Below are 230,686 nucleotides of genomic sequence, written 5' to 3'. Positions count from 1 at the left end.
ACAATTGGTCAGGAAATCATACCCGCGAATAGCTATCGGTTATTTCCAACATATCCCTTTTCCAAACGATGAAATCTTCAGAAGCATTCCTTGGCGAAATGAGTTACTGAACGGATTATTAGGAGCCGACCTGATTGGATTCCATACGTTCAATGACACACAACATTTCCTCAACTCATGTGCCCATATCCTTGGGCTCAGTGTACAGAACAACTGTCTGCACACTGATGGCCGCAGTATCTTTACCGAAGTTTACCCAATGGGAATAGATTTTGAAAAATTCTCACAACTTGCCAATAGCGAATCCATACAGGCACGAGCCAAATGCATAAAAGATCATTATAAAAATCAAAAAATAATACTCAGTATAGATCGATTAGATTATAGTAAAGGTATTATCGAACGCTTGTTAGCATATGAAAACCTCCTAGTTACCTACCCTGAATTGAAAGAACAGGTACTTTTATATATGATCGTGGTACCATCGCGGGATCATGTAGCGCAATACAAACAACTACTCGATGAAATAGACCGTACAGTGGGCCATATCAATGCCGTATATGGTACTAATGAGTGGACCCCTATTGCCTATTTTTATAACTCCTTTCCTTTGGAAGAGTTATCATCCCTTTACGTGGCTGCTGATATCTGTTTGATTACCTCTCTCCGAGATGGTATGAACCTCGTGTGTAAAGAATACATTGCCTGTAAGGAAAATACCGATGGCGTGCTTATATTGAGCGAACTGGCAGGAGCTGCCAAAGAGCTAACGCAGGCCATTCAGATTAATCCTAATGCTACCGATCAAGTTACAGAAGCTATTCACACGGCATTATATATGCCAATAATCGAACAGCGAAAGAGACTTGATGATAGTATCGCAATCGTGAAAAAATTTAATGTACGCCACTGGGTTAGGCTATTCTTCAACAGGCTGCGGGAAATCAAGATATTTCAGCAGAATGAAATGGCAAGAAAGATTAATATGCATACCCGCGAATCTATATTGGACCAATATAACCGTGCATCACGAAGATTGTTCTTCCTGGATTATGATGGTACCCTCATCGGATTCCAAAATGATCCGGCTGCTGCCATACCCAACCAGTCATTATATGAAACCCTTAATTTACTTCAAGAAAACGATGGCAGCCAAGTCGTTATCATCAGTGGACGACCGCACGAAACACTCGATAGTTGGTTTTCTAATGAACAATATTATCTCGTAGCCGAACATGGCGCCTGGAGCAATTATCCTACCCACAAATGGCATAGTAATAACGTCCTATCCACTCGATGGAAGATTCCGGTTAAACATATTATGGCTAAGTATGCCAACAATACCGCTGGATCAGTTATCGAAGAAAAATCGTACTCCTTAGCTTGGCATTACCGTAAAGCCCAACCCGGATTGGGACAACTGCGCGCATCGGAGCTTGTCGAAAGCTTGCGGTATCTATTACAGCAACATGGATTGCAATTGCTAATGGGGGATAAAGTAATCGAAGTAAAGAACAGTGAGCTCAATAAAGGTAAGGCAGCCCTCCATATAGTCAATAACTATAAACCCGATTTTATATTTGCTATAGGTGATGATGCTACAGACGAAGATATGTTTTTGGAGCTTCCTGCCGAAGCTATCACCATTAAAGTAGGAAATAAAAAATCCGCTGCACAATTCTATGTAGATACTCAACAAGAAGCTATACAATTGATCGAGTATTTCGCTTACAATCGGAAACTGCTCAGTCCGCCCCTTCAACCACAATCTGAAAATGAAGAAATAATTCAGGAAGAAAACAATGAAATGCAAGTAGAATAAAAGCATACTAATGTCTATTATCGTCTAAAGTACCGATAATAGATATTCTATAAATAAGCTGGTTGACAATGTAAGAAATTTCATGGTTGGTGTCGGCGCCGTTTTAGGAGCATCTTACCCGCAGTGGAAGGCACTGATCAAAGGCTTCGCAAATCAAGTGAAAAGTTTAGATAAATAGGGCTTTGCATAAAGCCCTATTTACATCTAAGAAACCATCCTGTACATAGCGTTTATACCTTCTTCTTTAAAACAAAACTAATCCTTCCGTTAGGTTCCATATAGGCCGTAATTACCTCATTTAAATTTTCACTGTTGGTTTCCAAACGTAAATTTGTCATCAGCTCAGTTTGGCTTAAGTTCGCTTTGGACATATTGCTTCGGTGGAGCTTTCCTTTTGCATACAACAGCAAGGGTCTCCCTTTCATGAAATAATCTAGTCTTTTATTTTTTGTACATAGCCACGCTAGCAATTTATTGGCAGACACCATCGCCAGACTGGCCATGACCGTGTCTATTAAAGGAGAAGCACCAACAATAGCCCGAGATAATATTGCTCCAAGCATAATAACGACCGCAATATCAAAACCAGATTTTTCACCTATAATACGTAGTCCTCCCAATCGAATTAAAAGCAAAGCGATAAAAAATATGATGATTGCCCTTAAAACCATCTGTAACGTATTGATGTCATCACCAGAACCTATTAATAATTCAATCATGGTTTTTTATTGTATATTTCTGTAGCTTTAAAAACTCTTCACATATTGTCCTTTAAGGGCAGTTATTAGCTTTGTTCAGATTCAGTTTTCCATAAATTGCCAATTTTTGATCGTAAATAAGACAATAATACCACCAATAAATATGGAAGTGTCCACACAAAAGACAGGATAGAAATAAAAAATAAAATCAGTAAATTTTTCATACGGTAGCAATTTCATTTAGTTTTAAGGCAACCTCTAATAGTCCGCTTACCAACCATTAGTTGTTATAGCATTTTCGATTTGGTCCTCCAATAAATCTAGTATAAAGTTTATAAAAATATAACGTCGGTCTATCCAAAAAGTTTGCTTTCGTAATATGAAAAGTCGATACAGTACAGAAATTTAAATACACCTAATGGACCAAGTTTACTTACACTTCTTTAACCTCTTCAATACCACACTTTTACTGCATCACCTTTGTTGATACTAATTATAAGGCAGCTTATCATCATGCCGATATAATAGTTGAATCTTAAATCTAGTTTTTATGGACAAGTCCTATGCATATATTCACAGATTGCATAATTGTCAGATTGGTCTCCGTGCAAAAATCAAACATGCGCTGTTGCTCTGCAAAGTAACGTTGAACTACCTTATGAAAATGCCAATTGACTGCCTGTATAAAAGGTAATTATTTTCGATAACAGAACTTTTTAGACTTAAGGAAGGTTCTATATAAGATATAGAAAAAGGATTATTGTTTTTGCCTACAAGCATAAAGTTACTAAAATCTATCTATTTATCCCTTATCTTTATAGATTACGACTTCCAATATATATAGGTAATTACAATAAATTATTAAAATTATATTGATAATATATATCTTTATAATTAGGACGAATAGCAAGAACATGGATGTACATGAGAAGTTAACAGAGCTAGAAAGGGAAAATAGTGATCTCAGAAAACGGGTGGCGGAGCTTTCTGATTTTATTGAGAATGGTTCAGTGCCCCTGCATTGGGTAAATAATGAAGGTATTATTATTTGGGCAAACCAAGCAGAGCTTGATTTGGTAGGGTATACAACAGACGAATATATAGGCCGCCCCATTACCAATTTTCACAAGGACGCCGAAGTCATTGAAGAAATACTCATGCGTCTATCCAATAATGAAACCTTGCGCGACTTTCCTGCCCGATTAAAATGTAAAGACGGATCTATTAAATATGTAACCATAAGTTCAAATGCATTATTTGAAAATGGCGAATTTATACATTCGCGATGTTTTACAAAAGATGTCACCCAGCTGATTACCGAAGAACAAAGAAAAAATAAATTACTACACTTATTGGAAGAAAGTGTAGAACGTTTAAGATTAGCCATTGAAGCGACAGACTTGGGTACCTGGGATTGGGAATTTGAAGAAGGAAAGGTGTATTTCTCGGACAAAACGAAGGAAATTTTGGATTATAAATTTAATGGAGCAATCGATCGAACAATTTTTCAACTAATACATCCCGATGACCGCAATGCTATTATTCTAAAAATCGAACAACTTTCACGAAGCGCCTCTAATGCTCATTTTGATTTTATGTGCCGTATTTTAAAACCCGACCTAAAAAATATTGCTTGGATAAGGGTTCAAGGAGCTACCTACTTCAATTATAAAAAAGAACCTAGCAGGATTATCGGTTCGATCCTAGACATAACTGACATAAAAAAATCTGAAACTAAAAATGCGGAACTTGTAGCAATCGTAAATTCGTCCCATGATGCTATAGTTGGAAAAACATTGGATGATATTGTAACCAGTTGGAATTCTGCTGCAGAGGAGCTTTTTGGTTTTACTGCCAACGAAATGATTGGTGAGCATATAGCAAAATTATTACCCGATGACCGTAAAGATGAAGAAGAAGAGATTTTAGATAAAATAAAAACTGGAGAATCACTGCAATATTTTGAAACAAAACGTCGAACAAAATCCGATAAGATTTTGGATGTATTGCTTTCAAGCTCTCCTATAAGGGATGAGCAAGGTAATATTTTCGGCATTTCTCAAATTGCGCGGGACATTTCAGAGAAAAAGCAAGAAGAAAGGCGTAAGAATGATTTTATTTCTATGGTAAGCCATGAACTCAAAACCCCATTAACTTCAATTCTATTATTTACTCAGATATTACAAAAAAAATATGATGAAACTCATGATGAAATCAGTAAACAAATTAACGATAAGATAGAAACGCAATCAAAAAAAATGATTTCTATGATACGCGATTTTCTCAGTTTAGCAAGAATAGAGGAAGGCAAGTTGCAAATAAATAAAGAGCCACTCTCACTTTTAGAGATATTCGAGGAGGTTAAAAGCGAGGCAGAACTTTTAATATCCAAACATACAATAAAAATAGCATGTACCATTGCCGTAACTATTTTTGCAGATCGTGATAAAATCTTACAGGTTTTTACCAATCTGGTTTCAAATGCAATTAAATATTCTCCAGCAGGTGGGATCATTTCCTTAGGTTGCGAAAAACTGGAAAATGCAGTCCGAATATATGTGAAAGATCAAGGAATAGGAATAGAGCCAGATCATCAGAAAAAGTTATTTGATCGCTTCTATCGAGTCGATAACGAAGAAATGACCCATATATCTGGTTTTGGTATCGGTCTATATATCGTATCAGAAATACTTCGTTCTCATAATTCTAAAATAGAAGTGGATAGCCAAAAGGGCTTAGGAACAACGTTTCACTTTGTATTAGAGGAAGAAAATAAGTCATCACAATAACCATAAATAAATAAAATCCAAAAAATACACTATCACTTCAATAAGAGTTAGGCTTATCCAGCGACTGATAAGCCTAACTCTTATTTTCTTCTTCTATTCCACTTCCCCAAACATCTACTCGTCGCATAATTCACAACCGTTCCTACTGCCGCCATCAAAGCCGTTTGCAGCAGATAGATTTCAGACAGAGTACTGTTGTTCCCCTGTTCGATACGCATTATTTTCAACAGCATAACATCAACCCTTAAAACAACCCTAGATATACACTGGTCGAGTAACTGACCCCATCCCGATCATGAACGACCAGATAGAGGTGGACAGGGCGACCATGCAGACCCGAAGGCAATTCCATGGTCAATCGACCATCCTGACGGATCACCCCTAGCTCATTGATGGCAGCCGACGCACCTGCGATATCATAGGCGCAAAAGATCAGCACATCATCCCAGCTAGCCCCAAGATCAGGATTATGCACCTTTTCCCAACTCAGCATAACCGCAGCACCCTCACGCATTACCTTCCGCATCGTTACAGTAGGCAGGAGCCCATCACTCAGCTTAGCTTTTGCAGGATTGACCCGGATATTCGGATAATCGCCTTCCACGGCATTCAGCAACAAGTGCGACATCGCACGTCCCAAGGGCGTCTTACCCTTTCGGTGACTGGAAAAACCTTTATGGATCAGCAGGTTCAACGGAGCCAAGAACAACCTCGCCATCCGGAAACCGAGTCCTCGAGATCAGCAGCAGATTGCTCCCTTCCCTAGGCATATCGATACTTTTAGTTATCAATTTCATTGTATTACTTAATTAAGTCAAAAGAAAAGACCGAAAAAGAGCTGGGCAGGCTCAATGATCCTACCCAGCATCACTTCAACGATACTTACACCAGATCCAATTCTCCCAGATAAGAACTGCGGGAGACCTTAGTCCCCTTTCTGTTCGCAAAGAAGACCCAGACATGTCCCTTACCACCCAATAGATGGTCGGGAATGGTGATATCCACCGTACCCTCTGCACGCAGCGGAGGTACCGGCGCCGTCATAAACTCATCAACCGTAGGTTGGTAGAGCAGGATGATCACCTGGTCATCCGCCTTAGAGTTGTACAAGGTACTGAGCGCAAAATCCCAATCAACCGTCAGCACACCCGAATTGACCGAGGCTGCTGTGGCACCACCACCGATAAACGTACCCGAACTGATCAGGATTTTACTATAATCCAGTTCAAAACTCGGATAGGTACCGATCACAGCCTGCGCGATATTCAGCTGCAGTGCCGCATTGGTAGGCGTCATCCGATCGGCATTCACCTGACCAAAACCCAGACGCAAGATCGGCGCTATCGGCATCAGGAATTTTGATATCGCATAAAAGCGAGCCTGTTGGATACGTTGCTCCTCCGTAGAAGGCTTAGTACGCTTTTTAGATAACCCTTTAATGTAGTCGATACCCTTCCAGCTGGACCCTATTACCGATCCCGCTTTACCCGAAAATCGCCCATTTGCTCCATTTCTAATTGTTCCCATTTCTATTATTTTTAAAATATTTAACAATACATAAAGACTTGATGTATACCGGTATATCTTGCTTTACGGAAACAAACATAGCACCTAAACATAGGGCTTGTCAAGAGGCAGAATAGGGTTGTCCGGTATCTGTCCGATAACCCATAACAAATTGTCCGATAACTGTCCAGTAACTTTCGGCCGACAGGTAATTTCGAGTATGAATAGTAGACCTCGCAGGGCCTATCACAGAAAAATCGAGAACTTAATAATGGTCAAATAGCGAACAAATAGATACCAGATAGGTACCAGCTTCGGCCCCTACCCATCTCCCGCACATCGCTGGCACATCCCGCCAACAACCCTTCCCCAAGAAATCGGTATTAAAAGGTAATTAGAAAGTGATTTTAGGGTAGTAAAAACTCCGAAGCAGGTACGAATACAGTACGAAGCAGATACCGTTAAGGTATCTGGAGATCAGGGCACATGTTTGGGCGTTTTCTGATGGTATCGGATGTACAGGTTCAGTACATCCTGCTTACGGAAGTATCTTTGTTTGTTTTCCAGGTAGGCTACGGTTATCCAACCTTCCTTTATTTTCCGGTACAGCGTCTTATCACTGATGGCGACATAATCACAGCAATCTTTGCTGGACATCCAGCCCAACAGCTCGTCCTTATCCCCCTCCAGGAGCCGAACGATACGATCCAGCTTTTCATCCAAAAGCAAAAAGTTATCCCCATTGAGGACGGCCACTACAAAGTTTACCGAGGTAAATGTTCCGCTGGTGTGGGACACAAGCGTTCTGCTCCATACCAGCTCAGGTGGTACGGTCATGATAGTTTTCATAAGATTGGGTAGTCTAACGACATACCGTCCAAATCAAACCGTCAGCCCTTATTTCAAGCAGACGATCCCAGTTTGTCTTGGTTTATAATTGCAGGTTCATTATTTCATAGGTATAAAGGTATCCCATCCTTTATGCTCCAAGCTGTTTCTACTATCCAAAAATATTTTCACATGTTTGCCGTTCACATGATTCCCCGGTTTCAACTTCAATAAGATATCAGCCTTTTTTAAATTGGTCAACATCTTTTCCATCACTTCTGGCTGAAATTGCATCGCATCATTTTCCTTGACGATAGGATACTTAACCAGCATCATATTGACATAATAATTGCCCGAAATCTTGACCATCCACTGCATCAAGCCCAATCTTTTGAGTATGGTAAATATCATATTGCACTGTATGACCGTTCCATCTACCAATATCAAATACTTAGTCCGTCCCGTACTATAGACCATGGCGATATCAAACAAGCGGAAACCACCCCTGTGCATCGCGTATTGGACCAATACCAGCGATGCAGTATAGCACCGGAAAGAGCTCATAAAAATCAATGTGTTCATCTAGCACATGAGCAGGTACCACTAATTTTTCTTTGACAATCTCCACTTCTTTGATTACCTCCACTTTTTTTACAACTTCTATGGTCAAGGGTTTCGCATAATTGAACAGTCTAAAAGGGCAAGAATCTATAGCCTTTAACATTAAATATGAAAAGACAAATAAAATAGCAGCGATATAGGGCATATAATTGTAGAGATAGGCATAGAACATGGTCATGCCAGCGGGGCGGAAATAGCTCATCACAAAAATAACGAAGATATAGATTATGAGGCAGGGCAAGATAGCCATCAGATAGAAGTAACAGCGATCTTTCAACGCTACTATCTTCAGCTTCATTTCGACCCCTGTCGCATCAACCGAGACAAGCTTATCAAGAGCTATTTTTCGAAAACAATAGGCTGTATACGCAATCCAGAAAGCAAACAGTAGCAGTGCTACCGCTAGGGCTATGGTCAATATCCAATAATGGACCAACCCCATACGGGCAATAGAAAAACCATCGTGTGTCCTGAGATTGAAAAACATCGAAATAAGGAACACGACAATAATAAAAAACGAAACTCTTTTTAACCGTTCAATAATTGGTTTAATTAACATGCAAACATAGATTTTGGTCAATCCTTGGTATATATTCTCAATTATAATAATTAATTGAACGATAAAGAAATAAAAAGAACGATAAAAGACAAGATGTGACGAAAATCACTTTTTTTAGTGACGAAAATCACATTGTTACAATCACAGCTATTTCGCGTGCTTAACCATGAAAAACATGTAGGTTAAGCATCAAAACACGATTTCAGTTGATTTAAAGTGGCTTTATTATAAGATTTAGGTTTACTTAACAAAATATCATATGAAACAAATTTTTGACAACCCAGGAGTCGCTTGGGTTCAGGATGCTTTCCTTGCGCTAACTGGAACAGAATTCCAAGCAGGTATCGACGAGATCCGTAACGATTTTCCAACATGGTTGCGAAAGCAATTTTACTTTCTTCCCCATCAAGAGCAGCAACTGGATGACATACCGGCAAGCTTTCTAGAAAGAATAGCAGCGCATATTGCCGATAGTTATGAAAATGGAGAACCCATACAGTTCTATAAGGAAACGCCACCAACAGATCCAAATCCAGACTTTAAACAACTCGTGGTGCAAGGAATGGACGAAGGATCCACGCTAACCGAAAGTATCAACAAGCCTATAGGACCATTTGCCATCTTCATCCGTTATGTACCTATCCCCTAATCATTAGTAAACACAAGCTGTTTTTCTTGGGTATGGTATCGAAATCCCATACCCAAGATACCTAAACCAAAAACCAATTATGAACCTAAATACTAAGCTATGGGAGCAACTTTTGAACTGATCAGCATAGGTCCCGAACTGCCCGAACATTCCGGACCGGTCAGTACCGCAAGCATCCATCTGCCCGGAGCAGAGACCCGACATTGGCGCTCGGGCAACACGACATTACAGGAAGAAATCTTACCCACCATTGGCGGCACGGTGTATTGCTATGATTTTCAAATCGAGCACCATATACAGGCACATGTCAAGGTAAACGAATCGTTCATCCAGCTCTACCATATGATGGAAATAACGGGCAAAGGCAAACTAACCCAACAAGGTAGCGCGATAGACTTTGCTTTATTGAACCGACGAGGCGTATACCTGTATACCCCTGCCGACTACTATACCGTCCAATTGGAAAAAGGCAGGTACCTGGTCTATGGCTTCTGCTTTGACCCCGAAATACAAATCGGCAAAAACAGCCAATTGAAAACCATCTTAAAACCCCTTTTGGACGGCTATTATAACAATGGCCAACATCTTGTGGCCAGCATCCCGTTTCGGGCAGAAGAATATACCCGAGCCAAACACCTCGAGATATTCGAGATGCTGCAGGAAGGCAAATCCAGCCAAGCAATCTGCTTCAGCAAAACCCTCGACGATGTTTTTGAGATCAGCATCAAGAAGCTCATCCCGACATTTGAGATGCACCACCCCAGCCGCATCTTTATCGATAGCGCTCGGGAAATGATCGTACAGCATTTCGGTGCTAAAGATGAAGACATTGCCATCAAGCAGATTGCTATTAATCTCCAATGCAGTAGCGATTACCTCCATAATTTGCACACAAGGCATTACGGCATCAGCCTCATTAGCTACAAACAAGGGATTAGATTGGAGAAGGCAAAAAGATTATTGATGCAAAAAGAAAAGTTAACCTACGTCGCCTTATCCTGTGGTTTTTATGATCAGTCTGCCTTCTCCAAATTCTTTAAACAAGAGACTGGCAGTACCCCAAAAATGTTTCAAATGAAATACTTGAAATAGAAATAACGGTTTTTTACAATACTTTAACCTGTTTTTTACAATTATCGGGAAATAGTAGGGTGTAAATTTGAGATATCATAATAGTTACTCATTTAGTTCTTTAAAGTTAGTGAGTTCTGAAAGACAAAGGACTGATTATTACAATACTTTATCCTGTTTTGTACAATTATCAGGAAATAGTAGCACGTAAATTTGAGATATCATAATAGTTACTCATTTAGTTCTTTAAAGTTAGTGAGTACTGAAAGACAAAGGACTGATTATTACAATACTTTATCCTGTTTTGTACAATTATCAGGAAATAGTAGCACGTAAATTTGAGATATCATAATAGTTACTCCACTAGCTCTTCGGAGTTAGTGGGATTTGAAAAGAGAAGATATGGATTATAATTGATTGGTTATATGCGATTGAGATGATTGGCTGATTCCTCTAGCTCTTCGGAGCTAGGGGTTTTTGAAAAGACAAATTGAGGTTAAGCAATAGCTCAATCGTGCACAAGTTCTCAATAATTTTTAAAAGGATAATACGAGGGAGAAAAAATGAAAACAGCAATAAAACGGATCATGAGTGTAGCATGTATAGTTGCTATTGTCTTCTGGATAATACAGGTATCCAGTACCCTTCATATGAGACATAATCTCAACAAACAGAAAGAAATACAGAGAGTACTGGCTATACAAAAATGGTATTTTATACCAGATACCACCGAAACACACAGCAAGCATGAATGCTGTAAAGCTGACGAGGAATAAATATAGAATCAGGAGTGAATAAAATTAAACTAATTATGAATAGCAAGATAAAATCAATCGTCGCGAATAGCATCAGCATCTTTCTGATCATCTTTTGGCTTTATGTAGGCTTCGAAAAAGCCTGGAGCTGGAAGAACTTTCAGCTATCGTTACACCAGCAGCCTATTCCTACCTGGTCGGTGGATATCCTCTATTGGTTATTGCCCCTAGCAGAAATAGTCACGGGTATATTATTGGCTATCTGGATTAGTAAACTAAAGCGCTTGGGTTATTGGGGTTCCATCCTACTCTTAACTACTTTTACGATATTTATCGGATTGGGTGTAGTTGGCGTATACGAAAAACGTCCATGCACTTGCGCATCCATTTTCAATGATATGTCTTGGGAATGGCACCTTGTGGTCAATATCTTACTCCTTGCCATCTCTATATTGGGTCTAAATCTGATACGCCCAAACCTTAATAATCCAACAACACATAAACCTTACCGCAATAGCATTGCCCTCTTCCTACTATATGCAGTCCTCACGAAGATGGGTACGATACAGAACCAACAACTCTCATGGGTAGACAATGTCTACGTAGTACCCGAAAAAATGCAGCTTTACCCCAGTATCTTGGTTCACTGCGCTATAGTAGTGCGGTAACCAATTACAAAATCAAAATTACAGATTACAATAATAACTAAAACAAATCAAATGAAAAATTTCATAAAAAAATACGCACTGTCTATAGTAGCAGTCGTAACCATAGTAACTTTCTCCGCTTTTAAAGTAAGTGGGACAAAAGCATTTATGACGATTCCTGTGTATTTTAATGGAGTTCCAACTAATGCAACTCAAGTAGCTGATGAAAGCAAATGGACGATTGTTCCGAATGGACAAACTTGCAATAATGTACCTAACTTAGCTTGTATGATATTAGTGGATCATACTGATTTAACAGGTGGTCAATTAGACCCTGCTAAAATAAATTTAATTGCGGTTCCCGGAGCGGCTGGACCAGGCTATATTCCTCAACGATCCAGTGGAACAGGAACTCCCAATCCACAAATTATTAATAGAAATTAATTGACAATTTTACTAACTATAAAGCCCAACATAACGTTGGGCTTTGTGATTTAATAAGAATTCTGAGGCATCCCCGCAAGTCTAACGACATCATCAGGTAATCGATGCGCATATCGTTTATCGTTCGGATTCAACTGATATTCAATACCATCTATCGTTCTCTTTAAAACGATACCACTGCCTTCCACGTTGAGCCTTTTGATATCGATAAAGCGTAGTCCCCGAAACAAAAGCTCCTTCCTACGCTCATGTAGTATCGTCTTAAGCGCCTCTTCTTTATTAGCGAAAACATAAGGAACAAATGTATTCGTGAGATATCTATTTTTCAATAACCTATTTAAATCATCTTGTGCTGCCATAACTTTCATTTGTCGGGCCAAACATTCCGCTCTAATCATAAGCATTTCATTATTGGCTATACCACTGAACCAAATATTACTTCCCGTATAATTACCTTTAAAACTCTTTCCTCCACCTGTACCACTTTTAAAAAAAGTAACTTTTCTTAAATCATTAGCTTCATACAGTTGCAACAATTCAGATGGAACATCCGCATTAGATGGAAACACGAAGCCACCTGTCATCATTTCTTCATAAAAAACAGTTTCCTTATTAAAGGCTTCAATTGGATAATCAGCGCTAGGTTTGACATCCACCAATTGATTAAAATCCAACAGGATAGGATTTTCTCCAAGAACCAAATCAGCATAATAATAAGCTGAATCGTATTTGGCCATTGACAGATAAGCACGAGCAAGCACACCATATGCCGCCTTTACTTTGGGTTGCAATACATGCAACGAAAGCTCCGGGATTAAACCCGATGCCTGCTTCAGATCGTCAATCACTTTACGGTAACACACTTCTACTGTAGAACGTGTTGACTTCACATTAAAATCCGAAGTATTGCGTAGCACGATCCCTAAATCTTGAGTAGCCGTTACCTCATCATAAGCTTTGGCGTAAGTCCATAAAAGGGTTAAATATTGATTGGCGCGATAAAAAAGTGCCGTCCCTTTCACCTTATCCCAAGCAACGGCATTTTCGGTTGTACGATTCACCTTGTACAACCGATCCAACACCAGATTCGCATTGTAGACTACCGCATAAGCATTACCCCAATCACTACTATTTAAGCTTTCATAGGGTTTCCACTTATAAGCCAATTTTTCTTGATCTCTCAGTGTATTATAATTCTGCTCCGTAAGGTAATAGTCATCCGTCATCTCTTCGGCTTTACTACCCTTCTGATAATTCATATCAGGGTTGTAATCTAATATCTTTTGCAGGTCGGCAATGCTGCTCGGCACGACCATTCGGCTATCAGACTGTACATCTAAGAATTGATTACAAGATAACGTACTCAACGCTAGCACAACAAAAGCTCCAAGTATTTTTATATTTTTATTTTTCATACTACATTCTATTTTAATAATCTACTTGAATACCGATAGAATAAGTCCTAGAAGGCCCTATTTGATATGGGAATTCGGGGTCGATATTTTCCTTATTCGTGGTCCAAATTATACCCAAGTTCGAAGCATTCAAAAACAAGCGTGTATTTAAACTTCTACTTCCCATATTCCAGTTTTTATTCCATGATGCCGAAATATAGGCCAAGCGTAAATGGTCTGCCTTAAGGATGTTAAAATCCGCATTTGCATAAAAAGGTTCCCCATCAGAGCTTGTAGGGTAAACTAGAGCAGGCACATTTGTCCGCAGTTTCATCGCTTGCCATCCTCCATCTGTTTTCATAGTCCGGATACGCGGTGCCAGAAGAAAACAAGGAAGAAGCTTGCGTAGTTGGTTTTCTAAAATAATAATCACCCATATAGTTGATGTTGACACTGAGGTCTAAATCCCGATAAGAGAAGGTATTGACCCAATTCCCAAAGACCTGTGGTTTAGAAGAACCAAAAAATTGGATCGCAGCACTATGCTCTCCATTTTTGATTACATCGTTTCGAATAGCCACATAATCTGTACTTGCAACTCCGTTTAAGTTTCCCTGTGCCCTTCCTTGAGCATCCAATCCCATCCAAGTGTATCCAGCCAAAGCATACAATGGTTTGCCAACAAAAGGGGTATTATAATTTCCATCTCCGATAAAACTATTGATATTGCTCATGGTATTAAAATAGTATTCTGTTGTTTTATTGCGGTTCAGACTTAAGATAGTTCTCGTATTCCATTTGAAAGTCGAATTGACAATTACCGCATTCAAATTCACATCCAATCCCCTTCCCTGCATACTGGCCACATTCTTGGTTACCGTAAAGGCCTTTCCCCAATTGGTATAGTCGTATTCAGTAGGGCCATAGAGATCCTTGCCATTTTTGATATAATAGTCCAGAGCTCCTGACAACCGTCCTTTCCATAACGAAAAATCCATTCCAAAGTTAAGTGTACCGACCTGCTCCCAACGCAGAGAGGGGTCATTGAGCGCGCTCAGATTTAAAGCCGGTAAATTCGTATACCTTGCTATAATTGTACTCGCAATCGGATCCGGTGTTTTCCTAATATCCACATTGCCACTATAACCATAAGTAGCGCGCAAACGCCAAGAATCCAACCAATTGTATTTCAGAAAACTTTCCTTGCTCGCCAGCCATGCCCCACCAACGGACCATAAAGGTGACCACTTTTCATTGGTGTTGGCTCCGAAAATATTTGCGCCATCACGACGGATACTGCCCGAGATGCTGTATTTCTCTTTCCATATTCCACTCCAATTGGTATAAATAGCAACAAATCGATTACTTTCTGTGAATGAAGTTGGACTGCCTATAATATTCATCGGAAAATTTAATGGAATTGTTGGAAATGCATTGACATAATCAACAGGAACACTTGTCGCTGGTATTTTACTATAGCCGTAAGTAGAATAAGAAGAATAGTCATTGTCATATTGCCTACGCTCTGCACCCAGCATCCCGATGATATGATAGTCCTTTAATTTCTTGTTAAAATTCAGCTGCGCTCGCAATGTCTTGGACGTACCCGAATTTAAACTGTTATTTTTTATCCCACCCAAGGGCACATTATATTTCATCGTGTTAGTCGACGCATTGTATATACTAAACGAATTGATTATATAACGAGCGGCATAACTCTCCAGCGTATTCAGCTGGATGTGCTCTTCCTGCTGATTGGCCAACTGGAAGGCCACACTAGCATCCAAGAAACTGAACAACTGATAGTTCATGCTAATACTTGAATTATATTCCCTGATATTGGTGGTATTTGTAGCCTGCTTATATTCCGATAATGGATAATAGCCCCAATCCAAATAACCTTTCGGGTATGCACTGTCCAAATAAGATTTTCTAAATGTGTTTTCAATTGCTAATTCCTTACCATGTTCATCTAAAAACTGCATATAAGGCACTGTTTTACCATTATAGCCCATACTATTAAAACCCGGCATACCAGCTGAATTTTTTTGATTGGTAAACAGGACATTGATATCTAATCTCAACTTTTCAGTAGGTTTATAGCTGTTGGACATATTGATGTTCAGCTTATCGCTATGCGCATCATTGAGTGCTCGGTTGCGGTTATGCCCGACTCCAAAACTATAAGCATTTCGCTCACCACCACCCCGCACATTCAGACTATGCTGGTCGCTGTAACTGCCATGGTAAAAATGATTCATATAATTTTGTGCCCCATTTTGTGATAGCATCTGTTCCATCATCTTCGTCGAATCTGTAGCATTTATTAATCCACGTTTTCTTTGATCAAAAAGATCAATAGCAGGAGTCATCCCAAAAAAGGGTGCATAATCTAAATAAAAATTATAATACCCTTGATCAAACAGCATCTTTTCGATGCCGATAAACTCACTATTGGACAGGCGATACAGTTTACTTAAATCAGGCTTTTGGGGTAATAACAAGGTACTGCTGACAGAGATTTTCGGTTGCGATAGGTAAAACGCGCCTTTTTTCGAGCTGATCACAATAACGCCATTCCCTGCTCGCGCACCCCAAATACCGGCGGCAGCTGCATCTTTGAGTACGGTTACATTGTCAATGTTGTTTGGATCTATATTTTCGATCTTGCCATCATAGATAAACCCATCCAAAACAATCAAAGGATCACGCTGGCCGTTGATGGTACTGAGCCCTCGTACAGATAAGTTCAATTTTTGCAAAGCTCCATCATCTGTAGATCGATTGTCAAATCGGATTGCAGATGTAATATTCTTCAGCCGATCCAGGATATTACCTCCAGTCTGCTGGTTCAACATTTCATTAGATATGACGTCTACCGAACTTGTTGTTTCATTGGCTTTCAATGACTGATAACCTGTATGAATCACAACATCTTCCAAAACATTGACCTTTTTATCCAAATAGATATCTGCTCCATTTACGAATTTATTAACAGGTGCTTTCTTATTCCAATAGCCAACAGACCTAAATAGCAATGTATCTGTTATTGCGTTGACTCCAATAGAAAACGTTCCATTTTGACCTGATCGTGTTATACCACCTGTATAATGAATGGACACATTTGCTAAAGGTTTGCGGTCTTCATTAGAGTACACTGTTCCCCTTACATTTATAGACATCTTTTCCTGAGCTATCCCTTTAAGCAGGAACAAAGACAGAAATAAGCTTAATACAAAAGCTTTCTTCTTATTTATTTTAAAAGGATGCATAGTGTTTATAATTTAGCTTTATAATATTCAGACATATGCACCATTCCATCGTTAAGTATTACGGACATATGTAATAATTGATTGGGCTGAAATAATGACGTAAAAAACTCATCATCCATTATTAATGGCGTATCCATCACATCTCCATATTCCTTTTGGAAACGATCCATCATCGCTTTCAACAGCCGAGGAGTATCCTTACTCTTCCTACTGTGGACAATAAAAACAGCAAACTTATCGGTAGGTATTAGGCACATCTCATACAGTTTACGCAAGTCGGTGTAAGAATTGGGGTATGAGGTATCCCAAAAGAAAAAATAAAGCATTTTTCCTTTGTACTCAGATAGCTGTTTCTCTTCTTGGGATTTACCATCTAAATAGGTAAAATTAAAATGATGATTCCACACTTCCTCCGGCAAATAATCATTAACCTTTAAGCCTAACTTGGTCTCTTCTGATGTCGTATATTTATCTTGAGCAATGACTTCTTTAAAAGAAATACAGACAATCAGTAAAAAGGAAGCCAGTAACCCTTGCAATAGACCCGTTGAAACAGCAGTTCTTTTATTATTTATATATAATTTCATAATAGTATCGGTTAATTGGTTTTTTTGAAATATGGATACTCGATTACTTTTTTAACAGGCTTGAAGTGTAAGCCTTGACGCGCTAAAAATGACAGTTTTTGAGACAAAGAGAAGTTGATAAAGCCTTTTGGCAACAAAATATTAAAATTGATATTATTTTCATCGAGGAAAAGGACCGGTCTGTCCAAGTAGGGAAATAATAAATTTAAAAAATGCCTGATTGATAAATTATTCAATTGCATTCCATCTTCTTTCAATTCATGTATTGTAGATAGCATTCCAACTTTTGATTCCATTTTGGAAAATACTGGTAATAGCTCCAGTTCATACACTTCCTTTAACTCTTGTTTTCGAACCACTTCTAGCTGAAAGAAACGCATTACATCCGCTTTCACGAGATCCCGAACCTGCTCACTCCCAACAGAGTCTGCACGGTACATCTCATACCAAAACACATCATTTAATGCCTGACAGGTGTGGAAATGATTGCCTTGCTTCAATTGCGGGTCAAAAACAAATTGATATAAAGAAAATCCCATAAGTTCCTTACTAAATGTGTATTGTAAAATAGATTTTAGCGTATGATTACCCAATTGAAAATGGGTATGACCGTTATTGTAATAAGCATAAGTTTGTGTGGGGAAAAAGTTAGGTACAGGTTTAGCAAATATGGAAGTCGATAACTTACCGACCGTATCGACCAGTGCTGGATTATAACTGCGATCTTCGTTGATCATAACGCCCATTTCAAGGATATCTACTTGCTCGCCTACAATCAAGCTTTTCACTCTTTTCTCCAAGTCATCGTTTCCCTTATCTACGCCCACCACTTTCCCTTTACGATCCACCCAAGCATGAGTGGGAATTGAATAGTGAGGAAATATACTCGTGAAGACAGTATCATCCAACATAGACGGCAGACTCATCTCATAATCATATGTTCGCTTGTAATTGTCAAATACAGCCTTCAGCCGTTTTGGGGTGTCTTTATTTCTTTTGCTATTCACCAAAATGATGGCAAGGTCTTTTCCATATTTCTTTTGAAGTTCTTCCATCTTCGGAAATCCCTGAATACAGGAGGAACAAGTCGTGGACCAAAAATCAAATAAGATAACCATGCCTTTAAGATCTTTAAATTGGATTGTTCTAGAACCTCCTTTTAAGTCGTGCAACTCAAATGACATCTCCCATACTGCATCAGGAATTTGATCACCTGCTTTCAAGGGTTTTAAATCCATTTGTTCAATCTTATTTACTTCCCGACCCTCCTGCGCCCTACTCATCTCATTATCGAATAACAAGAGCATGAATAACATAATTTTACTATGCCGATGAAAATGGTAAATGAACTGTTTAAATAGCTCCAGAAGATGTGCCCAATGAGGTAGCATCTTTTTGTTATAAATTATCATATCGCTGCTGTTTAACTTAAAAACTTTTAAACATGTCTTCGACGCTCATTTCAGAATAGAATACAGCATCTTTATTGATTTGCGCATATTTCGGAAAAGCAGCTAATCTGAACAGTTTGTCTAAATTTGGATTACCGATGATACAGGCGATATCCATTTTAACATCAAACTCTTTTTTAAAGCGTTCTAACGTAAGTTTTACTTTTTCTAGTGTCGCCTTATCCATTTTACTGACCACCAGTATTACATTGGAATGTAGGCCCATTGCTTCTCTATAATCATAGATTCTCTTGAGGTCTGTATAATGCTCTGGATAGGAAGCATCCCAAAAGAACAACTGCACAAAGTTCTCTTTCAACTTTCCAAAGGAAGTTGTTACACTTTCTTTCCCATTAAAGTATTGCAATTCAAGCGGCATGTCCTGAACCACCTGAGGTAGGTATTCATATGTTTTGATTTCCGGTAGATCTAGAACCTTAACAGATTTGACCTTAACACTAGATTGTGCATGTAAACTTGTCCCACTTCCAGCAACTGCACCTACTACAAGTGCCATTTTAGTTAGTAGCAATAGGCTATCACCCTTTGACTTAAACAGCTTCTGTATACTATTCCAAAGCGCTATTTTATAATTTTTAATTGTGTTCATAATTTCTAATTTTTAGGCATAACACTCCCCTCACCCTTTTTCAGGCTTTGTTTATTCCTGTTATACAGGAATCAGAAAGCTTATGATCGTTTTCCCCTAAATACTTGCAGCCAGTCTATTTTCTACTGATGCTGCTACCATTCCTCGCTTTGTTTTCATGATCATCGTTGGCTGTTCTTGCCAGATGAGCTCGACAGATTCACCGCGTTTGGTCATGATCTGCCGACTGTCTTTCACGATGGAGAGTTTCTCTACTCGTACATCCAACTGAAAGTGTTCGTTCAGATCGTTCAGAATACACTGTCGGTATTCTTCCCTTTCGGTATTGGCAGGGACGCTTAGCTCATAATCGTACAGATGCTTTTCTGCATCTGGACAGATTTTACAGGGTATATATTTGGCTCGTTCGTATCCATAAACAATGATCTGCTCGGTAGGAAAATTAGTAGGCAATCCTAGCGCAAACAAATAGCACTCGTAAATAGCCATATGGGCCAGTGATATACGGAGTACATCCTGTCGGTCATCCCGTACGACGGCACTATAAGAACTTGCTTGTTCTTTGGATGGATTCAGGAACGAATAATAGCGGTCCTTAGGTCTTCCTTTGACAAGACTTTTCAGTGCATGCGCATGCCGTCCTTCATAAAGGACTGGTACTGGTCTCTTCAATGATCGTATAGGTAAATCTGTTATCATAATTGGTTTTTTGATAACTGGAACCTTCTTTTCACTCAAATACGAAAACATTTCTTCCTCTTGGGATAGCGCATAGCTCTCCCCTGTGCAAGATTTTTGCATTTTTTTAAGGTTTAAATTGATTCCCTTAAGACCGGACTAATTGGACATAGCATTGGCCTTTAAAGAAACCAGGTTAAAAATATAAATAAGAAAAATGCAATTTTAAGTCTTCGTCAATTGGTTATAATAGGGTCTTCGTTATTGCATAATTTGGGTTAAAGAACAAAACCGACTATCCATTTTTGGTGTATCACAATAAAAGGTGACGACAATAATTTGCTTTAATAAAGGAAAGATTGTACTTTTAGGGTGCAAAACTAAGCAGGCAACCGATCCTGTTTTTGTTGACACAAGCAATTGTGCTCCAATAGAATAAAAGTCGGAAACATAAGCCATTTTCGGATGGTAAGAAGCTGATATTAAACTCTAAAGAACATGACATCTTTAGTATCTAGTCTGGTGTATATACCCTACTTAATTACTAGTGACCTCGACTTTTGAATTAGTATGAGCTACTCCTATCCTATTTAGACTATGTTTAAATTTTAGCGGCTTATTGTGGTGCGCAAAACTTGTTCTTTAAAATTTGGCAAAAGGCGAACCGTGGACTCTGATCCTGGATCAGGTTTGTGGTCGTTTTCTGGGTGGTGACTTTTCTATTCATCATAATTTCTAATAGTTATGTGAACGATGTAAACTCTGAAAGCTGTGGGGTTGATCTATTGAATAAACAATAGGTCGGATCCGCATGCTCCTTGACCTGGAAAACCGCTACAGTAAACCATCACCAAACCTACACGAGATTCGGATTTTGTCATCAAGAAGACTGATAGCAGATCCGCCCTACTGGTATTATATCTGCAAAGATAGTGTTTCCAGTAGATAATGGCGAACCTACGTTCTTCTCGCGGACAAAAGTAGCGGTTTTTCGCACGAGAGACATCGTTGCAATTAGGCTTAAAGCTTAATTATCGTTGTCGCATAGTATTCACTAACAAAGGTAATTACAATAATAGACTTAAGCAAATATTCTTAAGTCTATTTTAATAAAATTTTCATTTATGGCTAGTAATGAGTTCAGAGATGCTTTAAAGGCATTAAGAATTAAGTTTAATTTATCTCAATCATCAGTCGCAAAGCTTGCTGAAATTGAGCAAACAGAATATAGCGCATTAGAGACAGGTAAACAAAAACTTGATATTGATAGTGCAAATAATCTATCAACAAAGATTTGGGGTGTTAAATACTCAGATTTTGTAGCATTTTCTAATCAAAAAATAATTATCAATAAATTACCAGCATCAACTCGTTTATTAATAAAAGATTCAGAAAACTCAAAACTAAACGATAGTTCAAATTTGTTAGCTAAAGAATTAGATAAACTTATCCTCGAAAGTGCTTTAAACACACCAACAACTTCAAAGATAATTCACCATAAAATGGGTGAGAAACTTAAGAACAAAAAAACTTCTGAAATTACTAGTCTTCTAGGAAGATCTCCACGTAATAAGTACATTAAATCAATAGGTGAATTCGATAAACAAAAAATTTATATCCATATTGACTATGAAGCTGAATATATAAAGATACCCAAAGATCAGTTAATCACGATTATAAAAGAAGAAAGTGATAAAATATTATCAAAACAAAAAAAAACCGAAGAAGAAGACTAACACTCCCCTATCTAAACTAATGAAAAATGTAGTCGTAGAAATAGTTGCCGTTGATGGTGATACAAAAGCAGATTTTAATAAAGAGAATAAGGGGTAAATTGATCGAATAGGGTGATACACAAACTAAATAAAAGTTAAACTATGTTTCCGCTAGATGGTCAATTTTTGACAATATACATCTCGTATTTCCTACTATTATCCTATATGGTTTACGCGATTATAAATGGTAAAAACTTAAATAAAATCGGTTTAATAGTAATTTTGGCAACAAGTTTATCTTTGAATCTATATTTATATATTGATCCAGATAATTTTAAAAGTGGTGGAACTTTAGGTGTGTGGTTTTATTCCTGGATCATATTTTTATTGACTATAACCATCACAATAATATATCAAGTTATTGTAAATAGAAAAAAGTAATAATAACTTTCTACAAAAAATTATTGCATACAACTCCTCTCCTAGACAGTATGACCATAAAATAGAACCAGACGATAATTGGGAATTGGCAAAGTGGCATTTGACAGATTGGGGAGAGAAAAAACAGCTAACAAGCACATTATAAACTAAAAACTTTAAATTATGTATTCAATTGGATTAATATTGATGTACCTCATCTGGGGCGGCTTCGTAGCAATGGTATTGTATGGTCTATATAAAGTTTTATCAGCGCTATTGACCAAATATTTGTACGCGAAGAACGATTATACAGCCGCTATACGTGAACAAAACGAAGCACTTAAGGAAATAGCTGCTGCGATCATAGCATCTAAAGATAATAACGCATCAGCTCCAGAAATTCTGTAAGCTGTTTAGATAAACCTAAACATCTTGCTGTTGGTCACAAGTGCTAATAGCATGATTATAATAAAACGTTTTAAAATGTTTATAATATGGAAAATGAATTCTTTTTACCTTTTCACACCGGAACTGTCGAAGACAGTGAAAAAGTATATGCATCAATTAAAAAGTTTGTTTCAGATCAAGTAGGAGATATTTGGTCATCAAGGATTTTTAGTATCAGTTTTACGCATGAGGGAAAATTTAATACATGTACTGTTGGTGAAAAAACAAATGTAGTGGACGATACTGTCATTTGTATCCTAAGGAATGAGACATTATTCTTTGTATGCACACCACAACGAGGAGTAATCAGAGGAATGCCAATTCTAGTAGGATCACACGAAGTATCAAATATAGAATACTTCAAAAATAGTCTACATAAGTAAATAACAAACACATTATAAACTAAAAACCACAAATTAGATTATGTTTTCAATCGGAATAATAATGATATATCTCGGCTGGGACAGCTTCGTAGGAATGGTTTCTGTACGGAGTATTGCTAGCAATACTAAACAAATTTTTGTACGTAAAAAGCAATCAAGAACCAGTAAGTCTGCAAGTTATTGCATAGAATGATTAAGATACAGTTTTATACAAATCATCTAAAATTATGAATTAATTTACGAGATAAATCAACACGTTCCCAATCCAGAAGGAAAATCAAATATTTAACTACGCACATGTATTGCGTAGTTCGACCTGTATATTTGTTTAAATAAAATTAATGGTAGAAATTAAATGGAAATCATCACAAAATTAAAACCGCTTTTCAATGACCTCCTCAAGATTGGATTTACAGATTTTGTTAAGAGTGATGAGTTTGTAAGGGTATGCAATGAATTGGGAATTACTGACCAGTACAGTTCCGCTTTTAATGAAGTACAAGCTCAAAAGAAGGATGATTGGGCATGGCTAGGCATTGATATTATTCAATATGACGACGTACTGGCTAAATTACTCAATAATATGTTCGGAGATGAAAAAGTAAATTTCCATTATATTGTTTCTAAAATGGTAATTGCTTACCTACCTCATAGTCATTACGTAACTTCAATTGCAGACTTTAGACGTGACATTCAATTTCTGGGGTCAAGTGCTATAGAATTAGAAACTCTTGATCAAGCATGGGAAAAGGAAAGCAATAACTACCATAAAAAAGTTACTGTATTAAAAAACTTACTGACTAATAGAGCGACTGGCGGAATCGTAGATGATAATCATTATTTAATTCTTAGGTCGGACCTTTTAAAACAAACAACTTTAAAGACCCTAATGCCGGAATTTGTCGTTAATAGTCAAAGTGTTTATGAATTCTGGCAGTATATTAAAGCGGCTTTCGGTAGCTATGCTGAACGTAGATTTTTTCTCCAAACAGCTTTTGACCCATTAATAAATGCAACTTTAAATTTTTCGAAAAGTGTACCCCATCACGATATAATTGCACAAATTACAACTGTGGACGAACAATTTATTGCTCAAGCCTGGCGAAAAGCACTAGACAGGATGAACGAAGATGCTGAAGCAGCAATAACATCTGCCAGATCTCTAATCGAAACTGTATGCAAACATATTTTGGATGAAAAAGAAGTTAATTATGATGACACTGTCGAATTACCTAAACTATATAAACAAACTGCCGGAGTTTTAAATCTATCTCCTGATCAGCATTCAGAGCAACTATTTAAACAAATACTGGGCGGTTGCCAGACCGTAGTTGAGGGCTTAGGTGGTCTACGGAATAAATTTGGGGATGCTCATGGTATGAGCAAAAAAAAGTCTAAGCCAGCCGTGAGACATGCAACACTAGCAGTTAATTTATCGGGCGCAATGTGCAGTTTTTTACTTCAAACATTCAATCATTTAAAAGAAAAGTCCAACGATAATTAACTTCAAAAATATGTCATTCAAATTTATTGCAAGCCTCATATTTTTAGCTCTTCAAGACCTTAATGTTATTAATAAACCGCTCTTCAAAAGAATAAACCATCAACATTTTAAACAAGAGGTTATAGATGAAGATTTTAAACAATTGGCTGGTATTTGTATTAATAATACTCTCAATAAAAACGCAATTGCTTAGTAATCGCCCGATTTAGCGCACCTTAACAAATTTTCAATATCTTTAATTTTTGTTTTCATATCCCAATGGAACAAAAAAAGAGACGTTCATCACGCCAGTTGGTTCATCGTAGTTCATCCGAGATCTACGGTATATTGCAGGATTTCGAGCTACAAAAGGGTAAGATGACCACATGTGAATTTTGCCTGAGGCGTGGCCTCAGGTAGCTTTTATACATGGCGTAAAGATGAAGCACTGCATGGTGAATCAGGGAATCTCAAACATCTAAATCGTCAGCATGATCAATCATTGAATTAAGACCGTAAATTGCACATTAGGTTTCTCCTATGCTTTTTCCAGATCTTTGATACACTTCTTCAATAAAACCGTGTCGCTGGTCTTTAGCTTTTCCATAGGAACTAAAGTTAGGGATCCTTTTGCTAAATTACTCTTGTAATTGTTAATCAAAATATCAATGTTGGGTAAGTCGTATTTCTTAGCGACTTGTGCGGCTGATATGTTCTTGTAAACCACCACTTCTACCAGCTTTTCTTTAAATTCCTCCGGAAACTTAAATCTTGGTAATGATTGTTCTTTCATTTTGCTTTATGTTTTTCCAGAAAACTGTAAAGCTATACCCGGATAAGACCAATTGGTATAACCGTAAAAGATAACATTCTGCGCTGGGGTACAAGGCACCAGAAGAATTTGGAAGAATATTAATGAAACGAAAGATTGCATCTTAACTCAATATTCACTTTTTTGTTGCAAATCCAATGAGCCCTTAATGTAATAAAATATGTTACTAAGTTTTATTTAAAAGCCTAAAAATTCATAGGTACATTTATAACACATAATATTAAGGGAGAATTCCATATTAAATGAAAAATTCAATAAAATATACATATATTTAAATATCCAAAATATATTCAGAAAATTAATTTCAATAACCTATTATTATGAAACTTGATAAGGCATTAGAAAAGTTTAAAGTTGAAAAAGAAAATTTAAAATCACTAAGTGTTCAAAATTATTCTGAAGCTGATACCAGATGTAAATCAATTGACCTTATGTTTAAGGATATTCTTGGATGGCAAGAAACAAGTATTTCCAGAGAAGGGCATTCTGATGCCGGATACTTTGACTATATGTTTGCGACCTCACAATTTAAATTTGTAATCGAAGCGAAAAAAAACCTTATTTCTTTTCAATTGCCAGCAACTGGGAATGAATGCAAATTATCAACACTTTTAAAAGGGAATAAGGATGTTATAAATCAAATTAGAGGATATATTCTAGAAAAAAGTCTAGCTTATGGCGTTATAACTAATGGAAATCAATATATTATTGCTCGTTTCAATAATACTAATGGTGGCGAATGGAAAAACAATACTGCAATATATTTTAAAGATTTGGATGACGTTGAAAGAAATTTTATTAAATTCTACAATATTTTATCTAATGATTCAATTGTTGAAAATGGCAGATTTTTTATTGAAAAGGAAGAATTTTCAGAAAAATTCATCCTTGAAAGTAAATTGCTAAATAAAAGAACTGATGAAGTTCTCAGAAATGATTTTTCAGACATTTTAACATCAATTATAAGTGAAATATTTTCAGAAATATCGGACGTCTATGATTTAGATTCTTTTGAAAAACTAAAAGAATGTTATGTAATCAATGAGGATGTAAAGGCTAATAATTCAAAATTAGAGATACTGTTTGAAGATACTCCACCACTTTTCGATGGTCGAATAAAACCAGTTAAGAACACAAAAAATACTCACAGCCAAATACTAGATGAAATAAAATCTGGAATTAAATCCCCTGAACCTATCATCATAATAGGCAGTAAAGGCGCTGGTAAAACAACTTTCATTAATTATTTCACCAAAGTCGTAATAGAGAAAGATTTGCAAAAAAAGAAACCTTTGCTTTATTTTGATTTTAGGAACTATACAAATCAACAAGTAAAAAACACAAAAAAAATTTATGAAAAAATAATAGCGTCGTTAAATGAAAATTTCAAGGAGCTGAATCTATCAAAGATTAATATCATCAAAACAATTTATCAAAAAGAAATTAAAGAGCAGGAAGAGGGAATATGGAGTCTTTATAAAAAAGATTCCGAAATCTACACAACTAAACTTGCCGAGTTTTTAGAAAAAAAAATAAACGATCCTGAAAATCATCTCATTAGTATTTCAAACTATCTAATAAAGTATCAAACAAAAAGATTAACCATTATACTAGATAATGCAGATCAATTAGAAAATGAATCTCAAAAAGATTTATTTTTATTAGCACAATCATTAAAGAAAAATCTCAATGCATTAGTAATTCTATCGTTACGTGAAGGATACTTTTATCAATGGAAAAATAAGCCTCCATTTGATGCTTTTCAATCGAATGTATTTCATATAACTGCACCTCCTTACAAGGATGTTTTAAAAAATAGAATAGATTTTGCTATAAAACATTTTAATTTTGCAAAAATTGAAACTTTGTATAAAAATAAATCAGTAAAAATTACTGGAGATTCTTTAAATCTGTTTTTTAACAATCTATCTCATTCAATATTTTCAATAAAAAATTCTGAAATTTTAGACTTTTTAGACCATTGCACATATCCAAATATTCGAGAAGGATTAGATATGTTTAATACTTTTTTAACCTCTGGACACACACAAATCGACAGTTACATTACAGATGTCAATTTTAATATTCCTATTTGGGAATTCTTTAAATCTGTTGGGTTAGATTCTCATTATTACTATAAATCTGATTTTAGCAAAATAAAAAATCTCTTTAAACCAGTATCTGGAAATCGTAATCATTTTACAAAAATCCGTATATTGCTTTATTTAACTAATATTGCTGAAACAAGCAATAAAACTGATTACTCCTTCACCACAATAAAAGAAATATCAGATAATTTTTCAATAGCTGGATATAATTCTAAAATTATAATTGAAGAAATTCAACAATTATTAGATTTCAAATTTGTAGATACCAAAGCCGTATTTTCCGATATTGAGTCTACTATTTCAATTGATGATAACCTCGAGATAAAGATAAGTCAAAGTGGACATTATTACATCTATAAAATTTTACCCAGATTTCATTATTTGGATTTAGTACTTCAAGATACCCCAATTTATGACAATTATTACTTTGAAAGAATTAAAGATGTTTTTCCAGAAGTAGATTCATATGGTGAAAGGAATATCAAAAATAGATTAACAACCGCTACCACATTCTTTGAATATTTAAAAGTTATGGAAATAAAAGAACATTCAAAAAATGAAGCAAACTTCGGTATAAAAGCTCTTGATATTAGTATAAAAACTTTAATTGAAGAAAACGGATTTAATACTGACATAAAAAGAGTAGAAAAGTCACAAAAGTATTTAAGGAGTTAAAATTGAATATTCCGGGGGAAGTACACCACCCATTCCGAGCGAAAGTGCACCAGTTTTAAAGACCAACAATTCGTGTCTTACGTCACTGGTTTTATATTAACTTTTCAAACTTAGTTATTTTTTTTCTTTCTTAAAGATTTCCCCTGTAGAGGTAATCTATGGGATGAATCTGTCCATTATAGCATCCGCAAGAGTTGGTTCATCTATAAAGTTGTACCATGCCTCAACGTATCCGTCCTAGCAAGTACATATTTGATTGACCATTAGTGTTTGGTATTTTTGTTGATCTGAATACAGCACAAGAAAAACGTAGTCACATGCTATCCTTAGTTGAGAAGTGGCGTGGTAGTGGTCAGAGACAGCAAGAGTTTTGTTCTTTCACGGTATCAAGATCCATACTTTATCTTATTGGATCGGTGTGAGTAAAGAAGAAAAAAGCCTCTCAGGTTTATTGAGGTCCTGCCAACAAACAATACGATCCAAAAGATCGAAGTTATCTATCCCGCCGGGGTAAAAATTAATGCTGAAGTTGATCTGGCCCTGGTATCCAAACTTATCCACCTTTATTAAGGATGTTTTCCTTAGGTTCATCGCATCGGTTTCTATCTCCACCAGGGCCATTGTGATATGTGTAAGAGCTTTGACGGGCTATGAGGCCTGAACAATTCGGGCATGCAGTGCAACCCCAAATTTGATGAGGTAGTCGTGTTTTTAAACAGAAGTCGCACTCATATGAAACTGTTGCACTGGGAAAGTGGAGGCTTTATGCTCTACTATAAAAGACTGGAGTCCGCTACTTAAGGACAAGACAACCTATAATACGGCTTTACAGCCAACTGATTCTGCTAATATCTTTTCATTTAAATACTAAAGACCAGACCGTTTATCATTTAGATCGATAAAGTCTAGTTTAGTTTACAATTTTCCCATCATACGATTGGTTCTAACTTGAATATTATGATACAATTTCGTATCTTCATACTAACCAATTACTTGAGATAAAAATTTATTAAAACCACGCCAACTTTCAAATTCATTTATACTATGAAACCAACCAAGAGCAAAGTATATTGTTATGATGCAGGAAGATCAAAAATACTTTTTGAATCGGAGAAAAAAGCAGGGAACTTCCTGAAATTTAATACGGATGAAATATTAAAAACTGCTAATCATGCACCAGTCAGATTTTATTTTTGTAAAGTTTGCAATGGCTGGCATGTGACCAGCAGTGCTGTTGTACTAAATATACCCACTCATGTTGACAAAGTAATGGACAGTTTCCATGAAGAAGAAAAAAATAGAGCGGAATGGAAAGAGAAGATGAAAGATGTACGTCAATCTAGTACCGAAATGAGCTTAAAGCTGCTAGAGGTAATAGACAAACGTATAGCGGAAATACAGAAAAAAATAGAAAATAAAGCTGCTGCTGCTGATATCCGGATGCTAATCGAAGACTCGTTGAATGATTTAGCAAGTGCTAATAACTTTGTGGGTCATGTAAAACGAAAAAAAATTCTCGAAATAAAACTTGCTGAACTTGTAAATATGGTTTAAGACATCATCCGCACTCATAGCATTAGCTACAATAACAGCTATTGCTGAAATCAAAACAACGCAGAGGCCCTCTTATCTCGATAGTGGTTAAATATACGGGAAACGGTAAGGGAGTATGTGGTGCAGACCATAAAAATACATTAAACTTGATATTTCTTTTATTCTGAGAAGAAAATTTCATAGATTGAGGTACTCCGATCTAAAATGGATAACTTTATAAACCACATGATAAAATTATGGAACCTAAAAAACTATACACGGTCGTAACCACTGAAAGGAATGTGAGAAATAGTACGGCAGTCGAAGCTGTATTTTCAACTCGTAACAAGGCTGAAAGATATTTAAACCATTTTTTTAAGAACGCAAAAAATACTGAACGCTATATCGTAGAGACATTGCTAGATCCATTAGAAAAAGAAATAAATAATGAGAATCATTATTATTTTGCAGCTGCATATGTTGAAGATGACGAAGATTTTTATCGTGTGCAGGTAGACAGAACTTCGGACAATATATATGAAAATGAAACAAATAAATTGAGATTTGATGGAGATGAATTACCCGATATTGATTTCTATTGTTTTGCTAGCTCACCCGAAGAGGCCTTTCATAAATTTCGTGCACATTTACTGCCGTACTTTGAGGAACACAACATCACCTTGCCTTTGACAGAACCGAAATATAACCAGCATCCTAGTTTTTATTGAGAATGTTCATTTTTAGGGTCTATCCAAAAGATGTACCTTAGTACTAGGGTGTCTTCGGCGTATCTGGCTTACCTGCTACATATTTGATTGTTGAATCTTTTGTTTATAAGTTCTGCGGAAATAAGTCTTTTAAGTTTTCGAGGTTTATGCACGCTATGTTCTGCAGGGTATATCTCCTCAAAGGTCCAATTACCCATTTCGTTGGTGATATGAAAAGAGTATCTGCCCGAGAAAGTATATATTTGATGGATATTTGTGCTAAAAACTTTTGCTTATTTGAATTCAGCACAAGAAAAACAGAACCGCATGCTATCCTAGTTGAAAAGTGACGTGGCCAGTATCCAGAAACAGCTGGAGTTTTGTTCTTTTCATGGTATCGTGATGCATACTTTATCTTATTGGATGGTTGTGAAAAGATGAACTATGAGAGCCATTCCGACAAGAATCGCTCTCTTAATTCATCTTTTTAATTCGTGTTAATAACAGATTTATTAAAAAACATCATCATGTAGTTCATAAAGTGGTTCATAGACCATGAGGTCTGCAATAACAATCAATGTTGCTAAAAAGGTCTTGACAACATCGATATGCTGAATAAATGAAGGTGCAGATGCCTCATTGCTCAATATGGCTTCTTCCCATTCATCTACACCTTTAAGCCAGCATGCTAATGGCTTTTCCTTTAATTTATGTTCAAAATAGCGCCATGGGTTTCTGACTACTTCTTTAGCCATCTTATTGAGTGCCTTCTGCTGCTTTTCGGGAATCGGCCAATCTACATCTATAGTGAAATCAGCATCGCTAATGGTCATAAAATGTAAATAGAATGTCTCGATTATGTTTCGAAAATATTGAAAACGAACGAGTACAGTACCTGGATCATCATGTGTTTTCCAATAATTGCTTTCTAATAATATTTTATGGCTAACCTTCAGCTGTTCGTGCATGTGGGGTATTGTAGTAGCCCCATCAATGATACCATAAATATCATGATCGGTGGTATAAGACCTTTCTACCGTATGGCCAATAGTCTGCCTATACTGAGGCACATAGCTATGAAAATGCCTATGCACTTTTTCATGTAAATGAATAATAAATAAGCAATTGACGATTTCTCGTATCGCTCTAAACCGAAGGAATAACATTTCGCCCAGGCAGGTGTCATTGAGTTGACCCTTATGGTCGAAGCCTGCCAGTAGGATCTGGAATAGGACCATGCGATAAAAGCGCAACATATCATCTGCGTATGATTCTATAAGGGTATTGTAAGTATCTTGGATTTTTTCTTTACTAATTAATGAATTGTGTACATCATTATTATCCCTATAGGGAAAGGAGGCTAACATTTGCCCTTTAATAGCATAATGAGTAGGCCTTATGGTAGAAATCAAAGAGCCTAACTCAAGCAGCCTTATCATCTGTTTAAACTTTTTATAAATGATCAGTGGAGATTCATATGCCTTCCACAAATAGGGTTTAAATGCCAGTGTGAAAATCTCCCAACATTCTTCCTGAATTTGCTCTGCTGAGTCAGCATCTTTAAAGACATGGCTCAAGAAAAGGAAAGGGTCTTTATAATCCTCTTCCTTTAGTTGGCACATATAGCTATTACTATAATCGAAGTAGCCCATAATTGATCTGTTATTATTGGTATAACATGGCAAGAAATGTTGTACTCCTATTCTATTGAACATCCAAGAGTGCTGATGAAGTTCTTGATAAACCGTTCTCTTCATTTGTAATAAATGAAAAAATTCTCGCCTTAAAGTCTTTCTGACATACTTATTATTGACACTTACATCAGACAGACCTAAAATGAGGTTCCTCCAAAGATGGTAATCCCTAGTGATTACTTTTTATTTATTGTTTTACATACTACCCCATCCTTGGGTCTATCCAAAAGATATCCCGTAATGCTAGGATGTCTTCGGCTGCCATCTGATTGTAGATGAGCGAGTCGGTAGGCTTATCAGTAGAAATACTTGGAACCTGCTCGTATGGGTCTACTATCTTCAGGATTGCATCTTGGTCAAAGATACTGATATCGGACTCGAGTACTTCTACCCTCTTGGCGGTCATCCACTTTCGGGCTTGCGCTCTATCGAGGCAGATCAACCGCTGTGTCAGATATTCGAGATTTTGTATACCTGCTATGAGATGTTCAGGATATTGCACACTGAGGTATTTGAGGTATAAGGATTGGTCGCCACTGTGCAAGGCATGATTACGAAGTAGTACCCGCTGTGGGTCGTAGGCATAATCGAACCTGTCGAGGTCTTTTGCGAACTGATAATGCTCGTTATATACAAAGAGCCGTTGCTGCAATTTCTGCTGATGGTCCTCTTCGATGAATACCTCGCCGATAAGCTGCCAGTCTTCGATATTCTTAATAGCGTCGTCGATGACCAGGATGGCTGGCTCTTGCAATGGGACGAACTTACCCTCGCTGTCTAAGTCTACGATGTATTCCCAAACGTCATCAACCTTTTCTGGATACCAGGTTGGGTTTTCGTCATCAACGGTGTTTTTAGAGGTCAATAGGTTGTACCCTTTGGACTTGAGCTGCAACAATAGGGTCTGAGTTAAGATGGCGAACTGCATAATATATTGTATGGCTATCGGTTAGAATAAACTCTGCTGTATAGGCCCGTCTTGGCCCAGTGGTGGCAGGTCTGACCAGGTGTAGGGTTCGTAGCGATGCTTGCCGTCTGGTCTGTCGGGATATCCCCTTAACGTGTAGACAGGATAATAGTCCAATGCTTGGTCGGATATCTCATAATTGAAGATGGGCATCAGGGCTTCATCATCTTTTGCAGATAGCCATTGCTGCTCCAGCTCTGGTGTGAGGAATAAGGGCATCCTTCTTTTGTTGGGTCCATCGTTATGGATCTGACCCATGACGCTGTTAGCCTCACGGGTGAGCATACCGAAGCTGCCGACTTTGTGGAGTTCGCCATTCTGGTCAACATGCTCGTGCCATTGGTACAGTCCGGGGATATAGAATACCTCTCTCCCCTTTTCGCTGATATAATAGGGTACTTTCTTTTTCCAACCATGGATCTTGCGGTGCTCGAAGGTTCCGGATACGGGGATGAGGCAGCGCTGGTTTTTCAGCCGATGCCAGTAGGACTTGCCATCGGAAAGAATACGCTCGCTGCGGATATTGACCATATTGCGACGGCGATCTTCCTGCTCTTTGGGGTCTTGGATATAGGTGGGCAGTACGCCCCACTCCATCTCTTGTAGACCGAGCTCCTCGCCTTCTTTGTCTTTATAGATGATGGGATAAGCTGGAAACGTAATGGCCTGCAAATTCTCGAAATAACGATAGTCGTAATCGAGTTGCTTGCGCTCGTCCCGTAATTTGGGGAAGCCTTTTTTGATGATGTCAACTTCCGAATGTAGTGAAATGTCCCAGCACATAGTATTTGGTTGAAGTGGTATATAGTCCTTTTGAAATTAAACACGTTGAGGTGTCCATTTGTTTTTTTTTGATAGTGTTTTTGGCTAAGCGATCAGCTCGATGGCGCGCACTTTCTTTTGGGTGTTACCGTCGGTAATGACTGCCCAAACGCGCCCATGCTCGAGGGTGAACAGAATGTCTATCGGATTCTTGCGCTTGAAGGTGGTGTTGCTGCGGAGGTAATTGATGATCTTGCCTTCATACATGCGCAACATGCGCTTGTTCCATTTCTCTTCGCGAAACAGGTTGATGAAGATGCGATACCCCGAATTGACCTCTAGCATCTGCTGTATGCTGCGCGCATCTGCAGGTATGCGAATAGCTTTGCCTTCTTTGGGGCCAAGTTCTGCAGCATGTGCATGTGCCTCTTCTGCTGTCCAATAGGGCAATAACATGAAGCCGCTGCCCTTGTTGAGGTCGGGCCACTCGAACCGTTGTAGCACAAAATCGCGATAGCCCTGTTCCAAGAGATCTTGGAAGTTACTACGGGTCAATTGCTCGAAGGGGTTGTACAGCATAACGGTATAGCGTTGGTTATACCAAGATAAGAATAATTTAGGGGTATGGCTCATTTTGTGAAAAGGCCTAATTGAATAAGTAGGCTATTTCTGAGGTTTGGGTTTGAACTCAGCTTCGTAGGTTTCAAGCTTTGTTAAGATAGCTTGCAGCTCTTCATTTGCTTTATTGATCCACTCGGCACGCTGCTTGATGGCAACATAAGGGCTTTTAACAGCAAATTCTTTATTGTTACTCAGTCCTCTAATCCCCTCTGAATACAATAATCTCCATTGCGCCAAAAACTCATCTGGCGTGTAAAATATCCTTGTACGGATATGATAAATCCAACAGTTGTTTTCTCGAGCTAAATTTATGAGCGCTCGTACATCAGAAGGTATTTCTCTTTTTTTATCTAACCATGCGGGTACCATATATTTTTCATAAAAAATAACTTCTTACTACGCTCTAATCAACCAATCTTTTCTTGAGCAGCGCCAACTCTCCTGCTATCATATCTGGCCATCGGGCGAAGCCCTGCTTAATGATATGCTCGCCATCCGCTATCGTGAACAATTGGGAGATGCTAAAGGCAGACTCACGGATGCCTGCAATCTGCCTAAAGGATAGCTGTGCTCTGCTCTTACCTGCCTTTACAGCTGTAGGATGCTTGAGTATATATTCTTGGTGTATTTGCTTTAAATTCATCTTTCGTCGTTTTAAATTAATCGGTTATCAATCAGAAAACCCGTAGGAATTTTCCTTCTAACACTTCTTCGGGCACATCTAAGATCTGCTCGATAACTACGGTAGCAGAGTCCTTGTTGAACTCACCCATAAATGCCCATAGGTCATTTACTTTTGTCGGGACAAAATGCTGGACTACATCGTCCACACTGTTATCGGACTTCAGGATATTGTATCCCTTATGCTTTAAGTCCTTCAAGATTTCGATAGTCAATGGTACATTCATCGCATTTATTATTTATCTTTTTCGCCTATTGCCAACAGGTAGTTCTTTTTGATTGCTTTACTCCAAAGCTCACCTAGAGCCTACTGCCCTGTTTTGATTAACAATATTGAACAGATCGGGCACGCCAGAATGTTGAGCAACCAGTTGTCTTGGAGCATGCCCTCCCTGCTTCAATATCCAAAGATATATAATAAAACTAAATATATTAGTGTAATTTTACTATTATTTTTAGTTTAATTGATACTCAATAAGATTGTTTTTATTACGGCTGTTTCTGAGCTAGGTCCAATTTATCGTTAGAACTCTCTCCGTTGATATAAGTGTTGAAGTTTTAAGTCCACCATTTTAGCTATATTTATGGTAGAGAAATAGAAGAAATTTGAATAAATAAGGGCTTGAGTTCTATACATCTCTGTCAACAGGTTTGAAAAATAGCTAATGCCTTTTGCAGCCTTAACAAAATCAGCCAAAACATTTAAAAGGAGCAATAAATTTAAGAGAATTTACTAATGGATTTTACAGTAGAAATCAAAGACATGGTAGCAATGGTTATTTCTATCATATGTGGAGGAGCCATTAGCTTTGAACGGGAATACAAAAGGACTTACTTTAGAACGGATGGAAATTGTAAAAGAAAACGATCATTTAATTGTAAACTTCAAAGTATCAGGTAAAAAAAGATACTTATTAGAAATGAGCGAAACGCTTGCTACCCGAACAGAAATCTTAAGCTTCTCTTAATCCTACAAAAAGTTGATCGTTAATGCTAGATGGGGTCAAATATTTATCCCATTGCAATGTTTGTCACACTTATGATTAACACAACTAAATCTTTGATTATTCGCGGTCGCTAAGAGATAAAATCTGATTAAAAACGTTTAAATTTACCATGCCGGTGTAATGAAGTTTAGTGATTTAAATATAAAAGCTTTGCTATATCAAAAAAGCGCCACTTTTTTACCAATTAGGAGGCTATTAACCAGAAACCATAAAAATAGAATGATGAGAAATCTGATCCTACTTGTAATTTCGGCAACATTATTATTTAGTTGTAATCAAACTAACAAGCGAGAGCGGCAAACAACTAAGAAGGAACAAGTAAATGATAAAGAAGACAAGTCGATATCATTGTCTGTTGACCCCAAGGTTTTTATACTTTCTCAGATCCCTGATACTATAAAAGTAATAATAACCAATAATACCAATGATACAATTACAACAGGGTTACGTTATCAAATTGAAAATTATGAAGATAATGAGTGGAAAGAAATCTCACCCAAGGATATTCTGTTCCACGACCTTGGCTGGCGACTAAAACCTTCTGAGAGTGAAAATTTTAATATGAAATTATATAAGGACCAGATCAATTATAAGACAGGAAAATACAGAATCGTAAAATATTATTTGAACTCCGACTATCAAAAGACAAGAGAAAGCCATAATGTTTACGGACAGTTTGATATTAAATAAAATATTAATAACACAGCCCACCGACAAGCTAATCTAAACAGGGCCATTTTGAATAATTACATAAAAATTATTCAATGCAATTATTCATAAAATGCAAGCTAGCAAACATATTATAAGCTCTAAAAATTGAAAATAAGTTAAACTTAGTTCCTAAAAATCTTCTCCGAACCCTCGAAAGTTTTTTACACCATGAAGCAGACAATTTACAACTATTACTACTGCTGTAATAATTGCTACTAAAAAGACAGCACTACTAGCATCAACATTGGCAATCGCCACAGCTATTAAGGCCCATGATCCAACAATAGCATATTCTCTCATATTACGTTTCCAGGTCATAAAAACATTGAGAATTCCAGCTAATATAATCATAATAATAGTCCAAGTAACTGGAGAAATACTCCACCCATCCCACTGTATTTTAGTTAGATATGCCGCCACGTTGGCTATCAATGCTACAGATATCCAGCCAGAATAGATAGAAAATGGCCACCATACCAGTGCAACAATACGAAATGGAGGATTAGTCAATTCGGCTTTTACATTAACAATAATCTTAAGCAACGACATGAGTAATAAAACCATTAATATAACTGAAGTACCAATGAATTCGTTCAACCAAGCAAATATCCAGAGACAATTCAAAACGCACGAAATTATAAACCAAACATTTACTTGACCGATGATTTTGCATTCTCTTTTTCTTTTCAAAATGACAAATGAATAAATAACAAAACCAATCAAGAATAAATAAATTAAACCCCACACAGAAAAAGCGTATGAAGCTGGAGTAAAAAGATTGTGATTTTCATTGGAAACAATTTTCATTGTTTTTCCGTTTATAAAACCGGTATTTGATAAATAATTAATAATTATTGTCATTATCAAAGCCATAAGATTCAGGATAGCCAAAGTTTTATTTCTCATCGTTTTATAATTTTTACCAAAATACTGTTCGATAACAATTTCATTCAGCTTTCGGTTATAAAGAAAAAGCTAAAAATTAATTAGATTACGCATTAACGTTCCAATATCAAAAGAAGAGCCAAATTCTTATATTCAAAAATAACTAACAACAATAGTATTAAAGAATGAAAGATTTTGAACCCCTATAGATTTAGCGAATCATTAAATATATAAGAAATTATGATAGGTAACCACGATAACTACCCAACTTCTTATCAAGATCAACCGATAAATATTCAAAAGAAGGCTGCTGAAATTGCAAATGCATTGCTAGAGAAGGGAGGCCTGAATGTGTCGCTTTTGTCATAGATCTTAAATTGGCACGATAATATTTCAAAAAAAGAAGAACAGCATAATTTACTCAAACTCAGATAATCATGAGCAAAATACTACTTCTTAAAGTTGTTTTATTTTTTAAATAAAAAACTATCTCTTATTCACGTTGTTCTTTATATAAACAAAAAGATCGCGTATGCCTTGGTATAATGGAGATTTCCCAATTTCTTATAAAAATCAGCCAATAATAGTTCGAGATAAAGCTATAGAAATCGCAAATGCTTTACTGCGAGAAGGAACAACGGAAGCTGTTGCTATAGCTACCGGACTGAAACTTGCAAAAGAATACTTCAAAAAAAAGAAAAACCAGTAAATAAAAAGTTAAACTAAATAAAATTACATATGACTCAGGATGCTAAAGTAATCATTCATGCCGCTAGAGTTGGCAATATTGAAGTCTTACAAGAACTCATTCGCCAACAAGCAGATATTAACATTAAAGATGAGAAAGGTTATACTCCGCTCATCATTGCATGTTATAATAATCAATATGAAGCCGTTCAATTGCTATTAAATTCAGGTGCGCATATTGATGCGCAGGATAACGGGGGAAACAGCGCACTCATGGGTGTAGCATTTAAAGGATACAAAAATATTGTAGAACTATTGATCAATAATGGCGCTAGTCTCGATCTTCAGCATGGAAATGGAGGTACTGCTCTTATGTTTGCAGCTATGTTTGGAAGAAACGATATTCTACAGGTCTTATTAGAAAGTGGTGCTAATAAAAGCATCCTGGATACACGAGGATTGTCAGTTCTAGATTTGGCCGCCCAACAAGGAAACGACGTAGCACTAAGGATCTTGCAAGATTAAAAACTAAAAAAAAATCAAAAGAAAATACCCAGCATAGCTGGGTATTTTCTTTTATAAGCATGAAAGTCATTATGCTGGTACTAATCTTGGTTTTTCACGGTTCCAAAAACGATGCTGTGCTATCGCTTTCACAAATAATGCCGCAAGAGTCAAACCATCCTCACTCATAACAATACCTTCTGTCAAAACAGATTCTTCAGAAAAATCTTCCGGCAGCTTTTTAAAGAAATAAGTTGCTTCGAGGACCTGTAAAGCTTGAGTATCCGCTGCAATAGCTTTACAATGTTTAAAAGCTTCATTTAAAAAGTGAATCGCGTTAGCTTCTGCTTCCAATGTAGCTACACTATTGGTTCCACCCGGTACATATACAGCATCATATAATACCGATGCCGCGGTCAAAAAGCTTTCATCTACTGCTATTAAGGTATCATCTGAAGCAACAATGACCCCCAGCTTAGGTGCTATGATATGCACGACCCCTCCTGCGGCAACAATAGTTTCTTTCACGGTGTTTAGTGATTGTGCGTCGAAGCCGTCAGCAGCAAGTATAGCAATTTTTCTACTCACTATACTCTCTTTCGCCGTATCTGCCATACTTAAAGCGGCTGACTTCTTCACCACCCCCTCAACTTGCTCTGGTTGATAATCTGCTGGATTTCCGTCTGCTGGAATACTTCGGTTAATAGGTTGTTCCAATTCTGCAGGCACTTTTAGACCGAGCTGAAAAGCGACTTCAGCAGCCAGTCCCTTATCGACAAGCGATAAGATACCAATCATTCGTTCGCGAACAGCAATCGTTTTAACTTTACCAAGCTCAAAGCAAAAAGCATCTACAATATGGTTTTTCTCTGGCTGCGATTGACTGAAGAAAAACAGTCGTGCCTGACTAAAATGATCAAAGAAACTTTTACTTCTACTTCTTACTTTTTTCGCATCGATGCGTTCTTCATAAGAAACAAAACCCCCATCGGCTTCTTTCACCTGCTGTGGGTCATTATTTCCTATTGAATTAGGACCATAACTCACCTTACCTTTATTAATAGTTTGTCTCATAAAACCATTCCTTTGGTTATTATGGATTGGCACGATTGGGCGATTAATCGGGATTTCATGAAAGTTGGGTCCACCCAAACGTATCAATTGGGTATCTGTATACGAAAACAATCGACCTTGCAATAAAGGATCGTTTGTAAAGTCTATCCCAGGTACAACATTTCCAACATGGAAAGCCACCTGCTCAGTTTCAGCAAAGAAATTATCTGGATTACGATTCAGCGTCATCTTTCCAATCCGTTGTACTGGGACCTGTTCCTCCGGAATAATCTTTGTTGGATCTAATAAATCTATTCCAAACTTAAACTCATCTTGTTCTGCAACAATCTGGACACCTAATTCCCATTCTGGGAAAGCTCCACTTTCAATTGCTTCCCAAAGATCTCTTCTATGGAAATCTGGATCTTTTCCAGAGATGTTTTGTGCTTCATCCCAGGCTACAGAGTGTACTCCTAATAAAGGCTTCCAGTGGAATTTAACAAAATTTGCTTCACCTTTATTATTAATGAAGCGAAATGTATGCACGCCAAACCCCTCCATCATCCGAAAACTTCGGGGTATAGCTCGGTCACTCATCAACCACATGATCATGTGGGTAGATTCGGGCATTAATGAAATAAAGTCCCAGAATGTGTCATGAGCAGATGCTGCTTGAGGAATTTCATTATCAGGCTCAGGTTTTACAGCGTGAACAAGATCTGGAAATTTCATGGCATCTTGGATAAAAAATACAGGCATATTGTTTCCCACCAAGTCGAAATTTCCTTGTTGCGTATAGAATTTAACGGCAAAACCTCGTACATCTCTAGCTAAATCAGTAGATCCCTTAGAAACCAGCTACGGTAGAGAAACGTACAAATACTGGAGTTTCGACTTCGGTATCATTTAAAAATCCAGCTTTAGTTAGGCTTTCCAGCGGTTCATATAATTTAAATACACCATGAGCGCCCGACCCCCGAGCGTGAACTACACGCTCTGGAATCCTTTCGTGGTCAAAGTGTGTCAGCTTTTCTCTTAAAATAAAATCTTCAAGTAAGGTAGCACCTCGCTCACCAGCTACCAACGAATTCTGATCATCATTGATAGCTAAACCATGATCTGTCGTCATCAACTTGCCCGTCGCATCCGTAGTATGCGGGGCAAGAGATTTAATTTTATCATTTTCTGCAGGACCTGCAGGTTTATCCTGAATATCTTTTTTTTTCATCATCATGTAATTAAATAATTTATGATTCTTCCGCAGCAGTATAATTCACATCATCTTCAGCAACTTCTGTCAAAAGCGTATCGGCAGCCTTCTCTTCGTCAAGAGTTTGTTCTAGTAACGCGGCTACATCTGTTAATCCCAAGGTTACGGACAGTTGGTGTAATCCTCCATAACTTGCAATTTCGTAATGTTCTACTTTTTGAGAAGCCAATATAATACCAACATCTCGCGTAGCTGTTCCCGCTATTGTACTTTCTATGATCTCCTCTCCCTCCTTAGCTAAACCTTCCATTGCATTACATTTTTTGGCAATAGCTTCTTTGCCCAACAATTGGAATATGTTTTCCAGACGACTCACATGACCTTCAGTTTCTTTCAAATGATTTGTTATTGCTTTAACTAAAGCCGGAGAAGTGGCGGCTTTTATCATTTTTGGCAATGTTTTTACCAAATGATTTTCTGCCCAATACAGGTCCATAATTCCGTCGAGAAAAAGCTCGTTTAATGCGGGCTCTGAAGTAATGGAGGATTTAGTCTTAAATTTTGGCGTAGTTCCAGTTTCCTTTTTCATAATATTTATGTTTACTAGGATGCATTATCGCGCACAATTTTAATTTCATTATGCGCTTCAGATTGTTGACTCAATTGATCTAACAATTTATTACATACTTCCGTTGATAAATGATTAACATCATCTTCAAGGGTTTTTTTATAGGTTTCTTTAAACGCGTCTTCACCTTTTTCACAACTCTCTAACAAGCTCTTTCTGTCGTTTCCTGCAATGTTTACTTTTATACTCATCCACATTCTAAAAAGCTTACCACTTAACATGGTTTCATCCGTGGGTTGCTCCCCTTCGCGTAGCACATATGGCGTTAGTTCATCAATGAAACGTTCAGATTGCAAGATATTATTTGCAAACATGTGACGTAACGTGTCTAGGCCCAAACCATGAGCAAGATCTAAAGCTGTTTTATAACCAGCAATGCGATCATTGTTAATTTTTATTAAGTCATTGATGATTTCGGGATTATTTAAATTGTTTTCCATAATGATTTGTTTATTTGATTTACCAATTTATAAAGAAAGAACATACCAATGAATCGGTTAGTTCACTATAGAATTCATTTCGGGTATTAACACATTAAGACCGTATTAACCACGTGTTAGCAACATATTTACTTTAAGCAGGAGAACTCAAAGAAAAAATGCAAAAATATTAAAGCTTTTTTAAAATATTAAAAAAGGTCTCAGCAAAATTAGCGAAGACCTATATTTTGTATTTATCCACTTTACATCGACAATAATCCTAAATAAAATCTAATCTATTAACTTTGTTCATTTAACTTATATACAGCCAAACCATCGTAGCCGGACAGGTTAGTAAAATTCCATCTGGAGCATAACGAGCTCCATGACAGGGACAATTCCAACTTTTTTTTAGTGCTATTCCACAACACAACCAGCATGCTTACATAATGGATTTACTGCAGATAATATTCCTTCATCATCCTTATAAAGACCTATATCACGTTAATTATAATGAATAATTTTTCCTTCCCCTTGAAAAGATAGAAATAAGTAATGCTTCGGCCGGTTTACCGAAGCTCATACCGTCTTTGCAATCAAGCAGTCTGAGACGGGTACCCGGGTGGAGGAAATCTGCTGCAAGATGGGTATCAGCGAAGCGACATGCTACAATTGGAAGAAGAAATACGATGGCCTAGGAGTCTCAGAACTCCGAAAATTATGCCAGCTTGAAGAAGATATTGCTCCGCTGAAGAAGCTTAGGGTAAGATTATATCCATACTTGATATAAGTGAAATAAAATCATTTCTGCCCCCTCCACTAACTATCTTTCAATTCATTTGTTCATATAAAAGAAAGTTGAAAACCAAAATTAAAATTATCTAAAAAAATTGAATTACTAATTTTATGATAAACAATTAATCATATTTTAATGGAAGATAAAATAAACATGGAAACCCGTATTATCAAATATAATACACAGTATGGCTTTATCGAAAATCCTACTGCTTTTAGTTTTAATGCCAATCCGCACAGATTGATTATTCGAAACTATGCCCTGAGAACAAAGGAAAGAAATATTTATCAGCGTTATTTGAAAGATTTTCATCCTGAGCATGAAGGAGAAGAAATACGGAATTTTGACCATGATTTAATATTCATAAAGCATCTCGATAGTCATGATATGGGACTGTGGCTAGTAGAGAATGAGGTGAAAATCCTCCAATCTGATATTGATTTTAGGGATAAAGATGCTATATTTACTGTCAAAAAAATACGGGATGAATCTGTCGATATCCATCTTATCGATGATGATGACTTTATCTTAAATAAAGTCTCACCTGTTGAACTGCTAAAAGTCCATGAAACTTTTTGGATAGACACTCAAATTAGAGTTTTATTATAAAAAGAGCTAGCATAGTACACTGCCCCCAATAAGTGTATAACTTTTGGGGGCTTCTTCACTCCCCAATCGATTTAATATATCTTATAGTATTTATACTATAGTTTTTTCAATCTCTTCGATGGAAATACCAGTAGCTTGAGCAATTTTCACTTTATCAACTCCTACTTCAATCATCAGGCGAGCTGAATGGCATGCTTGCTCATGAGTTTCTTCCAATATCGTTTGAAGTTCAAGAATGTTTCAAGTGTCGGTGCAATCACATTTCTGTAGTTGTCAGTGTGCCAAAATTCTATTAATTGTCCTTTTTGCTCAGTAAAAATTCCTTTCAAGTCGTAGCATTATCGTCAACGGATGTGTAGATTTACGAAGGTAGCGATCTTACTGTAATTCTTCCTATTTAAAATTAGTAATTCAATCCCGAATTCTCTACTTCTAAATATTCCAGTTTTTAGAAAGGAGGTCATTGAGCATAGGTATTTCCATTGCATAAAACGTTATTTCATGTGTCATACCCCACACGTTGTTAATGCTTATTTGATAAAATAAAATACGTATTTCAAGTCTTCATCTTAAATCGAAAAATAACTACCTTATGAAGTGAAAATGTATTTTAATGAAAAATGACTATGATTTTTAATACTGTATTTTATACCTATTATACTTTTAAAAGCCATTTATAGTATTCTCCCTTTGGAACTATTGTATCACATTATATGTTATAAGATTATCAAGTTATAGAAATAACTTATTTAAGGAAATGATTGGGAAAAGACAATTTTAAATGTCTTTTCCAAGGAAAAAAGACAACAAAATGAATCTTTTTGCAAATCTATTAAGATATGGTTATTGTGAAATAGAAGATGTAGAGCAGGAAACCTTTATAAAGACACCATAACAATAAAATTTTATCAATATGGAAAAATCAACAAACGGTCATAGCGAACATAAAGCGCAAGATCAAAGTAAAGGGAAAGTAAAACAAGGTAGTACTATCGGAAAGAAAACTACAAATAGTGATTCAAAAAAAGATTCGAGCAATCGCAAGGAAAAAACTAAAGCAGAATTGTTAGAAATGGCAAAACGCGCAGGAGTAACAAGTCGGCATTCTATGACTAAAGATGAATTAATAAAAGCTATAGATAAAAAAATCGATTAGCAAGATATACTCTCAAACGATAATGAAGATTCGTTAAATTAAATAAATACAATCATGAAAAAATTGAAATTCTTTTTCGGTGCTTTAATGAGTTTAATACTAGCATCAGCCTGTGGTAACAATCAGAACAATAGTAACAATCCAAATGATAGAGATAGTTTCTCGACAGATACTACGATCCAAACAGATACTGGTATACAAGATACAAGTATGATACAGTATCGAGACTCCAATTCAACAGAAACCAATGGAGTAATTCCTCCCACTTCATAAAATGATTAATTGTTTACTATAGCAAGCAATCAACATGAAGAATAATGATACATAGCTGGAGTTTTTAGAAATAAACGTACTAATCTGGCTATATCTAAAAAATTTATTGATTCAATAATACTAAAAAATATGAGAGCAGCTGTCTTCCATAAACCAGGTGACATCAGAGTTGATAATGTACCTGACCCAAAAATCCTTGACCCCAGAGATGTTATTCTCAAGGTTACCTCAACAGCCATATGTGGCTCGGACCTTCATATCCTGAGTGGCGCAGTTCCTCAGAAAGAGCCGCTTATTATGGGGCATGAATTCATGGGAATAGTTGAAGAAGTAGGCTCTGCAATAACCAATCTCAAACGCGGCGACCGTGTTGTTGTTCCATTCCCGATTTCCTGTGGACAATGTTTCTTCTGTAAACATGAGGCTTCGCCTGCATGCGAAAACTCTAATTTTAAGCACTACGGTCCAAACGGGGACATAATGGATCAAAAAGGTGGCGCTCTATTTGGCTATACCGATCTATATGGAGGCTATTCCGGAGGACAAGCTGAATATGTACGGGTCCCTTATGCTGATATAAGCCCACGCACCGTCCCAGAGCATCTTTCTGATGAGCAGGCTCTTTTTCTTACCGATATATTTCCTACAGGGTGGTCGGCCATAGATTGGGCTCAAATGAAAGGCGGTGAAACGGTAGCCATCTTCGGGTCAGGTCCAGTGGGACTAATGGCTCAAAAAGCAGCCTGGATTAACGGAGCGGCCCGAGTAATAGCAATCGACCCGTTAAATTATAGGCTCCAAAAGGCAAGGGCAGTAAACAATGTGGATACACTCAATCCGAATGAAGTCGATGTTGTAGAAGCTATAAGAGAAATGACCGGCGGTAGAGGTGCTGACGTTTGTGTGGATGCGGTGGGCTTTGAACCGGAACGTAGTTTTATGGATAAAATAAAGGCTACTGTAAATTTTGAAATGGGTTCAATGAAGGTACTTGACTTATGCTTTGAGGCAGTAAGAAGGATGGGTACGGTATCCATCATGGGCGTATATGGTTCGACCTATGACAACTTCCCTCTTCATCGGATCTTTGATAAGGGTATTACGATAAAACAGGGACAGGCTCCTGTACTGAATTACATTGACAAACTTATAGGATTGGTTAATGATGGGAAGGTTGTACTCGATGACATTATCACCCATACATTATCACTGGATGATGCGACACATGGATACAAAATCTTTGATGAGAAAGAGGATGATTGCGTGAAGGTTGTTCTTAAACCATAGTAAGATTTATTACTCTAGCTTAAAAAGAGGGCGGAGACTACCGACCACGGACGGGGAGCAAACCACTTTCTTTTATTGCATATAGTATTAACATAATTTTACAACTATTAAAAACTAAAGTTGAAGGCCAACTGTTATTTCTAAAACTACGCTATGATACAGATGAAAATTTCCGAAGATGCTATTATCCCAATTGATTACGATTCAAATGAATTGTCAGATTTTGTTAAAGAATTGAGACCTGTTGTATTTATGGAAGGCGATAGCTTCTGTTGTCTGCTAGGACCAAATCAACAAGAAGGTATATTTGGGTGTGGAGACTCTTCAGATGAGGCTATTCAAGACTGGGAAAATACTTTAAAGAAAAGATTAGAGAAAGCGAAAGACGATGATGAGATCGCAAATTATGTGAAGGATTCATTAAATGCTTCCAACCGAAAGGTATGGTAATGGTCAGAGAAAACTCACTTTAATTTATCGAAAAATTACAAATCTCTAGAAATTCACATGTACTTTTACTATGTTTTATGAGAATACGAATTTAATTGTTCTTTATAAACTTTACAATTCTCTCACTTGCTGTATCGCAAAAGTCAAGTCCGGAATAATCCGGATTCAGACCACCAATGAATGGCACTGCCATAATAAATAAATTTTTAGTCGCATTTCCAAAGAAGTCAAGTGCTTGAAAATAGTCATTTATACTTAAACCCTTTACCTGCATATAGAAACCTTGGTTACTATCTTTCTTTACATTTAGGCCTTTTTCGCTAAAATATTTTAGCCCTTCCTCTCTACTCCTGAAATTTAGATATCCTGTACTGATCAATCCATTATTTTTAAGTCCTTCAAATGGCAAATCGTTAAATTCCAGGGGCTGTTGTCCGGTTCCATCAATATATAGTTGGTAATGTAGATCATGTTTCTTCCCTCCCGTATCAATATAACGATAGATTGCACCTCCATCTTTATGGGGATCAACATGGCTTTCTTTGTCAACTTTAATATGATCAATTACACCAGCTTCATATAAAGCAATAATCTCTTTGTACGATTCCTGTGGCAAAGACGCAATGATAACACTGATAAGAGGCATTAAAACTTTGCGTAATCTGAGCATATCTTCTGCTGAAAAGTGTTTGGCAGGATAATTCATAGCATAGCTAAAGGCAGATAATATTTCTTTCCAGGATATAGACTGTCTCCTGTTAATGGATTTTTTCGCCTCTAAATATTCCGCTCTAAAAAGAGTAAAACTGTCGAGCTCTTTTCTAATCGTCAACATTTCTTCTACAAACTCCTCAATCGTCATATCTTTTATCTTCTCATAGCATGCTGGGTCTCTTTCCTTAAGTGGGCATTTGAAATTTCTATTAAAAACGTAATCGAGCTCAACAAAACCATTATTTTTCTCCTTATAATCATATATCTCTTCCAGTGTCATTGACCAGGAAACTTCGTATGGTTCTTCTTCTGAATGAAATCTCAATGCAGGAAGATAGCCTCCAGTTGAAAATAAATGTATAGAAAAGTTTTCGGAACCTTCATTCAGAACATAGCTGATTTTATCATCTTCATGGATATAACGACCATTCAAACGTGACAAGGTTTTGACGGCATCCACAGCAGTAAGAGAGGTTCCTTTAATAGCGACGGGGAAATTTGTCGGTTGATTAAATTTTGATGGTGGATAAGGAGAATCATACCATCCTTTTGTTTGTCCCTCAAAAGTTATCGGCCAATGATGCCCTGTGCATAACACAACGATTTCGGCTTCATATTCTTTATCATCTGTAATAACCACTGTGTAGTTTTCTTTTTCACTGTCATATACGAGGTCAACAACAGCAGATTCTGTAAAAACATTTACCTTTATCTTATGTTTTACGGCCAACTTAATATATTCGTGAAATTGGTTTTCGAGATAATTTCCCAAAAGGAGTCTTGGTAAAACCTGATCTGGATTGAATTCGCCATTTAAATAGTAATCTGGAAAATCATCAATTGGATATCTGGATAAATAGGTAGGAATATCGGAAATTAATGTTGGTATTTCATTAGCAGAAACGTTAGCGAGATGTTCATTGCACGCCCCATATTTACCATAGGGCATACCAACTCCCAACCGCTCATTTTTTTCAAAAATATAGATACTTTCAACCGAAAGATTTTGGTTGACAATCTCCTTTAACATAAATAAAGCCGCGGGCCCACCACCTATTAGTGCAATCGATCTTGATTTTTGATTTTCCATAAAAATTGCTGGATTATAACTTAAAATAATACTCAAAATTCATACCCTTCTTGCTGTTTTTTCGATTTTTGAGACAAAAATATTAAATGACATCTTTGATTAAAATATACTAGCGGTATTTTAGTAGTTTGATATATATTGGTGTAGTTTCACTTTATCAAAATTTTTATTTATTTTTAAAAAGCAACATTTTAAACGATGACATATTCATACCTCGCTGCTTTTTGAAAAATTTATTTATATGACTCTCATCAACAAAACCAAATTCCTCGGCTATCTCACCAACTCTTTTATCACTATATTTTAAACGATGTTCAATGAGACGTAGCCTATAATCGTTGATATATTTTTGAAAATTAATACCACAATTTTTTTTAAAGTATGTGCTGAAATAATTGGGTGTGATCTGCAACGAAGAACAAATTTGTTGTATAGTTAGTTTTTTAGGATAATGAATATTTTCTTCAATATAATTTAAAACATCTTCGATTTTATTTTCGGTATTTTCTGAAAAGCCAGCAGGTTTCATATTAGAGAGAGATCTGGCAACAATAAAAATAAGAGAATCAATATATGACATATTTAACTCTCTATAATAAAGAGATTTATCTTTCAGGTTTGAAATCAGCTCATTAACAAAAAAAACTACAAGTTGACTGTCATTTTCAGAAAAATTTATTTTCCCAGAAGTTTGTGATGAATTGAAAAGTAATCGGTCTAGATCTTTAATTGACTTCCATGGATAGTGAATAATTGTATTGATATGAAACTGCATGATTAAAAACTCGACCCTTTCAGTCATTTTGAACTGATGTCCTTTATCAGGGGTAGATACCATAAAATACCCAGCCTTAAATGCGTACGCATTGCCATTATAATAATGGTCACCGCTACCTGAAATAACGTAAATAAAATTAAAAAAATTAACAGAGACATCCTTAAACGAATTTTCTGCACTAAGTAAATAAGCTTCTATCGGTCTATATTTAACATTATTTATCATATTGTAAAAGTACCGAAAAAGAACATGAATGTACCTAATTAGCTATTATCTACATCCTAATTTTGTCCCACTCTTTATATCTAGAATAATTTCAATAATAAATGGAACAAAATACAACTCTTCACACTAAAAAAAATAATACAATAGCTAATCAGGTAACGAAAAAAAAATCCGACTTTCCTCTTTTTCAACTACTAATTCTTAATATGGTTGGTTTTGTCGCTGTTATGACGGAAACAATGCCAGCTGGTCTGTTGCCATTAATGGCCAGAGATCTAAATATTTCTGCTGGAGCAGCCGGACAATTTATTTCCATTTTCGCTCTTGGTTCAGTCGTAGCTGGTGTTCCTATAATCTCTGCTACCGCACATTGGCCAAGAAAAAAAGTGCTACTATTCGCAATTTTTGGATATCTAGTATTTAATGCCGCAACATCCTCAACGACAAACTATTATATCATGTTATTGACCAGGTTTTGTGGTGGTATGGCTGCAGGCGTAGCTTGGGGACTATTAGTAGGTTACGCAAAGAGGCTTGTTAGCCCACAGCAAACGGGAAAAGCAATAGCGCTGGTTAGCTCGAGCATCCCACTAGCACTAGCTATGGGCGTTCCATTTGCGACTTGGCTAGGCTTACATTTTGGGTGGTATGGTGCATTTTGGCTTGTTACAGCAGTAACAGCTGTACTATTAGTGGCGATAGTCTTCTTTATTGAGGATTTTCCTGGTTCTACGAAAGCAAAGAAAAGGGAAAGTTCCTTTAAAATCTTTAAGAACAAAGAAATAAGTAAAATCTTTCTCATCTTATTTTTATGGATGGTAACGCATTATTCGCTTTATACCTACTTAGGTTATTATCTACGTCAATATGATTTAGAATCAAATTTAGATATCTTTATGTTAATCTTTGGATTTTCGGCACTATTGGGTGTTCTAATTATAGGTATTCTAGTGGATAGATTTTTAAATAAATTAATCTTTATTTGTCTTACACTATACATAATAGCCTCTATATTTTTGCTCCTGGGTATTTACTCATCTCTATTTATTTATTTCGGTATCATCTTATGGGGCATTTCTTTTGGGGGAGTTTCCGACATTACTTCAAAAAAGATTGGCTGATGAATCACAAGAAAATTCCGATGTCGCACAATCCATGTATGCTACAATCTTTAATTCAGCAATTGCAGGAGGTGCATTTATAGGTGCAATAATTCTAAATATCTTTGGTCCTTTAATGTTAGCAGCAGCAATTACTTTAATGGGGATAATCAAGTTTTTAATAACTTACGCCGATATAAAAAATGAATACAAAGAGATCTAATCAATTATTATTATCAGATAGCCCCGTATATTCTTCCATATCTTAAAGACCTCCCGCAAAGTATGGACCGTTTGAATTTCCTTCAAAACAGACCTCACGCTCAGTCAGATACGTTAGTTATAAGTAAACATTGGATACCTGTGATAAGCAATAATACCAACATAAGTAGCTTATCGCTACTCTTTATGTTGGTATTCTTTATATCTTTGTTCAAATTCTTCGAGAGAATATACTTTTATTATATCAAAATGAAACTGGTCATCTTCTTGATATATAAACTTATAAGCGCAGCTCAAAAGCCCTAAATTCCTATTGCGATTTCTATCGAATATAGCGACATGAAATCGTGTCAATAATTCATATTTCATCTGCGGAAAGTTGATATTGCGGCAGATAAATCTCTGAAAAGCAAAATTATTCAATTCTGTAAGGAATTTTATGGTTTGAACTGAATCAATTTCACCGACATATGCTAAAGTTTCATATATATTGTTGTTTCCTTCATTGAGGAGTTCGCGTTCTATATTATCATTCATCTCTACAATTATTAAGATTATAAGCAAATGATATCAAAGGTTTAATAAGCTTCTTTTATAAAGAAAATCATTTTTACTTTTGAAATCCAATTTTATAAATTAGCATCCTAAGTCCCCTATTTTTGTATACTTCGTAATCACAAAATTCTATCGGTTCCACTCTATTTATTGATTATTTATTTTTCACTATTTTTCTTTAGGTTCGATTTTCTCTTTTGGAAAGGTATCTGGCTCTGGCATATGATTTAATTGTTCGACTTGTGGATCTACTCCAGCTTCGCCGTCCCCTTCCTGTTTCTTATTTCTTTTATCAATAATAGAAGTAATAGTCTTCTTTTTTTTAGGTTGTTGTTTCTTATTAACAATACCTACTTTTGAGTTTTCATTTTTAGTCGCCATGAGTTTCAAATTATGTTTCCAAAAAGCAACTGCCATCTTTTAATTAAAAGATGACAGTGGCATATATGATAATTAGAAGAGTTTTTAATCCGCCGATTGGCCGACATTGGCCTCGCTCATAGCAATTTCGGTCAATAAAACATCCGTTTCCTTTTCTTCTTCTAAGGTAGAAGCCAAAAGTCCTTCAGCTTCGCTATGCTCCATCAATCTAGCATATGTTACTAAACAGCCATAACTCGCAATTTCATAATGTTCAACTTTTTGGGCTGCAGCAATCAGTGCGGCATCTAATACTTCAGGACTATCTTGGAATTCCTCCAAAATTTCATCTGCCTCATTCAAAAGTCCTTCCATTGCCTTACACTTTTTACCCCTAGCAGTCATGTCTAAACTTGAAAAAACTGATTTCAAACGCTCAATATGCCCTTCGGTTTGTTCATAGTGTGTTTCGAATGCATTTTTTAGTGTATCGCTGTTTGCAGCAGCAGATAGTTTTTTAAGCCCTTTGAGAAGCTGCTTTTCCGCTCCTAGAATATCTTTCAATTCGTCTACAAATAATTCGTGGAGATGAGCGTTAGGCATATTGCCTTCTTTATTTTTTCTAGCCATGATATATAAGTTTTAAAATTATCTATCTATAGAACGTCCAGTTGTGCTATTAGTTTCCACAACCAATCATAATGCGTATTAATATGAAACACCAGGTAAAAACTCTTATTTTATATATGCATTTAACATGGTCAGGAAACAAATACCAAGAGGTAAATGCTAGACTTAAACCTCTAAAAAACTGATTGCATGTGATATCTAAAAAAAATGATTCTGAATAATCAATATCTTCTTTCTAAGAATTTGAGTTGCGACGTCAGTTTCCAATAATTATAAAACATTTTTTGGTTAATGCATTTCAGTGTCCAACATAAGCTTTACCTGGTTCTCCAAGTCATCCAAATTAAATGGCTTTTCAAGATAGCTGTCTGCTCCTGCTTCTTCTGCAAGTAGATGAATATCACTATTTGCTGAAACATAGATGACTGGTATGTGCTTAAAATCAGGGTGATTTTTCACAAGTTGAGTGGCCTTTATACCTCCAATTTCTGGAATCCAATTGTCCATTAAAATAAGGTCTGGAAGGATTTCTGTTACTTTTTCGATAATATCGTGCGAAGTCTGGGAGGTTGCTACTTGATATCCAGAACTTTCCAAAATAATCGTGCATACCTCTAAAATATTTACATCGTCGTCAAAGAGTAATATCTTTTTATTTCCCATAGTAATCAGTGTAATAGTAATGTTGATAAGACGCTAATATAATAAAATAGTAGGGATAAATTGTCAGCGGTAAGTACTCAATCCGTTGATAAAAGCCGCAATTTCTTCAGGCTTTAATATAAAATCAACAGCTACATTCAAAGCAGCCTGCTTTGGCATATAATCAATTTCGGCTGTTATAGGATCCTGAATAACAACCAACCCGCGATAGTTTTTAATCTGTTGTAAACCCTTTACTCCGTCTGCATTTGCACCCGATAAAAGCAGTGCGATTGTATTTTCTTTATAAATCTCAGCTGCAGATCGGAAAGTAATATCAATAGAAGGACGTGAGAAATTAATCTTTTCCGAAAAATCTAACGAAACGAGCGTCTCGTTTTCAAAGAGAATATGATAATCAGGTGGAACTATATAGATACACCCCGGCATGATTGTCTCCTTATCTTCTACCTCGATCACCTCCATTACTGTACTATTCGCCAATAATTTGGTCAATACAGAATCCGGATGAGGCTTACGATGGACAATAATGACAATTGGAAATGGCAAACCTAACTCCAAATTTGGCAATACCTCCAATAATACTTTCAGACATCCTGCAGATCCTCCAATCACCAATATACGCCTATTCTTTACCATAGCTCTAGGAGTATTAGATGACTTTATTTTTTCGCCAAATTCGCGACTGACCGATTGGTCTGTACTGTTGTTCTAAATTGGAAAAACGAATCGTTTCTTTCGACCCCAAGGCTAAATAACCAAATGTATCAAGACTTACATCAAATAGATTAAAAACATTATTTTGTAATTCTTTATCAAAATAAATGAGCACATTGCGACAAAGGATGAGTTGAAAGGCATTGAAAGAAGAATCGGACACTAAATTGTGTGTTGAAAAAACCATCTTTTCCTTTAAGTCACCATGAAATTTTACGGAGTCGTAATTTGCTGTATAATACTTTGAAAAGTCTTCTATTCCACCTGAAAGTCTATAATTTTCTGAATACTGTTGCATCTGGCTAATCGGAAAGATTCCCTTACTTGCGCGCTCTAATACCCCTGGATTGATATCCGTAGCATAAATCAATGATTTATGATACAATTTAGCTTCTTTCAGTAAAATTGCGATCGAGTAGGCCTCCTCTCCGGTAGAGCATCCAGCCACCCAAATCCGTATAAATGGATACGTACCTAATCTCGGAAATACTTCCTCACGCAAAGACTTATAAAAATTAGGGTCGCGAAACATCTCCGTAACATTGACCGTAATCTCTTCAACGAACCGCTGTAAATATTCTGGTTGGTTCAATACAGTATAACGTAACTCAGCAAAACTGGTGAATTTATCAATAAGGCAGAGCCTGTTTAAGCGTCTCTTCAATGAAGCCTTACTATATTGTGTAAAGTCATACCCATATCGATCGGCGACATCCGTCAAGAGAAGGTCGATCTCTTCATTTTTGATTATATTCGGTTCCCACATCTAACAAGCTTGTTCAATTATCATGACTAATTTGTCTAAATCTATGGGTTTGGAAACATATTCACGTGCCCCTGCTTCAATACACTTTTCCCGGTCGCCCTGCATGGCTTGTGCCGTGACAGCAATCACAGGCGTATTACCGAAAATACTCGAAGTTTTTATCTCCCGAATGGCTTCATAACCATCCATATCGGGCATCATCATGTCCATGAGTACAATGTCAATATCCCTATTGGAAGCCAATATGGCAAGTCCCTCTCTAGCACTGCTACTCGCGAGCGCTTGATATCCCCTCGACTTTAGCGCCAGCCGCAATGCAAAGATGTTACGATTGTCATCATCAATAACCAATATAACCTTAGCTTGTTTCATCTTGTTATTTTTTACTTAATTATCATACAACCATACACGCAATAAAGATAGCAATTGGTCGGTATCTACAGGTTTAGAAATATAATCTGAAGCTCCCGCCACAATGCATTTCTCCCGGTCACCTGTCATTGCTTTTGCTGTCACGGCCATTATCGGCAATTTGGTATATTGCGGATTTTTGCGAATCAGCCTGGTCGTTTCATAACCATCCATCTCCGGCATCATCATATCCATCAGCACTATCGATACATCGGGATGGTTGTCCAGTTGCACTAATGCTTCTTTTCCATTTGTGGCCGAAATAATCTGCATTTGATATTTCTCCAAAGCTTTCGAAAGCGAAAATATATTCCGAACATCATCATCAGCAATCAACACCTTCTTACCAGTTAAAACCTCACTTAAGGAGCCCAATTTATTCGCTTTCCTTTTTTGCACATCAGCTGTTTTTTCTTCCACCAAGTGTAGAAAAAGCCCCACTTCATCTAAAATCCGCTGATAAGAATGAGCCGTTTTTATTACAATAGAATCGGCGTATTGTTTTATTTTAACTTCCTCTGCATGGGACAGGTTTTTTCCAGTGAAAATGATAATCGGTAAATTTTCTAGACCTGCATTATTTTTAATTGCTTCTAGCGTTTCATAACCAATCTTGTCGGGCACGCCCATATCCAAGATTACACAGTTGACGGAATCCGAGCTTAGTGCTTGAACACTTTCATCCACATTTGTTTTGATTTCTGCAACTATATTAAAGTTACTCAGAAAGTAAGAAAGAGCAGAGGCATGTTTAGGGTTCTCCTCTACGATGAGCACCTTTTTCGGATAACGTGTCAATGCTTCTTCTATTTTTTTAAACATCTGCCCGAGCTGCTCGATAGCAACGGGTTTATTGATAAAATCAATAGCTCCTTTCAGTAAACTTTCTTTCTTGACATGTAATGATGACATAATATGGACCGGAATATGGCGAGTCGTTGGATTATTTTTTATTTCATCCATCACTTGCCAACCATCTTTAATTGGTAATTGGATGTCTAATAGAATGGCCAATGGAAGGTACCGTGCAGCAAATTCAGCAGCAATATCACCCCTAACGACAACCACTCCCTTATATTGCTGCTGGCGCGTATATTTTAACAACGCTTTGGCAAAATTGGTATCATCCTCTACGATAAGAATTACCTTATCACCCTTCACAATATTGTCTCGATCATCCTCCACTTCTTCTGGGATGTCATATACCACATTACTATTTGGTGATTGGGCCACCATGGTTACAATCTCATTGACATCTGAGGCAATGATATCTATCAGTTCCTCGGAAGTTGGTTTTACTGTATCGGCTATTTTCGTTTTTGGTAAAATCAAAGTGAACGTACTGCCTGCTCCTTCTTTACTGACCAATAAAATCTTTCCACCCAATAATCGCGCTATTTCCCTACTGATGGAAAGTCCCAATCCAGTACCGCCAAATTTACGACGTGTAGATCCATCTGCCTGTTGAAAAGCTTCAAATATTACCTTTTGTTTTTCCTCTGCTATCCCTATTCCTGTATCCTTAACAGCAAAAATCATGTTATCGAAATTTTCTGTAATTGTAAGTGTAATTGTACCACTGGCTGTAAACTTAATGGCATTGGACAACAAATTTCTCAGGATCTGATCAAGTCTTAACCGATCAGTTTCAAGTGATTCAGATATATCAGTAGGCAAAATGATATCAAGTTCGAGGGATTTTTCTTTTACAATAGGTAAAAATAAACTTTTCAAATCATGTGTGATATCGTTTAATTTTACCAGTTGATAATCGAGCTCCATCTTACCAGACTCTATCTTTGATAGGTCCAATATCTCATCAATCAGACTCAAGAGACTCGTTCCCGAACTTTGGATCACTTTAGCCGATTCAATCTGATCTTCATTCAGATTGCCATCAGTGTCTTCCGACATCAGTCGTGATAGAAGAAGGATCGAATTCAAAGGAGTCCTGAGTTCATGCGACATATTGGCTAAGAATTCGGACTTATATTTTGTACTCAGGGCCAGCTCTTCTGCTTTATGTTGTATCTCTAGGTTTCGTTCTGCAATGAGATGATTTTTTTCTTCCAGCAATTTGGAACGCTCTTCCAGCTCTTGATTAGACTGAACGAGTTCCTCTTGCTGAACACGCAATTCCTCTTCGGAGGACTGAAGTTTTTGAGTTTGCGCTTCGAGTTCTGTATTTAAATTTTCCAGTTCTGCATGTTGAGCCTGTAGTTCTTCTGTCTGTGTTTGCGTTTCTTCTAAAAGTTGTTGCACCTGATCACGACTTTTAGCAGCAGCAACTGCAATACCTATATTTCGGGTAGCCTCTATAAAAAATGGTAATTTCACATTTTCAAAAGGGTTTATAGATCCCAACTCGATTACACCTATACAATGGTAATCAACAAACACAGGTAATAAAAGCACATGACCTATCCGCAACTGCCCACTTGCAAAACTCACGATATAATCGTTATTATTAAGATTTTCAAAGCGTTTCACCTTACCTTCTTTAAAAACCTGCCCAACCATTCCTTCCCCAGGTGCTAGCGTTTTAACTATATTTTTTTCCAGACCATATGCATACTTCAAGACAATCTGCTCTGACTCCCATAAATAAAAAGCACCATTTGTACAGTTACCATAGGTGATGAGCTGATTTAGAGAATCTGACACTAAAATATCTTCCGTTTTATTTCCTACAAGAACTTCATTGAGCTTGGCTAGTCCCGTTTGTCGCCATTCGTTATTATTCAAATCGTCAAAAGATCGTTGAAGAGCGCGTGCCATCTGATTTAAAGAGCCACCTAAACTTCCAAGATCATCTTGTTCTACGTCATTGACATTGACAGTATAATCTCCTCCAGCTATCTGGTTGGCAATTCGTTGCGTTACTTTCAACCGTCGGCCTATCTCTTTATCCTTATCTTTCAATGATTGTTGCAATTTTTCCCGTTGATTGAAATCTGTACGGATGCGCAAGTAAAATATGATGGTAATCAGCAATGAAAAAATCGCTGCGATAACTATAAAAATAGAAGTATAGAAAGACGATTTGTTAAGTTCATTAGCACGCTTATCCAACAATACTTCCTCGGCATCGATGAAACGGGCAATCATGACCCTACAACTATCCATATAATTTTTGCCCTCTTCCAATTGAGCTAAGGTCACTTGCTTACCTTGTTTTTTTTTCTTCTACAAGATGCGTTAAGATATCCAATCGTGATTTTACAAAAAAAGAAAGACTGTCAGCGACTAATCTTTGCTCTGGATTATCAGCAACCAGTTCTTTAGTCCGATTTAGAGATTGTGGCAACAGCTCTAAACTATTTTGATAAGGGGCTAAAAAAGATTCTTTGCCAGTAAGGTGATAGCCCCTTTGGCCTGTCTCTGCATTTTGTAGGTTACTGAGGATACGGTTAGCCGAAGCTATAACACGGCGACTATGATCAACTTTCGTACGACTGTTGATCTGTTCTTTTATACTGATATAAGACGCTGTGGAACTTGTTAATAACAGCAGCAAGGAAAATCCGAAGCCAATCTGTAGATTTCTTAAAAAGGGTTTAGACATTTCTTAGTTGAGAGGTAAAGTAAAATAAAAAGTCGATCCTTGTCCCAAATTGCTTTGGACACCCACTGTACCATTATGTTGTTTAATGATTTCTGAACAGATATAAAGACCAATCCCTAATCCTTGAAACCGAACAGAGGATTCCTCCACACGATAGAATTTACTGAAAATATTCTGCTGCTTATGCTCTGGAATACCAATTCCAAAATCGATTACAGACACTTTCAGTTGATTATCAAGCCAATCTGTCTTCACAATAATCCGATCTGAATTAGGTGCATATTTAATAGCATTGGTCAAATAATTGATCAGGACCTGCTCAATTCTAATCTCGTCTCCTAAAAACAGCCGTTCTATCATATCCCCTTCTCTTTGAATATCAAGGTTATTATTGTCATGTGTTTGGTAAATAATATCTATGGCATTTGTTAGTAAGCTTTCAAAATCAAAACTTTTTTTGGTAATCTTCAATTTTCCATTTTCGATCTTGGAGATATCCAAAAGATCAGTAATAAGCGCATTCAATTTGCATACTTGAGATTGCACTCTATTGATGTACTTTCCTGCTGATTCATCATCGTTGGTATTAATGGTTCTTTCCAGCAATTGCGCATAAGCCTTAATACTGGTCAATGGAGTCTTAAGTTCATGACTTGCGATACTCAAAAATTCATCCTTTTTCTTTTCGATTTGTTTTTGATCGTCAATATCCGTAAAGGTTCCTACCCACTTAATCTGATTATTCTTTTCTTTAATTGGAATGATCCGCAATAAATGATACCTAAAAATCTCAGCCTTCTTTTCCTTAATCCGAACCTCCATTTCGACAGGCGCCTCAGCCGCTATTGACGTTAACCACGCAGCTCTGATATCAGCATCATTAACATGTGTTTCGGGAAATAGGGTCGATTCGGCATAGGCCAACCATTTACTATTAACAAATTCAATATGCCCTTCCTCATTTGCTGTAAAAGCAAGTTGTGGAAGAGATTCCAAAATAGAATGCAAGTAATCTACCTGTTCTTTAAGTTCTTGCTGCGCTTTTTTCCGCTCTTCTATTTCCGATCGAAGCACATTCTGAATTTCGTTCAAGGCAAGGGTCTGCTCATACAAACGATAAAAGGTTTTAACTTTCAACATCAGAATATCAGGATCAATAGGCTTGGTAACATAATCAATTCCCCCTGAAGCATATCCTTTTGTGATGAACTTTTTATCTTTATTTACTGCAGATAAAAAAATAATGGGGACATCTTTCGTTTTATTAAAACCAGATAGCGTTTCTGCGACTTCAAACCCATCTATACCGGGCATCTGAACATCCAGAATGATTAAAGCATAATCATTCTTCAACACCTTCTTAAGGGCTTCCTCTCCAGATAGCGCTGTATCCACCAAAAAATTTTTGGATTCCAGTAATTTCTTCAGTGAATAGATATTCGCTTCTTGGTCATCAACAATTAAAATCATAGTTAGTTTAATTCTTTTTCCTTTGCAAAATACAGTGCCTCTGACATAGGTCTTCGAATGATAAAGTTTAAAAATAGCATTTTATTTTTTAATAATGACTGCCTATTATCGAGTGACCTTGACCAATATAGCACGCTCTATATTCTTCCATCCCATTTTCCTCAATAAGTGTGGTCAAAATCATGATTTATTGAATTACAAGAAATATTAGAAATTAACAATTAAAAAAATTCATAAAATAAATAGTAATTGATGTTTATACCTGCTCTAAAAGAATTAATGCCTGTTTGTTTATTATGCGTCATAGCAGTGGAACATAACTTGGTTTTGTTTTGTTATATATACTAAACAGAAGCATAAAAAAAAGATGCTCATAAGCAATGCAGTCATTGACAATTTACTTTTTTAGATATGAAAATAGCTATCATCGGGACATACCCACCAAGGCAGTGTGGTATCGCTACATTTACGCAGGATCTCTTTCGTTCATTGGCAGCCAATGCTATAGATAAACACGGAATATTCGCCATCTCCGATGGTTCCGAGTATGTTTTCCCCCAAGAGGTTGTATTTATCATAGACAAAGAAAATATAAACAGTTATTTTGCTGCAGCACAACTCATCAATGAAAGGTATGATGCCTGTATCATTCAGCATGAGTATGGTATTTTTGGAGGAGAAACCGGCAAATATATCATCGATTTATTAGTGAAACTAAAAGTTCCTGTTATAACCAATCTACATACCGTACTTCAAGCCCCCCATCCCAATGAATATCGCATTCTCAATCAACTGGCTAAACTTAGTACGAAAATTACCGTCATGACACAAAAAGCGGTAGAGATGTTAGAAAACATCTTCCATATCGACAAAGAGGTTGTATCCGTCATTCCTCACGGAGTACCGCGTTTTGATGGTAATCAAAGCTTGGCGAAAAAGAAATTGGGGTTGGAACATAAAAAAATCATGCTCAGTTTTGGGTTTGTCGGTAGAAGTAAAGGACTGGAAACTGCGATTAAAGCCATAGCAAAAATCCAAGAGGAAAATTTCGTTTATATAATATTAGGCTCTACACATCCCAATACACTTCGGGAAGAGGGGGAATCTTACAGAAATACACTCATGGATCTCGTTATGACTCTCGGTATCGGGCATAAAGTTCAATTTGTTAATCATTTTGCGACAGAGGAATTATTGAAACAATACCTCACAGCCTGCGATATTTATGTGACCCCTTATCCAAATGAAAACCAAATCAGTAGTGGCACGTTATCTTTTGCCCTCGGGGCTGGAGCAGCTGTGATTTCCACACCATACCGTTATGCTACCGATTTACTCGCAGATAATAGAGGGCTTTTTTTTCCATTCAATGATTCAGATGCTCTTGCAACCGTTATCAATGGATTATTAGAAAACCCATATAAGCTAGAACGGTACCGAAATAATGCGGCTCAATATGGTAAGCAAATGTTATGGGAAACAGTCGGAAAACGACAGTTGGAACTTGTTGAAAATTTATGTACGAAAAAAGCATCATCAACAATATGTTTGGAAAGAGATGACCAAAAGCATACAATTACGTCATTATTTAAGAATCAAAATCGATTATCTTCTTAAAATAAATATCATTCAATACAAAACTCATGAAAAAACAAACATTCAAATCAGAATCAGAAAAATTAAAGAAGAAAAAAAATATTGCTGACCGCCCACAGACCAAAGTAAAGAGCGATACCGGCTCACAGTCTGAAAAAGATACAAATCCCCTACCTCCCAATCCGAACCAGGTAGATAATCATGATGATAAATAGCGAGCTTAGCTTGCATAAAGAAAAAGTTAATTCTAACTTAGGCTGGGGATGCAAGTAGATTATATCAGTTTCTGAAAATCTTTTTGATTCACAGAAACCTAGCTCTTTCGTCAATAGACCCGAGTTGGTCGACTTAGCTTCTAACAGATGATGCCAATGATGAAAAATAAAGGGCTATTCACAATTTTAAAAAATGAATAGCCCTTTTATTTTAAACCTGTAAAATAATCTTATTAATTCTTATAATTTGCCAAACTCCCTTTTAGTTTTTTACGCGCAATATGGATACGCGTCTTAACCGTCCCTATTGGAATATTGAGGTGCTCTGCAATTTCATTATACTTATACCCCTCAAATAGCATGGTAAAAGGCACATAAAATCCTTCATCCAATTCATTCAATGCATTTTGAATATCTTCTGATATAAATTTTTCTTCTCCACCATTACTTACAGACGAAAAATAGAGATTAGCAGGACCTATCTCATCTTCTGTTGTAATAAAAGAGCGGCTTTTAGTAACACGTCTATAATTGTTGATAAAGGTATTGCGCATAATAGTATAAAGCCAAGCTTTCAGGTTTGACCCCTCTTGAAAATTACGAAAATAACTTACCGCTTTAAGCATCGTGTCCTGTAGTAAATCGTTGACTTCGTCATGATCATTAGTGAAACGTAGGGCAAAACCTTTAAGCTCATTTGTCTGCTCGATTACTTTCATGTTAAATTCTGTCTTCGTCATAAGGATAGTTTTTTTTCGTACCTGCGTACTTTAATGTTAATACTTATTAAATTAAACGGGCAAAATCAATGTGATTTAAGTCACACTATAGAGTGCTGCTTAATATAAGACAAACAGCATGCTATTTATGCCTGAATAAATCCTAAAAAACAGGTATTAATACGAATTGAATCGTAGGGTATGTAGAAAATTATAATTTATTACACGGTAGGCCTTCTTTTTTGGGGGGCATTTATACGCTTTTCTTGGGTATTTAACAAGCGTGCAGCCCCAAATATAAGTCAATCCTGTATCTCAGTAAAAAATGGTACTTTAAAAACACGGAGTTGACTGTCTACTTCTGTGTACAAAACTTGGAAAAAACCTATTTTCAAAAAATCACATTCAAATTAATTTCATTATTAACAAAAAAATGACCAGGTCGTTATTTTAAAAGTTTGTATACCTCGTGGTTTGTCTATCCTTTAATTTTATACATATCATACAGTATTAATCTCGGCTTTCTCGTTTAAATTGGGTCAAAACTCAATTTATACGGGTTTTCTGTTAAATTCAAAACCAACAAGGCACTGTGGTGTTATAATGTAAACATTTCAATCTATTATTGAATTTGGATATGAACTTTAACACAGATACATTATTCAATGCTGAGATAGCATTATTATTAGCAATCTTTTAAGGTGAAAAACGTAATATTTTTAGAGTTGGCTATTAGTTTTCTATAGGTAAATCTTTACTAAACGTCTTACCAAATAACATATCTGTCTGCCAAATTCTTTTATAAATATAAAATTCATTTTTGTCAGTGTACTGAAATGTATTACGTGAAATTAATAATATAAAATAAGGAAGTCTATTAAATCAAAAAAATATATAAATATTATGGGAAATTTATTATACATCATCGCTGTTATTTTAGTCATTATTTGGGCTATTAGTTTTTTAGGAGGCTTCTTTACTGGGGGTATCATCCATGCCTTATTAGTCATCGCCATTATCGTTATTTTACTACGAGTAATTCGGGGTAATGTATAATAAATAATATTAACATCAATTGACTAGACAATTTACAAGAACTTCGAGATTAGTATTTTGCACTCCCCTATCTAATCTCGAGGAAATTGTCTAGTTTTTTCAAAAAAAAGCCATGCAATTGCTCACATGACTCTTTCTCTACTTGTAAATAAACTTAACCCACTAAAAATCTTATTGCAGCATACACTTTGCTGCTTAATACACTTGGTCCATAGCTTGCGTCATTTAGACAAAATAGTTTGTAATATAGGAGAAATCAATCAGCATTTCATCCGTAATAACATCTCAATACATAGCTATTTTTACAAATATAGAAAATATTTTATCAATTTTTCCCATATAAAGGAAAATTAATTTTTATAGATTTGTTTATTTGACTTTTATAAAAATTTATCCAAAGAATAGTGGTTGTTTTTATTATGAATACTTTTATAATTGACAAAGTCCTACAGCCAGTTCAAAACTTCCGATTTTCCTGAACATCAATTAAAACATCCTTTTATTAAGCTTCAGGACGCATTTGAGGGAACAACAATACTTCTTGAATAGTCGTTTGACCTGCTAGTAACATCGTGAGTCAATCTATACCAATACCCATTCTCTTTAAACAAAGAACTTACTGGGCAATGGACTTCTTGGGATGAGTATACCAAAGAAAAAAATCATGACCATCCTACAATTATTTTTTATCCACTTCGTAATATGGATAGTATTTAATTATATATACAATGCTAATCTGGATCAATTATCTCTTTACTTTTCGATACACACGATTTCCATTTCCAGTAATCTCATTGTCTCCAGAACGACGCAAAGTTAATGTGGTAAAACCTATTTGATATTTGAAGTTATGATTTTTTTCGTCATACTTCATCGCCTTCTTGCCTAAGAAACTACCAACATAATAATAGGTATCCCCTTCTTTTATGATATTAAAAGGATCTTCTTGTGCAACGTCACTCTTCCAGCCACCGACAAAGAAATCTGGATTATAGTAAGAAGCAATATACGTTTTTCGTTGCTCCGCTTCTTCTTTACTTATCCGCGTCATCTCTTCGGACTTATTCCCCATACTCACCTTGAGCATACCGGTTTCTTCTTGAAGATTCATAACAATAGCAACAGTAGCTAATCCATTGGAAATCTCTGCTTTTAATGTTTTATCTTCCTTATTATAACTGGCGGGTACTTCGATGTTTTCCGCAATTAAATAAAGTTTCTGTCCATCTTTTCTGATTTCGACGGCTTCAGTAAGCTTTTTGTCTTTTTCAACCCAATAACCGATATAGTTGTCTCCTGTGGGTTGCGAGCACGAACTTAATAGCCAAATTATACTACCTGTTATTATCGTTTTGAATGTTAGATTATTTATCATTTATAATTTTTTAGATGTTATCGATTTCTCGTTATTACAATTACTGATTATTGTCTACTTGCATTGCTGGTAGTATTTCAATGAAACCATAGTGCGGTATATCGTATCATTTCTATACTCCTTTCTTTGTCGCAACTAACGCATAAACCATTGGAATTTTATTACCCAAATGTGCAATCCTATATTTTTTTGGTGCCAGTTCAATTGTATTATTGAAACAATTATAGGGTGAATAATCAAACTCTTCGAAAGTGTTGATTTCAAATCCATAATTTATCAAGCTACTCATCACTTCACTAAGTCCGTGATTCCACATAACATACTCTTGTGTGATGTCTGCAGACCGGTCAGCATACGTGCCACTTTCTGTTTCTAAGAGTGCACCTGAATTAAAATAACTATACCCTACTTTTTCAAAGCTGTCGTCAAACATCCACACAACTGGATGAAACTCCACAAAAACGAACTTTCCTCCAGGTTTTAAATATTTGGCGATAATTTGAGCCCATTTATCAAGATCTGGCAACCACCCAATGGTACCATAACTCGTGTAAACAATGTCAAACCGCTGTTGCAAATGGTTTGGTAAATCGTAAATATCACAACAGATAAATTGTGTATTCGAATTTGTATCGGCGGCAATCCTCCTTGCATTTAAAATGGCTTTATCTGCTAAATCAACACCTGTCACGCTAGCTCCAAGTCTACTCAGTGAAATTGTATCTTGACCGAAATGGCATTGCAGGTGCAGAATAGTCTTTTCTTTTACATCTCCGAGGAGTGCTAGTTCAATGTCATTAAGTGATGTTTCCCCTTTCAAAAAACTGTCCAAATCGTAAAATTCAGACTTTAAATGTGCGTCTGTCCTGTTATTCCAAGACTGTCGGTTTATGGCAATGTAATTGTCTATCGGATTCATTAAATCTGCTATTCTATAAAAATAAATGATGGATGTATCGCATTACTGACCAGCATAAATAGCGACCCCATTTTCTAATAAAACATATCCCTTCCAAGCAGATAGCGTAAAGTTTTTAGATACCCAATTACCTTCTCCTGATTTTTCCAATACAATACCTGTGTTGGATTTTGGTAGAAAAATTTCAGCTTTGGTATTATCTGAACTGAATATTAAATAGGCAGCGATTCCGTCAATCCTCGCACCGTTTTCTAAGGGATTTAGCTTAGTTTTTAAGGTCGCCAATGTTAAACAAGATTGTTCTATCTCAGAATATACTTTTCCCTCCTCATACAAGCAAGCTACTCGTTGTTTAGGACATTCGCTTTTTACGAGTGGCATAGTCGATACAAATTGTATACTATCTATGTCTTTAAAAGCCGTACCTTCAGGATTCAACTCACCATATCCTTCAATAAGCGTATCTCCGTTTACTTTAAAAGCAATTTGTCGAATCGATTGAATTCCCTCAGATTGAAAAGTATAATCTGCGACAAAAATACCGTTCTTTAATTGTCCTATAAAGCTCCCCGAGTTTTTATCCTTTTCTGCCAAAGCATAAGTTAGATTTCCCTTAACCTCGTTCTCATGCACATTCTCGGTGATTTCCAAAGAGATCGTGCTTTTATTATCGTCAAAAACATAACATCCTAAATTAATTGGGCTTATACTCACTTCAGAAACCTCCTGCGTCTCAGCATTGGAATTTTTTGTTGTTGACTCCTTATTTCTGCAGCCTATTATTGTCAATAATACAAATGATAATACGATTAGCTTTTTCATATTTCCTATTTCTAAGTGTAATCAGTTTTTATAAATTTAATTTTTATTACTGACATATTGTATAAAATTAGCTTTTTGTTGCCCTATCTCATCGGCTGAATTCATTTTTACAACAATAATATACTGTCTTTTATGCTTTTGATTTCTTAGTAAATCCTTATATTGTATCAAAAGCTCACCTATAATTTTTATAAATATTACATTGATTTTTTTAAAATAGTTGACGATTGGATACGCGTTTATAGATTTTTGATTTATTTCATGAGAAGAAATCATTTCATCCCAGCTATACATGAATAACAACAAAATCTTAGTAAATCATATTACATTTATAGATGATTTCATATATTTACGTATAATCAATCAATTAAAACATGAACAGAATATACAAAACCTCTGGTATCCTTTGCTTGAGTTTAATCAGCACCCTAACCTATGCGCAGACCAAGTTCCAACCGCAGGACACCGAATTCTATACCCCGATTATCCGAACGGTGACTACTTCAAAAAATCAAGCTCCTTCAGATGCTATCGTGCTTTTTGATGGTACTAACCTCAACCAATGGGTAAGTGCAAAAGACATACAGAGCAAAGCTCCATGGAATATCGAAAATGGCATATTGACGTGTACGCCACAATCTGGGGATATTCAAACAAAAGAAAACTTTGAAGACTTCCAACTGCATATCGAATGGAAAAGTCCGGAGGTAATTAAGGGCGAAGGCCAAGGACGTGGAAATAGCGGTATATTTTTACAAGGACATTACGAAATACAGGTGTTGGACAACAACAATAATCCTACCTACGTAAACGGTCAAGCTGGCTCGATATACAAACAACAACCTCCACTTGTATCTGCAGTGAAATCTGCTGGACAATGGCATACCTATGATATCTTATATACTGCACCTCGATTCAACGCAGATGGTATTTTAATAAAAAAAGGTATTGTAACCATCTTGCACAATGGTGTAGTGGTACAGTACAATACGCAGATCGAAGGAACTACAGAATACATCGGATTGCCAAAAACCTTGGTTCATGGCCCTGGCCCAATCGTATTACAGGACCACGGCGATAAGGTCAGCTTCCGCAATATCTGGATCAGACGCCTTTAAAATACTATACCTTAAAAAAGGGGGCGAATTTATGCAAATTCACCCCCTTTTTTAAGGTAATTTTATAATAAAATACCCATGATTTCATTTGAACTTATTGCATCTTTTCTAATACTTTACACAATCCAATAAATCAATTCTTTTTTCTATGTTGCTGCCCAGGAGCATAAGGTTTGGCAGATTTTGAACCTGTTATTTTTTTTGCTTGCCCTGGAGGAACCTTACCGCTATTTCCCGCTGTTCTAATGCTATAACATGAAGTGGTGAGGAGGATTGTTGCCAAACCGAATATTAAACATATCTTTTTCATATTTAAATTTAAGTATATAATTATCTATTAACGTGCCAAACAGCCATGAATGAGTAATATCTGTTATTAAAGTGCGTAGAACAAATCTTAAAATTAGCCTAAACACTATAAACTTACATCTGTAGAATTTCTGATTTGAATACCGTATCTATCTTTCAGTTCATCAAACTGCTTTAAAGTATCCTTTTCAAAACCAGAAATTGGCGACATACAATCGACCAATAGCGTAATGCGTGAAGTAATAGCCCTGTTATCGGCAAAATGTTCGAGAATTTGTAAGGTTGAGGCTAATACGCAGTGACTAGAAGCTTCGCCTGCGATATAAATAGCATCATACTGGCCTACGGCATCCAATACCGTTTGGTTGATATAATTATCGTTATCATACTCCGCCTTAATGATTCCGTACATTTCGGTATACGGGTTTTGCCCTTTATAAACTAATATCGGTCGGGTCTTACGTGCCGCTGCGTGGAAGTAAAGCATATACGTAAATTGGCTTTCGAGCATAGCACCATATGTTCCCTCTAGACAGTGATGAGGCCATATACAAAGCTGTTTTCTATCTGACAATTCTAAATTACGGAGGTACGCTAGCGAGCGTTCTGATTCTCCATTTGCAACACTCCATAGACCATTTACAACGTCGGTATAGGTAATAGTGGTAAAGGGATCGGGGTGCCTGCCCTCTTGATCTAGCCACCATCCTGGGTGAAATATCTGCAACAATGAATGACAATCAAGACTACATATAACCTGAGTCAACGACGCCACATTACGATACATCCATTGCGTCAGGCGTTGTACATCACCTTTCGAACCTGCTACAGGAAGACTACCGATGTTTTCCATAAAATCATTTTGTACATCAATTGCTAAAAGAAGCGTCCTTTTCTCATCGGCAGCAGCAGGAGAGAAACTTTCATGTCCTGCAAGTGACAGGATTTCAGGAATATTCCCTCGTGCCTCAGGAGAAGCAATATACTGGCTGTCGACTATTTGTTCATATGTTGTTTTCATTTCGTGCAAAAAATATTAATCTATAAATTGAAAATCGATGTTACCGATCAAAATAACCGACCAACTCATTTTGAGCTTTTTTGTTCAAGTATAATTACTAAGTAAAGATGATTAATCGTTTTTATATATACAATAATTCCGGATGAAAACAGACGATAAGCTAGTTTAACCTCTGCTATACCTGCCACAAGTATGATAAGGACGATTGTTTTTAAATGATGGATTGTTTATCCTCAAGTAAAGCAAAAAATAGGCTGTCATCATTCGACAACAGCCTACCCTTCTTGATATTATTTCTGAATAACGATATTTCACTTTAAAATAGCATAATTATAATATAATATGCATTAAAATCAAATTATTCCATAGTCGGATTGAATGTCCCGCCCCAGTCCTTATTTTGTTGAATTTTACTATTCTTATCAATAACAGATTGTGCTATTGGAAAGAAATAATAAGTATCGGGTACCAGGTTCACCTTATTTCCTGTATTAGGAACCTGCAATACGCTATATTTAAATTGATTTTCTTTCAAATTGTAACTTTTAGCCAAATCAACAGCTACATCCAAATCCATCTCAGTTCCATTATCGTTGATAGCAATTGCCTCTACTCCATATTTAGTTGTATTATTGAGGGTATTCAATTTACGTGCTCTTCTCAAATCCCAGAATCGATGTCCTTCAAAACAGAACTCGATATTACGTTCCGCCAAGATTGCATCTCGCATTTCCGAACGATTGGAAGCCGTGATACCATATTTCCCATCAGAGCCAATTTCGATTCCTGCGCGTTGGCGGATTTGTTTCATAATATCCAAAGCGGTATTGAAGTCGCCGGTTTCGTTTGCTGTTTCGGCATAATTCATCATCACCTCTGCAAAGCGCATCAATACAAAATCAACATCATATTGAGTCTCCACCTCTGTTTGTTTCAAGGAGAGTTTAGAATTTTTAAGAATAAAAAAACCACTATAGCGACTTAAGTTCTCCGATGGCGTTTTAGCTTTTGGATTGACCCCAAAATTATCCAGATCGGCCGCTATACCCACAGAAGTGTACTGTCTCTTACCTGCTTTTCCAGAGACTTCATAAATTTTTCCATTCCAAACGATGGATTTATCAAATCTAGGATCTCTATTTTCCCAATAAGATTGTAAGAAATCATCATTGGTCTTATGGTATTTCCCTGTTGCATCTGAAAAAAGTTTACCATCTTTCATAGGGAAAGTCTTTACAAAATCCCAAGAAGGCACTGCTGATGCAGGTCCGCGGCTTTCCGAACCCGGTCGAACACCATTATCCCAATTGGCGACCTTATTGGGGTAGGAATTTATAACTGCAAAGACAACCTCTGGTCCCTTTTCCTGAATCGCAATCTGTGCATAGTCTTCAGTTAAAGCATAACCATTAGCTTTCAATCGATCGTACGCCGTTTTATTGGCTGCATGAGCTTCTGTCCAATAAGCATTGCCATAAGGGTTTGATGGGTTAAATTGCGGCGAGGCTTTATATAGCAACACTTTGGCTTTAAATGCTACAGCAAAATTGCCATCAATACGTCCATAATCTTCCGAACCCTTTTCTATTGTAGCCGGTAGTAGTGCGATTGCAGCATCCAAGTCCTTAATCAGCAAATCAAAACATTCTTTAGTTGTATTTCTAGGCGTCTGCAAATCGTCCTTTTTCAAATCTTGCGGAACCGTGATATAGGGAACTCCTCCATGATGCCTCACCATATTGAAATACATATAGGCTCTCATGAATAATGCCTGACCCAATACCGAATTTTTCACATCAGAACTTAAGCCTGTACTTTCGTTAACCTTATGAATAGCTGTATTGATTTTTCTAATTGTTGTGTAGTCCCATGCCTTATAGGCTGTATTATTTACAGTCACAGCATCCAAGGGAAATGAAATATCCACCAATTGTTCTGAGTTACCATCAGCACCTGCAATCCAGTTCCCAAACAACGGATAGAGATTGGTAATATAGGCATTGACTAAATTAGGATCATTCCACACCTTGCTTTCATCGAGTGAATTGAGATCATCGATATCAAGCACATTTTTACAAGATGATGTGGCCAGTAAAAGGGCTATTATGGGATAAAATATAATTTTCATTAGAATAAAATTTAGTAATAATAGTAGAACATTCACGAGCATATGTCCACGCAATGGTGGCATAAACTTGCATACTCCATTTAAAATTTAATGTCCAAACCTAATGTGAACGTTTTCATGACGGGATAAGAGTCATACATTTTTTGTTCTGGATCATGAAATTCCTTCATTGGTGATAGTACAAATAAATTTGTTCCATTAAAGAAAACGTTCACACTTTTTATCTTCATGGCATCGGAAACAGATTTTGGCAATCCATAAGAAATGTTCAAATCACGTAAACGTAAATATGCGCCATTACGTATCCAGAAACTCGAAGTACCAGTACCTGCCTCTGCCCAGTTTGAACCTACGACCCTTGGATATTGTGCGTCTTCATTTTCTGAAGTCCATACATCGCCAGCCCATATGGGATAATATGGTCGGAAAGCACCCCCATGCTGGCGCATTCCTCCTCCTTCTTGATTGCTGATGATCCGGTCATAGGCCAATACCCCCTGAAACAATGCTGAAACTGAAAACCCTTTCCAATTGGCATTCAACCCAAAGCCATAATTGATTCGGGGCGTATTGTTTTCAGAAAGCAACATCATATCGTTATCATCGATCTTCCCATCCGGTGTGTCCGAATAGTTGGCTCCTCGAATATCTTTATACATGATCATGCCCAAATATGGATCACGTCCGTAGGTTTTGAAACCTTGATCTTTCAGTGCATCGAGCTGCTGCTGTGTCCTCACTAGATCGACAGCCTCAAGACCGATGATTCGATTTTCTGGTCTTCCGATACGGGTCCTGAAATTTTGAGTCCCATCAGGGCCGTACGAAGGTTCTTCATCGTATATATCCCAACGGTCCTTTGCATACCCCATATTAGCAGTCAGGCCATACGATACTTCTCCTATACGATCATTCCAATTTAGGGATATCTCGCCACCTTTATAACTTCTTGCAGCATAATTCTCCGGAGCTAGTTCCCGGCCATAATTATCCGGAACAGTCAGCGACCGTGGACCCAAGATATCCGTTTCTTTACGGTTGAATACATCCAAAGAACCCGTCAATTTGTTATTGATAAAACCAAAATCTACACCAATATTGACACTCTTAGAAGTCGTCCACGTCAGGTTTTGAGTAGGAGTCGCACCATAAGCTACACCATTATAGTAGCGGTCTCCAAACATGTACCCGCCAGACGGTCTATATTTTTCTTGATAAAGAAATTGTCCAATTCTTTCGGCATTGACATTCAAATCATTTCCTGTAGTACCATAAGAAGCTCTAAGCTTCAAGTCACTGAAAGTGTTTTTAATATTGGAAAAGAAACCTTCTTCAGATACACGCCAGGCCGCAGATACGGATGGGAACAATCCCCAACGTTTGTCTCCTGGAAACAGCGGAGATCCATCATATCGGAACGAAAATTCTGCAATATACTTATCCGAATAATTATAGTTCGCTCGTCCGATGATCCCTCTTCTCGAATTGATACTTTCATATGCATTTGTCGATCTAAAATTACGATCTGTTGGATAGATGAACATCTGATCTAAACTCACAATTGGATTTTCAGCACGCGAATTCACATATGTACCTCCCGCTTTAAATTGTTCATAGACCAGTAAAGCGTCGATGGTATGTTTATTGAATTTCCGGTTATAGTTCAAGAACCAGTTGACTTGGTATTCCCATTCCCGCTCAGGAGAATAATCCATAAATGGCTGTGCCTGACTGAACGTAAATATATTCACCTTATCTTCAGAAGGAGGTGCGGGAATGAATCGATTACCATCAGGATTCAATGACGTGAACGTATAATTCTTCTGGAACGTCATGAATCGTTTCCGCATATAATCTTGTGCTAGATAACTACCGACCACTTTGGTAGACAAGCCCTCTACGAGTTTATCCAATTTATAATTTAGGGTCATAATCGGATTAACTTGTCGCACCTTACGGTCGATATAACGATCTCCCATCACTTGATCGATTACATTCCAAGCCTGCCAGCTTCCCATAGGAGTCTGGACTGGAAAATCCGTGCGCGAATTACTGGGAGAACCATCGGCATTGAGGTAAAATGGATACATCTTTGGCCAATTGAAAGTGACCCGATAAAAATCCGAAACATCAAAATCATCATCCTCTGCTGCAGTACTGAATGGCCAGTAAAACCGTTTAGAATTAGTCTGGTTGGCAGATATATTGACATCTATGGTAAAATCATCTGAAATTTTAGCGCTAACGTTACTTCTTAAATTGAACTTTTCGTGATCTAAAGATTGGTACGACCCATTTTCTTTACGGTAACTAACCAAATTATAATAGGTAATCCGATCTCCTCCACCGGCAACTGAAATTGATTGTCTATAGCTAAACGGATTCCTCCAGATCACATCATTGACGCTGTAATCTTTATCTTTAAAATAGTCGAACTCGGTCTGTCCATTAGGTGCTACCCAAGGCTTAGAACGATCTCCATTTTCCCAATTAAATTGAGAAACTCTATTTTGATAGGTCAACTCATCTGCTGCTGTAGTAATATCCGCCAAAAGTGTTTGAGTGGGTGCACCGAAAGTATAATTGCTTTGTACATTGAAAACAGGTTCTTGAGCAGACCCCTTTTTCGTTGTTACCACGACAACTCCATTTCCAGCTCGCGTACCATACACCGCAGCAGTAGCGGCATCCTTCAGAAAACTCATCTGATCGACCTCATTGGCCTCCAGAGCATCAAAAGCCGCTTTATCTCGAACGATTCCGTCGATAACATATAAGGGTTCTGCAAAGCTACCTCGTATACGCAAACTAGAAGAAGCCCCAGCCATACCGGAAGTATTGGTCACATTAATCCCTGCCGCTCGTCCTGCTAAGGTATTGGATAGATTTGAGGGAGCAATATTCTTCAATTGATCTGCATTAACAGAAGCGACCGAACCCGTTATGTTTGCTTTACGTTGCTTCCCATACCCTACTATGACTACCTCTTCCAGACTTTCTTGCTCTTGATCCAGTGCAACCGTTATGGCAACTTTATCCTTGGAGTCAATATTGTAATTATTGAGCACTTTGGTTTTAAAGCCCACATAGCTGATCGTGATGACATATCCCTGTCCTTCTGGAATGCGTTCAAATGAAAACATGCCATCATCATTTGTTGTATTGACCTGCTTAAATTTACTTGTCAGATTTTCAATACTAACAGTTGCTCCTGTAATTGGATGATTACTCGCATCCCTGACCACGCCGTTAACGGAAGCTGTCGATTGTGCAAATCCGACCTGGCAACTCATGCTAACAAGACCCAGCACACCCAAGCGAAGGACCCAGTTAGTCTGAGGGTTCCTAGTCCTCAGGAACAGCATCGTCATCAATTGATGCTTTTTGGAAAAAAAAATGTTCATAATTAGCGTTTTGATTTAAGTGTTTATTTATTTGGAAAGGTATAACTGATTTCTACATGATGTAAATAATTAATCTCTTGAATGATTTCTTTGTAAACTTGTTTTGTATTGTTAAAATGACCACTATAAAATTTATTACTGATTTTTCTTTTATCATAATGAAGATCTATGTCATAATTTTGAATCAGGACATTAATCACATCTTCTAAAGCAATATTCTTAAATTGGATAACAGCAGCATTTTGAAGAAAATATCCGCCCCGATCTATTCCTGATTTATGTACTTTCACTTCCTCTACTATCGTTAAATCATGATGGTCTAATGTGATTTCTTCATTTGGCATAATGGTACGTACTAGATTTCGTTCCTCGTTAGCAGCTTGGGCCTTCACTTCTATCTTCCCTTCCAATAACTTAACCTGTGTCTGCGTCGATTTTAACTCATCAACGATGAATATCGTTCCCAAAGCTGTAGTTGTCACTCCTGTCGAATGCACACGAAATGGTTTATTTATATCCTTGGTCACATTAAACTTGGCCTTACCTTTTAAATAAAGAATCCTTTCTTTTAGGTTACTGAAATCTTCCGGGTATTTAATTTCTGATTTTGGATAGAGGGTAATGATAGAGCCATCACTTGCAGTCAGAGTCATGATGTCATTTCCTGAATTGATGTAATATAAGTTGCTGCTTTCAGTGGAATTAATGCTCATAGTAGCCGTTTCACTATGAACTGAAACCAGTGTTTTCGTGAACTGATTTAGGATTCCATAAACTCCCAGAAACAAAATAAAGGCTGCCGCAACTTTAGATAGGTTAATAAAAATACGGATTCTATGAATACGGATTCTATTTTTTTCTATACTAGCAAATATGTTTTTTCGTATATCTTCTTGATTGGCATAATCAAGATCTCCATCTACCGAATTCCAATCTTCCTCAGGAAGCAGTGTCTCTAAGTTTGGATCTCCATATCGGATATAATTTTCCAAATACGTAGCCTCCTCTGCAGAACATTGATTCTTTAAGTAACGATTGACTAATTCTGACGTAATCTTCATATAATAAGAATACGACAGAATCGCCCCTTACCCCCAAAATTATTTTAAGAATAATAGAAGAGCCGATAGAAACAGGAAGAATACTTTTTTCAATGCCTTAAGTGCTAGAGAAATATGATTTTCAACAGTCTTCGGTGATATTGCCAAGCGGCTGGCAATCTCTTTATAACTTAAATTGTCGAACCGACTAAGTAAAAAAATCTTTTTTCTAGAAGGAGGCATACCATCCACAACCCGCTCATAGTGCGCACTGATTTCTTTCAATCGATAGAGTTCAGACGGTGTTTGCACGGACTCTTGTAAATAGGGTTCTTCCAATATAATTTGTCGCTTGCGTTCCTCTTTTAGGATATCTAATAACGTAGTTCTAGCGATGCAAAATAATTGAGATTCTAATTCGACGGTTACCTTTTTAGTATAAAGATTATCCCACAATTTAATAAAAACCCTTTGCACAACCTCTTCCGAAATATACGTCGAAGAAGTTTTGCTCAGTGCATAGTGATAAACTCTTTTATTCCATTTTTCATAAATATACTCAAATTCCGAATTCGAAATTAAGGCTTGTTTAGGCATGATTTAGATTAGTATGGTGACTAATGTGATTAGTATCATACTAATATATGCATTAAAGACTACTCTTCATAATTACAGTAAAATTCCTAATATAGTGGAATTATCAAAGGCATTATCGGATTATAAAATATAGCGTTATAGGTTACAGCTCATTATTAGTATCTGATAGAGACAAATGTTGAAATTAGATTTTTTTTTGTCCATTTAGGGAACCCTTTTATTAAAATAAGATAAGTTTATTTGAAATAATATCAATAATAAAACCACAAAATCGTTTAGGGTTATATAATCCTAAACGATTTTAAAATAACAGATCGCACGAATGAACTTAAGTTACGCCTGTTTATATCTATAGCCCAAATTCAATAATTATTGCGTACTGCGCATAATCTTTTCCATCTTTTTCCCTTTAGCTAACTCGTCTATAATTTTATCCAAATACCTGACCTTTTGCGTCAATGGATTTTCAATATCTTCTACACGATAGCCACATATCACGCCCTTTATCAGCTCTGCATTGGGATTTAAAACTGCATTTTGAAAAAATGTTTCAAAAGTTACTTTATTCATGATCTGTTCCTCCAACATCTTGTCGTCAAAACCAGTAAGCCAAGCTATCACCTGATGGAGCTCCTCTTTTGTTCTACCTTTCTTCTCCACTTTCGCAAGATAATGCGGGTAAACCGAAGCAAAAGTCAAATGGGCAATGCGCTCGTCATGAGCAATATTATTTTTCATTACCGGTTTATTTAGTATTCCATTACCTATTTGTCCACGATGCGTTTCCTGTGCACCATCGTATTTTAATTCCCTTTATTCACAAAATAATCCCAAGCCTGCTTGGCTATATCCGCAATTATCTTTTCATTCGTTTCCTGGTTTTCTTTTGAATTCGTGACAAAGACGCTTATAACAAAATATTCTCCATTAGGAAGTAAGATAACGCCTACGTCATTTAAAGCTGCTGTTATTCCCGTTTTTTTATGGGTACCAGACGACCCTGTTTTATGAGCAACGACGGTATGTTTTGGTAGTTGGCCTTTCAATTGATTCAATCCAGTATTTGTGGATATCATCGTGCTCCATAAAAAATCATATTGCTCCAACGATAATAAATTCTTTTCATTGACATAAAAAGTTTGTAATATCTTATTAATCTCCCGAGGGGTAGCCCAATTCCGGAATTGGGATTCCCAATCACTTTGCATCGTTTTCTCGTTAATTTTAATGGAAATATCTGAAAACCCCATATTGGTAAAATAACGTTCCACCACCTGAGGTCCACCAAGGAGCTTTAGAATGACATCGCATCCAATATTATCACTCAATGTCAGCGTATATTCCAAAATCTCCCGTATAGTAAGCGTTACCCCTTTAGGATATTTCTCTCTAATCGGACTCCATATCTCAGGTGTCATATCTTTTTTAGTAATTTTAATCTCTTGGTCAAGTTCAAAATTACCCTTATCGATTTCAGATAACATGACAATAGCGATCGGTACTTTAAAAACACTTTGCATGGGTAAATGATGATCCGCATTAACCCCCAACGTATCCTGTTTATCTATTCCTGTAATCGCAATGCCTATTAATGCATCTTTCGACTGCACGATGTTTTCTAAATTAGTACGTAAACTATCCATACTTTGAGCATGAATCTGCAACGAAAAAAGGAGCAAGATTAAAGTTAATTTTATAAGCTTTAGCATAAGATGTTTGTTATATTCATGTCTTTAACAGATGACCGATACCCAAAGATATAAACTTAGAAACACAATAAAAAGACTTTCAACAACTTACTAAACCTACTTGATTATCCGCACTTAAAATATGCTTAGCATTTTATGCAAATTCAATCTGAGTCATCATATTATGTATATATAAAGTGAGCGTTAGTTAGCCTAAAAATTAAATTATAAAAATGCATATCTATCTAAAAAAAATCAAAACTGAAATCACCCTACAGACTACAACTAATAGAAATCAAGTTGAAAATTGCTGACCATATTACCCGAAAGTTTCGTAACTTTAAAAGACGCATGAAATACAAATCATAGCTCATTCAGCAGAACGGAATTGAATGTGTGCCCGTGTAAATAAAAACGCATTAGTTCCAATAAATAATAATTTTTATGAAAATAGCTTTCTTTTCAACCCAACCTTACGATAAAGAGTTCTTCGAGAAAGAAAATGAAAAATATAGCTTTGATTTTAATTTTTTCGAAACGCATCTCGGTCCACATATTGTGAATGCGATTGAAGATGAAAAGGCTGTATGTGTTTTTGTCAACGACGTTTTGAATAGGAAAGTATTGGAAGTTCTCGCTCAGAAAGGAGTGAAATTCATCGCATTAAGATGTGCTGGCTTTAATAATGTCGATTTAGCAGCAGCAAAAGAATTCGGCATTCGGGTCTGCCGAGTACCTGCTTATTCACCCCAAGCAGTGGCTGAACATACCATGGCGATGCTCTTGACCTTAAACCGAAAAACACATAAAGCCTATAATCGTGTACGGGAACAAAACTTTTCCCTCAATGGATTATTGGGTTTTAACCTGTACCAGAAGAAAATAGGTATCATAGGAACAGGTAAGATAGGCAAAGCATTTGCCCGAATAGCGCTGGGTTTTGGTGCAGAGGTAGTTGCTTATGACCTCTACCCAGACGTGGAATTAATGGATCTAAGAGTAAAATATGTTACGCTAAACACTCTATTTTCAACATCTGATATCATCTCCTTACATTGCCCACTTACCCCTGAGAATCATTATCTCATCAATAAGGAATCTATTGACAAGATGAAAGAAGGTGTGACCATCATCAATACCAGTAGAGGAAATCTTATCCATACCCACGATGCAATCAAAGCATTAAAGGAAAGAAAAATTGGACTACTGGGGATTGACGTCTATGAACAGGAAGAAAAACTTTTCTTCAAAGACCTATCATCCACTATCATACAAGATGACACGATTCAATTATTGATGAGTTTTCCGAATGTTTTGGTAACTGCGCATCAGGCCTTCTTTACCCAAGAGGCTATGGAGGAAATAGCTAAAAGAACACTTAAAAGTATTTCAGATTTGGCACATAATGGAATAACCGACCTAGAGGTATTGCTATAGAACGTATTATAAAAAAACACATTGCTCATACTTCTCCTTTGGAAAACAGGCAATCCTATCCCAGTAAAGTAACCATTACATTAGAACATATTGACCGGCATTACCAGGCTTTCAGTCACTGCGAAAATCTGCTGCCCTCGCTTGGCCGTAATCATATACAAGCCCGTAAATAAGCTAAAAGCAGGTAGTAAGGCTGTATTTTCATCAAAAACAAAACATGCCAATCGCATCTTTTGTCTTGCTGATCCTTTTAATAAAACTCCTGGATGCAGGTGTCCAGAAAAGACAAACAGACCGTTATCAGGAGCATCCTTACTGTCATGTACAAAACAAAATTCACCTATTTCATACTGATTCAGATAAAGCTGGATCAGCAATTCATCGTAGTAAGATGCTTGTAATTTATCATGGTTACCCTTTACCAGAATAATTTCCAAGTGCCTATTATATTGGCGCCAGACTCGAAATTCCTCCAGATCGACATTATGCTGATGATGGAACATATCCCCAGTCACCAAAAGTACCTGCGGATCATACCTTTGCACCAATCCATCCAATCGCATGATATCCCGCTGCGATACCGCACTTGGAATCTGTAATCCCTCCCGTCTAAAGTGACCGGATTTGCCCAAGTGAAAATCACTGATAACCAATAGGCCATATTGAGGAATGTATAGGGCTCGGTCATTGTCCAATACGATTTCCAAACCTCTTTTAATTAGGCTCACCATCTTTATTCAAATCTTTAAATACTTCTGCCTTCATTCTTTCAATTCGTACTTCAAGTTCTTCAGAACTCATGCTCTCGCGCATACTGTCCACTTTTATAGGGAAAGAAAAGGGCGTAAACCTAGTGGCAGTCTTCAATATAATGGCACTTTTCTGTATTCTTTGTAAAGCCATCATCAATCGCGGTTTCCTCCAGTTGATAATGAAAATTCTCATCATAGGCCTGACGCAATAATAGGTTACGAGGATCATAAGATTCAAAGACATCGAAAAATAAAGAAGAAGATGATTGGATCTGTTTGTTCTTGATATATTTGCCCGGATAGCCCTGAAAAACCAAACCCGATATACAAGCAATATCCCTAAATTTTCTTTTGGCCATCTCGGTAGCATTGATACTTGCATTAATATCTTCACTCAAGTTTTCAGGAGAAAAGACTTCATAGCCGATGGCGTCATCCATCGGGATCTGCTGATCACTCAACAGCTCAAAACCATAGTCGTTCATAGCGATAGAAAATGTGATAGGCATTAATTTGGAAATCCGATAGGCAACCAATGCAGCCATTACCTCATGTACCAGTCTCCCTTCAAAAGGGTAAGCAAAAAGATGATATCCTTCTCTGGTTTTAATCAATTCGACCAAAAACTCATCAACTAATGGAACATGTGTAATGACCTCCTGCAATTGGAATAGGGGCTTTATGACTTTCAGCTCTTCCTCCTCTTCATTTCCTTCTAATACTTGACTGTACTTGGTGCGCAAGATAGCTCCCAAATTGGAACTTAACGGCAATCTACCCCCTTGCCAGCTCGGTGTTATCGCCTTTTTATGATTACTTTTTCGCACAAGCACAAGCATATCCCTGACCATGACAAACTCTAAGCTCCTCCCGGCTAGATTAAAACGATCACCAGCCTTAAGTTTGGAAACAAAATATTCCTCAATCATACCGATATAACCACCCTTCATAAATTTAACCTTCAGCATAGCATCACTCACGATAGTCCCAATATGCAGGCGGTGCCGCATAGCAATCTGCCGACTGGTTACTTTCCATAATCCATCCGCTTCATCCAGCACCACTTTATGGAACTCAGGGTAAGCGTGTAAGCTGGTCCCTCCTTGCGTTATAAAGTGCATGCACCATTGAAACTCCTCTTCCAATAAATCCGCAAATGCAAAGGTATTTTTGACCTCGTCAAAGATAATCTTGTCATCAAACCCACTTCCCACTGCTAATGAGACCAGATATTGTATCAGGACATCAAAAGTCAAGACAAAAGGCTCTCGGCTTTCAATCTGGCCGGTTTTCGCTGCCGTTTTGATTGCCGCTACTTCGAGGAGTTCGAGTGCATGCGTAGGCATAAAATAGATCTTTGATGTTTCAAATGGTGAATGCCCACTTCTTCCGGCACGCTGTAAAAACCGAGCCACCCCCTTCGGAGACCCTACCTGGACGACCGTATCAACGGGCTTAAAATCGACACCTAGGTCCAATGAAGAAGTGCAAATAACGACCTTTAAGATGCCCGTATGAAGCGCGTCTTCAATCCAGTTACGCAGTTCATGATCAATAGAGCCATGATGTATGGCTATCTGTCCCGCAAAATCTGGGTGGATCTTCAAAAGATGTTGAAACCAAATTTCAGCTTGGCTTCTCGTATTTGTAAAGACCAATGTCGTTCTGCTTTTTTTGATAACGGGAATCAATTTATCCGCCAGCTTGATACCCAAATGCCCTGCCCAAGGCAACATCTCGATTGTCTCCGGAATAATCGATTGTATCTGAATTTTTTTTTCAAAATCGGCTTTTACAATCGTTTTCAAGACCACTGCATCCGGTTGTAGTACTGCCAATGCTTCTTCAAGATTACCGATAGTCGCCGAAATCCCCCAAATCTGTAGCACCCTGTTTTCCCGAAATCGTAGGATTCCTTTTATCCGCGAAAGTGCCAATTCGACAAGCACGCCACGCTTACTTCCCAATAATTCGTGCCATTCATCTGCTACGATACAGGAAAGATTATCAAAAATAGCTTCCGTATTTTTTTGTGCCAGAAGGAGATGTAGACTTTCAGGTGTAATCAATAGCACTTGGGGCATCGCACGTTTTTGTTTCTGCTTTTCAGACACTGAAGTATCGCCATTTCGCACCCCTACTCGCCATCCAATATCGAGTTGAAATAAAGCCTCTTCCATAGCACGAGCTAAATCTTTGGACAATGATCGCAATGGCGTAATCCAGATAACACGCAACCCAAGCTTAGCCTTTTTAGGTATAGGCCCTTCATTCAGATAGGCTATGATCGGAGCCAAAAAGACAGCGTACGTTTTCCCAAAACCTGTAGGTGCATTCAATAGACCGCTATAACCCGCGAGGTAAGCTTCCCAGGTTTTTTCCTGAAATGGAAAGGGTTTCTTCTTATTTACCTTAAGCCATTTTAATACCTTTTGATAGCCAACAGTTTTTTTCATAACTCGCTTTCCCTCATCGTTGATTTTAATAGCACTCGTAGATCTTCCACTTTATTGATATCCTCGACTTTCTTATCCCTTCTCCAGCGCACGATCCTTGGAAAACGCAGGGCAAGACCCGCTTTATGCCTTTTACTTAAAGCTATCCCTTCAAAAGCAATTTCAAACACCAATTCCGGCTTTACTGTTCTTACAGGCCCAAACTTTTCAATGGCATTTTTCACTACAAATCGATTGACCTCTTTAATTTCCTTATCTGTCAATCCAGAGTATGCCTTTGCTATGGTCACAAATTGATCTCCATCCCTTACCGCAAAGGTGTAATCAGTAAAAAAATTAGCTCTTCTTCCACTACCTTTCTGCGCATATATCATCACCACATCAACGGTAAAAGGTTCTATCTTCCATTTCCACCAATCACCTCTTTTTCGTCCGCTATGGTATAGAGAATCCTGATGTTTCAACATAAGCCCCTCACTGTTCATTTCTCGTGACTGTTTTCTCGTTTCCACTAAACTCTCCCATGTATCGAAAGAAACAATTGGTGAAGGTTGAATGATCTTACCGATGGGCAATAGCTGTTCCAATAGGAATCTCCTTTTTCGTAGGCTTTCCCCCCTCATATCCTGTCCCCCATACTCCAACAGATCGTATGCATAGAAAGAAATAGGTGCTTGCTCTAATTGCTTCTTGAGAATAGTCTTTCTATTCAACCGTTGCTGAAGCGTACTAAAAGACAGTACTTCGCCATCTCTCACAGCCAAAATCTCGCCATCTAAGACCGTTCCATTCGGAAGACCCTCAAGCGCAATATGCAATTCAGGGAATTGATCCGTGATCAACTCTTCACCGCGGGACCAAATGAATAGCTCGTCATTCCTTTTAATGAGCTGTCCTCTAATACCATCCCATTTCCACTCTGCCTGCCAATCGGCAATTGCCCCCAATTCCTGCACCGGAACTTCGATTGGATTTGCCAAACAAAATGGATAGGGCCATGAGTTATCGGTATTGACATGCACCCCTTCTAACAGGTCTGTGTAGGTGATATGTTCAGGATCCCATTTCCCCATTATACTATGGGTAATGTGGTTTACCTCCAGCCCCGTAAGCTTGGCTAAGGCATGGATCAAATTCTTACCAGAAATACCCACTCTAAAATTACCCGAGATCAATTTATTAAAGACAAACCGTTCCTGTACATCCAACTTCATCCAAGCATCGAAAACAAACTGTTTTTTATCTTCATCGCTACTGCTTACTAACCTTTTCAGATCCAACATCCATTGATGTAAAGGAATATCCGAATGTGCGGTTGGAGGGGGTAATAGTAGCGCAATTGTTTCACTCAAATCACCTACATTGTGGTAGCACTCAGTAAAGAGCCAAGTGGGTAGATCAGTGATTTCTGTTATCCATTCTTTCAATAACTTGGTATTGATGGTCCTTTTGGGTTTTTTACCTGTAAATAACGCAATCACCCATATTTTATCCACCTCATCAGCCTCCGAAAAATAGTGTACAAGTGCCGCTAGTTTATCATTCGTCTTATTGCTTTGCTCCAGTTTGGAAATCAAATTACTGAACCTTTTCAAATGCTCACCTCCTTCTCTTCTATCCTTTCATCATCTTCCACTCCAAATTGCGTTGAAACCGCTTCGGCATCCAATCCTTGCTCTGTCAAGTAACGAGCAAAAACAGAGGTGAAACCATGAGTAACATATATTTTCTCTGCTTCAGTTGCCCGAATCGCATCGATCAATCCGTTCCAGTCCGCATGATCACTCAGAGCAAAACCGGCATCAGCACTTTGCCACCTCCTATGCGATCGCACCTGCATCCATCCAGAACAGACTCCTACCGCTGCCGTATGCAGACTCTTGATCCACTTGGTATCCCGCATAGCGGGGGGAACGATCAATATCCCAGCCTGCAACTCGTCCTTACCAGTCTCTGCTGAAATCTCTGTATATGATGGCAAGGATACACCAGCTTGTTGAATTGCCGCATTTAACCGTGCAATACTTCTATGGACATAAATAGGGCTATGTCCTGCCAGGTTTTGCATTAGACGCTGTGCCTTACCCAAACTGTATGCGATGAGTACGGTCGTTTTATGCTCTTCCCTATTCTGGTCGGCCCATTGGTTGATATCCTGAAATATGGTTTCCTGCGGCAGCCAATTATAGATTGGAAGTCCAAAAGTGCTTTCAGAAACGAAAGTATGGCACTTGACAGGCTCAAAAGCAGTACTTATACCATCGTATTCGGTCTTATAATCGCCAGATAGCACACAAACCTCCCCTTTATAGGCTAAACGCACCTGCGCCGAACCAATTACATGTCCTGCTGGATGAAAAGAAATCTGAACACCATTTCGGGTTATGGTCTCGCCATACCCTAAAGACTCGACAATCAAGTCCTCACTTATCCTACATTTAATAATAGCCTTGGTTAAATGATGGCACAGGTAATATTTATTTCCCCATCGTACATGATCGGCATGCCCATGTGTGGTTACCGCATAATCTACCGGTAACCAAGGGTCTATATAAAAATCACCCTGTTGACAATAGATACCCCGATTCGTAAAACTTATCAATCCCATAATCTAATAACAAGTATCTTGAAAATTAGTTTACACACCTTCCCTCATGGCATACAAACTATTTATCTACCCAATTGTTTATCTCTTATATGATCTACTTATATAAGCAAAAAAGCAATATGGAAATTCAATATGTTTTAGAAGAAAAAGGTGGACCAGTTCTAGCATTGGCCATTCACGATGGACATCAAATTGCAAATCAAATCTCCTCTCTCATGAATCTTTCTGAATCCGAAAGATTAAGAGAAGAAGACCCTTATACAGGACTATTAACAGATCTTGATACCAATAGGCTCCTGATCAAAACTTCTAGATTTCAAATAGACCTTAATAGACCCATTCAAGATGCTGTTTATATCCATCCGGACCAGGCTTGGGGTTTACAGGTATGGAAACAGCCCCCTACCAAAGCAATTGTAGCACAACTGCATCAATCTTATCATTATATTCAGAAGTTGCTGTCACTCATAATCGAAAACAGCATCCAACAGTTTGGCTATTTTATCATTTATGACATCCACAGCTACAATGCCAAGCGCTTGGGTCCTGATGAGGTGGTAGATACTAAGACTAATCCACAAATCAATATCGGGACGATTAATAATACCGGTATCTGGAGACCGTTGATTGACAACTTCATGAAATACCTGAAGGAGCACAAAATCAATGGACAAACTATTGACGCTCGAGAAAACGTTAAATTCTCTGGAGGATATCTTTCTAAGTGGATCAACAGTAAATATGGTCAGAAAGGCTGTGTTATATCCATTGAATTTAGAAAGGATTTTATGAATGAATGGACCGGTGTCCCTAATCTCGAGCATATTGAGTCGCTCAAAAAAATACTACATTCTTCCATCTCTTTCATTAAACAAAGCTATCAAAATCATTATGGATCAAAGTAAAGCAATCGCAAAAGCAGTTACATCCATCACACAAAAAGAACCCGTTCACATACAGTTTTCAAAAGATAGTAAACTTGTTCTTAAGCGCATTATTCCCTTACTTTTAGTCTACCGCATACCTCCCGAAGGGAAAGATCAGATGCTATCCACTTTGGCAAAGTCGGAAACTTGTTCAGTGGTGGGAAAAGAGTCCGACTTAGACTTTAACGCTGTTGCAGCGCCCATTATCCGGCAACTGATTGATGAATTCGGTGCCTGTCAACTGATCGAAATCTGGCAGAACAAAGATATGGACAACGATGTAACACTACACATATCGCAAAAATCGGCCTTACCAATCGCCCAAAAGTTTATCAAGGATTTTAAGACCAATGACCAGAATCTGGCGTTATCGATTGCAATTCAAAAAGATGCCAAATCGCCTACACCTCCTGGGACAGTCCCATTCATCAACCCTTTGGCCGAGGAATACAAACAGCTTATTTATACGGGAATTGCGATAAAGCCACATTATATCGATGCGCTTACAGGAAATGCATACCCTCTTATTCTGAGAAATTATCGCGACGTTTTTACAAAAAGTCTGCGCAAGAATTTCTTGGAATTTGTGCGACTCTATACTTCGCTGAAGGTCTCTCAGTTCAGAATGTTAAAGACCACAGAACTACAGCCTCTGGTCATGGAAATAGATCAAAATCTAGCTGTCGAAAGTCAAAAATTTGATTTTCTATTATTAGTAAGTCCCCTAAATACACGTGAAGCTTGGTTACAGTTCAAAAAAGATAAGTTCTTAAAATCTCCTAAATTCAGGTATAGGCCAATGCCAATCGACCCAGAGCTGGTCAAGAGGCATTTATATGACCTGAGAATAGAAGATATCGATGATCCAACCATAGCCTATCTTTTTAGGGACAAGCGTAAAGAATTAGATGCCATGATGACCATGTTGATCGACCGTGGAAATGAAGGCTTTTTACATGGCAGCCTACAAGTTTTTGGTAATGTGAGTGATAATTTACTCGAGACTGCAAAAGCGATATTATTGGTATATGAGCGCAATGGGAAGAAAAAAGCGCCACCAAAAAAAATGATCAATGCTACAGCATTTGCAAAATTGGCAAAAGAAGAGCTCGCATACCTCCGGCAACAACTGCCCACGCTGGAGACCGGAGTCCGAATTCGAGAAGACATCACGGGCATTATGGTCAATCGCGGTGTCCTTAACATCAGTAAATATTACGAAGTCGAAGAATCTAGAGCTAGAGCACTGATCCAACATGAAGTCGGTACGCATATCGTCACCTATTTCAATGGTAAGTCACAACCCTTTAAATTGTTCAGCTTGGGTGTACCAGGATACGAGCAATTGCAAGAAGGGTTAGCTGTGTTTTCGGAATATATGGTCAATGAACTGAGCGGCGATCGATTACGCATCATTGCAGCCCGAGTAGTCGCCGTACATCATCTATTGGCTGGTCATAATTTTAGTGATACTTTCTTTTTATTGGTAGACCATTACCACTTCACGGAGGAGACAGCCTTTTCGATCTGTACTCGTGTTTATCGTGGTGGCGGATTGACCAAAGACGCGCTTTACCTCAAGGGTCTTATGAGCATTATTACCTACATCCGAGAAGGAAGAAGTTTATCTCCACTTCTTATTGGCAAAATTAGAGAAGACTACATTCCGATTGTAGAAGAATTGACACAAAGAGGTCTTTTAAATAATCCGATCTTAAAACCGCGTTACTTATCAGAACCATATTTACAGAATATAGATAAAATCAAAGCAGGAGACAATATTTTCAACCTTTCAAATTTTTAAAGCACTATCCGACATGAAAATCGCATTTATCATCAATCAGACACACAAAGAAAAGGCAAGTTTCACCACCACATTATTAGCACTAAAAGCGCTCCAGCGAGGCCACTCTATTTATTATATCGGACTGGCAGATTTTGTTTATCTCGATCAAGATCAGGTTGGTGCCCATGCTCGAGCCGTACACCATATCGATGATATTTCAGACACCGAACAACTGATTGACACACTCCGATCCACAACTAAGGAAAGAGTCTTTCTACATGAATTGGATATCCTCTGGCTCCGATATGACCCGGTTTCTTGATATGATCAATAGACCATGGGCTGCCGCTATGGGGCTGCAGTTTGCACAACTAGCACAAAATCTTGGTGTCAGAGTGCTGAACAACCCGCGCGCCCTTATTGATGCCGAAAACAAACTCTATCTTGAAAATTTCCCTGAGGAGATACGTCCGAGAACCATCGTCACCCGTAGTTACGACGATGTAAAAGAGTTTTTTGAAAAGGAAAATAATAAGATCATATTAAAGCCCTTAAAAGGCTCGGGCGGAAAGAATGTATTTCTTGTCAATGAGCTAGAAAGTAAAAACCTCAAGCAAATTGTCGAAGTCATCTGCCGCGATGGTTATTTGATCGCACAGGAATACCTACCCGATGCGCAATATGGTGATATCCGCTTTTTCCTACTCAACGGAAAACCTCTCGTCATCAATGGAAAATACGCCAGTGTACATCGGGTGCAACCTGCTGGCGAGCTAAGGAGCAACATCCATCAGGGAGCCAAGGCACAAAAAGCAATCATCAGCCCGGAACTATTAGCTATGGTCGAAAAAGTTGCAGAGAAACTAGCGAAAGATGGTATGTATTTCGTAGGCCTGGATATTATTGCAGATAAAATCATGGAGATTAACGTCTTCAGCCCCGGCGCTTTACTACTAGCCTCAGCACTAAATGGTGAAGATTATGCTGCCGCAATCATCGCGGATCTTGAACAATCAACTTTGAAAAAATAAAATATAGAACCATCTAAGACGAAATGAATGCTTATGAAATATAAACTGAAATACTCAACCTTTCATTGAGGTGAACAAGGATAACTATATTAATTAAATGAAAGATATCAAAACAAAATCTATAAATATATCCGTTTCAATGGTTCTCTTTAAAATTTATTCTATATCTTAAACCCATATTCAATCGCATTCAGAAGAAGATTTTTAAAGTGGAAGAACTCAACAGATTTGATCGCATACTCGCTATTTTAATTCAACTACAGTCGAAGAAGACAGTCAAAGCACAAGAATTAGCGAACCGTTTTGAGGTCAGCCTTAGGACTATTTACCGCGATATTAGAAGCCTAACTGCGGCAGGGATACCCATTATCGGCGAAGCTGGTCTAGGTTACGAACTGGTAGAGGGGTACAAAATACCCCCCATGATGTTTACAAAACCAGAAATATCAAGTTTTGTTGCAGCTGAGAAACTCGCGATTAAATTTATCGATAAAGAAATGAAAGATCATTTTTCTTCTGCGATCTATAAGCTAAAGGCAATTATACGAAGCTCGGATAAAGATTGGATGGAAACCATAGACAAAAATGTGGTTATGAGGTCCATATCACACAATCAATTGAGCAAAGCACTTCCTAATACACTGACTACGCTTTTCCAGTGCATTGCACAAAAAAATGTATTGGAGATCAGTTATCAGGCCGCTTATCAACAAGAGGCTACCATTAGGGAAATAGAACCCATAGGTGTCTTTCATGAAAGTAATCATTGGTATATCTATGCCTTTTGTTTAGTACGGAACGACTACAGACAATTTCGAACGGATCGTATCTCCAATATCAAGATATTGGATCAGCTGCAATTCAAGAAACATCCCGATCTAGAACAATACCTAGCAGAACGAGAATTAGAAGCTACATTTACACGTGTGGTCATTCATGTCGACCCATTATTTGCGCATTACCTGCATTGGGAACGCAAATATTTTGGTTTTAAAGAAGAAAGCCTAAAAGATGGTCAAGTGGAGATGATTTTTGATGTCAAAAACGCTGACATGGGCTTTGCGCGCTGGTTTATGATGTTTGGCGACCATGCAGATATAATCAGCCCCTATTCCTTAAAAGAAAATGTAAAATCAATCCTGCAATTACAACTTCTGCGTTTAAAATAAGAAAGAAGGCCTCATACAAATTAGGCCTTCTTTCCTATCGATAACTTCTATTATAGAAAAAGATCTTAACGGTCCCAGAAAAATGGGGGTACGATACCTAAAGCGCGCAGATACACAAATCCCTGTGCACGATGATGTACTTCATTATCGATAAAATAGAGAACATTCTCTATAATCGGGAACTCATATTCACCAAACAGGTTAAAAGTCTGATGAAAATCCTCCTCTTTGAGTTGCGCCCAAAGTTGTTTGAGCTCTTCTGTATGCTGATCCCATACTTCCAATATAGCAGCTTTGGTTTCGTATTTATTCGCTTCGGCATAGCCTGTTACCTGTCTATTGACAATACCTGTCAGTCCAGGTACAGCAATGGATATCAACTCATTGGCCAATTCACCAAATGTCCGCATTCCAGGTACCGAAAAAGTAAAAAGGTCTTCTTCAGAAAATTTTTCAATTGTCTTTCTTGTTAGGTTTCGATGTCCTAACCAATGTTTCAATAATTCTTCTTTCGAAATAATTGCTACTGTATTCATATCGCTCTATTTTAAATTGATATGTCAAAAATAGCAGTGATATTGACAACCTATTGTCAGTAGCTAAAATTTATTTCGGCATTACTTTATAAGTCGGATCATTTTCCGAAATCTCGATCTCTACCGAACTATTTGCTTTCTTCAAAATTGCCTTACAATCTTGGCTCAAATGACGCAATCTTAGCGTCTTGGATTGCATTCTATACTTTTCAGCTAACTTATTGACCGCATCGATAGCACTCATATCCGTTATCTTACTTTCTTTAAAATCGACAATCACGAGCTCTGGATCCTCGCTAACTTCAAATTTCTCCAAAAAACCAGCCACAGAAACCAAAGAACAACGGCCCATATATTTCGTATACTTTATTTCCCTCCTCATCGGTCGTTTTTCGTGCACGGATACGTTTTGCATTATCCCAAGCAAAGACCAGGGCAGAAATAACGACCCCAACCAGCACAGCTAAAGCCAGATTGTGCAGCACGATTGTGATCAGTGCAACCAACATACCAACAAGGATATCCGATTTAGGCATTTTCGTGATGATCCGAAAAGAAACCCATTGAAAAGTGCCGATAGCCACCACCATCATCACCCCTACCAAGGCTGCCATAGGTATCAGTTCGATAAAAGGTGCTGCCACCAAAATAATCGCTAAAATGGTCAATGCCCCAATGATACCCGATAGACGCGAGCGTGAGCCAGCGTTAATGTTGACCAAAGTTTGCGCAACCATGGCACAACCACCCATGCCACCAAATAAGCCATTGACAACATTGGCTGTACCCTGTGCCATAGCTTCTCGATTAGCATTGCCTTTGGTTGCAGTAAGCTCATCGACCATCGATAACGTCAACAAGGATTCAATCATACCAACAGAAGCCATGACCAGTGCAAAAGGAAAGATAATCGTCAACGTCTCCCAATTGAAGGGTATCATCGGTATGTGAAACGCAGGTAGATTACCTTTAACAGAAGCAATATCACCAACCGTCTTGGTATCTATTTTAAAAAGGTATACGACCAGAAAAGTAGCAAGGATGGCAACCAAGGAAGCTGGGATAGCTTTCGATATCTTTGGAAATATATAAACCAGAAGCGCAGAGAATAACGTCAAGGCAAGCATAATGTATCCAGTAGAACCCGAAAGCCAATGTTTTACACCATCAGCATTGACTACTTTAAACTGCTCTACCTGAGACATAAAGATGATAACAGCTAAACCATTCAAGAAGCCATACATCACTGGCTGAGGAATCAATCGAACAAACTTTCCGAATTTAAAAGCACCCACCAAAAACTGCAGAACACCGGCGAGTACCACTGTTGCAAACAGATATTCGACACCGTGCATACTGATCAGCGCGATGAGTGTAACAACAGTTGCACCGGCACCACCAGATATCATGCCGGGTCGTCCTCCTAAAAAAGCGGTGACCAATCCCATCATAAACGCGGCATAAAGACCTGTCAATGGAGACAGACCTGCCAATATTGCAAACGACAATGATTCAGGAATCATGGTCATAGCAACTGTCAATCCGGCTAATAGCTCTACACTATAATTTATTTTACCATGTGGATTCAAATATCGAAGTACTGCGTTCATTACTTTTTTTATGCAAAAATACACAAGCTTCTGCGGATGCTTGTGTATTTTATATTCTTTTTATTGGAAAGATACCTTGCAATTGTTATTTTCTCACCTGCTCTGCAGAAATACCAGTCAAGCGATCGCCTACAATCGTTATCTGATTCAATTTTGACGTGAGCCCCTGTAGCTCTTCTGTCGAAAATTCAAAATCAGCAGCCCAAAGATTTTCTTGTAAATGAGCCAATTTAGTTGTACCTGGAATGGGAACGATAAAAGGTTTTTGAGCCAATAGCAAAGCTAAAGCAACTTGTGCCACCGTTAACCCCCTATAATCTCCAAATTCTTTCAACGTGTCGATCAATTTCCAATTAGCGATCACATTTTCAGGTTGATATCTAGGTAAAGATGGCCTATTATCATTACGAGCATCATATTTAGAACGTTCATTCAGATAGCCGGTTATCATCCCACGGCTCAATGGACTGTAAGGCACAAAACCGATACCCAATTCCTCGCATAATGGAATTACATCCTTTTCGGGCTGGCGTGTAAATAGAGAGTACTCACTCTGTAAAGCAGTCAAAGGTTGAACGACGTGCGCCTTTCTGATTACTTCCACACTAGCTTCACTCATTCCGAAATGCTTAACCTTACCTTCAGCAATCAGATCTTTAACTGTTCCTGCGACATCTTCAATCGGGATATTAGGATCCACCCGATGTTGGTACAACAGGTCAATATAATCTGTTCTCAGGCTTTTTAATGAGTGCTCAACTACAGCTCGTATACGATCGGGGTGACTATCTAAACCATCTGCAGGCTTACCATTTTTAAAACCAAATTTGGTTGCAATAATGATTTCCTTACGGAACGGAGCCACGGCCTCTCCCACAAGTTCTTCATTGAAAAATGGACCATAAGCTTCTGCAGTATCATAAAAATTCAGTCCCAATTCTGGAGATCTGCGTAATAAATCGATCATTAGCTTTCGATCAGGAACAAAACTCCTGTGGTAACTCATCCCCATACATCCTAAACCCATAGCCGACACCTCTATACGATGTTCTCCTGCTCCTAACGTCCTAATTTTTGATTTTAGAACAGCTTTATTATTTTCACTATTGTTCTGTTCCTTATCAGCTGCGCTACTACATCCAACAACTCCTAATGCAGAGCTCGCCCATAATGTGGTACCAAATAATGCTCCTTTTTTCAAGAAATCTCTACGATTATTATTTTCCATTCTTTTTATTTTTAATGGTTATACTTCAGTTTCACAAACATTTAAAACTCTTTTGAGAGTTTTATATAACAAAAGAGACAAGCTTATTAATAACTATGTTCAAACTCTGTAAATGCTTCAGTGCCATCTTCCTTTTAGCACGATATAACAAAATTGAACAGATTAATTTGATTTGTCCGTATACAGATTACGGTTATACCTACCACTATTACGGTTACTTACTCAATCACATGCAGATATGATACTAAATCGTTAATTTTGAATTAATAAAGCAAATGGTTATGGAAGATATAATAAAATTAGATAGTGTAGACACCTACAACAAAATGCGTGGTGTAGAGACTTTGCACCCTTTAGTTACCGTCATCGACCTATCGCAGGCCGTACCGATGCCAGCACAGACGTTCAACTTTGGCCTATATGCTATATATTTAAAAGAACTAAAATGTGGAGAATTGAAGTACGGTCGTCATAACTATGACTTTCAGGAAGGTACCCTCGTTTTTATCGCACCTGGACAAGTACTAGGTGTTCAGCCCAATGTTACGACATTTCAACCTTATGGATGGGCCCTGCTGTTCCATCCCGATTTAATAAAAGGGACTTCTTTAGGAGATAAAATTCAAGCGTATAACTTCTTTTCTTACGATGTCAACGAAGCATTGCACCTATCCGAAAAAGAACGACAGATTGCACTGGATTGCTTTTCCAAAATTCAATATGAAATGGAACACAGCATAGACCAACATAGTAAAACATTAATCACGTCTAATATTGAACTGTTCTTGAACTACTGTAACCGTTTTTATGATAGACAATTTGTGACCAGAGATCACTCGAATAAAGGAGTACTGGAGAAGTTTGAAGATTTATTAATGGCTTATTTTTCAGAGAACAAGGCATCAACCAAAGGTTTACCTACCGTTGCCTATTTCGCTTGGGAACTAAACCTTTCCGCAAATTACTTTGGAGATCTGATTAAAAGCGAAACGGGTATTACAGCGCAAGAATATATCCAAACGAAGGTAATCGACCTAGCCAAGCAACGTATATTCGACCATGATAAATCCATCAGCCAGATCGCCTATGAGTTGGGCTTCAGCTACCCCCAACATTTCACCAGACTGTTCAAGCAAAAAGTAGGAATGTCGCCTACTGAATATAGAACAGTAAATTAAGAAGCCCTAGTCACAACTTTAGGCTTCCTTCTTCCTCTCATCTATAGGTAAACAGATATGTTTAATGTGGGGGGTTATTGGACTAGAATATTTCCAGCGGATTTACATTTTGTGCTTTTTTTAGCACATTGTATTCCTTTATATAATTGGAAAACACATCATAATCCACCTTTTCCTCATTCTCTAGTCTTTCAATCAATTCAGGCTCATCTTCCATCATTTTAGTTAAATTGAGATTACGGTTTTTCTTAGACATTCTTCCCAACAGGAAAAAACCAGACATCTTCAGTTCTGCAATTTCACCAGTTGATCGTTTCAGCGCATAATAAAAATTAGTAGGTGTCGAAAAACTACCTCTATTACCTTGCCTTTTAAAATTATATACGATGATATCCCCATCATGCAATATTTCTGTAAAAAGTGGTTTGTTTTTCAATCTCACCTTTTCTTTTATGACATACATTTTGGGATCCGAATCTTTTATCTTCTCCATCCCCAATTCTATAAAAGAGGTCGCATAATGCTTATCCGTATTGTGGTTATAAATACGATAAATTTGAGGAGGATAATAAGTTTTCTTTTCACCATTAACCAGCATATAGACCTTTTTATTTTTCACAGAGCCCATTTCACCATAGATGGTATCTCCTTTCATCGTGACAACATAATCTTTCATTTGTTGCGCTAGCCCTTGTTGCAGTGTTAACATCCCCGAAGATAAGGTAAGCAAAAGCAGTGTTTTTTTCATAAAATGATTGGCTTATAACCTTGAGTAAAGGTAATAATAAAATTAATTTTAATGCAAATAAAATTCAACAAACTATGAAACATTCAAGAATAGACTATAACATCAATTAACCTTATAATAAGAGAGATAAGGCTTACTTAGAAACAAATTTTATTGACGGACTCTTTTAAAAGCGTTAGCAAAATTCTCAATAACATCCGTTATGATCATGGTTTCCATAGTTTGCGTTTTTAAGGTAAGGTCAGCTGCCAAACCATGAATAAACACACCTATACTCGCGGCGCTAAAAGGTACATATCCCTGAGCTAAAAAGGAGGTGATCATCCCGGTCAACGCATCTCCAGACCCGCCTTTTGCAAGACCAGCATTACCGGTGGTATTGTACACGATTTGCTCATCCGATATTACCGCCGTTTCATGCCCTTTTAATACAATAATGATATGGTATTCTTTTGCTTTTTTGATTGCGGTATTGATCCGATCTTCTCTATTTTGATGGGTGCCAAACAGCCGGTCGAACTCTTTGGGGTGAGGTGTGATGATGGTCCCTGCTGGTATCTGCTGCAACAGTTTTTTTGCATTAGAAATGATGTTCAGTCCATCTGCATCCAACACTAAAGGCTTGTTAAATTGCGTCAGGGCCTTAATCAACAATTCTTCCGAAGCGCTATCGGTACCCAGACCCGGGCCTATCCCTATTGCCGAGAACTTTTCTATCTGATGCTGCTTTTCTTCTCTCATATCGAGCATTGCTTCGGGGACAGTAGTTTGCATAATAAGTCTTTCATCAGCGGGTACGCTTACCGTCAACAATCCAACACCCGACCTTATCGCTGCCTTGGCTGATATCACAGCAGCTCCCATACTGCCTTTTCGACCCGCAATGATAAGTGCATGACCATAATCTCCTTTATTGGAAAATATATCTCTTTCTTTCAATTGAGATCTGATACCTTTTCTTTTAAGTTTATGCATTGCACTTTACAATTTAGTAGTTAAGAAATGTGAATTCCAAATATTTTAAGGCATACAAGAGTACAGATTACTTTTTTTGTGTTCAAAAAAATACACTTCTATAGAAATCTGAACTGAAGCTAAGCATTTTTTTTTACGTTCATAGGGCTGACTTTCTTAATGATACGATTCCGCTATTTGCAGATTAAAACAATATGAAAAATAATAGATAAGATTTTCAAAAGGTCAAATACTAAGTGGAATAGCATCCAAAGAAAAAGCAAACAGCATTATCTCATGGCAACATTATTTTTTGTTTAGAAAACACAGAGAATGAACCCTGTATCATTTTGACATAAAGTTTCAGCATCTAGTGTTTAAATCATTATCATTTGGAAATAGCGGTCTGATCAAAAAAATCTTCCAACGCTTGTCTATCCAAATAAACGATTTCCTGCTTGCCTTGCGCGATACATTTAATTTTTAAAAATCTAGCTCGCAATGCCTCTGCTGAATAGCCCTTCAAATCCGGGTTCATCCTATTGGTCTTCGCTAGAATAACCTTTGAATCGAATTCACCGATAAAGGTATTGTCCATCGTTAAATTCTTGGTAGAAGACTGCAGATCAAAACTCGATTTTTGCTGTGCTATGAATATGTTTTCAAAAATCTTAGTCTGATCGGCATACCCACCCCAGGAATCCGAGGTGAGTATTGAGCGATGTACGTTTTCAGCACTTTTGAGGCCAGCATAGATGATATTTCTATAAATTGATGTCTCTTTTGCAGGCCCTGCAATATGAATGGATGGTGAAAACATACCCATACGAGTAGGTTTAATGCGGTTTCCGTCATCTATACTCAAATTGTATTGCACCCGAGTGCCGATATTGCCTATTTGATCGCGCGATTCACCAGAATTGCATATCAATACAAATCCGCCAGCATTATGATGGCTATAGTTGTATTGAATAACGGTATTCCGACAGTTATAATCGGAATCAAACCCCTGTGCATCCCAAGGAGCATTATGCCCCGTAACTTCATTAAATTGAATTGTTGTATTGTCACAGCTCCAAGGCCAAAATCCGGCCGCAGCTTCGGTTTGTGGCAAAATCTCTGGGCAATCTACCATTTTATTGAATTCTATCAAGGTATTGACACAGGCAATGGGTACAATACCATCCCCAGGAACACCCTGGATAAAATTATTTCGGACAATGGTATTGGTACTGGGGAACCATCGGTGGTTCCGATTCCAGTTGGCGCTCCAAATCATCCCATTCCGCTGGCATCTCTTGATGGTACAGTCCTCGATCAATAATGCATCAAAATTAGAAAGGATGGAATCACCTCGACTTTCGATTAAAATACCCGAGCCTCCACCTTCGCCCTTCACCAAGCTGCCATTAACATCTCTAATATCTAAACCACTCAACACAAGGGCATGGGCTGTTCCATAATTGCTACTCTCGAGCTTAACACCGGTACGGGTGGGCAATATTGTGGAACCCGTGTTGACAACTTCTATATCCTTGAGCTGCAAATAGGAACTATTGAAGATGCGCACGGCATATAATGAATGATCAGGTGCTCTGATGATCGGCTTATGACCTTGACCATAGGCGGAAACCACAATGGGCTCCAAAAAACTACCTTGAGCTGAAAGCTCTAGAACTTGATCGAATACCTCCCCTCGTTTCAATGCTATACAATCTCCGGCATTCAGGCGAAGGTTAGCTAACTTATTAAAACTTCTCCAGGCGTCTTGAGGAGAAAGGCCTGAATTAGTATCCTTACCTGCTGTTGGGTCTAAATAATAGGTGCTTGCTGATAAAAAATAAGGCATCAGCAATAAAATCAATAACTGGATTTTTTTCATCTAATTTATGAATAAGGGTTAGTTTCAATTGTATGATTGAACTCGTTCAAACTTAACAACATCTTGTTCTGAAAAAGCAGAAATCAACTTTTCTTACTATGGATTGACATGGCGGTTTAATATTAAGTATTTATCATACACGCAATTGGTCGTGATTACACAATGATACAAATAATTTGAATCAATAAAAACTGGGATGAAAAACTGAGGCCCTGTTTTTATTAATCTTAGCTGCGTATTATACGTATCAGCGATTAACAATAAAATCAAAGAAGAGAGAGATTACACTCTATATTTTACCAAGCTTTACCAGAAATTCCTAAATTCACAACAAATTAATCCAAGTCAAAAGGCTTTAATTTTCACATACGACCATCTGAAAAATCCGTATATTTCCAGTGAAAAATAAACCTCGATGAAAACTAATCTGATTGACCGAATTATAGGCATTTATATTTTCCATTCTAAGATCCAAAATAGTATAGCAGGATCAAACAGCTGGGCATGAAGGGTTTTTAACGTTCGAAACACAAAATTTAATTTAGGTAATGTCAACAATTCTAAAAAAAATTAGTCACACCGTTTTTACCCTAATTCTTCTAATAGGGTCATCCGCTACTTTTGCTCAGTATACCGTTGAGAACATTCCTAATCCCAAAACTCAAGGGCAGATCCATTTTGTTTCCAATCCCGATCATATCCTTTCTCAAAACGTAGCGAACGAACTCGATGCGATAAGTTGGCAAATCGATTCGATCACAAAATGTGAATTTGCAATCGTTATCGTCGACGACTACTTGGGCGATGACGACTTTGAGTTTGCACTAAAATTATTCAATACCTGGGGGATCGGGAAGAAAGAAAGTAATAATGGTCTACTTCTTTTTATTGCTAAAAACAGACATGAATATCGCTTTATATCAGGCTATGGCATGGAGAGCATATTGCCAGATGCCTACCTGAAGCGTATTGGCGAGCAGTATCTAGTACCCAATTTCCGACAGGATGAATATGACAGAGGGGTCTTGGAGACCGCAAGATTTATCCAAAAAGTGTTGGGCTCGCCAGATGCACAGGCCGAATTGGACAGCTTAATGCCCGAATCCATCCCTTTCTGGAATATTAAAAACCCGACCTTACGAAATTCAGTATTAGTTATAGTCTTATTTATATTGCTCTATGGCTGGATTACCGCTGTAACCAAAATGACAAAAGGGAAAATAATAAAAAAAAGCAATTACTTCACACCTTTGATCAGTGGTTGCGGCTGTATGGGTATGTTGATGTTTATCACCATATTTATTTTCGCATTTGTCTTGGAGAATATCGAACAAGTATACCAAGTTAAAAACCTGCCCTATTTCTTGCTCATTTTTGCTGTTATTACGCTAGCGATGAAGTACAATGCCGGACTTACAGTGGTCACAGCGTCGTATAAAGATGAGGAAAACATTCAGCGTGCCGTACGTCGATTTCTGAAATGGAATTTCATCCCCTTGTTGATAAGTCCTTTGGCATGGATAGATTTTGGGAGATCCATCAAACGATTACAGCTCCATGCAGGACGACTGGAAGCACCCGACAGTTCAGGAAATTGGTCAAGAATGAACAGAGACCAAACCAGTCCAAAACAGATTAAGTCATTTTTAGATGCAGGACAATTGATGGAAGAAAAAATCAATAGTCGTGAATACGAAGTATGGGTAAACAGTAAGACGAGTGAAACTAAATTAATCCCTTGGGACAAGAACAACAATACAGTGGCATGCCCGCAATGCCATTATAAAACATTAGAAAAAGATCTACGAAAAACGATTACCAAGGCAACTTATACCGCTGGAGGATTAGAAGAAAAGTATGAATTGTGTAAATACTGTGGCTATACCCTATCGCATGGCACCAGTAGCACAGCACGATTGGTCAGGTCCACCTCAAGTAGTTCTGGAAGTGGATCCAGCAGCTCAAGAAGTTCGGGAGGTGGAAGTTTTGGAGGTGGTTCTTCAGGAGGAGGAGGCGCAGGAGGGCGCTGGTAACAATCATTTTCAATTCATGAGTATTGAACTGTATAACAAAATACCCACCATCCTATTGAGCAAAAGGATGGTGGGTATCCATACTTAAACAAGAAGAATAGCTATTATTAATAATAATTATAATAGCTCTCTATTTAAGCTTATAGCGTATTGAATTTCAATTCTCCATAAAAAAGCGTCTCGATATCAATTAAATTGAAATCATCATCACGATCTCCATTGTACATATAGATGTAAATAGATTTTTTAAAATCTTCCACAGGAATTACTTTGTCTACGGCAAGATCCTTAAACCTTAAAATTGTTCTCTTTGCCACATAATTATCCGCAGTTCCCGTGGTATTTTCATCAAATCGATGGTCCATTTTGTCTGTATAATACCAGTAACTTGGAGCATCATTAGTCACCATTAGTTCTTGATCTGGATTAAAAAGAACATCTGCGATTCCGGTATTTGCAAACCAGCTTACTTCCAAATCTCCAGTTCCAATTGCAGAACGATACAGATCATCATCAAAAGTTGCTCCTACCAGAAAACCCGCTACATCCTGCGAACTGAATGCAAATGAAAACGCCTCACTTTTAAGGTAATAAACATCGTCTTTCGGTTCTACGGCAACTCCATTTTGAATAATTTGGACCTTAAAACCAGGTGATTGTGCCCAAGAGGCGCAAGAAATCAGAACAGCTAAAAAACATAAACATGCTTTTTTCATATGATTCAATATCTAAATAAGTTATCATTCATGCGTAGTTATTCAGAGAAGCCGCCAATTAGAATAGGCACCTCTTTAAACTTTACTTTAGATCATTGAAAACCATTTTTGAAAAAATTGACCAACAACAGGTACTTCTTTTTCTTGTTTATTAACAGCAGCCAAGATTCCCAAAACAAGTGCAATGAGAACGATAATACCAGCTACTTTTGAAAGTATCCCACCTATTCCAGGTATAAAACTTAATGTTCCCAAAGCCATAGCAAAAACGGTAATGCCGATGCTTTGACGGATATGAAACCGTCCAAGCGAAGTTGGATTACTATTATTCATTACTAAAGCTGCAACAAGCCCGATAAGAGTCAGGTACGACACAATCGCGACTGTTTTTCCTTGATTAGCGTCACCCAAATTCATTTTATTTTTATCCATGATTTAATTATTTACAATTACTGACTGCAAAATTATGCTTATTGGAAACTTTATCCAATAGCTGAAATTAGGGATATTTGAAGGAATGAACTGTTCCACAAAACTAGCCGAAAGCAGGGATAGAAAGCTATGATTAAAAACAGAATATTTGCATTATTAATTTAAGAAGATGAAAAAATTAACGTTAACAATCGCTGCTGTCTGCTTAACTAGTTTAACTGTATTAGCACAATCTACCAAGTTCTTTCGAATTGATTACAGTGTCCATGCTGAAGAACTACTCGATGATCACGTGCGTGCATGGGTAAATAAAGACTTTACACGCATTTCCTATACACATGACGAGAGCCATGTCGAAATTACAAATAAAAAAAGCAATAGAACGTTCTTATTGATACCACAATCACAAGAATATCTCATTCTTAATGACGGTGTTAAAAATGATTATAGCCAAATCCCGATTCAATATATCAAAGGAAAAGAAAAAAACATAGCGGGATATAACTGCAAACTTGCTCTGATCACTTTTGAGCCGAATGAAGATACAGATACGAGAATAGAGTTAGAAGTCTGGTATACCGAACAGATCCCTTTTGTTTCGTGGTCAGAGTATAATTTCTTAGAAATGTTACCAGGTGCGCCATTATCAATCATGGTCGCTGGAAATGGTTTTATGGCCAGCCAAGTAAAAACAGAAGAATTGGCAACCTCATTATTCGAAATTCCAGAGGATTACAGCCCAATGGAAGTTGATAGTGCTGTTGGTTATACTGAAAATCAAGTCGCAGAGGGCCGCTATTTCTTTGTCGATGAGCATGGTTCCTATGGTTTGAGAAATGAAAATAACGAGGTTATCATCCAACCAAAATATGCTAATATCGGTTATTTTCAAGATGGAGTAGCCATCGTTTATGATTCAGCGGACAAACAAGGAGCAATAAATTTACAAGGACAAGAAATTATACCCGTACAGTATGACTACCTAACCTATTCTGAAGATGACGCTAAATTTCTATGTGGAAACGATGATAGATACGGTTTACTAGATGCCGATGGAAACATATTTATCCCTGCTAAGTATGAAATGATCAGCTTTCCAAAAGAGGGTCTTTTACAATTTACGATCAATAATAAAATGGGGCTAATGAATGAGAAGGAACAAATTATTATTCCCGCTAAGTATGAAATGATATTCATGCACAATAAAGATTACTTTGTAACGATGGTAGACCTCACATATGCTTTACATAGCATCAAAGACAACAAAAAAATAGCAAGTGGATATGACTATCTAGGTTTACCTGATCAAGGAAATATTTTCTTAGCGCAAAAAAACGGCAAATTTGGTTATATCGATAATACCGGTAAAACAGTAATCCCTTTCAAATTTGCGACCGCAATACCATTCGAAGACAATATGGCCATGGTCTCGGAAGATGAAGATAGCTATGATTATTATTTCATTGATACAAAAGGCCAAAAGATAGCTGCTGTTGAAGCAGCTATGTAGAGATTATCTTATCGTTAAAAGAATCAAAAACATACCCATTCGTTTATAAACTACTAAAACAAAAAGGCTTATCCAATAACTGATAAGCCTTTTTGTTTTCAACTATTGCGCTTTATAAAAAAACAGACAATAGCTTAGTGATTGCTATTAATATTTAACTTTTGGATTCTTATCTTTACAGCAGTTAAAAGGATTAAAAAGCTACTACTATCACTACATTTCGTTTACAAATGGATATTGACATCTTACATTACCTACAACCATTCGTTCATTATAGTTTACACTTTTTAGTACCGGGATTACTTTCCTATTTGTTTTTCAGGAAACAATGGAAGCGTGCCTGGCTTATTATGATTGCTACGATGTTAGTCGATCTGGACCACCTATTAGCTACTCCAATTTTCGCGGCAGACCGCTGCAGTATAGGATTTCACCCACTTCACTCCTATTATGCAATTGCAGTTTACTTCCTTTTACTCTTTTTCCCTAAAACACGTATTGTTGCTGTAGGCTTACTATTCCATATGCTTACAGACTGGCAAGATTGCCAATGGCCTTGAGGCATAAGCTCCCATTAAACGGCTGCATTTAAGTGAATTTGTATCTTTAAAACTTCCTTGTTGATAAAGAAAAGACTGCTTCAGCATTGGTAGTCAAGAAATGGCAATGGTGGCACCACAAGAAACTTTCTTGCTAAAATAAAAGAGCACCCGAAAGTGCTCCTTTATCATTTAAAATTTTTAGAATATCTCCAGCACATATGCATTTTTATCTTGTTTAATGGCATTATATTCTTTAATATATCTACAGAAAAGATCAAAATTCAATTTTTCTTCATTCACAAACCTATCAACTAATTCAGGTTCATCTTCCATCATTTTAACTAGATTTAATCTGCGTTTTTTCTTTGACATACCTTCAAACTCAAGACTAGGCCTTGTTTTCAATTCTGTAATTTCTCCCGTTAATCTTTTCTGCGCATAAAAATCTTCTGAATCATTCCAAAAACTAGCTTTCTCTGTCTCATGGATAAAATTACTGGCTACATCATGGGAAGTATATATATTGATAACCATTATTTCTCCATCAATCAATAATTCTTTAAATAAAGGTTTATTTTTCAATTTTGTTTTCTCACTTATGATAAACATTTCTGGATTTGACTTTTTTATCTTTTCCATTCCCGAACCTAAAAAGGAGGTAGCATAGTGCTTTCCCGTATTGTGATTATAAATACGATAAATCTGAGTGGGAAATAAACTTTTCTTTCACCTTTAACCAACATATAAACCTTTTTACTTTTCACAGAACCCATTTCACCATAGATGGTATCCCCTTTCATCGTGATAACATAATCCTTCAATTCCTGTGCTAACACATTGTGCGCAGATAACATCCCACAAAATAGCGTGAGGAGCAATATCATTTTTTTCATAAAATAATAAATAGATAATTTGTCGCAAATGTAATCATAAAACAAATTTCAAACTAGGAAATAAAAAACAACAATTAGAGCAATTTGATTACCTCATATTTATTTATGACCTCAACAAGTTCTGACTTTTTTAAATTAATAACCAGTAATCATTCACATAACGCAACACCAAATCCAAGCCAAAAAGGAGGTTCAATGTCAGTACCTCCTCCTTTTACGTTTCCAATAGTACGCCGACAATTCCGTCTTTAAAACAAGATCATCATATTGCCTTTATATCATAAAAAAACAGTAAGTTGTAAGCATTATGAAAACATATACCCTTGCTATTGTCGGTTGTGGAAGATTGGCTACAATCGTTACAGAAGCATTAAATCGAGGCTTACTACCCGATTATAAATTAATGGCGACTTATTCCAGAACAGTTGAAAAAGCGCAGTTTATTGCCGATAAAATAGATTCCGCTAAAACGGGATATAGCTGTACAGTCTGCGGCTCGATAGAAGAACTCCTCAGCCTCAAGCCCGATTATATCATAGAAGCCGCTTCCCCCTATGCGATGCGCGAATTGGCTCTACCCGCTTTAAGAAATGGTTCTTCCATCATCACGCTATCCATAGGCGCATTTGCAGACACCGAATTTTACGAAGAAGTAAAGCAAACCGCCAAGGAAAATAATGCGCGCGTACATCTCGTATCTGGAGCCATTGGAGGGTTCGATGTGATGCGTACCGCTGCCTTAATGGGCAATTGTGTCGCTACATTTGATACCGAGAAAAGCCCTCGTTCGTTACGCAGATCCAGCGTATATGACGAAACATTGGAAACCGAGAAGCGAACCGTCTTCCGCGGTAATGCAAAAGAAGCTATCGCCTTATTTCCGACCAGTGTAAACGTAGCAGTGGCAGCATCATTGGCATCAGTTGGTCCCGAAAACATAAAAGTATCGGTAACCTCCACCCCCAATTTTATAGGCGACAATCACCGTATAGAAGTTAAAAACGAACAAGTCCACGCGGTGATCGATATCTATAGCTCAACAGCTCAAATAGCCGGTTGGAGTGTGGTCAATACCTTGATCAACATCACCTCTCCGATCGTGTTTTAATATAGTTGGTCAGGTTTGCCAGTACTTTCTCGCTCAGGCGATCAAACGCCTGACGAGTACGGCCTGCAGAAACCTCCATACAATTGACATTCGGATGCGACAGAAAACGTTCATCTCCCAAAGCGATCAATGTATCACAATAACATCGGTTATTGCCATCGATCCATTCCGAAAAAGGTGCTTCATCCCAAGCTGGCGACAATCCCGTATTGAAGATGATCTTTCGATTGCCCAGTGATTCAAATTCTTCTTGGTGCAACAACACCGTATTTCTATTCAAACAGGTGATGATCACTTCACATTCCTCGAGCAATTGTTTTAAAGGTAAAAACCGATAGCCCTTTGCATGAGCCTCCTCCTTTTCCGTCCGTGAAAAATAAGCAATATCCGCCCCAAAAAACTTAAGAGCATCAGCCACCATACCACCCGATTTACCCAACCCGATGATACCCGCTTTGATTCCCGTTATTTCTCTAGGTACACCATCCCAAGGTGCTCTCGGTCCACCATCATTGATCGTTCCAAAACCATGTAGACAACGTACCAACTCACTAATCACATATTCAACTACACCTTCATCTCCATAATCCCTTATTCCTGATACTTCGATACCACGCGTTTGTGCATAAGCAATATCCACATTGGCACTTTCAGGATTGTATAAAGAGCAGCACATCCCGATGTATCTTACATTCGGACAACCTTCCAAAGCTTCTTTACCCAGCCTTGAAGTATAGCTGATCAACACGGCATCAGCATCGCCGATACGATCGGCCATTTCAGCAGTAGAAGATGGGATATCATCATACATGATGACCTCCTCGGCAAAATTATGCAGTGCCTTTTCTGCTGCCAGATTTAAATTTAGTGGCTCTACAGATACTAGTTTTTTAAACATCATCGCTACCTAATTTATTATTGAACCGTGATAGTAGATAAACTTTCTTAGAAAAGCAAAAAAACAGGTTAAATAAGCCCAAATCAGATTCTGATAGATCATCTTCCCTAACCCGCATTTGACCTGCTTGATCAGGAGATTCTTTAAGCTTCTTTTCATCTTCCCCATCATCGTCTCCAACAGCACCAATTCCAGTGCAATATATTTTAATTTACAAAACCATAATATTCACTTAACAAATAATCAGATAGGACATGATACCTTTGCTCTAGTATGCAACATATTAAAGCTATTAAAGCAGATAACCATAAAGTTTTTGATCTGGTGTATGAACAGTATCATCAGCAAATCTATAGTTTTATTATACTAAAAACCCGTTCCGAATACATTTCTGAGGAAGTAACCCAACTTACATTTATCAAATTATGGAAGCAACGGAGCCAATTGAACGAGAATTTAGGCATCAATATCCAAATTTTTGGTATGGCTCGTCAAGTCATGATCGATCTTCTCCGAAAAGAAGCCAATCGTTTTAAATATGAAGGCGAATCGTCAAACACGCCATTTACAGACAGCTTGATTACAGCGATTGAAAGTAAAGATCTGTTGCAGATCATGGAACAGGATATCGAAAATATGCCAAAAATGCGTCGTCTCGTATTTGAGCTTAGCCGCAAACAAGGGCTATCACATAAAGAAATAGCCCAACTATACTCCATTTCTCCAAAAACTGTCGAACACCATATCGGCAAAGCATTGCTACAACTCAAGCAGCACCTATATTCTATTATGCTCTAAATGAAGCACAGACATATCTAGCATAAAAATAAATATTTTATTTTTATGCTAGATATAAGACTCATAATAAGCACCTTGCATAACAAACACTTCCATTTTAACCTAATCGTTAGATTAAATAATTGTTAACTAGCTAGGGAAAGCATGCCGGACCACGTAATGCTAATATGAGGTTCAGAAGAAAGAAAACAAACAATCAGCATAACCGTCCAGAAAGGCAATTAATACGAAAGTATATCTGGAAAAATCCATCCATTATTGAGGATTTATTTCCAGATTACGAATGGCAGTCCCATGAAAAAGATGCTCATCAAGTCGCTCCTTCAACAAAGATGGCTCAGCACATTCATGACGAAATCAACAAGGAAACGCAACAGCAAGAAAATAAGAGTAACAATAAACGTCATCTCAAGCAGTTTACCTATTATGCCGCTGCTTCGGTGCTCCTCTTATTATCATTGGGTATTTGGCTTTGGATAAAACCAGCTCCATACGCCGCTATGCCAACCTTGGTACAACAGCACGAAGAAGCAGATAGCAAGCAGGATACCACATGGATCTCATTGACCAATAAAAAAACATCCACCCAAACACATACCTTACCCGACAGATCAACGGTCAGGTTATTCGCACAGAGTACCATCCGTTACCCCCAACATTTCACTGATCATAACCGTGAGATCTATTTAGATGGAAAAGCTTATTTTTCAGTTAAGAAAGATCCCTCCCGTCCATTTAGCGTATACGCCAGCGGAACGAAAACGACAGCTTTAGGTACATCCTTTACCATTGATACGCGTAGCAGATCGACCTATACTTCCGTACAGCTGCACACCGGAAAAGTTGTTGTTGCCGCGGTAGCTGCCCTACCTACCTTTAAAAATATCATCTTAAAAAATACTGGAGAGTCACTTTCATTCGATGCCAGTATGCAGATCATAGCGCATCAGATGGGTACTGTAAAAAAAGAAGCTAAGACCAGCACTCCTATTGAAAATAAACAGAATCGCTCTTTGGTCCAACTGAACAATATTCCATTACCGGAAGTTTTTGTTACCCTTCAAGCTACTTATGATATTGCGATAAAAATAGGCGACCAAGAAATCTCCAAAATCAAATACACAGGCAGTATCGATCCACAGCGTGAAACAATTCAAGATGTCCTTGCAGTGATCTGCCTCATCAACAACCTGCGTTATGTACAAGAATCTGACGATTCCTTTACCATCTATCGTCAAAATGAAGACGTCGACAATCAACTTACAAATCCATAAAATCAATTACTAATAAAATCATGTTTAACAAACAGAACCAATTCAAAAAAAGCGTGTTGTTCTTTGCGCTATTTGCTACGGGGTTATCCTATGCACAGGCGCAACAGGAACAAGTAAAGGGAGCAACACAGGATGAAAATGGAAAGTTTTTATCTGGAGTCAGCATCAAGGCCCTTAATCGGGAATCGGGTAAGGCTTTCACAACAAGCTCTTCCGAAAAAGGACTTTTCGCCTTCCACAACTTGCCAGAAGGTGGTCCTTATCAGTTTATATTTTCTTCTGTAGGCTTTCAGCCGGATACGCTATCCGGATACAGCGTTCAACCAGGAAAACCATTATCTTTAAGTGTCAAGCTAACCCCTATGTCCACAGCTTTGGATGAAGTCGTTATCGGATATGGTCGTATCGCTCGAAAAGATCTGACAAGCTCCATCACTACGGTAAAAGCAGAAGATATGAATGTTGGAGTCATGACCTCGCCCGCGCAGATGTTACAGGGCAAGGTCCCCGGACTGACCATATCGACCAACAATAGTAACCCTAATGCTACGCCATCGATCAGTTTACGAGGCGCCTCTACCTTAAGAAGTGGTGAAGCGATGGAACCCTATTATGTAATCGATGGGGTCCCTGGGGCATCCCTTGCACTTGTAGCACCAGATGACATCCAATCGATCGACGTTTTACGTGATGCCTCAGCAACAGCCATATACGGATCCAAAGCGGCCAACGGTGTGATTATCGTCACCACCAAACGAGGCAAAGCTGGACAGGCAAGCATCAGTTACAACGGCTATTTAGCGATCGATAAAATTGCTAAACGCTATGAAATGATGACCGGTGAACAGTATAGACAGTACATCGCTGATAACAAATTTTCGATGGAACCGACAGATGACCTAGGTGCAGATACCGATTGGCAACGTGAGATAGAACGCACTGGTATATCCAATAATCATAATGTATCCCTGATCGGTGGTACCGAAACAACGCAATATAGCGCTAGCCTCAATACCTTTAAAAATAATGGGATCATTAAAGGGACAGACTTGGGGCGCCAGATTGCGCGCGGATTTGTACAGACCAAAGCACTAGACAATCGTCTGACGGCTTCGTTCAATATCAATACCAGTATCTCCAAACAAAATGATGTATTAGCACTTGGCGATGGATTAAGTGTATACGATGCTATGTATTATTATCTACCGGTATCACCTGTGCGGACAGAATCGGGTGCTTGGTTTGAAAAAACGGACCGATCGCAATACGTAAATCCAGTATCATTAATAGCGGAAAACACGAACTATACCAAAACCAAAATGATACAGGCACATGCCAAACTTGGTTATAAAATTTTACCCAGCTTAACCTATAATATCGACCTCTCTCTACAAAACCGCCAATATAATAACGCACAATACTACTCCAGTATATCCATGGCCGCACGTAACCAAAATGGAAAATCTATCCGCGCGGCAGTAGAAGACGAGCGCAAGATCATGGAAATGAACCTGACTTTCGACCGCACATTTGGAGAATTGCATAAATTTTCAGCATTAGCGGGCTATTCCTGGGAAGAAAACAATAATGACGACGGCTTTCAACTGACCACTTCGGACTATTACGATGATGGTTTAAGTTATTATAATCCGGGCATGGCCAATGTGGTGGATCTATTGGGATTTGGCAATTATTACCTTTCCACCCTACGTATGATCTCTGTTTATGGCCGTATAAACTATGCTTATAACAATAAATACCTTTTTCAAGCCACAGTAAGACGAGACGGATCTTCGGCATTTGGAGCGAACAACCGATGGGCAACCTTCCCTTCAATTTCTGGAGCCTGGAGACTATCCGAAGAATCGTTCATCCAAGATATGAATTTCTTCGATGACCTTAAGCTACGTGCCGGATACGGTGTCAGTGGCAACTCTTTAGGATTCGATGTGTTTACCGCCAGACAAGTCTACGGCGCAACTTCAAGTTTCTACACCGATGCTTTCGGCAATGATCTTCGCACATTAGCAGCACTCCGCAATTCAAATCCCGATCTACGTTGGGAACGCACAGGAATGCTCAATCTAGGCATTGATTTCGCATTCCTCAACAATAGATTGAGCGGAACTTTGGAGTATTACGATAAAAACACCACAGATCTCATCTATGATTATGCAGTCTCTACCACTAAATATCTGTATCGATCTTTGACAGCCAATGTTGGTGAAATCAACAATAAAGGGATCGAACTTACCTTGAATGCGGTTCCCATAAAAACAGCAAATTTAAGCTGGAACACCGGAATAGTGGCCTCCCATAATAAAAATGTGGTCACTCGAATCACAAACCAAGAATTTTCGACAGACTACGTAGATTTAGCCGACCTGGGTGGCGCAGGTCAAAGCAACGCATTTCAGCAACGCCTTATGGAGGGTGCTCCGATTGGGCAGTATTATACCTGGGAATGGGCAGGTTATAATGAAGATGGTATCTCTACCTTCTATGTCCGCGATGCACAAACAAAAGAACGCACGGGTGAAACTACCATCACTCCTACCAATAAAGATCGTGCCATCACGGGCAGTGCACAGCCAAAAATAACCTTAGGATGGAACAATACGATAACCTATAAAAACTTCGCTTTAACAGGTATGTTCCAAGGTGTTTTTGGACATAAAGTCATGAATGCGACACGTGCGCGACACTCCAATGTAGTGGGCAATGCCGGCCAAAAGAATCTATTGGCCAGTGTGATGGAGACAGAAAAAGCAACCGACATCAATGCGCATTATTTATCAGACCGATACCTCGAAAATGGCAGTTACCTTCGTTTAGCTAACCTGGGACTTTCCTATAACATCCGAAATATCGGCGGTCAATTGAAAAATGTTAAGCTTTATGCTTCCATGAACAATGTATTTGTACTCACAAACTATAAGGGTGTAGATCCTGAAGTAGATCTTGGAGGTCTTACTCCTGGTATTGATAACCGCCAGACCTACCCACGCACCCGCACCATTTTGTTTGGTCTAAACTTCAACTTTTAATCAGAAAAACTAATCATGAAATCAAAACAATATATCCGTTTATTTACCCTATCAACGTTTGCAGCAACACTCGTTGCCTGCACCGACCTCGATGTGGATATCAAATCGCAATATACCGAATTCCCAACCACAGAAAGAGCCGCAGAAGCCATTTCAGCAGATGTCTATGCAGCATATCGAGGTGCATTGGGGTACAACCATTGGATGGCGCAAACCCTGTCTTCAGACGAGGCAGTAAGTCTTGCTTTGGGTACAGATTACTATGATGGTGGTCGTTTCCGCGAACTCCATGTGCACAATTGGACACCCGACAATGCCATACTCCCCGATATCTGGAATGCGGCCATGTCTGGTATCAACCTCTCGAACAACGTATTGGCTATTTTCGGTGACGATGAAAGTGAGAAAGCCGCACCCATGCGTGCCATGAGGGCTTATTTTTACTTTATATTGATGGATAATTTTGGTGGTGCACCACTTATCACGGGCAAAGTCGACCAAATTCCAGATCGATCATCACGATCTGAAATCGCCAACTTCATCTCGTCCGAACTTCTAGCCGTTAGAGATCGATTACCGAAAGAAGTTTCTGCCGCAACATATGGTAAAGCAACGCGGTATATGGCCGATGCTTTACTAGCCAAACTGTACCTCAATTGGTCCGTCTATACCACCAGTGATGTCGCCACTTACACAGCCACCATGCCCAATGAAAAACTATCGCAAGTGGTAGCCATGTGCGATGATATTATTGCCTCGGGTCAATTTAATTTGAGTAGCCACAAATTCATGGAAAAATTCCGTCCCGACAATGGTCCGCAGATCAAAGATTTCATATTTGCTATGCCTTTCGACAGAGAAAAACAGCAAGGAATGAATTATGCACGCTACTGGATACACCGCAGTGGGCAAAATCAATTTGCACCATTACCCCAAAGTGTGGGCGGTACTTTCCGCGTATTACCTACTTTCCTAGCCAAATTCAATCTCCAAGGTGACGATAGAAATGCCGCTTACATGGGCGGTCTTCAATACTATTGGTCAGACTATGCACCAGACTTAAGCCGTCCGCTTTTGATCAAGACCTCTAAAAAAGGTATCGACCAGGACTATGCAGGAAGCGATGCAAATGCCACGTTTGACTGGCACATGGAAACGACAAAAGAAATCAAACTTCGTCCGGATGGAGGACCGACCCTCAATGGAGGTAATGATCAAAAAGGAAGGTCAATGGGCTACCGATCGGTCAAATTTTACATGGATGTAAACGTTACAGCAGCAAACAATAGAAACCAAAGCAATGATGTTCCAATCTTTCGATATGCCGACATTTTATTGATGAAAGCCGAAGCCATCCTACGTGGAGCTGCACCTACAAATGGTGAAACTCCCCTTTCACTCGTGAATCAGGTACGTGCTTATGTCAATGCCCCTAAGTTAACCGTGCAACCCACTTTAACAGATCTACTAGACGAACGTGCAAGAGAATTTTCAGATGAATCTTGGCGTAGAAACGATTTGATCCGTTATGGCAAATTTGAGGAAGACTGGGGTTTCAAATCCTTATACAGTGCAGGATATTCAGAACGTTTCCGACGCATATTTCCAGTTCCACGACCGGTCATGGAAGTAAATACAAAATGGACGCAGAATAACGGATATTAATAACAGTTGAGCATGAAAAGAAGAGCATTTGTAAAAAGTACGCTGGGCACTGCTATGGCTACAAGTCTGGCTGCTGTACCCTTGGCCGGAATGGCCATGGGAGCACCTAGGAGAATAGAAAGTGAAGACATCAATAGCCGAGCAGCACTTAAAGACGAGTACGATCTGCATTTTTTAGCCATCGGTGATTGGGGACGAAATGGCGCCGACCATCAGGTACAGGTGGCTCAGCAAATGGGTAAATGGGCTACCGAACATCCCAACGATTTTATCATCTCGACCGGAGATAATTTTTACCCTTCAGGGGTTGTCAGTGAGCACGATCCGTTATGGCATTATTCGTTTGAAAATATCTATACCGATTTCTCATTGCAGTGGGATTGGTATCCCATATTGGGAAACCATGATTACAAGTCGGATCCAGATGCTCAGGTGCGCTATAGTGCCATCAGCCGCAGGTGGAAAATGCCAGCACGCTATTATAGTAAAACATTTAAGATTAAGGGTAACGCTGAGGTATTGATTGCCTTTATCGACACCAACCCATTGATTCCAGAATTCTATCAGAATAGCGAATATGGACCACATGTGGCCGGCCAACAACCCGAAAAACAACTCGCATGGTTGGATGGATTACTACAATCATCAAATGCCAAATGGAAGATTGTGGTAGGACACCACCCCATGTATACCGCGGGGCCAAGAACGGAAAACTATGATACATTAGCCATCAGGAAAGTCCTTCAACCCGTGTTAGAGAAACATCGTATCCCTCTCTACCTCTCTGGTCACGAACATTCGATGCAGCACCTCAAAGTACAGGACAAGTCTTTCCATCAGTTCATATCCGGTAGTGGTTCTGAAATCACCCCTGTAAAAAACGGTTTGACCTATAGTCAATTTGAAGCCTCAACTTATGGATTTATGTATTTCGCCGTCAATCAAGAACAAGTACAGGCACAGTGCATAGACCATGAAGGAAAGATCATTTACAGTACGATCATTCCTGCCAGTAAATAGAGTAGCTACAGTCATCGCTAGACACAAGTCTATCTATAAAAAAGGGAGATACAAGCTGTATCTCCTTTTTCTATTTTAAAGATAAGCTTATACCTTTCAACGATATTATGGCTCCACCTCACCAACTACCTACTGTTCACATAACTCACGACCGTTCCCAATGTGTCCATCAATATAGTCTGCGACAGATCACCAAAAGAAAAACCAGCCAGGTGGAACATAACACACGTTATTAATTAATCAGCTTAACTTAAAAACAATACTCTTTATCCCTAATTCTTAAAATTTAGAAAGACTAATAACACTTAAAAGTAGAATTTCAAATCGCTCTCACTTTAAAATAAGCTATTTAACCGTATTCTTTTGTGCTTGTATGTACTCCGACGGTGTCATTTTATATTTTGCCTTAAATACTTTGGTAAAGTAATTCGGATTCGAAAAACCGGTTTCATATGCAATTTCAGAGATTGTATTACTATTGTTTTCTAACAAACTGGCTGCTCGTTCCAATCTTACCGAACGTATAAAATCAACTGGACTCATTCCTGAAAACTCAAGTAACCTGTTGTACAACGATGTTCTACTAATGGACAGATGAGTACTCAATAATTCAACGGAAAGCTGTGGGTTATCCAAATTCTCATGAACATACTCAAATACGTTCTGCAGAAACCTTTCCTTTTCAGATCGTACCTCAACCTCAGGCGAGACAAATGATAGTTGTTTGCTGTAAGCATCTTTAAAGGCCTGATTAAGGAGCAATAAACTATTCACTTTTGCCAATAAGACTGCGGTATCAAATGGTTTCGATATATAATCTACTGCTCCAGACTCTAAACCACAGACTAAACCATTATCTACTCTTGAAGCTGTCAACAAAATAATAGGAATATGTTTTGTCCGTTTATCCCGCACCAATTTCTGGGTCAATTCCAGTCCATTCATAATAGGCATCTGCACATCAGAAATTATAATATCGGGATGATGAAATAATGCTTTTTGCCAACCTTCTTGTCCATTTTCAGCTTCGAAAGTTTGATATAATGGATCAAGTCTGCTTTTTAAGAAACCCCGAAAGTCATCGTCGTCCTCAATGATCAATACCACCGGTCTTAGACGAATATGGGGATCAACAAAATTTTGTTCTACACATGTAACTGATTCCACAACCTGGTCTTTGGATATCTCCATTTTTTCTAAAAGCAAATCAAATGAAAAGGAACTGCCATAACCAGGCTCACTCTCTACTAGAATCTCACCACCATACATTTTCACAAAAGATTCTGCGATTGATAAACCGATGCCAGATCCTTGATTCAAAATACTATCCTGTGTATCATGCTGATAAAAACTGTCGAAAATCGCTTCATGCGATTCTTTTGGGATGCCGATTCCATCATCCTTGATCTCAATTTTCACTTTTATTTTATCGCCTACTTCCTGTACTTCCACCAATTGGATATGAACAGAAATATTACCCCCCTTGTCAGTAAATTTAAAGGCATTAGATAATAAATTAAAAATAATACGCTCTATTTTATTATGATCGAAAGCTGTTATTACATAATCCTCACAAGTAATAAAACGATAATTTATCTCCTTTTGGATTGCCATATCACTAAATGAATCGTACATATCTCTAACAAATGCCACTAAATCGGCCTCTGTATTATGGAGTTTAAGCTCGTTCTCTTCCATTTTCCTAAAGTCGAGTAATTGATTGACAAGATTGAGCAGTCGGTGTGCATTGCGCTTTATAAGTGCGAGCTGTTGCGAGGTTTCTTTATCTTTTTCTTTAACTAGTAAAATTTCAATTGGTCCTGTAATTAACGAAATAGGAGTTCGAAATTCATGACTTAAATTTGTCAAAAATTTAATTTTCATCTGATCCAGTTGATGGAGATTATCCGCATCACGACGCTCCTGTTCCAGGATAAACTTTTGTTTTAGTTTCCGCACGCCTCGACCCTTTAGCCAATATAACCCCGATAAAAGCAAAATGCCATAAATTACAAATGCATAACCTGTTAACCAAAAAGGTGGGGCAACATACACCCTAATAGACCTGATATCTTCGTCCCAAACACCATCATTATTGCTGGCTCTAACTTCGAAAATATACTCTCCTGGATTTAAATTGGTATAGTAAGCAACATGCTCTTTTCCTGCTTTAATCCAATTTTCGTCAAATCCTTTTAATCTATACTCATATTGGTTGTCTTCGGATACAGTTAGATTTAATGCTGCAAATGCAATCGAAAAATTCTGCTTATATTTTAGTTCTATCTCTTGCGCAGTCACTAAGGATTCCGATAAGGCACTCCCTTTGGAAGGTACGATTATCTTATTATCAATTTTTAACTCTGTTAAAACTGGTTTGGATGTGTTATTGTTGACTTTCAGATTTTTAGGATAAAAATGATTAAACCCTTCTTGACCTCCAAAATACACCTCACCATCTGATAATGCTAGTCCTGCTCCTTTCATAAAAGCTCCTTCTTGTAAACCTACAGAATAAGAATAGTTTTTAAATGTTTTTTGCAATGGATCATAACAACTTACGCCTTTATTTGTACTAAACCACATTTTTCCAAAATCGTCTTCAACAATACTCTGCACAACATCATTAATCAAACCTTCCTCCTCCGACAAAGTTTTAAACTGATCACTCCCTTGCTGTAATAGCCCTACTCCATTACCATTAGTACCAGCCCAAATATTCCCTAATTTATCTGTATACAAAGAAAGTACATAATTATTGGGCAAACCATTTGAAGTTTTATCATAGTATATTGTTTTGCGTGTAAATGAGTTATAGACAAAAATACCGGCTCCGTATGTACCTACCCACATTTGACCTTTATTATCTCTCTTTATAGCACGAATGTAATCTGTAGAAGGACTGATCTCGTCTACTTTGGGTTTGTCAGAGCGACGGAACTTTTTGATAATACCATCCTTAACTTGTATCACATTAATTCCACCACCATTTGTACCCACCCACATATCACCATATATATCTTTTTCTAAACTAAAAACCTCGCTATTATTAAGTTGGTTTTTACCTGTCCCTGTCAGATAATGTGTGCGAGATTTTGTTTCTAAATTATACCTTATCACCCCTTTACCAAAAGTGCCCATCCAAATATCTTCTTGATGATCACCATTTTTTAGTGCCAAAACAATCATATCTTTATCTCCTGTTGGAATGGTTGATAATTTATCCAAACTACGGTTATATAAATACAAGCCTCCACCATCTGTACCCACTACAACATTATTATTATAAGGTAAGAATGAAGTAATCATATTGATTTCTTTTTTCCCGTTTTCAAGATTGTCTATAGTTTTTAGATTAAATTGATTAATGTTGACATCAAATTTATTTAACCCTCCATGAAGTGTCCCTACCCAATATATTCCAAATTTATCATGATAAATAGATCGGATGGATTTATGACTTATACTTTTAACATTTCGAGGGTCTCTATTAAAAATATTAAGTTCAAAATTTTCTGTTTTCAATACGCCTAATCCGTTATCGGTGCCAATCCAAAGTCCGCCTTTCATATCTTTAGCAATACTGTATATACGCTTGCTGCCTAATTGGACTCCAACTGACGCTTGGAATAAAGAAAATTGTTCTTCATTATCACTTTTATAAACGAGTCCATCGAGAGTAGAAACCCAGATACGTTTCTGCTCATCCTCTTCAATACAAGTGAGTTCTAATAGTTGTTTATCAGATTTCAAAAGGTGTTGAACAGGGTAGCTTCTACTTTCTTTCAAATTCGACGTAAACTGATATATCTTATTTTCTGCAGCAATCCACATGCGTCCCTGACTATCCCTAAAGATATATCTGGAAGTCATTTTAAGAAACTTTTTCTCAATATTTATGTAACGTGCATCAAGTGGCTTGTGAATATCTTTGACATTAATGATAAATAATCCTCCGTATGAACCAACCCAAATATTACCAGCAATATCTGTATTAATGGTTGTTATAGCTGTACTTAACCATTTACCATCCGCATGCTTATCATAACTTACAATTTTATCCAATCTACGGTCATAATAACTTAAACTTCCTCCATTAGTACCTATCCAAACACGTCCAGCAGCATCTTCGCATAACGCTGTGATATGATTGGATTTTAATCCAGGCTCGACATCGGCATTATAACGGTAAACTTTAAAAGTATTTCCATCAAATCTGTTCAACCCATCTTCAGTCCCAACCCATAAAAAACCATAACTATCTCTATAGGTACTAAAAACAGTATTTGAAGATAGACCACTTTTTATAGTAAAATGCTCAAATGAAAGAGGAAATTCTTGTGCGTTAGAAAATGTACAAAAAATAAGAAAAATGATTATAATTCTACATCGGAATAAATTCAACATATTTAAGTTTAGTAAGTTAGCTACTTAAGGTTGGTGGCTCACTTTACTAAAGTATAACCATTAGCCTAAATTATCGAAAATAAAGCAATATTTACTAGTAGAGATATAATTTTAAACATACTTACTCATCATTTGAACATTCTTACCTCAACAAGAATATTACTTCTACTAGTTTTGAATTAGTAATTATAAACCAACCGCCAAAAATAAATTTCACTATTTGTTATTAGATCTAACCTACCTAATGAACAGCTGGAAACTATATGCATGGCATTTAAAAACCAATTAGATTAATAAATGATTATGAGGGCACAAAACAGTACTTAGAAGCCAATTATGATAAGTAGCTATCACCACTTATCAATGCCCTAAAATGGGGCAAACCGATTTATGATTTTAAACCAATTTATCCAAACAATTAATTATGATGATTAAATATACCATCAGACTCATTTGGTATGAGAAAAAACCATGGGGTATTCTCCAGCTTCATATCATAGCATTGCTACTCCTATTGCTCGGAACAACTCCATTATACGCACAAGAGTTAAGACAAATACGGGGAACTGTCGTTGATCAAAAAAAACAAGCTATTGAAAATGCTTCCATTAAAGTCAAAGACGGAACAACTGGAATTTCAACAGATATGAATGGTGCTTTTTCAATTCAAGTACCTAATAATCGTAATACCCTAGTGATATCCAAAATAGGATACAATAAAACTGAAGTAAATATTAATAATAAAAGTGAATTACAAATCGTACTCAATAGTGCCAATATCGATATAGATGAAATCGTTGTGGTGGGTTACGGCACACAGAAAAAGGAAACTGTTGTTGGTGCTGTGACGCAAACGACGGGAAAGGTGTTAGAAAGAGCTGGCGGTGTAGCCAGTGTTGGTGCGGCATTGACCGGTAATGTCCCTGGGGTAGTCACTACTGCGAGTACCGGGATGCCAGGAGAAGAGGATCCACGTATTGTGATTCGCGGACGCAGTACTTGGAACAATACCGATCCATTAACAATGGTGGATGGGGTAGAACGTCCCTTGAGCAGTGTCGATATCAGTTCGATTGAAACCGTATCGGTATTAAAAGATGCGACTGCTACAGCAGTATATGGTGTACGAGGAGCCAACGGAGTTATTCTCATCACCACTAAAAGAGGTAAAGAAGGGAAAGCTTCCGTACGAGGTACAGTGAACAATATTATAAAAACAGTGTCCCAATTGCCCGGAAAAATGGATTCATACGATGCCATGATGCTGCGCAATCGTGTCATCGAAAACGAATTGGCACTATCTCCCAACAGTTGGGTTTCATACCAACCTCAAAACCTCATCGACAGATACCGCTTCCCTATCAATTTGGAAGAAAGAGAGCGGTATGTCAACACCAATTGGGCTGAGGAACTATTCAAGAAACATGCATTCTCACAAAATAGCAATCTCAACATTGCGGGAGGTACCAATTTTGTAAAATACTTTGCTAGTGCCGATTATTTATACGAAGGTGATATGTTTCGCGAAAATGATAATAATCGCGGTTACAAACCCGGTTACGGTTTTAACCGCTTAAACATGCGGTCTAACTTAGATTTTCAGCTCACCCCAACTACCAAATTTTCAGCAAATCTGGCTGGATCGCATGGAAGAAGAAAAAGCCCTTGGGGGGGTGGAAATGATTACAGCTATTGGATCGCCGCTTATACAGTACCTCCTGACGTCATTTATCCACGATACGCAGACGGCACATGGGGATTTTATAAACCTGATTCACAAGTAGGTATAAACTCGGCACAGGCACTTGCAACATCCGGAGTAGAATTGACAACTACGAGTAAAATAACTTCAGATTTTATATTAGAACAAGATCTCAAAATGTTTGTCGCTGGTTTGAAAGTAAGAGGAAGCATATCGCTCGATAATACATTTGTCGAGGCTGGAAGAGGAGTTAACGATCTCTATAATAATGTACAAAGTAAATGGATTGATCCAGAAACAGGATTAGCCGTCTACGGGCAAAATATAGATGGCAGCCGATTTGATTTTGTAGAAGGTATCAACTGGGCTCAACAATCGGGAGCAGTAAATAATGGAATGACATATAGACGTCTGTTCTACCAGTTGCAATTGGATTATGCCACTCGAATAGCAAACGATCATAACATCACAGCTATGGGTCTGTTTAACCGAAATCAATATGCTACTGGAAGTATACAGCCCTTTTATCGTGAAGACTGGGTATTCCGTGCGACCTACAATTATAAAGGAAAGTATATGCTTGATTACAGTGGGGCTTATACCGGATCTGAAAAATTTGCCCGCGGTTATCGATTTGGATTTTTCAATTCTGGAGGTATAGGTTGGTTACTATCTGAAGAAAATTTTATGAAAAATATTTCCTTTATAGACATGTTGAAACTTCGTGCTTCTTATGGAGATATTGGAGATGACAATGTTAATGGACGTTACTTATACTTGACCCAATGGTCATATGGCGGTCAATCGCATATGGGAACTGTTGGAGAGGCTCCAGAGCGCAGTACCTATATTTGGTACAGAGAAAATGAGCTAGGTAACCCGAATGTACGTTGGGAAAAAGTAAGAAAATTCAACTTTGGTACCGATTTCTCATTTTTTAAAGGAGTCATTTCAGGTCAGGTGAATGTATTCAGTGACAAGCGGACCGATGTGTTGATCACTGGAAATAATCGTGCAATACCCGATTATTTTGGCGTAGCAGCACCTGCAGCCAATTTGGGAATCGTAACCAATAAAGGATATGAATTAGAATTAAAGATCAGTAAAACTATTAATCAACATTGGCGCTTATGGGGTGATATGAACTTTACACATGCTAAAGATAAGGTTATAGAAGGAGACAGTCCTGAATTATTACCCGAATATCAAAAACTCAACGATAAGCAAATTAGTCAAACCTATACCCATGTCAGTGCTGGATATTATAATACCTGGGATGATTTATATGCAAGTACCTCTCACGATAATAATGATGGGAATAAACTACCTGGTAACTATCATATATTGGATTACAATGGCGATGGATTGATCGATACGAAAGATAATATTCCCTATGCCTACCCTTCTACTCCACAAAACACGTACAACTTAACGGTCGGATTTGACTGGAAAAATTTCAGCATCATGACGCAATGGTATGGTGTGAACAATGTAACCCGTCAGGTCGTATTAAACAGTTTTGAAAGACAACGTAATTTAGCCTATCACGAAGGATCATATTGGTCCAAGGACCAAACAGGTGCCGATGTGCCTTTACCCCGTTGGCTTGCCACCCCAAGTAACTATACGCCAGGGAGCCGTTTTATGTACGATGGATCATATATCAGACTAAAGACCGCAGAAATTGCCTATAACTTGACTTCTGAAAACAATTTTATACGTCGTATGGGATTTCAACATATCCGCCTTTTCCTCAATGGTCATAATCTCTTATTCTGGTCCAAGATGCCCGATGATCGAGAGTCTAACTATGCAGGTACGGGATGGGCTTCACAAGGCGCCTACCCTACTGTCAAACGTTTTAACCTAGGTGCGAACATTACTTTTTAATCGATATGATGATGAAAAAATATTTAAAAATTATAGTGTCTTTTGGTATCATAGCTTCCTCATCAATCATGAGCTCTTGTAAAAAATACCTAGATAAAGAAGAACAATCTATTATTTCAGAAAAAGAAGCTTTTAAAAACTTTAACAATTTCCAAGGGTATACCGAGGAGCTATACCATTGTATTGTTAATTTCAGCAACCTTTACTGGACCAACTCCTGGAACTGGGGTGAGGACGAAATCACCTCAACAGCAGGCGACTACCACTTCCTGCATAAGATCGATAATGGTAATTTCTGGGGCTGGCAAGCACAGCATGATGGCTGGGGTGCAGGATGGATGGAACAAAATGATTTTACAACTGTCTTCTTAGGAGACGACCGCAATATCAATAAAGACCTCTGGAATGCTGCTTGGTTCGGTCTTCGAAAAATTAGCATTGGTCTTGAAAATATGGATAAAATGACCGAAGCCACTCAGGAAGAACGCGACCTTATCAAAGGACAGTTGCTTTTCTTTAGAGGTTGGTTTCACCATCGATTGATGGAATATTTCGGCGGTATGCCTTATATCAATAAGATACTACCAAGTGATGAGAAACTAACACTTCCCCGTCTCAATTACCATGAATGTGCAGATTTGGCGGCAGCAGATTTTCGTGAAGCAGCCAATCTTTTACCCATCAATTGGGATGATACAAATCCAGGGAAGAGAACACTGGGAAAAAATGCGTTGCGCATCAATAAAATAATGGCTTTGGGTTATCTCGGTAAAAATTACCTGTGGGCAGGTAGTCCACTGATGAATTTTACGGTAACCGGTAGCCGCAACTATCAAGCCGATTACTGCAAAAAAGCAGCCGAAGCTTTTGGAGAATTGTTGTCGCTCACCGAAAGTGGACAGACACCATATAAATTGGTGGATTTTGAAAACTATCATCTCAATTTCTATACGATAAGTGAAAATTGGGCACTCCCAGGGAGTACTGAGGCCATCTTTAGAGGGCCTTATAATGCGGGTAACAACACCCATTATGGAACCAGTAAGCAGTACATGCCGAGCTTAATCACCGAAGGCGATGCACTCAAATTTGTACCGACAGCAAATTATGTCAATTATTATGGAATGGCTAACGGTTTACCCATTAAAGATATCACCCAAGCAGATACAGAATCTGGGTATGATCCAGCATATCCGTGGAAAGGACGTGACCCACGATTCTACAATGATTTCGTCTTTGATGGGGTTAAGGTCATAAAGGGAACAATACCTCCTAAAGATAGACCAGAGAATGAATTTCGATACGCACAACTCTATACTAATGGATCTTATCGCAATATTCAGAATGGGAGTCGTACAGGTTTTACGTTACGCAAATTTATTCCCTTAACGACGAACGATTATGATAGGGCTTTTGATTATGGTTCTAATATGCATATCTATGTTCCTTATATGCGTCTTGCTGATGTCTACCTGATGTACGCTGAAGCTGTATCAGCAGGAAATAATTCAGCCAATGGCAGATCGACAAATTATAACAAAACAGCAGTAGAGGCAATCAATATAATTCGTAAACGTGCTGGAGTCGCAAATGTAAACACCAAATTCATCGGCTCATCGGATGCTTTTATTGGAGAATTACGCCGTGAAAGAGCAGTAGAATTAGCATATGAAGGACATCGTTTCAATGATTTGAGAAGATGGTTATTACTCACGGAAAGCCCATACACCTTAAAAACTGCACTTGAATTTGATAGAACTGGGACTTTCAATACAACTGATCCTACTCAAAACCGTGTGGTTAATATGAAAGAAAAAGTATTAATAGAACGAAAATTCACAAGCAAGCATTATTGGCTTCCCTTAAAAGTATCGGACGTTAGTATGTATCCTGAATTTTCACAAAATCCTGGATGGTAACTCAAATGAGCGATCACTTCATAAAATTATGAGACAATGAAATATAAAAAATTAAAAATAGCATTGTGCCTGAGTATGGTCGGTTTGGGTACGCTTGACGCATCAGCATCTCGCTTATTTCAATATAAAAGCAATGCCCCACTATCACCTGCAAGATTCGGATTAAAGGATACCGTGCAAACGGATAGCACGGAAACTGATACAGGTGGCCTTCCGTAAAGTAAAAAAACAAAACCTCATGGGCGAAATCCAAGCAATCAATCTTGCTCAGTTAATGGAAAAAAACTATACAACCTATAGTCTCGAAAACCTAGATGCACTTGTTTCTGGCTATAATGGAAATATATGGGGTTCTGCAGGTTATCTGCTGTTAATAGATGGATTTCCTCGGGATGCCGACAATGTCATGCCTACTGAAATTGAACAGATTTCGGTATTGAAAGATGCTAATGCGATTGCACTTTATGGAAGTCGTGCCGCAAAAGGCGTCATCTATATCACGACTAAACGAGGAAAGGCTGGTAATCAAAAAATAAACATTCGTACCAATGCAGGGATCAATACCCCTATCAATTATCCCAAATATCTCGGTTCTGCTGAATATATGACCCTCTATAATGAAGCCAGACACAATGACGGACTTCCTAATCTATATACACAGGAGAATATTTATAAACATAGCACAGGAGAGAATCCTTATCGCTACCCGAATGTAGATTATTACTCCTCCGATTACATTAAAAAGAGTTACAATCGATATGATGCTACTGCAGAAGTTTCCGGTGGTAACGAAAGGACGCAATATTATACCAATTTTGGATTTTGGTCTGCTGGATCATTATTAAATTTTGGCGAGGCCGTCGACAATAACACTTCCAATCGCTTTAATATGCGGGGTAATATTAATGTTAAATTAAATAAGATTATTTCTTTAAATGTAGACGCAGCAGCGAGCTTCTATACATCCAAAGGTGTCAATGCAGATTATTGGGAGGCTGCCGCTATAGGTAGGCCACACCGCTTCTCTCCGCTCGTACCGATCAGCATGATTGAAGAAAGCGATGAAAATTCCTTGATTTTTGTTAACAACAGTAACTTTCTAGTAGACGGCAAATATTTATTAGGGGGTAGTCAATTGGATCAGACAAATGCATTTGCTAACATCTATGCAGGTGGGAGTAATAGACATCAAAACAGACAATTTCAGTTTAACACGGGGTTAGATTTTAATCTAAACGATGTACTGAAGGGTTTAACATTTAAAACGGCGATGGCTATCGATTATCAAAATCAGTATAACCAATCTTATAATAATAATTATGCAGTATACCTAGCCAACTGGAACAACTATAATGGTAACGATCTCATCAGTAGCCTTACCAAATATGGCGACGACCGTATTTCTGGAGTACAAAATATAGGTGGAAGTGCCTACAGACAAACATTAGGTTTTACAGCACAATTAAACTATGCTCGTACATTTAACGAGCAACATCATGTATCTGCGATTGTATTGGCCCATGCCTTTCAGATTGGACAGTCTGAGGCTTATCACAAACAAAGCAATGCTAATCTGGGTCTACAACTCGGATACCATTTTGCTAATAAATACTATGTTGATTTTAGTGCCGCTTTACCCCATTCTGCAAAATTACCAGAAGCCAAACGTAAGGCAATTTCACCAACTTTATCGATGGCATGGCGTGTGAGTGAAGAAGAATTTATGAAGGACAATAGTGTCTTTAATAACTTAAAATTAAAGGCTTCTGCCGGGATAATCAATACCGACCTTGATATAGAGGATTATTACTTATATAAAGGATACTACACCTATAACAATGCGGCATGGTACAGCTGGAGTGATGGTCAACTGGTACATACTTTTGATCGTTTTAGAGGTGAAAATATGGATATGCGCTACCCGCAGCGCCGAGAAATCACCTTTGGCGTAGAAGCTGGCATGTATAATAACTTGGTGACATTTAATGCCTCTTATTTTTATAACCAGATGAATGGGATGTTGGTGCAGCCAAATACGCTGTATCCGATGTATTTTATGTCTTACTGGCCCACCTATTCAGATATGCCTTTTGTCAATTTTAATGTTGATGAACGTCAGGGTGTGGATTTTGGTTTAAATATCAATAAAAGCTTTAAAAATAGTTTTCTTTCTTTAGGGGTAACGGGTCTTTATTATGATACGAAAGCAGTAAAACGTGATGAATTGTATGAAAATTCATATCAAAACCGTACCAATAGACCATTGGATGCAATCTGGGGGCTACAAAATGAAGGATTTTACCGAGATCAAGCAGATGTAGATGATGCAGCTGTAAGTACTTTCGGTGAAGTCAAGCCCGGTGATATTAAATATAAAGATCAAAATAGCGATGGAACAATTGATACCCGTGATGAGGTGTACTTAGGTAAAGGTGGTTGGGCAGGAGCGCCATTTTCATTGGGGTTTAATATCACTGCTAAATGGAAGAATATGACATTATTTGCTGTAGCAACAGGAAGATATGGTGCTTATGCAATGAAAAATAGCACTTACTTCTGGATGGATGGCGAAGATAAATACTCCATTATAGCACGTGATCGTTGGACGGAAGAAAATAAAGAAACGGCTACATATCCACGGCTGACAACCGGAATCAGTGATAACAATTTCCGTAGTTCAGATTTTTGGATGTATAAAACGAATCGATTTGATTTATCCAAAGTACAGATATCCTATGATTTTCCAGCAAGCCTTTTAGGAAAAGGCATCGTGAAAGAACTTGGTATCTATACCAATGGCTTCAACTTAATGACGTTTGCTAAAGAGAAAGAAACAATGCAACTCACCGTAGGTGGTACACCGCAAATGAGATTTTTCAATTTTGGTGTAAAAGCTTTATTCTAATTTATCAGTGAAAAATAATTGACATGAAAAAAATAATATTCATAATAAGCATTGCCTCTACCCTATCGCTCACTTCCTGTGAAGATATGTTTGAGCCTGCTATCGAAAATATATTAGATATTGAGACCGCATACGATAGACCCTTATATGCACAAGGATTATTATTAAATGGTTACACCAGAGTTCCCACAAACAGTTGGTCATTTAACGATGTGGCTACAGACGACGCGGTAACGAATGAAAGAGCTAGCGATTATCAAAAAATTGCGACAGGTCAATGGACTGCGGTCAACAATCCATTTGATCAATGGCGAAATAGCAAATCAGCAATACAGTACATAAACAACTTTTTAGCATTAACAGACAAAGTAAAGTGGGCCTCGACAGAGTCCGTCACTGCGATGTTCAACGACCGGATGAAAGGTGAAGCATATGGTCTTCGTGCTTTATTCTTGTTCCATCTGCTTCAATCTCATGCAGGAAAAACAAGTAGTGGTGAATTCATGGGGGTACCCATTATACTAGAACATGAGGTATTATCCTCCGATTTCAATCACAAACGAGCCACTTTTGAAGCCTGCATGAAACAGGTTTATGCCGATATTCAAAATGCTGAGGATTTATTACCCTTAGACTATGAGGATATTTCATCGGACAGTCAGGTTCCGGCTAAATATCAGACATTAGGTATTAAAATGGATGATTATAATCGCGTTTTCGGCACCCATTTTCGTTTACGAATGACCGAAAGGATTGCTCAAGCCATCAAAGCTAAAGCAGCACTTATGGCGGCTAGCCCAGCCTATGCAAGTGGTAATAGCACAACTTGGGCTGATGCGGCTAACTACGCAGGCCTTGTCATCCAGCAAAAGGGCGGTATAACTGGGATAGACCCTCAAGGGACATTATTTTATCAGCAAAATAGTGTGAATGCCATGAATGAAGGACGCAATACTTCTGAAATACTATGGCGTGTAGATCGGGGTGATGTGTCGTCAAATTTAGAAGCAGATCAATTCCCGCCAACTTTATTTGGTCGTGGGCGTATAAATCCAACCCAAAATCTGGTAGATGCTTTTCCAATGGCTAATGGCTACCCCGTAACCGATATCGCAAATAGTGGATTCAATGCTCAAGCCCCTTACGAAAATCGTGACCCCCGTCTTAAACAGTATATTTTGGTCAATGGTGGTATTTCTGGTGTTAATAATACGGCAATCAATACAACCGTAAACAGCCCAACCAATGACGGTTTAAATAAAGTGGAAACTTCCACAAGGACAGGATATTATTTGCGCAAACTTTTACGTCAGGACGTCAATCTCAACCCTTCCTCTACATCGGGACAATATCACATCACGCCGCGCCTGCGTATGACTGAGATATATCTCGCATATGCCGAAGCGGCCAATGAAGCTTGGGGTCCTACTGGTACTGGGACACATTCATTTTCGGCTTACGATATCATCAAAGCAATCCGAATACGTGCCGGTGTAGGGATAACCAATGGAGACCCCTATCTCAATCAGGTCAAAAATGATAAAGAACTGATGCGGCAGCTCATCCGAAATGAAAGAAGACTGGAATTATGTTTTGAAGGTTTTCGATTTTGGGATATCAGAAGGTGGAATAAAAATCTCACTGAAGCGGCACGTGGTGTCAATATTCAAAATAATAGTTATACGATTTTCAATGTCGAAAACCGAGTGTATGAACCTTATATGCAATACGGTCCTATTCCTTATAGTGAAATCTTAAAATATAGTAACCTTGAGCAAAACATGGGATGGTAAAACATTAATAAAAAATCAAATGAAAAAATTACATATATTTTCCGTTATACTAGTATTAGTATTCACATCCTGTAAAAATCAGGAATGGGAATTTCCAAATTTTCAATACCAAACGGTATATTTCGCTTATCAGTACCCGATACGTACGATTACCATGGGTGAAGACATATTTGACACCTCGTTAGATAATGATGGTAAAGTCAAAGTAATGGCTACAACAGGTGGAGTCTATGATAATAAAAATGACATCACCATTGATTTTGCGGTAGACAACGCGATGACTAACAACATCATATTTAATTCAACAGGTGTAGCTGTCACTCCCTTGCCGAGTAATTATTATACGATAGCATCCAATAAAATAGTGATCCCCAAAGGTAGCATAACCGGTGGAGTAGAAATACAGTTAACAGCAGATTTCTTTGCAGATCCTAAAGCCATCACCACCCATTACGTACTTCCTATCCGCCTAGACCATGTTATGAATGCAGACTCTATCTTATCAGGAATTCCTAAAGCAGGAAGCCTGCGCCGAAAAGCAGTAGCTGATGACTGGGACACTGCCCCTAAAGATTACATCTTTTATGCCATTAAATATATCAATACCTGGCAGGGCAATTACCTCCGCCGTGGCCACGATATCATTGTTGGTAAAAATGGAAATAATGCTCTCAGTCAAACACAAATTAGAAGAAATGCTTATGTCGAAAAAGATGAGGTAAAAAGCCTAACGACAGCGTCTTTGAAAAATACAACACTTCCATTAACATTTAAGGATGTAGACGGTACAAATATAGATTGCAATCTGCTGTTATCATTTGATGATAATAACAACTGTACAGTCACTTCGGCGACGACGGGAGTAACAGCATCAGGAAAAGGAAGTTTTGTAAAAAAAGGTGATAAGAATAGTTGGGGAAATACCGATCGAGATGTATTGCATCTAGATTATCAAATCGATATGCAAAAGATGAGTGTGAGTACAAAAGACACCTTAGTCATGCGTGACCGAGGTGTCAAAATGGAAACTTTTACTGTCCAAGTAAAACCATAAAAATATGAAAAGATTAAATACAAAGATAGGTCTTGGCCTTTTAGCAGGTCTCCTATTCTGTTCCTGTGCCAAACATGAAATACTACAATATGCGGCAGAAAAGCCTGAAAGTCTTATTGCCCAAGAAAATATAGATGCCTATAGCCCATTAATCTCCTACATCGATAAAAATGCGCATCCAAATTTCAAATGGGGGGTGGCACTCAATGTGGACGATTATCTGAATAAAGGGGTTATGTTCCGTTTAGCAAATCGCAACTTCGAAGAAATGGTTATCGGCTACGAAATGAAACATGCTTCTATTGTACAAGCTGATGGCACACTGAACTTAAGTAAACTGGAACGTTTGATAAAAGCAGCACAAGAAAATAAGATGCAGCTCTTCGGCCATACACTCACTTGGCATTCAGGACAAAATGCGACTTACTTAAATAGTCTGATTGCTCCAGTACTGCTGCCCTCTGGCTCAGCACCAGTACCAGGAGGTATCAATGTCCCTTCCGAATCCGGGTACGCCATGAAGATGACAAACCCATCAGTTGTAAACGCTTGGGAAGCACAGACGGCATATGACATTGTTGGTATGGAAACAAATACCGAATACATTTTAAAAATTGCAGCAAAAGGTAGTAAAGCCGGTAGTATAGGAATTGATCTCCAAGCCACATCCAATTATACAGGTGATAGTTTTGGAGCTATTGCACTCACAACTGAATATAAAGAATACGAACTTAAATTAACGACCACTGCCGTCCGTAATCGATTTATTATCAATTTTGGAGAATATGCCGGAACAATTTTCGTAGACAATATCTCGCTGAAAAAAGTAGGTAGTAATGCCGATATCATCGTCGATGGAGATTTTGAAAATGGCATAAGCGGATGGTTTGGCTGGGGCAATAGTTCCACACGTGCACACTCTGCCGAAGGTGAAGGCTATGGCGGACCTGGCGGAACAGTCATTGAGAAAACAACTGAAGAGAAAAAAGCCATACTTACCGATGCCTTAGAAACTTTTATTGCAGGTATGTTTTCTGTAACCAAAGATGATGTCACAGCTTGGGATGTGGTCAACGAACCGATGTCCGATTGGCCTGATCAGTACGCATTGAAAACTGGAATTGGTAAAGCCAACTTAGCAGAGGACGAATTTTATTGGCAAGACTATCTCGGAAAAGATTATGCGGTCAAAGCCATTCAACTTGCTCGTAAATATGGTAATCCTAATGATATCCTTTTTATAAACGATTATGGTCTTGAAGGTGGTGGTGATAAATGTAAAGGTTTAATTGACTATGTCAAATATGTAGAAAGCAAAGGCGTCAAGGTAGATGGTATTGGTACGCAGATGCATATCAACATCACGGCCAATAAAGATGACATTGTCAATATGTACAAATTACTCGCTGCAACTGGTAAACTGATCAAAGTATCTGAGCTTGATATCGGCCTTGGCGACAACATTAAAACAGCGAATGCAACTTCAGAAATGTATGAACAACAAGCAGATATGTATAAATTTGTAATCGAAAAATACTTTGAAATCATTCCAAAAGTACAACAATATGGGATCACGATATGGAGTCCATTAGACAGCCCTGATCGTGAAAATTCTTTCTGGAGAAGAGGTGAACCTATTGGAATCTGGACAGAATCTTTTGTTCGTAAACTGGCTTATCAAGCCGTCGCCGAGGCATTAGAAAAGCAAAAATAAGATTGTTAAATTAAATATTTTGATACATAAAGGAGCGGGTTTGATAAAGAAAAATTTGAATACTTTCAAGTACAAGTCCCTATACCACAAATTCACAGATAAATAATTAAAAAGGAGGGGGAATTCCCCTCCTTTACTTTAAAATCATTGCATATAAAACCATGAAAAAGAACACACTAAAATTTCAATTTCTTTTACTGTTATTGCTTTTTTGTACACCTGGATATGCTCAAGACAAAAACTTCCATATCTACCTCTGCTTCGGTCAGTCCAATATGGAGGGCCATAGCAAATTTGAAGATCAGGATACGCTAAGCAACAATCGTTTTTATTCACTTCAAGCAGTAGACTGCCCAGAGCTCAGTCGCAAAAAAGGAGAATGGTATGTGGCTAAACCTCCCATCACCCGCTGTAATACAGGCCTGTCACCTGCCGACTATTTTGGAAAAACACTAACTGAAAATCTACCCGATAGCATACGTATTGGCATCATCAATGTATCCATTGGCGGGTGCCATATTCAGCTTTTTGATAAAGATAGCGTTACAAATTATGTAGAAAAGGCACCTAACTGGATGAAAGGTATGCTAGCTGCATACGATAATGACCCTTACACCAGATTGGTTGATATGGCTAAAATTGCACAGCAAACAGGAGTTATTAAAGGACTTTTACTCCATCAGGGAGAATCAAATACAGGAGATCAGGATTGGCCGAACAAAGTAAATCGGGTATACGATAACCTATTAAAAGATTTAAACTTAAGAAGCGAAGAAACTCCACTCCTAGCTGGTGAATTATTGGCCGCAGATCAGGGAGGAAAATGTGCAAGTATGAATACCATCATTGGAACTTTACCTCAAACAATTCCGAATGCCCATATTGTTTCTTCAAAAGACTGTGAAGGTGTGGCAGATGGTCTTCATTTCAGTGCCAAAGGGTACCGGACTTTAGGCAGACGCTATGCTGAACTAATACTTAGCAGACGCAACGGAGGAGGCTACACAACCGTACAATAGGTTTATGAAGCCAGGTGTGAAGAAAAATAAATGGAATCGCTCCTTATTGAACATTCGGAAAATAATGTAATATTTAAAAAGACATAATGTAATTAGTATTCTTTCGTATAATGGAAAACAAATGTATTATAAAAAAACAAAAGCAAGACATGAAAGTGGCTTGCTTTTGTTTTAATCAACTACTCGTTACAAATTAATCAATCCTCCACCAACCGCACCCGAAACGCACGACCTGCCCGATTCCCTTGATGCGGAACAAATTTAATCGTTATCGTATCCCTATTCTGCAGTAATCCAATCGGGATATTATAGTTGACATCAAAGAACTTACTTTTATTCCATTTCGTTCCTAGCTTTTCTGTAGCTAGAAGTTGTCCATCAACAAGAATATCGAAATTACGATTTCCCGACTCGTATCCCCAATAAGTAACCAGCAACGAAAGATTTTCTTTTTGCGCTGTTTGCAATTCAAAAGAAAAGTAACCACCATTATCGGCATCTCGCCATGATTGGCCATCGTGAACTCCTCGAGATGATTTTTCTTCTTTAAATCGATGATCCACTTCAGGTTGTTGTTCGCCCAACTTCACCGCATCAACGGTACGATTATCCAATGCTAACTTTAACCGCTCCTCCTCCTTTTTCTCCACTTGCAATTTTTTAAATTCTTCCGCTGTCATGGCCAGCCAATACATCATATAACGGCTATCGTGGATTTCATAAAAAGGTTGCAAGGTAAACTGACCAAAGCGTTTGTCGGCAAAGGCTTCCGGCACCTCAAAATGCAGCGGTTCGTTTGCTAGAGGTCTCGTTTGATTTAGGCTTTTGATTAGTTCAGTACGTTCACCAATGAGAGCGGGTGTATCAAATAAAGACACCAAAGAAACCGTGTGCAATATGCCCCCAACGATGATCGTCAGCCACCAACCCTGACAAGTCACCTTTATCTATTTTACTACCCATTAAAATAGGACCTCTGAAAATGGAGATATATTCTGGTTGATGCTTTAACTCCTCGACACGAAATTCCATGGCCATATCAACTTCTATCTTATCACCTTTCTGCCACTTTCTATCAATCACTATATAAGAACCCGGTTGAGAGGATGCAGCATAGTCTTTCCCTCCTACGATTACCTTCATTTTCCCAGCAGAAATCCAAGTCGGATAACGAACGAGTACTTTGGCGGTGGTCGATTTGATTTCGTCGATTGTCAAGGTGCTTTTACCAGACGCCGGAAAATCAGTGTGCTGCGTTAGTTTTATACCTTTTTCTTCCCAATCCAATTTTGAGGCGACAAAAAGATTGATGTATAGTGCCTCCTCATCGTGGGTGTAAATCATCTCCCCGTATTTTCCGTGGTTTTCCATTCCCGTACCTACACAGCACCACATCGCACTGTTTACTTGCGAATAAACACGATAGTGGGCCGGACGCGCCGATGTAAAATAAACATAGCCGCCATGTTCTGGATGCTGGGTTGATAAAATATGGTTGTACAGTGCTTTTTCATAAAAGTCCATATATTTCACATCTGGATTCATACGGAACAAGCCTCCTGCTAGCTTAAGCATATTATTGGTATTGCAGGATTCGGGACCTTCCCGCTCTTCCATATAACTCAAGAAATCCTGTTGCGATGGAAAATGTTCTCTACGGCTGTTCCCACCTAGGGAAAGAGAACGGTTCTGAGACACAATATCCCAAAAGAAATCAGCAGCAACGGTATAATCCTCCTCTTTCGTCAGTTCGGCTACACGCTGATAACCCACTGCTTTAGGTACCTGAGTATTCGCATGCATATTGTCCAGATTATCCACCCGTTTTGATACAGAATCGAAAATCTGTTTATGTGAAAAACGCTTCGCTGTAGTAAGATAGCGTTCATCACCCGTTATTTGATAAGCATCTGCATACACTTCATTCATTCCACCAAACTCATTGCCCAACATGGACTCCATTTCTTCATCGCTTAATGCAGCTACGAGATTTGCACCCCAATTACTCAACTTAATAAACATATCTTTGGCTTCTTCATTATTCCCGTAAAGCCATGCATCACGTAAGCCTGCATAGGTTTTATGGAGGTTATACCATGGTACCCAATATTTCCAAACCTCGCCTACGTTTCCTTTTTTAACTTCTTTCCAAAGATTTTCACCATTAGGTACACCACCCAGATAGCCGTCACCGTTCTTATCCTGGCAACGTTTCAGTTCTGCCAACATATATTCCATACGCTCTTTGCAGCGCACATCCCCAGTCGACGCATAATGTATCGCCAATGCGGAAAGATAATGTCCACCGACATGACCATCTAAATCTATCCAATTCGTAAAACTAGGCGCTTTAGGTTCGATTCCAGCTTCTTTTAGAAAGGGGGCCAAAAGACGGTCGACATCATATTCCAACAATGTTTCTACATTCAAGTTTTGCGCATGTAGAAAAGGGCTTTCCAATAACTTAACATCCCCCAGGTCGAATGTGTGATGGTATAATTTTTCTTGAGCCACCACGCTGCTGCTCAAAGCCAGTGCTAACAGTAATATCGCCCCTTTATTTTTTTTATTGATCATCATATTTAAGATTTAAAAATAAACGGAGCTCCAGGGAGTTGGAGCTGCCGTTCGAGCAGTAAAACTAAACTAAACTAATTGATATTAATGTCATTTGATGATGTAGCATAAAGACCAATCATTGCTCCTGTAAATCCACCAGCAACATCTGTTGAAAGAATATCTCCAGACACAGTTCCTCCCAAATTCTGATAAGAACTACCATATAACGCATACGAAAATGTATAAGCATCACCTTCAGCACTAACACGTAGTTTCATTTTACCCGATCCATTGAGTTTCTGTTGCGCAAGTACTTTTGTAACACCATTTTCACTACGCTCTAATTGGATGTAATATTCATTATTGGATTTTGTTACGCCAAATACATAATTGAATTTTTCACTTTGAAAACAGGTAATACCGGCAAAATCCTTTTCAGAACTTGGCGTATATTCCATTTCTACCTCTGCCACAAATGAGATGTGTTGCTGCCTATAGAATAGTGCAGAAATTGGCTTTTTCTCATTAATATGAACATCAAAGGGTTTGATTGCCAATCCATTACTTTCCTTTACTAAGAACTTTTCACGAGGTCCTCGCAATGCAATCCAACGCTCCTCCAGTGATTTTCCATTTAGTTTATCGCTGTAGGTGAAATTTCCATTTGGAAAAAAACTTGATTTATCCTTACTACTTTCAATCTGTTTTGGTGTACGCACCAAAGCTTTAAGTGGCTCCATTCCCCCTTCAAAAACCGGCCATTCACCAGACCAGTCTACAGGTAAAACAAATGTTTCCCGACCAGTATTGACACGATTCTTTTCATTAGGTCTAACCGCTAAAAACACGCCGTACCACTCTCCGTTACCAGTTTGAATTAAATCAGCATGACCAGCCCAATCCACTTTATTTGGTCTATCGCCGGCTAGATGACGCTGTGAAAGAATCGGATTATTTTTTGCCGGAATATAAGGCCCCATCGGATGTTTGCTGGAAAAAATAACCTCACTATGATTTCCTCCAGTACCTCCTTCAGCACACATCAAATAATACGTGCCATTTTTCTTGTAAATATGCGGTGCTTCAATCCAAATGGGTTGCTTTGAAAGGTCTACTCCACCATCAACGATTATTTTACTCGTACCAGGGACCACCTGGTCCAGATCGACATCATACTCCCAAATCTTTATAACCCGATGACCAGTATACAATTCTTTTCCTTTATCAGGAGCATCGTTATGCACTACGTATGCTTTCCCATTATCATCAAAAAATAATGCGGGGTCAATTCCTTCAAATTGTAATTTAATGGGATCAGACCAATTGTTTGCTTTAGGATCTTTTGTTTTAACGACCATATTACCAATACCCGATGCAAACTGCGTCGTGATCATATAAAATGTATCGTTATTCGGATTATACATAATATCTGGAGCATATACCCCTTCACTGATACCTGCTGTGCCTACTTGTAATTGAGACTCACGGTTTAGTACATGGCCTATCTGCTTCCAGTTGACCATATCGTTTGAGTGAAAAATAGGTACTCCAGGAAACATGACGAATGACGAAGCTACTAAATAATAATCATCTCCCTTTCTTGTGATACTGGGATCAGGATAACAGCCCTGTAAAATGGTGCTGTAAAATTTCCCTGGTACAATTGGATTATCACTATAAAACTTATCGTTACCTGTGTATTTAAAGTTACTATACAACGGTTGTCCCGCTACTTTTTCTACATTGCCCTTTCTTTCATCTGCCCGCATAGCTTGACAGGATGACAGTAAAGTGAAAGCAAGTAGGCAGCACAGTAATCCTGTTTTATTATTTTTTATCTTCTGCATGATTTGCATCTTAACTTTGTTATTAATGTCCCTATATTTTTTATTCATAAATGGAAACAGGTTTCCTTCCAATACTTCAATTATGATGTTTCATATCTAGCTTGATCTTCTTCAGATCTTCCAATTCATGTATCGGCCTTTCAATATCATAAGGAATTGGCCTTCTGGAAAATGTTTGAAAGTAAAGGAGACAGGCATCTTTCCACCATACCGCATCTTTAGACTGAATCTTCAGTTTCGATTGTATTTCAGCAAAACGTTGATGATCGACTTTGTCTTCCAATCTATCCCATGCTTTTTGCATTTCACGTACCTGTTCTACTCCAAAATCATACTTATAGCATAATTCATCCCACAAGGAACGTCCACTTTTCATGGTATAATTCCACGGCACATGATGAAACCAAAGTAAAAATTCGTCTGGGCATAACTGGATATCTCCATAATTTTTTGCTACGGCAGTACTATACTGTGAGATTGCGTTACTACCGCTTGGTGTCCGATCAAACCCCAAGCCTATGGTGTCCGCTTGATGATAATACCAGGGCATCCAATCTGGACGGCCACCCTTTTGATCGCCCCATGGTTTCCGGTCCATAATGATGGTCGAAAGCAAAAATATGATGCAGCCCCAATGGCATCATATAATTAACAATAGCTTCTCGCGAAGTCATCATGATTTCTTTTACGGCATCGATAAAGGCTTTATCTTTCGAAAATGTCATCGCAATCCATTCTTCAGCGATTTGTTCAGACGAAAGCTGATGATTCCACGCCAGTCTTCCATAGGCATACCAATTTGCCTGTGCAAAGTGGTGACCTGTCCAATTGGTATCATCGCCAATATTCGCTACCGCTGCAATTGCCGTCTTTCGCGCAGGCCGTAAGGTTCCATCAGTTAATCTGGCTACAGTACTTTCCGCTCCATCCGAATAGGTATCACAATCTAATGTCTCTTTAAATAAAGGCGCTAAATATACCAAATGATTCGAAAACCCCAGATACTCTTGCGTGATCTGAAATTCAACCATTTCATGACTTTTTTTGAGCGCACCAAAGAGCGGATTAAAAGGTTCCCGAGGCTGAAAATCTATCGGTCCATTTTTAATCTGAATGATCACATTATCTCTAAATGCACCATCGAGCGGCACAAATTCTTGATATGCCTGCTTGGCACGATCCTCGGTCGTGGGATTGTAAACAAACGCTCGCCACATCACAAGACCCTGATATGGTTTTAAAATATCTGCAAGCATATTTGCCCCCTCGGCATGCGTTCTTCCATAATCCTGAGGACCAGGCTGGCCTTCCGAATTGGCTTTCACCAAAAATCCTCCAAAGTCAGGAATTAAGGTGTAAATCTCTTTGGCTTTATTCTTCCACCATAAGATGACCTCCGGATTAAGAGGATCTGAATCTGAAGTACCACCCAATACCTTCGGTGATGAAAAATTGACGGACAAATAAATTTTGATACCATAGCGTCTGAAAACAGTTGCTAAACCCTGCAATTTAGTAAGGTATGCAGTGCTCAAAATCTGAGGTGAAGCGTTCACGTTATTAACTACAGTGGCATTAATACCAATGGAGGCATTTGCCCGTGCATACGCTTCATATCGGGGGGATAACTGTTCAGGCAAATCATCCCACTGCCACAAGGAATATCCGGCATAACCACGTTCAATAGTGCGATCTAGATTGTCCCAATGATTGAGCATACGGATATCAAACGATGGGATTTCTTCCACATTCAAACTTGAAACTTGTTGATTAGTTTCCTGTAGCTGTAAAAGATGGTAAGCCGCATATAACAAACCTACAGGTTCATTTGCGATTACTTTTATCCGACCTGAATGGCCTGTTATTTTAAATCCATCTTTTAAATACGTCAACTTTTTGTCTAGTTTTAAATCAATAGACTGTCCCCTCCAAAAATCAGCTAATTCTTGTTGTGCGCGTACTGCAATTGGATCTTTAGCAGCAGTCGTTATGGACCTATTTTTAGCAATTTCTTTTGAAATAGGAACATACCTAAGCCAAAGCTTACTTCCATCCTCAGCCTGAAGACAAGAAAAAGGAAAAATAAAGAGCAAGAGTATTAAACTTATTTTCATCATTAGATTAATTATCAGGTTTATAATGGGAAATGCTAAATGAACCCCACAATCTCAACATTATTGACCATTAAGGGTCTTGATTAGTCCATGTTCATCATATTCGAGCTCAACTACTTTCATACTTCTCAGCCATGTTTTCCCACCCGAAGGCACACAGTCATGATAAAACAAATACCATTTCCCTTTAAATTGCAGTATGCTGTGATGTGTCGTCCAACCTACAACAGGAGTCAGAATCACACCTTGATACGTAAAAGGACCATAAGGATTATCCCCTATTGCGTAGCACAGTAGATGCGTATCGCCTGTCGAATAGGAGAAATAGTACTTGTCGCCATATTTATGCATCCATGAAGCCTCAAAGAAACGACGATCTAAATCCCCTTGCTTGAGTGGATTACCCTCTTGATCTAGAATAACAAGATCTTTTGGTTCTTCTTCAAATTGCAACATATTGTCCGCTAATTTGACAACTTTTGGACATAGTGCTACATCATGCCAATGCGGTAGATCCATGGGATAAGTCAACTTATTATTTCGATAATATTGAAGCTGTCCGCCCCATATACCTCCAAAGTAAAGATAATGGCTTCCATCATCATCTTGGAAAGCACAGGGATCAATACTATAGCTTCCTTTGATCGGATTATCTTCTGGAACAAAAGGGCCATAAGGTGTATCACTGACGGCTACACCTAATCTAAACACATCAGTAGCATCCTTTAATGAAAAATAAAGATAGTATTTACCATTTTTTGTCGCCACATCGGAATCCCAGAGCTGTCTTCCACCCCACGGAATGTCTGCTACGTCCAATACTTTGCCATGATCCACCACCTCAGCGTCCATATCATCCATAGAGAAAACATGGTAATCTTTCATGTCAAAATGATCACCATAATCATTTTCCAAAGTACCACTTTCCCAATCATGTGATGGATAAATATAAATTCTATCCTCAAAAACATGCGCTGACGGATCAGCCATAAAATCATTTGGTACTAAATATCGTCCTTTATTCATAAAATTGTTTGTTTATTTTTATTTTGCCAATTCAACTAAATCTTTGAGAAAAGCTTTAGGCTTATACTCCCGATCAAATAACAAAGGATAGTCTGTTCGTCCGGGAACTGGCCATCCATTCTTCCAGGAATCACCATCACCTACCCCCCACACGGTCACGCGCGTTATTTTATCGTGATGTTTTAGATATAACTTAAAAAAATCCTTGTAGCGGCTTGCTAAGGCTGTCGCTATAGTTGCCGGCAAACCCTCTTCATACGGGTTAAGCTCTTTTTTATAGCGATACGTTTCACTGATTTCTGCTCCCATATTGGGATTTACATGAGGCAATACAGAAATATCCATTTCCGTCACCATTACTTTTGTACCTAAACTAGCAAAGTCAACAATTGTCTTTTCCACTTCATTTAGCGCAGGATTATCTAAGCCATTGTGTTCTTGCATCCCAATAGCATCAACACGGACACCCGAATCAAGAACCTCTTTGACCAGCTTCATGATCCCATTTCTTTTGGTAGGAATAGCTGTTGAATAATCATTGTAATAGAATTCGGCACTGGGGTCTGCCTCTTGCGCAAATTGAAAAGCAAGCTTAATAAAATCTTTACCGATGATATCGTAAAACTTACTTTTCCGCAGTTCACCATTATCCAGCACAGCCTCATTGACCACATCCCAACCATGAATACGTCCTTTATAGCGTCCAACAACGGCATGGATATGCTTGCGCATCCTTTCAATCAAAACTTCGCGCGAGACATCCTTTCCTTTTTGATCGACAAAGAACCAAGTTGGCGTCTGAGAATGCCACATTAAAGTATGGCCGATAATATGCATGCCATGCTGTTCTCCAAACGCAACAAAACGATCTGCATCTTTAAAATTAAACTCCCCTTCCCTGGGTTGTAGGTACATACTTTTCATACAGTTTTCGGCCACGATGGAATTAAATTGATTCTTAACCACCGAAACAGCAGCGGCATTACGCTCCCATATTTGATCCAGATTCAAGGCTGTACCGATATAAAATTTATCCTTGAAAGCATGCTTTAATATGACTTGGTTTTCAGAGGTACGATCACCCGTTACCTGTTGTGATTTAGTCGAGGTGCATGCCAAGCCCAGTGTAGCGATGCCAGCCAAAAAAACGATCTTTGCTTTATTCATTTTTAACGATTTAATTCTTGTGTCTTGATTCTATTTCATGATTTATCTTATCGATAACCGCATCATCCAATTCGTATTTTGAAATAATGAACATGGCTACTAGTAATAAAATAGCAGGTATAACAACGACTAACCAAAGGATACCCTGTTCGGCAAAAGCCGATTGCGTAATGGTATTGTCCTTGTCAAAACCTACGTACGCGAGTACTAGACCAGGTACAACGCCGCCTAAGGCCATACCTGCTTTATAAAAAATACCAGTTAAAGCATTCACGATACCTGAAATTCGTTTTCCTGTAGCATGCTCGCCATAGGAAATCACTTCCGGTACCAATGCCCACATATATCCTGTAGCCACTATGACGCCAGTCGATTTAATAAATTGCGCCACTAGCACCAACCAAACCTGGCTCCTTAAAGCTGGTATTACAGAAACAACATAGAGCATGATCATTCCTAATATGGCGATTGTTAAGAAAACATAAAACAGTTGCTTTTTACCTATCGCACGCTTTATGGCAGGCACCAACGGCATAAAAATAAAGGCTGGAATAGATCCCAATGCCATAAAATAAGGAAGCATTTCTGGCGCCTGGATATTGTAGATCATATAATATGAACCCGCAGCATTACCGATTGCCATCATGGCAAATGCAGTGATAAAGAAGAAAGCCAATATGCGCAAAGGTCCATTATGTTTAAATGCTGTCCACAGATCAGAAACTTTTACATTTTCGGTTTCTTTCACATCCATGACAACACGTTCCTTGGTTTGTGTATAACAAAAAACCAATAAACATAACCCAGCGATAGCATATAGCGTCATAGTAATAAACCAGGCTTGAGCAGATTCGGGGGAATTGATCTTTCCATTTGGGGAAAGATATTGCACCAGTATGGGCACCCCATATCCTACTGCCAGACCACCCATATTGGCCATAAACATCCGGGTCGACGTCAGTTTTGTAACTTCATCCGTATCGCGCGTCAGCGATGCGTTTAATGCTCCATACGGCACATTGATCAGGGTATAGATCATTGATAATCCAACATAGGTAATATATGCATAGAGCAATGATCCTGAAAATCCATTCCAAAAACAGAGTATGGCAAATGCAGTTAATGGAATACCTCCTAAAATTAAATAAGACCGGTATTTCCCCATTTTAGGATTCTTTTTATCAACAAATGCGCCCACAATCGGATCCCATATCACGTCTATAACACGAACCACCAGAAACATAATTCCAGCTGCCGTTGCAGATATCCCAAATACATTCGTATAAAAAATAAGCAAATACATGGATACTGTCTGGTAAATGAGGTTTTGCGCCAGATCACCAGATCCAAATCCTATTCGTTGCAACGACGAAAGTTTATAGAAACCTTTCTGTTCGCCTATTGTTTGCGTTTCAGTCTTCATTTTTGTCTTGTAAATAATTGGTTTTCATGCTACTGCTGTAGCATACCTGATATTTTTTTAGGTTCACCAATAATGTTTATGATTATCGATGTGTTAAGTGTCACAAGTTCATTATGACAATTGTAAAATTACAAGTATGACGATTTAGCACATGATACATATGTGTTATTAACAGATAAAAATGTTTAAATTATAGCCGAAAAAAGCTGGCAAGCGAGTTTCTTTGTTAAAACAACGCCTGTTTACAAAAGATTTAAATGGTGTAGATTTCATCGATTCCTCTTGAAAAGATGTCCACTAAAAAATCAGACCCCTACGTCATTATAACGTAGGGGTCTGATGGATCATGTGTTTTATAAAGCTAGGACTTACAGCTCTTAAGCAGTAAAGACCCTAAGACAATTAAAAAATTAGGGCCGGATGTGGAAATAATCAAAATCAACAAATCCACCTACAGTTTTAGTAGCATAATTAAATAATCCAAATCGATACCCCATAAAATGCGGTATGGTATACGTCATTTTAAATTCCGTTCCTATGGATTCCCAGTTTTTACCATTCAGGCTATAAAAAAAAGTGGCAATATCTCTTTTGTTGGTAAAATCACATTTCACTTTTAAATAAACTTTTTGTTGATGCAGTGGGATATGTGCTAGTTCTTCTTCGATTCCTGTCTTAACATTGCTGTTCACTAAAACATGTTGCCCCCCTTCCATGCGCACCCCGAGCAAACCATAGTTTTGCTGCAGTAAAGATAAACCTGCAAAATCGCCATCCTTCATAGCTGAAATATCGATTGCAGTCTCCCCCTCACAGGTTGGGCCAAAAGTGCGTTGTGTCAAGGTGTTTCTTGCCTGTAGGAAATGTTGATCTATACGTCCTGTCTTCAACCTCAAGTTGCCTTTATTTTCGCTTACAGACCATAATGCCGCAACAGGGTTATGGTTCCATTGCCAAATCAGCGGTAAAGCTGGCTCTCCCGCTTTACGGTCAAAATCATCAGAATTAACAATATAAGGGATCAATCCTTTACTCGCTGGTAAATCTAATATTTCAGGAACTTTTCCATCAACACCTAGCACAGGCCAATCCTCTTTCCACGTAACAGGAACAAGATATGGGATACGTCCAACAGCACCATAATCCTGAAAGAGATAGGCATACCATGCACCATTTGGCATATCTATCAATCCCCCCTGTGCTACACCTTTATCTTGTAAAACCACACGCCCCTCGTATGGACCGTCTATTTTATCGGCACGGTGAACAATCACGGACCGCATTCCACCTGGAGGCCAGGAAATGTTAAACAGATAATATTTTTCATTTACTTTAAATAATTGCGAGCCTTCAGCTTGAAGCCCCCCTTTAGCACCTTCAGGTGTTGTCGGTAAAGTTGCGTTTTCAATTAAGACACGTTGCGTCTCTGGTTTTATTCCTGATAGATCGGGTAACAATTCAACAATATTAATCTTACCCCCACCCCAGATCATATAGATTTTATCTCCTTCAAAAAATAAGCTATGATCATGCAAAGCAGGCTTAAACTCCTTTCGATCCCAGGGTCCTTTTTCGATATCCTGAGTCGAATAAATATAAGTCTTACCCGTTGTCTGTGCAAATGTGCTGACATAGTAGGTTCCTTGATGATAGCGCAAACTACTGGCCCATGATCCCCGGCCATAAGTATTTTGGTTCTGATCTAGATTCAGTTCATCCATATCAGCCAAGGTATTATGCCCATAACCAATCATTTCCCAATTAACCAAGTCTTTCGATTTCATCAGTGGTAAGCCAGGGTTCATGTGCATGGTCGTACTGCTCATGTAGTAGGTATCACCTACCCGTAGCATAGAAAGGTCCGGAACATCAGCAAAAATAATCGGATTTTTTGCTTTATGATCCATTTGTTGTCCATAAATTGGTTTTATAAATAAAAACAAAACTAAAACCCAATACGATGATCTGCGCATACCTGTTAAATGAATTTTCATAATACTTATCTATTTTTTTAGGTTTATCTATAGACTTATTCAGCAGTAAATATAACATTATAAATCTTGGATACACCCTTGTAGTTAAATGTTACTCGACTCGTTCCCGAAGTTGATTCTGCCTGTTTAATCGTCACTTGAACAGCAGGATTATCCGAAGATGCCGTCACGACTGGTGCTGTTGATTGTTGCGATGCAATTTTGTTTTTAATTTCGTATTGATCATAGTCAACAATGCCATTTGCATTGGTCGACCGGACAGGTACAGCCGGTATTTCCAGCGCTTTACCGTTAACAGCAATACGTACTTGAGGAACTATCGGACGCTCAATTTTAGTATGCTTTGAACTAAATCCCAATCCAATAAAATCAAACAGGATTTCATGATCACCCCCTTCTGCAACCAGGTATATCGCATGCTTTTTATCGAGATGATCAATATATTTGGATACATCGATTTTAAATGCTGTCGTTTCATCCGTAGCGTTGGCCGGTACAATGATTTCCCCTATTTTCTGACCATTCCATGTGTCATTGTCATAAGGACCATCCAACCAAACATTAACTTTAAAGGACTTTTTAGATTTCGGAGTTATAAACAGGTTAAACATCGTATTGTTTCCTTGTTTTGTTCCTTGAAAAGCTTTCAGTCCAAATTGATCACTTTTAAGACCCCCAAAACCAAAATATTTAAAACCGACAATACTTCCGTTTTTTAGATTCGTAACAGGCATATGATTATCCCATATATCCCAAGAATCTTGCATGGTACTGATATCAGAGAGGTATGCCGTATATCCGGCCGAATAGTATTGATAAGGATCGAGTCCAAAAATATGGAAACCCTCAGATGTTACTTCTGCACCCTTATATTCTTTATCCTGACTATCCTTAACCGTCACCATTTTATTTACTGCATATGGATCATAAGCCCTAATGCGTACCGATCCACCTTGTGCCACTGATTTCTCATCCCAATCAATAATAACTGGTGCAACTACTGCCTGACGCGCAAATCCAAATCCTCTTGGCGGTCTATGGTAAAAAACATACCATTGTCCATTAATTTCCTCGATACTTCCATGCGTATTATGCCCCGCATTACTCGTCTCGATAGCCGTACCATCCTGATTAAGGACCGGTCCACGCGAATCGACCAGTACACCCCCACTTTTCCATGGTCCCAATGGTGAATCACCAATCAGATAGCGCAATGTAGAGTTCGAACTACCGACACCGTATTCGGGGCCCGAATAACCACTATATACCGATATGTATTTATTGCCAACTTTCCGGATAGAAGAGGCTTCAAAGAAGTTAAAAGATCCCAAATCTTCTCCAGGTAAAACATGCGCATATTCCGTACCCTTCGGATCCCGTAACACACCATAGCTTGCACTTGCTGGAATAAAACGATCGATGATTTTTGTACCCGGTCTAACTGTATACATCGTATTCTGATCCAATTGGGCAGCTAAAGATCGTTGAAAACCCCAGTAAACATATGCTCTAAAACCAATTTCAAAATCAGGATCTGTAGGGTCTGTAATATTTTCTACAAATACAGCAGGATCAAAACCAATAACACTTCCAGGTAAAGTACGTGTGCCATCTTCGGTCAAATTGATGGGTTTAAATGGACCATCAGGACGGTCACCTTTTACCACCATCGCTTCACGATTCTCTCCCCTGCTATGCGGATATAAATAGTATTCTTTACGACCATCTTTTCTTTTTACCTCCACTAAGTCTGGTGCATACATGACATCCCATTGCCCACCAGTTTCGTAAGTAAATATAGGTCCATCATCTCTCCAGCTAGATAAATCGTCCACTGGTGCAGACCACATCCGAATATCAGGCCCACAATAACTATCGAACCTTAGGTCATGCGATCCAATAATGTATGCACGGTATTTCCCTGGATGATCAGGGTCTTCAAAGACGCGAGGTTTCGCCATCGGGTAAATGCTCCCAAAGAGGCAAATAAGGATTGCCAGCACCTTTGTGAACAAACTTTTGTGCTTTATTGATTTTTGTCGAATTATTTTGTGCCATAACATCGGTTGCCGATAGCGCCAACATACCTACACATAATAAAAAGACTGACTTTTTTTTAAACATAAATTTAGTTTTATTCATAATTTTCTCGGTTATATTATTTAATACATATACTATTCATCAACACAGTTCACTACCAATTGTCGGTACGAAATGGTGATGCTAGTAATCTTTCTTTATTTTGCAGATTAGCCTCTTCGGGGTTATCACTCCAGGCATAACGAACTGCTACTGGATTTGTGACTTCCTTACTCCGCACGATGATGGTGTTCCCTTTAATTACAGCTTCTGCCCACACAAAGACCTTATCTTCTCCCGCTATAGCAAAATGTTGTAAACGACCTTCTCGACTTCGCAAACCACCTCCAGTATCATTAAAAAATAAGGTAATCTTGTTTCCTTCTATTTTCATGTTATCATAAACTGGTCCAGCACTGACCAAGCGCTCACCATAAATCAATTGCCGTGCTTGCAAAAACAAACGATGTGCAAGGTCTTTTTTATTTAAAGGGTGAATATCATTCCATTCACCTAGATCATATGTAACTGCCATCGCAGTTTTTGGCACTTCTAATGCTGTTTGTAGTTGAGCCTCTCGAATAAGACCCCATGTACTTTGGAATGGAGGTTTAATTGATTTAGGAGTATAATTAGGGAGCTGTACAAGTAAAAAAGGAAGTTCAGCACTTTTTAATTCTGCTCGCCAGTTTGTGATCAACGCTTTTAAATACTTTCCGTAATTTGAATCTCCAGCATTACTTTCACCTTGATACCAAATCACCCCTTTAAACTGATAGTAGCACAAGGGATTAATCATACCATTGTACAGACCCGACCCCATGGATTGTATGTTTGCAAGTTCTTTTTTCGATTGCTCCAATTGGTTTAAATCTTGACCCACTTTATACTTCCAAGTTCCTTTAAGATCCACGTCTATTTCATCATTGCTAATTTTGTATGGTTTATCTGGAATAAATCCACCATCATTTGCATTTGCAGTTAACCTGATAGTGATATTATTTTTCCCCGATTTCAATATTCCCGCAGGAATATCGTATTTGCGCGGAGGATAAAAATAAGAAGTAAAGCCCACAAACTTACCGTTCACAAAGACAGAATCACTATCAACCATTGTACCCAGATATAACTTAGCATACCTCCCTTCCATAGAAGTGGGTAAGTCAAAATCTTTACGATACCAAACAGTGCCCTTGATATCCAATCCTGTTTCATTCCAGCGACTTGGTACAGTTACTGTTTGCCATTCACGATCATCCCAATCTGTACGGTGCCATTTATTTGCTCCTTGATCTAATGCTGCATTTTCTAGGCTGGTCAATGCTTTTTTATTGACGATTAATGCTGGAAATTCTTTCAAATGATCTTGATTTATCCAACTTTGAATGGTACTTCCGCCTTTACTAGCAACTAGCATTCCTACTGGAATACCCGTATTGCTGTACGCTTCTTGCGCATAGAAATATGCTAAAGCAGTCCATTTTAGCACATCTGAAGCTATTGCTGAATACCATTGTGCGCCTGAAGCAATCTCATCTTTTTCATGGACAGATTCTTGTGTAGGTACTTTATAATAACGTATCATGTGATTATTGGACACATTGATCTCTGGGTACCGATCCACTAAACGCAGTATAGGAGTCTCCATATTAGACTGTCCTGAGGCTAGCCATACATCACCTATAAGAATATCACGAATAATAAGCTCATTGACTTCCATTATAAATGGACCTCCAGCTTTTTGTGGTGGCAAGGTCACAAACCACTTACCATCAGCATCAGGTTGTGTCTGGTAAATTTTTCCTTGAAAACGGATAGTCACCTTCTCGCCACGGTCTGCCCAGCCCCACAATTTCAGATCGACATCGCGTTGCAATACCATACGATCGCTGATTAAAGCCGGAAGCTTGATCTTGGCAACGACATACTGATAAATAAAAAAGCTGAACAGAATGGCAATAATTCTCATAAAACAATTATATTTTTTTCTCGTATTAAAAAATTACGGTACAGATTTAAGTTTCTTCCCCGCTACATTCTTGTTATTTGATCTGATATAGATGTATAAATACCTCTAGGATTGTGATGATTGCTCATTGCTATGCATCCTATAAGCATATATAATTGGTATAATGGTTATTCGCTTTATAAAACAAAATAGGTTTTTTAATAAGTTATGAAAAGAGCCAAAGCCCTTCCCATAACTAAAACGAAAAAAACAATAAACGAATAAAAGCGGTTAAATATAACGGTTTATCAAATTCTCTAAATATTCCTGCTTACCACTAATGAGTTTAGGTTCACCATTTTCAGCAGCAAAGTTTCTTAAATCTTCTAAAGATAATTTACCCTGCTCAAATTCAGCACCGGCACCAGTATCAAAACTAGCGTAGCGATCTGAGCGAATTTTTTTATAATCAGATTTTTGAAGAATATTGTCTGCTATCACTAAAGCTCTAGCAAAATTGTCCATGCCCCCCACATGAGCATAAAACAAATCGGCAGGATCAGTTGAATTTCTGCGAATTTTAGCATCAAAATTAACACCTCCACCTTTGAGACCACCAGCTTCTAAGATGATTAACAAAGACTCCGTCAACTCATTCAAATCATTTGGAAATTGATCAGTATCCCAACCGTTCTGATAATCTCCACGGTTAGCGTCAATAGAACCTAAAACTCCCGCATCAGCTGCAACTTGCAATTCATGTTGGAAGATATGCCCGGCCAAAGTAGCGTGGTTCACTTCTAAATTTAACTGAAAATCATCTAATAAATCATATTTTCTCAAAAAACCAATTACCGTTGCAGCATCAAAATCATACTGATGTTTTGTTGGTTCGCAAGGTTTTGGTTCAATAAAGAATGAACCTTTAAAGCCATTATTACGCGCATAATCTTTTGCTAAATGTAAAAAACGAGCCAAATGATCCTGCTCTCTTTTCATATTAGTGTTCAAAAGAGACATATATCCTTCACGTCCGCCCCAAAACACATAGTTTTCTCCTCCAAGTGCAATCGTAGCATCAATTGCTGCCTTTACTTGCGCACCACCATGCGCCAATACATGAAAATCAGGATTTGTAGATGCACCATTCATATAACGGTGATGACTGAACAAGTTGGCTGTACCCCAAAGTAATTTGATACCACTTTGAGTTTGCTTTTCCCTAGCATATTGCACGATACGCTCCAGATTTTGCTCATTTTCAACAACATTATCGGTATAGTCAACCAGATCGACATCGTGAAAACAATAATAGGGCAATTGCATTTTAGTCATAAATTCAAATGCGGCGTCCATTTTATCTTTTGCCCGGTCTATGATGGTAGGTTTGGCATCCCATGGAAAAAACTGTGTCGGTCCTCCAAACGGATCAGATCCATTACCATTAAACGAATGCCAGTAAGCACATGCAAACCTTAAATGCTCTGCCATCGTTTTTCCTGCTACCACACGGTCAGCATCATACCATCTAAATGCGAGTGGATTATCCGAATCTACACCTTCATATTTTATCTGTCCAATGTTTTTGAAATACTCCTGATTTCCTAATAATACTTCCATTTTTAATTAATTTAACAATTTCCTATTTAAACTATCTTTCCATTTCTCATATAACTCATCATATAAAGCGATATGTGTCGGTTCAATGATCGCATGTTTCTCTAATCCAGCAAAAGCTTCTTTACGCGTAGAAAATATCGCTGCTCCAAGACCTGCTCCCAATGCTGCCCCTACACTTCCGTCATTATCGTAAAGCTCGACTTCTACATGTGTTACACCTGCAAAAGATTGCTGAAATACGGGACTCAAAAATAAATTAGCATGTCCTGCGCGAATTACTTTTGGTTCAATACCATTTTGTCGTAAAATATCGAGTCCATATCGAAATGAGAATGCAATTCCTTCTTGTGTAGCTCGCCATAAATGTGCATCATCATGCCGTACGAAATCAATGTTTTCGATATGCGCATTCACCATCCGATTTTTCAACATTCTTTCAGCTCCATTGCCAAAAGGTAATACGATGATACCATCAGAAACCAATAGCAATATTGGAAGCTAATTGATTGATCTGTACATAATCATTTCCGCGTGCAGTTATTTTTTTCATCCAGCTATTTTGAATTCCTGTACCATTTATACAGAGCAAAATGCCTAAGCTTGTTTTGGTATAATCATGATTGACATGCGCAAATGTATTGACGCGAGATTCCTGATCATATACCAGTTGGTCCGTGACCGCATATATAACACCCGATGTGCCTGCAGTCGCAGCAACTTCTCCGGGGTCAAATACATTCAGAGAAAGTGCATTATTGGGTTGGTCACCAGCTTTATAACTCACGAAAGCATCTCTGGAGAGATTCAATTCATCCGCTACATCGGCTTTTATTTGTCCATAGTTTGAAAAAACAGCTAAAATATCAGGAACTAAATCCTGATCAATACCGTAATAATCAAGTAAGGTCTCCGAGATCCTATTATTCTTAAAATCCCATAAGATACCCTCCGATATAGAACTGATATTGGAGTTGATCTCACCAGTTAAACACATGCTCAAATAATCACCAGGTAACATAAATTTATGTATCCTTGCATACAGTTCAGGTTCATTCTGCTTCACCCAGGCTAACTTTGAAGCTGTAAAATTTCCCGGAGAATTGAGATGTGACGCTAAAAAACCAGTAGAGGACAAATCAGAAATTGCCTGATTGCCTATTGCAACTGCCCGACTATCGCACCATATAATGGCATTTCGCAGGGGATGTTGATCCTTGTCTACAATCACTAGACCATGCATTTGATAAGCAATTCCAATAGCACCGATATGCTTCGGATTATAAAGTCCAGTACTGTTAAGTTTTTTAATCGCCAATTTTGTATACTCCCACCACAGATTGGGGTCTTGCTCCGCCCAGCCCTGCTGTTCAGAAATAATAGCTGCCTCATTGTCTGGGTATTGAGTAGACACAACTCGTCTATTTGTTTGTGCATCTATGACAGAAACTTTAATAGAGGAAGTCCCTAAATCTATTCCTAATAATAACATATCCTATTTTCTAATAATTATTTTAGTCTATTAATTCAATTGCTCAATATGGTAAGTCACCATTATCTGTTCCCATGCTTTTGAAACAATTATTGTGAGTCATGAACAAAAACATACTTTCCACCTCTTTGAGTTGCAATATCGTATTCAAAAATTGGTCTCAAATGATTCCCTTGCAAAGTCGCTTGCGCTGACACAAGCGCTTCTTTCCCAGCTACAGGGTTTAACAGACTGTTTGAGTTTTCACCTGTTGCTTTCTTCAATCCTTTACCTTTAAGTGGCCAGTAGGATCGTAAACGTAGGTTTCCGCCAATTTTTGACGTAACAGCAATGTTCCGAATCTGACCGTTTTCCCAATTCATATCAACATAAAATCCACCTCTAGCCACAATACCCGAAACAGAAACCATCGCTCCATAATTCGGATATAGCAGGCAGCACATGCACCGCTCCGTCATGACTTTGAATAAGCATTTCGGCCACTCCAGCACTCAGACCAAAATTTCCATCAATCTGAAACGGCGGATGCGCTGTAAACATATTGGGATAAGTTCGTCCTTCTGGATTTTTATTGTTCGCTAAGGTCAACATATTGTCAATGATCTGATACGCTTTATTACCATCGAGCAAACGTGCCCAAAGATTGATTTTCCAACCGATGGACCAACCTGTGGCAAAATCACCTCTATATTTCAACGAATTAGCAGCAGCCTCAAATAGTTGGGGCGTCCGATAGGCAGATATTTGGTTTCCTGGATACAGACCATACAAATGCGATACATGCCGGTGGTCACTTTTCGGATCATCAAGATCTTCTAACCATTCTTGCAATTGGGTATATCGTCCGACCTGCATGGGAGGTATTTGTCGCGCAGTAGAAATCAATTTAGTCTGATAATCCTGATCCTGACCTAAAATTTGACTCGCCAAGGCAGTTCGAGTAAGCATATCATATGCGAGTTGATTATCCATTGTAACACCTGCTGACAATGGTCCATGCTCAGGAGATATTGATGGCGAAATTACGAGCCAATCCGGATGTTTTGGATGAGCAATTAATATGGACAAAATAAAATCCGAAGCACCTTTCATTACTGGATATATTTCAGCTAGAAATTTCTTATCCCCGGTATATAAATAGTGTTCCCATAAATGCTGGGTTAACCACGTACCCCCTGTTGGCCACATACCTGCTGCTGCAAAATCAATTGGGCTCGTTACACGCCATAGATCTGTATTGTGATGCGTCACCCAACCATCAGCACCATACAATATCCGAGCAGTTTCACGACCACTTTCACTCAACTCTTTAATCATCTGAAACAAAGGCTCATTCGTTTCAGAAAGATTGGTTACTTCTGCTGGCCAATAATTCATTTCTGTGTTAATATTGACTGTATATTTGCTGTCCCAAGGTGGATTCATCGATTTGTTCCATATGCCTTGTAAATTGGCAGGCTGACTGCTAGGTTGAGAAGAACAGATCAATAAATAGCGTCCAAATTGAACCAATAGCGCCACCAAAGCAGGATCTTGCGTTGTTTTGAAATTTTCAATCCGCTTGGTGATCGTCATGTTTTCTTCTTCCGCTTTGCGACCAAGATCTAATTTGAATCGTGCAAATTGTTTATTGTAAATTGCTATATGCTGATTCAATGCCGATTGAAAAGTTTTCTTTTTCGATAGCGCTAATTTATGAGCAGCCCGAACTATTTGACTATCATCGATCGTTTTATAATTCACAAAATTTGTTGCGATAGAAATGTAAATCACGACAGATGTTGCTCCTGACACGGTCAATTTACTATTCGTGAGCGCTACGCTACCATCTTTATTTTTTACAGAAGTATGTTTTTGATAGATTACTTTTCCATCAATTCCTTCATGCGATGATCCCCTACCTTCCAAAATTAAACTTTCACCTGACTTGAAAACTTGATGATCAGAAGGATTTGAGTATTCAATATCAAAATTTAAAGCGCCTTTTTTACTTGATGTTATCTGCATCATGATAACATCATCGGCAAACGAAGAAAACACTTGACGCGTATAAGTTACTCCATCTACTGTATAACGGGATAATGCGACAGCTTTATCGAGATCTAATTCGCGGTAATAGTTTTGATAATCCTTATGTTCCGGAAAGTTTAAAATTACGCTACCAGCCGTCTGATAGGGCATGCCATGAGTTTTTGTGAAAAACGATTGATTTACTAATTTATCTGCTTCCTCTGTTTTACCAGAAAAGATAAGTTGCTGGATTCGAGGCAATGATTTTAATCCTTTAATATTATCATTACGATATGGACCTCCTGCATAAATGGTTTCTTCATTTAACTGTAATTGTTCACGCTCAGGAATGCCATATACCATGGCTCCCAAACGACCATTCCCTATGGGTAGAGCCTGTTCCCATTGGTTATCATATACAGGTTTATCGTACCATAATTTAAGTGAATTTTGGTTCTGTGCATATAACATGGAACTAAATACTGATATGATCAATATTAAAACAACATTACATAGCTTAACTACTATCAATCTCATAATCCTATCTCAATTTTTATGTTGTGTTTTTTAATTATATAGTTTATAAACTTACTACTGCAAGACTTTATTAAAATATTCTAAATCATTAATTTAAAAAAGAATAACATTTTCTGTGAAAATATATTTACCAATAGTGAATGCTACCGCATAAACTATGTGCAGACACATTTTATAATTTATCAGGATTGGCATTTTTAAATAATAATTGCGAAACCATATACAAGTCATTTTTCCAAACTTTAAAGTCATGACCTCCAGGTTCTATGTAAAATACATGTTGAACACCATGTTTTTCCAAATATTTATGAGTTCTATTCGTGATATTTATTAAACCATCTTGATCTCCACAAGAAATCCATAGTAATTTAAGTTTGTTCTTTACTTCTTGTGGGTTAGGAATTAGATTTTCTGGCAAATGTGTATTAGGTGCAGAAGAAAATCCACCTACCCAAGCAAATGTATCGAGATTACCGAGGCCAAAATTTAATGCTTGTCCTCCCCCCATAGATAATCCGAACAAAGCGCGATTTATTTGATTTGGCTTAACTGGGTATTTTTTTTCGACGTAAGGAATTAAATCATGAATGAGGTCGCTTTGAAATGTAGAAAAAGCCCCTATTTTATCAGCGTCCATTATATTGCCTGTAGCGCGATCATCTTTCATAGCACGACCATTAGGCATAACAACTATCATTGGTTCTAATTTACCTTGCGCATACAGATTGTCTAAAATAATATGAGGTGTGCCATTTTTTAACCATTCATATTCATCTCCACCTACTCCATGTAAAAGATAAAGTACAGGGTATGATTTCTTTGATGAGAAGCTAGGTGGCAAATAAACTAAAGCACTACGCTTTACTCCCACAGTCTCTGAAAAATAAAAAATCGTATCTATATTACCATGCGAAATATCTGTTTGATATACATCAAATCCACCGGGAGCTTGCATGTTTTGGGCTTTTATTACTATCACTGCTAGTAATAAAAGCAGAATGATCCATAATTTTTTTATCATCATTTGGTTTATAATTAATTTAAAGATATAATCAACATAATTTTGTTGATCTCTATTATTTTATTGCCATGTTACAGCACAAGAGATAAATAAAATAGCAAATTGATAAGTATTGTATATAAGCAACACCTATTGAAATAATTTAATTAGTTGAAAATAAATTGGTTACATTAACACTATAAAATAACAGTTGTCTAAGAATATTGCTTTAATTACGATTATGCGAATATTTAGAAATCCCCTCATCTCCAAAATTTGAATTAAACATCAGTCAAAATAATTACTTTCTGGAAATTACTTTCTTTACTGCTAATACAATACTGATGGCATTCAAACCATATTTTTCCATTAATTGAGCTGGTGTTCCCGACTCACCAAAACGATCATCAACAGCTACATATTCCTGAGGGCTAGGTAGTTTTTTTGCTAATAATTGTGCTACACTATCTCCCAATCCTCCTAAACGATTATGTTCTTCAGCTGTAACGACACAACCTGTTTTTCGTACCGAGTTTAAAATTGCTTCGTCATCCAATGGTTTAATTGTATGAATATTGATAATCTCAGCATCTATGCCTATTTTCTCTAGTTCCTCCCCTGCTTGAATTGCCTCCCATACTAAGTGCCCTGTAGCGATAATAGTTACATCCTTACCTTCATTAAGCATGACAGCTTTACCAATTTCAAATTCTTGATCTTCTGGTGTAAATACCGGTACTATTGGTCTTCCAAAACGGAGGTAAACAGGACCATAATACTGAGCTGCAGCAATTGTTGCAGCCTTAGTCTGATTATAATCACAAGGATTGATAACAGTCATTCCAGGCAACATCTTCATTAATCCTATATCTTCCAAAATTTGGTGAGTAGCCCCATCTTCACCAAGTGTCAAACCTGCATGCGATGCCGCAATCTTCACATTTTTATTAGAATATGCTATAGATTGACGTATTTGATCATAGACTCTCCCTGATGAAAAGTTAGCAAAAGTCCCTGTAAAAGGGATCTTATTTCCGATGGTTAAACCTGCAGCGATCCCCATCATATTTGCTTCAGCAATACCAATTTGAAAAAATCTTTCAGGAAATTCTTTAATAAAATCATTCATCTTTAATGAACCAATCAAATCAGCACAAAGTGCAACTACATTATTATTTTGTCTACCCGCTACCAATAAACCTGCTCCAAAGCCTGATCGTGTGTCCTTAGATTCAGTATATGTATATTTTTTCATGTATTTGAAAAATCTATCTCTTGTTAAAAAATATAGGATTAATAATCACCTAATGTTTGTTGATTCTGTTCTAGAGCCGCAGTCAACTGTTCATCATTTGGCGCTACTCCATGCCATTTATGTGAACCCATCATAAAATTCACTCCATTTCCCATTTCCGAATGCAATAAAATAACAACAGGAACACCATGATTTAACTGCATTTTAGCTTGGGTAAATCCTGCTAGTATAGCAGTAATATCATTTCCACTCTGTATTTCAACCACTTGCCAGCCAAAAGCTAACCATTTGGCTCTCAAATCTCCTAAAGACAGCACATCTTTAGTTGCACCATCAATTTGTGCTCCATTGTAGTCGATTATTGCAATAAGGTTATCCACTTTATTATGTGGTGCATACATGGCGGCTTCCCATATTTGTCCCTCTTGCAATTCGCCATCACCCATAAGTACATAGATTATCTTATCATCATTATTCAACTTTTTAGCTTGAGCGGCACCAATTGCAACCGATAAACCTTGACCTAATGAGCCTGATGCTATGCGCACCCCTGGCAAGCCATCATGAGTAGTAGGATGTCCCTGCAATCGGGATCCAAGCTTACGAAAGGTTGCTAATTCGGATACATCGAAATACCCTGCTCTTGCCAATACACTATAGAAAACAGGAGAAATATGTCCATTTGAAAGAAAGAATAAATCTTCTCGCTTTCCATCTAAATCAAAGTCAGTCTTTCTATTCATTACCTCAAAATATAAAGCAACCAATAGCTCTGTACAACCTAACGATCCTCCTGGATGTCCTGATTGACAAGCATGCACCATGCGAACGATATCTCTTCTAACTTGATAAACTATTGAATTTAGTTCAGAAATACTCTTTTTCATTATTTCCATACAGATTACATGTTTTGATCAGCAACTCGTTTATGATCTGCTAAGAATTGATCTAACCCACTTTCAGTTAAAGGATGCTTTAGAAGAGAAAGAATAGCTGACAAAGGTGAAGTAATCACATCTGCACCAATTTTGGCGCAGCCCAAAATGTGTGTACTATTACGTATGGATGCTGCTAATATCTGTGTAGTAAACCCATAGTTATCATATATGATACGGATTTCATTAATAAGCCCCAACCCATCGACTGATATGTCATCTAAACGGCCTATAAATGGAGAAACATAGGTTGCTCCTGCCTTAGCGGCCAATAATGCTTGCCCTGCTGAAAAAACTAATGTACAATTAGTTTTTATGCCCTTTTTACTGAAATATTTGATTGCTTTTATCCCATCTTTAGTCATTGGAACCTTAACCACAATTTTTTCATTTAAAATAGCCAACTCTTGCCCTTCACTAATCATTCCCTCGAAGTCAGTAGCAATCACTTCAGCACTAACATCTCCATCTACAATCGCACATATGGCTAGGTAATGGTTTTTAACATGATTATCACCACTAATTCCCTCTTTTGCCATTAATGTTGGATTAGTCGTTACACCATCCAAGATCCCGAAGTCTTGGGCCTCTTGAATATCTTTCAAGTTGGCTGTGTCAATAAAAAATTTCATTTATTAATTTAAGTTTATTTGTTTATGATTTGGTCTACAATTAACATTTCAAAAATCTCTAATTGTAAAACAAAACTATACTTTTAAGCTCTAATAAAATGAAACAGATATTAAAAATAAGGGTAAAAATGTTCAAAATGCAGCATCGAAATGCAGCTGTAGGCCATTTAGTAATCTTTTCTATAGAAAAATAATCAATATGTTATCTTAACATTATAAGTAAGAATTAGCCCTATCGTAGGGATCTCTTTTAGTTTTGGATCTTTATGAATTATAGATACTATTTCTTTTATCATCCACTTCACCCTTGTTATTCGATTGCACTATATTTCATTTTACTGTTTTTTTCTAGAAATCGAATTGCTGCTGTCGGTTTACTTTTTCAAAAAAAGCTACCCTCATCAGTAACCATAAAAAAAGGAGACTCAGCGTCTCCTTTTTTACAATCATCTTCTTTTCTGCCATCTACTGATCATAGAACCTACGTCTGTTCCCAAGCAGATCACCACAAGAAAACTTGCCCAATCAAACTTAACGTACCTCTTGAAGTACCGATACGAATGTCATTCCGTTTCATTCGGCATAAGCGATGCAGTGATTATGAATTTTTCTTAACAACATCGACCATATGATCCAAATCAAATGGTTTTTCGATATAATCATCAGCTTTACAGTCCTTAGCTGTTTGAGCCAAATTATGAGATGTTGAAGTTAGTACAGCAGGTAGATTTTCAGTTTCTGGATCGTTTTTCAGCTCCTCAATTACTTTATTACCTTTCTTCCCTCCCTTAATATGCTCATCCACTATGACAACATCGGGGTCGATCTTCTCAATATTATCAATGGGCTCAGTTGTTAACGAAGACGTAACATCAAAACCTTCATCCGTCAACACTTCATCCATGATATATCGGACATCTTCATCATCCTGAATAAGCACAACCTTCTTTTTCATATTTCCACCAATTTTGACGCAAATATATTGATATAAATTAATATCCAAAAACTCCTCCGCAACACAACACAAACTACCTAATAAATTGATAACCAGTAAAATATATAGTTAAATTTTTATTCAATAAATTTAATAGTTTATTTAGCACGCGCTTTACACATGTCCCATCCCTACCTACACAAGAAATCAGATAATCAATGTCCCTAACATAGACTCCCTAACCCTAATCAGGGGAACCGTGTTCAGTATAGGCTCAAGTCCTCCCAGATACCCCCAATACCAAATTGCCGTCAATACATCAAGTAGCAATATCAGAGCTTACATCATAAACATCAGTCACAAGATTTAAAATCAAATCAATTGATAGCCGTTATGGTAAGATGCCGAAATTAATTGATCAGCGTCTTCAGCACCAAAAGATCCGGTATCCTGGTTCCAATAGATTTTCTTACCTGTACGGTATGCGATATTACCCATTTGCGCAAATATTGCAATATCTGCACCAGCCTGTACAGAGCAATTTAAAGCCGATGAATCTCTACTTTTAACTGCTTCAATAAAATTAGCGGCATGCAGATCCAATCCATCATCGACTGATTTCTGAAAGGCAACACCATCCATACGGCCTTTTTCAGGAATGACCTCCCAGCCACTTCGGTTAAGCACCAAAGTTCCGTTGTTTCCAATAAAAGCAACGCCATGATTTTTACCATAAGGACCTCCATCAATACCAGTAGCATGTTCCCATTGGATATTAAAACCCTCAAACTCATATACAGTCGTTAACGTATCAGGCGTCTCGGCAGCATCTTGCGGATAAGCAAATTTCCCACCTGATGCCATGATTGAAATTGGCGTAGAAGCTTTCATTCCTAAAAGTGCATAATCAAGCATATGAACACCCCAATCCGTCATTAATCCACCAGCATAATCCCAATACCATCTAAAATCAAAATGAAACCTATTCGGATTGAAAGGTTGTTTCTTTGCAGGGCCCAACCACAAATCGTAATTGACACCTGCAGGAACGGGTGCATCTGGTTTAACGGGGATACTTTTCATCCACCCTTGGTATGCCCAAGCTTTCACCAAGCGTACTTTACCTAACTTTCCGGAGTGCACAAACGCAATCGCATCGCGAAAATGTTGCTGACTCCGCTGCCACTGCCCCACCTGTACAATCGATTTACTCTTCTTTACTGCAGCTACCATCGATCTGCATTCTGCGATCGAGTTACCCAAAGGTTTCTCAACATAAACATCTTTTCCTGCCTGGCAAGCTTCTATCATCTGTAAGCAATGCCAATGATCGGGCGTACCGACAACCACCACATCGACGTCTTTACTTTTTAATAAGTCACGATAGTCATTAAAACCTTTAACTTTAATACCTCTTCCTTCAAGCTCTTTTATACGTTTTTGTAAGACATTATCATCAACGTCACAAAGCGCGGTACACAGCACATCTGGATGTTTTAGTATAGCATTTAAATCGGCCCATCCCATACCATTGATACCAATGGCCGCAACACGGATTTTTTTATCAGCACCTGCAGCTGCATATAGCTTAGGAAACATAGCCGTCAAACCAGCTATAGAAACAACCGTAGTTGAGTTTTTGATAAATTTTCTTCTTGATGAATGCATCATAATTGTTTATAATTTGTTGTTTATTTTTGGATTATCATACCATGGCACAAAGGTTTATGCATGATCTAAATTATATGTCTTGATGACGTTTAATATATAAATAACCATATTTTATTTCACAAAAGCAAAAAAATTATTATCTTATGACAACCATTTTATAGACTACAAACCAATCATATGCAATCCTTAAAGAAATTAGCTACTTTACTCCTATTATCCTGTAGTATACCCACATTATCTGCACAGACCTATTTAAATTTAGATTTCGAAACCATGAGCGGTGATAAACTCAGAAGATGGTCCTATTCCAATAATGAAGCTGTATATACCCGTGACAGTACCGAAAAAGTAAGCGGCAACTACAGCTATAAAGTAACCCGAACTAATCCTGATCCATCAGGAGGTTTTTTTTTCAACGAATTGCCGGCAGATCTTGTCCAAGGCAAAGAAATTGTTATAAAAGCAAAAATCAAAACAGAAATTAAAAATAAAGGTGAAGCAAATCTCTATCTCATTGTTTTGAACAAACATGGTAAAATTCTCCATTCTGATGATATGGAAGGAATGCGTCTAGATCGTACATCAGCATGGGAGAAAGTGAATATCAAAGCCAAAATTGACTCCAATGCAGCAGTCATCATTTTTGGAGGCGCATGGAACGGTGGTGCTATGACTGCATGGTTTGACGATTTTGAGCTCTTTATTGATGGCCAAAAATATATAACACCAGTACCTAGAACAGCTCCACTAACAAAAAATGAACTAGCCGTATTAAAAAAATACTGCTACCCTTTAAAGTCATCTGATCCAAATATTGAAAATAATACAGACTTATCCATTCTAAAAAAACTGACTAAAGATGCCAAAATAGTTGCTTTAGGGGAATCGTCTCACGGCTCAAGTGAAATATTTAAAATGAAGCACCGCATCATCAAATACCTCACGCAATATGACAACTTCAACATGCTTGCTTTTGAGGCCAATATGCCTGAATCTAATACATTAAACAAAGCTATTCTGAATCAACAGTTTGACCAGATAAACTTGATGAAAACACTATACTTTTGGACTTGGCATACAACTGAAATTCGTAACCTATTGAACTGGATGCAAGACTTTAACCAAGGGAAACCAAAAATTGAATTTGCGGGATTTGATATGCAGTTTTACAAAGGAGCAATAGAAGAAGTAAAAAAAGCACTCCAAACAAATACTGAGATTCAAAAAGATTTATATGAATTTGAATATTTTATTTCAACAATAGCGTACCAGTACGCTAACCAAAATGGAAAAGTGAGCTTACCTGATGAACAGATCCATCGTACTACTCAATTGCACACACAGTTAAAAACTGTAATCCAAAAAAGTGATAAAACGGGAACAGAGAAAGACTGGCTACTACAAAACATGAGAATTTTAGAACAATATGTAGATCAGAAAATTGGTGATGGAAATCCTGAGGAAAAGCGCGATCGCTATATGGCAGAAAACCTTTTATGGTTATTGGATCATCATCCTGACCCAAGAATTATAGCATGGGCACATAACGGTCATATATCTAAAAGCAACAAAACAATCGATAAAGGATTCTTTGATTCACCAATGAAAATGGGTGGTTATATCGCCGATGCCATTCCTGGTAAATCTTTGACAATTGGCTTTACTTTTTATGACGGTTCCTATACGGCTATGGATCCAAATGATATAAAGCCATTTCCTGCAGAAACCGCCTTTCCTGGAACTTATGAGCATTTTTTAAATCAAATGGATAAACCAATCTTTATTCTTGATCTTAAGAAAATCAAAGCGGACAAACCTGTCGAATTAGACTGGTTATTGTCAACGCTACCCTTTAGAAACCATTGGTGGTAATAAACAAGCTAATGAATTTCGCGACACAAATATTGCCGATGCCTTTGATTATCTCATATTTATTAAAACATCAACAAACTCTCATTTTTTAAATTAGACAAACTTCCTTATTACTTAATCAGTGTACGCGCAAAAACAGAGATAATCTCCGTTTTCAAGCACATGTAATATCCTAAAAAGCGCCTTAAATAAGGCGCTTTTTTATTAATCACAGAACCCCTTTCCAACCATTAGAATAGACGATTTGTTCCCGCAACTTTATCGCTCTACGACAGCCTTTACTATCTCTCCGTTTTGGTCTACAACTCTTGTATCCGTTCTGAATAATAAGTACCATTTTCTGAAAGTTCCTATGAATACCAGCAACATTAACAGCATAGCCAAGATCGCTAATGCGGCCAAAAGCATTTGCCCTTTTGGTAGATAAATATCCACGATCTGCAGGTATCCGGCGCAAAAAGTAATGATAGCCATAAATACTCCAGGAAGAGCTGTACATAATGCATATTTACCCCTATTCATCCGGAGCAGCATGGTTGTACACACAATCAATCCGCAGGCGGCCAGTAATTGATTACTAATTCCAAATAACGGCCAGATACTACTCACGTTACCGGTAAACACTAAGTAACCCCATGAGCATGTAAACAGCGCACTGCATAACCAAACGCCAGGTTTCCAATCTTTATCTTTAAATGCAGGAATCACCGTACCCAACATCTCCTGTAAAAAAAACCGTCCCACCCGCGTACCTGCATCAATTGCTGTCAAGATGAATACCGCTTCAAACATGATGGCAAAATTATACCAATAGGCCATAATATCATCCATAAAGGGTACTTTATCAAAAATATGTGCCATACCCACAGCCAAGGAAACAGCACCTCCGGTACGTCCATGTAGATCCACGCCTATCCTGTCGATAAAATGTGGCAGATCCACCGTATGTAAATGAGGATGAAGCTTCAAAAATTGCGCATAATCTTCCGCAGGAGTATTGATCGCAAAATAATCTCCTGGCATTAATGTACAAGCGGCAATCAATGCCATGAGGGCAACAAACCCTTCGACAAGCATAGCGCCATAGCCTACAAAAAGTATTTCCCTTTCATTACCCAACATTTTGGGAGTAGTACCCGTTGCGATGATCGCATGAAAGCCAGAAATAGCCCCGCAAGCAATAACTATAAAAATAAAAGGAAGCACCGGACCACCGATAATCGGTCCGCCACCATGAATGAAACTCGTCAATGCCGGCATCTGAATAGTCGGATGAACAAATATTACACCAACGGCAAGCATCAGTATCGTCCCGATTTTGAGGTAAGTAGAAAGATAATCGCGGGGCACTAAAAGAAACCAGATCGGTAGTACAGAAGCAAAAAAACCATACACCGCTATGGCAATTGAAATCGTTTTCACATCCCAATCAAACAGATCATGGAAGGTTGGTATTTCCATAAGTCGATGGCCGGCAATAATACCCACTAACAGTAAAATACCGCCCAATACACTTGCCAATGTCACCGACCCCGCACGATAACGCATCAATAAGCCCATAAATATAGCGATGGGCATCGTGAGTATGATGGTAAATAAAGACCATGGAGCTTCGTGCATAGCGCTTATGCAGGCCAAAGATAGACCAGCTAAGGTCAAGATGAGGATAAATAATACCGCTACCCCCGCAATTCCACCAACGGCTGGTCCGATTTCCTTAGCAGCAATAGTCGCCAAACTCTGTCCTTTATGCCGAACCGATGCAAATAGAACGACCATATCGTGAACTCCACCACCCAATACACAACCGATCAGGATCCATAAAGTGCCAGGAAGATAGCCAAACTGCGCCGCTAATACAGGTCCAACGAGTGGACCTGCAGCAGCAATAGCGGCGAAGTGATGACCAAATAATACTTTACGATCAGTCTTCACATAATCGTGTCCATCAGCAAACTCAACTGCCGGTGTAGGTATCGTATCGTTAAGGCGTAAGACCTTTTTGGCAATAAAAATTCCATAAAAACGATAAGCGATCGCAAAGATCAAAAGCGAAACAAAAACCAGCGTTAGGGCGTTCATATTGTTTAAATCCATCATAAATCAAGTTCGAATATTATGTTAATTTCCATTTCCTTCTATAACCTGACCAGAAGACAACAAATGTTTTTTCAACAGGTCGTAACGTACATTTTGCACAATACCATCATCATCTAATGCTAGAACAGCTGCCCATCCGGCACTCTGCCCTAGAACCATAAATACAGGTTCCATTCGAATGGAACCAAAGGCTATGTGCGAACTAGAAACACATACGGGTACTAATAAATTGGTGCAATCGTCTTTTTTGGGCAATATCGATCCGAAAGAAATTGGATAAGGTTTTGGAACGTGCACCCCAATATCACCTTCATTTTGTACTGTCCCATCTTGCGTTACATACCGTTGAACATTGTGCGAATCTAACGTGTAAGACCCCATACCGATAGGGTCGGAAACAGATCGGGTTCCCAAGATATTCTGTTCAATGGTAACATACTGCCCGATCATACGTCTAGCTTCACGGATGTATAATTGGTAAGGCCAATTATCATTGTCCACAAACTCATCTTTAGCTAATCCCCATGTAGCCATTTTATCCCGAACAGCCTGCGGTACCGACAGATCATTAGCCATAAAATAATACAATCCCATTTGATAATCTTTATGCTCCTGTACTATTGCTTTGCGTGCTTCATAACTTGCCTCGGGATAATTATAGTTCATCCCTATAAAATCAGTACTGAATGGGCCATGGTTGTTAGCATCGGTCTTGTGATTGGGTACCAAATCAAATTTTTGGAACGTCTCATCCCAAGCATGCTGATAGAGGCGCTTGAGCAATTCATAATTTTCAGCCTTGTATCGAACCGGCATTTTGAAGTCTACCTTATTCTTTTCACTATTACTTAAACACATCCGAAAACAGTAGGCTTGCAATTTGTTATCTGCACTTCCATTTGGTCCTGGAACATGATCAGAAACACCATAGAGCAATCCGCTACTGGGATTACCTGGTGTCTTATACGGACTTATCGGTCTAGCAAAGTGATGGCGGTGGTGAAAAACTCCAGCCTGCACACCGTTCCATTGCTCACCATACTGTTCATTAGATTCACGTCCTATCGTATAGCTCACTTTTGCCAATGCCATGAGATCACCTTCATAGGTAGCATCTATAAAAATCGAACCCTTATAAACGGTACCATCTAGTGTCTTAATGGATGCTATTTTTCCATTTTGCATCTGGATGCTCTCAGCACTCCTATCCAAACAGACTTCCCGTATTACCGTGATCTGATTTTCTTTCACCCAAGATTCAAAAATGCGTTCAGCGACATGTGGTTCAAAAATCCACATCGTTTGATGCTCGCTATCCATAGCAACAGTGCCCTGTCCCTTATTGCCGAAAGATTCTCGAGTCTGCCATTTCCAACTCGATTGCTGGGAATAATGGTTAAAGACATCCTGATAAAACTTTTTAGCCAAACCACCTATAACAGCCTTATTTCCAGTATCAGTAAAACCCAACCCACCTGAACTCAAACCACCTAGATGCTTATCTGGCGATAGAACAATAACAGACTTCCCTGCTTGTTTGATCTGTAATGCTGCTGTGAGCGCAGCTGGAGTTCCGCCGTAGATCAATACATCCGCGGTATTCGCATTAGACTGTGCAACCCCTTGTTGCACATCGAATAAAAAAATAAGTAAAAACCATCTATATCGCATAGCCATTAGTTTTGATCAGAAATAGGTACCCATATCAAGGCATTAGCTGCCAATATTCCCGGAGCATTAGAACGTATCTCAACATAAGGATTTTTTGATCCACTCTCAAAAGTATATTCGCCCACTTCAACCCATGTACTGGTCGTCTGCCCTTGAATATTGACCTCATTAAAATTAATATTTTTCTCAACAGATTGTTTACCTGTAAACACCTTGAATGTACCAGATGCCACACTTTCAGCCGTTTTCGGAAAATAGCTATACAACTTATACTTACCAGCGACAAAATCTTTGCCTGGCAAAAATCGAGCAGTTGCAGATGGGTCGTTATGTGCCTCTTGATAGCTCATACCATATCCTTTTTTAGCAGATTTAATCCATTTTCCACGTAATTGCACCTGATCGGAGTTATCTACTTGAATAATATAATCTTCTTGACGACCATCTGCTTTAGCATTCTTCTTCAATACTTGACGGATTCGATCGACATCAACATCCTGTACCGGTATTTTCTGGTCTATGGCAATGCACGCGGCCACAGCTGCCGATTGAGCCAATACCATAAATACAGGCTCCATACGAATCGAACCGAAGGCAATATGACTTGCAGATAGACAGACAGGCACCAATAGGTTATTGATCTCTTCCTTTTTAGGCACGATAGATCTGTATGAAATTGGAAATGGCGAAAACCCTCCGACCTCAACATTGCCTTCATTTTTAACCATTCCATTCACAACGACTCGGTCACAATTATGCGAATCCATAGTGTAAGCAGCAAAACCTACACCATCGGTCACCGTCTCATGTCCCTGACAGTGATGTTGGGTCATGACGACATCACTGATCATCCTACGTGCTTCACGGATATACAATTGTGGAGACCAATGTCCATTATCTACATACTCGTCCTTAGGGTATCCCCATTTTTTAAATTCATCCCGAATAGCCAAGGGTACAGAAGGGTCATTTGCCACAAAGTACAGTAAGCCCTTAGTATAATCTTCATGCGCTTTGATAATCTCCTTTCTTTTGAAATAATCAGCTTCAGGGTAATCCCAGTTCATTCCGATCATATCCGTTGAAAATCCATTTCTATTGTTAATATCGGTCTTACCGTTTGGCATTAGACTCCATATAAAGGCATCTTGAATACTTTTCCAGGGTTGAATCTCTTTTTGTCTTTTTAAGAGTTCATACTTAGCCGGATCATAATTATCAGGCTGTGTAATAGTGATCCTATTCTGGGGGATATTGGTCAGTGCAATTCTATAATTATAAGCTTGAACCTTCTTGTCGCCAGTACCATTTGCTTTTACGATTTCATCATTTATTCCCCAAACAAGACCACTTTCAGGGTTTCCTTTAACCTTATAGGGATCTACTCCATCCGGAAACTGGTGTCCATCCAACAGTTGCACGCCATTTATAGTCTCACCATAAGTAGCATTTGACTCGCGCCCCACATGATACGAAACTCCAGCCTTGGCCAACAGGTCGCCTTCATAAGTACAGTCCATAAACATCTTGGCGCTGACAACGACCTGCTGGTTACCATTACTTTCGCTAGGTGTCACAGAAATTGATTTGATCAATTTATTGTCTGTCTTCACCCCCACCAGTCTATATCCCAGCATTTGCTCGGTAGTCGAATTACTCAGATAATTTTTAAAGATAGTATCAGCCACTTTTGGTTCAAATATCCATTGCTCAAAACCATTATAATATTTACCTACTTTGCGGTAAAAATCCAGCGCCACCCCGGTTACTACATATTTATTACCGATATCCGTTTGCCCCAAACCACCAGAAACTGAGCCCTCCGACTCTCGTACCTGGGTCGATCAACAAGACCGATTTCCCTGCATGCGCAGCTGTATATGCGGCGGCAACACCAGCAGAAGTTGCCCCATAGATGCACAAGTCCACTTGCTTATTCTCTTGTCCATAAGCCATTTGTAGGATAACACCCCAAGTGGCTACAATTATTAAAAATCTGTTCATCATTATGCTCTGTTTTAAAGTTTAATAACCAGGATTTTGTTCTAGGTTTTTATTGGTTACAATTTCAATATTGGGAATAGGCCATAAATAATTTTTGTTCACATCGAACTTACGTATTTCTATGACACGCATATCTTTCTGATTAGCTACCTGTTGATAGTTCACCAATCCATCTTGATCGATAGCAGGAGCACTAGCAAGCAATCCTTTCGGAATGCGCCCATACAAAGTCGAATTCATGGCCTTACTGGCTAATTTCCATCGTCTCAGATCGACCAACCTGAAACCTTCATTCGCCAATTCAAAGAGTCTTTCTTTACGTACAATCTCCCGGAGCTGCGATTGAGACTGGCTAGCTACAATCGGAGGCATATCGACAGTAGGACGCTGTCTGATGGTATTGACCGCATCATAAACACTTTGGTCAATGGTATTGGATTCTATCATTGCTTCGGCATAAATCAATAAAACTTCAGCATATCGGCTTTGAATAATATTCAACTCGGACTCCATTGTAAAATCTTTGTCTTTCATATCGACATATTTTTTCCAACAATAACCGGAGAAAGTGGCATAAGCATTTATCGCATCTTGATTTTGAATACGGACTGGAGAAGAAGTATTATAGTTATAATTCCAGCACAGTAGACTATCCTTGTGCGTTTCAAACTGAAATCCAAAATATACAGAACCAGGAAGTGCAATAGTATAGGATAAACGTGGGTCACGATTATCGAACGGTTTTTTAGCATCATAGATCGGTGACTTATCAATAGCCAACCCATCAGTACAAGCATAAGCATCAACAATAGATTGAGATGGTATCTTGTTAGAGGTACCTTGTGCGTTCCGCGATATAAAACCTCGTGTCGTACTATGTGTTTTTGTTTTTTGTAAACGTAGATACTGAAAGGCAAAAATCACCTCTTTCGAGCTCTCCCCATCATAAGTGAATAGCTGCCCAAAATCGGGATGTAAACTATAGACTTTGAGGTCCATCACCGCTTTTGCTGAGCTAGCTGCCTGCTCCCACAATTCGTTGTTAAGAGCCGTTCTAGCCCGGATAGCCAATGCAGCTCCTTTGGTAGCCCTACCGTTATCGGCATTACCATAGCTTACCGGTAGATTAGCAGCCGCATCTTCCAGCTCTCCTAAAATAAAATTAGCGATTTCAGCTTTTGGACTTTTGGGAATATTGGCATCAGACAAACTAACGCTACTTGTAACCAAAGGTACACCTCCAAAATAATCGATCAGATATTGGTACACATAAGCCCGAATAAATTGGGTCTCTGCCTTATATCGTTTCTGTAAGGTAGCATCCATCTTACCGTCCAATTTGCCGATATTATCCAAAATAAAGTTGCATTTACTGATCACTTTGTAAGAGTTGGTCCAAATATTTCGGATATAACCATTATTACTATCAAAATCGCCACGCCCCACAGCCTGCAGATCTGAAGTATTACGGTCCCAACCAATATCGGTAGCATCATCAAGTGTTAAATTAATAGGCATATCATCCGTAGGGTGAAATACCAAGGCACTGTACAACCCATTGACAACTAATGTCAGTTCTTCTTGATTAGCAAAGTATTTTTCGTCAGAAGGACCGTCCAATGGTGATCGATCCAAATATTTATCACATGCTCCCATCAGAAACAGTATTCCGACGAAAACGATACTGAAAACACATTTATATAGATTTTTCATAAGTTCTCAAATTATAAAGTAACATCTAAACCAAAACTATACACCTTGACCTGTGGGTAAAAGTTACCATAACCGATCGGTGCCTCCACGTCATAGCCATCCCAGAATTTGTCGATACTGAACAGGTTCGATCCATTGACAAAGAGCCGAAGCCTACTGACACCTATAGTCTTCAAACTTTGCGCATTAAAGGTATAACCAAACTGCACATTCTTCAATCGTAAGTACGAGGCGTTTTTCATCCAAAATTGAGAAGCTTGCTGGTTATTATTTTGTCCAAAAGCTAGACGGGGGTATTTGGCATCTGTATGGTCTGGGGTCCAACGATCCTTGTTATCTTCTCTAATAGTACCTCCAATGGAACCCGTAGTCGTAAATGGTTGTATACCTGCCCCATACAAGTAACCGTCGGCCTTACCTACTCCCTGTAATAGAAAACCAAAGTCAATTCCCTTGAAACTAAAGTTGGAATTGAGCGAATATGTATATCTGGGTATCGTGCTGCCTATGATAATTTTATCAGACTCGTTAATAACGTTATCACCATTTTGATCTTTATATTTCAGATCCCCCGGAGCCAACGTACCAAATTGAGTGGCATGTCCTTTGATTTCATCTGCACTCTGGAAATACCCTTCCGATACATAACCAAAGATGGAATTGATGGGATGATCTTCCCGATTAACAGTAAGCCCCGTCTGGTTGACGCCACGCATATCCAAAACCTTGTTCTTAACATCCGAAAGATTAAATGTAAAATTATATCGAAAATCTTTAGCAGGATCATTTTTATAACTTACAGACATTTCCCAACCCTTATTTTCAACTACTCCGGCATTCTGATAAGGTTTATTCAATCCGATAATGAGTGGAATATCAAGTAATAGCAGGATATCACTTGTCTTTCTATTGTATAGATCAGCAGTAAAGGTCCATCTTTTGAATAATGTTAGATCAATACCAATATTCTTTTCTTCAGTAGACTCCCAAGTAATATTAGGGTTGGACATATCGTTGAGAGCAGCCGTATTCACAATACCATTTCCTAAAGTATAAGAACCTAAATTAAGCGTAGCAACGGAAGGATAAGTCCCAATATTCTGGTTCCCTAATTTGCCCCATGAAGCACGAATCTTACCTTCATTCAACCACCCTTTAGCTGAGCTTAGGAATTCTTCTTCCGAGAAGCGCCAACCAGCAGAAGCGGAAGGGAAAAAGCCATAACGATTACCCTTTGCAAAGCGAGAAGAACCATCATAACGGGCATTAAGCTCTAAAAGGTAACGATCCTTAAACACATAGTTAACCCGGGAGAATAGTGATTGTAAGGCCCAATCAGACGCACTACCCGTAGCTGACTGATTCAATGCTGACCCCGCATTGAGTACCTCATAATCCGGAAGCACATAAGTATCCCTAAAACCTTGCATATAATCAATCTTATAATCCTCACGGGAACCACCGACCAACCATTTCACCTGATGCCGACCAAAGTCCTTATTGAAAGTCAATGTTGCTCGCATATTATTAAAGAACTCTTGACCATTATACTGGGTCAGAGCAGTGCGTACAGGAACAGCAAAACTTGCTGTACCATCAGGAAAGTAAGACTGTACGGCTTTGCGAAAGTTTTTATTAACCTGAGTCGCATATTTCGGCGCATAGTTCACCTCCGCAGTGAGCCATTCTTTCGGTTTATAGATCAACGACGCATTAAGACTCCCAAATGGACTTTTGTTGTTCGCAATACCCCCATCTGCTGCCGCAGATACAGGATTATTACCATTCCAACCAAGCCCCCAGGTACCATTAGAGTTTCTAAATGTTTGATTAGCTGGGATGCTACTCATCCATTGAAAAAGTTCTTCGATACTAGCCGCTGGTGATTTGATGATGGGATTAACATATTGAAAATCAAATTTCATAGCAAGCTTTTCAGAAAACTTAACATCAACATTGTTCCTAATGGTATACCGTTTGAAAGAACTGTTCAAAGTCAATCCTTGTTGGTCAAAATAGCCTACAGATGTCAACATTTTGACATTATTAGTTCCCGCATTGACTGTTAGGAAATGACTGTGTTGAAATCCATTGCCTTGCAATGACTCCTTCTGCCAGTCCGTATTGGGGTATTCGTCTGAACTTCCATTTCCTTGCGCTTGATAAGCTTTAATAATATCCTCTGGGTACAATGCACTTGCTCCTACATTCGTATAGGCTTCATTCGTAAGCAACATATGATCCAGCGCATTGACTATTTTAGGCATATTGGACGCAGATTGCCATCCGAAATAATTATTGTAAGATATAGCAACCTTTTCCGAGTTACCCCTCTTGGTCGTCACCAATATAACCCCATTAGCAGCTCTCGAACCGTATATAGATGCTGATGCCGCATCTTTGAGAATCGAAATATTTTCGATGACATTAGGATCAATATTATTCATAGAGCCCTCAATACCATCGATCAAGACTAAGGGGTTGGAGTTGCCAAGTGTGCCGATACCGCGAATGCGAATTTCACCACCATCAGCACCTGGTTTACCAGAACGCTGTGTGACTGTCACACCCGATGCCATACCTTGAAGTGCAGCGGATGTCTGCCCTGTTGGTCGGTTGTTTATGTCATCTCCCGATACAGCAGAAACCGCTCCCGTTAGATTTACTTTTTTCTGAACACCATACCCCACCACCACGACTTCATCAATCGTATTCGCACTGTTTTTCAAGCGAATAAGAATCGTATTTTTACTGTTAGCAGTAGCTACAAAATGTTTGACAGAATCGGAATCATACCCCACATGATGTCCAAAAATGGAATAGCTTTCTCCTTCAATAAGTGGGCTCAAGATGAATAATCCGTCATTGTCAGCAACAAAATTCACTTTCTTATTTGTCTTTTCATGAATGAGGTCGATGCTGGCACCAGGTAAAGAATTTCCTTCGGCATCCACAACCTTACCACTGACTTTCAGGTTGGATTGGGCAAATCCTACCGAAAAGTATAGGAATAGCTGTCCCATTAGCATTAATTTGATTAAAATATGCTTCATAATATTAAGTATTGGTTATTAAAAATTAAAAACTGGTCGTTTTATTTTTTACGCATAATTGCGGGTTGATTTCCTAATTTGGGCCCTCCTTTCTTATTGAATTGCTCAGATGGACGATTCCATTATCAAGACGGAACGCGCAACCATTTAATTGGCAGAAATTGGTTAAGAATTTTTCAAGAGGTTCTTTTCTATTGAGGCTCCCCGTAAATGAATTGGATAGTAATTCCGGGCTATCACAGATAATCGATACTTCATATAGATTTTCGATGACCTGTAAGAGTTGTGTATTTTTGGTTTGACTGAATTCAACTGCTTGATTGGTCCAAGCTACGTTAGCGTTAAAACTTGGGATAAGCTCACTCAGCTTTTTATCAACACGTGCTAAACGAGATTTTTCCAATACCTTCTCCGACAATTTGGTCATTTTATGCAACTTCAGATCAACTTCCACCTCTTCATTCGCATTCAGGTATACCAGATCTTTTGGTAGCGCATCAAAATGGCCAACTGAAACCTTACCCTCCAGAAGTTTAATCAGTATATTTTCATCCGATTTAGGATCTACACTAAATACCGTACCTAGCGCCTTCGTGACATAGTCCCGATAATTAACCGTAAAAGGAGATTTTGGATTCTTATGTACTTTGTAAATCACCTTTCCCTGCAATTGTTTAATTTCTCGGTCCCCTTCCTCGTTCAGCACGTAGCTGATCTTAGCATTTGGATACAGAATAGCTATGGAACTATCAGGCAGCTGCATATCGACCGTATAAGAATGGGTATTTTCATACGCAAACAACCTGGATCTGTCATTGACTTCGCTAGATGTTTTAAAATTGAATATATAGAGCAGAGAAAGCACACAAAGGAATACCGCCGCACTAGATGCCCATATCCAATACGTCATCTTTCGAGTTGTTTCCCGTTACTGGAGGATCTATCTCATAAACATTTTGAAGTACCTGTTTATGAACTTTAGAAAGGTCAGGAATTGGAATACGATGACTTGCATCGCTCTCTTTCTCCTCTAAAATTTCTGCAATCCATTGTTGAAGCAGAATAGGATCTACCTCATTCAATTCATCAAAGAATACCTCATATTCCTTTAGGTCGAGTCTATTATGAATATACTCTTGCAGCTTATATTTAAAAATATGTCCTTTCAAAACAGTTTATAATTAGGTGGATACATTGCTGTATTTAACTCTCTATACGTCTGTCCGAAAAAAACACACTATCGGTATTTCACTTTTTTTTATATTTTAAATAGTAGAGTGGCCAAAAAGCTGATTATAGCCTCGTTACGGTAGTTTTTACGAATATATTCTTTGATATCTTTTAGTGCATTCACCAATTGATTGCTAACAGTGGAAACAGATATACCCAATTCTTCGGCGATTTCTTTATAACTTTTTTCATGAAACTTATTGAGCATCAATATTTCTTTCCGTTTTGGACTCAACGAATCGATTGCCTTTGTTAAAATGTCCTGCGTATCTTTAAAAAAAACATGTTCTTCCGTATGATAATACAACTCTACTGCAGATACCCACAGCTCTAATTGCAGCGCTTTATCCCGCTGCACTTTACGAAAAAAATCAATAGCTAGATTATCCGAAATATGATTGAGGAAAGACACAAAACCTTTAGCAGGATCGATTTTAGTGCGGTTGACCCATACTTTTGTAAATACATCCTGCAAGATTTCTTCTGCAATAACTTGATCTTTCACCAATTTGATTAACCTCACATAAATCTTTGGAGAATATTGAAAATAAATATCATTAAATGAAGCTAAATCTCCATCCTTCAATTTTTCGAGTGTAGCTATTTCTTTTGGAGACATCACTATTGGTTTAACATTTAATTGGCATGAACGTTAAAGTTAAGGTAGAGATAAATTTTTCAAAATAAAAATATTAAAAGCTATACACGGTAAAAAAGCATACTCTTAAATGTAAATACCTGCAGCATTTGGATTAACTATTGAAGAGACACTTAAGACCTAAATTCAACCAAATCAGTAACGAAAAGTATAATTGTCTATTTAGATTGTGTTCATTATATCTGATCGTTCATGTATCGTGAACGATCAGATATAATGAACACGAAAGAATGAGGTATACTTATAGCACACAACGTTTAGAAGGCAGGTATCAGCACGGTCTGAAAGATATCTCCGCCTTCGTAATTGAACCCAGAAAGGATATAAAATTCACCAATCAAAGTCAATCGTTTATTCGATTTTTTATCCACAACTTATACCCGTTAGGATATAAAATGGAGAAATTCACCTTTTTTATACCCTATCGGGTATGTAAACTCAAAAATAAGACAAATTATACCCTAACGGGTATAAAATGATGCTACCTTTAAGTTAGACTTAGCGGTAGATAAATTTTTTATCGATTTTTTTTTATAGCAGTAGGCAGAAGTTAAAAGGGATCACTCAATTCACTTATTCTGATCAGTTTTTTATTTACGAATTCCTGTAATCCCAACTCTGCCATTTCTCTTCCATATCCAGAACCTTTTGTCCCGCCAAATGGCAGATCGGCTTGCGTCCAGGTTGGATGATTAATAAAGACCATTCCGGTATCGATCTGATCGGCTACGCGCTTCCCTCTTTCAATATCCTGCGTAAATACCGAACCTCCTAATCCAAAAGGTGAATCATTAGCTAAAGCAATGGCTTCTTCTTCATTCTTTACCTTAAAGAAAAGCGCGACAGGACCAAAAAATTCTTCGTAATAAACCGGGTTTCCTGGTTCTATATCGGTGAGGATAGTGGCTTGCATATAAGCTCCATCTCTATCTGGTCTTTTTCCACCCAACAGAACTTTTGCACCACCTTCCACCGCTCTTTTTACCTGATCAACGATTTTTACGGCGGCTTGCTCTGTACATAGCGGACCTAAGTTTGTCTCCGCATCCATAGGATCCCCCAATACCAATGCAGTCATTTTAATTTTGAATTTTTCTAAAAATTCATTAGCAATACTTTCCACGGCGATAAAGCGCTTTGACGCCACACAACATTGCCCATTATTGTTAATCCTTCCTACCACAGCCCATTCCACAGCTTTATCTATATCAGCATCTTCAAGAATAATAAATGCATCACTACCTCCTAATTCAAGTACTGATTTTTTAATGTGCTTGCCGGCCTCTATCGCTACGCTGGCCCCCGCTTTTTCGCTACCGGTGAGCGAAACTCCCTTGATTCTTATATCTGCAACCAATGCAGCTACCCGCTCCTTAGAAATCAAAAGATTGGTGTACAATCCATCCGGAGCACCGGCCTGCTTGAATAATTCCTCTATAGCTAAAGCACATTGCGGCACAATGGATGCATGTTTTATCAATAGGGTATTACCAATCATTATATTAGGCGCAGCAAATCGAGCTACTTGGTAAAATGGAAAATTCCATGGCTGAATGCCGAGCAATACACCGATAGGGCTATTTCTTATAAACGCCTTACCGTGAACTGGATTCAGCACTTCATCAGCGAGCATCTTTTCCGAATTTTTAGCATAATAATCAAAAATTTCAGCGCTCAGTTTTATCTCCCCTTCTGCATGAATAAGTAATTTACCCATTTCTAAAGTAATCAACTTTGCAAGTTCTTTCTTATTTTTCCGAAGCAGACCAGCAACATTATGGAGCAGTTGTGCTCTGACTTTATAATCTGTTTTCTTCCATTCTTGAAAAGCATTAGTTGCTTGTCCAACAGCTGTGTCCACAGCTGCTCCGCTCATTTCGTAATAGGTCTTTATGATTCTATTATTGGAAGGATTTATGGTTTGAATTGCCATGAACTTTATTTTTTAATACGCTGTCATTCTTTTACAATTTTGCCACTATGGGTATACAACTACACTTTAAATAATCTTTTGATTACTGCGTACACATACCACCATCAATCAACGTGCTTACTCCTCAACTCTGCCACCGCTTCTTTTAATTGCTCTTCAGAAAGATCCACCAACATGACTTTTGCTCCTTCATCTAAAAATAGCTGAGCAGTTATTTTACCGATACTACCCGAACCGCCGGTTATGATAGCTATTTTATTCTCCAGTTTTTTCATATCAACATCCTTACTTCCTGTTACTTCAATATATTATTACTTAATTAAGGACTTAGCTGAAGTCTATTTCGTAATCGATATCCAGATCGTTTTTCACATGGGAAACTCCAGGTGTGTTCCAAGTAATGCGACCGGCCTCTCCTTTTTGATACCAGGAATCAACAGTACCACTTAATGTAACCACATTATCAGATACTGAAACCTTGATATTGCTATCATCTATAGTACTTCTTTTAAGAGCATGTTCAATATCTTTCTTCTCAATTGCATCATTCCTGCCAGATTTGATCCTAATGTTATTATCCACTCCTTTAACTCCTACGAGATAATGTACAGCATGTTGCGCAGCTTCCTTCTGATAGTTCCATGTCAGTTCTCCATCCAATGTAACCCAGCCGTCTTCAACCTTTACACTAATTTTTTCACTGGGAATAGACCAGTTTCTTTTTAGTGCTACAAGTACTTCATCAGCAATTTCGCCATCAGTTCTTGAAAAAGAGCTAGCAAATTTTACTTTGATATTTTCTGCTAAAGCCCTGACACCAATAACACGCTTTGTGGCATTTTCAGCTTCTAGTTTTTTTACATAATTGTCCACATAACCTGAAAGTGTAACAACACCATTCTTAACCGTAACACCTATTTCTGCTTCATCTAGCAGAGGCTCCCATAGGATGGCCTTTTGAACATCCAACTGTAATGCTGTATCTGTTTTCATCTACTATTTTTTTTAAAAACAATCCACTTATTGATTTAGATAAAGTTCAGTTTTACAAACCCGTATCAGTTGTACATTTAAAAATATTTATTGTATAATTGGTAGGTTGTAAACCTTAAATTATTTCTAAAAAAACAGCTTACCGCTATATATAATCAAGTAATTAAAACAAAATGAAAAAAAATGCATTGTATATAGAGCGGAGGTCCGATTTGCTGAAATGAAGTGTATAATATTACTTAAACTGTCTTATTCAAAATTGATAAGCAGCATTGAGGAACTAAAATATAATCGTTGACGAAATATAATAATATACATTTTTGTCCTTCAATTTTTTACACACTAATACTCACCCGAAACCTGACACTGAATAGTATGAAATTATTTATTCAAAATATGGTAAGCCTTCGTTGTAAAATGATGGTAAAGTCTGAACTGGATAAGTTAGGTATTGAATTCAATCAAATAGAACTGGGTGAAGTAAAATTAGCAAAACCTATTTCAAAAGCACTTCAGAATAGGCTTAAAGAAACATTACATCGATCAGGATTAGAACTAATGGATGATAAAAAAGCCCTCCTTATTGAAAAAATAGTTAATATTATTATTGAAACAGTTCACTATGCAGATGAATTGCCTCATATAAATTTTTCTGATTTTCTGAGCGAAAAACTCCAACATAACTACCATTACCTAGCGGAGCTCTTTTCAAAAACAAAAGGTATAACAATAGAGCATTTTATCATACTTCACAAAGTCGAAAAAATCAAGGAACTGATTATATATGATGAATTAAACCTAACTGAAATCTCATATAAAATGCACTACTGCAGTGTTTCACATCTATCTAAACAATTTAAAAAAATAACGGGACTCACTCCTACTTTTTTCAAAAACCTACCTGATAGACAGCGCAGAAATTTAGAAGATCTATAAATTACAAGGAATTTCGTCTACTAATTATACCATAAAAATATTTAATTGTATAATAAACCAATGCAAATTTTCAAGAAACTTTGTCTTGATTTCTATCGCTATATTTTATTTACAATAATATGGTAAGTAAGTAGGCTTTGATTTCGTCAACTCTTTTCATCATTCAATCATCTCTAAATAAATTAAAATGAAGAGAAACCCCGAATTAGATAAAGGTAAAGTACATTCAACCGTTGAAATGGTTAACTATGTACAAAACGCTGTGGTAAACACAACAATCTTAAATAAAACAACTGGTAGCATTACTGCTACTTCTTTAGATATTGGCAGAGAGTTGAAGGATGAAACATCTGCTTTTGATATTTATATTCAGATCATTGATGGTGTTGCTACCGTAACTATTGATGGTAAAATAAACATGCTGAAATTTGGTGAAAGTATTATTATTCCTGCTCATGCTAAACATCGAATTACGGCAAAAGAACAATTTAAAATGATAACTACAATAATCAAGAGCGGATATGAATTATAAGGAGTTAATAATTGGTTCATACTTTAAAGTCTGGAAAAATGAAAAGCAGTTCAATCACAAAAATAGCCATAGCAGAAGGTGAAGCAATACGAGCTGGCGATGTAAGAGAAGGAATTTTTAATTTATTAAGGGTTGACTTTCCTAACATTAAAAGAGACGATTACATTTCATTGGACGAACTTAATCTGTATCGAAGACGTTATCTGACATCACTTATAAGCACAGAAAAAGGAGAATTAGCGGTCATAGATCAAGATGTGCTAGATGCAATTCAAAAAAATTCTATCCTTTCAGAAAATATCCAGGAAGAAATAGAAGCTGAACTTACAACAGGGCAAAAGCTTGCTGATAAAGTTGCTGCTTTTGGAGGGAGCTGGTTTTTATTATTACGTTTTTTTCATTCATTTTAATATGGATGATTATCAATATAATAATTTTATCAAGTCGACCATTTGACCCTTATCCCTTTATTTTACTCAATTTAATACTCTCCTGTCTAGCTGCCATCCAAGCACCAATTATTATGATGAGTCAAAATAGACAAGAACAGAAAGACAGAATAAGAGGTGAACATGACTATAAAATCAATCTGAAAGCAGAATTGGAAATAAAATTATTAAGTGACAAAATTGACCATCTACTGGTGCATCAAAATAAGATGTTATTAGAAATTCAGGAAGTGCAAACCGACTATCTTGAAGACCTGATGAAAGAACTCAAGAAAAAAGGAAAGTAGACCTTAAATCATAATTATACTAAACTGAAAGTCAAGATAACACTTAACAAAAGTAACGTGCTATCTTGACTTTCCCGACCTGTTATATTAAAGGTCAGGAAACAGGGTCCTTTTGCAGTAATACCATCAAAAAGTTCAATCCAATGGTTTGAATTACATGTAAAAATAGCAACAATTGCTATGTATTTCTTGATCGTTTCCACCATTTATAAAGATCCATCCAGAGCGTACTGATTGCCGCTGTTAACAAACAAAATAACAATTGGGTAAATCCCAGATTCGTCATGCTAAAGAAATTGGAAACAGGCTTAACATACAGCATCATAAACATGAACAGCAAAGTAATACCGGTAATGTAATAAATAAGACGATTCTTATACATGATGGTCTCGTATATATAATAGTAAAAAGAACGGTTGATAAAACTCAGCAGGATATTAGCAAAGATCAATGTCGTAAAGACCATACTTCGTACCGTCTTCTCGTCACCTCCCTGTTGATGGGTATATTGATAGATAAAAAGAACACCACCAGTAATCACCAAACCCTGAACCACACTGATCATCAATTCTTTCCAGTTTAAAAAAGTCTCCGATATCGGACGTGGCTTACGTTGCATGGCATTTTTTTCCATTGGCTCGTTTTCATAGACAATAGAACAAGTAGGTCCCATCACCAGTTCCAAAAATATGACATGTATAGGGGTAAAGATCTGCGGGTATACCCACCCCAAAAAGAGCGGTAGTGATACGGTCAAGATAATGGGAATGTGAATAGAAATAATGTATTGAATAGCTTTCTTAATATTGGCATAGATGCGTCTACCTGCAGCGATTGCAAGCACCAACTTTGAAAAATCATCATTGATCAGCACTACAGCCGCTGCTGCCTTCGCTATTTCAGTTCCTTTATGTCCCATCGCTACGCCAATATGTGCAGCTTTCAATGCGGGCGCATCATTTACACCATCTCCGAGCATGGCCACCACTTCACCATTTCGTTTTAGCGATTTGATCACGGCCAACTTTGCCTCAGGATACATGCGCGCAAAGAGAGTACTTTCTTGGACCTTTCTGTCAAGCTGCTCCTCAGAGAGCGCAATCAATTCTTTACCTTCTATATGTGCCGAAGCATTTATGATACCCGCTTGGGCCGCGATAGACCCAGCCGTATTGGAATTATCCCCAGTTATCATTTTAACTTTGATCCCTGCTTCATAAATTTGCTTAAACACCGTTTCGATACCTTTTTTCGGCGGATCGTAAAAAACAACAAACCCTACAAAATCAAACGGAAAATCCTGTTGCTTTTCAGGAAATTCATCGCTTCCATAAGTTGCAGTTGCAACTCCCAATACACGGTAACCCTCCTGCCCAAATTGATCCACCAATCGCCGTAATGCTACTTTTTTTTCAGGCAACAGCCTACTCACATCGAGAATAGCTTCAGGTGCCCCTTTTGCTGCAATAATACGCTCTCCGCTATTATTTTTAAATAGATGGGTCATCATGGGTGGCTTTCCTTCCAAAGGATACTCGTGAAATAACTCAAACTGTGCACGCCGATCATTTTTTTCAGTCTGCTCGTAAAGGCGATGGAGTTCTTTCTCCATCGGATCGAAAGGCACGGGTTCGCTGGCCCACATGGCAGTCTGAATTACACTTGCAATTTCGGGCAGCTGGTAATCCTGCTCATATGCAGTGCGCTCATCAGCTTCACTATACACAGCAACCAGGTGCATCGTGTTTTCGGTTATTGTACCTGTTTTATCTGTACAGATCACTGTAGTGCTCCCTAATGTCTCTACGATGCTCGATTTTTTAATTATAACACCATCACGCATGAGTCGCCATGCCCCTAGCGCCATAAAAGTCGTAAATGCTACAGGGATCTCTTCCGGAAGGATCGACATGGCCAAAGTAAGACCATTTAAAAGACTGTCAACAAAACTTTTAGTTTGAAAATAATTGGCCAAGCATACCAGTATAAAGACTACTAATCCGGCAAGTGCCATCTTTTTCACGAAGCGCTCAATCTGTAACTGCAAAGGTGATTTTTCTTCTATAATAGAAGCAATAGAGTGACCTATCTTTCCTAGTTTTGTCTGCTCTCCTATCTCCTGCACCTCAAAAACTGCCAAACCCGAAACAGTGATCGTGCCGCTATACACTTTATTGTCCGTACCATCGGCATCCTTGAACACCGAAAGGCTTTCACCAGTAAGAGAAGATTCATTGACCGAAAAATCATTGCTGTGCACAATACGGCCATCAGCATTGATAATCTGGCCTTCTTCCGTGATACATAAGTCTCCAATAGCAATTTCATGTGTTTTGATAGCAACGATAAGACCATCCCGGATGACATTACTGTGCGGTTCGTTTAACTTTTCCAATGCCTGCATCGCATTGCGGCTCCGCGTGTCTTGATAAAAAGAAATACCTGACACAAAAACTACAGCCGCAAACATAAAGTAGGCTTCAGCATAATTACCAACCACTAAATAAATAACAGATATCACGATAAGCAGGATCAACATCGGTTCTTTCAGAATATTCATCAACACACGCCATGTCCCGCTGTCACGTTTTGTTTTCAAGCTATTATCACCATACTTTTCAACAGACACTTTTACTTGCTCGGCATTCAGCCCTTTCAGATCTTTAGGAATAGGATAACCCATATCGGTATCAGTTAGTTAGTTAGTCAGATAAGTTAACACATTTATATCGAAGAAAACATAATTGAAAAATAATTCTTTTGAGAAGAATAATTTCATTTCCTATTTATCCCTTCATTACCAATATCGCATCCATTATTAATGACAGTACAATGAGTTGATTACTTTCCCCTCACCCTTCCCAGCAACCGGCTCGTCGCATAACTCAGTTACTAAACTACTCGTCACTATGTTACTTCTTTACTAGTCACTTCGTTACTATGTAACTCCTTTACTATGTCACTTATTACTTATTACTCCTTTACTATGTTATTTCTTTACTAGTCACACTTTTACTTCGTCAATACGTTACTCTGTCACTTTGTTACTTCTTTACTAGTCACACTTTTACTTCGTCACTCCGTTACTCCTTTACTATGTCACTTCTTCACTCCATCACTATGTCACTTCTTCACATTTTCCGCTTGAAAGCTGGTATTGGACATCCCATCTAATTTAGCTATTTTTGGCTCACCGATCAATCTTAAAAACATGCGTACGCTAATCGAAGTAAAAGATAAAAACGACAACAACCAGCTCATCAAAGTATCCCCATTTCGACCTGAAATAAGAAAAACAAATCCGCATAAACATAATGGATATTTTGAAATCATCTATCTTTCACAAGGTGGTGGCACCCACTATATCGACCACAAACCCTATCCGATTAAACCGCCAATTGTTTTTACGATCACCAAAGAACAGGTACACCATTGGGATATGACCCATATGCCTGCTGGTTACGTATTACTTTTGAAAAAAGAATTTGTAGATAAAAGCTTGGATAAGGAATTAAAGCGTTTGCTCACTACGATGGGTAAACAACCCGCTATATCGTTACAATACAGTACTGTCATCGAAAAGATATTCGAAGCCCTAACTGAAGACAATAATTTTACGGTCAACGAAGGGCTCCTTAAGGCACTTCTTGCCAAAATTATGGATTCAACCACCTCACAACCTCAAAGGTCTACCAATAATCAAAATATCTATTTCCAATTTCGCGAACTATTGAACGAGCATGGGGCCTCAACCATCCATGTCGCTCATTATGCTAAATTATTGCATACAACAGCGCAGAACCTCAATGCAAGCTGTCGAAAAACGAATAACCAGACAGCAACGCAGGTCATCTCCGAGTTTATCATCAGCGAAGCCAAAAGACTCTTATTCTATACCGATCAGACGGTATCACAAATAGCCCATACCTTAGGATTTGTAGACAGTTCTCATTTTACCAAATATTTTAAAAGGTATACGAGCCTAACGCCTGTTAAATTTAGAAGAACAACTGCTTAAATGTTCCAACTTATCAACCTGTTTAAAATTCTTTTTCACCAAACTCACTTTTTGGAAGTTTAAGCACTTTATTCAGCTTATGTAGATTCAGGTTGAGATTCAGTAGTAGGATATTCTTTTCATAGACATAATTTGTCGTCGTATAAAAGTCGTTGCCAGTAGTTGTTATCCGCTGTTCATTGACACCCCAGTTACCGAGTTCAATATTTTGCCATTGCAGTTGTGCACTGAATGCGCCTTTATAAAAGGTCTTTTTGATGCTTAAGTGAGGTGTTATAAATCTGCTATCCCAGCCTTGCACAGTAGGCCGTTTAGAAGTGTAGTTCACATTCATCGTCATACTCCATGTCGGAGAAAACAAGAATTGGTTACCAACATTGACCACATAAACAAGATCTTTATTTTTATGATAGTTCGAATAATTCAGCACAGTTCCTTCAACTGCATATTGATAAATATTGGCCCCTAGGTTCAACTGCAACCACGATAAAGGTTTCATATCACCTCCAATTTCAAGCCCCACACGAGTAGCACGATCAGCATTCGTAAAAACCCGATTTAATACTGTATCTGCATACACCGCATTGACCCGTTGAATAGGGTTTTTCATATGCTGATAATACAAATTGGCAAACAAGCTACCCTTTCCCAATTTTTTAACCAATCCTGTTTCCACAGCAGTCACAAATTCAGGTAATAGCTCCGGATCACCTTGTTCCAAAGTTTCTGAATGCTCACGCTCAGGTATCGGATTCAACTCAAAATTGTTGTTACGTTGCACCCTTCTGCTAGCAGCCACCTTCCAGGACCAGTTATTGTCCAATTCATATAGAAGAGAAAAAGAAGGATAAAGCTGATGGATACTGTAAGGATGTGACTCCCCCGTATGTAAAAGATTCAACTGTCGCTCATAATATTCGTATCGTAATCCAAGATTAAAAGATACAGCCGCACGTTTCCAGTCATATTGGCTATATAAAGCATGCACCTGATTAGTAGCATTTAAACGACCACTAAATTCGGGGATCACGACCAAGGGACCATACCCCTCGCGCGACAGATAATCAAAAGTACCCCTTTGCTTATCTGTTCTAAATTGATAACCAGATTCCAGTTTACCCATACCCCATTTTAAACCGTATAGCACATTTAGACGCAACCCATCCAAGGGATTACGATAAGTATTCTGCGTAAACTGAGTCGTATCATTTTGCGACACAATATTTGAGTTAGCTGTACCTCCGTATATATTGGCATGCTCATAGATCAGCCCGACCTGAAAATCATGCTTATCGACCTTCAATTTATAGCTCAAGTCCAGTAAATAAAACTCACCCTGCTTTGTCTGTAAATTAGAATTAAAGTAATCCAATCGGTACAATTCCTGACCACTTTGAATATCCACAGCACGATTATTATAATAAATATCTGCCAGTCGATCCTGAAACTTGCGACTAGCCAACAAACCCAAATCAAGTTGTTGAGACTCTGAAATCTGATAAGAAGTATTTAAACGGACACCATAATTATACTTATCAAAACTCCGTTCGCCGGCAGAAGGGAAAAAAGTCTGCTTATTATCGATGATGGTATAGACATCACCCTCACGAAATCCCGCATTATCGTTGCGCAGATAATTGGCAGATCCACTAAAGTCAAATTTACCTTTTCTATAATATAGTGATAGATCACCACCATACCGCTTCTGCGCTGCAACATTATCATAATCACCCGTACTAGGCAGTCCAGCCTGCATATTGAACAACCAAACAAGACCATCCGCTGTCGCTTTCTTGGTCTTGATATTCAAAATACCCCCTTTACCATCCGGATCATATTTAGCAGACGGACTGGTGATATATTCGACCTCCAACACATCATTTGCTGCGATCTGTTGTAAAAAGGTGCTGGCATCCAATACGACAGGCTTATCGTTGATGAGCACAAGAAATCCAGAAGAGCCGCGAACCGAAATATTGCCCTGTCCATCAACACTTACAGCAGGCAGATTTTTGACAATATCAAGCGCTGTCCCACCTACGGCATTTTGAAACTGAGCTGCTTGATATACCTGTCGATCTATTTTATGCTGCTGCATAGCAACCTTTCCAGCAACTTGAACTTCATCCAGTAACTGATCATGCCCTTTCAAGTAAACAATCCCGATATCTATCTGCTTATTATCAACATACAATTCTGTTATTTTTTTTTGATCATAGCCAATAAATTTTATGATGAGGGCATAAGATCCAGTTGAGAGTTTAGGGAAAGAAAACCTCCCATCTTTATCAGTTACCTGACCCGCTATGACCTGCAGGTTATTATCCAGAAGAGAAACACTCGCGTAGGCAATAGTATTTTTATCCGTACTGTCTCTAATAACCCCTTTAAAGGCACCGGTCTGTGCATGGATCTGCAGTACATGGAAAAAGAAAAACAGTATGGCGAGTATAAGTGCTCTTTTCATTGAGAATAAGTTGAATATTAATGCTAATTATTGCCGAAAATACACAGATATACAAGCATTACTAAATAATCAACGTATTATACCGAAGTTTTTTCAAATCTACCATGCTATCCTACCCCTTGTATTCCTTTTCATGGGCACATTCTCCTCACCCTACCTAGACACCTACTCATCACTCCTCTAATTCGTTACTCCCTTACCTTGTTACTTCGTCACTCTTTACAGCCGAAGGCTTACCCAAAAGGCCTAGCATTCCGACTGCGTATTTGCACCGACGAAGAGGCGTATAAAATGAATTTCTGTTTAAGTGAAACGAGTTTAAATTCATTTAGCCGATTTGAGGTGAAATAGCAAAAAAATACGAAATTTCATATCAAACAAGATTCAGTACCTCGAGTAATTCATGATGGATAAAATTTGATTTCCATCGGTATCATAGATTGTCTAAAGACAATTTTACGGAGATGGCGAGCGTCAAATAATTGTATTACCGAAACCAGCAGATGGTAAGAAAAATGATTCATAAGGTATTTGCAGAAGAGATATACTTAAAACTATTGATTTTATATATAAATGTCTATATCACATTTATTTGAAAGAAATTCATTATCTTTAAAAAAGATGCTACTTTGAATTCGGCTTTTAACCAATTATCATATACAGAATTAAGTCGAAAGAGAATAGCCACTGATATTTAATCATTATCTACTAGCGAATTGAAATTCGTCTTCACTTTTTCGCATGTTATTTACTTTAACTGCTTTTTCCGATACATGGATGTGAAAAGAGAGGTAATGAATGATAACGTATATATCTGACCAAATTATACCAATTGATTATGAAAAATACATATCGCATTTTATTTTTCTTATTTATAAATATTATTTACAAACCTGTTGTTAATGGTCAACAAATGGGGTTAAATGCCATGACTAAAAATCATGAATTACCATCGTTAACAATTAATCAAACCTATCAGGATAAAGAGGGTTATATTTGGTTTGCTTCTACTCAAGGTCTTAGTAGATACGATGCTTATAATATTTTGAATTTCAAATTGAAAACAGCCGAAGGCAAAACGGCAACTAACCAAAATATTACGACATTAGTTGAATACCAAGATTACTTGATCTTAGGAACAGATAAAGGTCTTTATACCTTAGAAAAGAAAAGCTATACAATCAAACCTCTCAAAAACACCATCCAATCTACAACACGTATTACAACACTACTGATTGATAAAAAAAACAGATTGTGGGTAGGATCCGACAATGGGATTGTTGTTTACAATAAAGATTTATTAGTTGTGCACGACTACCAAGAGGATAGGAAGCAAATGAACAAGATTCCCACAGGAACTGTTAATACTATATTTGAAGATAAAAAAGGGAATATCTGGGTTTCCATTTGGGAACAGGGGCTATTCAGATTAAATACACAAAGCAATCAATTCATTGCATATCCAAAGCTCGGAACACGCAACAATCCATTTAAACTATTTGAAGATAATAATAAACAACTTTGGATATGTACATGGGGCGATGGAGTGTACTTGTTTAATCCTGACAATCCAAAAAATTTATATCAAGAAATAGAAATCAAAAATAAGCGTCGAAATATTGGAAAAGAAGATTTATTCTACAACATGGTTCAAGACCGCCATCGGAATTACATTTGGATACTTTCATTTTCAGGCATATCTACATTTCAATATGTAAATGGGGTACTCAAAGAAGTAGATATGTCCCCCTATTTTAATCATACCACGAATATTTTTAATGATATTTATCAAGATAAATTAGGAACATTATGGCTTTCTATAGGAGGTAAAGGTATCTCAACAATTAGTTTTGATAAACCCTTTATTCAGAACTATACTTTTAAAGAAATTAAAAGTACATATAGTATCGCTCCAAATGTGAATATGTTATATCGAGATGGAAGAGGTACATTTTGGTTCAATCTCGAACGATTTGGTTTCGGAAGTTTAAATCCTCAGGATGGATTATTGAACACGTATAGTAATGCCAATTTACGTGAACTAATTTCCATTAGAGCTGCTACCTGCGCAATTGATGTCCAAAATGACCTTTGGGTAGGCTCAGCTTATGAATCAACTATAAATGTCTTCGAAAAACAACATAATAATATTATCTTAAAAAATAAAATTGATTTAAAACGTGAAGTAAATCACTCCGGAATCCCACTCTTTTTTTTCCAAGATAGTCAATCTGGAACATGGATAGCAACCAATCAAGGTGTACTCTATAGAGATCCAAAAAACAAAAAGATAAAATTAATTAACAGCATCAAAGATCAAGCGGTCAGTATTGCAGAAGATAAAAAATCAAATATCTGGGTGGCTACCAAAGAAAGTGGAATTTATTACATAAATAAAAAAGATCCTGAACTTATTTTACAACATATTGGGATCAATACTGCGATTCTGAAAAGTAATCAAATCGAAACATTGGACATTGATAAAAATGATAATCTATGGATTGGGACCAAAGATAATCGTTTACTCTATTACCAGACAGATTTAAAGAAAATAGAAGAATTGGCCAATTCTTCTTTGTTTGGAAAAAACCAAATATTGGATATTGTTTGCATCAATAATACCGTCTGGCTTTCTAGTACAAGAAATATATTTAAGATAAATGCTGTAAATAAAAACATTTTAGAATTTGCTTCTACAGATAGTCTTCAAGTAAATATGTTTTCAAAAAGAGCATTTACTTTAGATAAAAAATCAAATTCCGTTTATTTTGGAGGTTATAATGGTATGGTTAAACTGGACGAAAATAGCAATATCCCAAATTACAAAGCTAAAGTTCAAATCACGGACATCAAGATTAATAATGCATCTATTATCCTAGAATCAAATCAACAAAAGTTGAATTCCGACCTAAAAACACTCACTTTAGAACCCGAAGACCAAAATATAGAATTTTCATTTTCATCATTGGCTTATACGCAAGATAATAAACTTAGATATGCATATAAACTTGAAGGTATCGATCAAGATTGGGTAAATGCATCACGAGATCGTATTTTTGCAGCATACAATAATTTAGGCAAAGGAGCCTATCGATTTTTAGTAAAATCAACTGACTTAAATAATAAATGGAATTCGAGCATTACAGAAATCAACATTTATAAGAAGGCCGCATTTTATGAAAGTAGCCTTGCTTATTTTATATACATCTGTTTACTGCTAGGAGTATTTTACTATTTCATTAATTTCACATTACATCGATTAAAGTTAAGAAGTGATTTAAAAATAGCACAGATAGAGAAAGAGAATGCGCATGAGTTAGCTCAATCTAAACTAAGTTATTTTACGAGTATATCCCATGACTTACTGACGCCTTTAACCATTATTTCATGTTTAGTAGACGATGTACAAATGACCACAAAACATCATTTCAGTCAATTCGAAAAAATGAGATTGAATCTTGATCGTCTAAAGCGATTATTGCAGCAGATTTTAGATTTTAGAAGAATAGAAAAGAATCTAATGGAACTGAAAGTAAGTCAAGAGCATTTGCCCACATTTATTAATCAGTTGAGTCATGTATTCTTTAGTCCACTTGCTCTCCGTAAAAACATTCAATTTGAATTACATCATGGAGAATGTATCTCTGATATCTATTATGATGCTGATAAAATGGATAAAATACTCTTTAACTTACTCTCTAATGCATTTAAATATACACCTAAAGACGGTAAAATCTCCTTATCTTATTACGTTAAACAAGATAACAAACAAAAACTGCTTTATCTCTACGTCCGTGACAATGGTAAGGGTATCACTGAAGATGAATTAGAGAAGATATTTAAACCATTTTACACCAATAAATCATTTATTAATCAAGAAAGTAATGGTATTGGTCTATCAGTAACCAAAGAATTAGTCGACATTCATTTTGGCGAAATTAATGTTGAAAGTATACCTGATAAAGGAACTTGCTTCCAAATTATATTACCTGTTGACAAGGAATTTTACATTAAAAATGGTATTCAAATATGGAATGAATCATTTTCTAAAAAAGATGAGATTATTTACGAAACAGACAAATTCCCAACATCTATCATTGAAAACACTTATGAAGATTCAAAACACCTGAATATTCTATTAGTAGAAGACAATGATGATCTTCAACAAACTATGTCAAGTATTTTATCAAAAAAATATCACGTTCATATTGCTTCTGATGGTAAACAAGCTCTTGAGCTTTTAAAGAAAGATGAAATCGATATTATTGTTAGTGATATAATGATGCCCGAAATGGATGGGCTTTCTCTCTGCAGAGCTGTCAAACAGAATATGGAGATTAATCATATTCCAATATTATTGCTTACTGCCAAAAATAGTATGGAAGACCGTATCGAGTGCTACCAAGCTGGTGCTGATGGCTACATAAGTAAACCTTTTGATATTAGAGTTTTGGAAGCAAAAATCAAAAGCTTTATCATCAATAAGCGGGCGAAACAAATCAACTTCAACAACAATACACAGATTAATATCGCGACATTGAATTATACTCCAGTAGATGAACAGTTTTTACAGCGCATAATCAAAGTTGTTGAAGAAAATTTAAGCGATGATCAATTTGATATTATTAAACTCGGTGAAATACTAGCATTATCCAAATCAACTTTATATCGTAAAACCAAAGTTTTGTTAAATTTATCTCCAAGTGAATTTGTGAAAAATATTCGCCTAAAACATGCATGCCAAATGATGGAGAAAGACAAATCAATTACAGTGAGTGAAGTTGCATTCGCGACAGGATTCTCTGACCCAAGATATTTTGCGACTTGCTTCAAGGCATCATTTGGTATTACTCCTACTGAATTTCAAAAAAACACAACTGTACAACATGTATAATCAACCTGTCTTTCTCATCTTTTAACGATTCATCGAAGATTTTGTGTGTGTGTTTAATAACACAGAACAACTTGAAAAGAATAAAAATAAAAGTTTAAAACTGGACGTTCCGAATACTGGTTTTCATAAGTAATGTTTGATTATATTTTTTATTGACTAAAGACTAGGCACCCATTCAATGACCCTAACTTTGCTAGGACCAGACTCCAAAAGTCCTTCTCCATCCTTTTGATCAGTAGCTTGAACAAAAAGTGATAATCGCCTCTTGTTTCGCCACATTTCAGTATCATAACTAGGCTCCCATGCTCCTAATGATTCAGCATTCAAATCAAATAATTGATAATCTTCATCTGTCAACTTATTCAAGTTCAATACAGAAGCGCGACTTAATCTTTCCTTATCCCGAAACAAGAGCATAACAGCAACATTGTCACCTTTCCCTTTGACCATTAATTGGGGTCTCGCTATTGGTATTTCTTTTGTTCCTTGTCCGCTCAAACTGAAAGGCATTTTTCTAAAATCAAAAGAACGGACTTGCCAAGCGCCTTTCCTATAATAAATAAGCTTATATTGAGGAATAGTAGAACCTTCAGCGCGCCAATAAGTCGCAATAAATGGGTTCCCATCATCATCTGCAGCCATCGATGTTTGATTAATCAGTTCTCTGTTTTGAGGAATACGCACCGCATATTCCGCTGTTGCTGCCTGTATAGGTAATGCATATTGCGCTCCTGTGGTAGACTCCCAAGTGAACCCTCCATCTTTTGAACAAGTATAAGCCATATCATGATTACTGGCTACATCCGGACTCTCTCGCCACACCCAAGAAAGATGTATCGTTCCCTTCGTGTCGACATACCCTTGCCAATAAGCATTTCGTTTCCCTTCTCCATCAATTAAATTATTATGAAGTCTGGTCCATTTTGAACTTTTAGTATCATAACTATTCATAACAAGATTTCCTGCACCAGAAACCTCCGTCACGATAAAGAAATAGTAATGAACCATCAGGCATTTTGAGAAATTCAGGATAGGTAACATACTGTTCGTCTTTCCCGATCATAGCATGCTCAGGGCCTAAATCCAATGTATGTGGCTGCTTCGTTCTAGCATATCGTAACTTACCGTTATGGTGATCCCAACATATATGTAAATATCCATCTCCATCAATCATAATACTGATAATATTATGTGCATCCTGGGCTCTGCCAGAATATTTGGTAATTTGTAATTGCCAGCTCGTCTGATTCAGCTTTCTTTTTCCCAATACCACTTGTCCCTTCTCGTTGTAATATGCTATGTATTGAAATTGCGCATCACTGACGAGCGAGTTTTTTCGAAAAACAGCTGTATTGACTGTATTCTTAGCCCAACCGTCTCCAACATCCATGATCTGAATCTGCTTGCTTTGGGAAAAACAAACATTTAAGGAAAGGACAAGGTAAAAGTGAACGACTCCAATTTTACAAAATGTTACTAATCTCATGACTTTTTATCTCTTACTGAATGCCCTTACTTTTATCTTTTTTCCAATCCTGTCCAGACCAAATACGTTTAGAACTCCAGTCTTCTTCTTTTGAAGTCCAAAAACTATCATTTGCCGAAAGTCCTAGTGGTAAAAAAATCGTACTACACAAATAAGGACTTCCTTGATTATTGTAAAAATCTCCTAAACCTGGTTGATCTCCGTATAGACCAATCGTTAACCAATTTTGGTGATAAGTAGTTGGACTTTCAAATGTTTTTTTCAAAACGGCAGATAAAGCAGCGCGAACCTGTCCTTCTGTGAGTTCCTCGGGTAATCGTTTTTTTAATACCATGTCAGCCAAATGATGAAATGCAGCTCCACGATAAATGACTGACCTCCCGGATGGTGGAAAAGTACCATCTGTATTGACCAATCGTTCTAATATAATGGCATATCGTTGATTTCGTAGTTTGATTTTTGCAAACATACCATCATAACTTTTAGTTTTTTGTTCAATAACATTCATGATTCCAGATAAAAAAGGATGGATAACATAGCTATTGTAATAATCATAGGCATAATGTGGTCCATCTTTATACATACCATCACCCACATACCACTGTTCCAATTGCTGCAAGGCGTAGTCTACACGCATCACATCCCAATCCTTACTGTACTGAGCTAAAAAAGCTTCGTTCATAGCAGAAAAAAGCAACCAATTTGAAAAAACCGGCTTGAATTGACGAGTAGTTTTAATAGCCTTGATTAAGCTTTCCTGAGTTTTAGTATCAAGATTATTCCATAACCAAGAAGAACGCAAAAATGCAACTGAAATAAATGATGCATCAACTAATTGTTGTCCGCCCAAATCAAAACGCATAAAATCATTAGCATTACTATCCAAAGCATTGCTTAAGGCTTGAACAGTCCAATTCCGATATTGTTTTCTTAGTGCCTGCTCCTCTTCTGAACCGTCATTCAACGCTAACCATGGCGATATCCCACATAAAACTCGACCTAATACTTCTACATACTGTACTTGAACACGATGCTCTTTGTTATCAACAGCTATAGAAGTAATTTTGGGCATATTAATCCTTAAACTATCATGAGCCAAACTACGCATAACAGGTCTGGCCATTCGATCCATCTCCCTGAGCCAAAATACTCTTGAAGTTTCGTTTAATGTGCTATTAGTTTTGTCCTGCCCAAAGCTAACCGTGACACAACATAGTAATAGCAGTAATACCAATATTTTTCTCATCATTTTTCGTTTAAATATCTATACATCTCAACACCCGCCAATAAAAATGCTCCAATCCCAAATGGTGCCGTTGAATTGGCATCTACCACTTGACCAGGTATCGCCTTCTCGCCGATAGGTTGTATATAACCCACCCTCCCATCAGATTGTAAAGCATGATTACTCAAATAATCCCAACCTTTTTTTGCACTTCCCTCAAATTTGTCATGATTAAGAAGTCCATTATTAATGCCCCATAAAAGTCCATAGGTAAAAAATGCAGTTCCACTAGATTCTTTACCAGGTGCATGCTCTGGATCCAACATGCTCCGTGTCCAAAACCCTTCTTCTTGTTGACACGATACAATAACGGATGCCATGTCCTGAAAGCGCCTTACATAGTGATTATAATAGATATTGTCCTTAGGAAGATCTTGCAGTACCTTTGCCAATCCTGCGAAAACCCAACCATCTCCACGAGCCCAAAAGTCTTTTTTACCGTTAGTACTTTTATGTTTCGGATAGACATATTTTGCATCTCTATAATAGAGCTTCTCATCTTTGTCATACATGATACTATCTGCATATGCCAAATACTCATGTAGCTTTTCTAAATAAAGTGGGTTTTTCGTTAATTTATACATCTTTGTCATCACAGGCATGACCATATATAATCCATCAGCCCACCACCAATAATCATTCTCCTTAGTGTGAATTTGATAATCCATAACTTCTAACGCTCTCGCTATTTTATTTGACTCAGGATCAATATGATACAAATCAATATAAGTTTGAAAACAGATCTGCCAATCGCCAAACAGTACAAAATCATCTGTTTCACCATAACTATACTTCCAATTTGATCTATCAGTTGATTTTGCACCTTTCCACTCATTAAAATTAGCCCAAACTTCAGAATATTTTAAAAAATCAATATTTTTAAATTCTTTATAAAATTCCATATTTCCACTGTGATAGGCCGCTTGATCCCAAAAAGCCCATACTTCGGGTTTATGATTAGTCTGCCAATATTGATTAGCGAGAGTCAATTTCGATAAAACATCTTTCTTACTCACCTCCTGTCCAAAGACAGAATAAGTAACTAAAAGAAAATAAACAAGAACGTATTTACGCATATTTTAAGATTAATAGGTTTTAAAAAATCCATTCATCAATCAGTATTTTAAAGTTTCAAATACGATTGAAGCTTGGGGTAATCAAATCTAGATAAAATCACTACAGCCTATGTTTAATTTTAGTTTAATCAACATACAAAATGGGATCATTTGATGATTATAACCCTTCAAAATAGGTTTCTAGAATGAAAAGTATAGTCTATAAAGATATGATGGTCTCTGTTTTAGTTTTTTATTGATTTTTAGTAAATGATTAACCCTCTTGAATAGATTTTCAACCTTATTGACTCGATTTCAAATAGTTTCTAACCGAATCCATCATAAATTTGACTTATAGAGATTTTGAAAATACCACAACAGAATGATTACTAAACGAATATTGAATTGTAGCGCGTACTCTTTTTGAAGTTGATTGAATAACAATTATTAAACACTAAATATAAATAATATTATGATGACATCAAGTTGAAATGAACATGTAAGGGGATGATAGGATAGAGTTTGATCCTATTATAAATGGAATAAAATAGTAATTCTAATCTAAAAACCAATTATAAATTATGTTAACCCACTATTGCAATAAATATGCAAAAAACACATTGCTATTAAACAGCCTATTTTTAATAGCAATGTCGACTTATGGTCAAGGAAGTTCTGTAAAAGGAACTCTTCGAGACGCTTCTACAGGAAAAGGCATAAGCAACATCACCGTTAAAGTAAAAGGAAGCTCGATCAGTACACAAACAAATACGGTCGGTAGTTTCACTATTCAAGCTAATATCGGAAACACTTTGATCATTTCCTCAGTAGGATATCAGGAAAAGGAAGTGATCGTACCTCAGGGAGGTATTGTCGATGTTACGCTTAGTCCATCTGAAAATGTACTCGACGAATTAGTTGTGGTCGGATACGGAACACAAAAAAGATCGGATGTAACGGGGTCTGTAGCATCAGTGCCAAAAGATCGATTATCAAAAATTCCAGTTACAAATGTGATGCAGGCCATCCAAGGAGCAGTATCAAATGTGACTGTTTCACAAGCATCTTCTATTCCAGGAGACGCACCATCTGTCCAAGTTCGTGGTAAGAATTCCATCAATGCAACATCGGAACCTTATCTTGTCGTTGATGGAATTCCGTTATCAAGAACTGATGGGTCTATTAATGATATCAATCCCAATGATATTGAATCAGTCGAAATATTAAAAGACCCATCAGCTGTTGCAATTTATGGTGTGAATGGTTCTAATGGTGTTATTTTGATTACCACAAAACGCGGTACATCCGGAACTCCCCGTATTCGTTATAGTGGATATGGCGGTGTGGAAAATGTTGCACATATCCTTAAACCGGTGTCTGGTGAAGAGCTTCTAAAACGTTATGCTGAGTATGCCCGCATTAATAATGGTACGCTATATAATGGTGGTCCAGTGCGCAATCAGTTTGAGTTTGATAACTATACCAATGGCGTGACCACAGATTGGTTAGACGCAGTAATGCAGACCGGTGCGATCCAAAATCATAATGTCAGCTTATCTGGTGGTAGTGAAAATGCCAAGTATTTTGTTTCGGGCGATTATCTGGATCAAAAGGGTGTACTCTTAGGTTATAATTATAAGCGATATTCATTTCGGACCAATACAGATTTTAAACCAACGAAATATCTATCGGTAGGTACATCTTCTTTTATCGTTGCACATAATAAAGACGGTGGTCGTGCAAGTTTATTACAGGCTGCTGCCATGAGCCCTTACGCAAAGATGTATAACGAGGATGGTACATTAACACAGCATCCCATGTACTCAGAACAGCTCTGGACCAATCCACTTTTGCCAACGACATTAAATCCAGAACGCCGTCAATTTAATATTTCTTTAAATGGTTATGCGGATCTTAATTTAGGTGAGTTATATAAACCTTTGGCGGGTTTAAAATACAAGCTCAATGCCGGATATTCTTATGTCCCTGTTCGTAATAATGAATATGAAGGTGAAAGTGTTTATAATTTTGCAGGCATGGGCCGAATCACCAACAGTGAATCTCAGTCTTATACAGTAGAGAATATATTAACCTATTCAAAGGATTTTGGTAAACATCACCTTGACTTCACAGGATTGTATGCCTCAAAAAGTAAATATTGGCAACAAGCTATCGCTACTGGAGAGGTATTCCCTAATGATGCTTTGGAATGGGGAAATCTAGGTGCAGCTACTACTCAAAAAGTATCTTCTCAGGCGGACTTGTACCGTTCCATCTCTCAAATGGGTAGAATAAACTACGCTTACGATAGCCGTTATTTATTTACGGCGACTGTACGTCGTGATGGTGCATCGGTTTTTAGTAAAAACAAAAAGTATGGTGTATTCCCATCTGTCGCTGCTGCATGGAATATACACAATGAATCGTTCATGAATGGTGCTAAAGACGTGGTGGATAATTTAAAATGGAGGGTATCTTATGGTATTTCAGGAAATGAAGCTATTGGAATATATCAAACGCTTTCCTTGATGGATGCAAGTACCATCGCGCTGAATGGATTATCGAATACCGCATTAAATATACGTACACGAATGGGTAACGATAATTTGGAGTGGGAAAAGACAAAGGGATTAAATACAGGTATTGATTTTGGGCTATTCAAAAATAGGTTAAGTGGAAGCATAGATGTGTATAAAACAAATTCTTATGATATGCTACTATTACAACGTCTACCAAGGCTAACTGGTTTTGCAGAGGTCTTTTCCAATCTTGGAAAAGTGTCTAATACAGGTATAGACCTTACATTGAACACTAAAAATATCGTTAAAAATGATTTTAATTGGTCTAGTACCTTGGTATTCTCCCGTAACAAAAACAAGATTGTAGAAGTTTATGGTGATGGTAAGGAAGATTTAGGCAATCGATGGTTTATCGGACATCCGCTCGGTGTCATCTATGATTTTACCAAAGTGGGTATCTGGCAGGAAGATGAACTAAAAGCGGGAGCTAATAAAGGATGGGACGAACAGGCTGAAGCAGGAAGTGTAAAATTAGCGGATCTAAATGGGGATGGCTTGATCAACGAAAGCGACCGCTCGGTATTGGGCCAGACTGCTCCTAAATGGACCGCTGGACTTACCAATACATTTGGATATAAGGCATTTACTTTAAATATTTTCATCAATACGGTGCAAGGAGCACTACGTAATAATCCACAGATCGGTTCGGCAGCAGATGAAATGGGGCGCAAAAGTACACCAGCAGAATTGGGTTATTGGACTCCTGAAAATAAAAGTAACGAATGGCGTTCATTGAGTAACCGTTCCAATGTATATGGTTATGGGTTTCCATCAAATGCAAGTTTTACGCGGTTGAAAGATGTGACCTTAAGTTATAACATGTCCCAAAACACACTGAATAAATTGGGTATTAATGGTGCTATACTTTATGTAAGTGGTCGAAACCTTTATACATGGACCAATTGGATTGGATGGGATCCGGAAGCTCGAGATATCACACGTGGATCTTCAAATGATAACCTGAATTATCCGATGGTTCGTACCTATGTACTTGGCGTTAATTTAACCTTTTAATGAAACCATCATGAGTAAACGCTCACCTAGAACGATGAATACTGCTCATGATAGCTTCATCACCGATAAAAAACAATAAATACTGATGAAAAAAACAATAAATATTCAAAATAAGTTATTACCTGTGGTTGCGGTCTTTTTATTAGGATCGGCATCTTGTAGTAAAAATTTTCTCGAAGAGAAGCCATACTCTAGTTATGAAGCTGGAAATAGTGATCCCTCGACAATCGAAAATAGAGTTTTAGGCTTACATGCAACTTTCGGACAGTTGTGGGGATACAGTGGTCGTCAAGGTTTTTTATCGTGTTGGCAGATCGGTACTGATATTGCAAGTGCTGGTTTCTACCGAAGGCGTAGAGAATCCCTTTTATCAATATGCTGATCTCAATCCTGAAAATGGTGGAGTGGGCTATTTATGGCAACGCAGCTATGAATTTATAAACAATGCAAATAGTATTATTGAGGCTGTTGGTGATACTAATCCAAAGCTTGCAGCAGAGGCAAGATTCTTCAGAGCTTATGCCTATAACATGTTGGTAACACTATGGGGCGATGTTCCTTTATTGACAACATCTATTAAAATTCCAACGTTCAATTATGTGCGTAATTCGACAATAGAAGTGGATCAGATTATTTCAGATGATCTTGAATATGCGGTCAAAGAATTGGCTGCTGTGGGACAAGCTGCTGCTCCAAGCCGGATCAATAAAGATATGGCTAGACAGTTAGCGGCCGAAGCTTTCCTCAGAATTGGGATGAGAGATCCTGCTTATTTTGCTAAAGCAGAAGCCATGGCCACGGCGATCATAGAGAGTGGTAGTTATAAATTGATCGATACGCGATATGGTAAATATTTAAATCAAGATGGCGATGCTTTTCGTGATATGTTTAGACAGGGTAACATGCGTCGTGCTCAAGGAAATACCGAAGCAATATGGACGTTTGAAGTTGAACTTAATCGCGAAATTAACGGTGGAACCATCGATAATCCCCAGCATCGTAGGATATGGCAACCGTCATATCATAAATGGGATGGCATGGTGAATGCGGATTCTCTTGGGGGAAGAGGCAATGGACGATTGAGATTAAGCAACTTCATGAAATATACGGTCTGGAAAGGACTTCAAGGTGATGTCCGTAATAGCAATTATAATATCCGTCGTACCACAAATTATAACCGACCTAATATGACCGTCAACAATGCTGTGGTTACACCATGGAGTACAGAGATTGGTGTAGATGCAGATGGCTATCGTGTTGCTAAGGGAGCAGGAGTCAAAGATATGACTATAAAAACAGGAGATCAGGTTATTCCTTTTCGTGCGGACAGTTTGGAAGTCTGGTATCCTTTCCCAACAAAATGGGGAGGATATGATCCGCTGGATGATTTTGGTTATGCATTGATAAAAGATTGGCCAGTTATGAGGTTTGGAGAAACATATCTATTAAGGGCAGAGGCACGACTGAGACAAAATAATCTAGGCGGAGCAGCTGAGGATATCAATAAGTTAAGAGATCGTTCTTTTAAAGAGACGCGTACGCAATCTGGAAATACAGCTTTAGGAAAGGTGCTAGCATCAACCATGACGATTGATTTTATTCTTGATGAACGTGCCCGTGAATTAATCGCAGAAGAAAATCGGAGAATGACTTTAGTGAGAACGAATAAACTCAAAGAACGTATTGTATTAAATGGTGACGAAGGGCCTGCAAATAAAATAACGAGTGGTTTCCAAGATTACAATGTTTTACTTCCAATCCCTTTAAGTGAAATTCAATTAAACAACAAAGAGGGAGAAGGTCTTAAACAAAATTTGGGATATAAATAATCTAGTTTTAATAATTTTTAATAGTTAGCAAAAGGACAATTTTCAATGCATCGAAAATTGTCCTTTTACCTCCAATTACCTTACTGTCCAACGATCAGAAACCCACCGTCAGCCTGAAGCGTCACTTTTACCAGCTTATCTTTTCGCACTGGTATTTCCTGGTATTGCGCTGTTCTATCCTTATTATCAACATACAATTGCCACTTTTCTCCCGCAAGCATCGGTAAATGAATTGTTAGCTCCTTTTCCTCTTTCTCTGCATTGATTCCTGCTATGTACCAACGATCAGCATGTCGCCGAGCTAATACCACATACTTTCCCGGATATCCGTCTATCAAGACCGTTTCATCCCACGTCGTTGGTACAGCTTTCATAAAATCAATAACGTGTTTAGGCATCTCCGTAAGATTATTAGGTGTAATTCCAAAATTCTGAACCGGTGTCTGAAACAGAACAGCTGTAGCCAATTGAAATGTTTCTGTTGTCTTTCGAATCATGCCACCGTTATTTTCACGATTATGTCTTTTATTGAGTAGAACGGGACCGAAATCCATTGATCCTACAGCATTCCGAATAAAAGGATGTAAACTCGCATTAAAAGCTTCAGTATCATTCGCATGTTGTGTAAAGATCAAATTCTCTGAAGCCAGTACAGCCTCGCTTCCCACAAAATTGGGATACATACGTTCCCATCCTCGTGGCAAAGTACAGCCGTGAAAAATAACCGATAGACCATAATCATTCGCATCCGATAAAATATCTTCATAGAGCTTCATGGTCTCCTGTTTGTCACCACCAAAAAAGTCAACCTTTATACCTTTTATACCGACACTTTGCATCCAGGCCATTTCCTTTTTTCGTGCAGTGGCAGTATTCATCATATTTTTAGGTGTTTGTGGCGCATCATTCCAAAAACCGTTGGAATTGTACCATAAACAGATGCCAACACCTTTGTCTTTTCCATAAGCAATCAAGGCTTCAATTTTATCCCGTCCGATTTTGCTATCCCACCAATTATCAACCAAAACAAACTCATAGCCCATAGCTGCAGAGAGATCTACAAATTTTTTCTGATCTTCAAAATTAATACTTGCGTCTTGCCACTCCAGCCAACTCCAAGTTGAACGTCCATAAGTATACTGTTTTGATGCTTTGTACACAGGCTCAACCACATCAAATGCGATCGTAGTTTCTACAATAGGTTTTAGCGTACTTCCAACAGTCAGTGTACGCCACGGTGTATTACCTGGTAAAGCAATTGCCGGTTGCGCACTACCTATCCCGTTGTTTTCCCCGATCTCCGGAAATGCAACCTTATATTGACCGTCTTCGCTTCCTTCACTCAACTTAGACCCACAGTACAGTGCTCCTACTCCAGTTTCAGAAACGAGTACCCAGCCACGGTCACCAACACGGAATAATCCTGGAAAGGTATAGCCGTATCCATACTTGGAGGGAACTCCCAATTGCGCATCCACCGTATACTCCTCTTCATAACTTGGTTTCGTTTTCATCCAACCAGACATGGGTGGTGCTTGAGGAGTCAAAAAGGTGGTCGTCACATTCGGGAATTTAAATGCACTCAATTCCTCTTCAATATAAAGATTGGCCTCTTCACCGACCTGTGGCACATGGTACCGAAAAGCAATATCATGATTACTAACCCGAAACACTACATGTAAAGCTTTTTTATCGCTATTTTCTAATTTACATATCAGCTCATTCGCCTGGTAATGTACCTGTTTACGTTTTATTTTCGGTTCCTCATACTGCACATCAACTTGATTATTTATCTGACCAACCAATTTCAAATTAGTCGATAGATCAACATGATGTCCTTTTAATCCAAGCGCAGATCTTTCAAGCATCACCTTTCCATCTAATTGGACATCATAATAAAGCTTCCCTTTTTCCAAAGAGATATTGACCACTAATCGTTTATCGGGTCCAGAAATAGTCAGATTTTGCGCAAAAACCAATATTGAGCTCAAGCTAAGAACAGTGACGATAAGTAAACGTTTCATTATAGTGTAAGTTTTTGTGTAAAAATTATAAAGAAAGCAAATCCTACTAATGTGTAGGAATTACTTTTTTAATGGTTCCATCCGTGTTGAATTCCAACTTATCCATACATACCTCCCGGTTATAACCTGCTGCATCACCCATATGTATGCCATCAGGATAATTAAATCGGTGATAGACGATATACCATTCATCGGTACCTGGTATTTGCAATACAGAATTGTGTCCCGTACCATAAATTCCTTTTGCAGGATCTTTTTCAAGAACAATGTTATTCTCCGGGATATGGATCTCTCCCATTGGTGATGATGACGTACCATAACGTACCCGATAGTTTCTCACTTCGGGTATCATCCTCAGACCAGAAGAAATAATAAGTTCCATTTCGGTAAATAACATATATACCCTCACGAAATGTACCATCAATCTTTAATGTTTTCATGGTATTTTGTTTAATTGATACCATATCCTTGTTCAATTCTGCAACAGCTAGATAACCATTTCCCCAATACAAATAACTTTTGCCAGATTTCGGATCATTAAAAACTGCTGGATCAATTTCCTGTCCGCCTTTAATACCATCAGGTTTAAAATCGATCAAGGGTTTTCCTGAATCCTTAAATGGACCTGTAGGCTCATCAGCAACAGCAACGCCTATCTTTTGCGCGGCAGTGAAATAATAGTAATATTTATAATCTCTCTTGACCTTTTTTTCCGTTATGGTTGGAGCCCAGGCGTTGCGGGTTCCCCAAGGCACGTCTTTTTTCAAATCCAGAATAACACCTTCATCTTTCCACTCTTTCAAATCATCGGAAGAAAATGTCTTAAAATAGTAACCTCCCCAGCCATCAAATCCATCACTCGTTGGATAGATATAATACTTCTTTGTTTTATTGGAATACAGAACATCTGGATCTGCATAGAACCCATCCAATATCGGATTTTTTCGATTTGGAACTGTGATATCCTTTGGTGTACCCCAACGATCTGTCACTGTTTTAAATTCACTTCTTGACAATGGAATAATAGAACCGTGTCGCGGATGAAAATCCATGCTAACATCATGATCAATCACCTTGAAACGATCCAAATCCTCCGATTCGCAGAACTGATACTTACCTTTCCCATACACATCATACATTAAAATGTATCGATCAGATTGATTAAGTTTAAACACACTCGATCCTTCAACAGCGTCAGTAGTCTGTTGTTTATAACCGGGCTGCTCAATCCATTTTCCAGAAGTAAGAGAATCCGTCAAAGCCAACCTAAGACCATTACCATGTCCTTCAGTTTTGTAAAACATATAGAAAAGCCCATTCTTATTGATAATATCACCATCGATACAAGATTTACCATTTTTAGGAACAAACAGTACTTTAGGTTCTGATTCAAAATCAGTGAAGTCGCTATTAGCATAAGCATAGTAAATGATATCAGCACCATCGCCATGCTTCATTGACCAGTAAACCATATATTTATTAACAGCGGGGTCATATATGGTTTGTGGAGCCCAAACGCGCTTCAAACTTTCATGACCTTTAAATCGATCTTGAATATTAATTACACGATGTTCCCAATGAATAAGATCATCCGATTTTAACAATATCAAAGCACGATTAGAATCCCAACCTTTTGATGAGGTCATATCGGTCAACACCATATAGAAAGACTGACCGTTCTCCCCTCTCAAAATATGTGGATCGCGTACTCCACCCGTCGTACTGATAAGCTTTGAGTCCAAGACAGGTTGATTGTTGTTCAATGCGCGATAGGTATAACCATCGGTACTAACAGCAAAACAAACAGACTCATCTGCTACTGCATTGCCTTTAAAATACGCAAATAGGTAACCGACAAAGTCCTTTTCGGCAGGACCGGATTTATATTCCTGACCGATTGCCTGACCGATCATGTTAACGGCAAAAAAAGTAATTAAGATTCTGGCTAGCTGCCATTTTCTTGTCTTCATGTAAGGTTTATGTTATAAGGTTAATAGAATAATATTGAGCATGCTTTTCACGAATTTACAAATAGTACCCCATAAATTACTTTAAGATTATCTTTTGTACAGAAGTGTAAGTATACTCTTCCGATGAGGAAGCCTTCACACCCACACGCGCAAAAATATAATCCTGGTCTTTCAATCCAGTAGACAACTGTGCGGTAACACGTGTTTCCGTTCCAAGCACGATGTTGTTAAGATCAATTTTAATTTCCTGATCGAAAACGACATGATCGGTCAACATAGATTTCCGCAAGAAAACCTTTACTTGATCCAGATTGGAAGACTCAACGGTTTTTTTGATGGTAAGGTGAAAAACTATATTGGTTATAATTGTATAACAAATATAAAAAAATAAATGTAAAACAAACATTTATTTTTTTATACTCATTAAAGACGCTATCCGAACAAAAATCATCAACGCAATAGCCTGTACAATAAGGATATACAAACCAAATAAGTTTAAAATCTTGTTGAATTTTCAAAAATAAAACAAAAAATTATACGCTTTAAAACCCAGCAGGAGTTCCAAATTTATCAGTCAGTTTTTGCAACTCTTCACTGGTTATGGGCATGACCGAACCATGTCTGGGAGTAAACTGACCGTGCAATGGTGTATTTTGAACAAAAGTAAAATGCGTTAGATCTGAACTTTTACAAAACTGATAATAACCCTCCGTATAACAGTCATACATTAATATGTACTCATCCGAATCAATCAGCTTGAACACACTGGAAACCCTCAACAGGTTTATGCTGATCCGGATTGAGGTGACGGTATTCTGCGCGATAGGGTCCGGTCACATTTTTACTTGTTGCTCGCATCACCCCACTCCTCGTCTGTAAACCATTATTGATAGTAGATAATCCTTCATCCTTAAAAAATAACACGTACTCCTGTTTTATTTTATCATACACAATATCACCATCAATAGCGGCTGTTCCGAAGTCAAATAACAATTCCGGTGTACTGATATCCGTGAAATCGGAATTTGCATACGAGTAATAGATTTTAAAATAAGGCTGTTTTTTATCTCCTACGGCATACTCCCAGTCATGTCTACCTATAGAATAATAGATCATGTATTGTTGTTTGTCATTGTCCCAAATGGTTTGCGGCGCCCAGGCCGCATGTAAATTATCCTGACCAAATCCCTCCAAATCAGGAAATCGCGTTGGGAAATCAATCGCCTTATGCTCCCAATGGATTAGATCGGTACTTTTCATCAAGATAATACCATCATTGCTTTGCCAGCCCTCGCTTGAGCGCATATCCGTCAGCACCATATAGAAAGTTTTTCCATCTTCAGAACGCATGATGTGGGGATCGCGAATACCCTTTTTTAAAGCAATGCTATCAGATGCAATAACCGGTTTCCCCTCATTCAAGGGCTGATAATTTAAACCATCTTTGCTTATCGCATAACGAACCTGTTCGCCGTCTGGACTATTGTCAGAAAAATAAGCAAACAGATAAGCTACTGGGCCAGGCTTTGAAGCTATACTTTGTTGTCCAAACGCTGTGATTCCAACCAATATCGCCACCAATATCAATGGCCATCGGATTATAATGTGTATCTTTTTCATATTCCTCCTTATTTTTGAGCAGGTATGCGAAAAACGGTGAACGAATAAGGAGACAATTTGCAATTTTCCATTTGAAGTGTTACTGCAACAGGTTTAGCTGTTCGATCTGCCGGTGCACCTGATATAACAGTTGCATGTACTTCTTGCCCTGTAATACCAATTGTCGAAAGATCAAGTTCAAGGTCAATTTCAACTGGCAACAAATTCACCAGTTTCACGATAATATCGCCCGATTTAGCGTCCCGGACGATTGACTTTCCAACTCGTTTACGAACCGCTTCATCTTGATTAGACAACTGTAAATCACTGAATAGATAGGTATGCCCAGCATGTTGTCCAAATGCTTGTTGAATATAATAACCCACAGTAGGTTTCACCGTTGTATTATCGAAATAGATCAGATCTGGAGACCACTGCGTATTACCTTCTTTTGCTAATAAAGGTGCATAAGAAGTCATCGTAACGATATCGGCATTTCGCTCTACGTTACACAAGTGCAGGGCCTCGGCCAATGCTGTTTCAATTGTACTGGCACGATCAGAAAGATGCGCAGCATACTCTCCAAGATATACCTTAGCCTTCTTGCGGTCATAACGGTCGTAAAAGTCCTGATTATGGATAAACCATCCTGGAGGATTGTAGTAATGCTCATCAATTAAAGGAACCTCCAATTTTGTTGCCAACTCCCACCCTTCCACATAATCCGATCCTTCGTAAAAAGGCCCCGCTGTACCAATAACCTCAACATCAGGATATTTCTCTTTTACAGCTTGATAGATCATAGTAAAGCGTTCTTTAAATATATCAGTAATCAAATCTTCATTACCAATACCTATATATTTCAAGTTAAAAGGAGCAACATGTCCCGCTTCAGCACGTTTCTTACCCCAAAAAGTTTTACTATCTCCATTGGCATATTCTATTAAATCCAAAATATCTTGAATATAATCGCCCATATCTTCCATAGGAATACCACACTGCTGCCCACCAAGTTCGTGACCATGATGTCCCGAATTTTGGCATGGTACACCTGCCGCCACAACAGGTACAGGCTCTGCACCTAAATCTTCACAAAATTGGAAATATTCAAAATATCCTAAACCAAATGACTGATGATATCCCCAAAGATTACGCTGTGGCTTTCGTTGCTCCAATGGACCGATCGTATTTTTCCAATGATAGATATTATCTATACCATCACCATGAGCTACACAACCACCTGGAAAACGAACAAAACGAGGCTTCATATCAGCAATAGTCGTAGCAAGATCTGCTCTCAGTCCGTTATCTCTATTCCGGAAAGTATTTTTAGGAAATAACGAGACCATGTCCATATCGATTACGCCATCGGTTGAGTAAGCAATCACCAATCGAGCATCTGGAACGGTTGCGTTTCCGATCATTTCCAATTTATACTGTTCCCATTTTTTAGCTATTTTTTTTGTTTTCGTTTCACCAATAGTATTCCCCTTTCCATCTACTAGCCGAATTATCAATTGCCCAAATTGCCCAGATTTTGTTCGAGCATATACCGAAAACTTATAGTGCTCGCCTTTCTGGATAGAGATACCACCAAATCCTTCATTAACAATTCCAGCTCCATTTTTAGCATGCATGCTCACATAGTGGCGGTTATTTTTGTGAATCGGAGATAGCGTATCAATCGCAAGAATCGTTTCACTATTCGTGGTACTCCAGGCAGTCAGACTGTTCCATTCTTTTCGGTCCATAGAAGAGTATTCAAATCCCCTATTCTGGATCAATTCTGCATATAAACCGCCATCAGCTGCATAATTGATATCTTCAAAAAATGCTCCAATAAGCAGATCACTTATCTTACGTTCAGCAATATGTTCATCTAATTTTAGTTTTCCTTTCAGAGCAGGTAAATCAGCAAAGCGATACCCATCATCCGCCATTCGCTCACTGTTCAACTTTGCTTTATAAGCATCCAATTGCTGTTTTTTGAGCAGATTTTCAAGTGTTTGCCACGCAACTTTATGAACCGTCCCCGTATAGATTCCATCTACTAGACGTACCTCTACTTTATTGTTTTGCAAATCCGTCACTTTCTTAGCTGCAGAAAATGTTTTAAAATCCTTTGTTTCTACAGCATAATATCCTTGCACATTCCGATCCGTCTTCCAGACGACTTGGTAAGTACCAGTCGTTTTGTTGTAATCAATTACAGGACTGAGGCAATTGCCTCCTGCAGATACCAAAGGATAGGACTGGCTTTCCCATTGAATCAAATCGCGCGATGCACTGTGTGCAAAAGCACCATCTTCTTTATTCAAACTCCAGACACAATGCCAAGTTCCCGTTGGAGATAAAAACAAGAAAGGATCAATCATCTTTTTTTCCGATCCCCATCGACCATAATCGGACCGTAAGAAACTCGCTTCAGCGCCAATGTTATTCCATTTCTTCTTGTCCAGGCTCCATGCAAAATGCAAGCCATTATGGTGGTCATTCTTTCCCGAGCTATAGGCAAAAATATAAGCCGAATCTGGTTCATTAGCATACAACGATGTATGTCGTATCAGAAAGAAAAACAATAAACATATATAAATAAGCTGTTTTTTCATTAGCATAAAAATTAATATTATTGAACGCCCAGCTTGATGACCGTTAAGGAGTAAGGTGCAAACGTTTCTGCTATCTTTTTCCCTTTATAGTTAACTTGTTCCACTTTTGGCTGTATTTTCAATGGTTCTTCAAAACTTGTCGATATACTCAAATCTGCATTTGCCAATGTCGTTTTCACAGCAGCTTGTTTCAATTTTTTCTTCGAGTTGATATCAAAATTAACCTGTACCGGTTTACTATTATAATTCACAAATTTAATGATCAGTTCCTTCGTAGCACTGTCATAAACAGACGATGCGAATAAACTATCTTTACCTGCTACAGCATCTCCATTCCATTTAATAGGTATGATATCCGTACCCGTATTGGTGGAATACAATTTTTGCACTTGATAACTAGGTGTTCCATATGCATTTAAATTATCCACCCAGATCAAATCTGGAGTCCATTGCCAACCGTCGACATGACCAAACAAAGGCGCATAAGAGGCCATTTGTACCACATCGGCATTACGCTCTAGGCCCGTTAGAAAAGCGGCCTCCGACAACGCTGCCTCCCATGTACTACGGCCAGGACCATTAGGTCTGGTCGTGTGTGAAGCATATTCTCCAGCAAATATTTTTGGACCCTTACGGTCATAATCATCATAGCGGGAAGCGCTTGACAAAAACCACCCCGGTGGTCGGTAATAATGCTCATCAATGATATCGATGTTCATATCACGCAGCTGCTCATCCAAGTAGGCAAAACGTTCTCCATCGGGATCAGTCCCTGAACTTGCAATAATGGCAATCTCAGGATGTTTTTCATTTAAAATCTTTTTAAATGCAGCTAATCGTTCTACATACTGCGGTCCCCAATTTTCATTACCCACACCTAGCATTTCCATATTGAAAGGAGCCGGATGCCCCATATCAGCACGAAGTTTACCCCAGGTCGTCGTCACATCACCATTGGCAAATTCAATCAGATCCAAAGCATCCTGAATATACGTATCCAACTCATCCATCGGAACAAGTTCTGCCGTATTGAACTGGCAGGCCATCCCACAATTTAAGATGGGTACTGCCTTAGCACCAATATCTTCAGCCATTAAGAAATATTCATAAAATCCCAATCCAAAAGTTTGAAAATAATCCGGTGCCGGTCTGTGCTTAAATTCCGTATTCCAACGGTTGATGATCAGTTCACGTTCCTCGATCGGACCTACTGTTTTTTTCCATTGGAAACGACTCGCTAGATCCCTGCCTTCCACAATACAACCTCCTGGAAAACGAATGAATCCGGGTTTCATATCTGCCAATAGCTGGACCATATCCTTACGCAGGCCTTTAGGTCTATTTTTCCAAGTCTCCTTCGGGAAAAGAGAGATCATATCCACTTCCGCATCGCCCGCTCCTTCTATCCAGACATTCAACTTACCTTTAGCAACGGTCTCTGAGGCCGTAAACTTTGCCGAGCCACTTTGCCAATCACTTCCACTAGACAATGTTAATTCACTTGATCCAATCACGTTATCCTGTTCATTCAACAACTCGACACGAATGCGCATTCCAGCAGTAGCTTCTTTAAAAAGCAGCGAAAATTCATACTGCTCCCCTTTCTTGATTCCCATACCACGAAACCCTTCATTTTGCACACCCAGTTGTAGACCCTTTGGATTATGAATCTTCAATGAGCGCGGGTTTCCTTTTCGTTTACTGTTATTTACAATCAGAAAAGTACCCTCCGGTTCTTTGGTCAGTTTTTTCCATCCCATCCAAGGTTCGTTAAACTCGAAAGATCGGTTTTTAACCAATTCAGCATATATCCCACCATCGGCACCCATATTAATATCTTCAAAGAATACACCCCACATGTCTTGTGACATCATTCCAGCTGATTGGTCAAGGTCCACTTTAAAACTTACAGGGGTCTGTGCAAATAAAGGCGTAGATCCCGTAAGCATAGCTGCTAGTAATAGCTCGATTTTTTTCATTGTATATTATTTTATCATAAATTATTTTATCGTAAATCTATATTCCGATTTTGTGATATTAAGTCTGTTCTGGTTTCACCACCGTAGAAGCAAGTGTAGGATGAATTGGTACATCCAGATAATGCTGTGTTAATTTGAAGTCTGTTGACAACTGCAAGCCAATGCAGTTGTCAATAAGCTGACACCAATCATCAAGGCCAAGGTAAAAGCAAAAGCTAATCCCGCAACCTAATCCCGTAATCTAAGCCGATCACATAATCTTTATTCATTATTGATTGTTTTGGTTTATAATATTGGTTCATATTATATTACATATAAAAACACCTACATTAATCTAGCATAAGATTCGGTTTTTAAAGTAATTAATGTCAAATTAACATTTATTTTTTAAATAATGAAATTTTAACTTTTTTTTTTCGTTGATTTGTATTGAAAAATCATGTCCTTTTCAAGATACCAGCCTAGCGGGTACCTGAATGGCTAACCAGATGTGCTCACGCACATTACGTTTTTTTTGACCATCTAAATAAATGTCTGAACAACATTTCACATGTTGAACAAACAACTTGTTACATAGAAATACCTAAACCAGAATTGTTATGAAGCTAAAACGAATCTTTTCATATTTTACATGCGTAGTTATCTTTACGGGTACGTTATCGGCCCAGACAAAACCACAATTGACCTATTTTGAACTAAAAGATGTTCGCTTACTTCCAGGCCCCTTCAAACATGCCGAAGATCTTGATTTAAATTATCTGCTCACCTTAGATGCAGACCGTTTGTTGGCTCCATTTCTTCGTGAGGCGGGTTTACCACAAAAAAAAGAATCTTATACCAACTGGGAAAATACAGGTTTAGATGGCCATATCGGCGGACACTACCTCTCCGCTCTAGCCCATATGTACGCTTCAACAGGTGATGTACAGATCAAACAAAGATTAGATTATATGTTGTCTAATCTAAAAAATTGCCAAGATGCCAATGGCAATGGATACATCGGTGGTGTTCCCGGAGGAAAAACCATCTGGGAGGAAATCAAAAAGGGTAATATCCAAGCTAGCGGATTCACGCTGAATGGGAAATGGGTACCTTTGTATAATATACATAAAACTTATGCTGGCTTACGAGATGCCTATCTCCTAACAGGCAATCAGGAAGCTAAGGATATGCTCATCAAGATGACGGATTGGGCTATTACTCTGGTACAACAATTGTCTGAAACACAAATTCAGGATATGTTGCGAAGTGAACATGGCGGACTCAACGAAACTTTTGCAGATGTTGCTAGCATCACACAAAACCCAACTTATCTGGCACTTGCACGCCAGTTCAGTCATCATGAGGTTTTAGACCCTTTAATCAAACACCAAGATAAACTTACTGGACAACATGCCAACACGCAGATTCCAAAAGTGCTGGGATTTAAAAGAATTGCAGATCTGGCACAAGAAGAAACCTGGGCAGATGCTGTCCGTTATTTCTGGGAAAGTGTCGTAACGCAACGTTCTATCTCTTTTGGCGGCAATAGCGTCAGTGAACATTTTAACCCGACCAATGATTTCTCAAAGATGATACACAGTATTGAAGGGCCCGAAACCTGCAATACTTATAACATGCTCCGTCTAACAAAAATGCTCCATCAAACCGATCCACAAGGCCGATATCTGGATTATTACGAACGCAGTTTATATAACCATATCCTGTCCAGTCAGCATCCTGAAAATGGTGGATTTGTCTATTTTACACAAATCCGTCCAGGCCATTACCGCGTCTATTCACAACCCCATACCAGTATGTGGTGCTGTGTCGGATCGGGTATCGAGAATCACGCTAAATATGGAGAAATGATCTATGCGCACAAGAAGGCTGAGCTTTTTGTCAACCTATTTATTCCTTCTCGATTAAACTGGCAAGAACAAGGAGTCGAAATCATTCAGGAAAATAATTTCCCAGAGCAAGCAAGTACCACCTTACACATTCATCCGAAAAAGCAAGCGGCAACTTTTACTTTGCATATCCGCAGACCCGCTTGGCTAACGGAAACGCCAACGGTCAGGATCAATGGAAAAGTCCAAAAGACTAATTCAGAAAAAACAGACTTTATCTCCATCAAGCGGACATGGAAAAAAGCAGATCGCGTCGACATCGAACTCCCTATGGGTATCCATACCGAACAGCTGCCCGATCACAGTAACTATTATAGCCTGCTTTATGGTCCTATAGTATTAGGAGCTCGTACAGCAACTGAAACATTACCCGATTTACTTGCCGACGATAGCCGTATGGGGCATGTCGCAAAAGGCGCACAAGTACCATTACGTGATTTACCTATACTAACCAGTGAAGCGTCAGCTATTCCTAGTTTAATCAAGCCTATTGAAGCAAAACCGCTACATTTTTCATTATCGGGACTACGCTTAGGTAAGGAAACCATAAGCATGGAACTAGAACCATTTTATAAAATCCACGACAGCCGATACATCATCTATTGGCCACAAGCAACAGAAAAACAGTTGCAAGGTATACAGGAAAAAATGGAGTTAGATGAACAAGAAAGCTTACGTTTAAATGCCCTTACAATTGACAAAATAGTCTGTGGTGAGCAACAACCAGAATCCGACCATTTTATTCAACAAGAGCATAGTCATGCTGGGGTATTTGACGATACTCGCTGGCGAGAAGCCGATGGCTGGTTTAGTTATACTTTAAAAAAACAAAGTAACACCAATGCAGACATTTATATCAAATACTTAGACGAAGAAAGTCCACGTTCCACAGAAATCTTGATCAACGGTGTTGTCATTGGTAAATTAAAATCACAACCGACCGATAAAGGAGTTAAAAACAATTTGATACACTTGAAACAAACCTTATTAACTCAAGAGAAGTTAACGATTACAATAAGAGGAGCTGATCAAATCAAAAGTCATAAAATTCTCGAAATTCGTATACTCAAACAACAGTTGGACAACACAATAAACTAAAGGTAGCAGAAAATTAAAAAATTACCCTACCAACTCTTCCAATAGCTCATCATGGGTCAGACTTGTTCTTTTGGTATCATGGCTTAGGCCTAATCCGTGTATAGCTTTACAGTTTTCTAGAAAAACTTAAAACTATACGCGAATTACTTTACTCCTTCACTGCGTCACTATTTGTTACTGCGTCACTATGTTACTCCATCACTATTTGTTACTCCTTCACTTGTCACTCCTTCACTTCGTTACTTCTTCACTCCTTCACTTGTCATTCCTTTACTCCTTCACTATGTCACTACATTACAGCCGAAGGCTTATCCAAAAGGCCTAGCATTCCGATTGCGTTATTGAACCGACAAAGAGGCGTATAAAATGAATTTCAGCCTGAGTGAAACAATTTTAAATTCATTTAGCCTATATAAGCAGTGTCATCTTAGACTTATGTCACTGCATCTATCGTGGGTCAATCTTTTAAATTTTTGGTTATGACAACCTTGCCCTTTGCACGACCACTTTCTACATAGGTTAATGCCTCGTTTGTTTTTTCGAATGGGAAAATTTGATCTATAACTGCTTTTATCAGATTAGCTTCAATCAATTTGGTTATTTCGGCTAATTGTTGACCATTTGCACGCATAAATAGAAAAGTGTAGTCAATTTTCAGCTTGTTGGCCTTTCTTTCTATGCGCCTACTCAATAAACTTACTATTAGTTTCATATACCAGGCTAAACCCAAATCTTGAGCAAAATCTACAGTAGGAGGACCCGAAATTGAAATAATTTTCCCTCCCGATTTTAAAATACCGAAGCATTTCTCCAATGTTTTAGTATCCTGACTATGCAATACAACATCATAGTCACTTAATATATCTTCAAATTTTTCATTTTTATAATCGATCAAAAGATCTGCACCAAGGGCCTGTAATAAATCAAAACTATTTTTACTCGCAGTGGTCGCCACAGTTGCACCCAAATATTTAGCCAATTGGATAGCAATCGTTCCTACTCCACCCGAACCGGCCTGAATAAATACTTTTTGACCTTTTTTGATCTGCGCGATTTCAACAAGAGCCTGCCAGGCGGTCAAACCTACTAGCGGTATGGAAGCGGCCTCTTCCATCGTCATATTCGTGGGTTTTAAAGCAATATCATTTTCATCTATGGCAACATATTCCGCAAAACCACCAATACTAAAATCGGGAAGCCTAGCATAGATTTCATCGCCGACTTGAAAGTTTTTTACTTTTGAACCAACCTGAACGATAACACCTGCCACATCGTGACCTAGGATAAGAGGCATCTTATAGGGTAATAACAATTTGAAATCGCCATGCTTTAACTTAGCATCCAATTGATTGACACTGGCCGCATTGATTTCAACCAATACTTCGTGGTCTTTAATCTTTGGTGCTGGAACCTCGACAAGCGCTAACTTATCCGTTTTACTATATCGGTTAATGTGAAATGCTTTCATTGATTAGGGTATTAATAATGGATTTATTTTCTTCGGGTTAACAAGTTTAAAAGTTAGTTTCGGAAAAATACGATTTAAAATATAAACCAGTTTGGAAGTGCCTACTCGAATATGATATCGGTCCTTCTCCAGTCCTACAATTAAAGCTTTTACCAGTTCTTCGGGGCTTAATTTAGGATCACTTCTTTCTACAGTCATTGGTGTAGAAACAAGCGGTGGTACGAGCTCGAATACTTTCACATGGCTTTTTAAAATACCAAGATGTGCGCGTAAAGCTGTTGTATAAAATGCTAGCGCAGTCTTAGATGAAGAATAAGTTGCCTCAAGCAAAGAGGGAACATAACTGAGTAGCGAGGTCGTATTGATAATGGCAGTTCCAGGTTTTGATTTCAACATATCAAGAAACAGATTATTCAAACGAATGACGCCTAAATAATTGATATTCATCTCATAGGTTGCACCTTGCAGATGTTTTACATCTGAAATCCCGAGATTAGAAGGTTCGACCCCAACTCCGGCATTATTATATAAAATATCTATTCCACCGAGTTTTTCGATTTCCTTAAAGAGTAACTGTGCTTCATCCTCAGAAGCGACATCACTTTTAATGGGAATGACACCGGGGTACAATGCTTTTGCTGCGTCCAATTTAGCTTGATTTCGTCCTGTAATAATGACATGAACACCTTTTTCTAAAAATTGTTTTGCAGCCTCCAGTCCTATTCCTGATGCTCCCCCTGTTATTAGTATTGTTTTTCCTCTTAATTCCATAATTGATATAAATTGCTTAAAGCGGTCCTTCATTTGCTAACAAAATGAAGAACCATATATAGTGACTACTTAGTTTGCTGGAAAAACAATTTCGAATCTCCTACAGGTACATCAAATTGATTTTTATCCAAAGCTAAAAACAATTCATCGGCAACCTCTGATGCAGGTATACCATTCGCCCCACCTATTTCTGCAGAGAAATCCGTATTGACCAAAGGTGGATATACTTCATAAACCTGCAGGTTGTCTTGGTCCTCATAGGTCTGTCTTAAGGCAACAGTATAACCATGCAGGGCGGCTTTGGATGCACCATAAGTGGGTAACATCTTGTTACTTCCGAAAACAGCAATGGATGAAATATTAATAACAGCAGCGCCATCCTGCAGCAGCAGATGTGGAAGCAGCAATTCGGTAAAATGGATAATACTAAAATAATTGATATTCATTTCAATTGCTGCTTTTTCATGCGCTCCAATGGTTTCGCTTAAGAGATAAGCAAAGGCGGTTCCAGCATTGTTAATGATTATATTTACATCCGGATGATTCGTTTTCAAATCGTTAGCAATACGTACTCTATCTTCTTCTACTGAAAGATCACCCTGAATGGCAACTGCCTGATCCAATTCTGTTAACGCTTTTTGAAGTCGTTCTGCATTTCTGCCATTGATAATGACTTTATTTCCTGCTGCATTTAATTTCTTAGCGATCGCTAACCCTATTCCTGCACTGCCTCCACTGATGAATATGGTATTTCCTGTTGTTTTCATATTTCTGTTATTAGTGTTGATCTATAGTTTTATAATCTGTATAACCTATTTCACCTGGGGTATAAAAGGTATTTTGATCGGCAACATTTAGTGTCGCTCCGGTTTTATAACGCTCGACTAAATCAGGGTTTGCAATAAAGGGTACACCAAATGAAACCAAGTCGGCATCGCCATCACTTAGAACTTTGTTTGCCGTGTCTTTATTAAAGCCACGGTTGATGATGATCGTACCTGTATAAAGCGGACGGAAATGTTTGGCAACTTCCTGAATGGCATGGGGGTTTGCTGAAACATCTGTAAAAGGTTCTATCAAGTGAATATATGCCAGATCGTAATCATTAAGTCGGTTGACGATATAGCTATACAGGGCAATAGTCTCATCATCGACCAAAATCCCCATTATACCGTTTAACGACGGGTTGAGACGTACCGCAACTTTATGGATATCGGCAACTGCTTTTATGGCATCCAAAATCTCAAAAAGAATGCGAGCTCTATTTTCGATAGAACCCCCATACTCATCTGTTCTCAGATTTGAATTTTTGCTAAAAAACTGCTGTAGTAAATAACCGTTGGCGCCATGAAGTTCAACACCGTCAAATCCGGCTTCAAAAGCATGGAGAGCACCTTGTTTAAAATCTTCAACGGTTCTTTTAATATCTGCAACCGTCATAGGCTGTGGCGCTTCAGTCAGTTTGAACCCAGTTGCCGTGAAAACCTGCTGCTCTGGATTCACATCCGAAGGTGCTAATGGTTTTTTACCATTATGCAGATCTGGGTGCGAGTATGCTCCAGTGTGCCAAAGCTGGGCAAATATGACTCCACCTTCTTCATGTACAGCCTTTGTTGTCAATTCCCAACCCGCAACCTGCCCTTTCGAATATATTGCAGGAACATGTATTACACCCACAGCTTCAGGACTTATGAATGTACCTTCTGTAATGATTAATCCGGCAGAAGCACGTTGCTTATAATACAGTGCCGTTAGCTCGGTTGCTTTATTTTCAGCGTTATCAGAACGGCTTCTAGTCATGGGAGCCATCACAATACGGTTCCGCAATTGTAATCCATTTTTATGGTAAGAATCAAAAATTACATTGTTTTCCATGGTATTAATAATTTATAATCGTAAATTCGCTTGCATTTTGCAAGTACAAATATAAATATCCACTTGCAAAATGCAAGCGTTTTTAAGAAAAAGTACATTATTATGAAAAATAGATCGCAATGCCCTATCAGCTGTTCACTAGATATTTTAGGAGATAAGTGGTCATTACTGCTCATCCGGGATTTGATGCTATCCAAACAATGCACCTATGGCGACTTTTTAAAATCTGAGGAAAAAATAGCAACGAATATCTTAGCTTCAAGATTATTGATGCTCGAAGAAAATGGTTTGATCAGTAAATTAGAACACCCAGAAAGCAAAGCAAAAGTGTTATACACGCTTACTAAAAAGGGAATAGATTTACTCCCGTTATTGGTTGAAATGCAATTATGGGCAGATAAATATTACACGATACCCGTAGAACAGAAAGAGATTATTAATGCTGTAAAAAAAGACAAAGAGGGTTTTATAAAGGAACAGAAGAAAATATTATTGGATTTTCAAAAAAATTCTTGATCGTTTAGCTGTTTGCAGAAGTCACTTCTTTACTAGTCACTCCATTGCCTTGTTACTTCGTCACTTGGTTACTTCATCACTTGTTACTCAGTCACTCCATTACCTTGTTACTCCTTCACTCGTCACTTGGTTACTCCGTCACTACCTTACAGCCGCAGGCTTATCCAAAAGGCCTAGCATTCCGATTGCGTTATTGAACCGACAAAGAGGCGTATAAAATGAATTTCTGTTCGAGTGAAACGAGTTTAAATTCATTTAGCCACTTTGAGGTGAAATAGCATAAAGGAATGCAGCCTTGACTTTTGTCAAACTTTGTGTCAAGACAAACGTTTGTCGCCCTGTGCCGGCGAAAGAGGCACAAAAAAACTACCATTACTTCCTCAACCTCCCCAGCAACCGACTCGTCACTATGTCACTCCTTCACTTCGTCACTCCTTCACTTCGTCACTCTTTTACAGCCGAAGGCATACTACTATGGTACACAACCATCCCTGCGCAAATACTTATTCTAAAAAAGAATTGATATCAACAAAAAAAGGTGACCAAAGGCACCTTTTTTTAATATTAACTCAGTAAAACTTTATTTCAATTTTTCGACTTGCTCCGGTGTAAGAGATAAAATATCACAAATCATCGCTACATCAAAACCACTATTCAACATTTTAGTAGCTGATTCGAACTTTTCCAGTTCAGCTTTCTCCCTTTCAACCTCAGCTTTCGCTTTTTCTACTTCAGCTTTCTCCCTTTCAGCCTCAGCAAGAGCTTCCAATTTCTTGATGCGTACCGCCGTTAATCCACGTTCTTGCTCCTGTCCCTCTCGCTTAGCCTTATCCAATAAATATTCACGTGTACCCATTGTTGTGCTCCTTCCTAATTTTGTATCGATTTCTTGTTCAAATTTAATAAAATATTCAAATATATTCAATGCCTTATCAGGTAAAATTATCGGCACCATCAAGATCACTTCCAAAGCAATACTCATATTTTAAAATCACAAAACAACTAGACTATTAAATAGTTATATACTATATTTGCATGAAATTTGAATTTTATTTCATACATTTGAATCATGTATAAGTTAGATGATTTACGAAAAAAACTGCGCAAAGGAAAAGTCTACCGTCGCGAAGATTTGGCTCACTGGTCCAAATCAGTAGATCGTCATTTAGTGGAACTACTCGAAGAAGGTAAATTAAAAAAACTTGCACAAGGTCTTTATTATGTTCCCAATCAATCTGCATTTGGATCAACTCCTCCAGACGAGGACGAGGTTATAAAAAAATATCTTAAAGGGGATGATTATTTACTTACCTCACCCAACTATTACAATACCTTAGGTCTTGGAACCACACAGCTGTACAATAGAAAACGTGTTTACAATCATAAAAAACATGAGGACGTTCAATTGGGTAATAAGATCTATGAATTTAGAAGAAAGTCTAAATTTCCTAAAAAACTATCACAAGAATATCTTGTCGTCGACTTGCTCAATAATCTTAAGAACATGGCAGAAGATCAGGGAATGATACTCCATAACCTTAAAAACAACATAGCGAATTGGGACAAACTTGATCTAAAAAAACAAGTACAAAGATACGGAAGCATAAATACACGAAAAATATTCGAGCAGATCATGTAATGCCAACAAATTATCTACACCACCACAAGGACTTTAAAAGCCTGATATTGATTGTCTCAGAACAAAAAGGAATTGACCCTATTTTGATAGAGAAAGATTATTGGATCATGCATTGTCTATTTGCGCTAAAACAGGCAGGATATGTATTTGAACTCAAAGGAGGTACTTCTCTTTCTAAAGCTTTTAAAATTATTGACCGATTTTCAGAAGATATTGATATTCATATCCATCCTCCCGTTGACTTAGAAATAAATGAAAATCCCAAGAACTACAAGCCTTCCAACAGTAAAAAGCGATTAAACTTTTATAATAACCTCGCTAAGGATATAAAAATTGATGGTATAATAGATATAATAAGAGATACTTCTTTTGATGATTTACAATATTATAGAAGTGGTGGTATTCGATTGATATACTCATCCCTTTTTAAAGCAGCACCAGGTATTAAAGAAGGAGTTTTATTAGAGGTAGGATTTGACAATATCAATCCTAATAAACCAATTGATATTACGTCGTGGATATATGACACAGCAAAAAAAACACAAGTGAAATTCATCGATAACAATGCGGTAGCTATTCCTTGTTATGATATGCGCTATACATTTGTAGAAAAACTACAAACAATAGCGACCAAATTCAGAGTGATGCAACAGACAAATACCATGCAAGTCAACTTTATGCGTCAATACTATGATGTCTACAAATTATTACAACAAACCGAGATACAAAACTTTATAGGGTCAAATGAATATTACACCCATAAAGAACGTCGATTTCCTGCTATTGATTTTGCAATACCAATGAATGAAAATCAGGCCTTTCTAATTCACGACAAACAAATAGAGGAACAATTAGACAAACTGTATATCAATAGTAATGCACTCTATTATAATGGACAACCCGACTTCAAAATAATGGTGGAGCATATTAAGTCCTACTTAGATTTATTATAACTTACAACATAATATCCAATACGTTGAAAATAAATAGGCTTATCCAATCGCAGATAAGCCTATACATTTACATACGTCTCCACCTCCCCAGCAACCTACTCGTCACATAACTCACGACTGTGCCGACGACAGCCATCAAAGCCGTTTGCAGGAGATCGCCAACAGAAAACGAAACCCAGATCGAGCATAGCGTACCACCCAGAGTTCCGATACGGATATCATTCAGTTTCATCAATAGCCTCCTTTCCTGTAGTAAACTTTTTATTTAAGTCAATAACATTATCTATTTCATTACTAAACACATTACCATCCGTAAAATCTTCCACATCAGCACCCGATAGACCATCTTCCCTAGCCCGCAATTGATCTGCCTCATCAGGAGGCTCATCATGATCCTTTTCATCTTTATCCTCTAGCACCGTCTCTACCACCCCCAATCCCAGGGCAATATATTTCAGGATATTCAACGCCTTCCCAGGCAACTTGATCGGCGCCATCAAGACCACTTGCAGCACCCGATTTATTTTTATTAGTATCTTTTTCATTTTGTTTAAAAGTTAAAAGGTTATGAGGTTATAAGGTTATAAGGTTAAGAGGTTAGTTACTCCTTCACTTGTCACTGGGTTACTTCTTCACTTTGTCACTTGGTTACTCCGTCACTACCTTACAGCCGCAGGCTTATCCAAAAGGCCTAGCATTCCGACTGCGTATTTGAACCGAAGAAGAGGCGTATAAAATGAATTTCTGTTCGAGTGAAACGAGTTTAAATTCATTTAGCCAATTTGAGGTGAAATAGCATAAAGGAATGCAGCCTTGACTTTTGATTACTTTTTGTTAAGAAAAAGTAATTCGCCCTGTGCCGGCGACAGAGGCACAAAAAACTGCCGTTACTACCTTACAGCCGAAGGCTTATCCAAAAGGCCTAGCATTCCGACTGCGTTATTGAAGCGACAAAGAGGCGTATAAAATGAATTTCTGTCTGAGTGAAACGAGTTTAAATTCATTTAGCCACTTTGAGGTGAAATAGCATCAAGGAATGCAGCCTTGACTTTTTTGTTAACTTTTTGTGTCAAGACAAAAAGTTAAAGCCCGTCGCGGCTTCAGCGACAACTTCCCTTACAACCATCACCTCCACCAACAGCGCATACAAGCGCTTGTACGCCGTAACCGACTGCTCGATGCGATAATCCCCATGTTCGAATACATATCGCGTACCGACCAGTAAACAGCCCGCCGTTTGACGGTGCGTATTACCGATGTGGATATAGACATGACTAAAGTTCGGGACTCCTTGTATTTCGATCATGCCACGGTGCAGTTTCGGGAAGCGGTCGTAGTAGTTACCGTTCATCCCTCCATCCCGATTGAATCCCAAGCGATAAGTACCAATAGGAATGCAGGTGCTACCAGGAATCTTCTTTTCGCGCGGGATGTCCTCCAGACCATAGCAGATAAATTGGTTGTTCAGATAGATTTCAGACAGGGTACTGTTGTTCCCCTGTTCGATACGCATTATTTTCAACAACATAACATCAGCCCTTAAAACAACCCTAAGTATACACTACTCGAATAACTGACCCCATCCCGATCATGGACAACCAGATAGAGGTGGACAGGGCGACCATGCAGACCCGAAGGCAATTCCATGGTCAACCGACCATCCTGACGGATCACCCCTAGCTCATTGATGGCAGCCGACGCACCTGCGATATCATAGGCACAAAAGATCAGCACATCATCCCAGCTGGCCCCAAGATCAGGATTATGCAGCTTGTCCCAACTCAGCATAACCGCAGCACCCTCACGTATTACCTTTCGCATCGTAACGGTAGGCAGGAGTCCATCGCTCAGCTTGGCTTTTGCAGGATTGACCAGGATATTCGGGTAATCGCCTTCCACGGCATTCAGCAACAAGTGCGACATCGCACGTCCCAAGGGCGTTTTCCCCTTTCGGTGACTGGAAAAACCTTTATGGATCAGCAGGTTCAACGGAGCTAAGAACAACCTCGCCATCCGGAACCGAGTCCTCGAGATCAGCAGCAGATTGCTCCCTTCCCTAGGCATATCGATACTTTTAGTTATCAATTTCATCGTATTACTTACTTAAGTCAAAAGAAAAGATCGAAAAAGAGCTGGGCAGGCTCAATGATCCTACCCAGCATCTCTTCAACGACACTTACACCAGATCCAATTCTCCCAGATAAGAACTACGGGAGACCTTAGTCCCCTTTCTGTTCGCAAAGAAGACCCAGACATGTCCCTTACCACCCAATAGATGGTCGGGAATGGTGATATCCACCGTACCCTCTGCACGCAGCGGAGGTACCGGCGCCGTCATAAACTCATCAACCGTAGGCTGGTAAAGCAGGATGATCACCTGGTCATCCGCCTTAGAGTTGTACAAGGTGCTGAGCGCAAAATCCCAATCAACCGTCAGCACACCCGAATTGACCGAGGCTGACGTGGCACCACCCCCGATAAACGAACCCGAACTGATCAGGATCTTACTATAATCCAGTTCAAAACTCGGATAGGTACCGATCACTGCCTGCGCGATATTCAGCTGCAGTGCCGCATTGGTAGGCGTCATCCGATCGGCATTCACCTGGCCAAAACCCAGACGCAAGATCGGCGCTATCGGCATGAGGAATTTTGATATCGCATAAAAGCGAGCCTGTTGGATACGTTGCTCCTCCGTAGAAGGCTTAGTACGCTTTTTAGATAGCCCTTTGATGTAGTCGATACCCTTCCAGCTGGATCCTATTACCGATCCCGCTTTACCCGAAAATCGCCCATTTGCTCCATTTCTAATTGTTCCCATTTTTATTATTTTTAAAATATTTAACCATACATAAAGACTTGATGTATACCGGCATATCTTGCTTTACGGAAACAAACATAGCATATGAACATAGGGCTTGTCAAGAGGCTGAGTAGAGCTGTCCGGTATCTGTCCGATATCCCATAACAAATTGTCCGATAACTGTCCAATAACTTTCGGCCGACAGGTAATTTTGAGTATGAATAATAGACCTCGCAGGACCTATCACAGAAAAATCGAGAACTTCATAAGGGTCAAATAGCGAACAAATAGATACCAGATAGGTACCAGCTTCGGCCCCTACCCATCTCCCGCACATCGCTGGCACATCCCCCCAACAACCCTTCCCCAAGAAAACGGTATTAAAAGGTAATTAGAAAGTGATTTTAGGGTAGTAAAAACTCCGAAGCAGGTACGAATACAGTACGAAGCAGATACCCTTAAGGTATCTGGAAATTACGGCATATGTCTAGGCGTTTTCTGATGGTATCGGATGTACAGGTTCAGTACATCCTGCTTACGGAAGTATCTTTGTTTGTTTTCCAGGTAGGCTACGGTTATCCAGCCTTCCTTTATTTTCCGGTAGAGCGTCCTGTCACTGATGGCGACATAATCACAACAATCTTTGCTGGACATCCAGCCCAACAACGCGTCCTTCTCTCCTTCCAGGAGCCGAACGATATGGTCCAGTTTTTCATCCATAAGTAAAGTGCTGTCCCCCTTGAGGGCAGCCAGCACAAAATTCACCGAAGTGCATGTTCCGCTCGTGTGGGACACAAACGTTCTGTTCCATACCAGCTCAGGTGGTACGGTCATGATAGTTTTCATAAGATTGGGTAGTCTAACGACCTACCGTCGAAATCAAATCGTCAGCCCTTATTTCAAGCAGACGATCTCAGTCAGTCTAAGTTTATAATTGCAGGTTCATTATTTCATAGGTATAAAGGTATCCCATCCTTTATGCTCCAAGCTGTTTCTACTATCCAAAAAAACTTTCACATGCTTGCCGTTCACATGATTCCCAGGCTTCAACTTCAATAAGATATCAGCCTTTTTTAAATTTGTCAACATCTTTTCCATCACTTCTGGCTGAAATTGCATCGCATCATTATCCTTGACTATAGGATACTTCACCAGCATCATATTGACATAATAATTGCCCGAAATCTTGACCATCCACTGCATCAAGCCCAATCTTTTGAGTATGGTAAATATCATATTGCACTGTATGACCGTTCCATCTACCAATATCAAATACTTAGTCCGTCCAGTACTATAGATCATGGCGATATCAAATAAGCGGAATCGCCCCTGTGCATCGCGTATTGGACCAATGCCAGCGATGCAGTATAAAACCGGAAAGAGCTCGTAGAAATCAATGTGTTCATCCAGCACATGAGCAGGTACCACTAATTTTTCTTTTACAATTTCCACTTCTTTCACAATCTCCACTTCTTTGATGACGGCTACTTCTTTGATGACCTCCACTCTTTTCACGACTTCTATGGTCAAGGGTTTCGCATAATTGAACAGTCTAAAAGGGCAAGAATTTATTGCTTTTAACATTAAAAAAGAAAATAGAAATAAGATAGCAGCGATATACGGCAAATAATGATAGAGATAGGCAAAGAACATGGTCATGCCAGCAGGACGAAAATAGCTGATCACAAAAATCACGAATGCATAGATGACGATGCAGGGCAAGATAGCCATCAGATAGTAGTAACAGCGATCTTTCAACGCAACTATCTTCAGCTTCATTTCGGCCCCTGTCGCATCAACCGAGACAAGCTTATCAAGAGCTATTTTTCTAAAACAATATGCTGTATAAGCAATCCAAAAAGCAAATAGCAGCAGCGCGACCGCTAGTGCTATTGTCAATATCCAATAATGGACCAACCCCATTCGGGCAATTGAAAAACCATCGTGCGTCCTGAGATTGAAAAGCATCGAAATGAGGAACACAACAATAATAAAAAACAAAACTCTTTTTAACCGTTCAATAACTGGTTTAATTAACATGAAAACATAGATTTTGGTCAATCCCTCGTATATATTCTCAATTATAATAATTAATTGAACGATAAGGAAATAAAAAGAACGATAAAATACAACATGTAACAACAATAATATTTTTACTTGACGAAAATCAGACTGTTACAATCCCGACCATTTCGCGTGCTTAACCATGAAAAACATATAGGTTAAGCATCAAAACACGATTTCAATTGATTTAAAGTGGCTTTTTAATAATATTCAGGTTTACTTAACAAAATATCATATGAAACAAATTTTTGACAACCCAGGTGTCGCTTGGGTTCAGGATGCTTTCCTTGCGTTAACTGGAGTAGAATTTCAAGCAGGTATAGACGAGATCCGTAACGACTTCCCTGCATGGTTGCGAAAGGAATTTTACTTTCTTCCCCATCAGGAGCAGCAACTGGATGAGATACCCGCAAGCTTTCTTGAAAGAATAGCATCCCATATTGCCGATAGTTATGAAAACGGAGAACCCGTACAATTCTATAAGGAAACGCCTCCAACAGACCCAAATCCAGACTTTAAACAACTCGTGGTGCAGGGAATGGACGAAGGATCCACGCTAACCGAAAATAGCAACAAGCCTATAGGACCATTTGCCATCTTCATCCGCTATGTACCCATACCCTAATCATTAGTAAACACAAGCTGTTATTCTTGGGTATGGTCTCGAAATCCCATACCCAAGATACTTAAAACCTGACACCAATTATGAACCTCAATACTCTATTATGGGCGCAACTTTTGAACTGATCAGCATAGGTCCCGAACTGCCCGAACATACCGGTCCGGTCAGTACCGCAACCATCCATCTGCCCGGAGCAGAAACCCGGCATTGGCGCTCGGGCAATACGACATTACAGGAAGAAATCTTACCCACCATTGGTGGTACGGTGTATTGCTATGATTTTCAGATCGAGCACCGTATACAGGCACATGTCAAGGTAAACGAATCGTTCATACAGCTCTACCATATGATGGAAATAACGGGCAAAGGTAAACTGACCCAACAAGGAAGCGCGATCGATTTTGCATTATTGAACCGACGAGGAGTCTACCTATACACCCCTACCGACCACTATACCGTCCAATTGGAAAAAGGCAGGTACCTGGTCTATGGCTTCTGCTTCGACCCTGAAGTGCAGATCGGCACAAACAGCCAATTGAAAACCATATTAAAACCCCTATTGGATGCCTACTATAACAATGGCCAACATCTCGTGGCCAGTATCCCGTTTCGGGCAGAAGAAAATACCCGAGCCAAACACTTCGAGATATTCGAGATGCTGCAGGAAGGCACATCCAGCCAAGCGATCTGCTTCAGCAAAACCCTCGACGATGTATTTGATATCAGCATCAGAAAGCTCATCCCTACATTTGAGATGCATCATCCCAGCCGCATCTTTATCGATAGCGCTCGGGACATGGTCGTACAGCATTTTGCGACCAAAGATGAAGACATTACCATCATGCAGATTGCCTTTAGTTTGCATTGCTATAAAGATTACCTCAATCGACTACATACGAGACATTATGGGATCAACTTCATTAACTACAAACAAGGAATTAGATTGGAAAAGGCCAAAAGATTATTGGAGCAGGATGAAAAAGTGGCCTACGTAGCCATTTGTTGTGGCTTTAAAGACCAAACCTCATTCTGCAGATTCTTTAAACGCGAAACGAATGTCACTCCATTTGCCTATCAAAAGGTTTACAGCATAAAAAATCAGAAATAACGAATTCGGAAGCTTTTTGTGCGGTTTCGGCTAAATGATTGTGCGGTTTCGGCTAATTTCCGCATCCAAAAGCACTTTATCTTTGAGATAAGATGTTTGTTACTCCACTAGTTCTTCGGAATTAGCGGATTTTGAAAAGATAAGATATGGATTATAATTGATTGGTTTAATGCGATTGCGATGAGTGGCTGATTCCTCTAGCTCTTCGGAGCTAGGGGTTTTTTAAAAGACAAATTGAGGATAAGAATTAAAAATAAAGGATATGAACTATATTAAAAGAGGTATCAAAGCATACCGTCGCAAATTTGCGACTTTCCCCGCATATGCGGTGTAGCTATAAAAACTAACCAAGAACAAGCCGCGTTCAGATGGGGTATCAGTTGATTCGCCACAGTAATTTAACGTGCAAAAATTATTATGAAAAAAAATTCAATGCGTATAGGTATACGCATTGAAAAACAAAAATAAATTTCACTTAATAACTTGTCAATTATGGCATTATTCGAATTTACGGGTTCAAACCCATCAAATCCTGCACACTATAGCTTAGCTTCAGGTTCACCATGTGGTATCGTTACTGAACAAATGTGCACATTAGAAGCTGCCAAAGACGCTAATGATAAGCCTGTCATCACCAACGCACTGAAAGATGAAATGATCAATTCCTTGCAGAATCAGGTCAATGGCCCTAACGTATCATTAAAATCTAGGTAGCTTTTTATAAGAATAAAGACATCAGCGTTCGCTAAATTTAGAATAGGGTATGATGATTCATACCCTATATTGTTATACTTTATTCCACTTCTTCAATCACCAATACTTCCTGCTCAGCCATCCCAATGTTTGCAACGATACCATAATTCGCGAGCTGCTCGTTGAGCTGATCCAAATTGTTATAGTCACCAAGTTTTATTACCATTTCACTTTTGACCAAATCCAAAACAGGAGGAAATATCCTATTCATATCGGTCATCACTGCGAGGACCGCACTACCTTCAAAAGTCATCCCATCCAGAGCTACTTTCCCCGTATACGGTATTATTGGACAAGGTTTCAGTATGAGACATTCAATATTCTTCATCATTTTATATGTACGGATACCCAAGAAACGATGTAAATCATTTAGGACTATTCGTGCCTGAGCTGAATCCGTTCGTTGTATTTTGTCCAAACGTTCATAAGAGATTGCATTTTGAGTATACCAGAGATCGCCAAGATTAGCGGTATCAACATAGCGATTTGAGTCTCTTACCTTCAACAGCAAGCGTTCGGGTCTGGGTATATAATCGGACTTTTCTAGCTTAGCCCAAGTCGATAGGACTGCACTGTAGATGGACATATTATAAAACGAAGTCTTTTGCATACCCGTTACACGATCCAATTTCCTTCTAAAGGATTCAAAAGGCACACCATTTTGATAACCAGAAAATGAAATCGCTCCTTTAACTTCCATATCACTCCTACTCAATCCCATTAGGTTTCCTCTACCAAAATCATCTTTTAATGGTAAATCAATCTGTCCTTTTTCATATAAGGCCAAGATATGCTCTTCGGTAATTAACTTACTCCCCGTAATAGCCTGCACTTTTCCATTATACACGAATACGACATGAGGTACACCCCGGTGTGGGAATAGCTCTTTCAAATACACATCCGAATAGATAACGGGTAGATTGACTTTATTTTCCTTGAGAAACTCATTTTGATTAAAGAACTTTTCTAAAGTTACTTTATCCTGCCAAGCAACAATAATAATCTGCACCTTATCTTTCAGTTTATCCTGCAATTTTTGCAGTTTGGGCATTGTCTGTATACAAGTGCCACAAGAAGTATCAAAAAAATCCAAGATGACAACTTTGTTTACTAATTTTTGTAAATCAATCGGTTTTCCGGTACCACGCATCTGCTGCAGCGCACTTGGTGGTACAAAATTATCCCCCACTTGTAAAGCGTTGTTCAAATCTATTTTTTTGCCTGATTGTGCACTGGCGTATACCACTGATACCAACAGCAGACACAGAAGTTTAATAGTTTTAATTTTTCTCATGTTATTTTTTTAAATAATTAACGTACATTCTGTGGTATTTTTCCATTATTGACCACTATCTCTGGAAGTCTATAGGCATATTTACGACTATTGGGTTCCAATTGATAGTCTACACCATGCATCTCCCGCTTTAGTGTTTTTTGAAATCGAGGGTCTAGATTCAATCTTTTCAGGTCAGACCAGCGTCTTCCCCGAAAAACCAACTCCTTTTGTCTTTCTTTTAAGATCAGGGATAATAGCTTTTCGGTATTTCGTTCCGAAACTGCAAGATAGGTATGCTGCACATATCGTTTTTCTCCCAAGGTGTTCAATACTGCTAAAGCGACATCGATTTTACCAGTTCTTGCCGCGGCCTCC

At 38.1% G+C, this 230,686-nt stretch carries 201 protein-coding genes and 3 pseudogenes (2 of these 204 only partly in view); 72 read left to right on the top strand and 132 right to left on the bottom strand.

The features are described 5' to 3' along the window. A protein-coding gene (locus tag ACFX5U_RS09715; RefSeq protein WP_400263306.1) for a bifunctional alpha,alpha-trehalose-phosphate synthase (UDP-forming)/trehalose-phosphatase crosses the window boundary here: on the top strand, positions 1-1,822 show its 3' portion. The gene continues 449 nt to the left of window position 1, outside the view; the window shows 1,822 of its 2,271 coding nt (coding positions 450-2,271); its start codon lies off the left edge, out of view; the stop codon is at positions 1,820-1,822. Positions 1,823-2,052: 230 nt separating this feature from the next. Here the strand turns inward: ACFX5U_RS09715 and ACFX5U_RS09710 are convergent, their stop codons facing one another. Further along, the gene (locus tag ACFX5U_RS09710; RefSeq protein WP_400263305.1) at positions 2,053-2,541 is read right to left on the bottom strand and encodes a DUF421 domain-containing protein; all 489 of its coding nucleotides are present in this window, start codon (positions 2,539-2,541) and stop codon (positions 2,053-2,055) included. Between the two features lie 893 nt (positions 2,542-3,434). Between ACFX5U_RS09710 and ACFX5U_RS09705 the strand changes: the two genes are divergently transcribed. Then, positions 3,435-5,309, top strand: a complete 1,875-nt coding sequence (locus ACFX5U_RS09705) for a PAS domain S-box protein (protein ID WP_400263304.1) — start codon at positions 3,435-3,437, stop codon at positions 5,307-5,309. A gap of 80 nt (positions 5,310-5,389) precedes the next feature. On the opposite strand, the gene ACFX5U_RS09700 is transcribed toward ACFX5U_RS09705, so the two are convergent. The 7 genes from ACFX5U_RS09700 to ACFX5U_RS09670 all read right to left on the bottom strand — a co-directional run bounded on the left by ACFX5U_RS09700 (position 5,390) and on the right by ACFX5U_RS09670 (position 8,823). Then, entirely contained in the window at positions 5,390-5,542 is a 153-nt protein-coding gene (locus ACFX5U_RS09700) for a hypothetical protein (protein WP_400263303.1), read from the bottom strand. A gap of 11 nt (positions 5,543-5,553) precedes the next feature. Beyond that, positions 5,554-6,027 (bottom strand): DUF6266 family protein, encoded by a 474-nt coding sequence (locus ACFX5U_RS09695; RefSeq protein ID WP_400263302.1) that lies wholly within the window; start codon positions 6,025-6,027, stop codon positions 5,554-5,556. Next, positions 5,984-6,106 (bottom strand): hypothetical protein, encoded by a 123-nt coding sequence (locus tag ACFX5U_RS09690; protein WP_400263638.1) that lies wholly within the window; start codon positions 6,104-6,106, stop codon positions 5,984-5,986. The genes ACFX5U_RS09695 and ACFX5U_RS09690 overlap by 44 nt, the downstream gene beginning before the upstream one ends. 85 nt (positions 6,107-6,191) lie before the next feature. Next, the gene (locus tag ACFX5U_RS09685; RefSeq protein WP_400263301.1) at positions 6,192-6,836 is read right to left on the bottom strand and encodes a DUF6266 family protein; all 645 of its coding nucleotides are present in this window, start codon (positions 6,834-6,836) and stop codon (positions 6,192-6,194) included. A gap of 456 nt (positions 6,837-7,292) precedes the next feature. Then, entirely contained in the window at positions 7,293-7,664 is a 372-nt protein-coding gene (locus ACFX5U_RS09680; protein WP_400263300.1) for a hypothetical protein, read from the bottom strand. Positions 7,665-7,763: 99 nt separating this feature from the next. After that, on the bottom strand, positions 7,764-8,120 hold the full coding sequence (locus tag ACFX5U_RS09675; protein WP_400263299.1) for a hypothetical protein: 357 nt from the start codon (positions 8,118-8,120) through the stop codon (positions 7,764-7,766). 7 nt (positions 8,121-8,127) lie between these two features. Further along, the gene (locus ACFX5U_RS09670; RefSeq protein WP_400263298.1) at positions 8,128-8,823 is read right to left on the bottom strand and encodes a hypothetical protein; all 696 of its coding nucleotides are present in this window, start codon (positions 8,821-8,823) and stop codon (positions 8,128-8,130) included. A 259-nt stretch (positions 8,824-9,082) separates the two neighbouring features. Here ACFX5U_RS09670 and ACFX5U_RS09665 point away from each other — a divergent pair, with 259 nt between their 5' ends. From ACFX5U_RS09665 to ACFX5U_RS09645, 5 genes are all read left to right on the top strand, one after another. Further along, the gene (locus ACFX5U_RS09665) at positions 9,083-9,472 is read left to right on the top strand and encodes a hypothetical protein (protein WP_400263297.1); all 390 of its coding nucleotides are present in this window, start codon (positions 9,083-9,085) and stop codon (positions 9,470-9,472) included. A gap of 99 nt (positions 9,473-9,571) precedes the next feature. Continuing rightward, positions 9,572-10,564 (top strand): helix-turn-helix transcriptional regulator, encoded by a 993-nt coding sequence (locus ACFX5U_RS09660; protein WP_400263296.1) that lies wholly within the window; start codon positions 9,572-9,574, stop codon positions 10,562-10,564. Between the two features lie 542 nt (positions 10,565-11,106). Further along, entirely contained in the window at positions 11,107-11,319 is a 213-nt protein-coding gene (locus tag ACFX5U_RS09655; protein WP_400263295.1) for a hypothetical protein, read from the top strand. Positions 11,320-11,354: 35 nt separating this feature from the next. Further along, the gene (locus ACFX5U_RS09650; RefSeq protein WP_400263294.1) at positions 11,355-11,966 is read left to right on the top strand and encodes a MauE/DoxX family redox-associated membrane protein; all 612 of its coding nucleotides are present in this window, start codon (positions 11,355-11,357) and stop codon (positions 11,964-11,966) included. 51 nt (positions 11,967-12,017) lie between these two features. Beyond that, a complete protein-coding gene (locus tag ACFX5U_RS09645) occupies positions 12,018-12,389 on the top strand; it encodes a hypothetical protein (RefSeq protein ID WP_400263293.1) in 372 nt (123 codons plus the stop codon). A 50-nt stretch (positions 12,390-12,439) separates the two neighbouring features. Here the strand turns inward: ACFX5U_RS09645 and ACFX5U_RS09640 are convergent, their stop codons facing one another. The 7 genes from ACFX5U_RS09640 to ACFX5U_RS09610 form a co-directional block, all read right to left on the bottom strand. Continuing rightward, entirely contained in the window at positions 12,440-13,804 is a 1,365-nt protein-coding gene (locus ACFX5U_RS09640; RefSeq protein ID WP_400263292.1) for a RagB/SusD family nutrient uptake outer membrane protein, read from the bottom strand. A gap of 13 nt (positions 13,805-13,817) precedes the next feature. Next, positions 13,818-14,144, bottom strand: coding sequence for a hypothetical protein (locus tag ACFX5U_RS09635; RefSeq protein WP_400263291.1), 327 nt, complete (start codon positions 14,142-14,144; stop codon positions 13,818-13,820). After that, positions 14,068-17,055 carry a SusC/RagA family TonB-linked outer membrane protein gene (locus tag ACFX5U_RS09630; RefSeq protein ID WP_400263290.1) on the bottom strand — a complete coding sequence of 996 codons (2,988 nt, stop codon included), beginning with the start codon at positions 17,053-17,055 and terminating at the stop codon, positions 14,068-14,070. The genes ACFX5U_RS09635 and ACFX5U_RS09630 overlap by 77 nt, the downstream gene beginning before the upstream one ends. Before the next feature lie 5 nt (positions 17,056-17,060). After that, positions 17,061-17,642, bottom strand: a complete 582-nt coding sequence (locus tag ACFX5U_RS09625) for a hypothetical protein (protein ID WP_400263289.1) — start codon at positions 17,640-17,642, stop codon at positions 17,061-17,063. Positions 17,643-17,653: 11 nt separating this feature from the next. Beyond that, complete coding sequence (locus ACFX5U_RS09620; RefSeq protein ID WP_400263288.1) at positions 17,654-18,949, bottom strand: TlpA family protein disulfide reductase; 1,296 nt, start codon at positions 18,947-18,949, stop codon at positions 17,654-17,656. 121 nt (positions 18,950-19,070) lie between these two features. Beyond that, positions 19,071-19,703 carry a hypothetical protein gene (locus ACFX5U_RS09615; RefSeq protein ID WP_400263287.1) on the bottom strand — a complete coding sequence of 211 codons (633 nt, stop codon included), beginning with the start codon at positions 19,701-19,703 and terminating at the stop codon, positions 19,071-19,073. A gap of 96 nt (positions 19,704-19,799) precedes the next feature. Beyond that, the gene (locus ACFX5U_RS09610) at positions 19,800-20,504 is read right to left on the bottom strand and encodes a hypothetical protein (protein ID WP_400263286.1); all 705 of its coding nucleotides are present in this window, start codon (positions 20,502-20,504) and stop codon (positions 19,800-19,802) included. Between the two features lie 1,001 nt (positions 20,505-21,505). On the opposite strand from ACFX5U_RS09610, the gene ACFX5U_RS09605 reads away from it, so the two are divergent. The 5 genes from ACFX5U_RS09605 to ACFX5U_RS09585 all read left to right on the top strand — a co-directional run bounded on the left by ACFX5U_RS09605 (position 21,506) and on the right by ACFX5U_RS09585 (position 25,043). After that, positions 21,506-22,117 carry a helix-turn-helix domain-containing protein gene (locus ACFX5U_RS09605; protein WP_400263285.1) on the top strand — a complete coding sequence of 204 codons (612 nt, stop codon included), beginning with the start codon at positions 21,506-21,508 and terminating at the stop codon, positions 22,115-22,117. Between the two features lie 582 nt (positions 22,118-22,699). Next, positions 22,700-22,924, top strand: coding sequence for a hypothetical protein (locus tag ACFX5U_RS09600; protein ID WP_400263284.1), 225 nt, complete (start codon positions 22,700-22,702; stop codon positions 22,922-22,924). A gap of 86 nt (positions 22,925-23,010) precedes the next feature. Beyond that, positions 23,011-23,346 carry a hypothetical protein gene (locus ACFX5U_RS09595; protein WP_400263283.1) on the top strand — a complete coding sequence of 112 codons (336 nt, stop codon included), beginning with the start codon at positions 23,011-23,013 and terminating at the stop codon, positions 23,344-23,346. Positions 23,347-23,701: 355 nt separating this feature from the next. Then, positions 23,702-24,850 (top strand): abortive infection family protein, encoded by a 1,149-nt coding sequence (locus tag ACFX5U_RS09590; RefSeq protein ID WP_400263282.1) that lies wholly within the window; start codon positions 23,702-23,704, stop codon positions 24,848-24,850. Positions 24,851-24,860: 10 nt separating this feature from the next. Next, positions 24,861-25,043, top strand: coding sequence for a hypothetical protein (locus ACFX5U_RS09585; protein ID WP_400263281.1), 183 nt, complete (start codon positions 24,861-24,863; stop codon positions 25,041-25,043). Between the two features lie 324 nt (positions 25,044-25,367). Here the strand turns inward: ACFX5U_RS09585 and ACFX5U_RS09580 are convergent, their stop codons facing one another. Then, positions 25,368-25,622 (bottom strand): hypothetical protein, encoded by a 255-nt coding sequence (locus ACFX5U_RS09580; RefSeq protein ID WP_400263280.1) that lies wholly within the window; start codon positions 25,620-25,622, stop codon positions 25,368-25,370. A gap of 359 nt (positions 25,623-25,981) precedes the next feature. On the opposite strand from ACFX5U_RS09580, the gene ACFX5U_RS09575 reads away from it, so the two are divergent. The 4 genes from ACFX5U_RS09575 to ACFX5U_RS09560 all read left to right on the top strand — a co-directional run bounded on the left by ACFX5U_RS09575 (position 25,982) and on the right by ACFX5U_RS09560 (position 30,705). Next, the gene (locus tag ACFX5U_RS09575) at positions 25,982-28,444 is read left to right on the top strand and encodes a hypothetical protein (RefSeq protein ID WP_400263279.1); all 2,463 of its coding nucleotides are present in this window, start codon (positions 25,982-25,984) and stop codon (positions 28,442-28,444) included. A gap of 672 nt (positions 28,445-29,116) precedes the next feature. Then, positions 29,117-29,245 carry an IS66 family insertion sequence element accessory protein TnpB gene (gene tnpB, locus ACFX5U_RS09570; RefSeq protein WP_400263278.1) on the top strand — a complete coding sequence of 43 codons (129 nt, stop codon included), beginning with the start codon at positions 29,117-29,119 and terminating at the stop codon, positions 29,243-29,245. A gap of 243 nt (positions 29,246-29,488) precedes the next feature. After that, the gene (locus tag ACFX5U_RS09565; RefSeq protein WP_400263277.1) at positions 29,489-29,998 is read left to right on the top strand and encodes a hypothetical protein; all 510 of its coding nucleotides are present in this window, start codon (positions 29,489-29,491) and stop codon (positions 29,996-29,998) included. Positions 29,999-30,234: 236 nt separating this feature from the next. Continuing rightward, entirely contained in the window at positions 30,235-30,705 is a 471-nt protein-coding gene (locus ACFX5U_RS09560; RefSeq protein ID WP_400263276.1) for a hypothetical protein, read from the top strand. 491 nt (positions 30,706-31,196) lie between these two features. On the opposite strand, the gene ACFX5U_RS09555 is transcribed toward ACFX5U_RS09560, so the two are convergent. The 7 genes from ACFX5U_RS09555 to ACFX5U_RS09525 form a co-directional block, all read right to left on the bottom strand. Further along, the gene (locus ACFX5U_RS09555) at positions 31,197-32,441 is read right to left on the bottom strand and encodes a hypothetical protein (protein WP_400263275.1); all 1,245 of its coding nucleotides are present in this window, start codon (positions 32,439-32,441) and stop codon (positions 31,197-31,199) included. A gap of 139 nt (positions 32,442-32,580) precedes the next feature. After that, the gene (locus ACFX5U_RS09550) at positions 32,581-33,306 is read right to left on the bottom strand and encodes a hypothetical protein (RefSeq protein WP_400263274.1); all 726 of its coding nucleotides are present in this window, start codon (positions 33,304-33,306) and stop codon (positions 32,581-32,583) included. Positions 33,307-33,327: 21 nt separating this feature from the next. Next, positions 33,328-34,128: an SOS response-associated peptidase gene (locus ACFX5U_RS09545; protein ID WP_400263273.1), complete on the bottom strand. Its 801-nt coding sequence runs from the start codon at positions 34,126-34,128 to the stop codon at positions 33,328-33,330. Positions 34,129-34,212: 84 nt separating this feature from the next. After that, positions 34,213-34,740, bottom strand: coding sequence for a hypothetical protein (locus tag ACFX5U_RS09540; RefSeq protein WP_400263272.1), 528 nt, complete (start codon positions 34,738-34,740; stop codon positions 34,213-34,215). 30 nt (positions 34,741-34,770) lie between these two features. Beyond that, positions 34,771-35,097, bottom strand: a complete 327-nt coding sequence (locus ACFX5U_RS09535; protein WP_400263271.1) for a hypothetical protein — start codon at positions 35,095-35,097, stop codon at positions 34,771-34,773. Positions 35,098-35,131: 34 nt separating this feature from the next. Beyond that, positions 35,132-35,371, bottom strand: a complete 240-nt coding sequence (locus ACFX5U_RS09530; RefSeq protein WP_400263270.1) for a hypothetical protein — start codon at positions 35,369-35,371, stop codon at positions 35,132-35,134. Positions 35,372-35,402: 31 nt separating this feature from the next. Then, positions 35,403-35,636 carry a hypothetical protein gene (locus ACFX5U_RS09525; RefSeq protein ID WP_400263269.1) on the bottom strand — a complete coding sequence of 78 codons (234 nt, stop codon included), beginning with the start codon at positions 35,634-35,636 and terminating at the stop codon, positions 35,403-35,405. A gap of 999 nt (positions 35,637-36,635) precedes the next feature. Between ACFX5U_RS09525 and ACFX5U_RS09520 the strand changes: the two genes are divergently transcribed. Beyond that, on the top strand, positions 36,636-37,106 hold the full coding sequence (locus ACFX5U_RS09520; RefSeq protein ID WP_400263268.1) for an immunoglobulin-like domain-containing protein: 471 nt from the start codon (positions 36,636-36,638) through the stop codon (positions 37,104-37,106). 150 nt (positions 37,107-37,256) lie between these two features. Here the strand turns inward: ACFX5U_RS09520 and ACFX5U_RS09515 are convergent, their stop codons facing one another. After that, positions 37,257-38,033 carry a hypothetical protein gene (locus tag ACFX5U_RS09515; RefSeq protein WP_400263267.1) on the bottom strand — a complete coding sequence of 259 codons (777 nt, stop codon included), beginning with the start codon at positions 38,031-38,033 and terminating at the stop codon, positions 37,257-37,259. 219 nt (positions 38,034-38,252) lie between these two features. On the opposite strand from ACFX5U_RS09515, the gene ACFX5U_RS09510 reads away from it, so the two are divergent. From ACFX5U_RS09510 to ACFX5U_RS09500, 3 genes are all read left to right on the top strand, one after another. Further along, positions 38,253-38,381: a hypothetical protein gene (locus ACFX5U_RS09510; protein WP_400263266.1), complete on the top strand. Its 129-nt coding sequence runs from the start codon at positions 38,253-38,255 to the stop codon at positions 38,379-38,381. A 163-nt stretch (positions 38,382-38,544) separates the two neighbouring features. Next, the gene (locus ACFX5U_RS09505; RefSeq protein WP_400263265.1) at positions 38,545-38,721 is read left to right on the top strand and encodes a hypothetical protein; all 177 of its coding nucleotides are present in this window, start codon (positions 38,545-38,547) and stop codon (positions 38,719-38,721) included. A gap of 29 nt (positions 38,722-38,750) precedes the next feature. Then, entirely contained in the window at positions 38,751-39,224 is a 474-nt protein-coding gene (locus ACFX5U_RS09500) for an ankyrin repeat domain-containing protein (RefSeq protein WP_400263264.1), read from the top strand. Between the two features lie 69 nt (positions 39,225-39,293). Here ACFX5U_RS09500 and ACFX5U_RS09495 read toward each other — a convergent pair. The 3 genes and pseudogenes from ACFX5U_RS09495 to ACFX5U_RS09485 all read right to left on the bottom strand — a co-directional run bounded on the left by ACFX5U_RS09495 (position 39,294) and on the right by ACFX5U_RS09485 (position 42,534). Next, positions 39,294-41,484: pseudogene (locus ACFX5U_RS09495) on the bottom strand (catalase). A gap of 19 nt (positions 41,485-41,503) precedes the next feature. Then, on the bottom strand, positions 41,504-42,055 hold the full coding sequence (locus tag ACFX5U_RS09490) for a ferritin-like domain-containing protein (protein ID WP_400263263.1): 552 nt from the start codon (positions 42,053-42,055) through the stop codon (positions 41,504-41,506). 14 nt (positions 42,056-42,069) lie between these two features. Then, a complete protein-coding gene (locus tag ACFX5U_RS09485) occupies positions 42,070-42,534 on the bottom strand; it encodes a PA2169 family four-helix-bundle protein (protein ID WP_400263262.1) in 465 nt (154 codons plus the stop codon). Between the two features lie 544 nt (positions 42,535-43,078). On the opposite strand from ACFX5U_RS09485, the pseudogene ACFX5U_RS09480 reads away from it, so the two are divergent. Both ACFX5U_RS09480 and ACFX5U_RS09475 read left to right on the top strand, forming a co-directional pair. After that, positions 43,079-43,273: pseudogene (locus tag ACFX5U_RS09480) on the top strand (transposase); the annotation flags it as partial. Positions 43,274-43,444: 171 nt separating this feature from the next. Beyond that, a complete protein-coding gene (locus ACFX5U_RS09475; protein WP_400263261.1) occupies positions 43,445-43,918 on the top strand; it encodes a hypothetical protein in 474 nt (157 codons plus the stop codon). A gap of 90 nt (positions 43,919-44,008) precedes the next feature. On the opposite strand, the gene ACFX5U_RS09470 is transcribed toward ACFX5U_RS09475, so the two are convergent. Further along, positions 44,009-44,134 (bottom strand): hypothetical protein, encoded by a 126-nt coding sequence (locus ACFX5U_RS09470; protein WP_400263260.1) that lies wholly within the window; start codon positions 44,132-44,134, stop codon positions 44,009-44,011. Between the two features lie 697 nt (positions 44,135-44,831). Here ACFX5U_RS09470 and ACFX5U_RS09465 point away from each other — a divergent pair. From ACFX5U_RS09465 to ACFX5U_RS09450, 4 genes are all read left to right on the top strand, one after another. Beyond that, positions 44,832-45,074 carry a Rho termination factor N-terminal domain-containing protein gene (locus ACFX5U_RS09465; protein WP_400263259.1) on the top strand — a complete coding sequence of 81 codons (243 nt, stop codon included), beginning with the start codon at positions 44,832-44,834 and terminating at the stop codon, positions 45,072-45,074. 54 nt (positions 45,075-45,128) lie between these two features. Next, positions 45,129-45,347, top strand: coding sequence for a hypothetical protein (locus tag ACFX5U_RS09460; RefSeq protein WP_400263258.1), 219 nt, complete (start codon positions 45,129-45,131; stop codon positions 45,345-45,347). Between the two features lie 129 nt (positions 45,348-45,476). Continuing rightward, complete coding sequence (locus tag ACFX5U_RS09455; protein WP_400263257.1) at positions 45,477-46,634, top strand: zinc-dependent alcohol dehydrogenase; 1,158 nt, start codon at positions 45,477-45,479, stop codon at positions 46,632-46,634. Positions 46,635-46,787: 153 nt separating this feature from the next. Next, complete coding sequence (locus tag ACFX5U_RS09450) at positions 46,788-47,084, top strand: hypothetical protein (RefSeq protein WP_280568379.1); 297 nt, start codon at positions 46,788-46,790, stop codon at positions 47,082-47,084. Between the two features lie 91 nt (positions 47,085-47,175). Here ACFX5U_RS09450 and ACFX5U_RS09445 read toward each other — a convergent pair whose 3' ends face one another. Together ACFX5U_RS09445 and ACFX5U_RS09440 are read right to left on the bottom strand one after the other, a co-directional pair. Continuing rightward, positions 47,176-48,888 (bottom strand): FAD/NAD(P)-binding protein, encoded by a 1,713-nt coding sequence (locus tag ACFX5U_RS09445; RefSeq protein WP_400263256.1) that lies wholly within the window; start codon positions 48,886-48,888, stop codon positions 47,176-47,178. A gap of 166 nt (positions 48,889-49,054) precedes the next feature. Then, on the bottom strand, positions 49,055-49,891 hold the full coding sequence (locus tag ACFX5U_RS09440) for a helix-turn-helix domain-containing protein (protein ID WP_400263255.1): 837 nt from the start codon (positions 49,889-49,891) through the stop codon (positions 49,055-49,057). A 101-nt stretch (positions 49,892-49,992) separates the two neighbouring features. Between ACFX5U_RS09440 and ACFX5U_RS09435 the strand changes: the two genes are divergently transcribed. Next, complete coding sequence (locus ACFX5U_RS09435) at positions 49,993-51,012, top strand: MFS transporter (RefSeq protein WP_400263254.1); 1,020 nt, start codon at positions 49,993-49,995, stop codon at positions 51,010-51,012. Beyond that, positions 51,005-51,214: a hypothetical protein gene (locus tag ACFX5U_RS09430; RefSeq protein ID WP_400263253.1), complete on the top strand. Its 210-nt coding sequence runs from the start codon at positions 51,005-51,007 to the stop codon at positions 51,212-51,214. The genes ACFX5U_RS09435 and ACFX5U_RS09430 overlap by 8 nt, the downstream gene beginning before the upstream one ends. Before the next feature lie 176 nt (positions 51,215-51,390). Here ACFX5U_RS09430 and ACFX5U_RS09425 read toward each other — a convergent pair whose 3' ends face one another. The 10 genes from ACFX5U_RS09425 to ACFX5U_RS09380 form a co-directional block, all read right to left on the bottom strand. Then, entirely contained in the window at positions 51,391-51,750 is a 360-nt protein-coding gene (locus tag ACFX5U_RS09425) for a hypothetical protein (RefSeq protein WP_038698068.1), read from the bottom strand. A 186-nt stretch (positions 51,751-51,936) separates the two neighbouring features. Next, positions 51,937-52,185, bottom strand: a complete 249-nt coding sequence (locus tag ACFX5U_RS09420; RefSeq protein ID WP_400263252.1) for a hypothetical protein — start codon at positions 52,183-52,185, stop codon at positions 51,937-51,939. 48 nt (positions 52,186-52,233) lie between these two features. Continuing rightward, complete coding sequence (locus ACFX5U_RS09415; protein WP_400263251.1) at positions 52,234-52,758, bottom strand: ferritin-like domain-containing protein; 525 nt, start codon at positions 52,756-52,758, stop codon at positions 52,234-52,236. Between the two features lie 288 nt (positions 52,759-53,046). Beyond that, complete coding sequence (locus ACFX5U_RS09410) at positions 53,047-53,421, bottom strand: PleD family two-component system response regulator (RefSeq protein WP_400263250.1); 375 nt, start codon at positions 53,419-53,421, stop codon at positions 53,047-53,049. 63 nt (positions 53,422-53,484) lie between these two features. Continuing rightward, on the bottom strand, positions 53,485-54,060 hold the full coding sequence (locus tag ACFX5U_RS09405; RefSeq protein ID WP_400263249.1) for a chemotaxis protein CheB: 576 nt from the start codon (positions 54,058-54,060) through the stop codon (positions 53,485-53,487). A 13-nt stretch (positions 54,061-54,073) separates the two neighbouring features. Then, positions 54,074-54,904 (bottom strand): protein-glutamate O-methyltransferase CheR, encoded by an 831-nt coding sequence (locus tag ACFX5U_RS09400; RefSeq protein ID WP_038698062.1) that lies wholly within the window; start codon positions 54,902-54,904, stop codon positions 54,074-54,076. Further along, complete coding sequence (locus ACFX5U_RS09395; RefSeq protein WP_038698060.1) at positions 54,905-55,276, bottom strand: response regulator; 372 nt, start codon at positions 55,274-55,276, stop codon at positions 54,905-54,907. It lies immediately after the preceding gene. Positions 55,277-55,291: 15 nt separating this feature from the next. Then, the gene (locus ACFX5U_RS09390) at positions 55,292-58,477 is read right to left on the bottom strand and encodes a response regulator (protein ID WP_400263248.1); all 3,186 of its coding nucleotides are present in this window, start codon (positions 58,475-58,477) and stop codon (positions 55,292-55,294) included. Between the two features lie 4 nt (positions 58,478-58,481). Further along, positions 58,482-58,880, bottom strand: coding sequence for a CHASE3 domain-containing protein (locus ACFX5U_RS09385; RefSeq protein ID WP_400263247.1), 399 nt, complete (start codon positions 58,878-58,880; stop codon positions 58,482-58,484). 3 nt (positions 58,881-58,883) lie between these two features. Then, on the bottom strand, positions 58,884-60,350 hold the full coding sequence (locus tag ACFX5U_RS09380) for an ATP-binding protein (RefSeq protein ID WP_400263246.1): 1,467 nt from the start codon (positions 60,348-60,350) through the stop codon (positions 58,884-58,886). Between the two features lie 411 nt (positions 60,351-60,761). On the opposite strand from ACFX5U_RS09380, the gene ACFX5U_RS09375 reads away from it, so the two are divergent. Further along, positions 60,762-61,967: a glycosyltransferase family 4 protein gene (locus ACFX5U_RS09375; RefSeq protein ID WP_400263245.1), complete on the top strand. Its 1,206-nt coding sequence runs from the start codon at positions 60,762-60,764 to the stop codon at positions 61,965-61,967. A 26-nt stretch (positions 61,968-61,993) separates the two neighbouring features. Beyond that, entirely contained in the window at positions 61,994-62,161 is a 168-nt protein-coding gene (locus tag ACFX5U_RS09370) for a hypothetical protein (RefSeq protein ID WP_158500282.1), read from the top strand. Between the two features lie 233 nt (positions 62,162-62,394). Here the strand turns inward: ACFX5U_RS09370 and ACFX5U_RS09365 are convergent, their stop codons facing one another. Beyond that, the gene (locus ACFX5U_RS09365; protein ID WP_038698054.1) at positions 62,395-62,901 is read right to left on the bottom strand and encodes a sigma-70 family RNA polymerase sigma factor; all 507 of its coding nucleotides are present in this window, start codon (positions 62,899-62,901) and stop codon (positions 62,395-62,397) included. 882 nt (positions 62,902-63,783) lie between these two features. Between ACFX5U_RS09365 and ACFX5U_RS09360 the strand changes: the two genes are divergently transcribed. Further along, positions 63,784-63,936 (top strand): lmo0937 family membrane protein, encoded by a 153-nt coding sequence (locus ACFX5U_RS09360; protein ID WP_144243300.1) that lies wholly within the window; start codon positions 63,784-63,786, stop codon positions 63,934-63,936. A gap of 745 nt (positions 63,937-64,681) precedes the next feature. Here the strand turns inward: ACFX5U_RS09360 and ACFX5U_RS09355 are convergent. The 4 genes from ACFX5U_RS09355 to ACFX5U_RS09340 form a co-directional block, all read right to left on the bottom strand. Further along, positions 64,682-65,311 (bottom strand): hypothetical protein, encoded by a 630-nt coding sequence (locus tag ACFX5U_RS09355; protein ID WP_038698052.1) that lies wholly within the window; start codon positions 65,309-65,311, stop codon positions 64,682-64,684. 112 nt (positions 65,312-65,423) lie between these two features. Continuing rightward, positions 65,424-66,230, bottom strand: coding sequence for a class I SAM-dependent methyltransferase (locus ACFX5U_RS09350; RefSeq protein ID WP_400263244.1), 807 nt, complete (start codon positions 66,228-66,230; stop codon positions 65,424-65,426). Positions 66,231-66,272: 42 nt separating this feature from the next. Then, positions 66,273-67,052, bottom strand: a complete 780-nt coding sequence (locus tag ACFX5U_RS09345; RefSeq protein WP_400263243.1) for a hypothetical protein — start codon at positions 67,050-67,052, stop codon at positions 66,273-66,275. A gap of 36 nt (positions 67,053-67,088) precedes the next feature. Continuing rightward, on the bottom strand, positions 67,089-67,346 hold the full coding sequence (locus ACFX5U_RS09340) for a hypothetical protein (protein WP_400263242.1): 258 nt from the start codon (positions 67,344-67,346) through the stop codon (positions 67,089-67,091). 80 nt (positions 67,347-67,426) lie between these two features. Between ACFX5U_RS09340 and ACFX5U_RS09335 the strand changes: the two genes are divergently transcribed. Continuing rightward, positions 67,427-68,170, top strand: a complete 744-nt coding sequence (locus ACFX5U_RS09335) for a DUF1080 domain-containing protein (RefSeq protein ID WP_400263241.1) — start codon at positions 67,427-67,429, stop codon at positions 68,168-68,170. 133 nt (positions 68,171-68,303) lie between these two features. Here ACFX5U_RS09335 and ACFX5U_RS09330 read toward each other — a convergent pair whose 3' ends face one another. The 8 genes from ACFX5U_RS09330 to bla all read right to left on the bottom strand — a co-directional run bounded on the left by ACFX5U_RS09330 (position 68,304) and on the right by bla (position 78,378). Next, on the bottom strand, positions 68,304-68,480 hold the full coding sequence (locus ACFX5U_RS09330) for a quinol oxidase subunit 4 (RefSeq protein ID WP_200878631.1): 177 nt from the start codon (positions 68,478-68,480) through the stop codon (positions 68,304-68,306). Between the two features lie 105 nt (positions 68,481-68,585). Continuing rightward, entirely contained in the window at positions 68,586-69,500 is a 915-nt protein-coding gene (locus tag ACFX5U_RS09325; protein ID WP_400263240.1) for a hypothetical protein, read from the bottom strand. A gap of 358 nt (positions 69,501-69,858) precedes the next feature. Continuing rightward, positions 69,859-71,628, bottom strand: coding sequence for a RagB/SusD family nutrient uptake outer membrane protein (locus tag ACFX5U_RS09320; RefSeq protein WP_400263239.1), 1,770 nt, complete (start codon positions 71,626-71,628; stop codon positions 69,859-69,861). 80 nt (positions 71,629-71,708) lie between these two features. Beyond that, positions 71,709-75,032: a SusC/RagA family TonB-linked outer membrane protein gene (locus tag ACFX5U_RS09315; protein WP_400263238.1), complete on the bottom strand. Its 3,324-nt coding sequence runs from the start codon at positions 75,030-75,032 to the stop codon at positions 71,709-71,711. Positions 75,033-75,055: 23 nt separating this feature from the next. Then, positions 75,056-76,093: a FecR family protein gene (locus ACFX5U_RS09310; protein ID WP_400263237.1), complete on the bottom strand. Its 1,038-nt coding sequence runs from the start codon at positions 76,091-76,093 to the stop codon at positions 75,056-75,058. A 39-nt stretch (positions 76,094-76,132) separates the two neighbouring features. Beyond that, on the bottom strand, positions 76,133-76,669 hold the full coding sequence (locus ACFX5U_RS09305) for a sigma-70 family RNA polymerase sigma factor (protein WP_400263236.1): 537 nt from the start codon (positions 76,667-76,669) through the stop codon (positions 76,133-76,135). 369 nt (positions 76,670-77,038) lie between these two features. Further along, a complete protein-coding gene (locus ACFX5U_RS09300; RefSeq protein ID WP_280568426.1) occupies positions 77,039-77,407 on the bottom strand; it encodes a DUF2200 domain-containing protein in 369 nt (122 codons plus the stop codon). 65 nt (positions 77,408-77,472) lie between these two features. Then, positions 77,473-78,378 (bottom strand): class A beta-lactamase, subclass A2, encoded by a 906-nt coding sequence (bla, locus tag ACFX5U_RS09295; protein ID WP_400263235.1) that lies wholly within the window; start codon positions 78,376-78,378, stop codon positions 77,473-77,475. A 423-nt stretch (positions 78,379-78,801) separates the two neighbouring features. Here bla and ACFX5U_RS09290 point away from each other — a divergent pair, with 423 nt between their 5' ends. Further along, on the top strand, positions 78,802-79,794 hold the full coding sequence (locus tag ACFX5U_RS09290; RefSeq protein ID WP_400263234.1) for a 2-hydroxyacid dehydrogenase: 993 nt from the start codon (positions 78,802-78,804) through the stop codon (positions 79,792-79,794). Positions 79,795-79,874: 80 nt separating this feature from the next. Here ACFX5U_RS09290 and pdeM read toward each other — a convergent pair whose 3' ends face one another. The 4 genes from pdeM to ACFX5U_RS09270 form a co-directional block, all read right to left on the bottom strand. Then, positions 79,875-80,525, bottom strand: a complete 651-nt coding sequence (gene pdeM / locus ACFX5U_RS09285; protein WP_400263233.1) for a ligase-associated DNA damage response endonuclease PdeM — start codon at positions 80,523-80,525, stop codon at positions 79,875-79,877. A gap of 119 nt (positions 80,526-80,644) precedes the next feature. Then, positions 80,645-83,002: a ligase-associated DNA damage response DEXH box helicase gene (locus tag ACFX5U_RS09280; protein WP_400263232.1), complete on the bottom strand. Its 2,358-nt coding sequence runs from the start codon at positions 83,000-83,002 to the stop codon at positions 80,645-80,647. Further along, positions 82,999-84,597: an ATP-dependent DNA ligase gene (locus ACFX5U_RS09275; RefSeq protein ID WP_400263231.1), complete on the bottom strand. Its 1,599-nt coding sequence runs from the start codon at positions 84,595-84,597 to the stop codon at positions 82,999-83,001. Before ACFX5U_RS09275 ends, ACFX5U_RS09280 begins: the two co-directional genes overlap by 4 nt. Then, positions 84,594-85,610, bottom strand: a complete 1,017-nt coding sequence (locus tag ACFX5U_RS09270; protein WP_400263230.1) for a ligase-associated DNA damage response exonuclease — start codon at positions 85,608-85,610, stop codon at positions 84,594-84,596. The genes ACFX5U_RS09275 and ACFX5U_RS09270 overlap by 4 nt, the downstream gene beginning before the upstream one ends. A 119-nt stretch (positions 85,611-85,729) precedes the next feature. Between ACFX5U_RS09270 and ACFX5U_RS09265 the strand changes: the two genes are divergently transcribed. The 5 genes from ACFX5U_RS09265 (at position 85,730) to ACFX5U_RS09245 (ending at position 90,522) form a co-directional block, all read left to right on the top strand. After that, entirely contained in the window at positions 85,730-86,515 is a 786-nt protein-coding gene (locus ACFX5U_RS09265; protein ID WP_400263229.1) for an N-formylglutamate amidohydrolase, read from the top strand. Further along, on the top strand, positions 86,502-88,340 hold the full coding sequence (locus tag ACFX5U_RS09260; RefSeq protein ID WP_400263228.1) for a flavohemoglobin expression-modulating QEGLA motif protein: 1,839 nt from the start codon (positions 86,502-86,504) through the stop codon (positions 88,338-88,340). Before ACFX5U_RS09265 ends, ACFX5U_RS09260 begins: the two co-directional genes overlap by 14 nt. 13 nt (positions 88,341-88,353) lie before the next feature. Further along, complete coding sequence (locus ACFX5U_RS09255) at positions 88,354-88,644, top strand: hypothetical protein (protein ID WP_400263227.1); 291 nt, start codon at positions 88,354-88,356, stop codon at positions 88,642-88,644. A 1-nt stretch (position 88,645) separates the two neighbouring features. Further along, positions 88,646-89,353, top strand: a complete 708-nt coding sequence (locus tag ACFX5U_RS09250; protein ID WP_400263226.1) for an ATP-grasp domain-containing protein — start codon at positions 88,646-88,648, stop codon at positions 89,351-89,353. A gap of 209 nt (positions 89,354-89,562) precedes the next feature. Continuing rightward, positions 89,563-90,522 carry a helix-turn-helix transcriptional regulator gene (locus tag ACFX5U_RS09245; RefSeq protein WP_400263225.1) on the top strand — a complete coding sequence of 320 codons (960 nt, stop codon included), beginning with the start codon at positions 89,563-89,565 and terminating at the stop codon, positions 90,520-90,522. A gap of 65 nt (positions 90,523-90,587) precedes the next feature. Here the strand turns inward: ACFX5U_RS09245 and ACFX5U_RS09240 are convergent, their stop codons facing one another. From ACFX5U_RS09240 to ACFX5U_RS09230, 3 genes and pseudogenes are all read right to left on the bottom strand, one after another. Then, positions 90,588-91,058 carry a DinB family protein gene (locus ACFX5U_RS09240; RefSeq protein ID WP_280568447.1) on the bottom strand — a complete coding sequence of 157 codons (471 nt, stop codon included), beginning with the start codon at positions 91,056-91,058 and terminating at the stop codon, positions 90,588-90,590. Positions 91,059-91,128: 70 nt separating this feature from the next. Continuing rightward, positions 91,129-92,668: pseudogene (locus ACFX5U_RS09235) on the bottom strand (SulP family inorganic anion transporter). Positions 92,669-92,753: 85 nt separating this feature from the next. Continuing rightward, positions 92,754-93,896 (bottom strand): aldo/keto reductase, encoded by a 1,143-nt coding sequence (locus ACFX5U_RS09230; protein ID WP_400263224.1) that lies wholly within the window; start codon positions 93,894-93,896, stop codon positions 92,754-92,756. Between the two features lie 281 nt (positions 93,897-94,177). On the opposite strand from ACFX5U_RS09230, the gene ACFX5U_RS09225 reads away from it, so the two are divergent. Beyond that, positions 94,178-95,074, top strand: coding sequence for a helix-turn-helix domain-containing protein (locus tag ACFX5U_RS09225; RefSeq protein WP_400263223.1), 897 nt, complete (start codon positions 94,178-94,180; stop codon positions 95,072-95,074). A gap of 82 nt (positions 95,075-95,156) precedes the next feature. Here the strand turns inward: ACFX5U_RS09225 and ACFX5U_RS09220 are convergent, their stop codons facing one another. The 3 genes from ACFX5U_RS09220 to ACFX5U_RS09210 all read right to left on the bottom strand — a co-directional run bounded on the left by ACFX5U_RS09220 (position 95,157) and on the right by ACFX5U_RS09210 (position 98,658). Then, a complete protein-coding gene (locus ACFX5U_RS09220) occupies positions 95,157-95,822 on the bottom strand; it encodes a hypothetical protein (RefSeq protein ID WP_400263222.1) in 666 nt (221 codons plus the stop codon). A gap of 150 nt (positions 95,823-95,972) precedes the next feature. Beyond that, on the bottom strand, positions 95,973-96,797 hold the full coding sequence (locus ACFX5U_RS09215; protein WP_400263221.1) for an NAD(P)H-hydrate dehydratase: 825 nt from the start codon (positions 96,795-96,797) through the stop codon (positions 95,973-95,975). Between the two features lie 367 nt (positions 96,798-97,164). Beyond that, positions 97,165-98,658, bottom strand: coding sequence for a right-handed parallel beta-helix repeat-containing protein (locus ACFX5U_RS09210; protein WP_400263220.1), 1,494 nt, complete (start codon positions 98,656-98,658; stop codon positions 97,165-97,167). Positions 98,659-99,206: 548 nt separating this feature from the next. Between ACFX5U_RS09210 and ACFX5U_RS09205 the strand changes: the two genes are divergently transcribed. Then, positions 99,207-100,691 (top strand): TPM domain-containing protein, encoded by a 1,485-nt coding sequence (locus ACFX5U_RS09205; protein WP_400263219.1) that lies wholly within the window; start codon positions 99,207-99,209, stop codon positions 100,689-100,691. Between the two features lie 140 nt (positions 100,692-100,831). Here ACFX5U_RS09205 and ACFX5U_RS09200 read toward each other — a convergent pair whose 3' ends face one another. Together ACFX5U_RS09200 and ACFX5U_RS09195 are read right to left on the bottom strand one after the other, a co-directional pair. Then, the gene (locus tag ACFX5U_RS09200; RefSeq protein WP_400263218.1) at positions 100,832-101,407 is read right to left on the bottom strand and encodes a hypothetical protein; all 576 of its coding nucleotides are present in this window, start codon (positions 101,405-101,407) and stop codon (positions 100,832-100,834) included. An 87-nt stretch (positions 101,408-101,494) separates the two neighbouring features. Further along, positions 101,495-101,839, bottom strand: a complete 345-nt coding sequence (locus ACFX5U_RS09195) for a DUF4870 domain-containing protein (RefSeq protein WP_400263217.1) — start codon at positions 101,837-101,839, stop codon at positions 101,495-101,497. 169 nt (positions 101,840-102,008) lie between these two features. On the opposite strand from ACFX5U_RS09195, the gene ACFX5U_RS09190 reads away from it, so the two are divergent. Then, positions 102,009-103,349: a WG repeat-containing protein gene (locus ACFX5U_RS09190; RefSeq protein ID WP_400263216.1), complete on the top strand. Its 1,341-nt coding sequence runs from the start codon at positions 102,009-102,011 to the stop codon at positions 103,347-103,349. A 230-nt stretch (positions 103,350-103,579) separates the two neighbouring features. After that, on the top strand, positions 103,580-103,909 hold the full coding sequence (locus ACFX5U_RS09185; RefSeq protein WP_280568471.1) for a DUF6122 family protein: 330 nt from the start codon (positions 103,580-103,582) through the stop codon (positions 103,907-103,909). 180 nt (positions 103,910-104,089) lie between these two features. On the opposite strand, the gene ACFX5U_RS09180 is transcribed toward ACFX5U_RS09185, so the two are convergent. Together ACFX5U_RS09180 and ACFX5U_RS09175 are read right to left on the bottom strand one after the other, a co-directional pair. After that, positions 104,090-104,530, bottom strand: a complete 441-nt coding sequence (locus ACFX5U_RS09180; RefSeq protein WP_400263215.1) for a hypothetical protein — start codon at positions 104,528-104,530, stop codon at positions 104,090-104,092. Positions 104,531-104,538: 8 nt separating this feature from the next. Continuing rightward, positions 104,539-104,784, bottom strand: a complete 246-nt coding sequence (locus tag ACFX5U_RS09175) for a hypothetical protein (RefSeq protein ID WP_400263214.1) — start codon at positions 104,782-104,784, stop codon at positions 104,539-104,541. A gap of 307 nt (positions 104,785-105,091) precedes the next feature. Between ACFX5U_RS09175 and ACFX5U_RS09170 the strand changes: the two genes are divergently transcribed. After that, a complete protein-coding gene (locus ACFX5U_RS09170; protein ID WP_400263213.1) occupies positions 105,092-105,892 on the top strand; it encodes an aspartate dehydrogenase domain-containing protein in 801 nt (266 codons plus the stop codon). On the opposite strand, the gene ACFX5U_RS09165 is transcribed toward ACFX5U_RS09170, so the two are convergent. Further along, positions 105,870-106,793, bottom strand: a complete 924-nt coding sequence (locus ACFX5U_RS09165; protein ID WP_400263212.1) for an NAD(P)-dependent oxidoreductase — start codon at positions 106,791-106,793, stop codon at positions 105,870-105,872. The genes ACFX5U_RS09170 and ACFX5U_RS09165 overlap by 23 nt on opposite strands. Positions 106,794-107,063: 270 nt before the next feature. Between ACFX5U_RS09165 and ACFX5U_RS09160 the strand changes: the two genes are divergently transcribed. The 5 genes from ACFX5U_RS09160 to ACFX5U_RS09140 all read left to right on the top strand — a co-directional run bounded on the left by ACFX5U_RS09160 (position 107,064) and on the right by ACFX5U_RS09140 (position 114,594). Beyond that, complete coding sequence (locus ACFX5U_RS09160; RefSeq protein ID WP_280568479.1) at positions 107,064-107,588, top strand: sigma-70 family RNA polymerase sigma factor; 525 nt, start codon at positions 107,064-107,066, stop codon at positions 107,586-107,588. Between the two features lie 167 nt (positions 107,589-107,755). Next, positions 107,756-108,862 (top strand): FecR family protein, encoded by a 1,107-nt coding sequence (locus ACFX5U_RS09155; protein WP_400263211.1) that lies wholly within the window; start codon positions 107,756-107,758, stop codon positions 108,860-108,862. Between the two features lie 20 nt (positions 108,863-108,882). Continuing rightward, positions 108,883-111,909 (top strand): SusC/RagA family TonB-linked outer membrane protein, encoded by a 3,027-nt coding sequence (locus tag ACFX5U_RS09150; RefSeq protein WP_400263210.1) that lies wholly within the window; start codon positions 108,883-108,885, stop codon positions 111,907-111,909. 15 nt (positions 111,910-111,924) lie between these two features. Further along, the gene (locus ACFX5U_RS09145) at positions 111,925-113,574 is read left to right on the top strand and encodes a RagB/SusD family nutrient uptake outer membrane protein (RefSeq protein WP_280568486.1); all 1,650 of its coding nucleotides are present in this window, start codon (positions 111,925-111,927) and stop codon (positions 113,572-113,574) included. 12 nt (positions 113,575-113,586) lie between these two features. Then, complete coding sequence (locus tag ACFX5U_RS09140) at positions 113,587-114,594, top strand: tartrate-resistant acid phosphatase type 5 family protein (protein WP_280568489.1); 1,008 nt, start codon at positions 113,587-113,589, stop codon at positions 114,592-114,594. Positions 114,595-114,939: 345 nt separating this feature from the next. Here the strand turns inward: ACFX5U_RS09140 and ACFX5U_RS09135 are convergent, their stop codons facing one another. Continuing rightward, entirely contained in the window at positions 114,940-119,001 is a 4,062-nt protein-coding gene (locus tag ACFX5U_RS09135) for a two-component regulator propeller domain-containing protein (protein WP_400263209.1), read from the bottom strand. 424 nt (positions 119,002-119,425) lie between these two features. Between ACFX5U_RS09135 and ACFX5U_RS09130 the strand changes: the two genes are divergently transcribed. From ACFX5U_RS09130 to ACFX5U_RS09095, 8 genes are all read left to right on the top strand, one after another. After that, complete coding sequence (locus ACFX5U_RS09130; protein WP_400263208.1) at positions 119,426-122,593, top strand: SusC/RagA family TonB-linked outer membrane protein; 3,168 nt, start codon at positions 119,426-119,428, stop codon at positions 122,591-122,593. Positions 122,594-122,598: 5 nt separating this feature from the next. After that, entirely contained in the window at positions 122,599-124,512 is a 1,914-nt protein-coding gene (locus ACFX5U_RS09125) for a RagB/SusD family nutrient uptake outer membrane protein (protein WP_400263207.1), read from the top strand. 36 nt (positions 124,513-124,548) lie between these two features. Further along, a complete protein-coding gene (locus tag ACFX5U_RS09120; RefSeq protein WP_400263206.1) occupies positions 124,549-124,731 on the top strand; it encodes a hypothetical protein in 183 nt (60 codons plus the stop codon). Positions 124,732-124,750: 19 nt separating this feature from the next. After that, positions 124,751-127,417: a SusC/RagA family TonB-linked outer membrane protein gene (locus ACFX5U_RS09115; RefSeq protein WP_400263205.1), complete on the top strand. Its 2,667-nt coding sequence runs from the start codon at positions 124,751-124,753 to the stop codon at positions 127,415-127,417. Positions 127,418-127,440: 23 nt separating this feature from the next. Then, the gene (locus ACFX5U_RS09110) at positions 127,441-129,210 is read left to right on the top strand and encodes a RagB/SusD family nutrient uptake outer membrane protein (RefSeq protein ID WP_400263204.1); all 1,770 of its coding nucleotides are present in this window, start codon (positions 127,441-127,443) and stop codon (positions 129,208-129,210) included. A 19-nt stretch (positions 129,211-129,229) separates the two neighbouring features. Further along, on the top strand, positions 129,230-130,264 hold the full coding sequence (locus tag ACFX5U_RS09105) for a DUF5627 domain-containing protein (protein ID WP_400263203.1): 1,035 nt from the start codon (positions 129,230-129,232) through the stop codon (positions 130,262-130,264). A gap of 4 nt (positions 130,265-130,268) precedes the next feature. Continuing rightward, a complete protein-coding gene (locus tag ACFX5U_RS09100; RefSeq protein ID WP_400263202.1) occupies positions 130,269-131,978 on the top strand; it encodes an endo-1,4-beta-xylanase in 1,710 nt (569 codons plus the stop codon). Positions 131,979-132,139: 161 nt separating this feature from the next. Next, the gene (locus tag ACFX5U_RS09095; protein ID WP_400263201.1) at positions 132,140-132,997 is read left to right on the top strand and encodes a sialate O-acetylesterase; all 858 of its coding nucleotides are present in this window, start codon (positions 132,140-132,142) and stop codon (positions 132,995-132,997) included. A 197-nt stretch (positions 132,998-133,194) separates the two neighbouring features. Here ACFX5U_RS09095 and ACFX5U_RS09090 read toward each other — a convergent pair whose 3' ends face one another. From ACFX5U_RS09090 to ACFX5U_RS08980, 23 genes are all read right to left on the bottom strand, one after another. After that, entirely contained in the window at positions 133,195-133,938 is a 744-nt protein-coding gene (locus tag ACFX5U_RS09090; RefSeq protein WP_400263200.1) for a DUF6805 domain-containing protein, read from the bottom strand. Then, positions 133,862-135,577: a glycoside hydrolase family 127 protein gene (locus ACFX5U_RS09085; protein ID WP_400263199.1), complete on the bottom strand. Its 1,716-nt coding sequence runs from the start codon at positions 135,575-135,577 to the stop codon at positions 133,862-133,864. The genes ACFX5U_RS09090 and ACFX5U_RS09085 overlap by 77 nt, the downstream gene beginning before the upstream one ends. Before the next feature lie 71 nt (positions 135,578-135,648). Continuing rightward, positions 135,649-137,403 carry a glycoside hydrolase family 43 protein gene (locus ACFX5U_RS09080; RefSeq protein ID WP_400263198.1) on the bottom strand — a complete coding sequence of 585 codons (1,755 nt, stop codon included), beginning with the start codon at positions 137,401-137,403 and terminating at the stop codon, positions 135,649-135,651. Positions 137,404-137,479: 76 nt separating this feature from the next. Then, complete coding sequence (locus tag ACFX5U_RS09075) at positions 137,480-138,001, bottom strand: hypothetical protein (RefSeq protein ID WP_400263197.1); 522 nt, start codon at positions 137,999-138,001, stop codon at positions 137,480-137,482. Beyond that, on the bottom strand, positions 137,907-139,520 hold the full coding sequence (locus tag ACFX5U_RS09070) for an alpha-glucuronidase (protein WP_400263196.1): 1,614 nt from the start codon (positions 139,518-139,520) through the stop codon (positions 137,907-137,909). Before ACFX5U_RS09070 ends, ACFX5U_RS09075 begins: the two co-directional genes overlap by 95 nt. Positions 139,521-139,577: 57 nt before the next feature. Continuing rightward, positions 139,578-140,543 carry a glycoside hydrolase family 43 protein gene (locus ACFX5U_RS09065; protein ID WP_400263195.1) on the bottom strand — a complete coding sequence of 322 codons (966 nt, stop codon included), beginning with the start codon at positions 140,541-140,543 and terminating at the stop codon, positions 139,578-139,580. An 18-nt stretch (positions 140,544-140,561) separates the two neighbouring features. Then, positions 140,562-141,710 (bottom strand): endo-1,4-beta-xylanase, encoded by a 1,149-nt coding sequence (locus ACFX5U_RS09060; RefSeq protein ID WP_400263194.1) that lies wholly within the window; start codon positions 141,708-141,710, stop codon positions 140,562-140,564. A gap of 10 nt (positions 141,711-141,720) precedes the next feature. Further along, complete coding sequence (locus ACFX5U_RS09055; RefSeq protein WP_280568524.1) at positions 141,721-143,133, bottom strand: MFS transporter; 1,413 nt, start codon at positions 143,131-143,133, stop codon at positions 141,721-141,723. A gap of 410 nt (positions 143,134-143,543) precedes the next feature. Further along, complete coding sequence (locus tag ACFX5U_RS09050; RefSeq protein WP_400263193.1) at positions 143,544-145,127, bottom strand: glycoside hydrolase 43 family protein; 1,584 nt, start codon at positions 145,125-145,127, stop codon at positions 143,544-143,546. A gap of 35 nt (positions 145,128-145,162) precedes the next feature. Next, on the bottom strand, positions 145,163-147,088 hold the full coding sequence (locus ACFX5U_RS09045) for a hypothetical protein (protein WP_400263192.1): 1,926 nt from the start codon (positions 147,086-147,088) through the stop codon (positions 145,163-145,165). Next, positions 147,066-147,269 carry a hypothetical protein gene (locus ACFX5U_RS09040; RefSeq protein WP_400263191.1) on the bottom strand — a complete coding sequence of 68 codons (204 nt, stop codon included), beginning with the start codon at positions 147,267-147,269 and terminating at the stop codon, positions 147,066-147,068. Before ACFX5U_RS09040 ends, ACFX5U_RS09045 begins: the two co-directional genes overlap by 23 nt. 52 nt (positions 147,270-147,321) lie before the next feature. Continuing rightward, on the bottom strand, positions 147,322-149,175 hold the full coding sequence (locus tag ACFX5U_RS09035) for a sialate O-acetylesterase (protein WP_400263190.1): 1,854 nt from the start codon (positions 149,173-149,175) through the stop codon (positions 147,322-147,324). A gap of 270 nt (positions 149,176-149,445) precedes the next feature. Further along, on the bottom strand, positions 149,446-150,774 hold the full coding sequence (gene xylA, locus ACFX5U_RS09030; RefSeq protein ID WP_400263189.1) for a xylose isomerase: 1,329 nt from the start codon (positions 150,772-150,774) through the stop codon (positions 149,446-149,448). A 6-nt stretch (positions 150,775-150,780) separates the two neighbouring features. Next, entirely contained in the window at positions 150,781-151,263 is a 483-nt protein-coding gene (locus tag ACFX5U_RS09025; protein WP_400263188.1) for an FGGY-family carbohydrate kinase, read from the bottom strand. Then, complete coding sequence (locus tag ACFX5U_RS09020) at positions 151,247-152,263, bottom strand: FGGY family carbohydrate kinase (protein WP_400263187.1); 1,017 nt, start codon at positions 152,261-152,263, stop codon at positions 151,247-151,249. The genes ACFX5U_RS09025 and ACFX5U_RS09020 overlap by 17 nt, the downstream gene beginning before the upstream one ends. Before the next feature lie 89 nt (positions 152,264-152,352). Continuing rightward, entirely contained in the window at positions 152,353-152,673 is a 321-nt protein-coding gene (locus ACFX5U_RS09015) for a glycoside hydrolase family 95-like protein (protein ID WP_400263186.1), read from the bottom strand. Beyond that, the gene (locus ACFX5U_RS09010) at positions 152,645-154,810 is read right to left on the bottom strand and encodes a glycosyl hydrolase family 95 catalytic domain-containing protein (protein ID WP_400263185.1); all 2,166 of its coding nucleotides are present in this window, start codon (positions 154,808-154,810) and stop codon (positions 152,645-152,647) included. Before ACFX5U_RS09010 ends, ACFX5U_RS09015 begins: the two co-directional genes overlap by 29 nt. A gap of 172 nt (positions 154,811-154,982) precedes the next feature. Continuing rightward, positions 154,983-155,834 carry an alpha/beta hydrolase gene (locus ACFX5U_RS09005; RefSeq protein WP_400263184.1) on the bottom strand — a complete coding sequence of 284 codons (852 nt, stop codon included), beginning with the start codon at positions 155,832-155,834 and terminating at the stop codon, positions 154,983-154,985. Between the two features lie 277 nt (positions 155,835-156,111). Next, positions 156,112-157,065 carry a transketolase family protein gene (locus ACFX5U_RS09000; RefSeq protein WP_280568542.1) on the bottom strand — a complete coding sequence of 318 codons (954 nt, stop codon included), beginning with the start codon at positions 157,063-157,065 and terminating at the stop codon, positions 156,112-156,114. Between the two features lie 38 nt (positions 157,066-157,103). Next, positions 157,104-157,952 (bottom strand): transketolase, encoded by an 849-nt coding sequence (locus ACFX5U_RS08995; protein ID WP_400263579.1) that lies wholly within the window; start codon positions 157,950-157,952, stop codon positions 157,104-157,106. 14 nt (positions 157,953-157,966) lie between these two features. Then, positions 157,967-158,632: a fructose-6-phosphate aldolase gene (gene fsa, locus ACFX5U_RS08990; RefSeq protein ID WP_400263183.1), complete on the bottom strand. Its 666-nt coding sequence runs from the start codon at positions 158,630-158,632 to the stop codon at positions 157,967-157,969. Between the two features lie 598 nt (positions 158,633-159,230). Further along, entirely contained in the window at positions 159,231-159,587 is a 357-nt protein-coding gene (locus tag ACFX5U_RS08985) for a two-component system response regulator (RefSeq protein WP_280568544.1), read from the bottom strand. 351 nt (positions 159,588-159,938) lie between these two features. Then, positions 159,939-161,237, bottom strand: a complete 1,299-nt coding sequence (locus ACFX5U_RS08980; RefSeq protein WP_400263182.1) for a Gfo/Idh/MocA family protein — start codon at positions 161,235-161,237, stop codon at positions 159,939-159,941. Positions 161,238-161,414: 177 nt separating this feature from the next. Here ACFX5U_RS08980 and ACFX5U_RS08975 point away from each other — a divergent pair, with 177 nt between their 5' ends. Beyond that, positions 161,415-163,109 carry an erythromycin esterase family protein gene (locus ACFX5U_RS08975; RefSeq protein WP_400263181.1) on the top strand — a complete coding sequence of 565 codons (1,695 nt, stop codon included), beginning with the start codon at positions 161,415-161,417 and terminating at the stop codon, positions 163,107-163,109. A gap of 258 nt (positions 163,110-163,367) precedes the next feature. Here ACFX5U_RS08975 and ACFX5U_RS08970 read toward each other — a convergent pair whose 3' ends face one another. From ACFX5U_RS08970 to ACFX5U_RS08915, 12 genes are all read right to left on the bottom strand, one after another. Continuing rightward, entirely contained in the window at positions 163,368-165,191 is a 1,824-nt protein-coding gene (locus ACFX5U_RS08970; RefSeq protein ID WP_400263180.1) for a carbon starvation protein A, read from the bottom strand. Positions 165,192-165,230: 39 nt separating this feature from the next. Continuing rightward, a complete protein-coding gene (locus ACFX5U_RS08965; RefSeq protein ID WP_400263179.1) occupies positions 165,231-166,880 on the bottom strand; it encodes an FAD-dependent oxidoreductase in 1,650 nt (549 codons plus the stop codon). Positions 166,881-166,885: 5 nt separating this feature from the next. Beyond that, a complete protein-coding gene (locus ACFX5U_RS08960) occupies positions 166,886-168,682 on the bottom strand; it encodes an FAD-dependent oxidoreductase (RefSeq protein WP_400263178.1) in 1,797 nt (598 codons plus the stop codon). Beyond that, a complete protein-coding gene (locus ACFX5U_RS08955; protein WP_400263177.1) occupies positions 168,660-168,887 on the bottom strand; it encodes an FAD-dependent oxidoreductase in 228 nt (75 codons plus the stop codon). The genes ACFX5U_RS08960 and ACFX5U_RS08955 overlap by 23 nt, the downstream gene beginning before the upstream one ends. An 18-nt stretch (positions 168,888-168,905) precedes the next feature. Then, on the bottom strand, positions 168,906-170,597 hold the full coding sequence (locus tag ACFX5U_RS08950; protein ID WP_400263176.1) for a RagB/SusD family nutrient uptake outer membrane protein: 1,692 nt from the start codon (positions 170,595-170,597) through the stop codon (positions 168,906-168,908). 11 nt (positions 170,598-170,608) lie between these two features. Then, the gene (locus ACFX5U_RS08945) at positions 170,609-173,650 is read right to left on the bottom strand and encodes a SusC/RagA family TonB-linked outer membrane protein (RefSeq protein ID WP_400263175.1); all 3,042 of its coding nucleotides are present in this window, start codon (positions 173,648-173,650) and stop codon (positions 170,609-170,611) included. 73 nt (positions 173,651-173,723) lie between these two features. Continuing rightward, positions 173,724-174,560, bottom strand: coding sequence for a FecR family protein (locus tag ACFX5U_RS08940; RefSeq protein ID WP_400263174.1), 837 nt, complete (start codon positions 174,558-174,560; stop codon positions 173,724-173,726). Further along, positions 174,535-174,819 carry a hypothetical protein gene (locus ACFX5U_RS08935; RefSeq protein WP_400263173.1) on the bottom strand — a complete coding sequence of 95 codons (285 nt, stop codon included), beginning with the start codon at positions 174,817-174,819 and terminating at the stop codon, positions 174,535-174,537. Before ACFX5U_RS08935 ends, ACFX5U_RS08940 begins: the two co-directional genes overlap by 26 nt. Positions 174,820-174,908: 89 nt before the next feature. Then, on the bottom strand, positions 174,909-175,499 hold the full coding sequence (locus ACFX5U_RS08930) for an RNA polymerase sigma factor (RefSeq protein ID WP_038697982.1): 591 nt from the start codon (positions 175,497-175,499) through the stop codon (positions 174,909-174,911). Positions 175,500-176,088: 589 nt separating this feature from the next. Then, on the bottom strand, positions 176,089-177,471 hold the full coding sequence (locus ACFX5U_RS08925; protein WP_280568566.1) for an NAD-dependent succinate-semialdehyde dehydrogenase: 1,383 nt from the start codon (positions 177,469-177,471) through the stop codon (positions 176,089-176,091). A gap of 104 nt (positions 177,472-177,575) precedes the next feature. Continuing rightward, positions 177,576-177,746 (bottom strand): SDR family NAD(P)-dependent oxidoreductase, encoded by a 171-nt coding sequence (locus ACFX5U_RS08920; protein ID WP_400263172.1) that lies wholly within the window; start codon positions 177,744-177,746, stop codon positions 177,576-177,578. 52 nt (positions 177,747-177,798) lie between these two features. Beyond that, positions 177,799-178,464, bottom strand: coding sequence for a BON domain-containing protein (locus ACFX5U_RS08915; RefSeq protein WP_400263171.1), 666 nt, complete (start codon positions 178,462-178,464; stop codon positions 177,799-177,801). A gap of 375 nt (positions 178,465-178,839) precedes the next feature. On the opposite strand from ACFX5U_RS08915, the gene ACFX5U_RS08910 reads away from it, so the two are divergent. The 4 genes from ACFX5U_RS08910 to ACFX5U_RS08895 all read left to right on the top strand — a co-directional run bounded on the left by ACFX5U_RS08910 (position 178,840) and on the right by ACFX5U_RS08895 (position 180,668). Beyond that, on the top strand, positions 178,840-179,400 hold the full coding sequence (locus ACFX5U_RS08910) for an AraC family transcriptional regulator (protein ID WP_280568571.1): 561 nt from the start codon (positions 178,840-178,842) through the stop codon (positions 179,398-179,400). 187 nt (positions 179,401-179,587) lie between these two features. Next, a complete protein-coding gene (locus tag ACFX5U_RS08905) occupies positions 179,588-179,932 on the top strand; it encodes a cupin domain-containing protein (RefSeq protein ID WP_400263170.1) in 345 nt (114 codons plus the stop codon). 38 nt (positions 179,933-179,970) lie between these two features. After that, positions 179,971-180,342 (top strand): hypothetical protein, encoded by a 372-nt coding sequence (locus ACFX5U_RS08900; protein WP_400263169.1) that lies wholly within the window; start codon positions 179,971-179,973, stop codon positions 180,340-180,342. 5 nt (positions 180,343-180,347) lie between these two features. Beyond that, entirely contained in the window at positions 180,348-180,668 is a 321-nt protein-coding gene (locus ACFX5U_RS08895) for a DUF1003 domain-containing protein (protein WP_400263168.1), read from the top strand. A 178-nt stretch (positions 180,669-180,846) separates the two neighbouring features. Here the strand turns inward: ACFX5U_RS08895 and ACFX5U_RS08890 are convergent, their stop codons facing one another. Then, positions 180,847-183,351, bottom strand: coding sequence for a cation-translocating P-type ATPase (locus ACFX5U_RS08890; RefSeq protein ID WP_400263167.1), 2,505 nt, complete (start codon positions 183,349-183,351; stop codon positions 180,847-180,849). A 528-nt stretch (positions 183,352-183,879) separates the two neighbouring features. Here ACFX5U_RS08890 and ACFX5U_RS08885 point away from each other — a divergent pair. Continuing rightward, positions 183,880-184,686 carry an AraC family transcriptional regulator gene (locus ACFX5U_RS08885; protein ID WP_400263166.1) on the top strand — a complete coding sequence of 269 codons (807 nt, stop codon included), beginning with the start codon at positions 183,880-183,882 and terminating at the stop codon, positions 184,684-184,686. Positions 184,687-184,708: 22 nt separating this feature from the next. Here ACFX5U_RS08885 and ACFX5U_RS08880 read toward each other — a convergent pair whose 3' ends face one another. Then, positions 184,709-187,153, bottom strand: a complete 2,445-nt coding sequence (locus tag ACFX5U_RS08880; RefSeq protein ID WP_400263165.1) for a TonB-dependent receptor — start codon at positions 187,151-187,153, stop codon at positions 184,709-184,711. Positions 187,154-187,991: 838 nt separating this feature from the next. Between ACFX5U_RS08880 and ACFX5U_RS08875 the strand changes: the two genes are divergently transcribed. Then, positions 187,992-192,047 (top strand): response regulator, encoded by a 4,056-nt coding sequence (locus ACFX5U_RS08875; RefSeq protein ID WP_400263164.1) that lies wholly within the window; start codon positions 187,992-187,994, stop codon positions 192,045-192,047. Between the two features lie 156 nt (positions 192,048-192,203). On the opposite strand, the gene ACFX5U_RS08870 is transcribed toward ACFX5U_RS08875, so the two are convergent. The 4 genes from ACFX5U_RS08870 to ACFX5U_RS08855 are packed head-to-tail and all read right to left on the bottom strand — an operon-like array spanning position 192,204 to position 195,894. Further along, positions 192,204-193,055 carry a BNR repeat-containing protein gene (locus tag ACFX5U_RS08870; protein WP_400263163.1) on the bottom strand — a complete coding sequence of 284 codons (852 nt, stop codon included), beginning with the start codon at positions 193,053-193,055 and terminating at the stop codon, positions 192,204-192,206. Continuing rightward, complete coding sequence (locus tag ACFX5U_RS08865; protein ID WP_400263162.1) at positions 192,991-193,533, bottom strand: BNR-4 repeat-containing protein; 543 nt, start codon at positions 193,531-193,533, stop codon at positions 192,991-192,993. Before ACFX5U_RS08865 ends, ACFX5U_RS08870 begins: the two co-directional genes overlap by 65 nt. A 13-nt stretch (positions 193,534-193,546) precedes the next feature. After that, positions 193,547-194,782, bottom strand: coding sequence for a DUF2264 domain-containing protein (locus ACFX5U_RS08860; protein WP_400263161.1), 1,236 nt, complete (start codon positions 194,780-194,782; stop codon positions 193,547-193,549). Beyond that, positions 194,779-195,894: a glycoside hydrolase family 88 protein gene (locus ACFX5U_RS08855; protein ID WP_400263160.1), complete on the bottom strand. Its 1,116-nt coding sequence runs from the start codon at positions 195,892-195,894 to the stop codon at positions 194,779-194,781. Before ACFX5U_RS08855 ends, ACFX5U_RS08860 begins: the two co-directional genes overlap by 4 nt. Before the next feature lie 560 nt (positions 195,895-196,454). Between ACFX5U_RS08855 and ACFX5U_RS08850 the strand changes: the two genes are divergently transcribed. Beyond that, complete coding sequence (locus tag ACFX5U_RS08850; RefSeq protein WP_400263159.1) at positions 196,455-199,466, top strand: SusC/RagA family TonB-linked outer membrane protein; 3,012 nt, start codon at positions 196,455-196,457, stop codon at positions 199,464-199,466. 251 nt (positions 199,467-199,717) lie between these two features. Then, positions 199,718-201,295 (top strand): RagB/SusD family nutrient uptake outer membrane protein, encoded by a 1,578-nt coding sequence (locus ACFX5U_RS08845; protein WP_400263158.1) that lies wholly within the window; start codon positions 199,718-199,720, stop codon positions 201,293-201,295. A gap of 80 nt (positions 201,296-201,375) precedes the next feature. Here the strand turns inward: ACFX5U_RS08845 and ACFX5U_RS08840 are convergent, their stop codons facing one another. The 8 genes from ACFX5U_RS08840 to ACFX5U_RS08805 form a co-directional block, all read right to left on the bottom strand. Further along, entirely contained in the window at positions 201,376-203,319 is a 1,944-nt protein-coding gene (locus ACFX5U_RS08840) for a glycoside hydrolase family 97 catalytic domain-containing protein (protein WP_400263157.1), read from the bottom strand. A 46-nt stretch (positions 203,320-203,365) separates the two neighbouring features. After that, a complete protein-coding gene (locus tag ACFX5U_RS08835; protein WP_400263156.1) occupies positions 203,366-203,617 on the bottom strand; it encodes a family 43 glycosylhydrolase in 252 nt (83 codons plus the stop codon). Then, the gene (locus ACFX5U_RS08830; protein ID WP_400263155.1) at positions 203,589-205,289 is read right to left on the bottom strand and encodes a family 43 glycosylhydrolase; all 1,701 of its coding nucleotides are present in this window, start codon (positions 205,287-205,289) and stop codon (positions 203,589-203,591) included. The genes ACFX5U_RS08835 and ACFX5U_RS08830 overlap by 29 nt, the downstream gene beginning before the upstream one ends. 76 nt (positions 205,290-205,365) lie before the next feature. Further along, positions 205,366-205,695 carry a DUF3823 domain-containing protein gene (locus ACFX5U_RS08825; protein ID WP_400263154.1) on the bottom strand — a complete coding sequence of 110 codons (330 nt, stop codon included), beginning with the start codon at positions 205,693-205,695 and terminating at the stop codon, positions 205,366-205,368. 136 nt (positions 205,696-205,831) lie between these two features. Beyond that, positions 205,832-206,017, bottom strand: coding sequence for a hypothetical protein (locus ACFX5U_RS08820; RefSeq protein ID WP_400263153.1), 186 nt, complete (start codon positions 206,015-206,017; stop codon positions 205,832-205,834). A gap of 19 nt (positions 206,018-206,036) precedes the next feature. After that, positions 206,037-206,909 carry a glycoside hydrolase family 43 protein gene (locus ACFX5U_RS08815; protein ID WP_400263152.1) on the bottom strand — a complete coding sequence of 291 codons (873 nt, stop codon included), beginning with the start codon at positions 206,907-206,909 and terminating at the stop codon, positions 206,037-206,039. An 8-nt stretch (positions 206,910-206,917) separates the two neighbouring features. Next, positions 206,918-209,497 carry an alpha-L-arabinofuranosidase C-terminal domain-containing protein gene (locus ACFX5U_RS08810; protein ID WP_400263151.1) on the bottom strand — a complete coding sequence of 860 codons (2,580 nt, stop codon included), beginning with the start codon at positions 209,495-209,497 and terminating at the stop codon, positions 206,918-206,920. Positions 209,498-209,514: 17 nt separating this feature from the next. Next, on the bottom strand, positions 209,515-211,476 hold the full coding sequence (locus ACFX5U_RS08805) for an alpha-L-arabinofuranosidase C-terminal domain-containing protein (RefSeq protein ID WP_400263150.1): 1,962 nt from the start codon (positions 211,474-211,476) through the stop codon (positions 209,515-209,517). A gap of 599 nt (positions 211,477-212,075) precedes the next feature. On the opposite strand from ACFX5U_RS08805, the gene ACFX5U_RS08800 reads away from it, so the two are divergent. Beyond that, a complete protein-coding gene (locus ACFX5U_RS08800) occupies positions 212,076-214,463 on the top strand; it encodes a beta-L-arabinofuranosidase domain-containing protein (protein WP_400263149.1) in 2,388 nt (795 codons plus the stop codon). 457 nt (positions 214,464-214,920) lie between these two features. Here the strand turns inward: ACFX5U_RS08800 and ACFX5U_RS08795 are convergent, their stop codons facing one another. From ACFX5U_RS08795 to ACFX5U_RS08780, 4 genes are all read right to left on the bottom strand, one after another. Then, entirely contained in the window at positions 214,921-215,931 is a 1,011-nt protein-coding gene (locus ACFX5U_RS08795; RefSeq protein WP_400263148.1) for an NADP-dependent oxidoreductase, read from the bottom strand. Positions 215,932-215,934: 3 nt separating this feature from the next. Next, a complete protein-coding gene (locus ACFX5U_RS08790; protein ID WP_400263147.1) occupies positions 215,935-216,702 on the bottom strand; it encodes an SDR family oxidoreductase in 768 nt (255 codons plus the stop codon). A 65-nt stretch (positions 216,703-216,767) separates the two neighbouring features. After that, entirely contained in the window at positions 216,768-217,469 is a 702-nt protein-coding gene (locus ACFX5U_RS08785; protein ID WP_400263146.1) for an SDR family NAD(P)-dependent oxidoreductase, read from the bottom strand. A gap of 10 nt (positions 217,470-217,479) precedes the next feature. Further along, positions 217,480-218,577 (bottom strand): alkene reductase, encoded by a 1,098-nt coding sequence (locus ACFX5U_RS08780; protein WP_400263145.1) that lies wholly within the window; start codon positions 218,575-218,577, stop codon positions 217,480-217,482. A gap of 102 nt (positions 218,578-218,679) precedes the next feature. Between ACFX5U_RS08780 and ACFX5U_RS08775 the strand changes: the two genes are divergently transcribed. Next, entirely contained in the window at positions 218,680-219,093 is a 414-nt protein-coding gene (locus ACFX5U_RS08775; protein WP_400263144.1) for a winged helix-turn-helix transcriptional regulator, read from the top strand. 580 nt (positions 219,094-219,673) lie between these two features. Here ACFX5U_RS08775 and ACFX5U_RS08770 read toward each other — a convergent pair. Then, positions 219,674-220,075 (bottom strand): hypothetical protein, encoded by a 402-nt coding sequence (locus ACFX5U_RS08770; protein WP_400263143.1) that lies wholly within the window; start codon positions 220,073-220,075, stop codon positions 219,674-219,676. Positions 220,076-220,162: 87 nt separating this feature from the next. Here ACFX5U_RS08770 and ACFX5U_RS08765 point away from each other — a divergent pair, with 87 nt between their 5' ends. After that, a complete protein-coding gene (locus ACFX5U_RS08765; RefSeq protein ID WP_038697914.1) occupies positions 220,163-220,732 on the top strand; it encodes a hypothetical protein in 570 nt (189 codons plus the stop codon). A gap of 47 nt (positions 220,733-220,779) precedes the next feature. Further along, positions 220,780-221,685 carry a nucleotidyl transferase AbiEii/AbiGii toxin family protein gene (locus tag ACFX5U_RS08760; protein WP_400263142.1) on the top strand — a complete coding sequence of 302 codons (906 nt, stop codon included), beginning with the start codon at positions 220,780-220,782 and terminating at the stop codon, positions 221,683-221,685. A gap of 218 nt (positions 221,686-221,903) precedes the next feature. Here the strand turns inward: ACFX5U_RS08760 and ACFX5U_RS08755 are convergent, their stop codons facing one another. The 7 genes from ACFX5U_RS08755 to ACFX5U_RS08725 all read right to left on the bottom strand — a co-directional run bounded on the left by ACFX5U_RS08755 (position 221,904) and on the right by ACFX5U_RS08725 (position 226,528). Then, positions 221,904-222,230, bottom strand: coding sequence for a hypothetical protein (locus ACFX5U_RS08755; protein ID WP_400263141.1), 327 nt, complete (start codon positions 222,228-222,230; stop codon positions 221,904-221,906). A 524-nt stretch (positions 222,231-222,754) separates the two neighbouring features. Next, complete coding sequence (locus tag ACFX5U_RS08750; RefSeq protein ID WP_400263140.1) at positions 222,755-223,213, bottom strand: DUF5675 family protein; 459 nt, start codon at positions 223,211-223,213, stop codon at positions 222,755-222,757. An 11-nt stretch (positions 223,214-223,224) separates the two neighbouring features. Then, positions 223,225-223,776, bottom strand: coding sequence for a DUF6266 family protein (locus ACFX5U_RS08745; protein ID WP_400263139.1), 552 nt, complete (start codon positions 223,774-223,776; stop codon positions 223,225-223,227). Between the two features lie 85 nt (positions 223,777-223,861). Continuing rightward, positions 223,862-224,506, bottom strand: a complete 645-nt coding sequence (locus ACFX5U_RS08740; RefSeq protein WP_400263138.1) for a DUF6266 family protein — start codon at positions 224,504-224,506, stop codon at positions 223,862-223,864. A 100-nt stretch (positions 224,507-224,606) separates the two neighbouring features. Further along, positions 224,607-224,858 (bottom strand): hypothetical protein, encoded by a 252-nt coding sequence (locus tag ACFX5U_RS08735; RefSeq protein WP_400263137.1) that lies wholly within the window; start codon positions 224,856-224,858, stop codon positions 224,607-224,609. A 104-nt stretch (positions 224,859-224,962) separates the two neighbouring features. After that, the gene (locus ACFX5U_RS08730) at positions 224,963-225,334 is read right to left on the bottom strand and encodes a hypothetical protein (protein WP_400263136.1); all 372 of its coding nucleotides are present in this window, start codon (positions 225,332-225,334) and stop codon (positions 224,963-224,965) included. 99 nt (positions 225,335-225,433) lie between these two features. Next, positions 225,434-226,528, bottom strand: a complete 1,095-nt coding sequence (locus tag ACFX5U_RS08725) for a hypothetical protein (RefSeq protein ID WP_400263135.1) — start codon at positions 226,526-226,528, stop codon at positions 225,434-225,436. A gap of 259 nt (positions 226,529-226,787) precedes the next feature. Here ACFX5U_RS08725 and ACFX5U_RS08720 point away from each other — a divergent pair, with 259 nt between their 5' ends. The 3 genes from ACFX5U_RS08720 (at position 226,788) to ACFX5U_RS08710 (ending at position 228,996) form a co-directional block, all read left to right on the top strand. After that, a complete protein-coding gene (locus tag ACFX5U_RS08720; RefSeq protein ID WP_400263134.1) occupies positions 226,788-227,177 on the top strand; it encodes a hypothetical protein in 390 nt (129 codons plus the stop codon). 343 nt (positions 227,178-227,520) lie between these two features. Next, on the top strand, positions 227,521-228,282 hold the full coding sequence (locus ACFX5U_RS08715; protein WP_400263133.1) for a helix-turn-helix transcriptional regulator: 762 nt from the start codon (positions 227,521-227,523) through the stop codon (positions 228,280-228,282). A gap of 492 nt (positions 228,283-228,774) precedes the next feature. After that, entirely contained in the window at positions 228,775-228,996 is a 222-nt protein-coding gene (locus ACFX5U_RS08710; protein WP_400263132.1) for a hypothetical protein, read from the top strand. A gap of 79 nt (positions 228,997-229,075) precedes the next feature. Here ACFX5U_RS08710 and ACFX5U_RS08705 read toward each other — a convergent pair whose 3' ends face one another. Then, positions 229,076-230,329, bottom strand: a complete 1,254-nt coding sequence (locus tag ACFX5U_RS08705) for a TlpA family protein disulfide reductase (protein WP_400263131.1) — start codon at positions 230,327-230,329, stop codon at positions 229,076-229,078. Between the two features lie 17 nt (positions 230,330-230,346). Continuing rightward, positions 230,347-230,686, bottom strand: partial view of a RagB/SusD family nutrient uptake outer membrane protein gene (locus tag ACFX5U_RS08700; RefSeq protein WP_400263130.1) — the end only. It continues 1,013 nt past the right edge of the window; 340 of the gene's 1,353 nt are visible here — the last part of the coding sequence; the start codon falls outside the window, past its right edge; the stop codon is at positions 230,347-230,349.

This window comes from Sphingobacterium sp. SG20118, from assembly GCF_044740685.1.
Classification (GTDB): domain Bacteria; phylum Bacteroidota; class Bacteroidia; order Sphingobacteriales; family Sphingobacteriaceae; genus Sphingobacterium.
The sequence above is the reverse complement of the archived record's forward strand: the minus strand, read 5'-3'. Positions and strand labels throughout refer to the sequence as shown.

What these genes read in the sequence shown, in the direction of transcription:
- ACFX5U_RS08910 (WP_280568571.1), top strand. Translation starts at nt 178,840, where the DNA reads ATGAAATTATTTATTCAAAATATGGTAAGCCTTCGTTGTAAAATGATG.
- ACFX5U_RS09045 (WP_400263192.1), bottom strand. Translation starts at nt 147,088, where the DNA reads ATGGCGAAACCTCGCGTCTTTGAAGACCCTGATCATCCAGGGAAATAC.
- ACFX5U_RS09585 (WP_400263281.1), top strand. Translation starts at nt 24,861, where the DNA reads ATGTCATTCAAATTTATTGCAAGCCTCATATTTTTAGCTCTTCAAGAC.
- ACFX5U_RS09320 (WP_400263239.1), bottom strand. Translation starts at nt 71,628, where the DNA reads ATGAAAATTATATTTTATCCCATAATAGCCCTTTTACTGGCCACATCA.
- ACFX5U_RS09405 (WP_400263249.1), bottom strand. Translation starts at nt 54,060, where the DNA reads ATGGTAAAGAATAGGCGTATATTGGTGATTGGAGGATCTGCAGGATGT.
- ACFX5U_RS09180 (WP_400263215.1), bottom strand. Translation starts at nt 104,530, where the DNA reads ATGGAAAAGATAAAAAAGTCAAATCCAGAAATGTTTATCATAAGTGAG.
- ACFX5U_RS09595 (WP_400263283.1), top strand. Translation starts at nt 23,011, where the DNA reads ATGGAAAATGAATTCTTTTTACCTTTTCACACCGGAACTGTCGAAGAC.
- ACFX5U_RS09095 (WP_400263201.1), top strand. Translation starts at nt 132,140, where the DNA reads ATGAAAAAGAACACACTAAAATTTCAATTTCTTTTACTGTTATTGCTT.
- ACFX5U_RS09335 (WP_400263241.1), top strand. Translation starts at nt 67,427, where the DNA reads ATGAACAGAATATACAAAACCTCTGGTATCCTTTGCTTGAGTTTAATC.
- ACFX5U_RS09100 (WP_400263202.1), top strand. Translation starts at nt 130,269, where the DNA reads ATGAAAAGATTAAATACAAAGATAGGTCTTGGCCTTTTAGCAGGTCTC.
- ACFX5U_RS09640 (WP_400263292.1), bottom strand. Translation starts at nt 13,804, where the DNA reads ATGAAAAATAAAAATATAAAAATACTTGGAGCTTTTGTTGTGCTAGCG.
- ACFX5U_RS09600 (WP_400263284.1), top strand. Translation starts at nt 22,700, where the DNA reads ATGTATTCAATTGGATTAATATTGATGTACCTCATCTGGGGCGGCTTC.
- ACFX5U_RS08930 (WP_038697982.1), bottom strand. Translation starts at nt 175,499, where the DNA reads ATGTCTCCAAAAGAAATAGCTACACTCGAAAAATTGAAGGATGGAGAT.
- ACFX5U_RS09385 (WP_400263247.1), bottom strand. Translation starts at nt 58,880, where the DNA reads ATGTCTAAACCCTTTTTAAGAAATCTACAGATTGGCTTCGGATTTTCC.
- ACFX5U_RS08980 (WP_400263182.1), bottom strand. Translation starts at nt 161,237, where the DNA reads ATGATGCATTCATCAAGAAGAAAATTTATCAAAAACTCAACTACGGTT.
- ACFX5U_RS09505 (WP_400263265.1), top strand. Translation starts at nt 38,545, where the DNA reads ATGCCTTGGTATAATGGAGATTTCCCAATTTCTTATAAAAATCAGCCA.
- ACFX5U_RS08820 (WP_400263153.1), bottom strand. Translation starts at nt 206,017, where the DNA reads ATGTATGACTGTTATACGGAGGGTTATTATCAGTTTTGTAAAAGTTCA.
- ACFX5U_RS09560 (WP_400263276.1), top strand. Translation starts at nt 30,235, where the DNA reads ATGGAACCTAAAAAACTATACACGGTCGTAACCACTGAAAGGAATGTG.
- ACFX5U_RS09615 (WP_400263287.1), bottom strand. Translation starts at nt 19,703, where the DNA reads ATGAACACAATTAAAAATTATAAAATAGCGCTTTGGAATAGTATACAG.
- ACFX5U_RS09255 (WP_400263227.1), top strand. Translation starts at nt 88,354, where the DNA reads ATGAAAATCGCATTTATCATCAATCAGACACACAAAGAAAAGGCAAGT.
- ACFX5U_RS09000 (WP_280568542.1), bottom strand. Translation starts at nt 157,065, where the DNA reads ATGAAAAAATATACATATACTGAATCTAAGGACACACGATCAGGCTTT.
- ACFX5U_RS09710 (WP_400263305.1), bottom strand. Translation starts at nt 2,541, where the DNA reads ATGATTGAATTATTAATAGGTTCTGGTGATGACATCAATACGTTACAG.
- ACFX5U_RS09260 (WP_400263228.1), top strand. Translation starts at nt 86,502, where the DNA reads ATGGATCAAAGTAAAGCAATCGCAAAAGCAGTTACATCCATCACACAA.
- ACFX5U_RS09145 (WP_280568486.1), top strand. Translation starts at nt 111,925, where the DNA reads ATGAAATCAAAACAATATATCCGTTTATTTACCCTATCAACGTTTGCA.
- ACFX5U_RS08780 (WP_400263145.1), bottom strand. Translation starts at nt 218,577, where the DNA reads ATGGAAAACAATGTAATTTTTGATTCTTACCATAAAAATGGATTACAA.
- ACFX5U_RS08755 (WP_400263141.1), bottom strand. Translation starts at nt 222,230, where the DNA reads ATGAAAAAGATACTAATAAAAATAAATCGGGTGCTGCAAGTGGTCTTG.
- ACFX5U_RS09120 (WP_400263206.1), top strand. Translation starts at nt 124,549, where the DNA reads ATGAAATATAAAAAATTAAAAATAGCATTGTGCCTGAGTATGGTCGGT.
- ACFX5U_RS09370 (WP_158500282.1), top strand. Translation starts at nt 61,994, where the DNA reads ATGAAAAAACAAACATTCAAATCAGAATCAGAAAAATTAAAGAAGAAA.
- ACFX5U_RS09065 (WP_400263195.1), bottom strand. Translation starts at nt 140,543, where the DNA reads ATGAATAAAGGACGATATTTAGTACCAAATGATTTTATGGCTGATCCG.
- ACFX5U_RS09350 (WP_400263244.1), bottom strand. Translation starts at nt 66,230, where the DNA reads ATGAATCCGATAGACAATTACATTGCCATAAACCGACAGTCTTGGAAT.
- ACFX5U_RS08765 (WP_038697914.1), top strand. Translation starts at nt 220,163, where the DNA reads ATGTATAAGTTAGATGATTTACGAAAAAAACTGCGCAAAGGAAAAGTC.
- ACFX5U_RS08790 (WP_400263147.1), bottom strand. Translation starts at nt 216,702, where the DNA reads ATGGAATTAAGAGGAAAAACAATACTAATAACAGGGGGAGCATCAGGA.
- ACFX5U_RS09700 (WP_400263303.1), bottom strand. Translation starts at nt 5,542, where the DNA reads ATGCTGTTGAAAATAATGCGTATCGAACAGGGGAACAACAGTACTCTG.
- ACFX5U_RS09125 (WP_400263207.1), top strand. Translation starts at nt 122,599, where the DNA reads ATGATGATGAAAAAATATTTAAAAATTATAGTGTCTTTTGGTATCATA.
- ACFX5U_RS09175 (WP_400263214.1), bottom strand. Translation starts at nt 104,784, where the DNA reads ATGAAAAAAATGATATTGCTCCTCACGCTATTTTGTGGGATGTTATCT.
- ACFX5U_RS09435 (WP_400263254.1), top strand. Translation starts at nt 49,993, where the DNA reads ATGGAACAAAATACAACTCTTCACACTAAAAAAAATAATACAATAGCT.
- ACFX5U_RS08915 (WP_400263171.1), bottom strand. Translation starts at nt 178,464, where the DNA reads ATGAAAACAGATACAGCATTACAGTTGGATGTTCAAAAGGCCATCCTA.
- ACFX5U_RS09075 (WP_400263197.1), bottom strand. Translation starts at nt 138,001, where the DNA reads ATGGACCGGAAACCATGGGGCGATCAAAAGGGTGGCCGTCCAGATTGG.
- ACFX5U_RS09360 (WP_144243300.1), top strand. Translation starts at nt 63,784, where the DNA reads ATGGGAAATTTATTATACATCATCGCTGTTATTTTAGTCATTATTTGG.
- ACFX5U_RS08880 (WP_400263165.1), bottom strand. Translation starts at nt 187,153, where the DNA reads ATGAAAAGAGCACTTATACTCGCCATACTGTTTTTCTTTTTCCATGTA.
- ACFX5U_RS09565 (WP_400263277.1), top strand. Translation starts at nt 29,489, where the DNA reads ATGAAACCAACCAAGAGCAAAGTATATTGTTATGATGCAGGAAGATCA.
- ACFX5U_RS08705 (WP_400263131.1), bottom strand. Translation starts at nt 230,329, where the DNA reads ATGAGAAAAATTAAAACTATTAAACTTCTGTGTCTGCTGTTGGTATCA.
- ACFX5U_RS08955 (WP_400263177.1), bottom strand. Translation starts at nt 168,887, where the DNA reads ATGATGAACAGATTTTTAATAATTGTAGCCACTTGGGGTGTTATCCTA.
- ACFX5U_RS08725 (WP_400263135.1), bottom strand. Translation starts at nt 226,528, where the DNA reads ATGTTAATTAAACCAGTTATTGAACGGTTAAAAAGAGTTTTGTTTTTT.
- ACFX5U_RS09650 (WP_400263294.1), top strand. Translation starts at nt 11,355, where the DNA reads ATGAATAGCAAGATAAAATCAATCGTCGCGAATAGCATCAGCATCTTT.
- ACFX5U_RS09660 (WP_400263296.1), top strand. Translation starts at nt 9,572, where the DNA reads ATGGGAGCAACTTTTGAACTGATCAGCATAGGTCCCGAACTGCCCGAA.
- ACFX5U_RS09365 (WP_038698054.1), bottom strand. Translation starts at nt 62,901, where the DNA reads ATGACGAAGACAGAATTTAACATGAAAGTAATCGAGCAGACAAATGAG.
- ACFX5U_RS09195 (WP_400263217.1), bottom strand. Translation starts at nt 101,839, where the DNA reads ATGGATAAAAATAAAATGAATTTGGGTGACGCTAATCAAGGAAAAACA.
- ACFX5U_RS08815 (WP_400263152.1), bottom strand. Translation starts at nt 206,909, where the DNA reads ATGAAAAAGATACACATTATAATCCGATGGCCATTGATATTGGTGGCG.
- ACFX5U_RS08900 (WP_400263169.1), top strand. Translation starts at nt 179,971, where the DNA reads ATGAAAAGCAGTTCAATCACAAAAATAGCCATAGCAGAAGGTGAAGCA.
- ACFX5U_RS08995 (WP_400263579.1), bottom strand. Translation starts at nt 157,952, where the DNA reads ATGAAAAAGAGTATTTCTGAACTAAATTCAATAGTTTATCAAGTTAGA.
- ACFX5U_RS09310 (WP_400263237.1), bottom strand. Translation starts at nt 76,093, where the DNA reads ATGAAGATTACGTCAGAATTAGTCAATCGTTACTTAAAGAATCAATGT.
- ACFX5U_RS09165 (WP_400263212.1), bottom strand. Translation starts at nt 106,793, where the DNA reads ATGATGTTTAAAAAACTAGTATCTGTAGAGCCACTAAATTTAAATCTG.
- ACFX5U_RS09035 (WP_400263190.1), bottom strand. Translation starts at nt 149,175, where the DNA reads ATGAGAATTATTGCCATTCTGTTCAGCTTTTTTATTTATCAGTATGTC.
- ACFX5U_RS08830 (WP_400263155.1), bottom strand. Translation starts at nt 205,289, where the DNA reads ATGAAGACAAGAAAATGGCAGCTAGCCAGAATCTTAATTACTTTTTTT.
- xylA (WP_400263189.1), bottom strand. Translation starts at nt 150,774, where the DNA reads ATGGAAGTATTATTAGGAAATCAGGAGTATTTCAAAAACATTGGACAG.
- ACFX5U_RS08720 (WP_400263134.1), top strand. Translation starts at nt 226,788, where the DNA reads ATGAAACAAATTTTTGACAACCCAGGTGTCGCTTGGGTTCAGGATGCT.
- ACFX5U_RS09420 (WP_400263252.1), bottom strand. Translation starts at nt 52,185, where the DNA reads ATGGCAGTTGCTTTTTGGAAACATAATTTGAAACTCATGGCGACTAAA.
- tnpB (WP_400263278.1), top strand. Translation starts at nt 29,117, where the DNA reads ATGCAGTGCAACCCCAAATTTGATGAGGTAGTCGTGTTTTTAAACAGA.
- ACFX5U_RS09545 (WP_400263273.1), bottom strand. Translation starts at nt 34,128, where the DNA reads ATGTGCTGGGACATTTCACTACATTCGGAAGTTGACATCATCAAAAAA.
- ACFX5U_RS09060 (WP_400263194.1), bottom strand. Translation starts at nt 141,710, where the DNA reads ATGAATAAAGCAAAGATCGTTTTTTTGGCTGGCATCGCTACACTGGGC.
- ACFX5U_RS09160 (WP_280568479.1), top strand. Translation starts at nt 107,064, where the DNA reads ATGCAACATATTAAAGCTATTAAAGCAGATAACCATAAAGTTTTTGAT.
- pdeM (WP_400263233.1), bottom strand. Translation starts at nt 80,525, where the DNA reads ATGGTGAGCCTAATTAAAAGAGGTTTGGAAATCGTATTGGACAATGAC.
- ACFX5U_RS08865 (WP_400263162.1), bottom strand. Translation starts at nt 193,533, where the DNA reads ATGAGATTAGTAACATTTTGTAAAATTGGAGTCGTTCACTTTTACCTT.
- ACFX5U_RS09300 (WP_280568426.1), bottom strand. Translation starts at nt 77,407, where the DNA reads ATGAAAAATAATATTGCTCATGACGAGCGCATTGCCCATTTGACTTTT.
- ACFX5U_RS08800 (WP_400263149.1), top strand. Translation starts at nt 212,076, where the DNA reads ATGAAGCTAAAACGAATCTTTTCATATTTTACATGCGTAGTTATCTTT.
- ACFX5U_RS09340 (WP_400263242.1), bottom strand. Translation starts at nt 67,346, where the DNA reads ATGTATAGCTGGGATGAAATGATTTCTTCTCATGAAATAAATCAAAAA.
- ACFX5U_RS09280 (WP_400263232.1), bottom strand. Translation starts at nt 83,002, where the DNA reads ATGAAAAAAACTGTTGGCTATCAAAAGGTATTAAAATGGCTTAAGGTA.
- ACFX5U_RS08860 (WP_400263161.1), bottom strand. Translation starts at nt 194,782, where the DNA reads ATGATGAGAAAAATATTGGTATTACTGCTATTACTATGTTGTGTCACG.
- ACFX5U_RS08835 (WP_400263156.1), bottom strand. Translation starts at nt 203,617, where the DNA reads ATGGGAGAGATCCATATCCCGGAGAATAACATTGTTCTTGAAAAAGAT.
- ACFX5U_RS09315 (WP_400263238.1), bottom strand. Translation starts at nt 75,032, where the DNA reads ATGAACATTTTTTTTTCCAAAAAGCATCAATTGATGACGATGCTGTTC.
- ACFX5U_RS09540 (WP_400263272.1), bottom strand. Translation starts at nt 34,740, where the DNA reads ATGAGCCATACCCCTAAATTATTCTTATCTTGGTATAACCAACGCTAT.
- ACFX5U_RS08850 (WP_400263159.1), top strand. Translation starts at nt 196,455, where the DNA reads ATGTTAACCCACTATTGCAATAAATATGCAAAAAACACATTGCTATTA.
- ACFX5U_RS09655 (WP_400263295.1), top strand. Translation starts at nt 11,107, where the DNA reads ATGAAAACAGCAATAAAACGGATCATGAGTGTAGCATGTATAGTTGCT.
- ACFX5U_RS09670 (WP_400263298.1), bottom strand. Translation starts at nt 8,823, where the DNA reads ATGTTAATTAAACCAATTATTGAACGGTTAAAAAGAGTTTCGTTTTTT.
- ACFX5U_RS09575 (WP_400263279.1), top strand. Translation starts at nt 25,982, where the DNA reads ATGAAACTTGATAAGGCATTAGAAAAGTTTAAAGTTGAAAAAGAAAAT.
- ACFX5U_RS09460 (WP_400263258.1), top strand. Translation starts at nt 45,129, where the DNA reads ATGAAAAAATTGAAATTCTTTTTCGGTGCTTTAATGAGTTTAATACTA.
- ACFX5U_RS08740 (WP_400263138.1), bottom strand. Translation starts at nt 224,506, where the DNA reads ATGGGAACAATTAGAAATGGAGCAAATGGGCGATTTTCGGGTAAAGCG.
- ACFX5U_RS09490 (WP_400263263.1), bottom strand. Translation starts at nt 42,055, where the DNA reads ATGAAAAAGGAAACTGGAACTACGCCAAAATTTAAGACTAAATCCTCC.
- ACFX5U_RS09645 (WP_400263293.1), top strand. Translation starts at nt 12,018, where the DNA reads ATGAAAAATTTCATAAAAAAATACGCACTGTCTATAGTAGCAGTCGTA.
- ACFX5U_RS09290 (WP_400263234.1), top strand. Translation starts at nt 78,802, where the DNA reads ATGAAAATAGCTTTCTTTTCAACCCAACCTTACGATAAAGAGTTCTTC.
- ACFX5U_RS09675 (WP_400263299.1), bottom strand. Translation starts at nt 8,120, where the DNA reads ATGGTCTATAGTACGGGACGGACTAAGTATTTGATATTGGTAGATGGA.
- ACFX5U_RS09375 (WP_400263245.1), top strand. Translation starts at nt 60,762, where the DNA reads ATGAAAATAGCTATCATCGGGACATACCCACCAAGGCAGTGTGGTATC.
- ACFX5U_RS09425 (WP_038698068.1), bottom strand. Translation starts at nt 51,750, where the DNA reads ATGAATGATAATATAGAACGCGAACTCCTCAATGAAGGAAACAACAAT.
- ACFX5U_RS08825 (WP_400263154.1), bottom strand. Translation starts at nt 205,695, where the DNA reads ATGTTTGTTTTACATTTATTTTTTTATATTTGTTATACAATTATAACC.
- ACFX5U_RS08745 (WP_400263139.1), bottom strand. Translation starts at nt 223,776, where the DNA reads ATGAAATTGATAACTAAAAGTATCGATATGCCTAGGGAAGGGAGCAAT.
- ACFX5U_RS08950 (WP_400263176.1), bottom strand. Translation starts at nt 170,597, where the DNA reads ATGAAAAATCTATATAAATGTGTTTTCAGTATCGTTTTCGTCGGAATA.
- fsa (WP_400263183.1), bottom strand. Translation starts at nt 158,632, where the DNA reads ATGAAATTTTTTATTGACACAGCCAACTTGAAAGATATTCAAGAGGCC.
- ACFX5U_RS09630 (WP_400263290.1), bottom strand. Translation starts at nt 17,055, where the DNA reads ATGCATCCTTTTAAAATAAATAAGAAGAAAGCTTTTGTATTAAGCTTA.
- ACFX5U_RS08890 (WP_400263167.1), bottom strand. Translation starts at nt 183,351, where the DNA reads ATGGGTTATCCTATTCCTAAAGATCTGAAAGGGCTGAATGCCGAGCAA.
- ACFX5U_RS08885 (WP_400263166.1), top strand. Translation starts at nt 183,880, where the DNA reads ATGCGTACGCTAATCGAAGTAAAAGATAAAAACGACAACAACCAGCTC.
- ACFX5U_RS09200 (WP_400263218.1), bottom strand. Translation starts at nt 101,407, where the DNA reads ATGAAAAAAGCATGTTTATGTTTTTTAGCTGTTCTGATTTCTTGCGCC.
- ACFX5U_RS09400 (WP_038698062.1), bottom strand. Translation starts at nt 54,904, where the DNA reads ATGTGGGAACCGAATATAATCAAAAATGAAGAGATCGACCTTCTCTTG.
- ACFX5U_RS09395 (WP_038698060.1), bottom strand. Translation starts at nt 55,276, where the DNA reads ATGAAACAAGCTAAGGTTATATTGGTTATTGATGATGACAATCGTAAC.
- ACFX5U_RS08970 (WP_400263180.1), bottom strand. Translation starts at nt 165,191, where the DNA reads ATGAACGCCCTAACGCTGGTTTTTGTTTCGCTTTTGATCTTTGCGATC.
- ACFX5U_RS09530 (WP_400263270.1), bottom strand. Translation starts at nt 35,371, where the DNA reads ATGAATTTAAAGCAAATACACCAAGAATATATACTCAAGCATCCTACA.
- ACFX5U_RS09140 (WP_280568489.1), top strand. Translation starts at nt 113,587, where the DNA reads ATGAAAAGAAGAGCATTTGTAAAAAGTACGCTGGGCACTGCTATGGCT.
- ACFX5U_RS09155 (WP_400263211.1), top strand. Translation starts at nt 107,756, where the DNA reads ATGAGGTTCAGAAGAAAGAAAACAAACAATCAGCATAACCGTCCAGAA.
- ACFX5U_RS09550 (WP_400263274.1), bottom strand. Translation starts at nt 33,306, where the DNA reads ATGCAGTTCGCCATCTTAACTCAGACCCTATTGTTGCAGCTCAAGTCC.
- ACFX5U_RS09605 (WP_400263285.1), top strand. Translation starts at nt 21,506, where the DNA reads ATGGCTAGTAATGAGTTCAGAGATGCTTTAAAGGCATTAAGAATTAAG.
- ACFX5U_RS09305 (WP_400263236.1), bottom strand. Translation starts at nt 76,669, where the DNA reads ATGCCTAAACAAGCCTTAATTTCGAATTCGGAATTTGAGTATATTTAT.
- ACFX5U_RS09415 (WP_400263251.1), bottom strand. Translation starts at nt 52,758, where the DNA reads ATGGCTAGAAAAAATAAAGAAGGCAATATGCCTAACGCTCATCTCCAC.
- ACFX5U_RS09475 (WP_400263261.1), top strand. Translation starts at nt 43,445, where the DNA reads ATGGAAGATAAAATAAACATGGAAACCCGTATTATCAAATATAATACA.
- ACFX5U_RS09445 (WP_400263256.1), bottom strand. Translation starts at nt 48,888, where the DNA reads ATGGAAAATCAAAAATCAAGATCGATTGCACTAATAGGTGGTGGGCCC.
- ACFX5U_RS09520 (WP_400263268.1), top strand. Translation starts at nt 36,636, where the DNA reads ATGATGAGAAATCTGATCCTACTTGTAATTTCGGCAACATTATTATTT.
- ACFX5U_RS08710 (WP_400263132.1), top strand. Translation starts at nt 228,775, where the DNA reads ATGGCATTATTCGAATTTACGGGTTCAAACCCATCAAATCCTGCACAC.
- ACFX5U_RS08770 (WP_400263143.1), bottom strand. Translation starts at nt 220,075, where the DNA reads ATGAGTATTGCTTTGGAAGTGATCTTGATGGTGCCGATAATTTTACCT.
- ACFX5U_RS08975 (WP_400263181.1), top strand. Translation starts at nt 161,415, where the DNA reads ATGCAATCCTTAAAGAAATTAGCTACTTTACTCCTATTATCCTGTAGT.
- ACFX5U_RS09070 (WP_400263196.1), bottom strand. Translation starts at nt 139,520, where the DNA reads ATGATGAAAATAAGTTTAATACTCTTGCTCTTTATTTTTCCTTTTTCT.
- ACFX5U_RS09230 (WP_400263224.1), bottom strand. Translation starts at nt 93,896, where the DNA reads ATGGAAAATAATAATCGTAGAGATTTCTTGAAAAAAGGAGCATTATTT.
- ACFX5U_RS08855 (WP_400263160.1), bottom strand. Translation starts at nt 195,894, where the DNA reads ATGCGTAAATACGTTCTTGTTTATTTTCTTTTAGTTACTTATTCTGTC.
- ACFX5U_RS08895 (WP_400263168.1), top strand. Translation starts at nt 180,348, where the DNA reads ATGATTATCAATATAATAATTTTATCAAGTCGACCATTTGACCCTTAT.
- ACFX5U_RS09450 (WP_280568379.1), top strand. Translation starts at nt 46,788, where the DNA reads ATGATACAGATGAAAATTTCCGAAGATGCTATTATCCCAATTGATTAC.
- ACFX5U_RS09635 (WP_400263291.1), bottom strand. Translation starts at nt 14,144, where the DNA reads ATGAAAACAGATGGAGGATGGCAAGCGATGAAACTGCGGACAAATGTG.
- ACFX5U_RS08870 (WP_400263163.1), bottom strand. Translation starts at nt 193,055, where the DNA reads ATGGTTCATTACTATTTCTTTATCGTGACGGAGGTTTCTGGTGCAGGA.
- ACFX5U_RS09380 (WP_400263246.1), bottom strand. Translation starts at nt 60,350, where the DNA reads ATGATTTTAATTGTTGATGACCAAGAAGCGAATATCTATTCACTGAAG.
- ACFX5U_RS09525 (WP_400263269.1), bottom strand. Translation starts at nt 35,636, where the DNA reads ATGAATGTACCATTGACTATCGAAATCTTGAAGGACTTAAAGCATAAG.
- ACFX5U_RS09080 (WP_400263198.1), bottom strand. Translation starts at nt 137,403, where the DNA reads ATGCAGAAGATAAAAAATAATAAAACAGGATTACTGTGCTGCCTACTT.
- ACFX5U_RS09665 (WP_400263297.1), top strand. Translation starts at nt 9,083, where the DNA reads ATGAAACAAATTTTTGACAACCCAGGAGTCGCTTGGGTTCAGGATGCT.
- ACFX5U_RS09040 (WP_400263191.1), bottom strand. Translation starts at nt 147,269, where the DNA reads ATGAATAAAACTAAATTTATGTTTAAAAAAAAGTCAGTCTTTTTATTA.
- ACFX5U_RS08905 (WP_400263170.1), top strand. Translation starts at nt 179,588, where the DNA reads ATGAAGAGAAACCCCGAATTAGATAAAGGTAAAGTACATTCAACCGTT.
- ACFX5U_RS09050 (WP_400263193.1), bottom strand. Translation starts at nt 145,127, where the DNA reads ATGAAAATTCATTTAACAGGTATGCGCAGATCATCGTATTGGGTTTTA.
- ACFX5U_RS09515 (WP_400263267.1), bottom strand. Translation starts at nt 38,033, where the DNA reads ATGAGAAATAAAACTTTGGCTATCCTGAATCTTATGGCTTTGATAATG.
- ACFX5U_RS08965 (WP_400263179.1), bottom strand. Translation starts at nt 166,880, where the DNA reads ATGCGATATAGATGGTTTTTACTTATTTTTTTATTCGATGTGCAACAA.
- ACFX5U_RS09535 (WP_400263271.1), bottom strand. Translation starts at nt 35,097, where the DNA reads ATGGTACCCGCATGGTTAGATAAAAAAAGAGAAATACCTTCTGATGTA.
- ACFX5U_RS09010 (WP_400263185.1), bottom strand. Translation starts at nt 154,810, where the DNA reads ATGAGATTGATAGTAGTTAAGCTATGTAATGTTGTTTTAATATTGATC.
- ACFX5U_RS08785 (WP_400263146.1), bottom strand. Translation starts at nt 217,469, where the DNA reads ATGAAAACAACAGGAAATACCATATTCATCAGTGGAGGCAGTGCAGGA.
- ACFX5U_RS09020 (WP_400263187.1), bottom strand. Translation starts at nt 152,263, where the DNA reads ATGTTATTATTAGGAATAGATTTAGGGACTTCCTCTATTAAAGTTTCT.
- ACFX5U_RS08795 (WP_400263148.1), bottom strand. Translation starts at nt 215,931, where the DNA reads ATGAAAGCATTTCACATTAACCGATATAGTAAAACGGATAAGTTAGCG.
- ACFX5U_RS09250 (WP_400263226.1), top strand. Translation starts at nt 88,646, where the DNA reads ATGATCAATAGACCATGGGCTGCCGCTATGGGGCTGCAGTTTGCACAA.
- ACFX5U_RS09055 (WP_280568524.1), bottom strand. Translation starts at nt 143,133, where the DNA reads ATGAAGACTGAAACGCAAACAATAGGCGAACAGAAAGGTTTCTATAAA.
- ACFX5U_RS09185 (WP_280568471.1), top strand. Translation starts at nt 103,580, where the DNA reads ATGGATATTGACATCTTACATTACCTACAACCATTCGTTCATTATAGT.
- ACFX5U_RS08730 (WP_400263136.1), bottom strand. Translation starts at nt 225,334, where the DNA reads ATGAAAACTATCATGACCGTACCACCTGAGCTGGTATGGAACAGAACG.
- ACFX5U_RS08715 (WP_400263133.1), top strand. Translation starts at nt 227,521, where the DNA reads ATGATGGAAATAACGGGCAAAGGTAAACTGACCCAACAAGGAAGCGCG.
- bla (WP_400263235.1), bottom strand. Translation starts at nt 78,378, where the DNA reads ATGCTAAAGCTTATAAAATTAACTTTAATCTTGCTCCTTTTTTCGTTG.
- ACFX5U_RS09500 (WP_400263264.1), top strand. Translation starts at nt 38,751, where the DNA reads ATGACTCAGGATGCTAAAGTAATCATTCATGCCGCTAGAGTTGGCAAT.
- ACFX5U_RS09110 (WP_400263204.1), top strand. Translation starts at nt 127,441, where the DNA reads ATGAAAAAAATAATATTCATAATAAGCATTGCCTCTACCCTATCGCTC.
- ACFX5U_RS09590 (WP_400263282.1), top strand. Translation starts at nt 23,702, where the DNA reads ATGGAAATCATCACAAAATTAAAACCGCTTTTCAATGACCTCCTCAAG.
- ACFX5U_RS08805 (WP_400263150.1), bottom strand. Translation starts at nt 211,476, where the DNA reads ATGAAAAAAATCGAGCTATTACTAGCAGCTATGCTTACGGGATCTACG.
- ACFX5U_RS08875 (WP_400263164.1), top strand. Translation starts at nt 187,992, where the DNA reads ATGAAAAATACATATCGCATTTTATTTTTCTTATTTATAAATATTATT.
- ACFX5U_RS09355 (WP_038698052.1), bottom strand. Translation starts at nt 65,311, where the DNA reads ATGATAAATAATCTAACATTCAAAACGATAATAACAGGTAGTATAATT.
- ACFX5U_RS09085 (WP_400263199.1), bottom strand. Translation starts at nt 135,577, where the DNA reads ATGATGATCAATAAAAAAAATAAAGGGGCGATATTACTGTTAGCACTG.
- ACFX5U_RS08985 (WP_280568544.1), bottom strand. Translation starts at nt 159,587, where the DNA reads ATGAAAAAGAAGGTTGTGCTTATTCAGGATGATGAAGATGTCCGATAT.
- ACFX5U_RS09265 (WP_400263229.1), top strand. Translation starts at nt 85,730, where the DNA reads ATGGAAATTCAATATGTTTTAGAAGAAAAAGGTGGACCAGTTCTAGCA.
- ACFX5U_RS09705 (WP_400263304.1), top strand. Translation starts at nt 3,435, where the DNA reads ATGGATGTACATGAGAAGTTAACAGAGCTAGAAAGGGAAAATAGTGAT.
- ACFX5U_RS09625 (WP_400263289.1), bottom strand. Translation starts at nt 17,642, where the DNA reads ATGAAATTATATATAAATAATAAAAGAACTGCTGTTTCAACGGGTCTA.
- ACFX5U_RS09620 (WP_400263288.1), bottom strand. Translation starts at nt 18,949, where the DNA reads ATGCTCTTGTTATTCGATAATGAGATGAGTAGGGCGCAGGAGGGTCGG.
- ACFX5U_RS09150 (WP_400263210.1), top strand. Translation starts at nt 108,883, where the DNA reads ATGTTTAACAAACAGAACCAATTCAAAAAAAGCGTGTTGTTCTTTGCG.
- ACFX5U_RS09130 (WP_400263208.1), top strand. Translation starts at nt 119,426, where the DNA reads ATGATGATTAAATATACCATCAGACTCATTTGGTATGAGAAAAAACCA.
- ACFX5U_RS09005 (WP_400263184.1), bottom strand. Translation starts at nt 155,834, where the DNA reads ATGATGATAAAAAAATTATGGATCATTCTGCTTTTATTACTAGCAGTG.
- ACFX5U_RS09580 (WP_400263280.1), bottom strand. Translation starts at nt 25,622, where the DNA reads ATGAAAGAACAATCATTACCAAGATTTAAGTTTCCGGAGGAATTTAAA.
- ACFX5U_RS09205 (WP_400263219.1), top strand. Translation starts at nt 99,207, where the DNA reads ATGTCAACAATTCTAAAAAAAATTAGTCACACCGTTTTTACCCTAATT.
- ACFX5U_RS09190 (WP_400263216.1), top strand. Translation starts at nt 102,009, where the DNA reads ATGAAAAAATTAACGTTAACAATCGCTGCTGTCTGCTTAACTAGTTTA.
- ACFX5U_RS09685 (WP_400263301.1), bottom strand. Translation starts at nt 6,836, where the DNA reads ATGGGAACAATTAGAAATGGAGCAAATGGGCGATTTTCGGGTAAAGCG.
- ACFX5U_RS08925 (WP_280568566.1), bottom strand. Translation starts at nt 177,471, where the DNA reads ATGGCAATTCAAACCATAAATCCTTCCAATAATAGAATCATAAAGACC.
- ACFX5U_RS08845 (WP_400263158.1), top strand. Translation starts at nt 199,718, where the DNA reads ATGCAACTTTCGGACAGTTGTGGGGATACAGTGGTCGTCAAGGTTTTT.
- ACFX5U_RS09510 (WP_400263266.1), top strand. Translation starts at nt 38,253, where the DNA reads ATGATAGGTAACCACGATAACTACCCAACTTCTTATCAAGATCAACCG.
- ACFX5U_RS09325 (WP_400263240.1), bottom strand. Translation starts at nt 69,500, where the DNA reads ATGAAAACAACATATGAACAAATAGTCGACAGCCAGTATATTGCTTCT.
- ACFX5U_RS09465 (WP_400263259.1), top strand. Translation starts at nt 44,832, where the DNA reads ATGGAAAAATCAACAAACGGTCATAGCGAACATAAAGCGCAAGATCAA.
- ACFX5U_RS08750 (WP_400263140.1), bottom strand. Translation starts at nt 223,213, where the DNA reads ATGTTGTTGAAAATAATGCGTATCGAACAGGGGAACAACAGTACCCTG.
- ACFX5U_RS08945 (WP_400263175.1), bottom strand. Translation starts at nt 173,650, where the DNA reads ATGAAGCATATTTTAATCAAATTAATGCTAATGGGACAGCTATTCCTA.
- ACFX5U_RS08810 (WP_400263151.1), bottom strand. Translation starts at nt 209,497, where the DNA reads ATGAAAAAACAGCTTATTTATATATGTTTATTGTTTTTCTTTCTGATA.
- ACFX5U_RS09210 (WP_400263220.1), bottom strand. Translation starts at nt 98,658, where the DNA reads ATGAAAAAAATCCAGTTATTGATTTTATTGCTGATGCCTTATTTTTTA.
- ACFX5U_RS09170 (WP_400263213.1), top strand. Translation starts at nt 105,092, where the DNA reads ATGAAAACATATACCCTTGCTATTGTCGGTTGTGGAAGATTGGCTACA.
- ACFX5U_RS09225 (WP_400263223.1), top strand. Translation starts at nt 94,178, where the DNA reads ATGGAAGATATAATAAAATTAGATAGTGTAGACACCTACAACAAAATG.
- ACFX5U_RS09270 (WP_400263230.1), bottom strand. Translation starts at nt 85,610, where the DNA reads ATGGGATTGATAAGTTTTACGAATCGGGGTATCTATTGTCAACAGGGT.
- ACFX5U_RS09440 (WP_400263255.1), bottom strand. Translation starts at nt 49,891, where the DNA reads ATGATAAATAATGTTAAATATAGACCGATAGAAGCTTATTTACTTAGT.
- ACFX5U_RS09240 (WP_280568447.1), bottom strand. Translation starts at nt 91,058, where the DNA reads ATGAATACAGTAGCAATTATTTCGAAAGAAGAATTATTGAAACATTGG.
- ACFX5U_RS09695 (WP_400263302.1), bottom strand. Translation starts at nt 6,027, where the DNA reads ATGGCGAGGTTGTTCTTGGCTCCGTTGAACCTGCTGATCCATAAAGGT.
- ACFX5U_RS09555 (WP_400263275.1), bottom strand. Translation starts at nt 32,441, where the DNA reads ATGAAGAGAACGGTTTATCAAGAACTTCATCAGCACTCTTGGATGTTC.
- ACFX5U_RS09455 (WP_400263257.1), top strand. Translation starts at nt 45,477, where the DNA reads ATGAGAGCAGCTGTCTTCCATAAACCAGGTGACATCAGAGTTGATAAT.
- ACFX5U_RS09680 (WP_400263300.1), bottom strand. Translation starts at nt 7,664, where the DNA reads ATGAAAACTATCATGACCGTACCACCTGAGCTGGTATGGAGCAGAACG.
- ACFX5U_RS09220 (WP_400263222.1), bottom strand. Translation starts at nt 95,822, where the DNA reads ATGAAAAAAACACTGCTTTTGCTTACCTTATCTTCGGGGATGTTAACA.
- ACFX5U_RS08840 (WP_400263157.1), bottom strand. Translation starts at nt 203,319, where the DNA reads ATGAAACGTTTACTTATCGTCACTGTTCTTAGCTTGAGCTCAATATTG.
- ACFX5U_RS09610 (WP_400263286.1), bottom strand. Translation starts at nt 20,504, where the DNA reads ATGCAAAAATCTTGCACAGGGGAGAGCTATGCGCTATCCCAAGAGGAA.
- ACFX5U_RS09105 (WP_400263203.1), top strand. Translation starts at nt 129,230, where the DNA reads ATGAAAAAATTACATATATTTTCCGTTATACTAGTATTAGTATTCACA.
- ACFX5U_RS09115 (WP_400263205.1), top strand. Translation starts at nt 124,751, where the DNA reads ATGGGCGAAATCCAAGCAATCAATCTTGCTCAGTTAATGGAAAAAAAC.
- ACFX5U_RS09015 (WP_400263186.1), bottom strand. Translation starts at nt 152,673, where the DNA reads ATGGTTTCTGTTTCGGGTATTGTGGCTAGAGGTGGATTTTATGTTGAT.
- ACFX5U_RS09410 (WP_400263250.1), bottom strand. Translation starts at nt 53,421, where the DNA reads ATGGGAAATAAAAAGATATTACTCTTTGACGACGATGTAAATATTTTA.
- ACFX5U_RS09485 (WP_400263262.1), bottom strand. Translation starts at nt 42,534, where the DNA reads ATGGAAAACAATTTAAATAATCCCGAAATCATCAATGACTTAATAAAA.
- ACFX5U_RS08940 (WP_400263174.1), bottom strand. Translation starts at nt 174,560, where the DNA reads ATGACGTATTGGATATGGGCATCTAGTGCGGCGGTATTCCTTTGTGTG.
- ACFX5U_RS09345 (WP_400263243.1), bottom strand. Translation starts at nt 67,052, where the DNA reads ATGAAAAAGCTAATCGTATTATCATTTGTATTATTGACAATAATAGGC.
- ACFX5U_RS09215 (WP_400263221.1), bottom strand. Translation starts at nt 96,797, where the DNA reads ATGCATAAACTTAAAAGAAAAGGTATCAGATCTCAATTGAAAGAAAGA.
- ACFX5U_RS08775 (WP_400263144.1), top strand. Translation starts at nt 218,680, where the DNA reads ATGAAAAATAGATCGCAATGCCCTATCAGCTGTTCACTAGATATTTTA.
- ACFX5U_RS09330 (WP_200878631.1), bottom strand. Translation starts at nt 68,480, where the DNA reads ATGAAAAAGATATGTTTAATATTCGGTTTGGCAACAATCCTCCTCACC.
- ACFX5U_RS09690 (WP_400263638.1), bottom strand. Translation starts at nt 6,106, where the DNA reads ATGAAATTGATAACTAAAAGTATCGATATGCCTAGGGAAGGGAGCAAT.
- ACFX5U_RS08920 (WP_400263172.1), bottom strand. Translation starts at nt 177,746, where the DNA reads ATGAAAAAACTGGAGAATAAAATAGCTATCATAACCGGCGGTTCGGGT.
- ACFX5U_RS09135 (WP_400263209.1), bottom strand. Translation starts at nt 119,001, where the DNA reads ATGTTGAATTTATTCCGATGTAGAATTATAATCATTTTTCTTATTTTT.